The 230,686-nt window shown below is 63.8% G+C and carries 183 protein-coding genes and 1 tRNA gene (2 of these 184 cut by a window edge); 84 read left to right on the top strand and 100 right to left on the bottom strand.

The features are described from left to right. The 14 genes from F1609_RS12160 to F1609_RS12100 form a co-directional block, all read left to right on the top strand. A protein-coding gene (locus F1609_RS12160; RefSeq protein WP_167076688.1) for a hypothetical protein crosses the window boundary here: on the top strand, window positions 1-1,048 show its 3' portion. Its footprint begins 20 nt before the window's first position; the window shows 1,048 of its 1,068 coding nt (coding positions 21-1,068); its start codon lies off the left edge, out of view; its stop codon occupies window positions 1,046-1,048. A 42-nt stretch (window positions 1,049-1,090) separates the two neighbouring features. Next, window positions 1,091-1,480, top strand: coding sequence for a PAAR-like domain-containing protein (locus tag F1609_RS12155; protein ID WP_167076687.1), 390 nt, complete (start codon window positions 1,091-1,093; stop codon window positions 1,478-1,480). 76 nt (window positions 1,481-1,556) lie between these two features. Beyond that, entirely contained in the window at window positions 1,557-2,657 is a 1,101-nt protein-coding gene (locus F1609_RS12150) for an HNH/endonuclease VII fold toxin-2 domain-containing protein (RefSeq protein ID WP_167076686.1), read from the top strand. 22 nt (window positions 2,658-2,679) lie between these two features. Continuing rightward, complete coding sequence (locus F1609_RS34550; protein WP_167076685.1) at window positions 2,680-3,648, top strand: hypothetical protein; 969 nt, start codon at window positions 2,680-2,682, stop codon at window positions 3,646-3,648. Between the two features lie 404 nt (window positions 3,649-4,052). Then, a complete protein-coding gene (locus F1609_RS12140; protein ID WP_167076684.1) occupies window positions 4,053-5,117 on the top strand; it encodes a HEAT repeat domain-containing protein in 1,065 nt (354 codons plus the stop codon). Next, window positions 5,114-5,518 (top strand): thioredoxin family protein, encoded by a 405-nt coding sequence (locus F1609_RS12135; RefSeq protein ID WP_167076683.1) that lies wholly within the window; start codon window positions 5,114-5,116, stop codon window positions 5,516-5,518. Before F1609_RS12140 ends, F1609_RS12135 begins: the two co-directional genes overlap by 4 nt. 71 nt (window positions 5,519-5,589) lie before the next feature. Further along, the gene (locus tag F1609_RS12130) at window positions 5,590-5,910 is read left to right on the top strand and encodes a contractile injection system protein, VgrG/Pvc8 family (RefSeq protein WP_229421839.1); all 321 of its coding nucleotides are present in this window, start codon (window positions 5,590-5,592) and stop codon (window positions 5,908-5,910) included. Further along, window positions 5,859-5,999: a hypothetical protein gene (locus F1609_RS34545; RefSeq protein ID WP_229421838.1), complete on the top strand. Its 141-nt coding sequence runs from the start codon at window positions 5,859-5,861 to the stop codon at window positions 5,997-5,999. Before F1609_RS12130 ends, F1609_RS34545 begins: the two co-directional genes overlap by 52 nt. A gap of 167 nt (window positions 6,000-6,166) precedes the next feature. Further along, window positions 6,167-7,192 carry a hypothetical protein gene (locus tag F1609_RS12125; protein WP_167076682.1) on the top strand — a complete coding sequence of 342 codons (1,026 nt, stop codon included), beginning with the start codon at window positions 6,167-6,169 and terminating at the stop codon, window positions 7,190-7,192. A gap of 133 nt (window positions 7,193-7,325) precedes the next feature. Beyond that, window positions 7,326-8,294, top strand: a complete 969-nt coding sequence (locus F1609_RS34540; protein ID WP_167076681.1) for a beta propeller repeat protein — start codon at window positions 7,326-7,328, stop codon at window positions 8,292-8,294. A 146-nt stretch (window positions 8,295-8,440) separates the two neighbouring features. After that, a complete protein-coding gene (locus F1609_RS12115; RefSeq protein WP_167076680.1) occupies window positions 8,441-8,704 on the top strand; it encodes a hypothetical protein in 264 nt (87 codons plus the stop codon). Window positions 8,705-8,717: 13 nt separating this feature from the next. Then, entirely contained in the window at window positions 8,718-9,863 is a 1,146-nt protein-coding gene (locus F1609_RS12110) for a hypothetical protein (protein ID WP_206752954.1), read from the top strand. A gap of 93 nt (window positions 9,864-9,956) precedes the next feature. Further along, window positions 9,957-10,928 (top strand): WD40/YVTN/BNR-like repeat-containing protein, encoded by a 972-nt coding sequence (locus F1609_RS12105; protein ID WP_167076678.1) that lies wholly within the window; start codon window positions 9,957-9,959, stop codon window positions 10,926-10,928. Between the two features lie 99 nt (window positions 10,929-11,027). Continuing rightward, window positions 11,028-11,447: a DUF2177 family protein gene (locus tag F1609_RS12100; protein WP_167076677.1), complete on the top strand. Its 420-nt coding sequence runs from the start codon at window positions 11,028-11,030 to the stop codon at window positions 11,445-11,447. 176 nt (window positions 11,448-11,623) lie between these two features. On the opposite strand, the gene F1609_RS12095 is transcribed toward F1609_RS12100, so the two are convergent. After that, a complete protein-coding gene (locus F1609_RS12095) occupies window positions 11,624-12,331 on the bottom strand; it encodes a hypothetical protein (RefSeq protein WP_167076676.1) in 708 nt (235 codons plus the stop codon). A gap of 128 nt (window positions 12,332-12,459) precedes the next feature. Between F1609_RS12095 and F1609_RS12090 the strand changes: the two genes are divergently transcribed. After that, complete coding sequence (locus tag F1609_RS12090) at window positions 12,460-12,990, top strand: hypothetical protein (RefSeq protein WP_167076675.1); 531 nt, start codon at window positions 12,460-12,462, stop codon at window positions 12,988-12,990. Window positions 12,991-13,039: 49 nt separating this feature from the next. Continuing rightward, window positions 13,040-14,104 (top strand): hypothetical protein, encoded by a 1,065-nt coding sequence (locus F1609_RS34205; protein WP_196785430.1) that lies wholly within the window; start codon window positions 13,040-13,042, stop codon window positions 14,102-14,104. 112 nt (window positions 14,105-14,216) lie between these two features. On the opposite strand, the gene F1609_RS12080 is transcribed toward F1609_RS34205, so the two are convergent. From F1609_RS12080 to F1609_RS12065, 4 genes are all read right to left on the bottom strand, one after another. Beyond that, window positions 14,217-14,681 (bottom strand): CYTH domain-containing protein, encoded by a 465-nt coding sequence (locus F1609_RS12080; protein ID WP_167076674.1) that lies wholly within the window; start codon window positions 14,679-14,681, stop codon window positions 14,217-14,219. 2 nt (window positions 14,682-14,683) lie between these two features. Then, window positions 14,684-15,805: a M14 family metallopeptidase gene (locus tag F1609_RS12075; protein ID WP_167076673.1), complete on the bottom strand. Its 1,122-nt coding sequence runs from the start codon at window positions 15,803-15,805 to the stop codon at window positions 14,684-14,686. 85 nt (window positions 15,806-15,890) lie between these two features. Continuing rightward, window positions 15,891-16,292 carry a hypothetical protein gene (locus F1609_RS12070; protein WP_243491750.1) on the bottom strand — a complete coding sequence of 134 codons (402 nt, stop codon included), beginning with the start codon at window positions 16,290-16,292 and terminating at the stop codon, window positions 15,891-15,893. Window positions 16,293-16,407: 115 nt separating this feature from the next. Continuing rightward, window positions 16,408-16,734, bottom strand: a complete 327-nt coding sequence (locus F1609_RS12065; protein WP_167076672.1) for a KGG domain-containing protein — start codon at window positions 16,732-16,734, stop codon at window positions 16,408-16,410. Window positions 16,735-17,086: 352 nt separating this feature from the next. Between F1609_RS12065 and F1609_RS12060 the strand changes: the two genes are divergently transcribed. Further along, window positions 17,087-17,632 carry a hypothetical protein gene (locus F1609_RS12060; RefSeq protein ID WP_167076671.1) on the top strand — a complete coding sequence of 182 codons (546 nt, stop codon included), beginning with the start codon at window positions 17,087-17,089 and terminating at the stop codon, window positions 17,630-17,632. On the opposite strand, the gene F1609_RS12055 is transcribed toward F1609_RS12060, so the two are convergent. The 4 genes from F1609_RS12055 to F1609_RS12040 are packed head-to-tail and all read right to left on the bottom strand — an operon-like array spanning window position 17,629 to window position 21,239. Further along, window positions 17,629-18,954, bottom strand: a complete 1,326-nt coding sequence (locus F1609_RS12055) for an NAD(P)/FAD-dependent oxidoreductase (RefSeq protein WP_167076670.1) — start codon at window positions 18,952-18,954, stop codon at window positions 17,629-17,631. The genes F1609_RS12060 and F1609_RS12055 overlap by 4 nt on opposite strands. Further along, the gene (locus F1609_RS12050; protein ID WP_167076669.1) at window positions 18,951-19,214 is read right to left on the bottom strand and encodes a 2Fe-2S iron-sulfur cluster-binding protein; all 264 of its coding nucleotides are present in this window, start codon (window positions 19,212-19,214) and stop codon (window positions 18,951-18,953) included. The genes F1609_RS12055 and F1609_RS12050 overlap by 4 nt, the downstream gene beginning before the upstream one ends. Continuing rightward, window positions 19,204-20,340, bottom strand: coding sequence for an NAD(P)/FAD-dependent oxidoreductase (locus F1609_RS12045; RefSeq protein ID WP_167076668.1), 1,137 nt, complete (start codon window positions 20,338-20,340; stop codon window positions 19,204-19,206). The genes F1609_RS12050 and F1609_RS12045 overlap by 11 nt, the downstream gene beginning before the upstream one ends. Before the next feature lie 2 nt (window positions 20,341-20,342). Then, window positions 20,343-21,239, bottom strand: coding sequence for a dihydrodipicolinate synthase family protein (locus tag F1609_RS12040; protein WP_167076667.1), 897 nt, complete (start codon window positions 21,237-21,239; stop codon window positions 20,343-20,345). A gap of 182 nt (window positions 21,240-21,421) precedes the next feature. Between F1609_RS12040 and F1609_RS12035 the strand changes: the two genes are divergently transcribed. The 8 genes from F1609_RS12035 (at window position 21,422) to F1609_RS12000 (ending at window position 29,018) form a co-directional block, all read left to right on the top strand. Further along, the gene (locus F1609_RS12035) at window positions 21,422-22,168 is read left to right on the top strand and encodes an AraC family transcriptional regulator (protein WP_229421837.1); all 747 of its coding nucleotides are present in this window, start codon (window positions 21,422-21,424) and stop codon (window positions 22,166-22,168) included. Between the two features lie 73 nt (window positions 22,169-22,241). Further along, a complete protein-coding gene (locus F1609_RS12030; protein WP_167076665.1) occupies window positions 22,242-23,129 on the top strand; it encodes an alpha/beta hydrolase in 888 nt (295 codons plus the stop codon). A gap of 213 nt (window positions 23,130-23,342) precedes the next feature. Continuing rightward, complete coding sequence (locus F1609_RS12025; protein WP_167076664.1) at window positions 23,343-24,311, top strand: glycosyltransferase; 969 nt, start codon at window positions 23,343-23,345, stop codon at window positions 24,309-24,311. 75 nt (window positions 24,312-24,386) lie between these two features. Continuing rightward, window positions 24,387-25,721: a glycosyltransferase gene (locus F1609_RS12020; RefSeq protein ID WP_167076663.1), complete on the top strand. Its 1,335-nt coding sequence runs from the start codon at window positions 24,387-24,389 to the stop codon at window positions 25,719-25,721. 12 nt (window positions 25,722-25,733) lie between these two features. Continuing rightward, window positions 25,734-26,483 (top strand): SDR family oxidoreductase, encoded by a 750-nt coding sequence (locus F1609_RS12015; RefSeq protein ID WP_167076662.1) that lies wholly within the window; start codon window positions 25,734-25,736, stop codon window positions 26,481-26,483. A 21-nt stretch (window positions 26,484-26,504) separates the two neighbouring features. Next, entirely contained in the window at window positions 26,505-27,071 is a 567-nt protein-coding gene (locus tag F1609_RS12010; protein ID WP_167076661.1) for a D-glycero-alpha-D-manno-heptose-1,7-bisphosphate 7-phosphatase, read from the top strand. Beyond that, on the top strand, window positions 27,068-28,465 hold the full coding sequence (locus F1609_RS12005; RefSeq protein ID WP_167076660.1) for a glycosyltransferase family 9 protein: 1,398 nt from the start codon (window positions 27,068-27,070) through the stop codon (window positions 28,463-28,465). Before F1609_RS12010 ends, F1609_RS12005 begins: the two co-directional genes overlap by 4 nt. A 103-nt stretch (window positions 28,466-28,568) precedes the next feature. After that, window positions 28,569-29,018 carry a group I truncated hemoglobin gene (locus tag F1609_RS12000; protein ID WP_167076659.1) on the top strand — a complete coding sequence of 150 codons (450 nt, stop codon included), beginning with the start codon at window positions 28,569-28,571 and terminating at the stop codon, window positions 29,016-29,018. 50 nt (window positions 29,019-29,068) lie between these two features. On the opposite strand, the gene F1609_RS11995 is transcribed toward F1609_RS12000, so the two are convergent. After that, the gene (locus tag F1609_RS11995; protein WP_166881929.1) at window positions 29,069-29,275 is read right to left on the bottom strand and encodes a hypothetical protein; all 207 of its coding nucleotides are present in this window, start codon (window positions 29,273-29,275) and stop codon (window positions 29,069-29,071) included. Window positions 29,276-29,338: 63 nt separating this feature from the next. Next, window positions 29,339-29,524, bottom strand: a complete 186-nt coding sequence (locus F1609_RS11990) for a YegP family protein (RefSeq protein ID WP_167076658.1) — start codon at window positions 29,522-29,524, stop codon at window positions 29,339-29,341. A 207-nt stretch (window positions 29,525-29,731) separates the two neighbouring features. On the opposite strand from F1609_RS11990, the gene F1609_RS11985 reads away from it, so the two are divergent. Continuing rightward, entirely contained in the window at window positions 29,732-30,565 is an 834-nt protein-coding gene (locus tag F1609_RS11985) for an SIR2 family NAD-dependent protein deacylase (protein WP_167076657.1), read from the top strand. 327 nt (window positions 30,566-30,892) lie between these two features. Continuing rightward, window positions 30,893-33,532, top strand: a complete 2,640-nt coding sequence (locus F1609_RS11980) for a hypothetical protein (protein WP_167076656.1) — start codon at window positions 30,893-30,895, stop codon at window positions 33,530-33,532. Window positions 33,533-33,646: 114 nt separating this feature from the next. Here the strand turns inward: F1609_RS11980 and F1609_RS11975 are convergent, their stop codons facing one another. Further along, entirely contained in the window at window positions 33,647-34,423 is a 777-nt protein-coding gene (locus F1609_RS11975) for an ADP-ribosylglycohydrolase family protein (protein ID WP_167076655.1), read from the bottom strand. A gap of 105 nt (window positions 34,424-34,528) precedes the next feature. Here F1609_RS11975 and F1609_RS11970 point away from each other — a divergent pair, with 105 nt between their 5' ends. The 5 genes from F1609_RS11970 (at window position 34,529) to F1609_RS11950 (ending at window position 38,179) form a co-directional block, all read left to right on the top strand. Then, window positions 34,529-34,915, top strand: a complete 387-nt coding sequence (locus tag F1609_RS11970; protein WP_167076654.1) for a cupin domain-containing protein — start codon at window positions 34,529-34,531, stop codon at window positions 34,913-34,915. 890 nt (window positions 34,916-35,805) lie between these two features. After that, entirely contained in the window at window positions 35,806-35,952 is a 147-nt protein-coding gene (locus tag F1609_RS11965) for a DUF3606 domain-containing protein (RefSeq protein WP_167076653.1), read from the top strand. Between the two features lie 287 nt (window positions 35,953-36,239). After that, window positions 36,240-36,848 carry an ATP phosphoribosyltransferase regulatory subunit gene (locus F1609_RS11960; RefSeq protein ID WP_167076652.1) on the top strand — a complete coding sequence of 203 codons (609 nt, stop codon included), beginning with the start codon at window positions 36,240-36,242 and terminating at the stop codon, window positions 36,846-36,848. After that, the gene (locus F1609_RS11955) at window positions 36,845-37,126 is read left to right on the top strand and encodes a hypothetical protein (protein ID WP_167076651.1); all 282 of its coding nucleotides are present in this window, start codon (window positions 36,845-36,847) and stop codon (window positions 37,124-37,126) included. Before F1609_RS11960 ends, F1609_RS11955 begins: the two co-directional genes overlap by 4 nt. A 504-nt stretch (window positions 37,127-37,630) precedes the next feature. Further along, a complete protein-coding gene (locus F1609_RS11950) occupies window positions 37,631-38,179 on the top strand; it encodes a hypothetical protein (RefSeq protein ID WP_167076650.1) in 549 nt (182 codons plus the stop codon). Window positions 38,180-38,673: 494 nt separating this feature from the next. Here the strand turns inward: F1609_RS11950 and F1609_RS11945 are convergent, their stop codons facing one another. Together F1609_RS11945 and F1609_RS11940 are read right to left on the bottom strand one after the other, a co-directional pair. After that, window positions 38,674-39,195, bottom strand: coding sequence for a PEP-CTERM sorting domain-containing protein (locus F1609_RS11945; protein ID WP_167076649.1), 522 nt, complete (start codon window positions 39,193-39,195; stop codon window positions 38,674-38,676). Window positions 39,196-39,722: 527 nt separating this feature from the next. Beyond that, window positions 39,723-39,799 (bottom strand) — tRNA-Pro (locus F1609_RS11940). A 241-nt stretch (window positions 39,800-40,040) separates the two neighbouring features. Between F1609_RS11940 and F1609_RS11935 the strand changes: the two genes are divergently transcribed. Beyond that, window positions 40,041-41,543, top strand: a complete 1,503-nt coding sequence (locus F1609_RS11935) for an ATPase domain-containing protein (protein WP_167076648.1) — start codon at window positions 40,041-40,043, stop codon at window positions 41,541-41,543. Between the two features lie 14 nt (window positions 41,544-41,557). Next, entirely contained in the window at window positions 41,558-43,090 is a 1,533-nt protein-coding gene (locus tag F1609_RS11930) for a hybrid sensor histidine kinase/response regulator (RefSeq protein ID WP_167076647.1), read from the top strand. On the opposite strand, the gene F1609_RS11925 is transcribed toward F1609_RS11930, so the two are convergent. From F1609_RS11925 to F1609_RS11915, 3 genes are all read right to left on the bottom strand, one after another. Then, a complete protein-coding gene (locus F1609_RS11925) occupies window positions 43,087-45,318 on the bottom strand; it encodes an ATP-binding protein (RefSeq protein WP_167076646.1) in 2,232 nt (743 codons plus the stop codon). The two genes, F1609_RS11930 and F1609_RS11925, sit on opposite strands and share 4 nt — an antisense overlap. Before the next feature lie 127 nt (window positions 45,319-45,445). Next, on the bottom strand, window positions 45,446-47,332 hold the full coding sequence (locus tag F1609_RS11920) for an MFS transporter (protein WP_167076645.1): 1,887 nt from the start codon (window positions 47,330-47,332) through the stop codon (window positions 45,446-45,448). 85 nt (window positions 47,333-47,417) lie between these two features. Then, the gene (locus F1609_RS11915) at window positions 47,418-48,152 is read right to left on the bottom strand and encodes a helix-turn-helix domain-containing protein (RefSeq protein ID WP_229421833.1); all 735 of its coding nucleotides are present in this window, start codon (window positions 48,150-48,152) and stop codon (window positions 47,418-47,420) included. A 142-nt stretch (window positions 48,153-48,294) separates the two neighbouring features. Between F1609_RS11915 and F1609_RS11910 the strand changes: the two genes are divergently transcribed. Beyond that, window positions 48,295-48,708 carry a hypothetical protein gene (locus tag F1609_RS11910; RefSeq protein ID WP_167076644.1) on the top strand — a complete coding sequence of 138 codons (414 nt, stop codon included), beginning with the start codon at window positions 48,295-48,297 and terminating at the stop codon, window positions 48,706-48,708. Window positions 48,709-48,710: 2 nt separating this feature from the next. Further along, complete coding sequence (locus F1609_RS11905; protein WP_229421831.1) at window positions 48,711-49,505, top strand: DUF2145 domain-containing protein; 795 nt, start codon at window positions 48,711-48,713, stop codon at window positions 49,503-49,505. A gap of 6 nt (window positions 49,506-49,511) precedes the next feature. Here F1609_RS11905 and F1609_RS11900 read toward each other — a convergent pair whose 3' ends face one another. The 5 genes from F1609_RS11900 to F1609_RS11880 all read right to left on the bottom strand — a co-directional run bounded on the left by F1609_RS11900 (window position 49,512) and on the right by F1609_RS11880 (window position 55,657). Beyond that, on the bottom strand, window positions 49,512-50,576 hold the full coding sequence (locus tag F1609_RS11900) for an ABC transporter ATP-binding protein (RefSeq protein ID WP_167076643.1): 1,065 nt from the start codon (window positions 50,574-50,576) through the stop codon (window positions 49,512-49,514). Between the two features lie 25 nt (window positions 50,577-50,601). Beyond that, window positions 50,602-52,368, bottom strand: a complete 1,767-nt coding sequence (locus F1609_RS11895; protein ID WP_167076642.1) for an ABC transporter permease — start codon at window positions 52,366-52,368, stop codon at window positions 50,602-50,604. 54 nt (window positions 52,369-52,422) lie between these two features. Further along, window positions 52,423-53,514 carry an ABC transporter substrate-binding protein gene (locus F1609_RS11890; protein ID WP_167076641.1) on the bottom strand — a complete coding sequence of 364 codons (1,092 nt, stop codon included), beginning with the start codon at window positions 53,512-53,514 and terminating at the stop codon, window positions 52,423-52,425. A 27-nt stretch (window positions 53,515-53,541) separates the two neighbouring features. Then, the gene (locus tag F1609_RS11885; protein WP_196785428.1) at window positions 53,542-54,486 is read right to left on the bottom strand and encodes a tripartite tricarboxylate transporter substrate binding protein; all 945 of its coding nucleotides are present in this window, start codon (window positions 54,484-54,486) and stop codon (window positions 53,542-53,544) included. A 94-nt stretch (window positions 54,487-54,580) separates the two neighbouring features. Beyond that, complete coding sequence (locus F1609_RS11880; RefSeq protein WP_167076639.1) at window positions 54,581-55,657, bottom strand: porin; 1,077 nt, start codon at window positions 55,655-55,657, stop codon at window positions 54,581-54,583. A 143-nt stretch (window positions 55,658-55,800) separates the two neighbouring features. On the opposite strand from F1609_RS11880, the gene F1609_RS11875 reads away from it, so the two are divergent. Together F1609_RS11875 and F1609_RS11870 are read left to right on the top strand one after the other, a co-directional pair. Beyond that, on the top strand, window positions 55,801-56,496 hold the full coding sequence (locus tag F1609_RS11875; protein WP_167076638.1) for a response regulator: 696 nt from the start codon (window positions 55,801-55,803) through the stop codon (window positions 56,494-56,496). Between the two features lies 1 nt (window position 56,497). After that, a complete protein-coding gene (locus F1609_RS11870) occupies window positions 56,498-57,940 on the top strand; it encodes a sensor histidine kinase (protein ID WP_167076637.1) in 1,443 nt (480 codons plus the stop codon). Between the two features lie 24 nt (window positions 57,941-57,964). Here the strand turns inward: F1609_RS11870 and F1609_RS11865 are convergent, their stop codons facing one another. Continuing rightward, a complete protein-coding gene (locus F1609_RS11865) occupies window positions 57,965-59,287 on the bottom strand; it encodes a homoserine dehydrogenase (protein WP_167076636.1) in 1,323 nt (440 codons plus the stop codon). A 22-nt stretch (window positions 59,288-59,309) separates the two neighbouring features. After that, entirely contained in the window at window positions 59,310-60,539 is a 1,230-nt protein-coding gene (locus F1609_RS11860; protein ID WP_167076635.1) for a pyridoxal phosphate-dependent aminotransferase, read from the bottom strand. A 228-nt stretch (window positions 60,540-60,767) separates the two neighbouring features. Here F1609_RS11860 and F1609_RS11855 point away from each other — a divergent pair, with 228 nt between their 5' ends. From F1609_RS11855 to F1609_RS11840, 4 genes are all read left to right on the top strand, one after another. Beyond that, entirely contained in the window at window positions 60,768-61,148 is a 381-nt protein-coding gene (locus F1609_RS11855; RefSeq protein WP_167076634.1) for an Mth938-like domain-containing protein, read from the top strand. Window positions 61,149-61,293: 145 nt separating this feature from the next. Beyond that, window positions 61,294-61,773, top strand: a complete 480-nt coding sequence (locus F1609_RS11850) for a peroxiredoxin (RefSeq protein ID WP_167076633.1) — start codon at window positions 61,294-61,296, stop codon at window positions 61,771-61,773. Window positions 61,774-62,021: 248 nt separating this feature from the next. Beyond that, complete coding sequence (locus F1609_RS11845; protein WP_167076632.1) at window positions 62,022-63,827, top strand: PhoH family protein; 1,806 nt, start codon at window positions 62,022-62,024, stop codon at window positions 63,825-63,827. Between the two features lie 194 nt (window positions 63,828-64,021). Then, on the top strand, window positions 64,022-64,420 hold the full coding sequence (locus F1609_RS11840; protein ID WP_167076631.1) for a hypothetical protein: 399 nt from the start codon (window positions 64,022-64,024) through the stop codon (window positions 64,418-64,420). Between the two features lie 40 nt (window positions 64,421-64,460). On the opposite strand, the gene F1609_RS11835 is transcribed toward F1609_RS11840, so the two are convergent. The 5 genes from F1609_RS11835 to F1609_RS11815 all read right to left on the bottom strand — a co-directional run bounded on the left by F1609_RS11835 (window position 64,461) and on the right by F1609_RS11815 (window position 75,228). Further along, window positions 64,461-65,204: a FecR family protein gene (locus F1609_RS11835; protein WP_370661621.1), complete on the bottom strand. Its 744-nt coding sequence runs from the start codon at window positions 65,202-65,204 to the stop codon at window positions 64,461-64,463. Then, complete coding sequence (locus F1609_RS11830) at window positions 65,173-69,525, bottom strand: two-partner secretion domain-containing protein (RefSeq protein WP_167076629.1); 4,353 nt, start codon at window positions 69,523-69,525, stop codon at window positions 65,173-65,175. The genes F1609_RS11835 and F1609_RS11830 overlap by 32 nt, the downstream gene beginning before the upstream one ends. A gap of 11 nt (window positions 69,526-69,536) precedes the next feature. After that, on the bottom strand, window positions 69,537-71,135 hold the full coding sequence (locus F1609_RS11825) for a ShlB/FhaC/HecB family hemolysin secretion/activation protein (protein ID WP_167076628.1): 1,599 nt from the start codon (window positions 71,133-71,135) through the stop codon (window positions 69,537-69,539). A 218-nt stretch (window positions 71,136-71,353) separates the two neighbouring features. Beyond that, window positions 71,354-73,615, bottom strand: a complete 2,262-nt coding sequence (locus F1609_RS11820) for a CHASE2 domain-containing protein (protein ID WP_167076627.1) — start codon at window positions 73,613-73,615, stop codon at window positions 71,354-71,356. Further along, the gene (locus tag F1609_RS11815; protein ID WP_167076626.1) at window positions 73,612-75,228 is read right to left on the bottom strand and encodes an HD family phosphohydrolase; all 1,617 of its coding nucleotides are present in this window, start codon (window positions 75,226-75,228) and stop codon (window positions 73,612-73,614) included. The genes F1609_RS11820 and F1609_RS11815 overlap by 4 nt, the downstream gene beginning before the upstream one ends. Window positions 75,229-75,471: 243 nt before the next feature. Here F1609_RS11815 and F1609_RS11810 point away from each other — a divergent pair, with 243 nt between their 5' ends. The 6 genes from F1609_RS11810 to F1609_RS11785 all read left to right on the top strand — a co-directional run bounded on the left by F1609_RS11810 (window position 75,472) and on the right by F1609_RS11785 (window position 80,094). Then, window positions 75,472-76,362, top strand: a complete 891-nt coding sequence (locus tag F1609_RS11810) for an MBL fold metallo-hydrolase (protein WP_167076625.1) — start codon at window positions 75,472-75,474, stop codon at window positions 76,360-76,362. A 79-nt stretch (window positions 76,363-76,441) separates the two neighbouring features. Continuing rightward, entirely contained in the window at window positions 76,442-76,798 is a 357-nt protein-coding gene (locus F1609_RS11805; protein WP_167076624.1) for an antibiotic biosynthesis monooxygenase family protein, read from the top strand. 250 nt (window positions 76,799-77,048) lie between these two features. Then, on the top strand, window positions 77,049-77,375 hold the full coding sequence (locus tag F1609_RS11800) for an EndoU domain-containing protein (RefSeq protein WP_167076623.1): 327 nt from the start codon (window positions 77,049-77,051) through the stop codon (window positions 77,373-77,375). Between the two features lie 11 nt (window positions 77,376-77,386). Next, complete coding sequence (locus tag F1609_RS11795) at window positions 77,387-77,695, top strand: hypothetical protein (protein ID WP_167076622.1); 309 nt, start codon at window positions 77,387-77,389, stop codon at window positions 77,693-77,695. A 113-nt stretch (window positions 77,696-77,808) separates the two neighbouring features. Next, window positions 77,809-78,216 carry a hypothetical protein gene (locus F1609_RS11790; protein ID WP_167076751.1) on the top strand — a complete coding sequence of 136 codons (408 nt, stop codon included), beginning with the start codon at window positions 77,809-77,811 and terminating at the stop codon, window positions 78,214-78,216. 111 nt (window positions 78,217-78,327) lie between these two features. Continuing rightward, window positions 78,328-80,094: a GspE/PulE family protein gene (locus F1609_RS11785; RefSeq protein ID WP_167076621.1), complete on the top strand. Its 1,767-nt coding sequence runs from the start codon at window positions 78,328-78,330 to the stop codon at window positions 80,092-80,094. A 71-nt stretch (window positions 80,095-80,165) separates the two neighbouring features. Here F1609_RS11785 and F1609_RS11780 read toward each other — a convergent pair whose 3' ends face one another. The 9 genes from F1609_RS11780 to F1609_RS11740 form a co-directional block, all read right to left on the bottom strand. Next, complete coding sequence (locus tag F1609_RS11780) at window positions 80,166-81,176, bottom strand: inorganic phosphate transporter (RefSeq protein WP_167076620.1); 1,011 nt, start codon at window positions 81,174-81,176, stop codon at window positions 80,166-80,168. Window positions 81,177-81,187: 11 nt separating this feature from the next. Next, a complete protein-coding gene (locus tag F1609_RS11775; protein ID WP_054263945.1) occupies window positions 81,188-81,814 on the bottom strand; it encodes a DUF47 domain-containing protein in 627 nt (208 codons plus the stop codon). Between the two features lie 84 nt (window positions 81,815-81,898). Next, on the bottom strand, window positions 81,899-83,284 hold the full coding sequence (locus tag F1609_RS11770; protein ID WP_167076619.1) for a replicative DNA helicase: 1,386 nt from the start codon (window positions 83,282-83,284) through the stop codon (window positions 81,899-81,901). A 153-nt stretch (window positions 83,285-83,437) separates the two neighbouring features. Then, the gene (gene rplI / locus F1609_RS11765) at window positions 83,438-83,890 is read right to left on the bottom strand and encodes a 50S ribosomal protein L9 (protein ID WP_167076618.1); all 453 of its coding nucleotides are present in this window, start codon (window positions 83,888-83,890) and stop codon (window positions 83,438-83,440) included. A gap of 26 nt (window positions 83,891-83,916) precedes the next feature. After that, complete coding sequence (gene rpsR, locus F1609_RS11760) at window positions 83,917-84,207, bottom strand: 30S ribosomal protein S18 (protein WP_008450941.1); 291 nt, start codon at window positions 84,205-84,207, stop codon at window positions 83,917-83,919. A 34-nt stretch (window positions 84,208-84,241) separates the two neighbouring features. Further along, entirely contained in the window at window positions 84,242-84,535 is a 294-nt protein-coding gene (priB, locus tag F1609_RS11755) for a primosomal replication protein N (protein WP_126074164.1), read from the bottom strand. A gap of 41 nt (window positions 84,536-84,576) precedes the next feature. Further along, window positions 84,577-84,981, bottom strand: a complete 405-nt coding sequence (gene rpsF / locus F1609_RS11750) for a 30S ribosomal protein S6 (RefSeq protein WP_166891664.1) — start codon at window positions 84,979-84,981, stop codon at window positions 84,577-84,579. A 127-nt stretch (window positions 84,982-85,108) separates the two neighbouring features. Beyond that, complete coding sequence (locus F1609_RS11745) at window positions 85,109-85,525, bottom strand: DUF29 domain-containing protein (protein ID WP_167076617.1); 417 nt, start codon at window positions 85,523-85,525, stop codon at window positions 85,109-85,111. Window positions 85,526-85,583: 58 nt separating this feature from the next. Then, complete coding sequence (locus F1609_RS11740) at window positions 85,584-85,739, bottom strand: hypothetical protein (RefSeq protein ID WP_167076616.1); 156 nt, start codon at window positions 85,737-85,739, stop codon at window positions 85,584-85,586. A gap of 131 nt (window positions 85,740-85,870) precedes the next feature. Between F1609_RS11740 and lexA the strand changes: the two genes are divergently transcribed. Continuing rightward, complete coding sequence (gene lexA / locus F1609_RS11735; protein WP_167076615.1) at window positions 85,871-86,506, top strand: transcriptional repressor LexA; 636 nt, start codon at window positions 85,871-85,873, stop codon at window positions 86,504-86,506. Window positions 86,507-86,522: 16 nt separating this feature from the next. On the opposite strand, the gene F1609_RS11730 is transcribed toward lexA, so the two are convergent. After that, entirely contained in the window at window positions 86,523-87,248 is a 726-nt protein-coding gene (locus F1609_RS11730; RefSeq protein WP_167076614.1) for a tetratricopeptide repeat protein, read from the bottom strand. Between the two features lie 189 nt (window positions 87,249-87,437). On the opposite strand from F1609_RS11730, the gene F1609_RS11725 reads away from it, so the two are divergent. From F1609_RS11725 to F1609_RS11665, 13 genes are all read left to right on the top strand, one after another. Then, a complete protein-coding gene (locus F1609_RS11725) occupies window positions 87,438-91,097 on the top strand; it encodes a DUF4132 domain-containing protein (protein ID WP_167076613.1) in 3,660 nt (1,219 codons plus the stop codon). A gap of 104 nt (window positions 91,098-91,201) precedes the next feature. Further along, window positions 91,202-94,246, top strand: a complete 3,045-nt coding sequence (locus F1609_RS11720) for a DUF4132 domain-containing protein (protein ID WP_167076612.1) — start codon at window positions 91,202-91,204, stop codon at window positions 94,244-94,246. Between the two features lie 28 nt (window positions 94,247-94,274). Then, the gene (locus F1609_RS11715) at window positions 94,275-97,718 is read left to right on the top strand and encodes a DUF4132 domain-containing protein (RefSeq protein WP_167076611.1); all 3,444 of its coding nucleotides are present in this window, start codon (window positions 94,275-94,277) and stop codon (window positions 97,716-97,718) included. A gap of 36 nt (window positions 97,719-97,754) precedes the next feature. Then, a complete protein-coding gene (locus F1609_RS11710) occupies window positions 97,755-99,665 on the top strand; it encodes a hypothetical protein (RefSeq protein WP_167076610.1) in 1,911 nt (636 codons plus the stop codon). Beyond that, a complete protein-coding gene (locus F1609_RS11705; protein ID WP_167076609.1) occupies window positions 99,662-101,233 on the top strand; it encodes a DUF4132 domain-containing protein in 1,572 nt (523 codons plus the stop codon). The genes F1609_RS11710 and F1609_RS11705 overlap by 4 nt, the downstream gene beginning before the upstream one ends. Before the next feature lie 40 nt (window positions 101,234-101,273). Then, a complete protein-coding gene (locus tag F1609_RS11700; protein WP_167076608.1) occupies window positions 101,274-104,957 on the top strand; it encodes a DUF4132 domain-containing protein in 3,684 nt (1,227 codons plus the stop codon). A 37-nt stretch (window positions 104,958-104,994) separates the two neighbouring features. Then, window positions 104,995-108,753: a DUF4132 domain-containing protein gene (locus F1609_RS11695; RefSeq protein WP_167076607.1), complete on the top strand. Its 3,759-nt coding sequence runs from the start codon at window positions 104,995-104,997 to the stop codon at window positions 108,751-108,753. Window positions 108,754-108,790: 37 nt separating this feature from the next. Further along, window positions 108,791-112,459, top strand: a complete 3,669-nt coding sequence (locus tag F1609_RS11690; RefSeq protein WP_167076606.1) for a DUF4132 domain-containing protein — start codon at window positions 108,791-108,793, stop codon at window positions 112,457-112,459. Between the two features lie 33 nt (window positions 112,460-112,492). Then, window positions 112,493-116,230, top strand: coding sequence for a DUF4132 domain-containing protein (locus tag F1609_RS11685; RefSeq protein WP_167076605.1), 3,738 nt, complete (start codon window positions 112,493-112,495; stop codon window positions 116,228-116,230). A 455-nt stretch (window positions 116,231-116,685) separates the two neighbouring features. Beyond that, the gene (locus F1609_RS11680) at window positions 116,686-117,783 is read left to right on the top strand and encodes an ATP-binding protein (RefSeq protein WP_167076604.1); all 1,098 of its coding nucleotides are present in this window, start codon (window positions 116,686-116,688) and stop codon (window positions 117,781-117,783) included. After that, window positions 117,780-120,113 carry a DUF5682 family protein gene (locus F1609_RS11675; protein ID WP_167076603.1) on the top strand — a complete coding sequence of 778 codons (2,334 nt, stop codon included), beginning with the start codon at window positions 117,780-117,782 and terminating at the stop codon, window positions 120,111-120,113. Before F1609_RS11680 ends, F1609_RS11675 begins: the two co-directional genes overlap by 4 nt. Continuing rightward, window positions 120,110-121,261 carry a vWA domain-containing protein gene (locus F1609_RS11670; RefSeq protein ID WP_167076602.1) on the top strand — a complete coding sequence of 384 codons (1,152 nt, stop codon included), beginning with the start codon at window positions 120,110-120,112 and terminating at the stop codon, window positions 121,259-121,261. Before F1609_RS11675 ends, F1609_RS11670 begins: the two co-directional genes overlap by 4 nt. Beyond that, window positions 121,258-123,219, top strand: a complete 1,962-nt coding sequence (locus tag F1609_RS11665; RefSeq protein ID WP_167076601.1) for a YehQ family protein — start codon at window positions 121,258-121,260, stop codon at window positions 123,217-123,219. The genes F1609_RS11670 and F1609_RS11665 overlap by 4 nt, the downstream gene beginning before the upstream one ends. Before the next feature lie 7 nt (window positions 123,220-123,226). Here the strand turns inward: F1609_RS11665 and F1609_RS11660 are convergent, their stop codons facing one another. From F1609_RS11660 to accD, 6 genes are all read right to left on the bottom strand, one after another. Continuing rightward, entirely contained in the window at window positions 123,227-124,471 is a 1,245-nt protein-coding gene (locus tag F1609_RS11660; protein WP_167076600.1) for a cystathionine gamma-synthase family protein, read from the bottom strand. Between the two features lie 3 nt (window positions 124,472-124,474). Continuing rightward, complete coding sequence (purF, locus tag F1609_RS11655) at window positions 124,475-125,995, bottom strand: amidophosphoribosyltransferase (protein ID WP_166891707.1); 1,521 nt, start codon at window positions 125,993-125,995, stop codon at window positions 124,475-124,477. A 35-nt stretch (window positions 125,996-126,030) separates the two neighbouring features. Next, complete coding sequence (locus F1609_RS11650) at window positions 126,031-126,516, bottom strand: CvpA family protein (protein WP_167076599.1); 486 nt, start codon at window positions 126,514-126,516, stop codon at window positions 126,031-126,033. 25 nt (window positions 126,517-126,541) lie between these two features. After that, window positions 126,542-127,597, bottom strand: coding sequence for an SPOR domain-containing protein (locus F1609_RS11645; RefSeq protein ID WP_167076598.1), 1,056 nt, complete (start codon window positions 127,595-127,597; stop codon window positions 126,542-126,544). Between the two features lie 10 nt (window positions 127,598-127,607). Further along, entirely contained in the window at window positions 127,608-128,906 is a 1,299-nt protein-coding gene (gene folC, locus F1609_RS11640; RefSeq protein ID WP_167076597.1) for a bifunctional tetrahydrofolate synthase/dihydrofolate synthase, read from the bottom strand. 96 nt (window positions 128,907-129,002) lie between these two features. Then, window positions 129,003-129,875 (bottom strand): acetyl-CoA carboxylase, carboxyltransferase subunit beta, encoded by an 873-nt coding sequence (gene accD, locus F1609_RS11635; RefSeq protein WP_167076596.1) that lies wholly within the window; start codon window positions 129,873-129,875, stop codon window positions 129,003-129,005. Between the two features lie 167 nt (window positions 129,876-130,042). On the opposite strand from accD, the gene F1609_RS11630 reads away from it, so the two are divergent. Then, a complete protein-coding gene (locus F1609_RS11630; protein ID WP_308609370.1) occupies window positions 130,043-130,282 on the top strand; it encodes a TIGR02450 family Trp-rich protein in 240 nt (79 codons plus the stop codon). Window positions 130,283-130,366: 84 nt separating this feature from the next. Here the strand turns inward: F1609_RS11630 and F1609_RS11625 are convergent, their stop codons facing one another. From F1609_RS11625 to F1609_RS11545, 17 genes are all read right to left on the bottom strand, one after another. Next, window positions 130,367-132,904, bottom strand: coding sequence for a cellulose binding domain-containing protein (locus F1609_RS11625; protein ID WP_167076595.1), 2,538 nt, complete (start codon window positions 132,902-132,904; stop codon window positions 130,367-130,369). A gap of 270 nt (window positions 132,905-133,174) precedes the next feature. Beyond that, window positions 133,175-133,558, bottom strand: a complete 384-nt coding sequence (locus F1609_RS11620; protein ID WP_167076594.1) for an addiction module antidote protein — start codon at window positions 133,556-133,558, stop codon at window positions 133,175-133,177. An 83-nt stretch (window positions 133,559-133,641) separates the two neighbouring features. Continuing rightward, window positions 133,642-134,448: a tryptophan synthase subunit alpha gene (gene trpA, locus F1609_RS11615; protein ID WP_167076593.1), complete on the bottom strand. Its 807-nt coding sequence runs from the start codon at window positions 134,446-134,448 to the stop codon at window positions 133,642-133,644. A 49-nt stretch (window positions 134,449-134,497) separates the two neighbouring features. Further along, entirely contained in the window at window positions 134,498-135,745 is a 1,248-nt protein-coding gene (gene trpB / locus F1609_RS11610; protein WP_167076592.1) for a tryptophan synthase subunit beta, read from the bottom strand. A 312-nt stretch (window positions 135,746-136,057) separates the two neighbouring features. After that, the gene (locus tag F1609_RS11605) at window positions 136,058-136,978 is read right to left on the bottom strand and encodes a hypothetical protein (RefSeq protein ID WP_167076591.1); all 921 of its coding nucleotides are present in this window, start codon (window positions 136,976-136,978) and stop codon (window positions 136,058-136,060) included. Further along, window positions 136,975-137,640: a phosphoribosylanthranilate isomerase gene (locus F1609_RS11600; RefSeq protein WP_167076749.1), complete on the bottom strand. Its 666-nt coding sequence runs from the start codon at window positions 137,638-137,640 to the stop codon at window positions 136,975-136,977. Before F1609_RS11600 ends, F1609_RS11605 begins: the two co-directional genes overlap by 4 nt. Window positions 137,641-137,657: 17 nt before the next feature. Continuing rightward, the gene (gene truA, locus F1609_RS11595; protein WP_167076590.1) at window positions 137,658-138,455 is read right to left on the bottom strand and encodes a tRNA pseudouridine(38-40) synthase TruA; all 798 of its coding nucleotides are present in this window, start codon (window positions 138,453-138,455) and stop codon (window positions 137,658-137,660) included. Between the two features lie 198 nt (window positions 138,456-138,653). Then, complete coding sequence (locus F1609_RS11590; RefSeq protein WP_167076589.1) at window positions 138,654-141,545, bottom strand: motility hub landmark protein FimV; 2,892 nt, start codon at window positions 141,543-141,545, stop codon at window positions 138,654-138,656. Window positions 141,546-141,893: 348 nt separating this feature from the next. Continuing rightward, the gene (gene asd, locus F1609_RS11585) at window positions 141,894-143,021 is read right to left on the bottom strand and encodes an aspartate-semialdehyde dehydrogenase (RefSeq protein ID WP_167076588.1); all 1,128 of its coding nucleotides are present in this window, start codon (window positions 143,019-143,021) and stop codon (window positions 141,894-141,896) included. A 44-nt stretch (window positions 143,022-143,065) separates the two neighbouring features. Then, window positions 143,066-144,136, bottom strand: coding sequence for a 3-isopropylmalate dehydrogenase (leuB, locus tag F1609_RS11580; protein WP_167076587.1), 1,071 nt, complete (start codon window positions 144,134-144,136; stop codon window positions 143,066-143,068). 20 nt (window positions 144,137-144,156) lie between these two features. Then, window positions 144,157-144,804 (bottom strand): 3-isopropylmalate dehydratase small subunit, encoded by a 648-nt coding sequence (leuD, locus tag F1609_RS11575; RefSeq protein WP_167076586.1) that lies wholly within the window; start codon window positions 144,802-144,804, stop codon window positions 144,157-144,159. A gap of 69 nt (window positions 144,805-144,873) precedes the next feature. Beyond that, the gene (locus tag F1609_RS11570; RefSeq protein ID WP_166891746.1) at window positions 144,874-144,996 is read right to left on the bottom strand and encodes an entericidin A/B family lipoprotein; all 123 of its coding nucleotides are present in this window, start codon (window positions 144,994-144,996) and stop codon (window positions 144,874-144,876) included. Between the two features lie 23 nt (window positions 144,997-145,019). Beyond that, window positions 145,020-146,423, bottom strand: coding sequence for a 3-isopropylmalate dehydratase large subunit (gene leuC / locus F1609_RS11565; RefSeq protein ID WP_167076585.1), 1,404 nt, complete (start codon window positions 146,421-146,423; stop codon window positions 145,020-145,022). Between the two features lie 164 nt (window positions 146,424-146,587). Then, the gene (locus F1609_RS11560; protein ID WP_167076584.1) at window positions 146,588-147,733 is read right to left on the bottom strand and encodes a hypothetical protein; all 1,146 of its coding nucleotides are present in this window, start codon (window positions 147,731-147,733) and stop codon (window positions 146,588-146,590) included. A gap of 129 nt (window positions 147,734-147,862) precedes the next feature. Then, window positions 147,863-149,845, bottom strand: a complete 1,983-nt coding sequence (locus F1609_RS11555) for a DUF805 domain-containing protein (protein WP_167076583.1) — start codon at window positions 149,843-149,845, stop codon at window positions 147,863-147,865. A 160-nt stretch (window positions 149,846-150,005) separates the two neighbouring features. Next, complete coding sequence (locus F1609_RS11550; protein WP_167076582.1) at window positions 150,006-151,910, bottom strand: chemotaxis protein CheA; 1,905 nt, start codon at window positions 151,908-151,910, stop codon at window positions 150,006-150,008. Continuing rightward, a complete protein-coding gene (locus F1609_RS11545; RefSeq protein ID WP_167076581.1) occupies window positions 151,910-152,752 on the bottom strand; it encodes a protein phosphatase CheZ in 843 nt (280 codons plus the stop codon). Before F1609_RS11545 ends, F1609_RS11550 begins: the two co-directional genes overlap by 1 nt. Before the next feature lie 409 nt (window positions 152,753-153,161). Between F1609_RS11545 and F1609_RS11540 the strand changes: the two genes are divergently transcribed. From F1609_RS11540 to F1609_RS11530, 3 genes are all read left to right on the top strand, one after another. Further along, window positions 153,162-153,626: a universal stress protein gene (locus tag F1609_RS11540; RefSeq protein WP_167076580.1), complete on the top strand. Its 465-nt coding sequence runs from the start codon at window positions 153,162-153,164 to the stop codon at window positions 153,624-153,626. A gap of 166 nt (window positions 153,627-153,792) precedes the next feature. Next, window positions 153,793-154,437: a response regulator gene (locus F1609_RS11535; protein WP_054263975.1), complete on the top strand. Its 645-nt coding sequence runs from the start codon at window positions 153,793-153,795 to the stop codon at window positions 154,435-154,437. Window positions 154,438-154,905: 468 nt separating this feature from the next. Then, window positions 154,906-155,715 carry a Crp/Fnr family transcriptional regulator gene (locus F1609_RS11530; RefSeq protein ID WP_167076748.1) on the top strand — a complete coding sequence of 270 codons (810 nt, stop codon included), beginning with the start codon at window positions 154,906-154,908 and terminating at the stop codon, window positions 155,713-155,715. A 74-nt stretch (window positions 155,716-155,789) separates the two neighbouring features. Here F1609_RS11530 and F1609_RS11525 read toward each other — a convergent pair whose 3' ends face one another. From F1609_RS11525 to F1609_RS11500, 6 genes are all read right to left on the bottom strand, one after another. Then, complete coding sequence (locus F1609_RS11525) at window positions 155,790-156,851, bottom strand: outer membrane lipoprotein (protein WP_167076579.1); 1,062 nt, start codon at window positions 156,849-156,851, stop codon at window positions 155,790-155,792. A gap of 120 nt (window positions 156,852-156,971) precedes the next feature. Further along, window positions 156,972-157,622, bottom strand: a complete 651-nt coding sequence (pdeM, locus tag F1609_RS11520) for a ligase-associated DNA damage response endonuclease PdeM (protein WP_167076578.1) — start codon at window positions 157,620-157,622, stop codon at window positions 156,972-156,974. After that, window positions 157,619-160,093, bottom strand: a complete 2,475-nt coding sequence (locus F1609_RS11515; RefSeq protein WP_167076577.1) for a ligase-associated DNA damage response DEXH box helicase — start codon at window positions 160,091-160,093, stop codon at window positions 157,619-157,621. Before F1609_RS11515 ends, pdeM begins: the two co-directional genes overlap by 4 nt. After that, window positions 160,090-161,721, bottom strand: a complete 1,632-nt coding sequence (locus tag F1609_RS11510; protein ID WP_167076576.1) for an ATP-dependent DNA ligase — start codon at window positions 161,719-161,721, stop codon at window positions 160,090-160,092. The genes F1609_RS11515 and F1609_RS11510 overlap by 4 nt, the downstream gene beginning before the upstream one ends. After that, window positions 161,714-162,763: a ligase-associated DNA damage response exonuclease gene (locus tag F1609_RS11505; RefSeq protein ID WP_167076575.1), complete on the bottom strand. Its 1,050-nt coding sequence runs from the start codon at window positions 162,761-162,763 to the stop codon at window positions 161,714-161,716. Before F1609_RS11505 ends, F1609_RS11510 begins: the two co-directional genes overlap by 8 nt. Window positions 162,764-162,779: 16 nt before the next feature. Then, window positions 162,780-164,486, bottom strand: coding sequence for a RecQ family ATP-dependent DNA helicase (locus tag F1609_RS11500; protein WP_167076574.1), 1,707 nt, complete (start codon window positions 164,484-164,486; stop codon window positions 162,780-162,782). Window positions 164,487-164,684: 198 nt separating this feature from the next. On the opposite strand from F1609_RS11500, the gene F1609_RS35060 reads away from it, so the two are divergent. Continuing rightward, window positions 164,685-164,807 carry a hypothetical protein gene (locus tag F1609_RS35060; RefSeq protein WP_267876785.1) on the top strand — a complete coding sequence of 41 codons (123 nt, stop codon included), beginning with the start codon at window positions 164,685-164,687 and terminating at the stop codon, window positions 164,805-164,807. 165 nt (window positions 164,808-164,972) lie between these two features. Here F1609_RS35060 and F1609_RS11495 read toward each other — a convergent pair whose 3' ends face one another. From F1609_RS11495 to F1609_RS11405, 19 genes are all read right to left on the bottom strand, one after another. Next, a complete protein-coding gene (locus tag F1609_RS11495) occupies window positions 164,973-167,525 on the bottom strand; it encodes an excinuclease ABC subunit UvrA (protein WP_167076573.1) in 2,553 nt (850 codons plus the stop codon). A 250-nt stretch (window positions 167,526-167,775) separates the two neighbouring features. Beyond that, window positions 167,776-168,915 (bottom strand): OmpA family protein, encoded by a 1,140-nt coding sequence (locus F1609_RS11490; protein WP_167076572.1) that lies wholly within the window; start codon window positions 168,913-168,915, stop codon window positions 167,776-167,778. 21 nt (window positions 168,916-168,936) lie between these two features. Next, window positions 168,937-170,355, bottom strand: coding sequence for an ice-binding family protein (locus F1609_RS11485; RefSeq protein WP_229421827.1), 1,419 nt, complete (start codon window positions 170,353-170,355; stop codon window positions 168,937-168,939). Between the two features lie 240 nt (window positions 170,356-170,595). Then, entirely contained in the window at window positions 170,596-171,738 is a 1,143-nt protein-coding gene (locus F1609_RS35350) for an OmpA family protein (protein ID WP_167076570.1), read from the bottom strand. A 29-nt stretch (window positions 171,739-171,767) separates the two neighbouring features. Further along, window positions 171,768-173,207, bottom strand: coding sequence for an ice-binding family protein (locus F1609_RS11475; RefSeq protein ID WP_167076569.1), 1,440 nt, complete (start codon window positions 173,205-173,207; stop codon window positions 171,768-171,770). A 203-nt stretch (window positions 173,208-173,410) separates the two neighbouring features. After that, entirely contained in the window at window positions 173,411-174,547 is a 1,137-nt protein-coding gene (locus F1609_RS35345; protein ID WP_167076568.1) for an OmpA family protein, read from the bottom strand. A gap of 199 nt (window positions 174,548-174,746) precedes the next feature. Next, the gene (locus F1609_RS11465; protein WP_370661620.1) at window positions 174,747-175,256 is read right to left on the bottom strand and encodes an acyl-CoA thioesterase; all 510 of its coding nucleotides are present in this window, start codon (window positions 175,254-175,256) and stop codon (window positions 174,747-174,749) included. A 19-nt stretch (window positions 175,257-175,275) separates the two neighbouring features. Then, window positions 175,276-176,217: a LysR family transcriptional regulator gene (locus F1609_RS11460; RefSeq protein ID WP_167076747.1), complete on the bottom strand. Its 942-nt coding sequence runs from the start codon at window positions 176,215-176,217 to the stop codon at window positions 175,276-175,278. Between the two features lie 57 nt (window positions 176,218-176,274). Then, window positions 176,275-177,228 (bottom strand): glycoside hydrolase family 43 protein, encoded by a 954-nt coding sequence (locus tag F1609_RS11455; protein WP_167076566.1) that lies wholly within the window; start codon window positions 177,226-177,228, stop codon window positions 176,275-176,277. Window positions 177,229-177,370: 142 nt separating this feature from the next. Continuing rightward, on the bottom strand, window positions 177,371-178,333 hold the full coding sequence (gene yjfF, locus F1609_RS11450) for a galactofuranose ABC transporter, permease protein YjfF (RefSeq protein WP_167076565.1): 963 nt from the start codon (window positions 178,331-178,333) through the stop codon (window positions 177,371-177,373). Then, entirely contained in the window at window positions 178,330-179,370 is a 1,041-nt protein-coding gene (locus F1609_RS11445) for an ABC transporter permease (protein WP_229421846.1), read from the bottom strand. The genes yjfF and F1609_RS11445 overlap by 4 nt, the downstream gene beginning before the upstream one ends. After that, entirely contained in the window at window positions 179,370-180,896 is a 1,527-nt protein-coding gene (locus F1609_RS11440) for a sugar ABC transporter ATP-binding protein (protein WP_167076563.1), read from the bottom strand. Before F1609_RS11440 ends, F1609_RS11445 begins: the two co-directional genes overlap by 1 nt. A gap of 8 nt (window positions 180,897-180,904) precedes the next feature. Then, window positions 180,905-181,864: an ABC transporter substrate-binding protein gene (locus F1609_RS11435; RefSeq protein WP_167076562.1), complete on the bottom strand. Its 960-nt coding sequence runs from the start codon at window positions 181,862-181,864 to the stop codon at window positions 180,905-180,907. A gap of 270 nt (window positions 181,865-182,134) precedes the next feature. Next, complete coding sequence (locus tag F1609_RS11430) at window positions 182,135-183,148, bottom strand: arabinan endo-1,5-alpha-L-arabinosidase (protein WP_167076561.1); 1,014 nt, start codon at window positions 183,146-183,148, stop codon at window positions 182,135-182,137. Window positions 183,149-183,257: 109 nt separating this feature from the next. Beyond that, window positions 183,258-184,808, bottom strand: coding sequence for an alpha-N-arabinofuranosidase (locus F1609_RS11425; RefSeq protein WP_167076560.1), 1,551 nt, complete (start codon window positions 184,806-184,808; stop codon window positions 183,258-183,260). A 48-nt stretch (window positions 184,809-184,856) separates the two neighbouring features. Continuing rightward, window positions 184,857-185,624, bottom strand: a complete 768-nt coding sequence (locus F1609_RS11420) for an SDR family NAD(P)-dependent oxidoreductase (protein WP_167076559.1) — start codon at window positions 185,622-185,624, stop codon at window positions 184,857-184,859. A 175-nt stretch (window positions 185,625-185,799) separates the two neighbouring features. After that, on the bottom strand, window positions 185,800-187,371 hold the full coding sequence (locus F1609_RS11415) for an aldehyde dehydrogenase (NADP(+)) (RefSeq protein ID WP_167076558.1): 1,572 nt from the start codon (window positions 187,369-187,371) through the stop codon (window positions 185,800-185,802). Then, entirely contained in the window at window positions 187,368-188,360 is a 993-nt protein-coding gene (gene araD1 / locus F1609_RS11410) for an AraD1 family protein (RefSeq protein ID WP_167076557.1), read from the bottom strand. The genes F1609_RS11415 and araD1 overlap by 4 nt, the downstream gene beginning before the upstream one ends. A 53-nt stretch (window positions 188,361-188,413) precedes the next feature. After that, window positions 188,414-190,153: an IlvD/Edd family dehydratase gene (locus F1609_RS11405; protein ID WP_167076556.1), complete on the bottom strand. Its 1,740-nt coding sequence runs from the start codon at window positions 190,151-190,153 to the stop codon at window positions 188,414-188,416. Window positions 190,154-190,389: 236 nt separating this feature from the next. Between F1609_RS11405 and F1609_RS11400 the strand changes: the two genes are divergently transcribed. Both F1609_RS11400 and F1609_RS11395 read left to right on the top strand, forming a co-directional pair. After that, a complete protein-coding gene (locus F1609_RS11400; RefSeq protein WP_167076555.1) occupies window positions 190,390-191,067 on the top strand; it encodes a hypothetical protein in 678 nt (225 codons plus the stop codon). Window positions 191,068-191,069: 2 nt separating this feature from the next. Continuing rightward, complete coding sequence (locus F1609_RS11395) at window positions 191,070-191,678, top strand: RES family NAD+ phosphorylase (RefSeq protein WP_167076554.1); 609 nt, start codon at window positions 191,070-191,072, stop codon at window positions 191,676-191,678. Between the two features lie 67 nt (window positions 191,679-191,745). Here the strand turns inward: F1609_RS11395 and F1609_RS11390 are convergent, their stop codons facing one another. The 6 genes from F1609_RS11390 to F1609_RS11365 form a co-directional block, all read right to left on the bottom strand. Further along, window positions 191,746-192,606 (bottom strand): SMP-30/gluconolactonase/LRE family protein, encoded by an 861-nt coding sequence (locus F1609_RS11390; protein ID WP_187362991.1) that lies wholly within the window; start codon window positions 192,604-192,606, stop codon window positions 191,746-191,748. Further along, window positions 192,606-193,667 (bottom strand): aldose epimerase family protein, encoded by a 1,062-nt coding sequence (locus tag F1609_RS11385; RefSeq protein ID WP_167076552.1) that lies wholly within the window; start codon window positions 193,665-193,667, stop codon window positions 192,606-192,608. The genes F1609_RS11390 and F1609_RS11385 overlap by 1 nt, the downstream gene beginning before the upstream one ends. A 21-nt stretch (window positions 193,668-193,688) precedes the next feature. Continuing rightward, window positions 193,689-194,633: a glycoside hydrolase family 43 protein gene (locus F1609_RS11380; protein ID WP_167076551.1), complete on the bottom strand. Its 945-nt coding sequence runs from the start codon at window positions 194,631-194,633 to the stop codon at window positions 193,689-193,691. A gap of 19 nt (window positions 194,634-194,652) precedes the next feature. After that, window positions 194,653-196,020: an MFS transporter gene (locus F1609_RS11375; RefSeq protein WP_167076550.1), complete on the bottom strand. Its 1,368-nt coding sequence runs from the start codon at window positions 196,018-196,020 to the stop codon at window positions 194,653-194,655. Between the two features lie 86 nt (window positions 196,021-196,106). Beyond that, window positions 196,107-198,719 carry a TonB-dependent receptor gene (locus F1609_RS11370; protein ID WP_167076549.1) on the bottom strand — a complete coding sequence of 871 codons (2,613 nt, stop codon included), beginning with the start codon at window positions 198,717-198,719 and terminating at the stop codon, window positions 196,107-196,109. Between the two features lie 89 nt (window positions 198,720-198,808). Next, entirely contained in the window at window positions 198,809-200,089 is a 1,281-nt protein-coding gene (locus F1609_RS11365) for a glycosyltransferase (protein ID WP_167076548.1), read from the bottom strand. 138 nt (window positions 200,090-200,227) lie between these two features. Between F1609_RS11365 and F1609_RS11360 the strand changes: the two genes are divergently transcribed. The 4 genes from F1609_RS11360 (at window position 200,228) to F1609_RS11345 (ending at window position 204,475) form a co-directional block, all read left to right on the top strand. Next, the gene (locus tag F1609_RS11360) at window positions 200,228-202,057 is read left to right on the top strand and encodes a DUF885 domain-containing protein (protein WP_167076547.1); all 1,830 of its coding nucleotides are present in this window, start codon (window positions 200,228-200,230) and stop codon (window positions 202,055-202,057) included. Between the two features lie 100 nt (window positions 202,058-202,157). Then, window positions 202,158-202,718, top strand: a complete 561-nt coding sequence (locus F1609_RS11355; protein ID WP_167076546.1) for a 3'-5' exonuclease — start codon at window positions 202,158-202,160, stop codon at window positions 202,716-202,718. A gap of 144 nt (window positions 202,719-202,862) precedes the next feature. Beyond that, the gene (locus tag F1609_RS11350; protein ID WP_167076545.1) at window positions 202,863-203,126 is read left to right on the top strand and encodes a helix-turn-helix domain-containing protein; all 264 of its coding nucleotides are present in this window, start codon (window positions 202,863-202,865) and stop codon (window positions 203,124-203,126) included. 2 nt (window positions 203,127-203,128) lie between these two features. Continuing rightward, a complete protein-coding gene (locus tag F1609_RS11345) occupies window positions 203,129-204,475 on the top strand; it encodes a type II toxin-antitoxin system HipA family toxin (RefSeq protein WP_167076544.1) in 1,347 nt (448 codons plus the stop codon). Between the two features lie 51 nt (window positions 204,476-204,526). Here F1609_RS11345 and F1609_RS11340 read toward each other — a convergent pair whose 3' ends face one another. The 4 genes from F1609_RS11340 to F1609_RS11325 are packed head-to-tail and all read right to left on the bottom strand — an operon-like array spanning window position 204,527 to window position 209,834. Then, complete coding sequence (locus F1609_RS11340; RefSeq protein WP_167076543.1) at window positions 204,527-206,719, bottom strand: patatin-like phospholipase family protein; 2,193 nt, start codon at window positions 206,717-206,719, stop codon at window positions 204,527-204,529. 59 nt (window positions 206,720-206,778) lie between these two features. Continuing rightward, window positions 206,779-207,081 (bottom strand): YciI-like protein, encoded by a 303-nt coding sequence (locus F1609_RS11335; protein WP_167076542.1) that lies wholly within the window; start codon window positions 207,079-207,081, stop codon window positions 206,779-206,781. 21 nt (window positions 207,082-207,102) lie between these two features. Further along, window positions 207,103-207,585 (bottom strand): cyanophycin metabolism-associated DUF1854 family protein, encoded by a 483-nt coding sequence (locus tag F1609_RS11330; RefSeq protein ID WP_370661619.1) that lies wholly within the window; start codon window positions 207,583-207,585, stop codon window positions 207,103-207,105. Continuing rightward, the gene (locus F1609_RS11325) at window positions 207,585-209,834 is read right to left on the bottom strand and encodes a cyanophycin metabolism-associated ABC transporter (RefSeq protein ID WP_167076746.1); all 2,250 of its coding nucleotides are present in this window, start codon (window positions 209,832-209,834) and stop codon (window positions 207,585-207,587) included. Before F1609_RS11325 ends, F1609_RS11330 begins: the two co-directional genes overlap by 1 nt. Before the next feature lie 289 nt (window positions 209,835-210,123). On the opposite strand from F1609_RS11325, the gene F1609_RS11320 reads away from it, so the two are divergent. From F1609_RS11320 to F1609_RS11295, 6 genes are all read left to right on the top strand, one after another. Continuing rightward, a complete protein-coding gene (locus tag F1609_RS11320) occupies window positions 210,124-212,310 on the top strand; it encodes a cyanophycin synthetase (RefSeq protein WP_167076540.1) in 2,187 nt (728 codons plus the stop codon). 108 nt (window positions 212,311-212,418) lie between these two features. Further along, window positions 212,419-214,989, top strand: a complete 2,571-nt coding sequence (cphA, locus tag F1609_RS11315) for a cyanophycin synthetase (RefSeq protein WP_167076539.1) — start codon at window positions 212,419-212,421, stop codon at window positions 214,987-214,989. A 428-nt stretch (window positions 214,990-215,417) separates the two neighbouring features. Beyond that, window positions 215,418-216,029: a lysophospholipid acyltransferase family protein gene (locus F1609_RS11310; protein WP_370661618.1), complete on the top strand. Its 612-nt coding sequence runs from the start codon at window positions 215,418-215,420 to the stop codon at window positions 216,027-216,029. Between the two features lie 10 nt (window positions 216,030-216,039). Beyond that, window positions 216,040-216,972, top strand: coding sequence for a phosphatidate cytidylyltransferase (locus F1609_RS11305; protein ID WP_167076538.1), 933 nt, complete (start codon window positions 216,040-216,042; stop codon window positions 216,970-216,972). 278 nt (window positions 216,973-217,250) lie between these two features. Beyond that, window positions 217,251-220,391 carry an alpha-1,6-glucosidase domain-containing protein gene (locus F1609_RS11300; protein ID WP_167076537.1) on the top strand — a complete coding sequence of 1,047 codons (3,141 nt, stop codon included), beginning with the start codon at window positions 217,251-217,253 and terminating at the stop codon, window positions 220,389-220,391. A gap of 335 nt (window positions 220,392-220,726) precedes the next feature. After that, entirely contained in the window at window positions 220,727-222,157 is a 1,431-nt protein-coding gene (locus F1609_RS11295) for an aldehyde dehydrogenase family protein (protein WP_167076536.1), read from the top strand. Between the two features lie 65 nt (window positions 222,158-222,222). On the opposite strand, the gene ahpF is transcribed toward F1609_RS11295, so the two are convergent. Together ahpF and ahpC are read right to left on the bottom strand one after the other, a co-directional pair. Next, window positions 222,223-223,824, bottom strand: a complete 1,602-nt coding sequence (gene ahpF, locus F1609_RS11290; protein ID WP_167076535.1) for an alkyl hydroperoxide reductase subunit F — start codon at window positions 223,822-223,824, stop codon at window positions 222,223-222,225. A gap of 120 nt (window positions 223,825-223,944) precedes the next feature. Beyond that, window positions 223,945-224,508, bottom strand: coding sequence for an alkyl hydroperoxide reductase subunit C (ahpC, locus tag F1609_RS11285; RefSeq protein ID WP_166871285.1), 564 nt, complete (start codon window positions 224,506-224,508; stop codon window positions 223,945-223,947). A gap of 419 nt (window positions 224,509-224,927) precedes the next feature. Here ahpC and F1609_RS11280 point away from each other — a divergent pair, with 419 nt between their 5' ends. The 4 genes from F1609_RS11280 (at window position 224,928) to F1609_RS11265 (ending at window position 229,384) form a co-directional block, all read left to right on the top strand. Then, complete coding sequence (locus F1609_RS11280) at window positions 224,928-225,179, top strand: hypothetical protein (protein ID WP_167076534.1); 252 nt, start codon at window positions 224,928-224,930, stop codon at window positions 225,177-225,179. Window positions 225,180-225,182: 3 nt separating this feature from the next. Further along, window positions 225,183-225,455, top strand: coding sequence for a type II toxin-antitoxin system YafO family toxin (locus F1609_RS11275; protein WP_167076533.1), 273 nt, complete (start codon window positions 225,183-225,185; stop codon window positions 225,453-225,455). 306 nt (window positions 225,456-225,761) lie between these two features. After that, window positions 225,762-228,431: a DNA mismatch repair protein MutS gene (gene mutS / locus F1609_RS11270; protein WP_167076532.1), complete on the top strand. Its 2,670-nt coding sequence runs from the start codon at window positions 225,762-225,764 to the stop codon at window positions 228,429-228,431. Next, window positions 228,428-229,384: a hypothetical protein gene (locus F1609_RS11265; protein ID WP_167076531.1), complete on the top strand. Its 957-nt coding sequence runs from the start codon at window positions 228,428-228,430 to the stop codon at window positions 229,382-229,384. The genes mutS and F1609_RS11265 overlap by 4 nt, the downstream gene beginning before the upstream one ends. A 102-nt stretch (window positions 229,385-229,486) precedes the next feature. Here F1609_RS11265 and F1609_RS11260 read toward each other — a convergent pair whose 3' ends face one another. Continuing rightward, on the bottom strand, window positions 229,487-230,032 hold the full coding sequence (locus F1609_RS11260) for an FKBP-type peptidyl-prolyl cis-trans isomerase (protein ID WP_167076530.1): 546 nt from the start codon (window positions 230,030-230,032) through the stop codon (window positions 229,487-229,489). A 79-nt stretch (window positions 230,033-230,111) separates the two neighbouring features. Here F1609_RS11260 and F1609_RS11255 point away from each other — a divergent pair, with 79 nt between their 5' ends. Continuing rightward, window positions 230,112-230,686: the 5' portion of a cupin domain-containing protein gene (locus F1609_RS11255; protein WP_167076529.1), read on the top strand. Its footprint extends 547 nt past the window's final position; the window shows 575 of its 1,122 coding nt (coding positions 1-575); its start codon is at window positions 230,112-230,114; its stop codon lies off the right edge, out of view.

The following is a 230,686-nucleotide window of genomic DNA, read 5'->3' as shown; positions in this document are numbered from 1 at the left end:
TCAACAACTGGACGACGATGTCTGGTACCCGCTGGCGATTTACGCGGCAGGAGTCTGCTGCCCTGTTGGTTATAGCCTGGCTGCCGCGTCGTGCGCTATTCGGGCGGGCGTGGACCATTTCCAGGAGAGTCCTTTCATCGACGGCACCGGCAAAACCCTTCTGGCGGCAAAGCTCGACCTGGACGATATCTGGGGACCGCAACGGCTGGCAGAGATAGTGAAGATGGCTGTGCTGGACTGCGAGTCGGGCGCCGGGGAGATCGACCCAGCCTCGACCGTTCTGATCATTATCGGTGCCGAGCGCGGCCGCCCGCATACAACCGACGCTCATTTCAACAATATATACAAAGCCTGTGAAGCGCAATTTCAGACGCCCTTCCATGAAGGGTCAGCTGTATTCCCGCAAGGACGGGCCGGCATTGGCGACGCACTGTGGCATGCGCAGAGGAAATTGCGAACGCACAGCGTGAAGCGCGTGCTGCTGGTCGGTGCCGACAGCCTGTTGGATGCTGCTACGATTGGCTATTACCTGCGCCAGGAGCGCCTTTTGTGTAGTACAAACACCTGCGGTTTCATTCCAGGCGAGGGAGCTGGTGCAATTTTGCTCGGACCGGTACGACAGGGAGGTCAAGAATTGCAGATTGCTGGCGTCGGACGAGCCATCGAGTCGGCCAAACCGGATGGCGAGGTCCCCAATCGCGCTGTCGGCCTGACAGCGGCGATACGTGATGCTTGCGCGCGAGCGAAGATTTCGCCGGCAGCGCTCGACTTCTGCATGAATGATCAGAACGGCGAACCTTTTTTTGCGATCGAAGCGTCCAACGCACATACGCGCGTCATGAACAAAGCAGAAAACAGCCTTCATTTACTACAAATGGCCGATTGCACGGGGGAGACTGGCGCTGCCACCGGACCGATCACCATTGCGTATTTAACTTCATTGATGGGTCGAAAGGATGCGCCTGGCCGAGTGGCGCTTCTTCACTTCGCCAGTGACGATGGAAAACGCGCAGCGCTGATTCTGAATAGCGGAATAGCACCAACCTGATCAATGAAATTTGAAATTAGTAGTCGATGAAGAGGGAAGAAAATGGGAACCGAAGTATTCGCAAACAATAACGAAATTTGTTGCAAGGCGTCGAGCGGCAAGACATTTCTGCCGCCCAGCGATGTGTGCCTGAGTCCACCTCCGCCGCCAGGCACACCAATCCCGATACCGTACCCAAATACGTCATTTGCCAGCGATTTGACAAATGGGTCGTCGACAGTTTTTATCAAAAGGACAGAAATTGCCTTGGAAAACGTGTCGTATTTTTCTACAAGTACCGGCAATGAACCAGCGACATTTACTTGTCCCAAAGGGGTTAAAAGCCACGTACTGAAAGGAAAAGCGTACTTTACTGACTGGTCAACAAATGTAAAGGTCGAAGGTCTTAACGTATGCCGGCATTTTGATCTGATGACACATAATCATCGGTGAATTGAAATTCACCACTTCGAGTTATTAGATTGAAAAAACAAGATTTATAGGGCGAAGACCCAGGGAGAAAATAAGTATGCCGGCATTAAACGTGAGTGGTAAAGGATCTGCGAACACCGGGCCCTCGCTATTTTTCAGCAATGACACCACACCGGCTCTATGCAAAAATGAGACGGAAAACGTTAACAAAGAATGTGGAGAAAAATCCGACTTATCGGAAAAAAAGGCGAAAAGTGCTACCTTAAATAATAGTAAAATAAAAAAAGACAACACGTCCGCTATAAAGGCCAAATTGCCTGATCTTGAGATTAAGATAAAGGAGGCATACGGCTACCAATCCCAAGAGAACAAAAATTCCTGGATTGCATCGCATTGCCACGGCCTTTGGCTTAAGCCAATGAATTCTCCTGACTCAAACTTTACGCAGTTTACTACGCTGATCGGTGACGTGAAAGCGGATCTCGAAAAGAAGATCGGTAAAAAGAAGGCTACTGCTGCGCAAACAGCACAACTGAAAGAGCTTGATCGCCTGCTTTCTAATGGTAAAAATAAAATAACTCGCTCGACCGTACTTGCGGAAATGATGACTGCTGCCGCGAACGCTAACCCATGCATTCAAGCAAGAAGATGTATATTGTTACCTTACAAAGATACCGAAGGTACAACTACTCCTAACGAGGAAGCGAAGACTAACACTAAGAAACCAAAAAATACTTCAATCTCTTCCGGTAAGGCGCAAGCTGACAGTGGAAAAGGATGTTGCCCTGGACAAACCGGCCACCATGTCTTACCTGGTGCTATGTTTGAAAAAAAAGGAAAGGCACAGGGGTGCGAAAAGCCGTACCAACATACTCAAGCTCCTGTAATTTGTGTCGAAGGGACGGGCAATCGCGTCGGAAGTCATGGCCTTGCACACAAATCGCTAGACCGAATTATAAAATCCTTCAAGAAAAAGGGAGCAAAAACTATATCCTACGAAAAAGCATTGAAACGGGGCGTGCTAGCGGCTCGGAGATTGAACAAGAATTGTTCAAAACAGTGTTTGGAAGCACAGCTAAATTCATATTACGAAGATAAACTGGAATGCCAAGGCAAGCAGCTGGTAGCCCACTCTGGAATGGGGGGCAAGAAAAATCAAGACCAACCAGAACCACCTCCCGCCCCAATCGCAACTTGACAACCTTAAGAATTGGAATATTATGATAATTACATCCGAACAGCATGAAAAGTATTTCGATGGTTATATTGTAGTGGATTGCGCCGTTCGCTCGAAAGAAATAATCTATTTCTCCTTGTGTGAAGACATCTCGCAAATGGATGATGAGGAGGATTTAGATGAGATTTGGCCGAATAGAAGAATAGTCTATTATGTAGGAACAGCACCTAAAGAGCTACAATGGGGGAATGTGAATTTTGATAGTTCCGACGACTACCATCTTTGCATTGCGAGGCTCCCGCAGGAAAAATTAATTGCTATCGAAGATGAGGGGCAAGTTTATTCTCTGGGCAGTGGAAGTCAGGGGATGGAAAAACGTTTAGGCGATTGGATAGAGGGCGGAATTCTTCGCGGTGCCGTAATAAGATGCAGGACGATTGATGGGTACCCATATCTGGCTGGCGGTGGACGGACCGTCGCTATGCGAAAGGACCGCAATAATTTCGTGCCATTAATGCAAGGCTTGCCATACGATGACGACGAGGATTTTGAGGTGGCTGGCTTTGAAGATATCGACGGCTTCAGCTCGAATGATATCTATTGCGTAGGCGGGGAAGGCGATGTTTGGCATTTCGATGGTACGGCATGGAGCCAAGTTCAATTCCCGAGCAACATCGATCTGAATTCAGTATGTTGCGCTGGCGATGGCGAGGTATATATCAGCGGCTATCAAGGAACGACCTTTAAGGGACGAGGGAACAAGTGGAAACAAATATACAAAGGTGAAATGACGATCCCATTTAAGGACTTGGTATGGCATGGTGATCGGGTATGGTGCACGAACGACTACGGACTATGGCAAATTTTAGATGGAAAACTTTCAGTAGCACAGGTCGATAGCGAGATCACTGTGGGTTCGGGCCACCTTTCTAGTTATGCAGGTATATTGTTATTGGCCGGACATAGTGGTGCAGCTTACAACGAAAATGGTATTTGGCATAAAATTTTCTAGATATGCAAGAGAAGTAATGGTCTCGGCATCATTGCAAAGATATCGTTCAATGCAATTTTCCTTTCCTGAATTCTCAGCTTAGCATCCGAATACACCTAAAATGCAAGAATTTTAATATTATGCACGCCCCACTATTCATAGCTCCCGTAATTGTCGCGTTGATCGCAAGGCACTGCGACGATGCAGCGTTTTATTGGTCCCAACTCGACTGGACACTCCACTCTCCCAACGTCAAGTTGGACCGACTGGAGCACTTCAACCGATTGCTTGAAGCTCATCTGGATGGACTAAAAACAGCTGGGCCAACTGGATGGAATAAGTCGGTCACCGCATTAGAACGCTGGCACAAGCCCGGGGAGGCATTTAGCTGCACGTGGCTAGCACTGCGCTCGGACGATGTTTGTATGCTGGAGGACCTGCTTAAACTGGTTAGCCGACGTCCAGACCAGCTTGTACGCGGGGCAATTTCTGCACTAGCCGCCTGCACCGCTGAGCTTTATATCGCTATTGCCCGTAACTGGTCGGTCATTAACTCCGCTCCTGCCGCCCAAGTCATTTTATTGCGAGCGGCGGCGCTACGGGGCACTATCGCTGTTACCCAGTTGAATGTTCCACTGCCCATTTACTTACAATCCCAAAACGCGCATATACGCGCAGCTGCCTGCCGCGCTTGCGTCGTCGCAGGGCAACCGGGACTCGTTATCCCCCTGCTTCGCGAGGCATTGAACGACCCTGATCTACAAGTGCATACCGAAGCATCCATCGCGTTGGGCAAGCTAGGCGACATGGAGGCGGCGCATCCAGTTCTGCTTCAAAGCGTGCTGATGCAAGCCAGCCTTTACAGCGATGCAACCGGTGCCATCCGCGCCCAAGCCAGCCGGCGCCTTCAACGGTGGGTACGCGAGCTTGCCTGGCTCACGCCAATTGGTGCCCCTGAAGCCAACGATCTTCTGGCACAGCTCCCACCCCGCATCGCCCTCACCTTCGCACTCTGGCATGGGGACCTGGCCCACCTCCCCTTCGTCATCGATCAGCTATCCGATGAAAATGTGGGCCGATACGCCGGCTGGGTATGGCAAACACTGACCGGAATCGATCTGAACGCCAATGGACTGGCCTTACCAGAGCCGGATCCGGCGAGTCTGGACCCTGATCAATTGATTACCGAAACCCGGCTCGACGCCGACAGCGGGCACCCTCAAGCGGATCAGGCTGCGGTCAGGGCCGCAACCGCCGCCAGCCCGCACCTTGCCTCTCGCGGAAAACGCGTACTGCTCGGCCGCGAGATGGGTGCAAAAACCGCCCTCGACCTGCTCGAAAACGCACCGCAAGCCATTCGCGCCATGGCTGCGCAGATGCTCAACCACGCGCAGTCAACCGTCCGCATCAACGTGCGGGCATCCACCACAGAACAGAGAATCGCCATGAACACGCTGCACGACATGTTTACCGCACGGGCGGCAGCATGAGTCCCCCCCTGCTCGACCCCTGGACCGACGCCGCCGCCATAGCCACGCGCCTGAACGCGGCATCCGCGCGCCTGACATTGATCATCGGCGCCACCGGATGGTGCGAAACCTGCCGCACACTCAAGCCGGTCTTCGAGTCCCTGGCTGCGGAACACGGCGGGGAAAACGACATCTGGCTCTGGCTTGATCTTGAAGACCACGCCGAGTTCCTGGACGACTTCATTCCCGAGAATCTTCCACTGCTGGTCAGCTACAGAGGCGCTCAGCTGACTCACGCTCTCGTTCCCAGTCGGCTTACCTTACCTGCGCTGGCCGACTTGCTGACACAGTCACTGCGTATCGAGCAAGCTGCCCTACCAGATATCCGAGCACGTTTGATGTCGGTTGACTGGGCGACGTAGTGGCCGCGATCGAAGAGTGACCGGAGAAAAGTAAAAATAGGGGGCCTTCGGCTTTAGATCCAAGCAACAACTTGTTGCGTCTGAGCTTTCCGAACGGAGGCCCGCCAGGCTCGTGCCCTCCCTTCGACTCGGTGGAAGGCCTGTCGCGCGACTTCCACGTCACCGTCGAGTGCCTGAGCGAGCATCCGAACATTGCCCTCAAGGACGTGCAGGGCACGATGGCGACCGTCGAACTGGTGCGCGAAGACAACAGCAAGCACTACCTCAACGGCTACGTGTTCGAGTTCCGCCGCGTGCGCGCCGACGGCGGCGAAGTCTATTACGACACGGTCCTGCTGCCATGGATGCCTACCTGCGCCTGCGCCGCGACAACTATCTGTTCCACAACATGACCGTCAAGGACCAGACCGACGACATCTTCGGCGACTACGGCGTGCGCAAGAGCGAGTTCCGCGTGGGCGGCCCCGATCCAGTCATGTAGGATGCCTGCCAGTACGACGAATCCGACTATAAAGATCGAGGACATTACCGGGCTGGACAGAGGTATCTCGGGGTAATTGAAACATGTACATGTTCTAAAACGATCGAATTGCGGACCAGTCTGCGTAAATAGGGTGGGCTCAGTTGACGACATTTCTGGAAAACTAGATGAATGATATTTTTGACAATGAAACGTGGAACGAATTTGTTTCCGGCTACACGATAACTGACTGCGCCATTCCCAAAAAAAATAGCTTCGGGTTTCTATTAGTCGAAGAAAAAACAGAGCGCGGCACGCTTCCAATGACACGTTTTATCAACATGTCGCTTGATCGTCCGATCAACCAGCGCTTTGCTGTCCATGTAAGCACCCGGTTCAAGTTCTCAAGCATAGCGGCAAGCATGGCTCCACCGGAGTATGTGGCAGTAGACACCATCAGCCAGGTTTACTCGGCAAATGCTTTGAAAAAAGGCATGGAGCTTCCGATCGACGAAATCCTCGATATGAATACCATCGATGGAAAGATCGGAATCATTACGAAGGTAGTCCGGGCGGCAGGTAAAATATATGCTCTCGGCGACTACCGCCGGATATACCGACGCAGTGGTCCAGATACCTGGAGTGAACTCGGCACGGAAGACAAGGGAGTTCCACTTCCATCCGATGTCGCATCCCTGCCGGTCTGGGTTACCCTTCATTTCAAGGACATGAGTGCCTTTTCTGACGACGACATGTATGTCGTCGGTGACCGCGGCGATATCTGGCGCTTCGACGGCCGACAATGGCGTAATTGCCCTATTTCCACGGATTCCGATTTGCTGACAGTTTGCTGCGCCAGCAATGGGCTGGTGTATATTTCGGAAAAAAATGGCAGCGTCTGGGCCGGCAGAGAAGAACGGTGGGAACGCGTAGCTGAGGCAGACATCGCACCAGGATATCAACCTGTCGATTCATTCTGGTTTAACGACCGCTTGTATTTGGGCGGCTTCGGAGGGCTTTGGACCATCGATGAACAACGAAAAGTCGTGATCCCGCTTGGAGAGGTAGAAGCTGACGCACCCAAAGCGCCAACGAGCGGCCGACTCGATATCAGTTTGGATGGAAAGTTCCTGCTGACTTCAGGTCCGTATGGCGCCTGCTTGCACGATGGTACCGGATGGCGGCAGCTGTTTAGCGCATTCGACTATGCCTGACCGAACTTCGCGCCTGATCCATCGTCGTTCGACCTGCCATGCCGTGAACAAGGGCGAAAGCCGACCGAGCCGACATCGGCCCCGACATTGAAGCACTCGCGACTTAAGAATATAGAATAGACAGGAAATTACAGTGATCAGCAAAGAAAGCTGGGGGAAATTTTTTGAGGGATACTACATCTACAAATGTGCGGTGGCGACAAAAAATCACTTCTACTTTGTGTTGCTTGAATTTGTAGAACACAATGACACTGCTCCCCGCAAACGGCTCATCAGCATCATCCTGGGGGATGATGACGAAGAGATCCTATGCGCTGAATACGATGCGGAGTATTTCGATCTCGCGCGCCTGACATCAGTCCAATACCCCGAACAGCACGCAGTGATGGTTGCACTGGACGGCGACGTCGCTGTCATGAACAGCGAATATAGCCGCTTCGAGGATTCGATCCCACGTGGAAAACGTGGTTCACCTTTGGCAACGTCCGCTACCGCAGTAGCTTCAATCGATGGGTATGCGTACGTGGTCGGCGCCTGGAGATCGGTGTGCAGGCGGATCGCACCTGGGCAGTGGGAAACACTCGCGGACCATAGTCTCCCTACTCCGGAGCGAAACAAATTTGGCCGTTCCAACCAAGGCTTCGACGTCATCGCTGGCTTTAGTGCGTCGGACATCTATGCAGGTGGCGGCGAAGGCGACCTTTGGCACTACGACGGAGAAAGGTGGAGACAATGCCAGCTACCGACCAATATGTCTATCGAGACCATATGCTGCGCTGCCGATGGATGTGTCTATGTCGGCCTACAGAGCGGCTCTATCATGAAAGGTCGACATCGCAAGTGGGAATTAATCCACAAAGGCAATATGACCTTGCCGTTTCAGGATATGGTCTGGTTTCAAAACCGGGTTTGGTGCACGTCCGACTACGGGATTTGGACGATCGACGATGGCAAATTAGTAGATCCTGCCCTACCGGCGGAGGTGCGCGCGTGTTCCGGAAACTTATCGGTTGGTGATGGAGTAATGTTGATTGCTGGAATGTACGGTGCCATCGTCTTCGACGGAACCAGATGGACGCCTCTGTGCTCGGCACTACAGTAATCACGGATCTGCTCGATGCCTGGAGCGACTGCAGGAAGTTGATCCACCAGATCTACCGCTGAACTGGGCCTGGAGGGCAAGGGCGTTCCCCTCCCCGGTGACGAGTATGATCAAGCCCCGCTTTCAGGGTGCCCGGTTTTAGAGACATGGGCGCATTTTCGGCCGCGGACATGTACGCCGTCGGCAGCGACGGCGATGTGTGGCATTTCGAAGGAACCGCATGGCACAGCTGCCCATTCCCCACCGACGCCAGCCTCGAAACCGTCTGCTGCGCCGGCGATGGTCTGGTCTACATCACCGAAATAAACGGCAGCGTCTGGGCTGGCCGCAGCGACGGGTGGACGCGTATCGCGACGGCCAGGCTTGACATCAGCGCGGATGGAAATTCCATGTTGACTGCCGGCCTGTAAGGCGCCTGCATCCATGACGGAAAAGGATGGCGCTACCTGTTCAGCGCCTTCGATTTTACTAATTTTCGGCGAGCAATCGACCCATGAGCGGCCGCGCAACGCGCCGATACTTCCACCATTTTACAGAAGCGCCATGAATGAAATAATCAACAAGGAAACGTGGAACACCTTCTTTTCGGGATACACGATCTATGATTGTGCGATTCCCAGAGAAAACGGGTTTGGATTTCTGCTGGTAGAAGAAAAACCGGATCGGGATATACGTCCAATCACACGGTTCATCAATATGTCGATCGACCAGATACCCGATCGGCGTCTGGCTGCGCACATCAATGCCGATTTTACCTTCGCCACCATGGCGGCGAGCATCAGCCCACCCGAATACGTTGCGGTGGACACCTGCAGCCAGGTGTATTCGGCCAGCGCACTGAAAAAGGGACTGGAGCATCCCATTGATCAACTGGTCGATATGCGCACGTTTCAAGGCAGAGTCGGCGTCATCTCAAAAGTTGTGCGGGCGGCCGGGACGATTTATGCGATCGGTAACTATCGTAAAATTTACCGCCGCATTGGAGCCGAGCAATGGATCGAACTCGGCATGGAAGGCAAGGGAGTTCCCTTGCCGTCAGACATCGCTACATCGTCAGTCACACGGAACTTTCGCTTGGCCGACATGGGTGCATTCAACGAGAACGACATGTATGTCGTTGGAGAACAAGGCGACGTCTGGCATTTCGATGGCGACCACTGGCGCAATTGCCAGGTTCCGACGAATGCCGATCTCGACACCGTCTGTTGCGCCGGCGACGGCCTGGTCCACCTGACTGATAAAAAGGGTAAGGTGTGGGCGGGCGTACGGGATCAATGGGAACTCGTCGCTGAGGCCGACATTGCACCGGGCTATCAGCCGGTCGATGCATGCTGGTTCAATCAGCGTCTCTACCTGGGCGGTCATGGCGGGCTGTGGACAATTGATATAGCACGCAAGGCGCTGATCCCGCTCAAGCAGGTTGAAGCCGACGCCCCGAACGCCACCACGAGCGGCCGGCTCGATATCAGTCCCGACGGCAGGTTCCTGCTGACCGCAGGCCCCTACGGTGCCTGTCTGCACGACGGAACCGGATGGCGCCAGCTGTTCAGCGCATTCGATTTCGTCTAGGCCCATCGAAACCAGGAGAAACCGTCGAAGGTCGTGGCCACGCCTGGATCACCGGGTCCATCGCCAGAATCTCAACTTGACAAGCGAATATCAATGGAAATCTCATCCGGGCAGTACGAAAATAATATCAGCGGTTTCGTCATGATTGATTGCGAAGTGCGGTCGGCCGACGTTTTCTATTTTTCTTTGTCGGAAGACGAAACGCAGTTGGCAGAGTGGGATGAAGACGATGAAGATAGCTGGCTGCGCCGGCGCATCGTGTATTTCATCCGGAATCTGGCGCCTGCCGAACGCTGGGGCCATATCGAGTTTGATCATTCCTACGATTTTCAATTGAGCGTCGCGCGGCAACCCAGGGAGCAGCTGGTCGGCATCGAAAAAGACGGCAACGTCTACGTGGTCGGCGGCGGCACGGCCGAATGGGAGGACAGCCTCGGCGATTGGACTAATGGCGGCATGCGCAGAGGCAGCATCGTCAAATCCCGGACGATTGACGGTCATGTCTACATGGTCGGCGGAGGACGAACGGTTGGCGTGCGCAAGGATCGCAACGATGCCGTCCCGCTGATGCAGCAGCTGCCGTTCGACCATGATAAAGACTGGCAGGTGGCCGGTTTTGAAGATATCGACGGTTTCAATGCTTCGGATATCTATTGCGTTGGCGGAAAGGGCGACGTCTGGCATTTCGATGGCGCCAGCTGGACACAGGTGGATTTTCCGAGCACGATATCGCTTCGCTCGGTATGCTGCGCAGGCGATGGAAACGTCTACATCAGCGGGTATGGCGGCACCACGTTCAAAGGGCGGGGACAAACGTGGCGCCGGCTGTTCGAAGGACAGTTAACGATCCCCTTCAACGACATGGTCTGGTTCGACAACCGGGTCTGGTGCACCAGCGAATATGGCTTGTGGAATATAAGCGATGAAAAACTTGAAGCAGCGGATGTCGATAGCGACGTCATGGCATGCTCAGGGCATCTCTCCACGCATGACGGTCTCCTGCTCGTTGCCGGCAATGGCGGCGCGGCCTGTCAGCAAGACGGGAAATGGCACAAGCTATTCTGACACGCGGAGCGCAAAGGGAGCTCCGCGCCAACATGCCGCGCGGCAGCCGATAGTGGAAACGCGTATGCTCAGCTGTACTCTACCCACCCACACGCCACCATGCGCAAACTGCTGCTCCCCTACCTTATCCTGATCGCCGGCATGGTCTTGCTCGACATGCTCTGGCTCGGTTTCGTCGCCAAGGACATCTACGCCGACGGCATCGGCCACCTCATGGCCGCCGAGCCGCGCTTCGGCCCGGCAATCGCCTTTTACCTGCTCTACGCGGTCGGCCTGATGGTCTTCGCCCTGGCCCCGCACGGCCCGCGCCGCACCTTGCGCACCACCCTCACCGCCGCAGCCCTGTTCGGCACCGTCGCCTACGCCACTTACGACCTGTCCAACCTCGCCACCCTGCGCGACTGGCCGCTCAGCGTGGCCCTGATCGACATCGCCTGGGGCTGCGTTGCCAGCACGCTCTCGGTACTGGCCGCCAAGCTCTGTCTGGACAAGCTCGACCCGCTGGCCACCAGCAACTAGCAATCCTTGTCGCCGTGGCACGGCCCGCTTGAGTTCCGGTACATTTGCGCTACCAGCGCTTCCTCGGCAGAATCGCTGGCAAATTTCGATGCCTGAGCGCGAAATACCAGGTCCGGACCTTGGGTGACGAACCCGTCACTGCGGCCGGCGTCCGGCCACCCTACAGGCGCCCTGGCTTAACAATCGTTTGTGTAACTACATGGTCCCGCTGCATCCCTGTCCTCTCGTTCCACTTGGACTTCCTCGGCCGAGCCCTCGGCGAATTTCAAATGCCCAAGCCCGAAATGCCAGGTCCTGACCTTGGGAGACGACACCGTGCCGTCAACCCGCACCTGCGTTTCGCCCTCGTTGCCATAGCCTTCGTCATCGTCGGCGCTGCCGGCCAACAAGGTGCGGGCGACCAAATTGCCTTTCACGTAAAAAGGGGACATTCCCAGCCAAACGGTATCGCAAGTCACATTCCCCAGCACGAATACCCCATGCATCGCACTGGTGTCCAACTTGCGGCAATCAAGATCGCCCCGAATCACGATCAGGCGGTCGCCATCGATCAATGCCTGCTCGAATGCCGAGCGGACGACATTGGCAGATCCGTAGGCCATGTGAATATTCTCGCGCAGTTTGACGTTCCCCTCAAAAACAATCGCGTCCTTCACGTCCAAAAAATCGTTGACCGTGTCTTCTTCCTTTTGCGCCAGGGGACTCAGGAGCGACACCAGCTTGTAACGTTTGATTACCCCCTTGGCCGGCAGCACCGAGAAAGGGGCATTCGGCAGCGCAATTCTGCTCGCCGCTGCCGATTTAACCGTTCGCGCCTGCGCAGGCAAGCAGATCAACCCAGCGCCAGCGATGGCGAGTGCAATAATACGGACATGAGAAACCATCGAGTCGACTCCATGAAATGGCAAGGCGCCAGGGAAAATCGTTTATTTTACGTCAACAATTCGTCGTGGCGTGACCAACATGTAAAGCCCAAACGATCAGCCTTCAATCCTGCCCAGCGTTGCCTGTCATGACCCAGGAAGCCTGGGCCAGCACGGACGTGCGCAATCCGCCGCTATCAACCCGCATGCGGCGTTCATGGAGCGAGCGATGGGTTTTCCTGGACAGTGTCGACTTCCGCATTCACGGCATCGCCTTTTCGCATCGGGACAGCGCCTGTCTCGCCGGCGCCTACGCCAGCGCAATCGAATCCGACCTCGACTCGCTGGATCGGCAATCTCCTTCACAGAATGCGGCGTTGATGCAGGCGGTGTTTCCATCGGCACGCTACGATACCGTTCAGGCGGACCTCGGCATCGACGCTGCCCGCCAGCTCAAACCGGCCACATCGACTTTCGAACACTGTGCGGTATCGTGGGGGCCGGAACCATTCGACGGGTTCCTGGCACTGCTGATCCGGCTACCCGGCCACGACATCTTCATTGGTCCTGCGCACGGCCAGGAGCGTGGCAGTCGCCCCCATGTATTCGTGCTGCCTTCGGGCGCCTATCGACACCACCTGGCGCAGGTGCGGGACCGCCTTCGCGCGCCCGAACGATAATGCAGCGACGATATCGTGCACCAACGCGTTTTCTGCAGGTCTCTCAGTCATGATGAATAGAAAAGAAATGATATTTAATAAAAAGACGTGGGAGAGCGTCGGCAAGGGGTTTTTCGTGCGCGATTGCACGATCGGATTCGAAGACGGACGGATCGGCTTTCTTTTTGTCGAGGACAATGAACATCGGCATATTGACGACGGCTGGGAAACAAGACTGGTCGCCATTCGCCTGAATGCGCCGCTGGAAACCAATTACTACGTGCGCAAAGGGGAAAACATGACGCATTCCTCGATTGCCAGCGCCTGGGTTCCGCGGCAAACGGAGTTTGTCATGGCCGATTCGTATCGCCGCGTGTGGGCCTACAAACCGAAAACATACAAAGGCAGTGAAAGCGATATTCCATTCGACAGCGCTGGACACGAATTTGATGCCGTTATCACGAAAACCGTCAGGGTTGGCTCGACAGTCTACGCAATCGGCGGGCCGTTGCGGATCTTCGAAAGATTGAACGGGCAACAATGGAAAGAACTCACGGACATAGCTATCCCACCGGCATTCACCGGCACCGACAGAAAAAAGCTCATTGAAGCGATCGGACAATCATTTTTCTTCGATCTGGCCGGCGTTTCGGAGAACAATATGTATGCTGTCGGCGATGCGGGCATCGTCTGGCACTTCGATGGAAAAATATGGGCACAACTTGCATTTCCCGGCGATTTACGCCTGGTAACTGTTTCCTGCAGCCCGCATGGCGATGTGTATGTCACCGACCTGCGCGGCAAGCTCTGGAAGGGGAATGGAAAAAAGTGGGATGTGGTTTGCTCGGTTCCCTTAAGCATTCCGTTCGCCGATTCTGCATGGTTCGACGGTACTTTGTGGTGCGCCAACGACTACGGCATGTACGTCCTTGAGGGGAACGAACTGGTTCAGGCCCACATGTCGAAGCAGCACCCTGTCCCTGCCGACGTGGCATATCACAGTCATCGCATCGACGTTTCGCCTGACGGTACGACAATGCTGGTGTGTGGCCGCGACGGCGCGGCAATGCTCGATGCAAATGGATGGACGATTCTTTTTTCGGGAATGGATCTTGAGGACAGTGAAGTGAAATAGGGAATCGGCGTCCCCGTTTTGCGACACCACCTTGCGCAGGTCCGCCTCCCCCACCAATCCGGACGATAAAGCCGCGGCCATCTCGTCCGGATCAACAGTGCCTATCGCCCGCTCACCACTGCGAAAACGGCAGCCGGATCAGGCTCGAATTGAAATAGCGCTTGTCGTGCGTGACCTCCTCGCCAATCCACTCCGGCTTGTCGAACGCCTGGTCTTCCGACGCCAGTTCGATTTCGGCAAACATCAAGCCCGCATTCGCCCCGAGGAACTCATCGACTTCCCATACATTGCCGGAAAAGGTAATCCGGCGCCGGTATTTTTCAATGATCGGCTGCTGGCACAGGCGGTCGAGCAGTTCGTTAGCGTCATGCAGGGGAAGCGGATACTCCCACTCCCCGCGCGTGGCGCCCTCGCTGCGCCCCTTGATGGTCAAAGTCCCCTGCCCGCCCTCGATCCGTACCCGCACCGTGCGGTCCGGATCGGTCGACAGATAGCCCTGGCGCAACAGCACCGGCTCGCCCAGCGTGCGCCAGGCGTCGCCGGCGAGCAGGAACTTGCGTTCGATCTCGACGCCCACGATCAGCCCAGCGCTTTGAGGATCGGCTGCAGGATCGCCGCGCCCAGCTCGCTGCTGCGCGCACCGTTCCAGCCGGTGTACGGATCAGGCAGGTCGGCGTTGTCCTTGAACGGCATTTCCAGGGTCAAGGACAGGCACTTAAAGGTATGGCCGATGTATTTGGACGCCAGGGTCAGCATGTCTTCCTTGTACTTGCTGGCCGCATAGCCGTGCACGTTCTGGAAGTCGGGGCTGGCCGCCATGTAGTTCTCGATGAAAGACTTTTGCAGCGCGGCGCGTTCCGGCGTGAAATCGTTCAGCATTTCGTTACCGGCCACAAAGTTGTACGGCAGCGCTTCGTCGCCGTGGATATCGAAGAACATATCGCAGCCGACTTCGTGGATCTTTTGCTTTACGCACAGCACTTCCGGGCTGCGTTCGGCCGACGGCGTCATCCATTCGCGGTTCAGGTTGGCGCCGGCGGCATTGGTGCGCAGGTTGCCGCGCACCGAACCGTCCGGATTCATGTTCGGAATGATGTAGAACGCCGCATTTTGCAACAGCTTGCGCGAAATCGGATTGGCATTGTCCAGCAGCGCGTCCATCATGCCTTCGACAAACCACTCCGCCATGGTTTCGCCCGGATGCTGGCGCGCGATGACCCAGATTTTCTTTTCGGCGGACGGATTGCCGATCACCACCATGTTCATGTCGCGGCCGTCGACCGTGGTGCCAATATCATGCACGCGCGCAATCGGATTCTCGGCCACTTCGCCCAGCAGGCGCAGGTGGCGTTCCCACGAGTACGGTTCGAAATAGGCGTAGTACACGCTGTCGAGCTCGGGCGTATGGGTCACGGTCATGACCTGGCCGTCGAAGGTGGTCGGCACCCGGAACCAGTTTTCGGTATCGTAGCTGGCCGCCACCTGGTAGCCCTGGTAGCCGGCGGCGTAGGTCGCCTGGCCGGCGTTCAGGAAGCGGATCGTGCATGCCTGCCCGCGCGCGCCCTGCAGGCGGAAGTGGAACCACTGGTGGATGTCGGCGTGCGAGTCGGAGCGCAGGTTCAGGTCGATCTGGCTGGCTTGGTCGGCTTGCACGACGTCGATGGCGCCGGAATCGAAATGCTGGCTGATTTTGATGGGCATGGCAGATCCTTGTCTTTGGTTCTCAAAGAAGAGCATCATACCGAAATGCCGCCCGCTTGTGGGCGGGCAACGCCGAACGGCGAGCTTAGAGACCCAGGTCCATCAGGTCGCCGCGGTAGCCTTCCATCATCTGGCGCATCAATTCCACGTTGGCGCGGTTCAGGATCACGGTCAGCTTGGCCGCGCGGTCGAGCTCCATGGTCATGCGGATGGCGTCGTCAAACTGCTTGCACTGCACGCTCAGCACGCGCGGATTGACCACATCGTCCCAGTCTTCCTGGTAGATGCGCGGCAAGTTCGGCGGCGGCAGCAATTCCGGGTCCTGGTTCACCGGCAAGTGTTCCAGCAGCCAGAACACGACCGATGCCGGAATGAACACGCAGGCATCCTTGCCGCCTTCAAACGAGAACTTCGCCAATAAAAGATTACCGATAGGATCGCATGACAGATACATGCTCTTGACTTGGCGGATGACTGCTTGTTTCACGACACTCCCTCGGGGTTGTTAAATTGGCGCAACAATTCTACCCCATCCCACAGGTTGCCTGTGTGAATCGTCTTACCAACGGGGAGCCGCCGCTCCCCGCCCTGTGCCGGCTGGCTCAGCGCGACTTGTCGCTGCCAGCCTTGCTGCCGCCGCTGGCGCTTTGCTTGTTGCCGGCCTGCTCCTTATCGACGCCGGGTGCGTCGCTTGAAGTGCCACTGCGCGTACCGGCCTGCGCCGCCTGCCGGTTGCCGTGACTCATGCTGCCCGCGCGACGCGCTTCTTCCGATGTGAACTCGTGCGCCGTGCCTTTCTGATGAGCCGCCTTGCCGCCTTCACTGGCAATTTCACGCTGGCGCTCGGGATCCATCGATGCAAATCCGCGGTTGCTGGTTCCCTTGCCCGGACTACCGCTTTGCTTGTTGCCCTGGTTATTTGACGCCATGGTCATCTCCTTTAGCTGGTGCCTCTGTCTGACCCCACCGGCTGCACGCCGATGAGCGATCAAGCAAATCCATCTTAGCAGCGCGGAACGCTGCGGCTATAGGACAGGATGCATCGACTTTGTAGGACAACAGGCTAGTTCCTATCAGTAGTCTGACTCCCGGCCACTGTTGGTACGCTTTATAGGGAACTTGTCCTACACCGACTCGGACGGTGTTCCGATACAGCGCTTGAGAACGGACGCGCATGATTCCAATCCTGGCAACGCCGCTTACGGCCTGGACGCTAACCCCGTCCCTCCGCGAGTGGCGGGTGCCACCCTATGTTTGTGTCTACTCGGAAAGGAATCAACAATGAACTCGAACCAACGTAGCGAGGGGAACAATCAATCCAGCAATGGCGGCAACGAGAAATCGGAATCGTCGTCGCGTGGCGGCACAGTCGAGAAAGACAAGCTCAATCAATCGCAGCAATCGGGCACCCTGGGCGGCTCGCAGCAGTCCGACCGCCTGCCAGGCTCGCCGCAACCTGGCGGTATTGGCGGCGCCCAGCAATCCGGCAGCCTGGGCGACTCGCAGCAATCCGGCGGCCTGGGCGGCTCGAAACAGCAGCAGGGCGGCGCGCAGCAAGGCGCGCAGATCGGCCAGCAAAGCACGGAGCGCAGCGGCTCGCAAACCGGCAGCCAGCAGCAAGGCGTACCAGGCCAGCATCAATCCAACGATGTCGCCGGCGGCATGCCGAAAAGCCCGGGCGGCAAACGCCTCTCGGCCGACGAGGACATGGATGACGACACCGGCCTGTCGAACCGCCAGAACCGCCAGTCGGCCGACCTGGACGAAGGCAGCCGCCAGTCGCAGCAAAGCAATGTGGGACGCCGCAGCGACGGCACCCCCGACTAATTAGTCTGCTGTTGCGGTAATGCGGGGTGGGCACGGGTAACCGTATCCACCCTTTCCGTTTGCGCTTGCGTTTGCGCTTGCGGCAACGCCAGGGTCGCGGCGCTGGCTGGAAACACCGGCTGGCGCAAGCCCGGCGCTTCCCAGCCGTGCAGGAATTCACAGGCCGCCCCGCACACCCTGCCCTGGCACGGCCCCATGCCGGCGCGTGTTTGCAGCTTGGCGCTGCGCCAGCCGGTGTGCGGCGCCAGGTCGGCCGCCACCACGTCTTCGCAGCGGCACACGATGGTCGGCCCCGTGCACATCGCGCGCAGCGCTGGCAGCGGTGCAAAGGAATGCGCCAGCAGTTCAGCGAATGCCTGTGCCCTGGCGCGCGCGCGCAGGTCGGCCGTACGCGGGGCGATGCCCGCCGCGTCAAGCCCGGCGATGCGCCCTTGCGCCAGCGCCTTGTCCACGCCGCCAATGCCGGTCGACTCGCCCGCCGCCCACACACCCTGCACGCTGGTGCGCTGTGCCGCGTCGACCACCACCCGGCCCTGCTCCAGCGCGCAGCCGAACAGCGTACCCAGTTCCAGTGACGGCACCAGGCCGAAACCGCACGCCAGAAAATCGCAGTCGAGCACTTCGTCGCGCCCACGCTGGCGCAGCAGCACCCGCTCCAGACGCCCGCTTCCTTCGGCGCTAACGATGCCCGCGCCGCGCAGGTACGGCACGCCGCGCAGGCGCGCCGCCAGTTGCAGCGATTGCAGCAGCTTGCCCTGGTGCGCCAACGCCAGCCGCGCCCCGAAACGCGCCAGGTCGCTGCTAGTGCGATGCTCGGCCAGCGCGACCAGCACGCCGCCATGCTCGCGCACGGTGGCCGCCACCGCCAGCAGCAGCGGTCCGGTGCCCGCCACCACCACGCGCTTGCCGGCGAGCGCCATGCCGCCCTTGATCAGGGCCTGCAGGCCGCCCGCGCCGGTCACGCCAGGCAGGGTCCAGCCGGGGAACGGCAGCAGCAGCTCGCGCGCGCCGCTGCACACGATCACCTTGTCCCAGGGCTGGATCAGCGCGCCGTCCGCCGTTTCCAGCAGCAGCGCCTGCGGGCCGGCCGGCGCCACCACGCGCGCGCCAGCCATGAAGGTGACGTGCGGGCGCGCCCGCAGGGCATCCCACAAGACGCTGGCGCGCGCGTCGCGCCAGCGCTGCGGACCGCCGCGCCAGATCTGCCCGCCGGGCGCGCTGTTATCGTCCACCAGCAGCACCGCCTGGCCCGAGGAGGACGCCGCCTCCGCCGCAGCCAGCCCCGCCGGGCCGGCGCCGAGCACGATAAGCGGCGCGCTCATGCCGTCTCCCCAGCGCCGGTGCCGATCAGCATGCCGGCGCGGCAAGTAGTCTGGCAGGCCAGCCGGTGCGCCCGCCCGTCGATACTGACCCGGCATTCCTGGCAGTAGCCCATGCCGCACAAGGCGAAGCGCGCCTCGCCCCTGACCGAGCGGCGCGTGCACAGCGCATCGGCCAGCACCAGCGCCGCCACCACGCTCACACCCTCGGCCACCGTCACCGGCCGGCCATCGACCTGCACCACAATCTGGTTACCCGCCATCGCGCACCTCCGCCAACGCCGCAAAACGGGCTGGCGCATACGGCGCCGCGTCGATCTCGCTGGAGCGCCCGATGATCTGGTCGGCCAGCAGGCGCGCCGTGGCAAACGCCGTGGTCACGCCCAGTCCTTCGTGGCCGCAGGCCAGCCACGTGCCCGCCCGCCCGGGATGGGCGCCGATCAGCGGCCGTCCATCGGGCGAGGCCGGGCGCATGCCGGTCCAGGCGCGCACGATGCGCATGTCGGCCAGGCAGGGCAGCAAGGCGATCGCGCTGCGCAGCACCGCCCCCAGCACCGCCGGTTCGATGGCGCTGTCGGTGCGCCCGTCCTGGCGGCATGAACCCACCAGCCACTGCCCCGTGGCGCGCGGCTGCACATTGGCGGCCACCGCCAGCGCATCGTCGCCGGCCGCGCTTTGTCCGTAATTCATGCTCACGATCTGGTGCGACAGGCGGCCCGGATAGCGGTCGGTGATCGCCAGGTGTCCCTTGCGCGCAAAGATCGGCAGCTCCGGCATCAGGCGCGCGCACTGCACGCCGGCCGCCACCACCAGCACCGGTGCATCCAGGCGCTCGCCATCGTCCAGCGTTATCCCGCCCGGCTCCGTGCCGGCCACGCGCCGCCCCAGGTGCAAGGCGCCGCCGGCGCGCGTGAACTGGTCGCTCAAAAACTGCGCCACCGCCGGCGGATACACCACGCTGTCGCCGCGCACGCGCACGCCGCCGCACAAGCCGCGCCGCAAAGCCGGTTCCAGCCGCGCGACCTGATCGCCATCGAGCGCTTCGGCGTCGTAATGGTGCGCGCACAGCCGCTCCGCGCGCTGCTGCGCTTCAAGCAGCTGATGCTCGTCCTCGGCCACCCACAAGGTGCCGCAGCGCGCCGGCTCGCCCACGCCGGGATGCGCCAGCATGAAGGCGTCCCACAGCCGCAGCGACATCAGGCACAGCGCCAGCTCGTCGCTGCTCTCGTCGAGCGCCACAAGGTGGCCCATGCCGGCCGCCGTGACGCCCGCTCCCGGCGTGGCGGCATCGACCAGCGCCACCGCCATGCCTTCGGCGCGCAGCGCCAGCGCGCAGGCCGCGCCGACGATGCCGGCGCCGACCACGATCGCATCGTATGCGCGCGCCACGCTCAAGCGAAGCTTGGCAGCTGCGGACGCGTTTCCATGGCCGCGCGGATGATGCGCTCGGCGCGCGTGCGCTGTTCGCCTTCGAGCGGCAGGCGTGGTGCGCGTACCCGCTCAGTCGAGCCGATCGCCATGGCCTCGGCCAGTTTGATGTTCTGCACCAGATAGGTCGACACATCCAGGTCGAGCAAGGGCCGGAACCAGCGGTAGATCGACAGGGCTTCGGCCTGGCGGCCCTCCTTCATCAGGCGGTAGATGGCCACGGTCTCCTTGGGGAAGGCCAGCACCAGCCCGGCCACCCAGCCCACCGCACCGACGGCCAGCGCTTCGAACGCCAGGTTGTCGACACCGGTAAACAGGTCGTAGCGCTGGCCGAGGCGGTTGATGATCTCGGTGCTGCGGCGGATATCGTCGGACGACTCCTTGACCGCCACGAAGCGCGCGTCGTCGGCCAGTTCTTCCAGCATGTCGGTGGTGACGTCGACCCGGTACGCCAGCCGGTTCGAATACAGCATAACCGGCAGGTCGCCCGCCGCCGCGATGGCGCGCAGGGTGACCATGGTTTCGCGGTGGTTGCTGTGATAGATCGTGCTGGGCACCACCATCAGGCCGTCAGCGCCGGCCCTGGCGGCTTTTTCGGCCAGCGCGCAGGCTTCGCGCGTGCCCGCTTCGGCCACCGTCAGCAGGGCCGGTTTGGCGCCGCTGGCCTGCTTGGCCAGGCGCAGCACGGCGATGCGCTCGTCGTGCGAGAGCATCGGGCCTTCGCCCAGCGAGCCGCAGGCGATCAGGCCATCGCAGCCGGCCTCCATCTGCAACGCGAAGCAGCGCTCCATTTCGCCCATATCGAGCGAACCGTCTTCATTGAACTTGGTCGATACAGCGGGAATCACACCTTGCCACATGGGGGTACCTTGCTTTCTCCGGCGCGCCGGTCGGTTACGGGAAGCAGTCAGGTTAGTCCTGTCGCCGCCCGCGGTCTTGATGGATGGTCGAGCGTGAAAAGGCTCAAATCGGCACAATTTTTTCGGGGCGGCCGATTTATACTAGCGCATTGCGACCGAACTGGAGATAACCCCGAATGGACATGAGTGCGCTGTTTTGCGCGGCCCCGCCAATCCGCGCGGTGCAACTGGCCTCGCTTGAGGCATTGTTCGACGCCCTCACCGACCTGGTCTTCTTCGTGAAGGACCGCGAGGGACGCTACCTCACCGTCAACAACGCGCTGGTGCGGCGCTGCGGCCTGCGCAGCAAGGACCAGCTGATCGGGCGCACCGCGCTCGAAGTCTATCCACCGCTGCTGGCGCAAACTTACCTGGCGCAGGACCGGCATGTGATCGACAGCGGCACGGCGCTGAAAAAGCACCTCGAACTGCACCTGTACCCGAGCCGCGCGCGCGGCTGGTGCCTGACCCACAAGACGCCGCTGCGCGACGAGCACGGCGCCATCGTCGGCCTGGCCGGCACCTCGCAAGACCTGGGGCTGGCCGACGAACTGCATCCGGTCTACCGCAAGATCGCCGACATCGCCGCCCACATCCGCGCCAACTACCACGCCAACGTCAGCATGGAAGAACTGGCCAGCAATGCCGGCCTGTCGCTCTCGCGCGTGGAGCGCCTGTTCCAGCGCGTGTTCCACTACTCGCCGCGCCAGTTGCTGCTGCAGTCGCGCCTGGGCGCGGCCATGTCGCTGATCGAGTCGGGCAGCAAGAACAGCATCGCGCAAATTGCGTATGCCTGCGGCTACACCGACCACAGCGCATTCAGCCGCCAGTTCAAGGCGCATACGGGCATGAGTCCGGTCCAATACCGCGCGCATTGCCGCGGGGAATAAGCGAGCTCAAGCGTACACGGCTGTTTTTACCCCGTCGATATAATGGGTTGACATTAAACCATTTGAGATGACCATGAAGAAACTGCACGCGGCCCTGCTCGGCGCCATCCTGCTGGGCGGCCTGGCCGCCTGCGCGCCACTGCCCACCCTCAACGCCCTCTCGCCCGGCAGCGCCCTGCGCAGCGGCAGCGCCCTGGCGTATGGCGACAACGCCCGCCACAGGCTGGACGTGTATTCGCCGGAAGACGCCAGCGCGTCGGCGCCGGTGGTGGTGTTTTTCTTGGGAGGCAACTGGACTAAGGGCGAGCGCGAGGATTACGCCTTCGTCGGGCGGGCCCTGGCCTCGCGCGGCATGGTGGCCGTGATTCCCGATTTCAGGCTGCATCCGGAAGTGAGCTATCCCGACTTCCTGGACGATTCGGCGCGTGCGGTGGCCTGGACCGTGCGCGAGATTACGCGTTATGGCGGCGACCCCAAGCGCCTGTTCGTGATGGGCCACAGCTCGGGCGCCTACAACGCGGCGATGATGGCGCTCGACGCGCAATGGCTGGCGAAACAGGGCATGCAGCCGGCCGCGCTGCGCGGCTGGATCGGGCTGGCCGGGCCGTATGACTTTTTGCCGATTGAAAATCCGGTCACCAAACCGGTATTTCACTTTCCCGATACGCCGCCCGAATCGCAGCCGATCAACCACGCCAGGGCCGGCACGCCGCCGGTGTTGCTCATTGCCGCCAACAACGACAAGCTGGTCGACCCGGTGCGCAACACGCGCGCCATGGCGGCCAGGCTGCGCAGCAAGGATGTGGCGGTGCAGGAACTGTATTTCGACAAGGTGAGCCATGCCACCCTGGTGGCGTCGATCGCCGCCCCGCTGCGCTTCCTGGCCCCGACCTTGGATAGCGTGGAGCAGTTCGTGAAAAGCGATGCCGGGCGGATTGCACCGCCTGCCAAGGCCAACTGACAAGTCCGTCGTTCCCGCAGGAACGACGAGATAGTGACTTAACGAATCCCTTCCCCGCCCCCATCAAGCCAGGACTTGATCTGGATTGAACCTGCGCGATACAGCAGGAACTCGGCCACCCTCTGCGAATCGAACCATTCTCATCGCTCACCGTTCGCAGGGAGGCAACATGACGTCGACCACACCCGATCCGCACCCGCACGCGAGGCCGCCATGCGCCGCCTGAAAGTACTGACCTGGCACACCCACGGCAGCTATCTCTATTACCTCAGCCAGGCGCCGCACGATTTCTACGTGCTGTCGAAACCGGGCCGCCCGCCCGGCTACGGCGGGCGCACCGGCAACATGCCGTGGGGCGACAACGTGCACGACATGCCGGTATCCGAAGCACGCCATCACCAGTTCGACTGCATCGTGTTCCAGGACGACGCCCAGTACGAGAAAGACCAGTACGAATTCCTCAGCGCCAGCCAGCGCGCGCTGCCGCGCATCTATATAGAACACGACCCGCCGCGCCAGCACCCCACCGACACGCGCCACCTGGTTGACACGCCCGAGGTGCTGCTGGTGCACGTGACCCATTTCAACGCCCTCATGTGGGACAGCGGCGCTACGCCCACCTGCGTCATCGAGCACGGCGTCAAGGTACCCGATGGCATCGACTATCGCGGCCAGCTCGACTGCGGCCTGGTGGTCATCAATCACCTGGCGCAGCGCGGGCGGCGCCTCGGCGCCGACATCTTCGAAACAGCGCGCGCCGACGTGCCGCTCGAACTGGTCGGCATGGCGGCGCAGGAGCTCGGCGGTCTGGGCGAGATCGAGCACGCCAGGCTGCCGGCCTTTGCCGCCAGCTACCGCTACCTGTTCAATCCGATCCGCTACACCAGCCTCGGCCTGGCCGTGATCGAAGCGATGATGATCGGCATGCCGGTGGTGGCGCTGGCCACCACCGAAATGACCAGCGTCATCGACAACGGCGAGTCCGGCTTCATCGATACCCGCCTCGCCACCCTGATCGGGCACATGCACGAGCTCGGGCGCAACCCGGCGCTGGCGCGCGCCCTCGGCGCCCAGGCGCGCAAGCGCGCGCGCGAACGCTTTGCCATCGGCCGCTTTTGCGACGACTGGGACCGTGCCCTGCGCCACGTGACCGGGCTGGCGCGCGGGCCCTTGCACGGGTAGCGCTAGCGACTGGTTCGTCCACCACCATCGACGCAGATGCAACGCAAAAACAACGCACAACAACAAGGAGCTGGCATGTTACTTGGTGAATTACATCCGGACCCGTGTCCCGCAGGCAGCGGCGCGGTCAAGCGCATCGCCATCGTCAGCGAGCACGCGTCGCCGCTGGCCGCGCCCGGCAGCGTCGACAGCGGCGGCCAGAACGTCTACGTGGCCCACCTGGCGCGCGAGCTGGCGCTGGCCGGCTACCTGGTCGACGTCTTTACGCGGCGCGACGCCATCGGCCAGAAGCAACTGGTGCACTGGCGCCGCAATATCCGGGTGATCCACGTGCCGGCCGGCCCGGCCCACTATGTTCCGAAGGAAAAGATGCTGCCTTACATAGACACTTTCGCCCGCTTCGTGGCCCGCTTCGCGCGGCGCCAGGTGGCGCTGTACGACGTGACGCACGCCAATTTCTTCATGTCGGGCATGGTCGCGCGCCATCTGAAGCAAGTGCTCGGGATTCCCTTCGTCATCACCTTCCACGCGCTCGGCCAGGTGCGGCTGCGGGCGCAGGGCGCGGCCGACGCCTTTCCGCCGTCGCGCCTGCAAATCGAAAACAGCCTGATGCGCCAGGCCGACCGCATCATCGCCGAATGCCCGCAAGACCGGCTCGACATGGAGCAACTCTACGACGCACCCGGCAAGCGCATCGACATCGCCCCCTGCGGCTTCGACCCGCAGGAACTGTGGCCGCTGCCGATGCGCCTGGCGCGCCACAAGCTCGGGCTCACGCAAGGCAAGTTCCTGGTCCTGCAACTCGGGCGCCTGGTGCCGCGCAAGGGCATCGACACGGTCATCCACAGCCTGGCGCTGCTGCGCCGCCAGCATGGCATCGACGCCGAACTGCTGGTCGTCGGTGGCGACGCCGCCGCCGGCGCCTGGCACGACACGCCGGAACTGGCGCGCCTGCGCGCGCTGGCGGCGCACCTGGGCATCGGCGCGCACGTGCACTTTACCGGCCGCAAAGAGCGCGCCGAATTGCGCTACTGGTACAGCGCCGCCAACGTGTTCGTCACCACGCCCTGGTACGAGCCGTTCGGCATCACCCCGGTCGAGGCGATGGCGTGCGCGCGGCCCGTCATCGGCGCGGCCGTGGGCGGCATCAAGCACACCGTGCAGGACGGCGTGACCGGCTTCCTGGTGCCGCCGCGCGACCCGCAAGCCGTGGCCGACAAGCTGGCCATGCTGCAACGCGACCCGCAACAGGCCGCCGCCATGGGCGACGAAGGCATGCGGCGCGCCTTCGAGCACTACACCTGGCGCCAGGTGGCGCACAAGGCGGCCGCCATCTACGCCGACGTGGTCGGCCAGCAGACGCCCGGCGCGCGTGCCGTGTGCAGCGTTTCCCATCTCCCCACCCCTTAGGAGGACTGCTCCATGTCCGATCAACTTGCTCACGAACCGCCCAACCTGCGCGGCAAGGCTATATTCGTCACCGGCGGCGCCAGCGGACTCGGCGCGGCGCTGTGCCAGCTGCTGGCCCGCTCCGGCGCCGACCTCATCGTCGCCGACATCAACCACGACATGGCCACCGTCAGCGCCAACATCCTGCGCGAACATGGCGTGCGCGTGCATGCGCTCGGCTTCGACGTGGGCGACCCGGCCAGCGCCGAGCACGCCATCGGCACGGCGCTCGGCCGCTTCGGCCGCCTCGACGTGCTGATCAACAACGCCGGCACCGACGTCACCCTGCCGCTGGCCGAGCTGACGCCCCAGCAATGGATGCGCGTCATCAATACCAACCTGAACGGGCCGTTCCTGCTGGCCAAATACGCCTCGCAGCACATGCGCCGCGCCGGCGGCGGCCACATCGTCAACGTCGCGTCCACCGCCGCCAAGCGGGCCTGGCCCAACGCCAGCGCCTACCATGCCTGCAAGTGGGGCCTGCTGGGGCTGTCGCACGCCATGCACGCCGAACTGCGGCCGTACAACATCAAGGTCACGGCCGTGATCGCCGGCGGCATGCGCACGCCCTTCCTGCTCGACCGTTTTCCCGACCTCGACGCGGCCACCCTGCAAGACCCGATGAACGTGGCCCAGGCGATCCGTTCGGTCCTGCTGCTGCCGCCCGGGAGCGTGGTGGCCGAAATCACCGTGCTGCCGATGCAAGAAACTTCCTGGCCCTAGACCATGAGAGCGAGTTCAATCATGCGAGCGATCTTCCTGGACAAGGACGGCACCCTGGTCGACGATGTGCCCTACAACGCCGAACCGCGCCGCATCACCCTGTGCAGCGGCGCCGGGGCGGCCCTGCGCCTGCTGGCGCGCCTCGACTACCGCTTTTTCATCATCAGCAACCAGGATGGCATTGCGCATGGCTACTTTGGCGAAGACGCCATGGGCTGCATCGAGCGGCGCCTGGCCGATCTGCTGTTCCGCGAACAACTGGCGCTGGACGGCTTTTACTATTGCCCGCACCATCCGGACGGCAAGGTGGCGCCGTACGCCATGGCATGTACTTGCCGCAAGCCCATGCCGGGCATGCTGCAGCGCGCCGCGCGCGAGCATGGCATCGACCTGGGCGCCTCGTGGATGGTGGGCGACATCCTGCATGATGTGGAGGCCGGCAACCGCGCCGGCTGCCGTACCCTGCTGATCGACAAGGGCAACGAAACCGAGTGGCAGCTGGGCCCGCACCGCGTGCCGACCCGCATCGCCACCGACCTGTACGCGGCGGCCGTGATGATCGTCAAGCACGACGAGGATCGCCGATGAGCGCGCCACAGTGGATGGATGCGCGCAACATCCTGTGCGTGCGCCTGGACTCCATGGGCGACGTGCTGATGTGCACCCCGGCGATGCGCGCCCTCAGGCAGGCGCGGCCCGGCCGCACCCTCACCCTGCTCAGCTCGGCGAGCGGCACGGCGCTGGCGCCCTATCTCGACGATGTGGACGCGGTCATCACCTATGCGGCGCCGTGGATGAAAACGGGCGCGTCGCATGGCGCGCCCCACCCGCCCTCGGCCGACAGCGATTTTATCGGCCAGCTTGCCGAGCGCCATTTCGACGCCGCCGTCGTATTCACCTCCTTCAGCCAGAGCGCCCTGCCCGCCGCCCTGATGTGCTACATGGCCGGCATTCCGCTGCGGCTCGGGCATTGCCGCGAGAACCCGTATCGCATGCTCTCGCACTGGGTGCTGGACGACGAGCCCGGCGCGCAGATCCGCCATGAAGTGCAGCGCCAGCGCGACCTGGTCGCCAGCGTGGGCTGCCGCAGCGCCGATGCGCGCATGCAGTTCGCGCTGCGCGCGCACGACCTGATGGCGGTGCGCCGCATGTTAGAGGAGCGCGGCATCCGGCGCGGGCGGCCGTGGATTCTCATGCATCCGGGCGCCAGCGCGGCGTCGCGCCGCTATCCGCCCGAGCGCTGGGCCGACGTCATCGGCGCGCTGTCGCGCCGCACCGGCTGCCCGATCGTGCTGACCGGGGATGCGCACGAGGCGGCGCTGATCGAGGGCATACGCGCCGGTTGCGGCGTGGCCACCCATTCGCTGGCCGGCCAACTCGGCCTGGGCCAGCTGGGCGCGGCGATCCGCCTGGCCACGGTGGTGGTGTCGAACAACACCGGTCCGGCGCATATTGCAGCGGCGCTCGGCACGCCGCTGGCCACCTTGTACGCGCTCACCAATCCGCAGCACACGCCGTGGCAGGTGGAGAGCCGGCTGCTGTTCCACGACGTGCCGTGCCGCTTCTGCTACAAGAGCGTGTGCCCGGAAGGACATCACGACTGCCTGGGCAAGGTGGCGCCGGGCGCGGTGGTGGACGCGGTGTGCAGCCTGATGGGGGCGACCAGGCATTACCGCTCGTCATCGACCGGACCTTCAGCGGACCCGCACACGGCCGGCCCGGCGCTATTACTGGGTCGACAAGGCGAAGCCGGGATTGGCGACAATGCCAGCGGTCAGCCTTGCCGCGACCAGGCTCACTTCCCCATCGGGAATAATGCCGCGCAAGCCCTCGCACAGCTGCATGTATTGGGCGATGGTCACGGCGGCCCGGTGCGCGTTCAGCACATTCGCACCTGCGCCGCTGTTAATTTCGCTCAGCATGACTTTTACCTCGGAATCGCTCATCGTGTTCTCACTGTCAGGGGAAAACGGCGAGTATAGGCCTGGGCGCCGGATTGCCCGCGTACGCGACGCGCAATCAAAGCGGAACAGCCCGGCGCGGCGGCAATGTTAGGATGAATGCAGACAATCAGGAGCCCATTCCATGACTATTCGCACCGCCGGGGCCACGGCCCTGCTCGCCTTAAGCGCCTTGTCCGGCGTCAGCGCCTGCTCGCCTACCGTCCCCCTCGCGTCCAGGACCTCGCTGTTCGAGCGCCTGGGCGGCCTGCAAAACCTGACCGCCGTGGTCGACGATTTCGTCTCGAAGGTATCCATCGACCCACGTTCGAGGCGCACCTTCGAGGGCGTGAACCTGGTCAGGCTCAAGGCCAGCGTGGTGTCGCACATGTGTTCGCTGAGCGGCGGGCCCTGCAAGTACGAAGGCGATTCGATGGCGCTGGCGCATCGCGGCATGGCGCTTACCAGCGAAGAATTGCAGGTGATGGGGGGGTATGTGGACCAGGCCCTGATCCGCCGTGGCGTTGCCAGACAAGACCGTGAAGAGCTGGAAACCATCCTCGACAAGCTGTCCGGCGAGGTGTTGAACAAATAGGGGGAAACAGGGCGCCAGGCGACGCCCCGGCCTGCGGCACAGTGTCACTGTCAGTCGCAGGTTTCGACCACCACGTTACGGACCAGGTTCTGTTGATTCAGATAAATGGTCACACGGCCGGCGATGAACTCCTGGGTGATCAGGGCGCCGAACGGTACTACGCGCACACGGCGGCCGGTCAGTTCGCGCAGGGTCAGCGGAACCGACCGTGGAATTTCCCTGGTTACATCCAGTTGGCGGCAATTATTGTTTTGCATCATAAGCTCCTTGAAGAAGAAGGGACAAGCCGCTGCGGCAGCTTGTCCGCATGCCACGGCGGATCAACCCTCGACAATCTTGGTGCGCGCAGTGACGGACTTGATCAACTCGATCGCAGCCAGCACTTTCGCGCGCGAGCTGTAGCTCTCGCCGCTGGCAATGATTTCGTTGTTTTTAGCCTTCAGGCGCCAGCGCCACTCTTTGCGGGCTTTTTCCGAGGATTGAGTTTGGTAGATTTCGAAATACATGATGAACCTCCCATGACGTGAGATTCCAGTGTTACAGAGCGGTATACCCGGCATTCTGATTAGTTCAATAAATGACTAGAGCTGCATCAAACGCATACCCAATTTCTCGATATTAATTTTGCGCATTGGCATTGCGATTGGCGCGGAATCGGTGGACGGCGGGCTCACGCTTTAGAATAGTGCCTCTCCATTTTCAAGAAGTGCGGTATGACGAACTCCTCTCTCGACCAGGCTTGCGCCGACGCGGCCTCCCTTATCGACCAGTGCGACGGCATGGTCATTACGGCCGGCGCCGGCATGGGCATCGACTCCGGCTTGCCCGACTTTCGCGGCGATAAGGGTTTCTGGAACGCTTATCCGGCCCTGGGCAAGCACGGCCTGCGCTTCACCGAGATTGCCAACCCGCGCGCCTTTCGCGAGCGCCCTGAGTTGGCCTGGGGCTTTTACGGGCACCGGCTGCAACTATACCGGCGCACGCTGCCGCACGCGGGCTTTGGCATCCTCAACCGTGTCGCGGCGCGCCTGCCGAACGGCGCCTTCGTCTTCACCAGCAATGTCGATGGACAATTCCAGCGCAGCGGCATGCCTGAGGAGCGCGTGGTGGAGTGTCACGGCAGCATCGAAAAGCTGCAATGCCTGGGCGACTGCGGCCATCCGACCTGGTCCGCGCAAGCGTTCTTGCCCGTGATCGACGAAGAACAATGCCTGCTGACCTGCGCCTTGCCGCGCTGCCCCCACTGCGGCGACATCGCGCGGCCCAACATCTTGATGTTCGGCGACCGCCTGTGGGATTCCAACTATGCCGACCAGCAGGAGCAGCGCCTCGACACCTGGCTGGCGCGCCAGCAGCGCGCCGTCATCATCGAACTGGGCGCGGGCACCTGGATTCCCTCGGTGCGGGTGTTCGGCGAAACCCAGGACCGCCCGCTGATCCGCGTCAATCCGGGCGAGTCGACGGTCGGCCTGGCGCGCGACATCGGGATTGCGCTCGGTGCGCTGGAAGGCATTGCGCGGATTGCCGCGGCGATGGAGTCGCTGTAAGCAGGACGACAGTCCCATGATGCCCGCGTGGGTGACCTTGCGGGCATCGGCAATGCGCCGGGGCGCCGACCGCTGCCCCGATCGTGTCGCATCGCTGCCTGCCTCGACAGCGACGTGCCGCCATGCCGGCCCCTGCCGTGGACTTGCTCAAAATTCAATGAACTGAAGCGCTTGTCAAGGACTTGCGCCAAGGCGCAGTTGCATTAAAGTCACGCTTTCAGGATGTAAGGCGCACTCATCAGTCGATTATGTCAAACTTGCAACCTTAGCCATCAGCAAGCACATCGCTGACGCGACCTGCTGCTCTCCACCTGACAAGAAAGCCCTATGAAGCGTCGATCCCTTCCATCCCGTTTACCCAAGTTGCGCATCGCCGCGTTCGCTCCACTCACCGTTCTACTCAGCATGCCGTTCGCGTATGCCGCTACCAACCTCGGCTTGAGCAACGGCACGTTCGATGCCGGCATCGATCCCTGGATAGCAAGCAAAAACCTGACATGGGGTTCCACCGGGGCAACCGCCTGTGGTGCAACGCGGTGCCTGCAACTGAAGCTCGACAACGGGATCACGGAAACGGCAACCGACGAGGTAAAAAACATCCTGCCAGGCCAGTTCATTGCAGCGTCGGCAATGATGAAGCGCGACGCGATATCCGGGCAGGATGATATGGCGCTGGGGATCGAGTTCTACGATTCCAACAAGGGACTGATCAGTACTGGGACAAGGTGGTCTTACCTGACAGGGCCTGCAAAGACATGGGGTAGCGTCAAGGTATCGGCAATCGCTCCGGCTGGCACCGCTACCGTCAAAGTTGTGGTTCGGGGGAAAGCGACCAGTGAGGTGACAGCGTACGTCGACAACGTGGTCATGAGCAAAATCGCTTTGGAGGACAAAGGGCAGCAGGCGTTCGCCGCCCGCGTCTCCGCAGCGGCAATTGACAGTAATACACTCTACGTCGCCGCCAACGGCAACCCGGCAAAATTCGCCTATTACCGCGTCTCGGATGGCAAGATATATAACGAATTTAAACTTGGCAATGAGGACGTCTGGAGCATGGTCGTTGGCGCCGATAGCGCCGCTTACTTTGGTACGGCATCCGGCAAGCTCTACAGGTACGCCTACATGACGGATCCCGCGCCACAAAAGATCTGGGAATTCAAAAAGGCGGTGAGTGGAACCCGGACAATCTGGTCGCTTAAAACCGGCCCCGAGAAATGCATCTACGGAGGACTTGCGCCTGATAAAGAGAAGGACGACAAGGAGAACACCAAGACCGACGGATTCAAATATTGTCCGGGTAAGGGTGTGACCATGCTGAACTTGCCAACGAAGAACGGCGTTACCGCGACCGGCTATCACGTACGCTCGCTGGCCGTCGATTCCGGCGAGACCGCCATCCCTGGCACCGTGTATTGGGGCATGGGCAATCCCGCCAGATTGTACAAAAGTGCGGTCGATGGAAGCGGCCTGACTGACCTTATGCGCATCGATCCGGCCAAAGACTATGCCTACTATACCGACTTCATCAAGAACCCGGACCCGCTCAAGAACCGCTTGTTTGTTCGCCTGACCGGGAAGTCCAACGACACCGTGGTACTGGACACCAAGGGCGAGAGCGCGGGAAATGCGGTGGCGAACATCAACTCGATCGGCATCAGTGCCCTGTCGCCCTCGTGTAACAGTACCGTGTCCCCTTCCCCTTGTAGAAATACCGTGTTTTACACAAAAGATCTCGGCACCGGCGGCAGCAAAGAGGGAACCCACCTTTCCTCTTATCGCGTCGACACTGGCGAAGAGACCTCGCTGGCGATTCAGATGAGCGCAGCGGCCGCCTTCGCGTATGCACCGTTTGACGCCCCTACCAAGCTGGTGTCGGTTCTGCGTGAGCCGGTGCTGGACAAGGGCAAGATCGTCCGGTTCAATCTGCCTGATCTTTACACGCCCGTCAATGACGCCACGCGAGAGTCGACCGATTTCGATGCACCGATGACGGCCTCGGGAATTCGCACGTTCGCTGTGCATAATGGCAAGACGTATTCATCGGGGTTTGTCAACGGCGCCATCGGCATCGGTGACGGAACAGCCAATCCGCCAGTGGTGGTACCGGAACACCTTCAGGCCGAAGGAATGGCGATACTCGGCGGCAATCTGTATATTGGCGGGTATCCCGGAGCGGTCATCAAATCCTTTCCACTGAAGCCAGATGGGCTGCTGGGCGAGGGCAAGACGGTAAGCGATCAGCTTGGCACTATATATGGTCAAAACCGTCCGTTTGCCATGCTCGCCATGGAAGCGACGACGTCGGGCGAAGCTGACCGGCTGGTGATTGCAACCGTTCCCAAGAAGGACGAGCAAGGTGCCCTGGCGATGTACTCGGTTGGCGCGCTCTCCCCTTGGAATGTTATGAAGGAACCCTTTACGGGGCATTCAATTCTGGCGCTCGCCAGGATCGATGATGTGGTGTACGGCGGAACGTCCGTCTGGCGCGATATCGACAATCAGAAAAGCCCTGGCTTTGCCAAGCTGTTCACATTTGAGCCAAAGTCCCTTGCTATTAAGAAAGTGGAATTTAAAGGACTGGTTACCGAGACGAGCTGGGACAAAAGAGCGATTACCGCTCTGCTGAAGGTGAACCGGCAAATCTGGATATTAGCGGAAGACACTGTGCTCATTTACGACCATGACACGAAAGAAGTCGTCAAAAAGCTCAAGATCGGCTCAGGTTTCTCATATGAACTCTTCAACATTGCATGGAATGCGGGCAGCATGGTCGAATCCAACGGGTATGTGTATTTTTCCGCAACCGATCCGGATCGCACAAGCATTTATCGCGTGAACATCAGTCGGCCTGAAAGCATCGAAACGGTACGCACCGGGGCATCGGGGACGCTGAAAGCCGATGCAAACGGCAATATCTACTTCATTAACGAAGATAGGGTCATGAAGTACAACATGGCTTTGCAATAAAGCCAGTTGCCCCGCGCGTATTGCCGCGCGGGGCAATCGACTACCCGGCTTCAAGGTAAGGTGATTTCCCCGAAGAGATGCACAGGCAATACGTGTCGCAACGCTTTCTCTGTCTTACGAACCCTTGCCCTTGCCAATGGCGTCGGTAAGCTGCGCGAGCGCCGCCCCAACCCGTTCGTCCAGGAACGGCGCGACCGCCGCCGCCCGCGTCTGCGGCACCCCCCACAGCGCCTCACCGAGCACGCAGGCGGTCGCGGCGATGGTGTCGCTGTCGCCGCCGTGATACAGGCATGCGGCCAGCAGCGTATCGATGTCATCACTTTCCGCAAGACAGCTCATCACATCCTCCAGGGTATCGTCGGCGCGCACGCGCATCGGGGAACCGGCCTGGTGCTGCGCCTCGACAGCGTGGACGCTGCCGCCGCCGGCTTTCCACGAGGCCAGCAGATCGTCCTTGCTAGCGCCATGCAAGGCTGCCCAGTGCAGCTGCACGTAACTATCCGCCGCCTGCATCGCGCTCGGATGGCCGTGCGTCGAGCGCGTGATGTCTTCCGCCATGCGGCGCGCCTGCGCCAGGTCCGGCGCCAGCGCCGCGACCGGTCCCAGGCGCATCAGCGCGCCATTGCCCCAGCTCACCAGTTCCTCGGAGGACGCCCCCAGCGCCCACGCGGCGAACAGCTTGCCGTAGCCGGCGTCCGGATAATGGGCCACCCAGTTGCGGAAGGCCTCCTTGAGCGGGGTTCCCGCCAGCAGATGCTGCGCCACCGCCAGCGTGATAATCGTGTCGTCGGTGAAGCGATGCTGCGCTGTCAAAGCGGGTAAGGTGCGCGTCGGCGTGCATGATTTTTCGTAAACGGAACCATAAATGTCCCCGACAATTGTTCCTAACATAGTGTTCTCCTGAAGCAAAGAAACGGTACGGCGATCGGATGTGCTGTAATGCAGTCGCGGGCCGGGATGACCCGCTTTCCATGAAATAACAAGGAGCACAGTCGCATGATGCTGGCAATATTGATAATGGCTGCCGGGCCCGCCATGGTCGTGGTCCGGGAGGACGACGTCAAGCGCGACGAAGCGCCGCCGCACGGGGCCATCGGCATGTCCACGGCCTACCGCATCAGCGATGCGGTGCCGGGGCCGCGCGCCATGGAGTTTCGCAAGCGCGTGCTGCATGCCGGGGCGGCCATCGGACTGCACCGGATCGACCATGACGAGGTGTATTACGTGCTATCCGGCCAGGGAGAAGTCACCTCCGATGGCAAAACGGCGCGCCTGGCGCCGGGCATGGCCGCCTATCTGTACAAGGGGGCCATGGTCGGCATCAGGCAACTGGGAGAGGAGCCGCTGTCGATCATCGTCAGCTATCCCAATGCGCCGCGTTAAGCGCCGCGCAACGGTGCTATTTAGCGAGATTTGCTCGATAAACGGCCGGAAAGCGTTGTAGCGGCGCGTTTGTATCTCGCGGCATATCTTGGCAATTTCCTTGCCGTCGCTTTTGCAGCTTAAGGTCAGCGTGATTTTCTCGTTCGATCCGCTGCCGGGCATCTTGATGAGCGATGCCGCGATATTGCCGTTCTCGGTCGAATTATAGGTCTGTATGACGGTATCAGTCGCCACCTGAATCTTTTGATCGGCATGTTGGGTAATGAATATCTGCCCCAGCGAGAACATTTTCGCGCAGGTTGACTTGTCGCGGCAGGTGATGTTGGCCTGTTCGCGCGCCTTCGCCAGGGCAATGATATCTTCCTTGGCCTGTGCTTCTTCCCTCTCCTGCCGCACTGCTTCCGCCTTGTCGGAAGCAGCCCTCTTTGCCGCCTCTTCCGCCGCACGCGCAGCGAGAGCGGATACGCTAGCCTCGTGTTCCGCGCGCGCGAGCGCATTGGCGTCCTCGAGTTTCTGGAGAAACGCGTGACGGGCCAGGGGGCCAAATACGCCGCCTTCGGGAACACCCACGATGATATCGTTTTCCACGTTGTACTCGACCGAACCGGTTGGCGTCGCGTCATAACGCTGGGCATTCCCGCGGCGCCATTTGACTTTATTGACGCCTTTATCGGTGGCCGGCATGCCAAGGATCGTTTCCGCTTCCTGCACCGTCATGCCGTTTTTGACCTGATTCGCGTTTTCGCGCGCGGTCCGGAAACTGGACGCCGCACAACCTGCAAATATCGCCGCCATCATCAAGATTGCCGCTGCTTTTTTCATTGTTCTCTTTCATTTTCGGGAGCCAATTCGGGACCATGAGAATTATATGCGTGCAGTGTCTTTCTGCGATGAAAACTCACATTGAAAATGTGCATGACGAACACGAAGTGCGCTACTGGACCGATGCGCCGGGTATTACCCGAGAGCAGCTGGTGGCGGCAGTACAGGAAGTCGGCCCGATGGCCGATGCGGTGCGCACCAAATTGGGCCATTAAGCTGATTCCAAAACAGCCGGCCAGACTGTTGACATGACACCGATAGCGCCTTATGATCAATTCATGACTACCTTCATCAAGCATTCCGCTCACCATCACGCTGTGTCGCATCCGCGGCTGGGAGAGCTATTGCTACGTGATTGAAAGCCCTATCACTGAGAAAGCCCTCCCAGCACCGCTGCGAGGGCTTTTTTGTTTTGCGGTGGTGGATTGCGACGAGCGCAAATCCACCGCCGAAGGTATAGGGAATCATCATGGAACTGAAAATTGAAGCGCAAGCCCGGGGCGTGCGCATTATCGCCGGCGACGAAGCAAAGAACCGCCGCGCATTGCTCAATCAACTGATCGCGATCGCCGAAGCGGCGGGATTTGAAGAAATCATCTTGCCGTCGGTCGAGCCGTCAAGCGTGTATGTGGACAAGGCGGGGCCGGAAATCCTGGGGCAGATGTATGTCTTCCCGGACAAGAAAAACCGCTCGCTGTGCCTGCGGCCGGAGGCCACGGCCACAGTCCAGCTGATCGCCGATAAATACTATCCGCGCCAGAAGAACGTGAAGCTATGGTATTTCGAACGCTGCTGGCGCTATGAACGGCCGCAGGAAGGACGCTACCGCGAGTTCTTTCAATTCGGATTGGAAGTATTGAATCCCGATTCCGCCAACGTCCGCGATGAACTGATCGCCCTTGCGGAAAAGATGGTCGGCCTCAAGACCGAAGAATACATCCTGGCCCGCGCCGTCAAGCGCGGGCTCGATTACTACACCACCGACGGATTCGAAATCGCCGTGCCGGCGCTGGGAGCGCAGAAACAGGTGGTCGGCGGCGGCACGTATAAACAGGGGATCGGTTTTGCAATCGGATTCGATCGACTGATGCTGTGTCAACGTCCTGATTGAGTTTTTCCCGACTGGCGTTCACGCGAAAACCATCTGACACGACCGGCATTTACGAAGTCACCCTGCTGGTCGGCGATGGCAAGCCCGCCAGCGCCGCCAAAGACATCATCAATATTGTCGCTATATCGCCAAACACGACCAAGGTCACTGACACCGGAACTTACCGTTGCGCCTTGCTTACGAAGCAGATGGCCCTCACGCTCTACGCGCAAGGACACGCCTACCTCGATCGCGACCAGGACGCCCCTGCGAAGCGAACGATATTGCGAACGAAATAGCGTCACCCTATGTTGCCCCGGTCGTTTCGAGTACTGGCCAATGCTATGTGAGTGGTTATTACCGCAAGAACGGCACCTACGTAAAAGGCTACTACCGCCGCTGCACATCGTGATCGAGTTCCGCTACGACATTTAACTGAACGCCACCGCAAGGTGGCGTTCAGTATGTAAACGCTGACGAGAATTCGGTGCTGCGGCTGTGCGGAAGCAGAGGAAGCAGCGGCGAGTAGATAGCATGGCCGTCGCGAACTTGCGATAAAGCACTTTACATTGCCGAATGTGACATTTGAATAGATTTTTTGCGTTTCTTGAAGGTATGATCCAGTCCCGATTGCATTATCGTCCGCACAGGCGCTCATCAATGCGCGGGACGCCGCCGTGAACGCCGCCTGCGGATGGTCGATCCGGAACACTACCAAGCACCTGCAAATGCCCCGTGTCCCGCGTTGGGAACAGCAAGATAAAGCGCAACGGCACGCAAATTTGCCGAATTATTAGGAAATCATGAAAAAAGTTATATCGCTTTTAGCAATCGCCCTGTCATTAGCAGCATGCGGTGGCGGCGGAGATGGGGGCAGCGGGCCAGTTTCACCGCCACAGCCCGTCAAAACCGCCTTGGAGGGCACCTGGATTGCCGCTACCGATGGGCGGATGACCGGTAGCGCATGCGGCCTCAGTTCTTCGGGAGCGATGGGCGAGCGGGAAACGGTGACGTTCAGCGGAAACAGCTACACGTACAAGGCGGAAAGTTGTGTAATTCTCACTGGCAATACCGGAGGCTATATTTCGACAGACAGCGCAAATGGGACGTTCTCTATCGGCGAGATCAGTTTGCAATCAGCTGATCCATCCACCCAAATGACTGCGCTTGATCTGATTTCAAAAACGACCAGCTATACGTCGTTCAACATTACAGCAAACAAATTGCACATTGCCGGTCCGTTCCAGACGTACGATGGAAAAACACGTGAGAAGCGGGCCTTCCAGATCGCCAGCTATTTCGACCCGGTTTCCCGCAAGCTTGTCAACAATGTGGCATTCGTAAAGCAGTAATCGAGCGCCGTATTCAGATGCTCCGCTCGTCAAATCCGGGCGAATGCCCAGTCGCAACGACACGCAATCATGGCAAGGGCGGAGCATTGAATGAGAAATCTTGTCGTCAGCGTGTCGATAGTTGCCAGCTTGAGCGGCTGCGCCATGTCCCCGGAAGCAGCAGAGCTTCGCAGCTGCGCTGGCAGGTGCCAGCCAGGCGTATAAGCTCGCGTACGCGATGGGCGGCGCTCAGCCGCTGGCACCGAGGCAACAAGTTTGGGATTGGGCGTGGGACCAGTTCTATAACAACGGCTACCTGGTATGGGCATGCCGAGGCATGCAATCGGGGAAATTCTCGGAAGATTGGCGCTGCTCGACCAAGATCAAAACCGCTTACACGTGGCCGCAAAAATGACCCCGTGGATATCAAACGAATGCGGCAGCCAAGTAACTTCCGCACGCGATTGACATGTGCTGTGGTCTGATTTGCCCAGACTCCTCAGTCCGGCTGCGAATCAAACTGCCTTGCGGCGCCGCGCTGCGGCACCAATGGCGAACACGCCCGCACCCAGCATGAGCCATGTCTGCGGTTCCGGTACGGCCGTGACGCTCCAAGTAACAGCGGGCGTCCAGTCGCCACCACCATAGTACGGCTCGCCCTCACCATAATTGTAAAAAAAACTGTAGCTCTCTCCAGTGTGCAGCGTTTGCCTCAGATACGAATAGCCGTCGCTAAACGAACTATTGATATAGAACGCCGGCGCCTGGCCAGGTGTCCATGCAAAGCTGTAGAGCGTGCAGCTGCTGCACGAAACAAAGTCACGCCCAGCATACTCGAGCGACACTAGCTCTGACTTGTCGAACGCTCCGTTGGCGTCCAGGTCGTTCACCGTGAAGCTGCCTTGAAGGGTGGCCTCTTTAGGATAGCCGTACTCCAAGAAACCGCCGGTAAAGCTCCAGTCATAGGTTTTGACAGCAGCATGGGCGGGAACGAGACAAAGCGCAGTGGCCGCTGCACACAAGAGGTGACGGATCATTCAGGTTCCAGTCGAAATTGTTAGGGAAATAACATCTTACGAGATTACCTACAGAATGGAGCTTTCCTTGTCAGCCGCACGCGACAGTCGTTGATAATTGTTGGGATGGCAACAGTCGACGGATTTGGCGCACGCGGCTGTCAAAACGGCAGACAAGGCCTCCGGCGTGACGCCTGCGCACGCGATTGCGCCCGGATCTATCCGCCAGCATCGATAAAGAGAAACGCGTCCAGCGGCCGGGATATCGAGGGATATGGCGGATACCTTGCGTTTGCCATGCCGGCGCCGTGGATCTGGACCAGGTTGCACTCAATCGGGCGGATGAAACGGACAGTGAAGCAGGGGAACCATGAGCGAACTCAACAGACCGCAAATTCGCGCATCGCATGGCTCAGTCACCAGTGGTAGCGATAAGGTCCCAATCCGCCGAAATTTCGGCGTCGAGCATCCTTTTGCCAAAACGCTTACCAGTTGATGCGCACAAGAAAAAGGCCAGCTCTCTGGCTGGCCTAAGTCATTGATTCTATTGGTCGGGACGGAGTGATTCGAACACTCGACCCCTTGCACCCCATGCAAGTACGCTACCAGGCTGCGCTACGCCCCGACGAGTTGCGAATTATATCAGAGCATCTGGCGTTTTTGGGACACAAAATCGCACGCCGCACACTCCCCGTTGCCGCTTTGCGCTACGTCAAACTCGCCCGCATGCGCCGCGTTGCCAACCCACGACCCGTCCCTCAGTTTGCTTCCGTACAGAACTACGATCCAATCCGCATTCATGTACTATTTCTCAAACACTGTTGTAATTAACTAAATTTACGATGAGAAAAACGGAGAACTCCTCCATGGAAATACAGAACAGCGACACCAGCCGCTTTCTTTCAACCGGCGTCCCCGGACTGGACACCATCCTCGGCGGCGGCCTCACCAGTGACCGCCTGTTCCTGATCGAAGGCGAGCCCGGCACAGGCAAGACCACCCTCGCCCTCCAGTTCCTGTACGAAGGCGTGCGCCGCGGCGAATCGGTCATCTATATCACCCTGGCTGAAACCCGCGTCGAGCTCAAGGCGGTGGCGCAGTCGCATGGCTGGTCGATGGACGGCATCCACGTCGAGGACATCATCCCCAACGAGAACATCCTCCACCCCGACCACCAGTTCACCATTTTCCACCCGTCCGAAATCGAGATGGGCATGACCACCCAGCGCATCCTCGACACGATCGAAAAGTACAAGCCGACCCGCGTCGTCCTCGATTCGCTCTCCGAGCTGCAACTGCTGGCCGAAAGCCCGCTGCGCTACCGCCGCCAGGTGCTCGCGCTCAAGCAGTACCTGTCCGGCAAAGGCTGCACCACCCTGTTCCTCGACGACCGCACCGCCCTATCCGGCGACCTGCAGGTGCGCAGCGTGGCGCACGGCGTCATCACGCTCGAACTGATCAACCAGGACTACGGCTCCGAACGGCGCCGCGTGCGCATCGTCAAATACCGCGGCATCGCCTTTCGCGGCGGCTCGCACGACTATAAAATCGTCACCGGCGGGCTGGTGGTGTTCCCGCGCCTGATCGCCGCCCACACGCGCGTACACACCGAACGCAAACAGCTCTCGAGCGGCATCGCCCAACTCGACGCCCTTACCGGCGGCGGACTCGATGAAGGCACCAGCACCCTGCTCTCCGGCCCACCGGGTACCGGCAAGTCATCGCTGTGCGCGCAGTATGTGTATGCGGCCACGCAGCGCGGCCAGAAAGCGGCCATGTTCCTGTTCGAGGAAGCGGCCAACAACCTGCTGCTGCGCTCCACCGGCCTCGGTATCGATCTGCAGGGCGCGATCGACAATGGCCTGCTCATGATCAAGCAGATCGACCCGGCCGAAATGGCGCCCGGCGAATTCATGCAGGCGGTGACCGATGCCGAAGCCGGCGGCGCGCGCGTGATCGTCATCGACAGCCTCAATGGCTATCTGAAGGCCATGCCCGACGAACGCTTCCTCGCCACCCACATGCACGAGCTGCTGACCTACCTGGGCCAGCGTGGCGTGGTCACTATCCTGGTCGGCGTGCAGCCCGGCGTCATCGGCGGCAGCATGAGCACCACGGTCGACGCCAGCTACATCGCCGACAGCGTCATCATGCTGCGCTACTTCGAAGCGCGCGGCAAGGTGCGCCAGGCCATCTCGGTGTTCAAGAAACGCGTCGGCCTGCACGAGCGCACCATCCGCCTGTTCTCGATGAGCGCCAAGGGCATCCAGGTGGGCCAAGTACTGACCAACTTCCATGGCATCCTGACCGGTGTTCCCACCTTCGACGACAGCCAGTGCCACGTGCTGTTCGACGACGAAAACGGATAAGCGAAAAGCGGCCTATGGAAAAGCGTGTCCTGATCTACGCCCCGACCGGGCAAGACGCGGTGCTGGCATCGAAAATGCTCACGCTCGCGCAAGTCGACAACCTGGTCACCGAAAACGTCCAGCGGCTCTCCGAAGAGCTCCTGATCGGCGTCGGCGCCGTGCTCACGGTCGAAGAAGCGCTGTCGAACGGCGGCATGAAAGCGCTCGGCGAATTCGTCCAGCGCCAGCCCAACTGGTCGGACCTGCCGATCGTGCTGCTCACGCACCGCGGCCCCGACTCGCTCAGCGTGCGCCAGGCCATCGGCGCCCTCGGCAATGTCACCCTGCTCGAGCGTCCGGTGCGCACCCTGACCCTGATCACGTCGCTGCAATCGGTGCTGCGCGCGCGCGAAAAGCAGTACCAGGTGCGCGAGACCGACCGCCGCAAGGATGAATTCCTGGCCAGCCTCGGTCACGAACTGCGCAACCCGCTGGCGCCCATCCGCACCTCGATGAGCGTACTCAATCACCTGTATCCCGACCAGGCGCCCGTGAAAAAGGTGAGCGACGTGATCGAGCGCCAGGTGACCCATCTCACCCGGCTGGTCGACGACCTGCTCGATGTGGCCCGCATCAACAGCGGCAAGATCGAACTGCAGCGCGACTACACCACCTTTGCGCAGGTGATGGAACACGTCACCGAACTGTGCTCCGCCGCCGCCGCGGCCAAGCGCATCAAGATCGACGTGGCCGTGCCGCCCGGCGACGTGGTGCTCTACGCCGACTACGCGCGCGTGGTGCAGATCGTCGCCAACATCGTCTCGAACGCGGTCAAGTTTACCCCGGCCGACGGCTACATCAGCGTGCGCGGGCAGGTCGAATTCGGCGCCCTGAACATCTACGTCAAGGATACCGGCATCGGACTCGAAGCGGCCGCCATCAAACGCATTTTCGCCATGTTTGAACAAAGCCGTCCGCCCTCGGGCCAGATCGCCAGTGGTCTCGGCATCGGCTTGAGCCTGTCGCGCCAGTTCGCCGAAATGCATGGGGGCAGCGTGCAGGCCACCAGCGAGGGACTTGGCAAGGGCAGCGAGTTTATCGTCACCCTGCCGGTGGTGACAGAAGCGCGTCCGGTTGATGCCGCGCCCATCGCCGACATCATGGGCGCTGTCGACCAGCGTCCCAAGGTGCTGGTGGTGGACGACAACCGCGATGCGGCCGACTCGCTGCAGGCGCTGTTCGAAATGGAGAACTGTAACGTCGCCACGGCCTACGACGGCTTTGAGGCGGTGCAGGCGGTGGAACAGGGCATGCCCGACATGATCGTGATGGACCTCGGCATGCCGAGCATGGACGGCTACGAAGCGGCGCGCCGTATCCGCTTGAAACCCGGTTCGCAGTCGGTGCTGATGATCGCCCTGACCGGCTGGGGCCAGAGCGACGCCCGCCAGCGCACCCTGGACGCGGGCTTCGACCATCATCTCATCAAGCCGGTCAACTTCGACGACATCAAGCGCCTGGCCGACGGCCGCCTGGGCAAGCCGCAGGGCTTGCGCCTGATCCGCTAGAGCGCCGTTTTCGCCAGCTGCGGCGCTGCGGGCGCGCCGCTCTCCAACGCTTCCATCAGGCGCGCCATGTCCACCGGCTTGACCAGATGCGCATCGAATCCCGCCGCGAGTGCGCGTTCACGGTCGCTGTCCTGCCCATACCCGGTCAGCGCCACCAGGCGCACCTTGCCGGTGGCCGGGTCGGCGCGCATGCGGCGCGCCACTTCATAACCGTCGATGCCCGGCAGGCCGATATCGACCAGCGCAATGTCCGGGCACGCCGCGCCAGCCTGGCGCAGGCCGTCGAAGCCATCGACGGCGGTGTCGACCCGGTACTGCTGCGCCTCGAGCATCATGGCCATCATCTCGCGCCCGTCCTCGTTATCTTCGATCAGCAGCACGCGCTGGCGCGACGAGGGCGCCGGCGCCGGCACACTCACCTCGGACTGCGGCGGCTGCACGCGCGGCAGGCGCAGCGCGAAACTGCTGCCCAGGCCCGTGCCGGCGCTGCGCACGTCCACCTGCCCGCCGTGCATCAGCGCCAGTTGCCGCACCAGCGCCAGCCCGACGCCAAGGCCGCCCTGGGCGCGGTCGAGCGGACGCGCGCCCTGCACGAACAGGTCGAACACGTACGGCATCAGCTCCGGCGCAATCCCGATGCCGGAATCGGACACGCACAGCAGCGCGTCGTCGCCCTCGATGGCCACGCTGACCGAAATCGTGCCGCCGGCCGGGGTGTATTTCAGTGCGTTGTCGAGCAGGTTGGAGACGATCTGCTCGAGCCGGGTCGGGTCGCCATCGACCCACACCGGCACGGTCTCGACGCGCAGTTCATGGCGCGCCGAGCGCTCCGACGCGCGCAGGGTGGCCATGTAATTGTCGATCACCTGGTCCAGCCGCAGCGCGCGCCGCTCCAGCAGGATCTTCCCGGAGTGAACCCGCCCCATGTCGAGCAGGTCGTCCACGATGCGGGTCAGGTGCCCGCTCTGGCGCGTGATGATCTCGCGCGCGCGCTCGCTGGCGGCGGCCGGCATGCCCGGATGGGCCATCACGCCGGTCGCGTTCACGATCGCCGCCAGCGGGTTGCGCAGCTCGTGCCCGAGCATCGCAAGGAATTCATCCTTGGCCCGGTTCTGCTGTTCGGCCCTGGTGCGCGCCTCGTGTTCGCGCTCGAACAACGTGGCGCGCTCGCTTTCGGCGGCAAGGCGCGACTGCTTTTCCTGTTCGACCAGCGCCGCCGCCGCCGCAATCGCCGCCTGCACCTCGTCCACTTCGGCCACGCCCGACACGCCAGTGCGCGCCGCCTCGCCGCCGGCGCCCAGCGCATGCGCCGAGCGCGCCACCTGGCGGATCGAGCGCGACAGCCGGCGCGCAAAGAACACGGCGGCCAGGGCGGCGCAGCACACCGCCGCCGCTAGGCCGATAATCCACACCATCAACGCGCTGCGCGCCGCCGATTCGATTTCGGCTTCCGGCACGCCGACGGCCACCGTCCATCCGGACAGCGCCGAGCGTTCCAGCACCGTGTACAGCTTCATGTTGTCGTCGCTGGCGTTGCGGATCACGCCGATGGTCTTGCTGCGGATCGCTTCGCGCAGGTCGGGGCGGGTCTCGCCGCGTCCCGCCGCGCCGCCGCCATAGGTCTGGGCGATCGTCATGCCGTTGCGGTCATACACGCCGGCCAGCCAGGTCGGCGGCGCGTTCACCTGGGTCAGTACGCCGTTGAAGTGGTCGATCTTGAAGCCCTGCGCGATCACGTAGCGCATGCCGTCGGGCGTGGTGACCGGCACGTCGACCACCACCAGCAAGGCTTGCGTGACGACGCCGCGGATCAGGTTCGAGATTTGCGGCCTGCCGGCATCTAACACCTGGGCCACGCGCTGGGCCGCGTCGGGACCGGGCAAGGGTGCGCCGAACGGCACCGCTGTATTAATCAGCTGCTGCCCGCGCTCGTCGAGCAGCGCGGTCCAGGTGGCGCCCACCTTGTCGGCGAAGCGCGCCTGTTCGTAGAAACCGGCCAGGTCGCCGCTGGCCAGGTACGGCGAGGTGGCCAGCATGCGCACCGCGCTCTGGGTGTTGGTCAGTTCGCGGTCGATGCTCACCAGCGAGATGCGCGCCGTTTCACGCACGCCCTTTAGCGCCGCTTCGCGCTCGGCCTTGAGCAGCATGTTGAGCGAAATCGTCGAAAACAGGATCACCGGAATCAGGATCGCCGCGACCATCAGCGCGAGATAAGCGCGGATTTTCATGGTACCGGCGGCGAAGGACTGTTCATGGAATGCTGCGGCCTTTGAAAAACGGGAGAAGTGGCAAAATGCCGTACGATTGCAATTATAACCACTTTCTCACGCATTCTCGCCACCCGATGAAGCGGCCCTACTTCCAGTCGCCGCGCAAAGCCAGCACCTGCTGGTGCAGGTAATCGGGGGTGGCGTCTTCGGGCGCCACCGGCGCGCCGACCGCCAGCGCCAGGCGCGAACGCGGCCCGCGCGCAAAGGTGCGCTCGAACAGGTTGCCCGGGTCGCGCGTGAGCAGGCTGCCCCACAGGCCGCGCAGCGCCATCGGAATGACCGGCACCTTGCTGCGTTCGACGATCTTGGCGATCCCGCCGCGGAACTCGCCCATCTCGCCGGTCGAGGTCAGGCGCCCTTCCGGGAAGATGCACACCAGGTCCCCTTCATGCAGCGCCTGGGCGATGTCGATATACGCCTTCTCCATCAGGAATGGGTCTTCCTTGGCCGGCGCGATGGGAATTGCGCGCGCGGTGCGGAACAGCCAGCCCATGAGCGGCATCTTGAAGATCTTATGGTCCATCACGAAGCGGATCGGACGCGGGCTGGCCGCGCCGATCACCAGCGCATCGACGTAGCTGACGTGGTTGCACACCAGGACCGCCGGGCCTTCCTCGGGAATGCGCTCCACATCCACCGTCTTGACGCGGTGGATGGTGTGGATCAGCATCCACGCCACGAAGCGCACCAAAAATTCGGGCACCAGCGAGAAGATATACAGCGCCACGATCGCGTTGATGATGGCGGTGGCGAGGAACATCTGCGCAATCGTGAAATCGAGCTTGATCATCACAATGGCAAGACCTGCCGCGCCGATCATGAACAGCGCATTGAGGATATTCATGCCGCCGATGGTGCGCGACAGGTGGGCCGGCTCGCAGCGCGTCTGGATCAGCGCGAACAGCGGCACGATGAACAGGCCGCCGAACACGCCCACCATCGCAATGTCGAACAGCACGCGCGCGACCCCGGCCTGCGCCAGGATGCCCATCATGTCCACCTCCAGCGCCGGGCGCACATAGCCCATGCTGGCGAAATACAGGTCGATCCCGAACAGCGACAGGCCGATCGAGCCAAACGGCACCAGGCCGATTTCGACCTTGTGGCCCGAGAGCTTTTCGCACAGCAGCGAGCCAACGCCGACGCCGACCGAAAACACGGTGAGCAGCATCACGAACACGCTGTAGTCGCCATGCAGGAAATTCTTGGCGTACAGCGGGAACTGCGACAGGATCATGGCGCCGTAAAACCAGAACCACGAATTACCCAGCATCGACAGGAACACGGTGCGGTTTTTGCGCGCGTGCCCGATGTTGCGCACCGATTCGGCAAACGGGTTCGGATTGATTTTCAGGTCCGGCATCGGCGCCGGCGAATGCGGAATGCGGTAGCTGGCCGCAAGGCCGAGCACCGCGAAGAACATGGTGGCGCCGGCCACCAGCAGCAGGCCGTTGGTCTTTAACACCAGCGCCGCGCCCAGGATCTGCCCGAGCAGGATGCCGACAAAGGTGCCCATTTCGACCACGCCGTTGCCGCCCACCAGTTCTTCCGGTTTCAGGTGCTGCGGCATGTACGCATACTTCACGGGGCCAAACAGGGTCGAATGCACGCCCATGCCGACCACGGAGGCGATCAGCAGCCACAGGGTGTGCGTCGTCCAGCCGATGCCGGCCACCAGCATGATGGCGATCTCCAGCATTTTGACGAAGCGCGCCAGGCGCCCTTTCTCGACCTTTTCGGCGATCTGCCCGGCGGTCGCCGAAAACACCACGTACGGCAGGATGAACAGGCCGGGAATCAGGCTGTTTAATATGGCCGGATCGATCGTCGTCCAGCTGGCCGCCTCGAACGTCAATATCACCAGCAAGGCGGTCTTGAAGACGTTGTCGTTGAAGGCGCCGAGGAACTGGGTCCAGAAGAACGGCGCGAAGCGGCGCTGCGTGAGGAGGGAAAACTGGCTGGATTGACTCATGCTGATCGTTCTCTCAGGGTCTCGATGTGGCAAAAAAAGTGGCAAGGAATGTGGCAAAAGCAGTGGCGCTTCATCGTCAGGGTCATCACGGCTGGCGCAGCAAGGCCTTGAAGGCCTGCGGCACCCACGGCCGCGCGGCCACGATGAAGCTGATCGCGTGGCGCTGGTCGAACGGCAGGCGCGTTTCGTGCTGGTGCTGCTGCGCGAATTCGGCCGCCACCTGCTTGAGGCGTTCGAGCAGCGCCGCGCCGGACTGCTTCGACAGCATCACGTTCACCAGCCGCATGACTTCATCTTCGCCGTCGAAGCGCGAGTTCAGGTAATCGGCCGCCGCCTCGTGCCGGAAGTAGCCCTGGATCGGGCCATTCGCAATCCAGCCGAAGGTGCGCGCGATCAGCAGCTTGACCCGGTTGTTCGGCAGCAGTTCCAGGAATCCGATGCGGTCCAGGCGCAGCAGGTATTTGGTCACTTCGGCTTCGGTCATGTCGTAAAAACGCACAATATCGTCAAAGCAGATGTGGTTCATGGCCGACACGGCCACCACCAGCAGGCGCGGATCACCAATGATTTCGCGCTCCTGGGCCAGCGTCAGGTGCGAAATCAGGGTCGGCGCCGATTGCGCCGCACTCAGTTCGTCGAACTCGATGCCGGTCGCGGTGAGGATCTCGTCGAGCCGCTGCAAAGTGAAATTCTTCTGTGAAAACATACGCTTAACGCTGGCCTCCGACATGCCGATCCGCCCGGCCAGGTCGCCGTAAGTGATCCCGCGTCCTTTCAACAGGCGCTTCAAGGTGTCGACAAGTGTAATTGCGTGCGGCATGTTCGTATCCCTATAAAATCTGGTAGCAAATATTAATACTTATTCAGAATAAAAGCGATACGGCCTACCATTTCATTTAGCACAGACCAAACTTGCGTAAGATGTCCTTGCCAACCCGGCCACTTATATATGAAGGAACAGCATGAAAACCAAGCTGATGATCGTCGCCATTGCCTGCGCCCTGCTCGGCGCCAATCCGGCCGCGCTGGCCCAGGGCTCGAACCTGTCGTCCGCGCCGAGCAACGTGTCGGGTGCGGTCGTGATGGGAAGTTTACTGGTGGTGGCCGTGGGCGGCAGCGTGGTGGCGCAAAGCGTGGAGAACGTCGCCGACGGCACCATGGTGGTGCTCAAGAACGTGGCCGACGGCTCCACCGCCACCGTCAAGTTGAGCGGCGACGGCGCCAGGGGCTTTTCCAGGCTGGTCGGCCAGGCCGTGACGGTGACCGCGACCGCCAGCGGCCATGTGCTGATCGCCGCCGGCAAGGTGATCGCCTTCATCCCGACCGAAATCGGCAAAGGCCTGCTGCATCACTCGCAAAACGGCGCCAAGGGCTGAGCATGATGCGCTCAGGTCTTCGTCTTGTCCTTGCGCTTGTCGTGGCGCTGGCCGCGCCCCTGCACACCGCGCACGCCGGCACGGCCTGCGAGGAAGTCGCGCAGGATGCAAACAACTTCGTCAAGGCGGTCAAGCTGGCCGAAAACACCAGCGCCGCGCTGGACGCCTCCGGGGCCGAGGTGGCGCTGATCGCGCGCGTCGGCCAGGATCTGTCCAGGTACGACCTGCGCTACTCGCACATGGCCTACGCCTGGCGCGACCATCCCAAGGGACGCTGGACCGTGGTGCACCTGCTGAACCAGTGCGGCACCGCCAGCTCCAAGGTGTTCGACCAGGGCCTGGCCAACTTCTTCCTCGACGATTTATTCGCCTACGAAAGCCAGATCGTGATTCCGAGCGTGGCAAGCCAGAAGCGCATCGCCGCCATGCTGGCCTCCGGCGCGCCGGCGCGCCTGCACGGTGCGCACTACAACATGCTGGCCTTCCCCTATTCGACCAAGTACCAGAACTCCAATCAGTGGGTGCTCGAAACCTACGCCGCCAGCGAGTCCGCCATCGAAGACCGCGGCGCCGCCCAGTCCTGGCTCAAAGAGGCCGGCTATATGCCGAACACGATCTGGGTACCGTCGGTCAAGCGCCTCGGCGCGCGCGTGTTCCGCGCCAATGTGGCCTTCGACGACCATCCGCTGGGCCGCCGCATCGCCGGCCAGATCGACATCGTCACCGTCGAATCGGTGGTGCGCTTCGTGAAGAAGCGCGACAGCGCCGTCAGCGAGAGCGTGGTCCGCATCCAGTAGCCCTGGTCAGAATACCCACAGCTTCTCTGGCGGCATGTGCAGCCAGTAGCTGTCCGCCTCCAGCCGGTACTTGGAGTACGCGCGCAGGCTGAACTCCCCGCGCTTGAACAGGCATTCCCAGCGGTCGCCCAAATACATGCAGGTCAGCAGCGGCAGCTCGAGTGCGTTGTCGACCTGCTGCGCGCTGATCTTCACATCCTCAACACGGATCAGCGGCGTGGCCTCGCCGCCGCTGCGCGCGCCACGCGCCGTGCCCTGCATCCGCACGCCATCGACCATCACCGTCACCGCGCCGTCGTTACCGGCCACCACCTGGCCTGGCAAGCGGTTGTTACTGCCCATGAATTCAGCGGTGAACAGGGTCTCGGGCGTCTCGTACATGCTCTGCGGCGAGCCTTGCTGCTCGATCTTGCCGTTATTGAGCAGCAGGATGCGGTCCGAGATCGCCATCGCCTCGCCCTGGTCGTGCGTCACCATCAAGGCCGACAGGCCAAGCCGCACAATCAGCTCGCGTAAAAACGCGCGCGCCTCTTCGCGCAGCTTGGCGTCCAGGTTCGACAGCGGTTCGTCGAGCAGGATCACCGGCGGGTTGTACACCAGCGCGCGCGCAATCGCCACCCGCTGCTGCTGGCCACCGGAGAGCTGGTGCGGATAGCGCTCACCCAGGTGGCCGAGTCCCAGCTGGCCCAGCACTTCCTTGACCTTGGCCTCGATCTCGCTCTTGCCCATCTTGCGCAGGGTCAGGCCGTAGGCCACGTTGTCGAACACGGTCTTGTGCGGCCACAGCGCGTACGACTGGAACACCAGTCCCAGGCTGCGGTGCTCGGCCGCCATCTCGAACTTGCGCGCGCCGTCGAACACGCGCCGCTCGCCAATGTCGATGGTGCCGCTCTTCGGGCTTTCCAGCCCGGCCACGGCGCGCAGCAAGGTGGTCTTGCCGCTGCCCGAAGGCCCGAGCAAGGCCACCACTTCGCCGCGCTGCAGGTGCATCGATACACCCTTGAGGATCTGGTTCGCTTGCGCGCCGGTGCCGTAATCGAGGTGCAGGTCGTTGACAGTCAATTCATTCATGAAGATTCCCGATAGAGGTATGTATTTATTGGTGCAGCTTGACGCCGAAGCGCAGCGCAATGCCCAGGCCAATGGCCACCAGCGTGATATTGATGAACGAGAGCGCCGCCACCAGGTCGGTCGAACCGCCCGCCCACAGCGACACCAGCATGGCCCCGATCACTTCCGTACCCGGCGTGAGCAGATACACCCCGGTCGAATATTCGCGCTCGAAGATCAGGAACACCATCAGCCAGGCGCCCAGCATGCCGAATTTGATCAGCGGCAGCGTCACGTCGCGCGTGACCTGGCCGCGGGTCGCCCCCACCGCGCGCGCCGCCTCTTCCAGTTCCGGCCCCACCTGCAGCAGCGCAGTCGAAATCAGGCGCATGCCGTAGGCCAGCCACACCACCGAATACGCCAGCCACAGGGCGAAGATGGTCGAGCGCACTTCGCGCAGCAGCGGAATCGCATGTTCGCTGAGCCACAGGAACGGTCCGAACCCGCTGGCCTTGAGCATCCCATCGAGCCAGCTCGGCACGAACAGGAACACCCACAGGAACGACAGGCCGGCCAGCAGGCCCGGTACCGCGCGCGGCACCAGCACGCTGTAATCGAGCATGCGGGTAATGCCATCGGGCTTGCGGTGCATCGCCAGTGCGATGGCCGTGTAGCAGACCACCGCCAGCGCCCCGCCGATCACGCCGATCAGCACCGTGTTGATGATCCCGCGCACCAACGAATGCTGGTCCAGGATGTCGCGGAAGTGCTGCAAGGTCAATACATCCCACAGCACCACGCCTTCACCCCAGTTCTGCACAAAGGAGCGCAGCACGATGCCCGACAGCGGCAGGATGATCGTCACCAGCAGCCAGCCGGCCAGCAGCGCGAACGCCAGCCACTTCCAGCGGCCCAGCGGCATCGCCTTCTGGCGCGCGCCCTTGCCCTTGATCGACACATACTTGTTGGCAGATTTCAGCAGCCAGCGCTGGATCATCACCAGCGGCATGGTCACCATCACCAGGCACACCGCCACCGCCGCCATCAGGTGGTACGAGGGCGTGCCCATCTTGTTGGTCAGCTTGTACAGGTAGGTGGCCAGCACCAGGTGGCCTTCCGGGTCGCCCAGCACCAGCACCAGGCCGAATACTTCGAAGCCGAGGAAGAACACCAGCACGCCGGCGTAAGCCAGCGCCGGCATGATCATCGGCAGCGACACGTTCATCATCACGCGCAATGGCGAAGCGCCGGCCACGCGCGCCGCCTCTTCCACGTCCGAACCGAGGCTTTTCAGGGCCGAGGAAGCGTACAGGTACACGTGCGGCACGTGGGTCAGCCCGGCGATGACGACGATACTGGTGAACGAATAGATATTCCATGGGATGAAGCCAAGCAGCTGCTTGGCCCACACCGAATAGAAGCCCACAGGCCCCATCGACACCACGTAGCCGAAGCCCATCACCATGGGCGAGACAAAAATCGGCACCAGCAGCATCGGCGCGATCCAGCTGCGCCCAGGCAGGTCGGTGCGCACCATCAGGAAGGCCAGCATGCCGCCCAGCGGCACCGCGATGGCGGCCAGGCCCGTGGCGAGGATCGCGCCATTCTTGAAGGCCTGGGTAAAATCGGGGTCGTCGAAAATGAAGGCGTACGCTTCGAAGCCCAGCGTTTTTTCCGGCATGAAGAAGGGCGCCGACAAAAAGCTCTGGTAGAAAATCAAATACAGCGGCAGGAAGATGGCGACGCAGGCGAGCGTCACCACCAGGCCGCGCGGCCAGTTAAGCCGCGTGGCCCGCAATGAATAGGTGGTCATGTCAGGTCCGATCCAGGGTTGAAGGAGGTGGGCGCTGGCCCACCGTGCCGGCGCTTACTTTTTGCCTGCGGTGTCTTTCCACTGCTTCAGGAAGGCCATGCGCTTGGCCGGCGCCAGGTACTCGAGCAACGACGGGTGCACCGGAATCGGCTTGACGTTCTTTTCGCCGATGATCTTGATCAGTTCCGCCGAGGTGGTTTCGCCGGTAACGTCGGCGCGGATCGCAAACAGCTTCGACTCGTTGGCGATGACGGTCTGGCCGCGCACCGACAGTAGGTAATCCATCCACAGCTTGGCCGCGTTCGGATTCCTGGCTGCCTTGTTGATGAACTGGACGCGCGACATGATCAGGGTGTAATCGGCCGGCAGCACCACGCCCAGCGACGGATCGGTCTTGGCGCGCACCAGCGCGTAGGAGCCGAGCACGTTGTAGCCGATCAGGTTTTCGCCCGACGAAATCCGCTCCAGCATGGTGCCGGTGGACGACTGCACGCGCACCTTGGCGACCCCGAAGGCATTTTGCAGCTCGCCGAACTGCGGGTTCTCGCGCCCGTCGGCGGTCATGAACATGAAGCCCACGCCCGATTTTTCGATGTCGTAGGTGGTGACCTTGTCGCGGAATTTTTCCTGCTTGATGATGGCGGCGAAGGCGGCGTGCGTCCTTGGGATTTCGCTACCGGTCAACAGGCGCTTGTTATAGACGATGGCCGCCGGCTCGAACGTGGTGCCGTAGGCGCTGTCGTTCCACACCGCCCATGCCGGCAGCTTGCCCGCTTCGTGCGAGCGGTACTTGAGCGCATTGCCCTCGGACGCCAGGCGCATCTGCAGATCCATCGCCGACGACCACACCACGTCGGCCGTGTTGCCGCCGGCCGCCGCTTCGGAAATGAAGCGGTTATACACCTCGGTCGAATTCATGTCGCTGTATTCGACCTTCACGCCCGGATAAAGCACGTTGAAGTCCTTGATCAACGGTTGGGCGGCCTTGCTGTCGGTGGCCGAGTAGATCACCAGCCTGGCCTCCTTCCTGGCGCCGTCGATGATCTTCTGGTAGTCGGCCGGGTAGCCCGCCGGGACCTGCGCCAAGGCGCTGCCGGCGAAGGTGAGCGCAATGCTCGCGCTGATAAAGGTAAGCTTGGTATTCATGTTGTCTCCAGATTGTTGTTGTGTTTTTTAGCGAATCAGTTTGAATTGCCTGGCCTGCCGGTTGTAGTCGGCGACAGCCTTGTGGATGTAATCGGTCAGCGCCTGCCCGGTCAGGGTGAACGGATACAGGCCATGGGCCGAACGCAGCCTGTCGAAATCGGGACTGGCCGTCATGCGCTCGAAACTGCCCACCCAGCGCCGGTACTCCGCGTCGGCCACCTTGGGCCCCATCCACACGCCGCGGATGATCGGCCACACCACGTCCACGCCCTGCTCGCGCGCGGTCGGCGCCTGCGCCAGCACACCCGACAAGCGCTGCTCCGACAGCACCGCCAGCACCCGCACCTTGCCGGCGCCCGAGTACAGGCTCGCTTCCGAGGCGTCGCCCGACACCACCTGCACATGGTTGGCGTGCATCGCGGTAAAGGCCTCGCCGCCGCCTTCCAGCGCCACGAAACGCAGCACCTTCGGATCGATCCCGGCGCTTTTTGCCAGCAGCGCCATCTTCATCCAGTCCTGGCTGCCGATCGTGCCGGACACGCCGATCAGCACCTTTTCCGGTTTGCGCCGCAGCGCGTCGAGCAGGTCGGCCAGGTTGCGGAAGGCCGAATCGGAACGCACCGCGATCATTCCGTAGTCGGCGCCCAGGGCGGCCACCCAGCGCACGTCGTTCTCGCTGGCCTTGCCGAACTTGCCCTGCGCCAGATTCAGGAGCGAGCCGCCCGAGAATGCGACCAGCGTGTCTTTTTCGCTGCCGCGCTGGGCCGCCATGGTGTGCCAGGCCACCGCGCCGATCCCGCCCGGCAGGTAGGTCAGGCGCAGCGCCGGCGCACTGGCGTCGCCCTTGAGCCCTTCGCGCGCCAGCTTGCAGGTCAGGTCCATCGCGCCGCCCGGTTTGGACGGCACGATGCATTCGGCGCCAGCGGCATGCAAGGCGGCGCAGGCGATCAGGGTGGAAATCAGGATTTTCATGGCGGTGGCTTTTCTGGTCGGGCGCGGCGATCGGATAAGCATGATAGCCCCGCCAGTCATGCAGAATGCATCAGCAGCGGTATCAGCAGAGGTATCAAAAGCGATGCTGGATACCGGCCGTGAGCCCTTTTTGGGTCGTGCCGAAACCGGCATCGTCGCGCGACAGTCCCACCAGCTTGCCGTTGTCGGCCTTGGCGTAGGCCGCGGCCACATACAGGTCGGTGCGCTTGGACAGCGCGACCATGCCGCGCGCCACGTACATGATCGGGTCGGCATCGGTGTTGGTCGGGACGTTCTTGACGTCGACGTAATACACCGCGCCGGTCAGGGTCACCGCCGGCGTGGCGTACCAGCTCGCGCCGCCCCACCAGGTGGTGGCGCGCACGTCCGGCGTGGCCGCCTTGGCCGCTTCCAGCGTGTAGTCGCGCGCGCCGGCGGTCAGGCGCAGTACCTCGGTCTTGTAGTCGACGGCCGCGTGGAAGGCCGTGGTCTGGTCGCGCCGGCCGGTCCCGGCCAGCGTATTGGCGTTGATTTGCTCGTAGGCCGCCATCGCCGCGAAGCTGCCGCGCGTCCACGAGCCGGCCACCGAATATTTGCGGCTGTCGGCGCTGCTGCCCGCCTGCTCGCCGACGCCGATGCTGGCGCCATATTTGAAGTCGCCGGTCTTGCCGGAATATTTGACCAGGTTGTCGAAGGCGGTCGTCATGCCGTATTTGGACGAACCGGTGGCGTTCGACGAGGTGGCCCACGAGTAGTTCGGCGCGTAGCCGAGCGGGTCGAACAGGATCACGAAGTCGTAGGTGGTGGTAAACGAGCGCCCGATCACCACGCGCCCGAAGCTGCCGTCCAGGCCCACGAAGGCCTGGCGCTTGAACAGCGCGCCGTCGGCGGCGCCGGTATCCATCAGGATGCCGCCTTCCAGCCCGAACACCGCTTTCAGGCCGCCGCCCAGGTCTTCGGTGCCGCGCAGGCCCCAGCGCGAGGTGTTCTTACCGCCCGAGATGACGCGGGTGGCGTTGTCGCCGGCGGCGTTGGTGTTGGTGGTGTAGTCGACGCCGGCGTCGATCAGGCCGTAGATCTGCACGCTGGACTGGGCCTGGGCGCCGTTCGATATCGCCAAAGCGGCCGGCAGGGCGGCCGCCAGCGCGAGCGTAAGCACGGATGGTTTCATTCTTGTCTCCTGAGTTTTTATGTTTTATGTGGTACTGAGCCCACTATATGTTCGCCATCCTTTCAATTGGCTTTCAGTGCCGCATGTACCCCACAGGCCACACAGGCCGGGCTTTTTTGCGCGCTTGGGGCTACACTGCCCGCATGCGCATACTCCTCGTCGAAGACCATATCGAACTGTCGCACTGGCTCTCCAAGGCCCTGCGCGACGCCCACCTGACCGTCGAATGCGCCGTCAACGGCGCCGACGCCGACGCCCTGCTGCACACGCAGGACTACGCGCTCGTCATCCTCGACCTGACCCTGCCAAAAATGGACGGCCTCGACGTGCTGCGCCGCCTGCGCGCCCGTGGCGGCGCGCGCGCCAAGACCCCGGTGATGATCCTCACCGCCCGTGGCGGCCTGGAAGAGCGGGTCCAGGGCCTGAACCTGGGTGCCGACGACTACCTGGCCAAGCCGTTCGAACTGGCCGAACTCGAAGCGCGCGTCAAGGCGCTGCTGCGCCGCAGCCAGGGTAGCGAAGCTTTGGTGCACCAGTGCGGCGCGCTCAGTTTCGACACCAACACCCGCATGTTCGCGTACGGCGGCGCGGCGCTGGCGCTCACGCCGCGCGAGCATGCGGTGCTCGAAGCGCTGATCACCCGCCCGGGGCGCGCGGTCTCGAAAGAAAAGCTGTTCGACGAAGTCTTCGCGCTGGCAGACGACGCCAACCTCGACGCCATCGAGCTGTATATCCACCGCGTGCGCAAGAAGCTCGAACGGGTCCAGGAGGGTGCGGCGGCGATCACCACCCTGCGCGGCATCGGCTACCTGCTGCAGCCGCGCGACCCGGCCCCTTGACATGACGCCGCTGTACGCCACCCTGCAGCGCAGGTTCAAAGCCGCGCCGCTGGGCAGCCTGCGCAGCCAGCTGCTGCGCTGGCTCCTGATTCCGCTGGTGCTGCTGGTGGCCCTGAACGCGGTCTCGTTGTACGACAACGCGCTGGACGCGGCCGACATGGCCTACGACCGCTCGCTACTGGCGTCCACCCGCGCGCTGGCCGAGCGGGTCGCCATCAAGGAAGGCAAGGTGGTGGCCGACGTGCCTTACGTGGCGCTCGACTCGTTCGAAACCGACACCCTGGGGCGCATCTATTACAAAGTGAGCGGCATCGATGGCGAGACCGTCTCCGGCTTCGACGACCTGCCCCCGGTGCCGGCCAACGTGCCGCGTTCGGAAGCCTATCCGGCGCTGGTGCGCTTCTATCACGCCGACTACAACGGCGAGCAGGTCCGCATCGCCGCCCTCTTGCAGCCGGTGTACGACGATTCGATGCGCGGCATCGCGTTAATCCAGGTCGGCGAAACGCTCGACGCGCGCCGTGGCCTGTCGCGCAAGATCCTGTTCGATACGCTGCTGCGCCAGGCCGTGATGGTGCTGGCGGTCGCCTCGCTGGTGTGGTTTGCGGTGCGGCTGGTGCTGCGGCCCCTGATGCGGCTCAAGATCGAAGTCGAAAACCGCGCCCTGAACGACCTGTCCGACGTCGACCAGGCGCTGGTGCACAAGGAAGTGCGCCCGCTGGTGGCGGCCATGAACGGCACCATGTCGCGCATGCACAACCTGATCGCCAGCCAGCGCCGCTTCATCGCCGACGCCTCGCACCAGTTGCGCACGCCGCTCACGGTGCTCAAGACGCAGGCCGAACTGGCGCTGCGCGAAAACGATGCGGCGGCGATGCGCGAGATCGTCAAGTCGATCGCCGCCACCACCGACGCCACCGTGCACCTGGCCAACCGCCTGCTCACCCTGGCGCGCGTGGAACATGGCAGCGAAGCGTCCAGCATGGCGCCGGTCTCGCTGACCGCCATCGTGCGCCAGGTCGGGCTGGAGATGGCGCTGCCGGCCGTGCAAAAACAGATCGACCTCTCGCTCGACGCGCCTGACGACGCGCTGGTCGACGGCCAGGCGCTGATGCTGCATGAACTGGTGACCAACCTGGTGGACAACGCGATCCGCTACACGCCGGCCGGCGGCAGGGTGGCCTTGCGCGTGGAGCGCCAGGCCGCAGGCGTATTGCTGCAAGTGGAAGACAGCGGCTGCGGCATCGTCGAGACGGAGCGCGACAAGGTACTGACGCCGTTCTACCGCTCGGCCAGCGCCATGGATATCAACCCGGCGGGCACCGGGCTGGGACTGGCCATCGTGCGCGAGGTGGCACTGCTGCACCGGGCGCGCGTCGCGCTGGACGCCGCCGCCGGTAACAAGGGACTGCGGGTGCGGATTATGTTTGCGGCCGCGCTGTGATGCGCGGCCGTGGAGAACGGCCGCTCAGCTCAGGTTTTCAAGCCTGATCTTGACCGCCTTGCCGACTACCGCATCGAGCTGCTCGATCCGGCCGATCGCCGCATCGATGTTCTTTTCCTGCGTCTGGTGCGTCAGGATGATGATGTCGGTGCGCGTTTCGCCTTCGCCGGGCTCCTTCTGCATGACCGCATCGATCGAAATGCTGGCGTCGGCCAGGATGCGGGTCAGGTCGGCCATCACGCCCAGTTGGTCCTTCACGTACACGCGCAGGTAGTAGCTGGTGGTGATTTCCGCCATCGGCAAAATCGCCACGTTGGTCATCTGGTTCGGCTGGAACGCCAGATGCGGCACGCGGCATTCCGGATCGGCCGTGGCCAGGCGGGTGATGTCGACCAGGTCGGCGATCACCGCCGACGCCGTCGGCTCGCCGCCCGCGCCCTTGCCGTAGTAAAGCGTGGCGCCAACCGCGTCGGCCTGCACCAGCACCGCGTTCATCGCCCCTTCCACGTTGGCGATCAGGCGCTTGGCGGGAATTAAGGTCGGATGCACGCGCAGTTCGATCCCTTCCACACCATCGACCACGGCGCGCTTGGTGATCCCCAGCAGCTTGATGCGGTAGCCCAGCTGCTCGGCGTAGCGGATGTCGATCGCCTGCAGGGTGCTGATGCCTTCCACGTGGGCTTTATCAAACTGCACCGGAATGCCGAACGCGATCGAGGCGATGATGGTCGCCTTGTGCGCGGCGTCCACCCCTTCGATGTCGAAGGTCGGATCGGCTTCGGCGTAGCCCAGCTCCTGCGCCTGTTTCAGCACGGTGGCGAAATCGAGGCCCTTGTCGCGCATCTCGGACAGAATGAAATTGGTGGTGCCGTTGATGATGCCGGCCACCGATTCGATGCGGTTGGCGGTCAGGCCTTCGCGCAGCGCCTTGATGATCGGGATGCCGCCGGCCACCGCCGCCTCGAACGCCACCATCACGCCCTTGGCCTGGGCCGCCGCGAAGATCTCGTTGCCGTGCAGCGCCAGCAGCGCCTTGTTGGCGGTGACCACGTGCTTGCCGTTGTTGATCGCCTTCAGTACCAGGTCCCTGGCGGTGTCGTTGCCGCCAATGAGTTCGACCACGATGTCGATGTCCGGATGGTTGACCACCAGGTCCGGGTCGGTCACCAGCTCGCAGTCGGCGCCCACGATGGGCCGCGCGCGCTCCAGGCTGCGCACCGCAACCATGGCAATCTCGATGCCGCGGCCGGCGCGGCGCCGGATTTCTTCCTGGTTGCGTTTCAGGACGTTAAAGGTGCCGGCGCCAACTACGCCAAGGCCGATCAGGCCGATTTTGATGGGTTTCATAGTTCTTTATCTGGAAGAGGTGTCAGCCGCGCCCGTGGCGGCGTCGATAGCCGTCAAGGAAGCGCGCAATGCGGCCGCAAGCGTCGGTCAGGTCGTCGGAATTGGGCAGGAACACGAGGCGGAAGTGATCCGGCGCGATCCAGTTAAAGCCCGTTCCCTGCACCACCAGGACTTTTTCTTCGGCCAGCAGGTCGTAGCAAAACTGCTGATCGTCCGCGATCGGATACATCACGGGGTCGAGGCGCGGGAACATGTACAGCGCCGCTTTTGGCTTCACGCAGGTCACGCCCGGAATATCGGTTAAAAGTTTGTGCGCCATGTCGCGCTGGCGCAGCAGGCGTCCGCCCGGGCCAACCAGGTCGTTGATGCTCTGGTAGCCGCCCAGCGCGGTCTGGATCGCGAACTGGCCCGGCGCGTTGGCGCACAGGCGCATCGAGGCCAGCATGTTGAGGCCATCAATATAGTCTTTGGCGTGGCGTTTTTCGCCCGACACCACCATCCAGCCGGCGCGGTAGCCGCACGAACGGTAGTTTTTCGACAGGCCGTTGAGGGTAATGAACAGCACATCGTCGGCCAGCGCGGCGATCGAGTCGTGCTGCTCGCCGTCGTACAGGACCTTGTCGTAGATTTCGTCGGCCAGGATGATCAGCTGGTGCTGGCGCGCCAGCTCGATGATCTCGAGCAGGATTTCGCGCGGATACAGGGCGCCGGTCGGGTTGTTCGGGTTGATCACCACGATCGCCTTGGTATTGCTGGTGATCTTGCGGCGCATGTCGTCGATGTCGGGGTACCAGCCGGCCTGCTCGTCGCAGATGTAATGCACCGGGTTGCCGCCCGACAGGCTCACGGCGGCGGTCCAGAGCGGATAGTCCGGGGCCGGCACCAGCACTTCGTCGCCGGTGTTGAGCAAGCCGTTCATGGCCATGACGATCAGTTCCGAGGCGCCATTGCCAAGGTAAATGTCGTCGATCGTCACGCCAGTGATGTGCTTGCTCTGGGTGTAGTGCATGACCGCCTTGCGCGGCGCGAACATGCCTTTTGAGTCGGTGTAGCCGGCGGCGCCGTGCATATTGAGGATCATGTCCTGCACGATCTCGTCGGGCGGGTCGAAACCGAACACGGCCAGGTTGCCGATGTTGAGCTTGATGATTTTGTGGCCTTCTTCCTCCATCTGCCTGGATTTCTCCAGCGCGGGGCCGCGGATTTCGTAGCAGACGTCGTCGAGCTTGTTCGATTTCAGGATCGGTCGCAAAATATTTCCCTGTTCAGTGGCGCTTTGTTGCAGTGCGAAAAAGACCCATTTTGCCGAAAGGAGATAATTTAAGCAACCTTCGCTTGCTGCCTGAATCAGCAACAACTCGCGTAATGATGTGGATTTGACGTCAATTTCGCGAAAATTCGCGGTTTACCGGACTTTGTGGCATGCTAACGCCACGCGCAGTGTCGAAGAACCCTGCATCACCCATTCTGTTCCCATGCCATGAAGCTCCATTCCAGCACCACCCAACAATACCAGACCGTGACCGGCTACGACGATACCGGGGTCGAAATCAACGCCCAGCGCTTCGATTACAGCCTGCTGCTGATGCCCGAGACGCCCCCGCGCGCCTGGGATGTACCCAATTTCGAGGCGCTCACGGCCGGGCATTTCGCGATGATCGAAGCCGACCAGCCCGACGTGGTCATCCTCGGCACCGGCGACAAGCAGCGCTTCGTGCATCCGCAACTGATCGCCGCACTGCTCGAGCGCCGCATCGGCTGCGAATGCATGGACAACAAGGCCGCCTGCCGCACCTACAATATCCTGATGGGCGAGGGACGCAAGGTGACCCTGGCGCTGATCCTGGGCCAGGCGCGCTGACACGCCGCGGCAGCGCCGGAGAGTGACGCCGCTACTTGCATTCCGGCATCCCGCCCCCATATCTAGTGCGCCCAAACACGTTTCCCCTCCCCTGTTGCGCTGCGGGGTATAAAATCAGCGCTGACTCACCTTCAGGAGAGAACCTGTGGCTGATAGCCAAACTGCAGCACCGACCGCCCCATTCACCGACTTCTCCGCCGTCATGACGGGCGACAAGCCGTTCCAGCTGTCCGGCCGCCCTGCCCGCTACACCGTGCTGTACTTTTATCCAAAAGACAACACACCCGGCTGCACCACCGAAAGCATCGCTTTCCGTGACCTGCACGAGCAGTTCCAGCAAGCCGGCACCGAAATCTACGGCATCAGCCGCGATTCCCTGCGCTCGCACGAAGGTTTCAAATCCAAGCTCGGCCTGCCGTTCGAACTCATTTCCGACCCCGAAGAAGCCATGTGCCTCCAGTTCGGTGTGATGAAAATGAAGAATATGTATGGTAAGCAAGTGCGCGGCGTCGAACGCAGCACGTTTGTAATTGACGCTGATGGCAAATTGATGAAAGAATGGAGAGGCGTGAAAGTCCCTAATCACGCCGAGGACGTGCTGGAATTTGTAAAGAGCCAACCTTGAGAGGGGCATTTCTTATCCAGGGGACCCTGTCGATCAACCCGCAGCAGAACCGATTGCACCAGCCATTTTGAGTCACACCTTCCGTTTCCAGCATCATCCCAATCTGGCGGCCTGCCGGCCCGGCCACTATGCCGGGCCCGACCACCACCCCCTTAGTTCGCACAGCCGCATCGAGCCCGCCGCCACCAGCGCCGCCTGCGCCGACGCCTCCGGGCTATCCTCCTGCACCTTTTTAGATTGAGACCCTGATGCCACTGCCAAAAATCCCCACCAAGCCAGCCACCCTGCTGCTGGCCGAAGATTATCCCAAAGCCGACCGCGCCAACAAACCTGCGCAGGTCGCCTCCGCCAAGCCGAAACTGAGCGCGGTTGCGGAAATAGCCGCAGAACCGGTCGCACAAGCGCCGGCCAAGACCACGCGCGCCAAGGCCCCGGCCAAGAAAGCCGCCCTGGTCGCCGCACCAGCGCAAGCCGCCCCGGCGCCGCTGATCACGTCGCCAGCCGTCATGGAGACGCCGCTCGCCAAACCAGCCGCGCGCGGCAAGGAAAAGCAGCCGGTCGACCTGGAAGCGCCGCACCCGGCCAAGCACAAGGCCGTCGAAATGGTGGTCAAGTCCTCCGCCAGCCGCAATGCCGACCAGACCGGCAAGACCAAGATGTTCGTGCTCGACACCAACGTGCTGATGCACGACCCATCGTCGCTGTTCCGCTTCGAAGAACACGACGTGTATCTGCCGATGATGACGCTCGAAGAGCTCGACGACCATAAAAAGGGCATGTCGGAAGTGGCGCGCAATGCACGCCAGGTGTCGCGTACGCTCGACGCGCTGGTCGGCAACATCGACGACGGCGCCATCGAAAGCGGCATCCCGCTGGCCAAGCTGGGCAACAAGGACGCCAAGGGCCGCCTGTTCTTCCAGACGCGCCTGCAAAACGGCCCGACCCTGCCGGAAGGCCTGCCGGTCGGCAAGGCCGACAACCAGATCCTGGGCGTGGTGCGCAACCTCGAAGCCGAACAACCGGGCCGCGCCATCGTGCTGGTGTCGAAAGACATCAACATGCGCATCAAGGCGCGCGCGCTGGGTTTGCCTGCCGAAGACTACTTCAACGACCACGTGCTGGAAGACAGCGACCTGCTGTACTCGGGCATCGTGCAGTTGCCGGACGACTTCTGGAACAAGAACGGCAAGGACATGGAGTCCTGGCAGGAAAACAAGAACGGCGTCTCGTCGACCTTCTACCGCGTCACCGGCCCGACCATGCTGACCCTGCTGGTGAACCAGTTCGTCTACCTGGAACCAAAGAATGGCGAAGCGCCGTTCTACGGCCAGGTCAAGCAGCTCAACGGCAAAACCGCCGTGATCCAGACCCTGCGCGATTTCAGCCACAACAAGAACAACGTGTGGGGCGTCACCGCGCGCAACCGCGAGCAGAACTTTGCGCTGAACCTGCTCATGAATCCGGAATGCGACTTCGTCACCCTGCTCGGCCAGGCCGGTACCGGCAAGACCCTGCTGGCCCTGGCGGCCGGTCTGGCGCAGGTGCTCGAAACCAAGCTGTATAACGAAATCATCGTCACCCGCGTCACGGTGCCGGTGGGCGAAGACATCGGCTTCCTGCCGGGTACCGAGGAAGAGAAGATGGGTCCGTGGATGGGCGCCTTCGACGACAACCTCGAAGTGCTCAACAAGTCCGATTCGGATGGCGGCGAGTGGGGTCGCGCGGCAACGCAAGACCTGATCCGCTCGCGCATCAAGATCAAGTCGCTCAACTTCATGCGCGGCCGTACCTTCGTGAACAAGTTCCTGATCATCGATGAAGCGCAGAATCTGACGCCGAAGCAGATCAAGACCCTGGTCACGCGCGCCGGTCCCGGCACCAAGATCCTGTGCCTGGGTAACATCGCCCAGATCGACACGCCGTACCTGACCGAAGGTTCGAGCGGCCTGACCTACGTGGTCGACCGCTTCAAGGGCTGGTCGCACAGCGGCCACGTGACCCTGGCGCGCGGCGAACGTTCGCGCCTGGCCGACCACGCGAGCGAAGTGCTGTAACACGCCTTACTTCAGACTAGTTCAGTCGAAACGGCCTCTCTCCAGTCATCTGGACAGAGGCCGTTTTCTTTTGTTGGGTGCCTGATGGATGCTATATACAGGATGCAATGGCCACACTGCCGCATGGCGAACCCGCGCTCCCGACCGCCCGCCAGCCCGCCAGCGCACCATGTCGCTGCTCAAACTGGAAAACAATGATGAATAAACTGAGCCTGACAATCTGCAGCGCCCTGCTCGTGCTGGCCACCAGGGCATCTGCCCAGCCAGCCGCGGACGGCGACAAGATCGCCACCCTGGTGTCCACGCTGGCAAAGCAGCAGCTCTGGATGAATGGCCTGACGCCGCACATCGGCCTGGACCGCGACGCCTTGCCGGCGCAGGTACTGGAGCGCTATTTCGCGGTGAGGTTCTATGACGGAGCGCCGCTCAAGGAGTACACGATCATCGCCATACGCGAGGTGCTCATCCCGCCGGACGACAACAATTCACCCACGATGAGCGCCGTGCTGGTCGAGTCGACGCTCGGCCCCAAGATCGTGCTGATGCGCTTTGAGGGAAGCGGCTGGTGGACGCGCGCGTTCGACGTCAAATAGGCGCTGCCCCGGCGACACATTGAACCAGCGCCGCAGACTACTAGCGTACCTCGCAGTCAACCGCCTGCGGCTTGATCGCGCCGGTGGCGGTAGTCGACACCGGCGGCAGGCTGAACACCGGCGGCGGGGTGAACTTGAGGCCCGGATTGTTCGGCACGATCTGCGCCGGCGTTTGCACGTTCGGCGTGAATCCGAACTGGCCCGCCGTAAAATTCGTGCTGCCGCCGGAATTTTTCAACATGATTGCCCCGTCAACCACGAACACGTGCAAGCCGGGCGCCAATGCGCCCGCAGGCGCCTGCGGCGACACCATCGTCAGCGGCGACACATACTGCGCAACAAAGGTGGTGCCGCGAATGCCGATGGTGGCGGTCGGCGTCTTGAGCTCGAACTTCTCCTTGTTGCGCTTGCCCAGCAGCCCGGTCAGCGAGCGCAGCCCGCCCTGCAGCAGGCTGAAACTGGCGCTGTCGGCTTCCGGCTTGCCGGTTTCATAAGCGAAGGCCTCGATCTTGAAGGTGGTCCCCGGCCGCAAGGTGATTTCGCTGTTGTCGATGAAGCGGATCCGGGCGTAGGTGTTTTTTTCGGACACCAGCGTATCGCCCTGCTCCACTTCGGACTTGAGGCCCAGCACCTTGACGCTGCCGTCGGCCTTCTTGACCATCAGCGGCCCGCTCAGGTTGACGATGGTGCCGGCCACCTGCGCCGCCCACGCCACCCCGAACGACCCCGCCAGCAGTGCACCCGCGAGCGCCTTAATTGCAATACGTCTTTTTGCGCAGTTCACTCGCGTCTCCTTTAACATTACTCGTCGCGACGGTTTTGACGCCATCGTCCTTGATTGCCACTTTCTCTTCGGTGCTCGTGGTCGCGCTGTTGACGGCGTTGACCGTATTGACGACCACCTCCTTGACCGTGCTGTCGGATACTTGCTGCGGCGGCGCCACCACCGTGCAGCCGGGCGCCGCCGGATTGGCCACGCAGGCGCTCACCGGCGGCAGCACCACCGCGCACCCTTGCAGGGTCGGGCTGCCGGTGCACTGGGACAGGGTCGGCAGCACCGCGCTGCAACCGGCCGCGGTTGGCGTCGCCTCGCACTGGCTCAGGCGCGGCAGCACCACCGCGCAGCCCGGGGCCGATGGCGTGGCAACGCACTGCGCCAGTGGCGGCAGCACCGCGCCGCAACCGGCCAGGCCAGGCGCGGCGCTGCACTGCGCCACGGTCGGCAAGACCACATTGCAGGCCGCCAGCGACGGCGTCACGCTGCACTGGGCCAGGGTCGGCAACACCACCGAGCACCCGAGCGCGCCAGGATTGGCCGCGCAGCTTTGCAGGCTCGGCAAGACCGCGCCGCAACCTGGCAAGCCCGCATTGCCGACGCATTGATTCAGGGTCGGCAAGACCACGCTACAGCCCGGCACGGCGGCGTTCGCCGCGCACTGGGCCAGGGTCGGCAGCACCACCGCGCAAGCGCTGGCGCCCGGATTGGCCACGCACTGGCTCAGCGACGGCAGCACGACCGCGCAGCCCGGCGTGGCCGGATTGGCGACGCAACGGGAGAGCGCCGGCAAGACCACGCCGCAGCCAGGCAGGCCGGTCGAGGAAATGCACTGAGCCAGGGTCGGCAGCACGACCGCGCAACCGGCCTGGGTTGGCGCGGCCACGCATTGGGCCACGCCCGGCAGCACCACGGCGCAACCCGGCAAACCAGGACTGGCGCTGCACGCCGCCAGCGACGGCAGCACCACGTTGCAGCCGGCCTGGGTCGGGCTGGCCACGCAGGCGGACAGGGTCGGCAGCACCGCCGCGCAACCGGCGCGCGACGGCGTCGCCAGGCAGGCGCCCAGCGTTGGCAGCACCACCACGCAGCCCATGGTGGACGGCGCGGCAACGCAGGCATTCAGGCTCGGCAGCACTTGCGCGCAGCCGGGCTGGGCCGGATTGACGGTGCACTGGGACAGGGTCGGCAGCACCGCGCTGCAACCGGCAGTCGTTGGCGCGGCGCTGCATGCGGCCAGGGTCGGCAGGACGGCGCTGCAACCGGCAGTCGTTGGCGCGGCGCTGCACGCGGCCAGGGTCGGCAGGACGGCGCTGCAACCGGCCGTGGCCGGCGCGGCGCTGCAAGCTGCCAGGGTCGGCAGGACGGCCTTGCAACCGGCGGTTGCCGGATTGGCGATACAGGCGTTCAGCGCCGGCAGCACAGCGGAGCAGCCCGGCGACGCGGGATTGACCGAACATGCGGCGAGCGACGGCAGCACGCTGTCGCAGCCGGGCATGGAAGGGGCGGCGACGCAGGCGCTCAGCGTTGGCAGCACCGCACTGCAACCCGGCTTGCCGGGATTGGCGCTGCACTGGTCGACCGACGGCAGGATCGAGGCGCAGTAAGGCGCGGCTGGATCGGCCAGACAGGCCAAAAACGCGCTCGCCAGTACCTGTGCGCAGCCATTCTTGTTCGGCTTGGCGATGCAGGCCGGCAAGGTCGTCGACATATCGGGCTGGCCGCTCACGGTCCCGCTGGCGCTGGAAATGGTGCCGTTGCCCTTGAGCTCAGGCGTGTTCAGCGAAATATTGCCTGAAGTCGCGCTGACGCTGCCCTTGTTGAAAATCAACCCGCCGCTCAGCGAGATATTGCCGGTGTCGGAGTTGACCAGGCCCTGGGGCCCGATGCCCAGCTCGCCGCCGTTGCCCGCCTTCAGCGCGATCGCGCCACCTTTCGAGTCGACGCTGCCATTGATATCGAGCGGGCTCTGGGTGGACAGGTCAATGGCGCCGCCCAGGGTGGTGACCGAACTACCGTCCGGCAAGGTCATGCCGCCCTTGTTGGCGATGATGATGGCGCCGCTGTTGTTGCCGCCGCTCTGGCTCAGGTTGCCGAGCGTGAGAGTGCCGGTGTTGCTGATATTGACAGGCGCGCTGCCGTTTTCGACGGTATTGTTGCCGGTCAACGATGCCGTCCGGGTGTACAGCGGCGCGGCGGCAGTGCCGGCGCCCTGTTTGGTAATGAACGAGAGCGAGCCGGCCGTGATCGGCGCCGCGCTGGAATTGACGATGCTGGCCGCGTCCACCTGCATGCCGCCGGCGATCGTGACCGGCGCGTTGACGACGATGCCGCCCTGCCCGCTCATGAGCAGATAATTGGCTTTGAGCGGCCCGCCGGCGCCTCCCAGCGCCGAGTTGACCACCGTCTTGCCGCCGAACTGCGTGCCGCCGATGATCAGCGCCTGCGCCTCGATCGCAGCCAGCTGCGCCGGGTCCAGACGCAAGGCGTCGGGCACTGCCTCGCCAGTGGCGATCTCGATGTCACGGCCGAAGGTCGCCGGATGCAAGGTGACCGATGGATTGAGCAGCGGCTGGGCCGGTCCGACCGCGCCCGCGAGGCCCATCTGGTTGGCCGCGATGTCGATCATGCCGCCGCTTTTGAGAGTAGCGCCGGCCGCGAGCTGGAACACGTTGGTGGCGTTGAACGTCATGCCGCCGACTCCGCTGTTGGCCAGCGCGCCGGGGTTGAACATGATGTTGGCGCCGTTGAGCGTCATATTGCCGCCGCTGGTCGACAGGGCATTGTTGATCGTCAGCGTGCCCGTGCCGGTGGCATACGCGGCGGCATTGGCGCTCAACGTCATGGGCCCGCCCGATGTCGAGACATCGGCGTTGACACTGATGTTATTGCCCGCTTCTATCGACAGGCTGCCGGCGCTGCCGGGAGCGCGCGTGATCGCTGCGCTGATCAGCACATCGTGCGTGGCCTGGACCACGATGTCGGCGGAGGGTGCGGCGTTGTTCAGTACCGCGACGTTGAGCAGCGATACCCCATCGGCCGGGAGATCGCTGAATTTGTCGAAGTCGGTCAGCACGTCGCTGCCGGTGCTGCCGATCGTGATGTCATACGGATCGAGCAGCCAGGTGCCGCGCGCGCCGGTATCGACCCGGATGCCTTCCACCTTCAGGTAGTGCCCCGAGGTCTCCACCAGCCCGCCCTTGCCGCCGCGGCCCTGGGCCGCAATGCTGCCGAAGGCGCGCGTGGCGCCGTCCGACCAGAGCACCACGGTGCCGCCGTCGCCGCTCTTGGTGGCGTCGGCGCGGATCGAGGCCGCCTTGCCCATCACGGTCTGCTGCGCATTGCGCACCAGCGTATTCTTGCCCTGCCAGCCGCCGCCGACCAGCACCGTGCCGCCGCCGGCCACGCCACTGGCGTCGATGGCGGCGTCGCCCATCAAGCCGACCCTTTCGCCCTGCACGCTGATCTCGCCGCCTTTGCCGGCGCCGGTGGCGCTGGTCAGGCTGCCCGCTTCCAGCAGCGCATCGGCGCTGGCCTTGAACACGATCTTGCCGTTCTCGCCCACACGCGCGCTGTCGGCGCTGACCAAGCCGCGCTGTTTGACCAGCGCGCCGTAAATGCCGACCTTGCCGCCCTGGGCAATCACCTGCCCCAGGTTCAAGGCGGCGTTGGCCGGACTCGAGACCACCACATGCAGGTCGGGATTGCCCGAATCGACCAGTTGCACGCTGTGTCCGGCCGCCAGCACCACGTCGCCCTGGGGCGAGGTGATGATGCCGCTGTTCTCGACATGCGGCGCGATCAGGAACACCTTGCCGCCGGACGGGGTCGTGATCGAACCCTGGTTGACGACGCTGCCGGCGCTGGCCGGCCCGTTGAAGCTGCGCTTACCGGCCAAAAAATCGGCATTGCTCATGTTGAGCGTGGACGCGGCCAGGCCGCCCACATCGATGCGCGCATCGCGCCCGAACAGGATGCCGTTCGGGTTAATCAGGAACACCTGTCCGTTCGACTGCAAGGCGCCCAGGATGCGGCTCGGGTCCTGGCCGACGATGCGGTTCAGCACCGCGCTGCCGGCGTCCTGCTGGATGAAGCGGGTAATGTCGCCCGCGCCCACCGAAAAACTCTGCCAGTTGATGATGGTGTTGGGTGTGTTCGTGATCGAAAACACGTTGCCCTGCTGCGCAAACGTGGCCTGGCCGGCGACCACCTGGGGCGAGGCCGGCGCGGCATGAACGGCGTGGATGCCGGCCAAGGCGAGCAGCAATGGCAGCGCCAGTGGCAAATACAGTCGCTGCAAGAGGCGGGTGGATTGGTTCTGGATAGTCATCTGTTTCACCTTTAGTAGGCAAGGCCTACGCGGACATGCACTTTGTTCTTGTCGTTCACGCCGGCGTCGCGGCGCAGCACATGGCCATAGTCGATCTGCATGTTGAGCGAGCTGCCCATCGAAAAACGCCATCCCAGTCCGGCGGAAGACACCGTGGCGCGCGCCGCTTCGCCGGGCAGCGCTGCGTGGCGGCGGCCGTGGGCGCCGTCGTAAAAGGCCAGCACGCGGCACTGCCAGCGCTCGCGCACGGCGCAAAAATTCGGGGTATAGACTTCCAGGTTGGCCAGCACGCCGGAGTCCGTGGAGACGGCGCGCTCTTCGAGTCCGCGCACCGACGCTGCGCCGCCGGCGCCGAACTGCTCGCCCGGCACCAGCGCATCCCCGCTCAACTGGCCGTTGACCAGCGCGCGCAGCTGCCAGTCAACCCCGAAGGCGCGCGAAAACGCCGCGCTGACGCGGGCGATGGTGTAGCCGGCCCTGGCGCCGGCGCGGTTGCGCGCAAAATCAACGCTGGCGCCACGGCTGGCGCCGGGAATATTGCGCACCAGGCCGACCGACAGATTGGCTTCGCCGCCGCCCAAGGGCGTGCTGGCCAGCCAGGTCACGCTGACCGGATGCACCGTGATGTCGTTGCCAAAATTTTCGCCCGACAGCAGCACGCTGTTCTTGAAGGCCTTGTGGTCGATCCCGTACACCAGGCGCGGCTCCAGGCTGCCGCGCCGCGCCAGGCCCTGGTTGTAGCGCGCACCGACGACCGTGCCCTTGCCGCTCACCGCCAGGTTGAAGATGCCGGCCGTGACCGAGCCCGAATCGATGTCGGAATAACTGGCGTACAGGTCGACCGAGTCGCCCAGGTCGTACAGCGGAATGTGGTAGCCCGCGCCGTACACGCTAACCTTGCTCGGTTCCTCGACGGTGGTGGTGTACTGCACGCTGCCCACATGGTCGCGGCCCCACAGGTTGGCGTGTTGCAGCACCACCCCGGCGTGGGTCTTGCCGGTCTGGCCGGTGCCGCTGTTATCCACGTTGAGCATGGCCGTCCACGGCTTCTCGTCGGCCACATCGAGCCTGGCGTCGAGCGTGTCGTCGGCGGCGCCGTTCTGCAGGTTCAGCTTGATCTTGCGCGCCGGATTCTCGTTGGCCATGCGCAGGTTGGCCGACACCCGGTCCAGGTTGGGGGTTTGCCCTTCCTGCAGGGTGGGCAGGCTGCGCCGCACATTGGCGGCGTCGACGTGCTGGTTGCCGCTGACGCTGATGCGGCCGATCCTGGTCTGCACCACGTTCAGGCGCACCACGCCGCCATTGAGTTCCTGCTCGGGCAACTGGACCGTGACGACCTGGTAGCCGCGCTGGTGGTACAAACCTTCGAGCGCTTCGAGCGCGCGCTGGACGTCGCCAAAATCGCGGCCGCTGCCGGTAAACGGGGCCAGCGCCGCATCGACCTGGGCGGCAGGCAGCAAGGTATTGCCGGCGACATCGAAACGCGCAATGTCGAAGCGAATCACATCGGCCGGGAAGGGTTCGGCCGCGGCCGGCCCGGTGGCCCAGGCCGCATTGACCGCGCCGGCCAGCACGGCGCCCGCCAGCAGGCGCGCAAAAGGAAGATTCATGGATGAACTTTACGGTGTGGGGTTCGTGTTGGCATGCATTCAAGCTTGGAAAAAAGCCAAGCCCGACGGTGCTGATATGCGCTCAGTTTAACTGCATCATCTCTTGCAATACAGAAATTCTGTTGCAAATTGACGTATTTCAAGCAAGCGTTGTTTAGTGGAGTCAGGCGACGCGACGAAGCGACAAAAGAGGAGCAAAAACGAAAAGATTGCAGCGCTTATTTCGTGTCAAAACTGGTAACGCCGTCCCAATCCGGGCCGGGCGGGTGGGCACGGTACAGCGCGATACGGTCGAGATAAAGCCGGTACAGCACACAGTCGTCCTGCGCCAGCAGGCCGGCCAGGATGGCTTGCGCGTTATCCCACTGCTGCGCGCGCACCAGCGCCAGCGCCTCGTGCCAGACGGCGAGCCGGGCGACGGCATCGTCGTCCAGGGCGAAGGCGTGGCCGAGCGGCTCGAAGATCGCCACCGGTTCCAGCTTGCCCTTGACCCGCACCAGATCGAGTTCGCGCCAGGCGAATTCGGGAGCGGCCAGGCGGGTTGCGGCGCCGGCCACGATGGCCGCGCCGTACACCTTGGTGATTCCTTCCAGGCGCGCGCCCAGGTTGACCGCATCGCCCATGACCGTGTAGGCGCGGCGGATGGCCGAGCCCATGTCGCCCACGTGCATCTGGCCGCTGTTGATGCCGATGCCGATCGCCAGCGGCGGCCAGCCGCGCGCGCGGAACAGGGTGTCCAGGCGCGCCGCGCTGGCCTGCATCAGCAGCGCGCTGGCGACGGCGCGGCTGGCATGGTCGGCAAAGGCCACCGGCGCGCCCCAGAAGGCCATGACGGCGTCGCCGATGTATTTGTCGAGCGTGCCGCGATGGCTGTCGCGGATGTCTTCCGACATCGCCGTCAGGTACAGGTTGATGTATTCGCGCAGCGCGGCCGGGGTGAGCTGCTCGGCGATGCCGGTGAACCCGCGCACGTCGGCAAACAGCACGGTCAATTCGCGCGTGGTGCCTTCCATGGTGTACTGGCCGGGATTGTCGGCCATGTCGGCCACCAGCTCGGGCGCCACGTATTCGCCGAACAGCGACACCAGCGCCTGGCCCTTGCGCACCTCGAACACGTAGCCGACGGCCAGGTTCAGCACGAACAGCGCCACGATCAGGAGCACCAGGACGGCGCCGTTGATCACCATGCCCGCTTCCCGGTACAGCAGCAGGTTCAGGCCCAGGGCGGCGGCCAGCGCGCCGCTGGCCAGCAGCACCGCCTTGAGCGGCGGCAGCGGCGCCAGCGCCAGCGCGAGCACCAGTCCGAACCCGAGCACCAGCAGCGTTTCGAACAGATACGCTTCGGCGGGACGGGCCTTGAAGTCGTTGTCGAGGATCGACTTGAGCAGGTTGGCGTGCACCTCGACCCCCGGGTATTCCGGATTGACCGGGGTCACGCGCAGGTCGTTGATGCCGGGCGCGGTGGAGCCGACCAGCACCAGCGCGCCCTTCAGGTGCGCCGGCGGCGCCGCGCCGGAGAGCACATCGGCCGCCGGCACGTAGCGAAAGGCGCCGCCGGAGGGGCCGCCGCGCCCGCGATACTGCACGTACGTGGTCAAGCCCTCGCCCACCGGAATGCGCAGCTGGCGCTGGGGCAGGAACAGGGAAATGCGCGCCGCGCTGCCGCTGTCCTTCTGGGCGCTTGATAACTGGTCGACGGTGGTGTCGAAATACGGTGCGATGGCGCGCGCCTTGAGGTACACCGCCGCCGTGGCCAGCGACAGCGAGGGATAATACGCGTCGCCGATGCGCTGCAACAGGATCGAGGAACGGATCACGCCGTCGGCGTCGGTAAAGGCGGTAAAAATGCCGGCGCCGGCGGCGGCCTGTTGCAGGCGCGCGATATTGGCTTCGTAGCCGCTGGCGCTGTAGGCCAGCAGTTCGCGCCCGTTCAGGCTCTCGAGCGTAAACGCGGGCGCCGGCAGCACGCCTTTGCGCAGCTTTTCCGACACGTTATAGCCAAGGACCACCGGCTGCCCGCGCAAGGCCTCGGCCAGCAGGCCGTCGTAATCCATGCCGGCTTTCAGCCCGGCCAGCTGCTCCTTCAAGCCGGGTACCTGGTCCAGTTCCCGGTGCGCCAGGCGTTCGAGCACCGCGTAGCCGGACGAGGTGTCCGGCTCGGGAAAAGAGATGTCGAAGCCGACCGCGCCCACCTGGTAGTGGCGCGTGAGCTGCGTGACCAGCCTGGCCTGGATGTCGCGGCTCCACGGAAAACGCCCGACCGCCGCCAGGCTCTTTTCGTCGATATCGACGATCACGATGCGCGCATCCAGGCGCGGCGCTTCGATACGCATGCGCAGGCCGGCCAGGAAGCCGTCCATGCGCTCGATGGCGTCGCTGTGCAGGTAGCCCAGGGTGCCGAGCGCCGCCAGCATGGTCAATCCGGTGCCAAACAGCCAGCGCCCCCAATACCTGCGCAGCAGGCGGGCGGCGCGCTTCATGGGCGGTAGCCGGGAATGGTGCTCTCGTCGACGCTGTCGATCTGGCGCTGGTCCATGTTCTCGTGCGCGAAGGTGAGATAGATTTTACTGCGCACGAAAATATCGAACAGGTCGGGGTCGACATGGCCGTTGCACGCCATCTTGCCGAGGATGTGCAGCGATTCGGAGAGCAGCTTGCCTTTTTTGTAAGGCCGGTCGCGCGCGGTGAGCGCCTCGAAAATATCGGCGATCGCCATCACCCGCGCCGGCACCGACATCTGCTCGCCGGTCAGGCCGCGCGGATAGCCCTTGCCGTCCATCCGTTCATGGTGGCCGCCGGCGTACTCGGGCACGTTGCGCAGGTGCTCGGGCCAGGGCAGCGATTCGAGCATGCGCACGGAGACGTCGATATGGTTGTTGATGGTCTTGCGTTCGGCCGCCGTGAGGGTGCCGAAGCGGATGGTCAGGTTCAGCACTTCATCGTCGTCGAGGAAGTCGCTCTCCACCCCATCGGGGCCGCGCCAGCGGCGCCGGGCGATCCGGCGCACCCGCTCCTGGTCGGCCTCGGGCATGTTTTCGACGCCGATATTGGCGCGCCGCAGGAAGGCGCGCTCGTCGAGCAGCGCGGCGCGCTCGCGCGCATGCTCCGCTTCGACGGCGGCGTGGTCGGCGCCCGCTTCGCAGCGCGCGCGCAGGGCCGCGATCTCGGCGTCGCGCAGCAGCACTTCGAAGCGCGTGTCGATCAGGCCGATGCGGTCGACAATGGTTTCGAGCTTGGTGGCCTTGTCGACCACATGCACCGGGGTGGTGATCTTGCCGCAGTCGTGCAGCAGGCTGGCCAGCCACAGTTCCTTGCGGTCGGCGTCGCTCAGGTGGAACCCGGCCAGCGGGCCGTCGGATGTCTGGTGCACCGCTTCGGCCAGCATCATGGTCAGCTTCGGCACCAGCTGGCAATGGCGCCCGGTGTGCGGCGACTTTTCATCGATGCCGATGTTAATCAGGTCGATCAGGCCTTCCAGCAGTTCTTCGAGCTGGCGCACCAGTTGCTGGTTGGTGATGGCCACCGAGGCCTGCGAGGCCAGCGCTTCGATGAAGCGCTGGTCGGTGGCGGAAAAGGCGCCGATCGTGCCGCGCCCGGCCGGGCGCGCGTTAATCAGCTGCAGCACCCCCACCAGGGTGCCATGGTGATCTTTCATCGGCACCGTCAGGAACGATTGCGAATGGTAGCCGTAGGCGGCGTCGAAGCTGCGCATGCCCGAAAAGTTGAAGACGCCGTCCTGGTAGACATCGGCGATATTGACCGAGCGCCCGGAATGCGCTGCATAGGCGGCCACCGCGCTCACATTCGGGGCGCCGGCGGCGTCGTACAGGGGCACCGCTTCCATGCCGATCTCGCGCCCGCTCGCGCCGCCCTGGTACAGGCCCAGCGTTTCATTGATCGAAATGTGAAAACGCAGGCTGGTGCGGTCGGCATTGGGCAGGTACAGGGTGCCGCCGTCGGCGCCGGTCATGTTGCGCGCCACATGCAGGATGCGGTCGAGCACATAGCCGGTGTCCGGATTGCCCAATGCTACGCCAACCTCGGTCAGCAACTCGAGGCGCTGGGCAATTTGAATGGGATTTAATACGCGCATGATGGTTCACCGGCCTTGCGGAACGCCCTATGGGACGCCGACATACCCTTTCTGTAGAGTAACTTCCCATAGTGTAGCGTCACTTGCGGGCACTGTACATCGCCACACGAAAAGCGTGGGTAAAAGCGCACGGAAGCGGGCGCGGCCGGACCAGCGGGCAAATTTTGCCGCCGTTTTTGGGGCAAAACCGCTATGATCGACCGTAATAGCAACGCTGACGATACCGGCCATGAGAGTACCAACATGAAATTGCGCTTCTGGGGAGTGCGCGGCTCGATTCCCTCGCCGGGTCCGCGCACGGCGCGCTACGGCGGCAACACCACCTGCATCGAAGTGCGCAGCGACGACGACACACTGATCATCCTCGACGGCGGCACTGGCATTTTCGCGCTGGCCCAGCACCTGCTCACGCGCCTGCCCGTGCATGCGAACATCTTCATCACGCACAGCCACTGGGACCATATCCACGGCCTGCCGTTCTTCACCCCGCTGTTCATCGCGTCGAGCCGGGTGCGCCTGCACGGCGCGCGCGACGAAGCGACCGGCCAGGGCATCGAGCATGTGATGGGGGTGCAGCTGCAAAACAGCTATTTTCCGGTGGGCGAAGCGCAGATGGCGGCCACCATCGACTACCGCACCCTGGAGGTGGGCGTGGCGGTGCAAGTGGGCGACGCCGTGGTCGACAACGTGGTCATGAACCACCCGGTGACCAATCTCGGCTACCGCATCAGCTGCAATGGCAAGTCGGTGTTTTTCACGGGCGATCATGAACCTTTTTACAACCTGTACCCGGAAGACGACGAGGGCTTCGCGCCCTACCAGGCGTATATGGAGCAGCGCCAGCACGCCATCGACCGCGCCATGCAGGGCGTCGATGCGCTGATCGTGGACTGCTCGTACACGGGCGACGAATATCCGTCCAAGCGCGGCTGGGGGCACGGCACCTTCGACGCGGCGCTGGCGACGGCGGTGCGGGTCGGCGCGGGCACCCTGTACTGCACCCACCATGAACCGACCCGCGGCGACGACGAACTTGAAGCGGTGTTGGCCGAAGCGCTCAGGCGCCACGGGCCGCTGCCGGCCGGGCTGCGCGTGGTGCTGGCGTACGAGGGGCTTGAGGTGGAACTGGCCTGACGCCGCGCCCGGATGCCGATCCGGCAATGTTTCTGCAGGCATGGCACAATCGCCGCCTACTCACCTACCATCACGGGCCATGTTCTCCTCCACCTTCATTTTCGGCACCAAAGATCTCGACGACGAATTTCATCAGCTCGACAAAACCATCGCCGAGGCCGCCAAGGCGCTGCCCGGCTACCTCGGTGAAGAGGCATGGGAAAACCGCGCCACCGGTCTGTTTTCGAACGTGTATTACTGGGAGAGCCTGGAAGCGCTGCAAGCCTTGATGCAGCATCCGGCCCATTTGCAGGCCAAGGCGGCGCAGGCAAGGTGGCTGGACGGGTACCATGTGGTGATCGCGGAAGTGATACGCACGTATGGCAATGCGGAGCTGGGGCACCGGATGAACGTACCACCGATCATTGCTCCGGCAGCACCAGCTCCGGCGCCATGACGGGTTGTGACCACCGCCGCGACAAACCAAGCGGACGGCGCTTTGTCTGACTGCACGACAGTGTTCCGCAGCACCATGCCTATCAGGCCCACCGGTGCGTATGCAAACAGACAGGGCCGGTGCTGTCGGGACACTTGAGCGTGCTCACGGCCGACACGCATGCAAGTTGACCAAAAATAAAAGCGATGCCGATGCGGCGACTATGCTCAAGAGTCGCCTGGCCGCACTGTAGCGGCATGAAATCGACCACGTGAAAAAATTCCAGGATTTCACTCTTTGTGCCTGCGATTTGACAGGCTTCAGAAGTACCCACATTCTACGTCGTCACAGGGCGGGCGCCGGCCTGCCGGGAAAAACCGAGTTCCCGCGCACATGGGATGACGCCAAGATACTGATTGCCGTCTCGGACGTCGCCACTGATCCGGGCTCGATTCGTGGAATTGGCAAATACAATATCCCTTACGCGATTGGCACGCGCGAAGGCGTGATTATAAGAGTAGACTTTTATCCGTTGAATCACCCTGAGTACGCAGGGTACATTTCGACCGCATACCCGACAAACACAACACCAAACTGACGGTGACCACCATGGACAACATTGAAAGCCGACCAGATTTCAAGGTTGCAAATAAGCTGATCAGGCAGCTGTTGCAAGAGAACTCAAGCGAACTCGACGAAGAGTCGCAGGAGTTTGCACGACACTACCTGGACCACGATGAGTACGAGCTCGCGTTCGAAGGTCTGTTCCTTGGGTTGATTACGCATGGAACGGTGAAGTCGAGCGAAAAACTGAACACGTATGTCGCGCTTGGCAAGTCATTGAAACTGGATAAAGAAAGCATGATCGATGCGCATTTCTGGTCCAAGCTACTGCATTTTGTACAGCGTGTCGCCTGAGCTGGCGTGACCATCGACGATCACCTCGACTACCGACGGCGTTTGACACCAGCGCCGCGACAGCGCTACTCTATCGATCCGGCCCGTTCATCCACTGCGGCGATGTGACCACCATGCTCCAGGCAGCGCCTATTCCGATCCGCATCGAGTGTCCCCCTGGCGCCTGCGTGTGCCAGCGCGATGTGTTGCTGGCCGATCCGGCCGGCGACACCCGCATCCTGCGCCTGACCCGCGAAGAAGAAAAGAAACTGCTCGCGCACATCGACGGCATCGCCAGCTACGCCGACCTGAACAAGCTGACCGAACGCCTGCGCAGCCAGCTTGGCGTGGTCCTGCGCATTACCCCCAGCAACAACGAGGTGCGCAGCGCGCGCGGGCTCAGCATTGTGCTGGACGAGCTGCCGGGCCTGTGCCGCAAGACCCGCCAGGCGGTCCCGACCGCCATCCGGCGCTCGCTCGAGCGCCATCCGCACATCATCTACGCCATCCTCGACGCCCACGACTTGCTCGGCCCCGGCTGACAGCGCAAAGCGGTTCCGGTTCCGTCCGCACGCCTGAGCGGGGTCAAGTGCGGCTTGCGCAAATGTCCACATCATGGGACTTTCCTCCACCGCCATGACGGGATCAATCGCATGCAAGCGCCCACCAAATACGACGCGCTGGTTCGGGACGGACTGGTGTCCGCCGCCGCGCTCGCACAGGCGCACCACGCGGCGCATGCGGCGCTGCTCGACATCGAAGAGCTGCTGGTGAAGGACCTGCATCTGTCGCTGGCGGCCATCGGCAATGCGCTGGCCTGTCACTTCGGGGTGCCGTACGCGCCTTTCCGGCCGGGCCGGGTCAAGCCGCTGGTGCTGCTCAAGAACCTCAAGGCCCAATACGTCGACGACAACCAGTGGCTGCCGCTCGACGAAGACCAGGACGGCCTGCTGGTGCTCGCGCTCGACCCGGAACGGGTGCGCGCCAGCCGCATCGTCAACCAGGTATTCCCACGCTCCCGCCTCACCTGGTGCGTTACCACGCGCGCCGAATTCCGGCGCACGGTCGACCAGTTCTTCGGCACCAGCGCGCGCAGCGACGGCAGCTCGCTGCGCGAGGTGTTGTCCAACATGACGCACGACGGCAGCGAGGGCGACGACGCCCAGCCGGTCTCGCAGGCGGTCGAGAATGAACTGGTCAAGCTGGTCAACAAGATGATCATGGATGCCTGGCGCCAGGGCGCGTCCGACATCCACATCGAGCCGCTGCCCGGCAGCGGGCGCACCGCGATCCGCTTTCGCAAGGATGGCGCGCTCTCGCCCTACACCGATATCCCGGCCGGCTACCGCAACGCCCTGGCCGCCCGCGTGAAGATCATGTGCGACCTCGACACCTCCGAGCGGCGCAGGCCGCAGGACGGCAAGATCAGGTTCAGCAAGTACGGCCCGCTCGACATCGAACTGCGCGTGGCCACCATTCCCTCGGCCGGCGGGGTGGAAGATATCGTCATGCGCATCCTGCCGGCCGGCGAGGCCATGCCGCTCGACCAGCTCGGCGTGCTGCCGCATAACCTGGCGCGCCTGCTGGCGGCGATCGGCAAGCCGCATGGGCTGTTCTTCGTGTGCGGGCCGACCGGCTCGGGCAAGACCACCACCCTGCACTCCCTGCTGGCGCACCTGAACACGCCCGACACCAAGATCTGGACCGCCGAAGACCCGGTCGAGATCACGCAAAAAGGGCTGCGCCAGGTGCAGGTCAACCGCAAGGCGGGCCTCGATTTTGCAACGGTGATGCGGGCCTTCCTGCGGGCCGACCCGGATGTGATCATGGTGGGCGAAATGCGCGACCGCGAAACCGTCGGCATCGGCATCGAAGCCTCGCTGACCGGGCACCTGGTGCTGGCCACGCTGCACACCAACAGCGCGCCGGAGTCGATCGTGCGCCTGCTCGACATGGGCATGGACCCGTTCAACTTCGCCGACGCGCTGCTCGGCGTGCTGGCGCAGCGCCTGGCGCGGCGCCTGTGCGCCGCCTGCAAGGAAGCCTACCAGCCGGCCGAGGAAGAGATGGCGCAGCTGCTGGCCGAGTATTGCGCCGAACTGCCCCACCCGGGCGCGGCATCCGGGGCGGTGCTGGCCGCCTGGCGCGCGCGCCATGCCGGCGCCGATGGCCGCTTCACCCTGTACCGCGCGCGCGGCTGCGCCGGCTGCAACGGCGGCTACCGGGGCCGCATCGGCCTGCACGAACTGATGATCGGGTCGGACGCCATCAAGCGCTTGCTGCAGGAGCGCAGCCGGGTCGCCATGGTGCTCGCCGCCGCCCTCGACGAAGGCATGCTGACCCTGAAAATGGATGGCATCGAAAAGGTCTTGCTGGGCCTGACCGACCTGCGCACGGTGCGCCAGGTGTGCATGCGCTAGCGCGGCCATCGTGCGGCGAAAAAAAACCGCCGGACGATGCCGGCGGTTTTCTCCATCAGGCGCGTGCCTTCTTACATGATGTGGGTACCGATCCACCACGCCACCGCCGCCATGAAGGCCGACGCCGGAATCGTGAAGATCCAGGCCCACACGATATTGCCCGCCACGCCCCAGCGCACCGCCGACATCTTTTGCGAGGCGCCCACGCCGACGATGGCGCCGGTGATGGTGTGCGTGGTCGATACCGGAATACCGAAGAAGCTCGACATGATCAAGGTGATCGCGCCGCCGGTTTCGGCGCAAAAGCCGCCCACCGGTTTGAGCTTGGTGATCTTCTGGCCCATGGTCTTGACGATGCGCCAGCCGCCGAACAGCGTGCCGAAGCTGATCGCCGCGTAGCACGAGATGATCACCCAGCTTGGCGGGGTGGTGTCGGAGGCGTTGGAGTAGCCGCTGGCGATGAGCAGCATCCAGATGATGCCCATGGTTTTTTGGGCGTCGTTGCCGCCGTGGCCCAGGCTGTACGCGGCCGCAGAGAACAGCTGCGCGCGGCGGAACCAGGTATCGACCTTGCGCGGCGTCGACTTGACGAACACCCAGGCCACGATCAGCATGATGATCGAGCCGAGCGCAAACCCGAGCAGCGGCGCGACCACGATGAAGATGACGGTCTTGAGCAGGCCGCTGCCGATCAGGGCGCCGGTGCCGGACTTGGCCACCGCCGCGCCTACCAGGCCGCCGATCAGCGCGTGCGAGGAGGACGAAGGAATGCCGTAGTACCAGGTGATCAGGTTCCAGATAATGGCCCCGACCAGGGCCCCGAAGATAATGTACTGGTCCACCACCTTGGGGTCGATGGTGCCCTTGCTCAGGGTGGCGGCGACGTGCACACCCACCACGCCGATGGCGATGAAGTTGAAGACGGCGGCCATGGCCACTGCGGTCTGCGGCTTGAGCACGCCGGTCGAGACGACCGTGGCAATCGCGTTGGCCGCGTCGTGGAAGCCGTTCATGAAGTCGAACAGCAGTGCCAGGGCGATCAACATGCCGAGCACGTAAATGCTGATTTGGATATGTTCCATGCTCTTGCCGCTTACGCGTTTTCGACGATGATGCCTTCGATGATGTTGGCAACATCCTCGCAGCGGTCGGTCACGGTTTCGAGGATCTCGTAGATGGCCTTGAGCTTGATCAGGTTGCGCACGTCCGGTTCGTCGCGGAACAGCTTCGACATGGCGGCGCGCATGACATGGTCGGCGTCGGACTCGAGGCGGTCGATCTCTTCGCAGATGGCGACGATCTTTTGCGAGTTGTCCATGTTGTGCAAGAGGCCCACGGCTTGCTCGACTTTCTGGCAGCAGGCCAGGCACAGTTCGGCCAGGCGCTTCGCTTCCGGGGTCACCGCTTTCAGGTCGTACAGCGAGACCGTCTGCGCCGCGTCTTCCATCAGGTCGAGGATGTCGTCCATGCGCGTGATCAGCTTGTGGATATCGTCGCGGTCGATCGGGGTGATGAAGGTCTTGTGCAGCATGTCGACCGTGGCGTAGGTGATCTTGTCGGCTTGCTTTTCGATGCTTTCAATCGCGTGGACGCGGTTTTCGAGGTCGTCGAAGTTGGTCATCAGGCCGACCATTTCGTGCGCGCCTTTCACGCACAGTGCAGCGTGCTGGTTGAAGAGCTCAAAAAATTTGCCCTCGGTGGGCATCAGGCGTCCAAACATGGTTTCTCCGTTAAAGCGCGTAAAGCGTGATTGATACTGCGTGATACTGCTTGAGGGCGCCGCTCGTGGCGGCGCCATGATGGGTTAGTCGCCCTGGTAGACCGCCAGGTTACCGCTGTAGTTACCGAACTTGGTGTACTGGCCGATCCAGGTCAGGCGTATCGAGCCGATCGGACCGTTACGCTGCTTGCCGATGATGATCTCCGCGGTGCCCTTGTCGGGCGAATCCGGGTTGTAGACCTCATCGCGGTACAGGAAGATGATGACGTCGGCATCCTGCTCGATTGCGCCCGATTCGCGCAGGTCGGACATGATGGGGCGTTTGTTGGGGCGTTGTTCCAGCGAGCGGTTCAGCTGGGACAGGGCGATCACGGGACAGTGCAGCTCTTTCGCCAGGCCCTTCAGGCTTCGCGAAATCTCCGAAATCTCGGAGGCGCGGTTGTCGCCCGGCTGGCTGCCTGTCATGAGCTGGATGTAGTCGATGATGATCAGGCCAAGCTTGCCGCACTGGCGCGACAGGCGCCGCGAGCGCGCGCGCAGCTCGATCGGGTTCAATGCCGGAGTCTCGTCGATGTACAGCTGGGCGTCGTTCATTTTCTGGATCGCGTGCGTCAGGCGCGGCCAGTCTTCGTCGTTCAGGCGCCCTGTGCGCAGGCGGTGCTGGTCGAGCTGGCCGACCGAGCCAAGCATACGCATGGCCAGCTGGGTGCCGCCCATCTCCATCGAGAAGATCGCGACCGGCAGGCCCGCTTCGATGGCGACGTTTTCGCCGATATTGACCGAGAACGCGGTCTTGCCCATCGACGGACGGCCGGCCACGATCACCAGGTCGCCCGGCTGCAGGCCGGAGGTCATGCGGTCCAGGTCGATGAAGCCGGTCGGCACGCCCGTGATTTCGCTCTGGTTGTCGCGGCTGTAGAGTTCATCGATGCGTTCGACCACTTGCGTGAGCAGCGGCTGCACCGCGAGCCAGCCTTGCGAGCCGCGCGCGCCCTGTTCGGCGATGGCGAAGATCTTGGACTCGGCTTCGTCGAGCATCTGCTTGACTTCCTTGCCCTGCGGGTTGAACGCGTTGCCGGAGATTTCGTCGGCCACGGTGATCAGCTTGCGCAGCACGCCGCGGTCGCGCACGATTTCGGCGTAGCGCCGGATGTTGGCCGCCGACGGCGTGTTCTGCGCCATCGCGTTCAGGTACTGCAGGCCGCCCACATCTTCTGCCTTGGCGATGTTGGTGAGCGCCTCGAACACGGTGATCACGTCGGCCGGTTTCGACTGGTTGATCAGTTTGACGATCTGCTCGAAGATGATGCGGTGATCGTAGCGGTAGAAGTCGTCGGCATGCATCATGTCGGCAATGCGGTCGAACGCGGCGTTATCGCGCAGCAAACCACCGATCACAGATTGTTCTGCTTCGATGGAATGGGGCGGGATGCGGAGTGCGTCGAGCTGCGGATCGGATGGTGCGTTCATGGCGCGAATTATACCTGCTTCGGGTCAACTGGCTGACATAATTGGGGAGATTTGGACGTAAAAAAAGCCGGGAAGACCCGGCTTTTTTAGTAGTTGCATTGCAAGCATCATGCCTGCAATGCAACTATGTGACACGAAGTCACTGAGTGTAGCTTAAGCAGCTTCGCCAACAACAGCGATCGTGATCTCGACCACGACGTCGGTGTGCAGCGCGACTGCAACAGCGTGTTCGCCGGTCGTTTTCAGCGGGCCGGTAGGCATGCGTACTTGCGATTTTTCTACAGCGAAGCCAGCTTTCGTCAGCGCTTCAGCGATGTCGAAGTTGGTGACCGAACCGAACAGACGGCCATCGACGCCCGCTTTTTGCGCGATCGAGATGGTCATGCCGCCCAGCTTGTCGCCTTGGGCCTGGGAAGCGGCCAGCTTGGCAGCTGCTGCTTTTTCCAGTTCGGCGCGCTTGACTTCGAATTCAGCGACAGCCGATGCGGTAGCACGGCGAGCCATGCGTTGCGGGATCAGGAAGTTACGTGCGTAACCGTCTTTGACTTTAACAACATCGCCCAGGTTGCCGACGTTAACAACTTTTTCCAACAGAATGATTTGCATAGAGTTCTCCAGTTTATCCGCAGCGATTAAGCGTGGTGCAGATCGGTGTATGGCAGCAGCGCGAGGTAGCGGGCGCGCTTGATTGCGGTGTCAACCTGGCGCTGATAGTGCGCTTTGGTACCGGTCAGGCGTGCTGGCATGATCTTGCCGTTTTCCTGGACGAAGTCTTTCAGGGTGTCTACGTCTTTGTAGTCGACCTGTTCAACGTTTGCTGCGGTGAAGCGGCAGAATTTCTTACGCTTGAACAGTGGGTTCTGTTGTTTGCGCTTTTCTTTAAGCTTGAGCTTGTTCTTGTCGAATTTTTTACCGAATGCCATTTGAGGCTCCTGTATCTAAAAATGTGCTGACGCCTCAGGCGGCGGCACAGAAATCAATGATGTGAAACACCAGGCTTTTGCTGCTGCGGTTCTTCTTGGCCAAAAATCCCGTGAACTGATGGACGGCGCCCAATTCGGCCTGGCTGAATCGTCCCGAAATCTCGCCCGCGGCAAGCGCGGTGATTTCGAATTCGACCAACCTGGCTACCCCTGCTTCCATCTGCTGCGAACTATGCAGTAGTGTGGCGGTCACGATGGGCACGCCGGCCGGGGTGTAGCGCAATACGTCGCGCTCACAAATCTGGGCTACGAACTGGAGTTGATTCACCGAGGTGAGGTCAAGCCGCGTTCAGGGTTTTTGATCAACAATTACGCTGCTGCGGCTGGAGCTGGCGCTGGGGCGGCTGCAGGAGCAGGCGCTTCAGTGCGGTGGCTCTTGGCTGCGTCTTCACGTTGTACCGATTTCATCATCGGCGACGGCGTGGTTTCAGCCTTCTTCATCTTAACGGTGAGGTGACGCAGCACGGCATCATTGAATTTGAACGCGGTTTCGAGTTCCACGAGGGTCTCGTTGTCGCATTCGATGTTCAGGCAGATGTAGTGCGCTTTTGGCAGCTTCTGGATCGAGTAAGCCATCTGACGACGGCCCCAGTCTTCAACACGGTGAACCGAACCGCCGCGCGTGGTTACGCTGGCTTTGTAGCGTTCGATCATCGCCGGGACTTGCTCGCTTTGGTCCGGGTGGACGATAAAAACGATTTCATAATGACGCATGCATAACTCCTTAGGGACGTTTAAACAAATGCCCACCTCGGCGTCAAGACGAGTGTGGGAAGGGAAAGCCGGCGATTATAGCGTGAAATGGGGCAACAAACAAGGGCGCTGTGCGATTGGGCGTGATTTATGGGACAAACCCTTCGTCGAGAAGTTGTTCCGGTGTGTAGGGCAACTCGGGTGGAAAAGTACCGGGCGGCAGGCGCGTTTCGCGGGCTGTGGCACGGATGACGCGCGGGTACGCTTGTCGCGCCAACGGTCCGATCGACTGTCGATAACTCGGGACGCGCTTGAGCTTGCGTGCGATGGCGGCGCGCCGCTCGTCGAGCGTCGCGATCCAGCTTGTCGACTTGCGCTTCGGTTGATACTGGCACTTGAGCAGATGTTTGATCACTTGGTGCAGTCGGCTGCGCAACTCTTTCTGCTCCCGGCTGACCATGTCCTCCACCTCCTCTATAAGATGGTCAACATCAACCTGGTCGTAGTTGCTCGCACGCAGCAGCTTTACCTGATGCTCGATCCAGCGAACCAGAATCATCGTCATAGTCGATCAGTGCAACCTCGGGTCGATCCATGGCCCACCTCCTCTCCTGTTTCTCAGTTCACGCCTCGTGATCTGCCGTATAGGACGGGTCGAACTCAAGATCGAGCAGCTGCGCGGCGCTGTATGTAAGGCTGCACAGCAACTCCGCCTGCCGCTTCAGCCACAGCACAACATCATCGTGGTAATCCACTCCGGCGACCTCAAGCTGATCCATGACGCACCTCTCCTTCCCCATATTGGACAACCCCTCTCGCAAATAATTCCCCGTTCTGTTAATTATCCCTTGCATTGCGCGAAATACTGTACAAAAATACAGTCTGTCCATATACACAGTCCCGCACATCGATGATCAAGCTCACACCACGGCAAGAACAAATCCTCAACCTGATCAAGGATGCGATCGAGAACACGGGCTTTCCTCCGACCCGTGCCGAGATCGCCAATGAACTGGGCTTCAAGTCGGCCAACGCGGCCGAAGAGCATCTGCAGGCGCTCGCGCGCAAGGGCGCCATCGAAATCTCGCCGGGCACCTCGCGCGGCATCCGCCTGATCGGCGCCAGCGTCGATGCCATTCCCATGCCGCCGCCGAACCTGCTCATGTCGCTGCCGCTGGTCGGGCGCGTGGCCGCCGGCTCGCCCATCCTGGCCCAGGAACATGTGGAAGCAACCTACAGCGTGGACCCGGCGATGTTTTCGTCGCGGCCCGACTTCCTGCTCAAGGTGCGTGGCTGGTCGATGCGCGATGCCGGCATCATGGATGGCGACCTGCTGGCCGTCAAAAAGGTCGACAGCGCCAAGAATGGCCAGATCGTGGTGGCCCGCATCGGGGACGATGTGACCGTCAAGCGCTACAAAAAGACCGGCTCGCTGATCGAATTGCTGCCGGAAAACCCGGACTTCAAGGTCATCCACGTCGATCCGGCGACCGACGATTTTGCGCTCGAAGGCCTGGCGGTGGGATTGATGCGCAGCTGGAACTAAGCCGCGCCTGTAGTATCTAGTCGCCCTTGCGCGGCGCGGTGGCGGCCGCATCGGTAACGATGCGGTTATGTTCCTTGATATACGCGTCGGTGGCGCTGCGCCACGCGCCAAAGTCGGCCAGCACCAGCTTGGCCGAGACCTTGGCGTTTTCGGCGATGCCGGCATACACGCCTTCCAGGTGCAGGCGCGACTGCTCGGCTTCGTCCTTGGTCAGCAGGTCGGCGATGTCCTTGGGAATGCGCTTGGTCAGCGGGCTCGATTCATTCAGGTTACGCACGAACCCGTTGTAGCAATCCTGCCACGCGGCAACCTTGGCCGAGACGCTCTCGATCTCATCGTTCTGCTTCGACATGGCCGGAATGCGCGGCGCCGGACAGCGGAACTCGCCCGCGCTGAGCTCGGCGCCATCGTATTTGCCGATCCAGTAATCGAGCTCGGCGCGGCGCGCGTCGCGCTTTTTCATCATCTCGAGCGAAGCGGCGGCGGTCTTGTTGCCTTTGGCTGCGGACTTCTTGAACCAGGTTTCCGCCTTGGCCAGGTCGACCGTGCCCGCCTCGCCATAAAAATACATCTCGCCCATATGCAACTGAGCTTCGGCATTGCCGCCATTGGCCAGCTTGGTATAGAGCTGCAGCGCTTGCGGATAAGACTTTTTCGCGAACAGGGCGTTGGCATCGGCCAGCTCGTCCGCGTGCACCACGCCGCCCAGCATCAATGCCAGGCAGAACAGGGTTTTCTTCATTGCAGGTCTCACGATGGGGTGTCCGGAATGCCATCATAACCGGATTGGCCCGGCTCGACAGGGAAGCGGCTTTGCCGTAAAGTATCATTTTTTGCAACATTTATCGTTACTTATGAGTAAGCGTATCAACCGCGCTGCGCGCGCCAGCAAGCTGTCCCACCTTTCCATCCAGCGCGGCTAGGACGCCCCATGCGACGTTTTGAATTTTGCGAAGGCGCTTCCAACAAATTCTGGGAAGTCGAACAGCGTGGATGCGAGCTGCATCTCTGCTACGGCAAGCTTGGCACGGCCGGACAACGACAAACCAAGTCGCACGCGGACGATGCCAGGGCGGTGGCGGCGATGGACAAGCTGATACGCGAAAAAACCGGCAAGGGCTACGTTGAAGCCGGCGCTACCCCGCCACCTGCCGCCGCACCGGCAGTCGCGCCGGCGGCCCCGGTCCCTCGCGCACCCGCCGTCTCCCGCCAGAACAGCGTGGCGCCATGGCTGGCGCTCGGTTCGCTGGTCGACATAGCGCCCGAACTGGCGGCGCTGGCGATGCCATCGCGCCGTTTTCCCGGCGAAGCGCGCAGCATCGATGCCGACGCATGCTGGAACGACTTCAAGCTGCTCACCCGCGAAAGCAGGTTCAGTGCGCAGCTCTCCGATCCCGTCTACCGCGCTGCCGTGGCCGAAACCATCGAGCGCATCGCCCAGGACCGGCGGCGCGGCTCGCCAATGTCGGACGCCATCTTCATGCTGCTTGAATCGACAATCGTGCCCGCCATCGACGACGTCAACCACAGGGCCTTCACCGACTTCCTGGTGGCCGACCGCGGCTTGCCCTACGCCGTCGCAATCTATCTGCAGCGGCTGGGAATGATCCTCGAACAGGGCCGTGAGAACTCCGGCCTGGCGTACTCCATCAGCGCCGACATCGACAATAGCGGCTACAGCTGGCTCCACACCTATCGCGAGGGCGACCTGCTGCTGCGCGAGCACCTGGCGCGGGCAAGCGAGAATGAATGGAACGAGTGCGTGCGCCTGATGCGGCAGGGGGCGCCATCGCTGCCGGAATGGCGCCGTCCCCTGCTGCCGATCCTGGTGCCCGAGGAGCCGGACCTGGCCAATGAACTGATCCTGGCAGCGCAGACGCCACCCGGCCAGCCGCCTGCCCCGTGGTTCGAACCCTATGAATGGTTCAAGGCCTACGCCACATCGGATGCCGCCATCAAGGCGCTGAGCCGCTGGCCCAAGGCGGCAAACTGCGGCGAGTTCAATATCGGCAGGTCGGCAAGGAACGTGGCCACCGTGGTGTGCGACCGTGGCGCCGACGCGGTCGCGCTGCTCGCGCCGCATGCCCTGTTCGACGAAACCTCGGACGGCCTCAGTTGCATCGGCACGCTCGACGCGCTCACGGCGCTGGCGCTGTCTTCCAGCCGTTTCGAGGTGGCGGCCATGCGCTGGCCGCAGGCGGCAATGGCCGTACTGGGCGAACTGATTGCCAAAGACGGCTGCGGGCCGCGCTATGCACGCTGCGCGCTGGCCGAGGTCATTGCCGCCAACGCCCACATGGTCCCCGCGTTCAAGCCATGGGTGTCGCCGGGTGCGTGGAAGGTACTCTCCAGCGCCGCCGCGCGCTACCTCGGCGTGCCCGACATCGCCGACCTGGCCGACCTGCCGCCCGTGCTGGTCAACCCGCCCTGGAAGAACCCATCGAAGAAAGCGACATCCGCAGCGGCGCTGGCGCTGGACCCGCTGCCCCTGGCGCCACTCGAACGCTGGAGCGCGCAGCAGCGCGAGCAACTCGGCCGGGATATCCACTACTTTCACTACCACGGCCCGCAAACGCCGTTCACCAATGACGCAATCGCGGCCGGCGACGCCGATGCGCTGATCGCGGCATGGCGCGCCTGCACCGGGGACTATCAACCGCCGGTGGAAGGCGCGCGCCTGATTGCGGCGCTGCCGGCGCCGCTGAACGCCCAGGTCTGGAACGCGCTGGCCGCGAGCGGCATCAACCACGCCGGCAGCGCCATCGCCGCCGTGGGCCTGGCCGGCTTGCCCGGACTGGCCGCCATGATCGAACAGCGGCCGGAAGATGGCGTGGACTACGCGCTGCACTTCGGCGCGGTCGAGCTGGCGGCGCCGGTGGCGCGCGCCTACGCCATGCCCAAGCCGGCAAAGATGATCGCCAGCGCGCGCAGCTGGCTGCTGCGCAATCCCGAACATGCCGCCTGCGGCCTGACCGCCGCCGCCCTGGGCGAGCCGGGCGCGCCGCGCGACCAGGCGCGCCAGGCCCTGCGCATGCTGGCCGGCGCCGGCCATGACGGCGTGCTGATGGAGGTCGCCGCGCGCTACGGCGACCCCGCCGCTACCTGCGCCATGCGCGCCATGCTCGATGAAGATCCGCTCACGCTGTATCCGCCCAAGATTGGCAAAATGCCGTACTTCTGGGACCCGCTCGGATGGACCCGCCCACGGCTGGCCAGCAACGGCAAGGCGCTGCCCGACGCCGTGCTCGACGACATCGGCGTCATGCTGCGCTTTCCGCACACCGACCGTATTTACGCCGGCGTGACCCAGCTCAAACAGGCGTGCACACCGGATTCGCTGGCCGATTTCGCCTGGGAGCTGTTCCGCGCCTGGGCCGAACGTGGCGGCGAAACCAAGGAAAACTGGGCGTTTTACGCACTTGGCCTGCTGGGCAATGACGACAGCGCGCGCAAGCTCACGCCGCTGGTGCGTTCCTGGCCGGGCGAAAAACTCAACGCGCGCGCCCTGGTCGGTGTCGACGTGCTGGCCATGATCGGCAGCGACACCGCCCTCATGCTCCTGCACGCAATCGCCAGCAAGGTCAAGTTTTACGCTCTCCAGTCTCACGCCAACGACAAGATCGAGCAGATCGCCCAGGCACTCGAACTCAGTTTCGAGGAACTGGAAGACCGCCTGGCTCCCGACCTGGGCCTCGATGAACACGGCGAAATGACGCTCGACTTCGGCCCGCGCCAGTTCCGCGTCGGCTTCGACGAGGCGCTCAAGCCTTACGTGCGCGAGGCGCTTGGCGCGCGCCTGGACGATCTGCCAAAACCGAAGAAAACCGATGACGCCGCACTGGCGGCGGCCGCCGTGGAGTCCTACAAACTGCTCAAGAAAGATGCGCGCACCGTCGCCGCCCAGCAGTTGCGGCGACTGGAACAGGCGATGTGCCGGCGGCGGCGCTGGACAGCGCAAAATTTCCGGGACTTCCTGGCTGGCCACCCACTGCTGCGCCACCTGGTCCAGCGCCTGGTCTGGGGCGCCTACGGCGGCGACGGCCAGCTGCTGTCCAGCTTCCGCGTGGCGCCCGACGGCGGCTACACCGATCATGCGGACGACCCTTTTACGCCGGCGCCGGGCGAGGATATCTGGATCGGCATCCCGCACCCGGTGGAGCTCGACCCGGCCCTCATCGCCGCCTTTGCCCAGCTGTTCGCCGACTACGAACTGCTGCAGCCGTTCGCCCAGCTCGCGCGCGATACACACGCGCTGACCGAGGCTGAAAGCGGCAGCAAAGCACTGACGCGCTGGAACGGCGCCGTGGTCAGCGCCGGCCGCCTGCTCGGACTGGTCGACCGTGGCTGGCACCGCGAGATCGGCAGCGGCGGCGAAACGGTCAGGTTTTCCCGGTGGTTCGGCCAGAACAAGCTGGCGCACCTGCTCATCGCACCGGGCCTGATGGCGGGCTTGATCGGGGCCGACAATGAACACAAGCTGGTCAAACTGGTCCTCGATCACATCGGCCAGGAAGACGATGCGCGCCTGGGCGCAATCGACCCGATCGATGTCAGCGAATTTATCCGGGACATGGAGCAATTGTGCGCGTGACGCATGCCGGCCGGGTGGCCGCTCGGGCACAGTGAACCGATGCGGGACAAGACGTTTTGAGGCGCCCGGACAGGCGCATGGCACAACATATGAATGGACAGACAATGCGGCGATTTGAATTGAGTGACGGCGTTTCCAGCAAGTTCTGGGAAGTCGACCACACGGGAAGCGAACTGCACATCGGCTTCGGCAAAATCGGCACGGCCGGACAGCGCCAGTGCAAGAGCTTCGCCAACGAGGGCGCGGCGGCGGCGGCGATGGAAAAGCTGATCCGCGAAAAAACCGCGAAGGGCTATGCCGAAAGCGGCGCCGCAGCGGCAATCGTGGCCGCACCCGCCGCCACCGCCGCACCCGAGCCGGCAGCTCCTGCCGCCACCCCGCTGGCGATAGCGGGGGCCACTCCACCCTGGCTCGACGCCGATCCGCTGGTCCAGCTGTCGCCGGAACTGGCCGAACATGCCCTGCCCTCGCGCCGCCACCCCGGTCCGCCGCCCAGCACCAACGGCAAAGTGCGCTGGGCGCAGTACCTCAAGCGTGTGCGCGAGCATTGTCCTTTACGGGCGCGCGTCGACGGCGCCCCCGATGACCCAGGCGTCATCGAAGCCATTACCCGCATTTCCCAGGGCGAGCGGCATGGCTCGCCGGAGTCCGACGCCATCTTGCTGGCGACTGAAAGCATCAACGAAGAAGACGAACCGGCTTCCGACGGCTGTCCCTTCCTCGATGTGCTGGTCGCCGACAAGGGCTTGCTGTACGCCTTCGATGTCGTGCTGATGACGCAACGGATATGGATCCATCCGGATTACGACAACGACGACAGCGTGTACACGGCCAAGGAGGTGAGTTTCGGTGTCCATGGCCTTTTTGATGGCACCGCACTGGCCCTGCGCGCCCATCTCGCGCATGCCCCGCAAGCGCTGTGGGAACAATGCGTGCAGCGCGCGCGCGCGGCAGCGGCGACGCTGCATACCAGCGCCCGTCCGCTGCTGGCCGCACTGCTGCCCGACGCGCCGGAACTGGCCAACGAACTGGCGCTGATGCTGGAGCCGGAGATGGACGAGCAGGGACTGCCGAAGTGGAACAGCAACTACGCATGGCTGGTCGTGTACGCCACTTCGCCCGAGGCAAAGCAGGCGCTGCGCCTGTGGCCGAGCGGCGCGGGCCTGTGGCGCGACGACTTTCACCGTTCCCTGCCCGGCCTGGCCACGGCACTCCAGGATCGCGGCGCCGCGGCGATCGATGCGATCATGGGCGGCAACTGGTCCGACAAGACGCCGCAGGCGCTGGGCTGTATCGGCACGCCGGACGCCATCGCCGCCCTCGCAGAGCGCCACTATTACGATTGGCAGTTCGAGTACCTGGTCGACGCAGTCGAGCGCTGGCCCGACGCCGCCATGGCGGGACTGAGCCAGGTGATCGCATCAAGCAAGCAAGGCCCGGATGGCGCCCGCAAGCTGCTTGCCGCTACGGTCGCCAAGCATGCGCACCGGGTTCCCGCGCTCGCGCCGTGGATGACGGCGCCAGCCTGGAAGGTGCTGTCGGTCGCCGCCGCGCAGTACATCACGGTGCGCGATTGCGCCGATACCAGCGACCTGCCGCCGGTACTGGCCGCCCCGCCCTGGGCTGCGCCAGCCGCGCGCGACACCTCCAATTGCGCAATCATGCCACTGGATCAGGGGCCGCTGCGGAATTTTCCTGCCAAAATAGGCAAGCTACCCAAGTTCTGCACACCACTGCTGTGGAGCCGTCCGCTGCTGGCCGCCAACGGCAAGGCGCTGCCCGATGCGGCGATGGATGCCGTCGCCATCATGCTGCGCTTCCCGCACGCCGATGGCGTGTACGAAGGCATCAACCAGCTCAAACAAGCGTGCACGCCGGCGTCGCTGTCCGATTTCGCCTGGGATCTGTACTTCGCCTGGGTGGACGATGGCGCCAAGGCCAAGGAAAACTGGGCTTTTTACGCGCTTGGCCTGCTCGGCGACGACGATACCGCGCGCAGGCTCACGTCCTTGTTGCGGGCCTGGCCCGGTGAAGGCCTGCACGCGCGCGCCGTCACGGGCCTGGACGTGCTGGCGCTGATGGGCAGCGACACCGCCCTGATGCTGCTCAACGGGATCGCCCTCAAGCTCAAGTTCAAGCCGCTCCAGGACCGCGCGCAGGAGAAAATCAAGGCGATCGCCGCAGCGCGCGGCTTGAGCAGCGAGGAACTGGAAGACCGTATCGCGCCCGACCTGGGTCTCGATGAACAAGGCGCCCTGCTGCTCGACTTCGGCCCGCGCCAGTTTCGCGTCCGCTTCGACGAAACGCTCAAGCCCTTCGTCAGGGATGATAGCGGCGCGCGCCTGGCGGACCTGCCCAAGCCAAAGAAGACCGACGACGCAGCCTTGTCAAAGCAGGCGGTGGAGCGCTTCAAACTGCTCAAGAAGGACGCGCGCACCATCGCCGCGCAGCAGGTGCTGCGGCTGGAGCTGGCCATGTGCGCGCAGCGGCGCTGGACGGCGCAGGTGTTCAAGGACTGCATGGTCACGCACCCGCTGGTACGGCACCTGGCGCAGCGTCTGGTGTGGGGGGTGTACGATGCCGACGGCCGCTTGCAGGCCTGCTTTCGCGTGACGCCCGAAGGCGCCTTCAGCGACGCGGCCGATGACGCTTTCGCGCTGCCGCAAGGAGAAGGCGCCGTGATCGGCATTCCGCATGCGCTCGACCTTTCAGTGGAAGACGCCAGCGCCTTCAGCCAGCTGTTCGCCGATTACGAACTACTTCAGCCGTTCGTCCAGATCGGGCGCGCCACGCATACCCTCGACGCAGGCGAAGAGGCGTACCACGCGCTCGGCCGCTGGAACGGCGAAGTGGTGCCGACCGGGCGCCTGCTTGGCCTGCTGAACCAGGGATGGCGGCTCGGCGACACGCACGACAGCGCCATGATCTGGGACCTGCTCAAGGTACTTGGCGACGGTTACACCGCAACGCTGGACATGGAGCCCGGCATCCGCGCCGGCTCGTCGTACGAATTCGAGGAACAGACACTCGGGTCGGTCTGCATCGGGCGCGGCGGCCCGAAGGAGATCCGCGAGAGCGTCCCTTTGTCATCCCTCGGGGCGGCGACAGTCAGCGAGCTGATTGCCGATATGAACAAACTGTGCGCTTGAACAGCCACCTATCAGAACAAGACCAACAATGAATCATGCCCACTCGCGCGACAACGCAAGCGGCGCCGTCGCGCCCTGGCTCGCCATCGGCCCGCTGGTCGATATTCCCGCCGCACTGGCGGCCGAAGCACTGCCCTCGCGCCGTTTTCCCGGCCCGGCGCCGCGCCCAGACACCGGCGCGATCTGGGACCGCTTCATCGCGGCGGCGCGCCAGCACTGCGCGCTGGACCCGGCCGGCTCGGACGACCAACAGCTCGTGGGCGAGGCGGCCGCGCGCATCGCCAGCGGCGATGCGCGCGGTTCGCCGGCCTGCGATGCGGTGCTGCTGGCGGTCGAACGCCATCTGGATTTTCCTTACCTGCCTTTGACCAGTGGCGCCTCGCTGATCGACGTGCTGGCCGCCGAGCGCGGCCTGCCGCATGCGCTCGAAGCACTGATCGGCATGGAATGCACCGCCGTTGAGTCGACCAGGGCTGGCTATGGCGTGCGCGCCGCCTCCGATCTGCGCGGCTTCCTGCGCAACGACATCTACCACCCGACTGAGATGACGCTGCGCAGCTACCTCGCGCTGGCGCCCGACGACGTCTGGGAAGAATGCGTGCGCATCGCCCATGCCGCAATCGAACGCCTGTACACCTGCCGCCGCCCGCTGCTGGCGGCCTTGTTGCCCGACGCGCCGCATATCGCCGACGCCATCGCCCTGACGCTGCAGCCGCCGCCAAGCTACTATGGCCTCGACTGGCTGTCGCAATACGGATGGCTGCTTGCCTATGCCAGGTCGCCGGAAGCGATGAAAGCGATCCGCCGGTGGCGCAGCACATGCCACGCCGCCGATCACGAGTTTGGCCGCTCGCAGCAAGCGCTGGTGACGATCGTGTGCGATCGCGGCGTCGATGCGGTCGACGCCCTGAAGTACGGAGCACTGGACGAAGAAGCGGCCGCCACGGCGCTGGCCTGCATCGGCACCACCGAGTCGCTGACCGTACTGGCGCTGGCGTGCGACCATGGCGAGGCCCAGTGCGCACGCTTTGCACTGGCGGCCGAACGCTGGCCGCAGGCCGCCATTGCGGTGCTGAGCGAATTGATCGGCAGGGACCACTGCGGCCCGGCGCGCGCACGCCGCTTCCTGGCCGCGCTGCTGGCGCAGCATGCCGCCAGCGTGCCGGCATACCAGCCGTGGCTCTCGCCGCGCGCATGGAAAGTGCTGTCCAACGCCGCCGCGCACTACCTCACCGTGCGCGATGTCGCGGCCGCAGCCGACCTGCCGCCCATCCTGGCCAATCCGCCCTGGACGGCGGCAAAGAAGAAAGCCGTGCCGGCACTGACGCTGGCGCCCTTGCCGCTGGCCCCAAGCATGCACTGGAGCGAAGAAGAACGTGCCCGCCTGCGCAAGCAGCCACGCTACACGGTCAGCTCTTACAAGAGCGAGCCGGACCCGCAGGTGTCGGCAGAGGTCACCGCCCACGCCGGGGCAGCGGCCATCATCGACGCCTGGCTGGCCTGTCTTGCCGGCGGCAAGCACCTCAACGACGCCGCGCGCATGATCGCCGACCTGCCTGCGCCGCTCAACGCGCAGGTCTGGAACGCCGTCGCGCAGGTCGAGGTCAATCTGCCCGGCTACGCGATTGCCACACTCGGCCTGGAAGGGTTGCCCGGCCTGGTGAACATGATCGAACGGCGCCCTGCGCAAGACCTGGCGTACGCACGCCACTTCGGCGCGGTCGAACTGGCGGCCCCGGTGGCGCGCGCGTGGATCACCTTGAAAAACAAGGAACTGCGTGCATGCGCTGGCGAGTGGCTGCTGGCGAACCCGGAACATGCCGCCTGCGGCCTGATTGCGCCGGCACTCGGCAAATCAGGCGGGGCGCGCGAACAGGCACGCGCCGCGCTGCGGCTGCTGGGCGCGGCGGGCCACCGGCCGCTGCTGCTCGATGTCGCCGAGCGCTATGGCCAGGATGCCGTGACGGGCGCCCTGCGCGCCATGCTCGATGAAGATCCGCTCGACCTGCACCCGGCCAAAATTGCCGGCCTGCCGCCGTTCTGGACACCGCACCTGTGGGCCCGGCCTCTCCTGGCCGCAAGCGGCAAGGCGCTGCCCGAGGCCACGCTCGATACCATCGGCGACATGCTGCGCTTTCCGCACGCCGACGGTATCTATGCCGGCGTCGCCCAGCTCAAAGACGTATGCACGCCCGATTCGCTGGCCGATTTCGCCTGGGAGTTGTTCCGCGCCTGGGTCGAAGACGGCGCGCAGCCGAAGGAAAACTGGGCCTTCTTCGCGCTCGGCCTGATCGGCAACGACAATAGCGCGCGCATGCTCACGCCCCTGCTGCGCGCCTGGCCCGGCGAAAGCCTCAGCGCGCGCGCCATCGCCGGCCTGGATGTACTGGCACTGATCGGCAGCGATACCGCCCTGATGCTGCTCAATGGGATCGCCCAAAAGGTCAAGTTCAAGGCGCTGCAGGACCGCGCACGCGACAAGATCGCCGCCATCGCCGGGGCGCGCGGCTTGAGCGTTGAGGAACTGGAAGACCGCCTGGCGCCCGACCTGGACCTCGACGAACAAGGCACGCTGCTGCTCGACTTCGGCCCGCGCCAGTTCCGCGTCGGTTTCGACGAAACGCTCAAGCCCTGCGTGCGCGACAGCGCCGGCACGCGCCTGCCGGATCTGCCCAAGCCGAAAAAGAGCGACGACCCGGTCTTGTCGGCGGTGGCGGTAAAGCGCTACACGCTGCTCAAGAAAGACGCGCGCTCCATCGCCGCGCAGCAGGTGCTGCGGCTGGAAATGGCGATGTGCGCGCAGCGGCGCTGGCAGCGGCAGCTCTTCATCGACTTCCTGGCACACCACCCGCTGCTGCGCCATCTGGTGCAGCGCCTGGTCTGGGGCCTGTACAGCGTCGACGGCAATGCGCTGCTGGCGTGCTTCCGGGTCGCGTCCGACGGCACTTTCACCACGGCGGCCGACGATGCTGTCGACCTGCCGCCGGACGACGCGGCGCGGATCGGCATCGTGCATGCGCTCGGCCTGCCCGCAGCCGATGCGCACGCCTTCGCCCGCCTGTTCGCCGACTACGAACTGCTGCAACCGTTCGCGCAGATCGGGCGCGACACCTACCGGCTGGAGGACGCCGAAGCGGGCCGCGAATCCGTGACGCGCTGGAATGGCAAGGTCGTGCCGAGCGGGCGCGTCATGGGTATGGTGAACCAGGGCTGGCGCCGGGGACCGGTGCGCGACGGCGGCAGCATCTGGACCTTCACCAAGGCGCTGGCTGCCGCCCATCTGGCCGAACTGCACATCACGCCGGGCCTGGTCGCCGGGAACACCGGCGAACACCCCGAGCAGACCGTGGGCGAGGTGAGGGTCGGACGCAGCGACGACTGGGGCGGCATCGGCCAGCCGCTTGCACTGTCCGCGCTCGACCCGGTGGTGGTCAGTGAGCTGATACGCGACATGAACAATCTGTGCGCCTGAAACGGCGCTGACACACACTCATTTTCAGGACACATCATGCAGCACTCCGAACCGACCAGCGGCAGCCCCGCCAACGTAGCGCCGCTATCCGGCGCTGTCGCCCCCTGGCTTGCCTGCGGACCCGTGCTCGATGTGCCGGCGGCGATGGCGGCACTGGCCATGCCTTCACGCCGCTTTCCCGGCACGCCTGCCTGCGCCGACCCAGACCGCGCCTGGGAGCTGTTCCTCACGCATGCGCGCGCCGCGCGCAAACCCGAATTCGACCGATGCGAGCCCGAGTTCGTCGCCGCAGCCAGGCAGGCCGATGCGCGCGTCGAACAAGGCGTGCGCGCCGGCTCGCTCTTGTCCGACGCGGTCATGCTGGGAATGTCGACGCTGTTCGAAGACCGGCTTGCGCGGTCGGACGGATCTCCCTTTGTCGACTTTCTGGTCGCCGAACGCGGCTTGCCGTATGCGCTCGAAGTCTTGCTCACCGGCGTGGAAAAAATGCGCATCGATGTCGACGACAAGCGCCTCGGCCAGCCATGGTGCGTCGGCGCCGCAGGACAACAGTGGCAGTTTTCGCGCCACCGTGGCAGCTTTTCGATGGCCGAACTGGCGTATCGCGGCCACCTTGCACACGCCAGCGACGACATATGGATGCAATGTGTGCAAGCGATCCGCAACTGTCTCGAACGCGTGCCGCCCCATCGCCAGGTGCTACTCGCCTTGCTGCTGCCCGACGTTCCGGAGGTCTCGGACGCGCTGGTCATGGAACGCGAATACGACCTGCGCAGCTTCGACTTCTGGCTCAACCTCACTGTCAGCGCGCCCGTCAGGGAACAGACGCTGGCCTTGAGAGCGCGCATGATGGCCATGCTGCCCGGCTCACTCGGCGGTGAATGCCAGTACCATTCGGAGCCTTTCGCAGTGGCCACGCTACTGCAGGAGTATGGGGCCGATGCCGTCGCGCTGCTGGCACCCGGTGTGACAGTCAGGGTCACGGACGAGGCCCTGCTGTGCATCGGCACCCCCGAGGCGGTGGCCGCGCTGGCGCGCGGCCTGACCGGTAAATACAACAAGGCAGCCGTGCTTGACCGTTTGAGAGCTGCGGTAAGCCGCTGGCCATATGCGGCGCTTGCCGGCCTGGCAGAACTGAGCGCCACCGACGGTCCCATCCCGCTTGCGGGACGTTCGCTGCTCGCAACGCTGGTGTCGGAACACGCCGCTCAACTGCCCGCCTTCAAACCGTGGATCTCGGAGCAGGCGGCGGCGGTGCTGGACGACTTTGCGGCAAGGTTCGCGCTCGCCGGCCAGATCGCAGACCCAGCAGACCTGCCGCCCGTGCTGGCCAATCCGCCATGGCTCAAGCCGCGCAAGAAAACCCTCGCCGCGCTGGCGCTCGCGCCGCTGCCGCTGACGCCGGCCGAACATTGGACCGCCGACCAACGCGAAGACATGCGCAGCGAAGAGCGCTACAGTGCATATCCATGGAATGCGCGCCGGTTCGCCGCCCCTGAACAGGCAGCGGCGGCGATCGAGGCGGGGGACCTGGATGCGCTGCTGGCGATCTGGCAGGCGTGTGTCGGTGATGGCCATTACCTGGGCGGCTGCGTGCACGCCATTGTCGACATGCCCGAACCGTACAACGCGGCTGTGTGGAACGCGCTCGCGCAGCACCCGATCAATTCGCCCGGCTACGCGGTGGCGACCCTGGGCCTGCGTGGACTGCCGGGCCTGGTGGCCATGTGCGAGCGGCGCCCGGCCGACGATCTGGTCTACGCACAATACATCGCCGCCATCGAACTGGCAGCGCCGGTGGCGCGCGCCCTGGCCACCCTGAAGACCTACACCGTGCGCGCCGCTGGCTGCTGGCCTACCCCGAACACGCGGCCTGCGGCCTGCTCGCGCCGGCACTGGGCAAGGCTGGCAGAGCGCGCGAATATGCCGCTGCCGCCTTGCGCATGATGGCCGGCGCCGGCCATGAAGCACTGCTGATCGAGGTGGCTGCCCGCTACCAGCAGCCGGCGGTGCTGGTAGCCCTGCGTGCCATGCTCAACCAGGACCCGCTCGACCTGTTCCCCGCCAAGTTCGGGGCCGCGCCCGCGTTCTGGACGCCGCACAGCTGGACCCGCCCGCGCTTGGCCAGCAACGGCAAGGCGCTGCCCGACGCGGCACTCGACGCGCTCGGCGCCATGCTGCGATTTCCGCAAACCGAAGGCGTGTACGCAGGCCTTGACCAGGTGCGCCAGGCCTGCACCCCCGCTTGCCTGACCGCGTTCGCCTGGGAGCTGTTCTGCGAGTGGCAGGAAGACGGCATGGACTCGAAAGAAAACTGGGTGTTCAACGCGTTGCGCGTGTTCGGTGACGACGATGTCGCGCGCAAACTGACCGCGCTGATCCGCAGCTGGCCGGGCGCGGGCCAGCATGCGCGCGCGGTGGCGGGACTCGACGTGCTGGCGGCGATCGGCACCGACACCGCCATGCTGCTGCTCAACGGGATCGCCCATCGGGTCAAGTTCAAGGGCCTGCAGGAAAGCGCGCGCGAAAAGATCAGGCAGATCGCCGAGGCACGCAACATGACGGCCGAGGAACTGGAAGACCGCATCGTTCCCGATCTCGGACTCGACGACGATGGCGCGCTGCTGCTCGACTTCGGTCCGCGCCAGTTCAGGGTCGGTTTCGATGAAACGCTCAAGCCGTATGTGCGCGACCAGGACGGGGCACGCCTGGCCGAGCTGCCCAAACCGAAGCCAGGCGATGACGCCGAACTGGCGCGCGCCGCCGCCGAGCGCTACAAGCTGCTCAAGAAAGACGCGCGTGCCATCGCGGCGCAGCAGGTGCTGCGCCTGGAGGTCGCCATGTGCGCGCGGCGCCGCTGGCAGACGGTGGTTTTCAACACCTTCCTGGCCGGTCATCCGCTGGTGCGCCATCTGGTACAGCGGCTGGTATGGGGCGTCTATGTCGATGGGCGCCTTGAGAGCTGCGTCCGGGTCGACCCCGATGGGGGCTTTACCAACGCCGGCGACGATGCGTACGCGCTCGGGACCGGCGACGATGTCCGCATCGGCGTCGTGCATTTGCTTGAGATGCCGGCCGCCGACGTGGCGGCCTTTGGCCAGTTGTTCGCCGACTATGAGCTGATGCAGCCGTTTGCCCAGCTCGGGCGCGACACGTATGCCTTGACGTCCGCCGAACTGGCGTCGGACCGCTTACAGCGCTGGGATGGCGTGGTGGTCCCGACAGGCAGGGTGCTTGGCCTGACCAACCGGGGCTGGCGCCGCGGCCGCACGCAGGAGCACAGCTACGCCTGGGAATTCACCAAGGCGTGCGACGATGGACGCCTGGTCGAACTGAGCATCACTCCTGGCATCATGCTCACCCTGACGGATGAACATGACGAGCAAACCCTCAAGCAGGTATCGTTCGGCAGCACGGGCAGGCATGGCCGGGTCGACAAGAGTGCGCCGCTAGCGGCGCTCGACCCGATCGCGGCCAGTGAACTGATACGCGACCTGCAATGGCTGGGCGCCTGACACAATGCCGGCACAACTTCAACTTTCAAGGACATGCGTGATGCGACGATTTGAATTGGACGATGGGGTTTCCAGTAAATTCTGGGAGGTTGGTCAGACTGGCGCCGAACTGCAGATCCGCTTCGGCAGGATCGGCAGCGCCGGGCAAGGCAAACCGAAAACCTACGCGGACGACGCCACGGCCGCCGCAGCGCTGGTCAAGCTGGTGCGCGAGAAAACCGCCAAAGGCTATGTGGAGACCAGCGCCGGGGCCATTATCGCCGGGGCGGGCATTCCCGCCGCCGTGCCAGCGGCCCCACCGCCGTCAGGCGATATCGCCCCGTGGCTTGCCTGCGGACCGGTGCTCGACCTGCCGGCCGGCGTCGCCGCGCTGGCGTTGCCCTCGCGCCGCGTGCCCGGTCCGGCGCCCATCAGCGACGCCGACCGCGCCTGGGACATGTTCCTTCAGGTGGTGCGCGTATTCCGCGACCCGGCAATGGCCCTCTGCGACGTCGAGCTACACGCTGGCATTGACGAGGCCATGCAGCGCATCCGGCAAGGTACGCGCAGCGGGAGCATGCTGTCGGACACGATCATGTTTGCCGTCGCAAACACATTTTGCACCCCGTTGGCATTCAATGGCGCCGTCCCCTTCCTCGATTTTCTGGCGGCCGAAAAAGGACTGCCGTATGCGGTCGACGTGATGCTGGCCGCCATGGAACGACTGAGCGCCAATACCATCCGCACCAGCGCCGCCGTGCCCAACGAGACATGGCAGTTGCGTGTCATGGGAACCGATGAAGGCCCGGCCGAGAGCTACGGCAGTCTCCGGACAAAACAGGCACTTCACCAGCATCTTGTTCATGCGAGCGAGGCGACCTGGCATGAATGCATGCACATGATCGGCGAAAGAGTGGCGCGTGTGCCATCCAAGCGCCAGGCGCATCTTGCGCCGTTCCAGCCGCACGCACCGCTGCTCGCACTGCGCTCAAGAGACGACGCAGGCCAGGTAACGACACCCCTGTCGCACCTGTACGACACCCTCGCCAACGCCAGGGCACTTGTCACGCCGGCGGGCAGCATACGCGATCTGGCTCGCGACGATGCGCTCAAGGTCATCGCCACGCTGATCCGGGACCACGGCACCGACCTTGCCGTCCTGGTGCATGCGGCACCCACCGTTCAACTGGGCACCGAGGCGCTCACCTGGATCGGCACGCCGCTGGCCGTCCAGACGCTCGGGCGCGAACTGGTGGAGGCCAGCCGCGGATTTTTCCGCCAGCCCGCCATCGACGCACGCCAGCGCCTGCGCGAGGTCGTGCGGCGCTGGCCGCTCGCGGCAATCGCGGGCCTGGCACAGCTGATCGCCACCGGGGAGCAGGTTCCCGAGGTGGTCCACGCGATGCTGGCCACGCTGGCCTACGAACACGCCGCAGTCGTTCCCGCTTTCAGGCCGTGGATATCGGCGCAGGCAGCGGCGGTGCTCGATGAACTTCACGCCGGCATCAACGTGGACACGCTGGCCGCCGATGCCGAGCTGCCGCCGGTGCTGGCCAATCCACCGTGGCTGGCGCCGCGCAAGAAAACGGCCGCAGCGATGGCGCTGGCGCCGCTGCCGCTGGCGCCCGCCGAGCGCTGGAGCGACGAGGAACGCGCAGAGATGCGCATGGAACAACGCGCCACGCTGACTACATATGCCAACCCGCCGACGGCGCCCGCAAACAGCGCAGCGGCCATCGACGCCGGCGACAGCGCCGCCCTGATCGCCATGTGGCAGGAAGCGGCGCAAGACAATACCTTCTTCGCGGCCTGCGTGCACCTCATCGCCGACATGCCGCCCCCTTTCAACGCGGCGGTGTGGAATGCCATTGCCGGGCACCCGATCAATTCGCCCGGCTACGCGGTGGCGACCCTGGGCCTGAGCGGCTTGCCGGCCCTGGTGACGATGTGCGAGCAGCGTCCCGGCGACGACCTGGTGTACGCACGCCACATCGCCGCCGTCGAACTGGCGGCGCCAATCGCGCGCGCTTTTGCGACCCTGAAAAAGAGAACGGCGCGCACTGCCGCGCGGCGCTGGCTGCTGGACTACCCGGAACACAGCGCCTGCGCGCTGATCGCGCCAGCCCTCGGCAAGGCGGGCAGCGCGCGTGAGCAAGCGGCCGACGTCTTGCGCATGCTGGCCGCCGCCGGCCACGACGCCCTGCTGATGGAGGTGGCCGCGCGCTACGGGAAGCCGGCGGTCGTCGCCGCCCTGCGCGCACTGCTCGACCAGGACCCACTGGATGTGTACCCGGCAAAACTGGCCGCCGCACCGGATTTCTGGACGCCGCGCAGCTGGCCCCGTCCGCGCCTGGCCAGCAGTGGCAAGGAGCTGCCCGATGCGGCCATCGACGCCCTTGGCGCCATGCTGCGCTTTGCACAAGGCGAGCGTGTGTATGCCGGGCTGGCCCAGGTCGGCGCCGCATGCACACCCGATTCGCTGGCCACCTTTGCCTGGAGTCTGTTCGACGCCTGGCAGAACGATGGCGGCAGCGCCCGGGAAAACTGGGCCTTCACGGCGCTGGGCGTGTTGGGCGACGACGACAGCGCCAGCAAACTCGGACCGCTAATATGCGCGTGGCCGGCCGACGCCCTGCATTCGCGCGCGGCATTGGGCGTCGAGGTACTGGGCGCGATCGGTACCGATGCGGCCCTGCTGCAGTTGCGCGCCATTGTCAAACGCTTCAATTCCGGCACCCTGAAAGAAAGTGCGCGCGCAAAGATCGTGCAGGTTGCCGAGGCGCGCGGCATGAGCGCCGATGAACTGGAAGACCATCTCACGCCCGAACTGGGGCTGGACGAACAAGGCACGCTGCTGCTCGATTTTGGCGCGCGCCAGTTCGTGGTCGGCTTCGACGAAGCGCTGCGTCCCTATATTCTCGACCAAAGCGGCGCGCACCTGGCCGACCTGCCCAAGCCGCGCCAGGATGACGACGCCACGCTGGCGCGCGCAGCCGCAGAACGCTACAAACAGCTCAAGAAAGATGCGCGCGCCATCGCTTCGCAGCAGGTGACGCGACTGGAAATGGCCATGCGCACGCGGCGCCGCTGGACACCCGAAAAATTCATGACCTCCATGGCCGGCCATGCGCTGGTGCGCCACCTGGCGCAACGGCTGGTATGGGGCGTGTACCGCGAGGAGCGCCTGGAAGCGTGCTTCAGGCTCGCATCCGACAGCACCTTGGCCAACGGCACCGATGACGCGTACACGTTCCCCCGGGACGACGCCATCCGCATCGGCATCCCGCATCCGCTGGAGATGACGGCTGCCGGGCTGGCGGCGTTCACGCAGCTGTTTGCCGATTATGAGTTGATGCAGCCCTTTCCCCAACTCGATCGCGACACGTACTCGCTGACCGAAGCGGAGCTGACGTCTGACCGTTTGCTGCGCTGGGACGGCGTGTTGGCGGCGACCGGCAGCATCATGGGCCTGGCCAAGTGGGGCTGGCGGCGCGGCCGCACGCACGAGCGCAGCTGCGCAAATGACTTCAGCAAGCCTATGGCCGGCGCAGGCGTGGCGCAGCTGAACTTCGAGCCGGGCATCCTGATCTCCGCAATCGACGCGCATCCCGAGCAGACCCTCAAGCTGGTGCTGTTCGGCAGTGCCGACCGGCGCGAACATCTGCAACAGGCGGTGCCGCTGGCGCAGCTCGACGCGGTCGAGGCCAGTGAACTGATACGCGACATCGAACACCTGCGCGCCTGAGACGGCACGCACACACATCATCATGACAGGACAGGCAATGCGGCGATTTGAATTGAGCGACGGGACTTCGAACAAATTCTGGGAAATCAGCCAGGACGGCAGCGACCTGACGGTCTGCTACGGAAAAATCGGCACCGCCGGCACCACCCAGTGCAAGAATCACGCCGATGCGGCAAAGGCCGGCGCCGCAATGGACAAGCTGATACGCGAAAAGACAGGCAAAGGGTATGCCGAAGTGACCAGCGGTGCGACCGCACTTTCCACAGTCGCCGCAACGCCAAAGGTGGCCAAGGCCCCGGTGACAGCACCCGCCGCACCCCCAGTACCGGTTACGCCGCCTTCCCCACCAGCGGCGCCGCCAGCGCCATCGGACGCCATCGCGCCCTGGCTGGCCGCCGGCGCACTGGTCGACATGCCAGCCGCATTCGCCGCCCAGGCCCTGCCCTCGCGCCGCTTCCCCGGACGCCAGCCGAACGCCGACGCCGGCGCTTGCTGGATGCAGTTCCTGTCGCTGGCGCGCGCCTACGATCCGGCCGACCCCAAACACTCGCACCAACAATATCGCGCCGCCGTGACCGAAGCGATGCAGCGCATCGAACAGGACCTGCGCAGCGGATCGGCGCTGTCGGACGCGGTCCTGCTGGCGCTCTCGACCCGTTTCGAGAACAAGCTGGCGCCGGCGCAAGGCGCGCCCTTCCTCGACTTCATGGTCGCCGACAAGGGCCTTACGCATGCCATCGGCGTGCTGCTGCAAATGGAGAGGATGAGCATTCGCGAAGAGCGCAACCGCTTTACCAGTCACTGGTTTATCAGCGACGAGATCGACCTGTCGTACGGGTCCTCGCGCAGCAGTTTCGGCGCGACCGAACTGGCGTTTCGCTCGCATCTGGCCTGGGCGCCGGAAGACCTGTGGCAGCAATGCGCGCAACTGCTGCGCGACGGCCTGCCCACGTTATCCATATACCGCCAGCCGCTGTGCGCCTTGCTGCTGCCCGAGGAACCGGCACTATCGGACGCGCTGATCCTCAAGCTCGCGCAGCATCCGTACAACCCGAGCGGTTGGCTGCGCCTGACCGCGCGTGATCCGGCCAGCCTGCAGGCGGTGGAGCCGTTCGAACCAAGATACGACGAGTACGCACGCAACCTGTTCTACAACATGCCGTCCGTGGTGGCCGCGCTAGTGCTGGAACATGGCGTCGACGCGGTCGCGCAGCTCGAAATAGCGGCCGGCGCCGACGCCGCCGGCGACGCGCTGGCCTGCATCGGCACGCCGGACGCCGTGCGCGCGCTGGCGAAGGTCTGCAATGTCACCAAAAAGTCGCTGCCACGACTGACAATGGCGACGCAGCGCTGGCCGCTGGCCGCCATGGCCGCCCTGTCGGAACTGGTCGCCGCCGACCCGGCCTTACCACCAGCCTTGCGTTCCACCCTCGCCAGCCTGGTGCTGGACCATTCCGGTGCGGTGCCGGCGATCACGCCGTGGATATCCGCCCCGGGAGCGCGGCTGCTGGCCGAGATGGCCGGAAAATTCGCAGCATCGCTCGACGCCGCCGATGCGGGCGAACTGCCAACGGTGCTGGCCAACCCGCCGTGGATGGCGCCGCCCAAGCCGGTCCCAAAACCGCTGGTGCTGGCAGCGCTGCCGCTGGCGCCCTGCACGCGCTGGACCGAGCAGCAGCGTCAGCGCCTGCTGGCCGACCAGCGCTACAACGCCTGGCCCTACGACGCCGAGCGTTTCGACGGCCCGCAAGGCACGGCCGATGCTATCGCCGCGGGCGATGTGCAGGCCGTGGTCGCGCTGTGGGCGCATTACGCCGAAGAGAATAACGACATCGGCGGCTGCGTGCACGCCATCGCCGACCTGCCCGCCCCGTTCAACGCGGCAGTGTGGACCGCCATGGCCGGTCATGACATCAACTCGCCCGGCTACGCCTTCGCCACCCTGGGCGTGGAGAGCCTGCCGGCGCTGATGCTCATGTGCGAGCGCAATCCGGCCGACGAGCTGCCGTATGCGATGTACTTCGGTAGCGTCGAACTGGCGCAGCTGATGGGGCGCATCTGCGCCAGCGGAAAAAACAAGTCCCTGCGCGCCATCGCGCGCCGCTGGCTGCTGGCCAATCCGGACTACGCGGCCTGCGCCATGATCGCCCCGGCGCTGGGCAAACCCGGCGCGGCGCGCAATGCCGCCGTGGCAATCCTGCAGCTGCTGGCAGTGAACGGGCACCGTGGGATCGTGACCGATACCGCAAGCCGCTACCAGCAGGACGCCGTCAACGCCGCCATCGAGGCCATGCTCGATGAAGACCCGCTCGATCGCCATCCGGCCAGGATCGACCCCCTGCCCGCCTTCTGGTTGCCACGCAACTGGAACCGTCCGCGCCTGGCCGGTAGCGTCAAGGTGCTGCCCGACAGCGCACTCGATCCGCTCGGCGCCATGCTGCGTTTTCCGCAGGAAGACGGCGTCTACGCCGGCCTGCATCAGGTGCGCGATGCCTGTACGCCGGCCTCGCTGGCCGACTTTGCGTGGGACCTGTTCCGCGCCTGGCTCGACGCCGGCGCCGACCCGAAAGAGAGCTGGGCCTATGGCGCGCTGCGCGTGTTCGGCAACGACGACGTGGCGCGCAAGCTGACCCCGATGATCCGCACCTGGCCAGGCGAGAGCCAGCATGCGCGTGCGGTGGCCGGGCTCGATGTGCTGGCCGCGATCGGCACCGATACCGCCCTCATGCTCCTGAACGGCATTGCGCAAAAGGTCAAGTTCAAGGGCTTGCAGGACAACGCGCGCGAAAAGATCGCCCAGATCGCCGAAGCACGCAACCTGACCAGCGAAGAACTGGAGGACCGGCTCGCGCCCGACCTGGGCCTGGATGAAGCGGGCACCCTGGTCCTCGACTTCGGCCCGCGCCGCTTTCTGGTCGGTTTCGACGAGGCGCTCAAGCCATTCGTGCGCGATGACGACGGTGCGCGCCTGGCCGACCTGCCCAAGCCTAAAAAATCCGACGACGCCACACTGGCCGCTGCGGCGGTCGAGCGCTACAAGCTGCTCAAGAAGGATGCGCGAACGATCGCCGCCCAGCAGGTGGTGCGGCTGGAAGTGGCCATGTGCGCCCAGCGCCGCTGGGATCCACACGTATTCTTCGACTTCCTGGCGCATCATCCATTGCTACGCCATTTGGTGCAGCGGCTGGTATGGGGCGTGTATGAAGTCGAGGCAGACGCCAGCCACGGCGGACGCTTGCTCGCCTGCCTGCGCGTTGGCCCCGACGGTGGCATGACCGACGCCGCCGACGATGCGTTCGTGCTGCCGCAAGGCGCGAACGTCCGCGTCGGCATCCCGCATGCGATCGACCTGCCGGCCAGCGATGCCGCCGCCTTTGCGCAGCTGTTCGCCGACTATGAGCTGATGCAGCCATTCGCCCAGATCGGGCGCGACACCTATGCGCTCACCGCTGCGGAACTGAGCGCCGTTGCGCTGCTGCGATGGAAAGACATCACCGTGCCGAGCGGGCGCGTGCTGGGCATGGTCAACAAGGGCTGGCGGCGTGGTCGCCCGCTCGACGGCGGCAGCATCCTCGACTTCACCAAGGCGCTTGGCGATGGCCGCGTGGTCAACCTGCGCTTCGAGCCGGGCATCGTCGCCGGCCTGGTGGACGAGTTCCCCGAACAGACCCTCGAGCAGCTCACTGTCGGCGTGCCCGGTAGCTGGGGCGGCATTGACGAACCTGAGCCGCTGTCGACGCTCGATCCGATCGCCGCCAGTGAACTGATTCGCGACATGCAGAGACTGTGCGCCTGAGACGGGCACGCACACGTTGTAACTTTACGGAGATAGAATGCGGCGATTTGAATTGAGCGATGGGGCGTCCCACAAATTCTGGCAGATAAGCCAGGACGGCAGCGACGTCAACGTCTGCTACGGCAGGATCGGCAGCGCCGGCACCAGCCAGACCAGGCATCATGCCGATGCAGGTAAAGCTGCGGCGTCAATGGAAAAACTCATTCGCGAAAAAAGCGCCAAGGGTTACGCCGAAACCAATGCGGGCGAAGGTCCAACACCGCCGCAACCGCTCGTCCCGCCCTCCTCCACGCCGCCAACAGGCGAGATCGCGCCATGGCTGGCCGTCGCCCCGCTGATCGAGCTGCCACCCACTCTCGCGGCCAGGGCCATGGCTTCGCGCCGCTTCCCCGGTGCGCCGCCGAACGCCGATGCGGCGGCCTGCTGGACGCTGTTTGCCGCGCGTGTGCAGCGCTACGCCGACGTCGCCCCCGACAACTCCCCCGTCAGCTTCCAGGATGCCGTGAGCGAAGCCATTGCTCGCATCCGCGGCGACTTGCGCAGCGGCTCCGCCGCGTCCGACCTGGTGCTGCTGGCGGTATCGACCCTGGTCGAAGACAAGCTGGCGGCGTCGGATGGCGCACCCTTCCTAGACTTCCTGGTGGCCGACAAAGGCTTGCCGTATGCGTTGCAGGTTTTGATCGACATGGAACGCGTGAGCATCCAGGAGATCAATAACCAGTATGGGATGTGCTGGTACATGGGCGAGCAAGGCTTTGGCTCGTATTCGCCATCGAATGTCGACTTCGGATCGACCGAGCTGGCAATGCGCGCGCACCTGGCGCACGCCCCGCAGGAGGTATGGGAGCAGTGCGCCGGCATGATCCGCGCGGCGCTGCCCACATTACCGGTGCGCCGCCAGCCGCTGTTCGGGGTGCTGCTGCCCGAGCTGCCCGAGCTGTCGGACGCGCTGGCCCTCGCGCTCGCGCAGCAGGAGGTCGACACGGCCGCCTGGCTGCGCCTCTCCGCCAGCGCACCAGCGGCCTTGCAGGCGCTCGATCCGTTCGTGCCTTCCACCGGCACCTACGCGGTTCACTTCTTTTACAACCTGCCCGCCGCCGTGGCCACCCTGGTGCAGGAGCGCGGCGTCGGGGCGGTCGATGTGTTGAAGGACGGCGCCGGCATCGATGCGACCGGCGAAGCGCTGGCCCATATCGGCACGCCCGACGCGTTGCGCGCCCTGGCCCTGGCCTGCGAAGCGAGCAAGAAGTCGCTCAAGCGCCTGGCGTCGGCGGCGAAGCGCTGGCCATCTGCGGCACTGGCCGCCCTGTCCGAGCTGGCCGCCGCAAAGCAGGCGCCGGCCGCGGCAAGTGCGGTACTTGCCGACCTGGTGCTGGACCATGCGGACGACGTGGCGGCCGTCAAGCCCTGGATTTCTGCGCCTGCGGCCGCGCTGCTCGATGCCGTGGGCGCGCGCGCGGCCGCGCCGGCCGACCTGGCTGGCCTGGCCGAGCTGCCGGCGGTACTGTCAAGTCCACCGTGGCTGTCCCCGTCCAAGCCGGGCGCAAAAGTCTTCACGCTCGCGCCGCTGGACCTGGCGCCGGTAATCCGCTGGACCGAGGACGAGCGCCAGGAGCTGCTCAAGCAAAAACGCTACAACGCCTGGCCGTACAACTGGAAACGCTATCCCGGACCGGCCGACGCGGGGGCGGCCATCGCGGCGGGCGATGTCGCCCAGGTCGTGGCCCTGTGGGAAGCCTATTCGGTCGGCGGCTACGAAATTGGCGGTTGCGTGCATGCGATTGCCGACATGCCGGCGCCGTTCAACGCGGCCGTGTGGAGCGCCATGTCCAAATACGAGATCAACTCGCCCGGCTACGCCATCGCCACATTGGGCCTGGCCGGCCTGCCGGCGCTGGTCGCCATGTGCGAACGGCGGCCGGCCGACGAACTGCCTTACGCCCGCTGCTTCGGTGCGGTTGCCCTGGCAGCGCCGGTTGCGCGCGCGTACACGACCCTTAAGAGCAAAACCGTGCGCGAGCTGGCGCGCACATGGCTGCTGGCCAATCCGGAGCATGCCGCCTGCGGCCTGATTGCGCGGGCCCTCGGCAAAGCCGGCAGCGCGCGCGACCCCGCCGCCCGCGCCCTGCGCCTGCTGGCCGACGGCGGCCACGAAGCGCTGCTCACCGAGGTGGCCAGCCGCTACCGGCAGAGCGACGTCAGCGCGGCCTTGCGCGCCCTGCTCGACGAAGATCCGCTCGACCGGCTGCCCGCCAAAATCGGCCCCCTGCCGGCCTTCTGGATGCCGCGTAACTGGACCCGTCCGCGCCTGACCGGCAACGGCAAGGCCTTGCCCGACGCGGCGCTCGACCCCATCGGCGTGATGCTGCGTTTTCCCCAGACCGACGGTGTGTACCCCGGCATCGAGCAGCTGCGCCAAGCCTGCACCAGCGCCTCGCTCGCCGATTTTGCCTGGGACTTGTTTACCGCGTGGACCGACGCCGGCGCCGATGTGAAGGAAAATTGGGCATTCAGTGCCCTGCGCCTGTTCGGCAACGACGACATCGCGCGCAGGCTCACGCCGCTGATCCGCGCCTGGCCGGGCGAAAGCCAGCACCAGCGCGCCATCGTGGGCCTGGACATCCTGTGCGAGATCGGGACCGACACCGCGCTGATGCTGCTCAACGGGATCGCTCAAAAGGTCAAGTTCAAGGCCCTGCAGGACAACGCGCGCGAGAAGATCGCCCAGATCGCCGAAGCGCGCAAGCTGGGCGTCGACGAACTGGAAGACCGCCTCGCGCCCGACCTGGGCCTGGATGATGACGGCGCCTTGCTGCTCGACTTCGGCCCACGCCAGTTCCGCGTCGGCTTCGACGAAACGCTCAAGCCGTATGTGCGCGATGCCGACGGCGCGCGCCTGGCCGACCTGCCCAAGCCCAAAAAAATCGACGACGACGCATTGTCCGGCGTGGCGCATGAGCGCTTCAAGCTACTCAAGAAGGATGCGCGTACCATCGCCGTGCAGCAGGTGCTGCGGCTGGAGCAGGCGATGTGCACGCAGCGGCGCTGGCAGCCGCAGGTCTTCTTCACCTTCCTCGCGGGCCATCCGCTGGTGCGCCACCTGGTGCAGCGGCTGGTGTGGGGCGCCTACGCGGCAGGCCCGCACGCGCGCCTGATCGGGTGCTTTCGTGTGGGGTCCGACGGGACGCTGACCAGCGCCGCCGACGAAGCGTTCGAGCTGCCGCCGGAGGCAACGATCGGCATCCCGCATGCGCTCGACCTGCCGCCCGCCGAGGCAAGCGCCTTCGGCCAGCTGTTTGCCGACTACGAACTGCTGCAACCGTTTGCCCAGATCGGGCGCGACACATACGCGCTCACCGAGGCGGAATCGGGTGCGCTCGTGTTGGTGCGCTGGGACAGCCAGAAGGTACCAACGGGACGCGTACTGGGCCTGGCAAACAAAGGCTGGCGTCGCGGAGAGCCGCAGGACGGCGGCTGGATCGGGGAGTTCTACAAGCCGCTCGGCGACGGCCGCCTGCTCGAACTGCACCTCGACCCCGGCCTGATCGTCGGCATGCCAGAGCACGAGCCGGAACAGCGCTTGAAGGAAGTGCGCGTCACGGACGGTCACACAGTCAACGGAAAAGCGGCCTGTTACCCCCTGTCGACGCTGGGCTCCATCGTCGCCAGTGAACTGATACGCGACATGCAAGATTTGTGCGCCTGAGGCGCGACCACACTTTTACATTCAGGATGAACAATGCGACGATTTGAATTGAGCGATGGCGTTTCCAGTAAATTCTGGGAAGTGAGCCAGGACGGCAGCGATGTCACGGTCTGCTTCGGCAAGATCGGCACGGCGGGCAAGGCCCAGACCAAGAACCATGCCGATGCCGTCACGGCCGGCGCGGCAATGGCTAAACTGATACGCGAAAAAACCGGCAAGGGCTATGCCGAAACCGGGGCCGGCGCACCAGTAGCGGCAGCGCCAGCGGCTGCGGTCGCGGCATCAGCACCAGCTGCTGCGGTCGCGGCATCAGCGCCAGCGGCTGCCGCGCCAGTGCCCCTGGCGGCGCCCGCGCCTGCGTCCGACATCGCCCCCTGGCTGGCAGTCTCGCCGCTGATCGACGTGCCAGCGACGATGATGGCGCTGGCCCTGCCCTCGCGCCGCTTCCCGGGCACGGCGCCGGTCATCGACGCCGGCGCCAGCTGGAACCTGTTCCTGGCCCATGCGCGGCAATGCGCGCCGCTCAGTCCCGCGCTTTCGGCGTCAGGGTGGCGCCCGGCGATGGAAGAGGCGGCGCAGCGCATCGAGCACGGGCAGCGCGACGGTTCCGCCGCCTCCGACATCGTCCTGCTGGCACTATCGAGCACCTTCGACGACCTGTTGGCGCCGTCCGATGGAACTCCCTTCATCGACTTCCTGGTGGCCAGCAAAGGCATCGTGCACGCCCTCGACACCTTGCTGCAGATCGAACGCATCAGCGTGCGCCAGCAAGGCCTGCGTAAACCGGGCATCTGCATCGACGACGATGCCGAGCAGTGGTTTGCGCCCACCGAAAACGTGTTCGGCAAAACCGAACTGGCGCTGCGCGCCCACCTGGCGCACGCGCCGCAAGACGTATGGGACGCCTGCGTGCAGCTGGTTCGCGACAGGTTGCCTTCGCTGGCGGCGCACCGGCAGGGGCTGTTCGGCGTGCTGCTGCCGGACGCCCCGGGCCTGTCGGACGCCATCGTCGCCGCCGCCGGTCCCGTCTATCCCACCTCGATGGCGTGGCTGCGCTTGACCGTACGCGATGCCGCCAGCATGCGCGCCCTCGATACGATCAAGGCGTGCGACGACTTCTACCTGTTCGCGTGGTACGACAAGCCGGAAATGATCGCGACCGCGATCCAGGACCGTGGCACCGACGCCGTGGCGGCGCTGCGCGACGGGGTTGGCGCCGACCTGGCCGCCGACGCCATCGCCAGCATCGGCACGCCGGAAGCGATCCGCGCGCTGGCGTCGATCGCCGCAAAAAAGGCGATCAAGCGCCTGGCGTCGGCGTCTGCACGCTGGCCGCTCGCCGCCATCGCCGGCCTGGCCGAATTGATTGCGACCGACAAGCGCGCCCCCGGCGCGGCGCGCTCGGTGCTGGCCGCACTGGTGCCGCAGCACCTGGCCGCCTTGCCTGCGTTGACGCCATGGCTGTCCGCAGCGGCGGTCAAGGTACTCGACGGCCTGGCCGGCCGCCTGGAAGCGCCAGCCGACGCGGCCGACGCGGGCGACCTGCCCTCGGTGCTGGCCAACCCACCGTGGCTGGCGCGGACAAAAAGCGCAAGCAAGGCCTTGACGCTGGAGATCCTGCCGCTGGCGCCGGTCGAACGCTGGAGCGACGCCGAACGCCAGCGCGTGCTGCGCGAACGGCGTCTTATCCTCTACACGGGCGGCGGATCGGGATTCAAGACACCGAACGACGCGGCCGCAATCGCCGCCGGCGATGTGGCGGGCGTGGTCGCATGCTGGGAAGCCTACCGCCAACGCGGCCACGAAATGGCCAACAGCGTGCATGCGATCGCAAAGCTGCCGCCGCCGTTCAATGCCGCCGTGTGGGCCGTCATGGCCAAGTACGACATCAACTCGCCAGGGCACGCCATCGGCAGCATGGGAATCGACGCCCTGCCCGGCCTGGTGGTGATGTGCGAGCGCCGCCCTGCCGAAGAATTGAAGTATGCGATGTACTTCAGCGCCGTCGAACTGGCCGCACCGGTGGCGCGCGCGCTGGCGGTGCTCAAGTCCAAGGCCGTGCGCGACATGGCGCGCAACTGGCTGCTGGCCAATCCGGAGCATGCCGCCTGCGGCCTGATCGCCCCGGCACTGGGCAAGGCCGGCGCGGCGCGCGACGCCGCCGCCAGCGCACTGCGCCTGCTCGCGGCGAACGGCCATGAAGCCATGCTGATCGCGGTCGCCGGCCGCTACGGCCAGGAGGCGGTCAACGCCGCCATGCGCGCCATGCTGGACGAAGATCCGCTCGACCGCTTCCCATCGAAAATCGCTGCGCTGCCGGCTTTCTGGATGCCGCGCAGCTGGGCGCGTCCGCACCTGGCCGCCAACGGCAAGCCGCTGCCCGACGAGGTGCTCGACCTGATCGGCGTGATGCTGCGCTTTCCCCAGGCCGACGGTGTCTACGCCGGTATCGATCAAGTGCGCCAGGCATGCACGCCCGACTCCCTGAGCCGCTTCGCCTGGGATTTGTTCAGCGCCTGGTCGGACGCCGGTGGCGACGCCAGGAACAACTGGGCCTTCACGGCCCTGGGCCTGTTCGGCGGCGACGATTGCGCGCGCAAGCTCACCCCGCTGATCCGGGCCTGGCCGGGCGAAAGCCAGAGTGCACGCGCCATTGCCGGGCTCGATATCCTGGCCACGATCGGTACCGACCTGGCCCTGATGCTGCTCAACGGGATTGCGCAGAAGGTCAAGTTCAAGGCGCTGCAGGACAATGCGCGCGACAAGATCGCCCAGATCGCCGAAGCGCGCAATCTCAGCACCGACGAACTGGAAGACCGCCTGGCGCCCGACCTGGGCCTCGACGGCGATGGCGCCCTGCTGCTCGATTTTGGCCCGCGCCAGTTCCGCGTCGGCTTCGACGAAACGCTCAAGCCGTGCGTGCGCGATGCGTCCGGGCTGCGCCTGGCCGACCTGCCCAAGCCGAACAAGAGCGACGATGCGGTGCTGTCGGCGGCGGCCACGGAGCGCTTCAAGGCGCTCAAGAAGGATGCGCGCAGCATCGCAGAGCAGCAGGTGCTGCGGCTGGAAATGGCCATGTGCGCGCAGCGGCGCTGGGAGCCGGCCATCTTCCAGCGCTTCCTGGCCGGGCACCCGCTGGTGCGCCATCTGGTGCAGCGGCTGGTGTGGGGCGCTTATGACATGGAACCGGGCGCCAGCCACGGTGGCCGCCTGCTCGGCTGCTTCCGGGTCGGCCCGGATGGCGACCTGACCGACGCCGCCGACGACGCGTGGCAACTGCCGCAGGGCGATAATATCCGCATCGGCATTCCGCACGCGCTCGACCTGCCGGCGCAGGAAGCTGCGGGCTTCGGCCAGCTGCTGGCCGACTATGAGCTGGTGCAACCGTTTGCCCAGATCGGACGCGACACCTACACGCTGACCGCCGACGAACTGGCCGCCAGTGCACTCACGCGCTGGGAGGGCATCGAGGTGCCTGTCGGGCGCCTTCTGGGCCTGGCGCACAAGGGCTGGGAGCGCGGCGATGCGCAGGATGCCGGCTTCGTCTTCGATTTCAACCGGCCGCTCGGCGACGGGCGCACGGTGGCGCTGCGTTTTGGCCCGGGTCTGATGCTTGGCTCGATCATGGATTCGGAAGACCAGGTCATGGAACAGGTCAGTATCGGCAGCGCCGGGTCCTGGAGCAGCTTCGACAAGGGCCAGCCGCTATCGACCTTAAGCCCTATCGCTGCCAGTGAACTGATTCGCGACATGGAGGCACTGTGCGCATGAAACCCGCTCCCCGGCCAGCCGCAGGCAATTCGGCCGGCCGGCCCGCAGTACTGGTGAACCCACCATGAATGGCACCGCGCAGGGCGCGCGCCAAGCCGCTGGCACTGGCACTGGCGGCGCGTCTTTACGCCAGAGGCAAGGCTGAACGCGACATCAAGGGCTGGCGCCGTGGCGCGGCGCGGGATGGGGGCACGATCGTCACGTTCAACAAAGCGCTTGCCGGCGGCCGCCTGGCCGAACTGCACATCACCCCCGTATCATCGCGGGCCTGGTTCACGAGTATCCCCAGCAGACCTTGAAGAAGGTCGTCGTCGGCGCTCTTGCCACGCTCGCCCCGGTCGCCGCCAGCGAGCTGATTCGCGATCTCGAATTGTTGCGCGCATGAGAAAAGGCGTTATCATTCCGGCACATCCAAAAACTGCGCACGACAACCATCCATGAGTCGGACCACGGCAATGAGCAAAACCAACACCGCAGCGATGCAGCGCCCACCGGCCGAAATCCAGTATGCGGGCGAGCTGGCCAAACTGGCCAAGGCCGACAAGGCGCCACGCCCGCCCGGCTGGGCCCTGAGCCTGAACGCGGCGCGCGCCTTTATCAGCGGCGACGACGCCCTTGGCATCGAACGCAAGGTGGTGGCGCCGGTCGCCGCCATCGAGCGCATGCTGGTGACCCTGGCCACCGGGCGCGGGCTGATGCTGGTCGGCGAACCGGGCACCGCCAAGTCCATGCTGTCGGAATTGCTGGCCGCCGCCGTGTGCGGGCAGTCCACTCTCACCATCCAGGGCGGCGCCTCGATCACCGAGGACCAGATCAAGTATTCGTGGAACTACGCGCTCCTGATCAACGAAGGCCCGAGCCCGCGCGCGCTGGTGCCGGCGCCGCTGTACCACGGCATGCGCGACGGCCTGATCGTACGCTTCGAAGAAATCACGCGCGCCCCGCTGGAAGTGCAGGATTGCCTGCTCGGCATGCTGTCGGACCGCGTGATGGCGGTGCCGGAACTGGAAAACGAGCACGCCATGCTGTATGCGCGCGAGGGCTTCAATATCATCGCCACCGCCAATACACGCGACCGCGGCGTCAATGAAATGAGCGCCGCGCTCAAACGGCGCTTCGACTTCGAAACCGTGTTCCCGATCCTCGACTTCGGGCACGAACTGGCGCTGGTGGAGCAGGCCTCGGCCCGCCTGCTCGAGCGCAGCGGCATTCCGCATCGCGTGCCGGGTCCCATCCTCGACCTGCTGGTATCGACCTTCCGCGACCTGCGTTCCGGCGGCGGCAAGGGCGCGCCGGACGGCATGGACAAGCTGGCGGCGGTGATGTCGACCGCCGAAGCGGTCAACGTGGCGCATGCGGTCGGCGTGCGCGCCTGGTTCCTGGAACAGCGCGCCGGCAACGCCGCCGACCTGGTCGACTGCATCGCCGGCACCGTGGTCAAGGACAATCCGGACGACCGCGCCAAGCTGCGCCGCTATTTCGAGCAGCGCGTGGCGCGCCGCGAGGGCAACCACTGGCGCGACTACTTCAACGCGCGCCACCGCCTGCCGTGACACCGGCTTCGCAGCGCGAACCGCTGATCATCGGCGTGCGCCACTTCAGCCCCGCCTGCGCGCGGCTGGTGGTACAGCGCATTGCCGAACTGCGCCCGCGCCACGTGCTGATCGAAGGCCCGGCCGATTTCAACGCGCGCCTTGGCGAACTGGCGCTGCCGCACCGGCTGCCGGTGGCGATCTACAGCTACGTCTCGGCGGCCGACGACGCGGTCGAACGGCGCGCCTCGTGGTCGCCGTTCGCGCTGCATTCGCCCGAATGGCAAGCCATGCAGGCCGCACGCGAATGCGGCGCGCAACTGCGCTTCATCGACCTGCCGGCCTGGCACGACGCCTTTGCCCACATCATGAACCGCTACGATGACGACGCGCCCGACGCGGCGGCAGCCTACGAAGACGCCTTGTGCCGCACCATGGCGATCGACGGCCGCGACGCCCTGTGGGACCACCTGTTCGAGGGCGAGCTGGCGCTTGACGAACTGTCGGCCCGGCTCGACGCCCACTTCAGCCATCTGCGCGCGGGCGACCCCGGCTCGCCGGGCAACCAGGCGCGCGAGGCGATGATGGCGCGCCACGTCGCCTGGGCCATGCACCAGGACGACGGCCCGGTGGTGGTGGTCTGCGGCGGCTACCACGCGCCGGCACTGGCGGCGCTGTGGCGCGCCATCCCGTCGACCGACTGCGCCAGCGAGCCGGAAACACCGCTGCCACCAAGCGCACCAGGCCTGCGCTACGGTTCCTACCTGGTGCCCTACCACTTCAAGCGCCTCGACGCGTACGACGGCTACGCCTCGGGCATGTCCTCGCCCGCGTGGTACGAATGGGCGTGGACGCTCGGCCTGGCGGGCGCCGGCAAGGAGCTGCTGCGCAGCGTGCTGGCGCGCCTGCGCGCGAAAAAACTGCCCGCCTCCACCGCCGACGTGATCGCGATCCACAGCCGCGCCATGGGTCTGGCGCGCATGCGCGCACACCCGACGCCGCTGCGCAGCGACTGGCTCGACGCGCTGGCCGGCAGCCTGGTCAGCCAGGCGCTGGACGTGCCCCTGCCCTGGACCTACCGCGGCCGCGTGCGTGCCGGTACCGACGCCGCGCTGGTGGAAGTGATGGCGGTGCTGGCCGGCGACGCTGTCGGCGAACTGGCGCCCGGCACGCCGCAGCCGCCGCTGGTGGCCGCTGTCGAGCGTGAACTGGCGGCGCTTGGCATCGTTCGCCCAAGCCAGGTCAGGATCGACCTGCTCGATCCGGCCCAGCGCGCGCGCAGCCGCGCCCTGCACCGTCTGGCCCTGCTCGACATTCCCGGCATCTTACGCAGCACGGGACCGAACCTGGCGCTCGGACGCGGCCAGCAAGAAACCTGGGACGTGCGCGCACCGCTCGAACAACGCGCCGCGCTGATCGAAGCAGCCACCTATGGCGCCACCTTGCATGACGCGGCCCGCGCCCGGCTCGAAGAAATCCTGCGCCAGCGTCCCGCCGGCAGCAGCCGCATCGGCGCCATTACCGGCGCCCTGAACCGCGCCGCCTTTGCCGGCCTGGCCGATGTGAGCGAACGCCTGCTCGGCGAGCTGCACGACGCCATCGGCGAGGAAGCGCATTTTGGCGAGCTGGGTAGCCCGATGCAGGTGCTGTTTGCCTTGTACCGCCACGGCGACGCGCTCGGCGTGAGCGGCAGCGCGGTACTGCAAACGGCCATCGGTGCCGCTTTTGATCGCGCCCTGTGGCTGGCGGAAGCGGCCGGTGGCGTGGCGCCGACAGAGCAGGATGCGCACGTCGGCACCTACAGCGCCATTGCCATGCTGGTGCGCGAAGCACGCGCCAGCGCGCTGCCCGGCGTCGAAGCCTTGCGCGCGCTTGCCGTGTGCCGGCGCGTGGCCGCCAGCATGGATGCGGCGCCGGTCAGCCGTGGCGCGGCGCTCGGCCTGCTGTTGGCCTGCGATGCCGATCCCGATGCCGGCGACCTGGCCAGCGGGCTGCTCGCCTCCCTGCCGCCGGCCATGGTAGGCGACGCGCTGGCCGGCCTGCTGGCACTGGCGCGCCAGTGCCTGTGCCACGACGCGCGCTTCGTCAAGGCGCTCGATGCGCTGGTGCGCACCCTGGACGACGCCGACTTCGTGCTGGCACTGCCGGCGATGCGCGCGGCCTTTACCTGGCTGCCAACCCAGGAACGCGGCGCGCTCGCTAGCGATGTGCTCAAGCTGCACGACGCCGGCCACCGCTCGCAGCGCTCCCTGACCGGCCCCCTCGCTACGGCGCCCGGCCTGCTGGCGCGGCACGATGCCCTCGAACGCGCCGCCACCTTGCGCCTTGCCATCTGGGGAATCGCACCATGAGCGGCCCATTGACGCTGCCCGATCCGCTGGTGCGCTGGCGCCTGCTGCTGGGCGAAGCCGCCGAAAGCTGCATCCAGTGCCCTGCCGGTGCGGCCAGTGCCGCCGACGAGGCCCTGGAGTGGCTGTACGGGCGCGACCCGGAGCGGCTGGCGCGCGGCGAACGCCAGCAGTCGCAGGACCGTACCGGCTCGCCCGACGGCGCATCGGTACTGAGCACGCCCGACTGGATCAACACCATCCACGAATTGTTCCCGCAAGAGGTGATCGAGCGGCTCGAACGCGACGCGGTCGAGCGCTTTGGCATCGATGACGTGGTGACCAACCTGGAAGTGCTGGAGCGGATCGAACCATCGGAAACGCTGCTGCGCGCCGTCCTGCACACCAAGCACCTGATGAACCCCGACGTGCTGTCGGCGGCGCGCCGCCTGGTGGCGGAAGTGGTGCGCCGCATCATGGAAAAGCTGGTGACCGAAGTGCGCCAGGCTTTTGGGGGCAGCCGCGACCGGCGCCGCCCGTCGCGCATCGCGGCGGCCGCCAATTTCGATTTCAAGCGCACCGTGGCCGCCAACCTGAAACACTGGGACCCGGAGCGGCGCAAGCTGTATATCAAACGACCTGCCTTTATCAGCCGCGTCAAGCGCCACGCCGAGCGCTGGGACATCATTCTGCTGATCGACCAGAGCGGCTCGATGGTCGATTCGGTGATTCACTCGGCGGTGATGGCGGCCTGCCTGTGGCAGCTGCCCGGCATGCGCACCTCGCTGATCGCCTTCGATACCGAGGTGGTGGACCTGACGGCCGATGTGTCGGACCCGGTCGAACTGCTGATGAAAGTGCAGCTTGGCGGCGGCACCAATATCGCCGGCGCGGTGGCGTATGCGCAGTCGCTGGTGGTCAATCCGCAGCGCACGGTGGTGGTGCTGGTCAGCGATTTTTACGAAGGCGGCCATGACACGGAACTGGTGCGGCGCGTGCAGGCGCTGGTGTCGGCCGGCGCTACCGTGCTGGGCCTGGCGGCGCTCGATTCGGCTGCCAATCCGAGTTACGACCGTGAGACGGCGGCGCGCCTGGTGCGCGTTGGCGCGCACGTGGGCGCCATGACGCCGGGCCAGCTGGCCGCCTGGCTGGCGGAGAAAATAGCGCAATGAGCACCCGTACCGATTTGCTGGAACTGAGCATGGACGCGCTGACCGCCCTGTCGAACGCGGGGTTCGTCAAACGCGCGCAGAAAGATGTCGTCGAAGGCAAGCTGCCCGAGATCGAGCAGCAGCCCGACGGCACCGTGCTGGCGCGCTACGCCGATGGCGTGAGCACCACCCTGCCCCCTGGCCTGCCGCTGCGCGAAGCGCGCTGCAGCTGTCCCGCCACGGGCCTGTGCCGGCACCGGGTCACGCTGGTGCTGGCGTATCAGTCCACATACGCCGGCGGCGCCAGCGAGGCGGTGGCCGACGCCGCGCCGTGGTGCCCGTCGACCCTGGCCGGCGCGGTCGATCTGCTGCCGCGCACCACGCTCGAGCAGGCGCGCCGCATGGCAGCCGCACGCCCGGCGATCAGGCTCACGGCCGGCTCCACGCCGAATGCGCGCCTGCCGATGTGCGACGTGCGCTTTTTGTCGCGTACCAGCCTGGCGCTGGCGCGCTGCGATTGCAAGCAGGCCGAGAACTGCGCGCACATTGCGCTGGCGGTATGGGCCTTTGCGCAGGGCGAGCGCCAGCAGAGCGGCTTTGCCAGCATGACGGTGGAGCTGGACCTGGCCGCCGACGCGGCACCGGCGCCGGTGCAGGATGGCGCCAGCGCGATGGATGCGATCGTGGCGCTGGCGTCCCAGCTCTGGCTCGACGGCACCAGCCAGAATCCCCTCATTCTCGACACGCGCTTCGAAAAGGCACTCCAGGAAGCGGGTCAGCTCGGATGGCGCTGGGTGGTCGAAGCGCTGACCCAGCTGCGCCAGGCCGTCGCCGGCCAGCATGCGCGCGCCAGCAATGCCGATCCGGCCACCCTGCTGCACCTCGTCTCGATGCTGATCGCGCGCGTTGCAGCCGCACGCGCAAGAACGCCGCTGCCGGCCAGCCAGATCCTGGGCGTGGGCGTGTCTGGAGAAGTGGCGCTCGACCACCTGCGCCTGGTGCCGATGGGCAGCCAATGCTGGTCCGACGAAGCGGTCGACGGCGTGCGCATGATCTGGGCCGATCCCGACACCTTGGCCGTCACCGTCATGGAAAAGACCTGGCCGCGCGCCGACAGCGGCGCCACCCCTGTCGCCCTGCGCGACCGGCGCCTGGTGGGCATGCCGCTGCACCGGCTGGCGGCCAGCCAGATCGTCACGCGGGCGGCCAAGCGGCGCGCCAACGGCTTGCTGACGGTCGGCACCGGCGCCACGCAGACCTCGGCGCTGCCGCTCTCCGGCGGCGCCTGGGACACGCTGGCAAGTCCGCTGCGCCAGCCGGACGTGGCCAGCCTGCGCGCGCACCTGCGCTCCCTGCCGCCCGACTTTGTGCGGCCGCTGCACGCGATCGAGCATGTGCATGTGGTGCCGGTGGCGGCCGTCGTCGACTGCCTGTGGGATGCCGCCAGCCAGACCTTATGCGCACGCGTTCAGCTGGCCGCCGGGGATGACGATCTGTTGCTACTGCGCCTGCGGCACGACGCCGCCACGCCGGGCGCCATTGATGCGCTGGCGCGCGCGCTGGCCGATGAACCGCTGGCGCTGGCGGGCAGCGTATCGAGCGAGGCCGGGCAATTGACGATGATGCCGCTGGCGGTGCTGACGGCGCAGGGCTTGCAGGTGCCGCAACTGGCAGCGCAAGGCACACCGGTCAATCTGGCGAGAGGCCAGGGCGCCGACAAAAGCGCGCTGCACGAGTTACTGGAAGGGACCATGAATCTGCTGGCGCAAAGCCTGCGCCAGGGAGTGCGGCATCAGGGCGATGCCGCCCTGGTGCGCGCCGCGGAACAGGCGTCAGCCCTGCGCGCGGCCGGCCTGACGCGCTGCGCCGACGCCCTGGCCGCCGCTCTGGAGAGCGTGAAAAGCAGCGACCCGGGGATATTGCCGGAGCGGCTGGCAGCGCTGTACGCGCTGCTGCACACCCTGGCCAGCGACAGCTAAGCGACCGCTAAGCGACCGCCAGCGCCGACTGAAAATCGTCGAGCAAGTCGGCGCTGTCTTCGATGCCGACCGACACCCGGATCAGCGATTCGGCAATGCCCATGCTGGCGCGCCGCTCGGCACCCATCTCGTAAAAGATGGTGTGCGAGACCGGAATGACCAGGGTGCGCGTATCGCCCAGGTTACTGGCCGAAATACCGAGCTTGAGGCGATTGAGGTAATCGAAGCAGTCGATGCCGTCTTTCAGTTCAAAACTGAACAGCGAACCGTAGGCCTTGAACAGATCGGTGGCCAGCGCATGCTGCGGGTGCGAGGCCAGGCCCGGGTAATGCACCGCCGCCACGCGCTCGTCGGCCTCTAACATGCGCGCGACCGCCAGCGCATTGCTCGATGCCCGCTCCATGCGCAGCGCCAGCGTTTCCGCCCCCACCGCGATATGGTGCGCCGCTTCCGGCGCCAGCGAGGCGCCGAAGTCGCGCAGGGCCTTGGCGCGCAACTGCGCCATGCCCCACTGCGCCGGCGGATTGCGCTTGTAGTTGGCCGCGATGTTCGGGAACGCGCTCCAGTCATACATGCCGGTGTCGGTCAGGCTGCCGCCGAGCGCATTGCCGTGGCCTCCGATCGACTTGGTCAAGGCGTTCACCACCAGTCCCGCACCGACCGTTTTAGGCCGGAACAGGTAGGGCGAGGTCATGGTGTTATCGACCACGAACAGAATGCCGCGTTTCTTGCACAACTGGCCAATGCGCGCCAAATCCGCCACCTGCGTGCGCGGGTTGGCGATGGTTTCGACGAACACCAGCCGGGTGGCCGGCGTGAGCGCCGCTTCCACATTGGCCACGTCGGTCGCATCGGCAAACGCCACGTCCACGCCCTGCCCCGCGGCGGTTTGCCACAGGCTGTTGGTGTTCCCGAACAAGAACGACGACGACACAATCTGGTCGCCGGCGCGCAGCAGCGCCTGGAACACCGCGCCGATGGCTCCCATCCCGGTCGCAAAGCACAAGGTGGACACGCCGTCTTCCATCTTGGTGATCTTGTCTTCGAGCGCGGAGATGGTCGGATTGCCCTGGCGGCCGTAGCGAAAGCCCGGCTCCTTCCCCTGGAACACCGACGCCAGTTGGCGCGCGTCGTTGTAGCCGAAGGTGACCGAGGTGTGGATCGGCTTGTGCAGCGACCCATGCTCGATCGGCTTTTGCCGGTCGTTGTGCAGGATGGTCGTGGTGAAGCCGTAGCTTTTCTTCTCGCTCATCCGTTACTCGGCGTTCGCCAGGTTCAGGTTCAGCTGGGTGCGCGCCGCGTCTTCGGCCGGTGCGGCTTTCGGATTGTGGCGCGCAAATTCCAGCCGGTCCAGGTAGGCGGGCGTGACGTCGCCGGTCACGTACACACCGTCGAAGCAGGACGCCTCGAAGCTGGTCAGGGCCGGGTTGACGTCGGAAATCGCGCGCTTGAGCGCATCGACATCCTGGTACACCAGGGCGTCGGCCGTGATTTCGCGGCAGACTTCCTCGGTGCTGCGGCCGTAGGCGATCAGTTCATCGCGGGTCGGCATATCGATCCCGTACACGTTCGGGAACAGCACCGGCGGCGCGGCCGATGCGAAGAACACGTTGCGGGCGCCCGCTTCGCGCGCCATCTGCACGATTTCCTGGCTGGTGGTGCCGCGCACGATCGAGTCGTCCACCAGCAGCACGTTCTTGCCCTTGAATTCGGAACCGATGGCGTTGAGCTTCTGGCGTACCGACTTGCGGCGGATCGCCTGGCCAGGCATCAGGAAGGTGCGGCCGATGTAGCGGTTCTTGATGAAGCCTTCGCGGTATTCCACGCCCAGCTTGAGGGCCAGCTGGATCGCGGCCGGACGCGAGGAATCGGGAATCGGCATGACCACGTCGATCTCGCCCGACTTGAATTGCTGGCGCACCTTGTCGGCCAGGTATTCGCCCATTTTCAGGCGCGTGGCGTAGACCGAGGCGCCGTCGAGGATCGAGTCCGGGCGCGCCAGGTACACGTATTCGAAGGCGCACGGGTTGAGCGACGGATTGTCGGCGCACTGGCGCTCGTGCAGCTTCATGTCCATGTCGATGAAGACCGCTTCGCCCGGTGCGATATCGCGCAGGAAGCGAAAGCCCATGCCTTCGAGCGCCACCGATTCGCTGGCGACCAGGTATTCGGTGCCGTTGTCGGTTTCGTTGGTGCCGATGCACAGCGGACGGATGCCGAACGGATCGCGGAAGGCCAGCAGACCATGGCCGGCGATCTGGGCGACGACAGCGTAAGCGCCGCGCACGCGCCGGTGCACCGCGGCCACCGCCTTGAAGATCGAATCGGGATCGAGCGTGAAGCCGGTGGTCGATTCCTGGATTTCATGGGCCAGCACGTTGAGCAGCACTTCCGAGTCGGAATCGGTGTTGATGTGGCGGCGGTCGTTGCGGAACATCTCGGACTTGAGCTGTTCCTGGTTGGTCAGGTTGCCGTTGTGCGCGAGCGTGATGCCGAACGGCGCATTCACGTAGAACGGTTGCGCTTCCTCCTCGCTGGACGAACCGGCGGTAGGATAGCGGCAGTGGCCGATGCCCGAGTTCCCCTGCAGCGAACGCATGTTACGCGTGCGGAAAACGTCACGCACCAGGCCATTGGCCTTGTGCATGCTAAACATATTGGAATGACTGGTTGCGATCCCCGCCGCATCCTGACCGCGGTGCTGCAACAGCAGCAAAGCGTCATACAGCACTTGATTAACGGGGTTATTCGAGACGACGCCGACGATGCCACACATGAAGCGCTCCTAGAGACTACTGATTTTAAAGAATGTCAAAACTGTACATGCCGCGCCAGCTCGGGCGGCAAAAATGTCTTTACCATGCGCGCGCCCTGCTCTGCCCAGGCGCTGGTGACCGCGCCCGTCCAGAAAGCCTGCTTGGGCAGCTCGGTCATGCCGCACAAGATGACGGCGGCCAGCACGATCACACACCCGCGCGCGAGCCCGAACACGGCGCCCAGCAAGCGGTTCACGATGCTCAATCCGGTGGCCTTGACCACCAGGTCGACCGCCATCATGACCAGTCCCATGACGATGCGGGCGCCGAGGAACAGCGCCACGAAGGCCACCATCAGGCGCACCGTCTCGCCGGGAATCATGGTCAGCATGGGCGCCAACTGGGCGCCGTAGGCGTTGGCGACGACGAAGGCCACCACCCAGCTGATCAGCGACAGGATTTCCTTGACCAGGCCGCGCAGGATGCCGATGACGCCCGAGGACACCAGGATCACCAGCACCACGTAATCGAATTCGGTCACCTTGCGTCCGCCCGCATCCGTATCATCAGCCCGGGACCATGATGCCCGACAGCCCCATCTTGCTTAACTTGGCGCGCACTTTTTCGGCTTCATCTTTGTTGAACGGTCCCACCTGCACGCGGATCCGGTCGCCCGACTGGGTCGAGGTCTTGTGCGTGAACGAGCGGATGCCCGCGCCGGCCAGCCTGGCCTGCAATTCGTTGACTTTTTCCTGGGTGGCGAGCGCCGCGACCTGCACCACGTAGCGCTGGTTGTCGTCGGCGGCGGCTTTCTCGGGCGCCTTGCCTTCAAGGATGGACATGGCGCGCTGGGCGTCCTGCACCGGCGGCTTGACGGCCGGCTTTTCCTTTTCCTCGACCTTGGGCGGCGCCTTGACGACTGGTTTTTCAAGCGGTTTTTCGACGGGCTTTTCGACCGGTTTCTCGACGCGTTTGACCTCGGCGACTTTCGGTTCCGGCTTGGGCTCCGGCTTCGGCTCGTGTTTCGGCTCCGGCTTCGGTTCGGGCTTCGGCTTCTCGACCTTGGCGACGACTTTCGGCTCGGGCTTGACCACCGGCTTCGGCTCCGCCCTGGCAACCGGCTTCGGCTCGGGCTTGACGACCGGCTTCGGTTTCACCGGCTCGCTGGCTTCTTCCCGTGGCACCGGCCGCTCTTTCGGCAAGGTCACCAGCGGCGCCGGCGGCACCTCGACGATTTCTTCGCGCTTGTCGAGCGCATCGGCGGCGGCCACGGCGCGCGGCTGCGCCTGCGGTGCGACCTTGTCTTTGGATGGAATGCGGATGTCGATGTCGCCCACCGGCGGCTTCGGTTCGGAGTCGAGCACCATCGGCAGGCCGACCGCCACGCCGAGCGCCAGCGCAATGGCGCCTACCAGGCGGCGGCGCGCGCGCTTTTTCTCGGGCAGGACCGGGTCGGCGGCGGCGCGCGCTTCCTTGCTGCGGCGCGCCGCGGGTTCGTTGGCGCTGGATGCGCGCTTGGAGCGGGCACGGGCGGCGACGCTGTCGTCGTCCGACTTGGAATAATAGCCACTATCTTCCGTGGATTCTTGCTTGTTTTTATTGAGGAACGAGAACAAGCCCATGCGTTTTTCTTCAGTGATGTGAGGATTTTCGGGCAGCCATCACACCTGCGACGGTGTAGAAGGAGCCAAAGACCACAATTCTATCATTCTCCCCGGCTCGACTCATTGCATTTGCAAAAGCTGCGGCCGGATCGGCGAAGGTATTCACGCTGCGTTCGCCCGGTTTGGCGTCGCCAAGCGGCAGCGCCGCCAGGGTATCGGCCAGCATCTCCACGTCGGCCGCGCGCGGCGATGGCAGGTTGGCCACGCACCAGTGGTCGACGTAGTGAGCCATCGGGGCGATCACGCCGTCGATATCCTTGTCCTGCATGATGCCGAACACGGCGTAGGTGTAGGGATGGAATCCCATGTTGCCCAGGTTCTGGGCCAGGGCCGCCGCCGCGTGCGGGTTGTGGGCCACGTCGAGGATGACGGTCGGGCGTCCCGGCAGCACCTGGAAGCGCCCCGGCAGCTCGACCACCACCAGCCCGGTGCGCACTTCCTGGGCGCCCACCGGCAGCGCGTAGCGCAGCACTTCGAGCGCGGCCAGCGCGGCCGAGGCGTTGAGCAGCTGGTTGGCGCCGCGCAGGCTCGGGTAGGCCAGCGAATTGCGCCGCTGTTCGCGCCCGCCGTAGTTCCACTGCTGCTTGTCGCCGGAATAATTGAAGTCGCGGCCCAGCAGCCACAGGTCGGCGCCGATCGCCGCGGCATGGTCGATGAGCGACTGCGGCGGTACCGGGTCGCTGCAGATGGCGGCTTTACCGGGGCGGAAAATGCCGGCTTTTTCGAAACCGATTTCGTCGCGCGTGGTGCCGAGGAAGTCGGTGTGGTCGATATCGATCGAGGTGACGATGGACACATCGGCATCGATCACGTTGACGGCGTCGAGGCGCCCGCCCAGGCCCACTTCGAGGATCGCCACGTCGAGGTTCGAGCCAGCCAGCAGGTGCATGATGGCCAGGGTGGTGAATTCGAAGTAGGTTAAATCCGTGTCGCCGCGCTGCGCTTCGACCGCGTTGAAGCTGGCGATGAGGGCGTCGTCGGAGGCCAGGTCGCCGTTGATGCGGGCGCGCTCGTTAAAGTCGAGGAAGTGCGGCTTGATGTACAGGCCCACCTTGTAGCCGGCGCGCAGCAGGATCGCTTCCAGCATCGAGCAGGTCGAGCCCTTGCCGTTGGTGCCGGCCACCATGATGACCGGGCAGGAAAACGCGAGAGCCATGCGCTCCTTGACCTGGCGCACACGGTCCAGGCCCATGTTGATGTGGATTTCGGCGTGGCGCGATTCGAGCAGGGCCAGCCAGGTGGGCAAGGTGGTGGGGAGTGTGGACATGGAGTGACCCTGTAAAAACGGCGGCGGCTCATGGGAGCCGGGCAAGCCTGCCCGTCCGCCATGAACCGCGATGAATCAAAGACTAGAAGTAAGCGATCAAGCCAGGACTTCAACCGCCTGGTCTTGCAACAGCGCCAGCAGGCGCGCGATTTCTTCGCGCATCTTGCGGCGGTCGACGATCATGTCGACGGCGCCCTTGGTGACCAGGAATTCGGCGCGCTGGAAGCCTTCAGGCAGCTTTTCGCGCACGGTGTTCTCGATCACGCGCGGGCCGGCAAAGCCGATCAGCGCTTTCGGTTCGGCGATGACCACATCGCCCATGAAGGCGAACGAGGCCGACACGCCGCCCATGGTCGGGTCGGTCAGCACGCTGATGAACGGCAGCTTTTTCTCGGACAGCTTGGTCAGCATGGCGGTGGTTTTTGCCATCTGCATCAGCGACAGCAAACCCTCTTGCATGCGCGCGCCGCCGGTGGCGGTGATGCAGATGAACGGCACTTTTTGCTCGATGGCGATCTGGGCGCCGCGCACGAAGCGCTCGCCGACCACGGAGCCCATGGAGCCGCCCATGAATTCGAATTCGAACGCGGCCACGACCACCGGCAGGCTCATGATGGAGCCGCCCATGACGATCAGCGCGTCGGTCTCGCCGGTCGCTTCCATCGCCGCTTTGAGGCGTTCAGGGTATTTTTTGCTGTCTTTGAACTTGAGGGTATCGACCGGCAGGGTTTCCTGGCCGATTTCGTAGCGGCCGCCTTCGTCGAGCAGGCCGTCGAGGCGCTCGCGTGCGCGGATGCGCATGTGGTGGCTGCATTTCGGGCAGACGTGCAGGTTCGATTCGAGGTCGGTACGGTACAAAACGGCTTCGCAGGAGGGGCACTTGACCCACAGGCCTTCGGGCATGGTCTTGCGCGCGGCAGCGTCGGAACGCTGGATTCGTGGGGGCAGTAGTTTCTCTAACCAACTCATACATTCTCCTTCTGCGGCATCTTAGTGGTCGGTAGTTTAGCCGGTAAGACACTGCTTGTCGAACACAACGGAATGGAAATTGCCTATTTAGCATTGTTTTCTATGCCAGTACTGCTGTTCGATGCGCGCGGTGTCGACAGGTTCCCCGTGCGGCGCGAACTCATGCGATGCGCTATGCTTCCGGCATGAATCCCTTGCATCCTAAAAAATTACTGCTTTCGAAATGGACGGCGCTGGCGCCGGTGAACAAGGAAAAGCACTTTCTCGTGACCAGGGTGGTCGAGCCCGAGGAGCCGGGCGGCGCTGTGGAATGGGTCGATATTGATGCCGTGCACAGCCGGCAGACGCGGCGCATCGCCTGGAAAACACTGCGCGACGACACGCTCTGGCGCCAGGGCTGGCTGTAGGATAAGGCAGCCGGATCGTTGACCCGGCTGCGCTGCGGCGCTAGTGAGCCTTTACTTTGCGCCTGAATGCTGCGGAGTGACTGCTTACTTAGCCTTGGCGCAGGCAGTGCCACCCAGCACCGGCACCTGGCTAGCGGCGCTGCCGCTGGTGCCATGGAACCCGAACTCGACGGTCTGACCCGGCTGGATCAGCGCGTTCCAGCCGACATTGGCCGCCGTGTATGGATTGCTGCCGCTCAAGACCGCATTCCACATGCTGGCCACTTTCGAGCCATCCGAATACGTCCAGCTCACGCTCCAGCCGTTCATGGCGGCCGCGCCGCGATTGGTGATCCGCACCGCCCCGTTGAATCCGCCCGGCCACTGGCTGCGCACCTGGTAGAGGCACTGGCCAGCCGGCGTTGGCGTTGGCGGCGGCGGCTCAACCGGTGGCGGTGGATCGATTGGCGGCGTGGTGGTGCCGCCTGGCACGCCCATGGCGATGCCGCGTCCGGCGGTACTCATATAAACGACGCCATAACGGTTCATGTCGCCGATGACGAACTGGCCGTTGGCCGGACCGCCGTACTGGTGGGCATCATCGTTGACCCGCACCCAGGTGGCGCCGGCGTCGACCGAGCGATGCACGCCCTTCACGCCGCCCACCGTCCCCCATATATAGACTGTCGGGAAGGTGGCGCCCGCAGCCGCCGCGCCGAAGCCGACCGCGCCGGCATGGCTGACGCTGCCGATGCTGCCGAAGGTCGCGCCCGAATCGGTCGAGCGCGCCAGGCCCGCTCCGTTCAAGGGCACCCACAGCTCGCCTTCGCGATTGGGCACGGTGCGGATGACTTTCGAGCCGCCCGATTGCAGGGTCGCCTTTGGCGCGAAAGACACGCCGCCGTCGCTACTGACAAACACGCGGCCGTTGTCATACGCATAAAACTTGCGCGGGTTGACGGCGTCCGCCACCGGGCGCGCGCTGGTCACGTTCAGGCCGTTGACGGTGGTCCAGCTTGTTCCAAAGTCGGTCGAGCGGTAGCTGGTGGCCGCATTGTCGGGGCTGTGCAGCAGCACGGCGCCATCGGACGAGAGCGCGACCTGGCCGTTCTTGCCATTCATGAGCGCCGTCTTTTTCCAGCTGGCGCCGGTGTCGGTCGAGTAATACATGGCCGGCGAATCGTTGCCGCCGGCACGCGCCAGCACCGAGGTCTTGCGCGCGGCGAAGTCGAGGCCGGTGGTGGTGCCGATCGACGGCGCGTGGATCGGCGCGTAGCGGGTGGTGTCGGTATGGCGGAAGCCATCGTAGTCGCCAATGGCCGAGACCAGCGGCCCGCCCGGAATGCTGACCAGGCCCAGCGGCACGGTTTCTTCGAGCCCGGCCACGTTGAAGGTCCAGGTGGCCGGGGTGGCGTTGATGTTGGCCGTTTTGAAGATGCCGTTACCGGACGAGACCCACGCCGCCCTGGTATCGAACGGATCGAGCTCGACCGTGCCAGCCCAGTGGATCGCCTTGTCGCCCACCCACGACACGCCCGCGCTGTCCTTGGCGAAGCCGCGCGCGATCACATCGGTCCAGCTGGCGCCGCCGTTGGTCGAGGTGTAGATGCGGTCGCCCCAGGCGTTGCCCTGTTGTTGATAGGTATTGACGGTCGAGGCCACCAGGGTGGTCGGATTGTCGGGCGCCACGCTGATGCCGCTGAACGCCGAGCCGATGCCGGCCGGGGTCACATTGGTCCAGGCGCCCGTGCCCACGTTGTACTTCCAGATCTGGCCGCGGTCCATCGGTTCCGGCTGGGCCCAGTGGCCGTGCGGACCGGCACCGTTGGCGTAGGTAACGTACAGGTTGCCGTCGCTGGCGCGCGCGGCGCGTTGCGGCATCAAATCGGTCGGAGCGCCCGCGACCGGGGCAAACGTCTGGCCGCCATCATTGCTGCGGTACAGGTTCGGGCCCACGTGGCCGAAGCGCGACACGCCGACCACGATGCGCTGGGCCGCGCCGCCCACCACGCTGGACGGGTCGAGCGAGACGAAGTTGATGCCATTTTCGTTGGGTGTGGTGGTCACGTTCAGGCTGGCCAGGCGGGCCCAGGTGGCGCCGCTGTCGGTGCTCTTGAACAGGCCATTGGCGCGCGTTCCCACGTACAGGATATTGCTTGAACCGGGATCGACCTGCAGGCGCTCGCCGCTCTGGCGGCCCATGCCGTTGCCGTGCGCCTTGAACAGGGCCGACACATCGGTCTTGATGAAGGTTTTACCGTAATCCGAGGAACGCAGGATCATGGTCTTACCGTTGTTGAAGTAGCTGATGCCGGCCAGCAGGTAGACCTTGGCAGGGTTTTTCGGGTCGAGCGCGATCGATTCGACGCCCAGGAGGCCGGTTTCGTCTTCCGACACCCAGTCGAGCAGCGGCACCCAGCGCGCGCTGGTGCTGTCCCAGCGGTAGGCGCCGCCGACATCGGTGCGGGCGTAGGCCAGGCCCTTTTGGGTCTTGCTAGGAATCACCGCCGACACGAAGCCGCCGCCGCCCATGGCGACACTGTTCCATTGGTAAGTTTCGGACGCGGCCGAGACCGGTGCGGAAGCAGCGGCGCAGAGAGCGCACGCGGCTGCAATCGTCGAGAGTCGATGCATGAGGGTCATGGGGTTCGCTTTTCTTGGTGGTGTTGGAAGTGAAAACGTTTTCAGGCGTTAGCGAAGGTATGCTATGTGCCGTATGTACGTGTGTCCAATCTTTATTTTGCGAGGAAAAGCGGGCGAAGTGGACGAATTAGCATGGTTTACGGGCAAATTTAGCAAGCCGTCAGCAAGAGGTGATAGTGGAAGATGAAGAAGGGTTTTCCGCTGGAATGAAAGGCGCGCAGGAGTGGTGATGCATCGACAGCAAGGCCGATGCAGGTCATAGTCAGGCAGTCAAGGAGTTTCTGGCGTTTCGCTGGGCGGCGCGGGATCGCTGGCCGTCCCGACAGGCTCGACAATCAGACGCAGCCCTAACGACTTCATTACCCGCATCACCGAATCGAAACCCGGAGCGCCCTCTTCGCGAAGCGACTTGTACAGCGCGCCGCGTTCGACGCTCGGGATTAGTCCGACGCTGGTCTTGGCACGGGCTCGCGCAACTGTACCGAGACCACGGACGAACATGGCTATATCTTTCTCTTCCAGGTAGACGTTCAGGTAAGCGGTGATCTCTTCATCGGCATCGAGTTGGTCGGCAACGTCAAACCGAGGCAAGGCATTGATCGCGTCCATATCGAACTCGTCTTGTACCGATGTGCCAACCTGTGCTGTTTTCATGCGCGACATCCTCTGCGATGGCTCAAGGAGAGAATCCAAGACCCATTCTACCGACAGCACCAGCGCGCACGAATCGATCTACATCAAGCTTCTTCGCTATCGAGCGCGCTACGAATTCCCGCGACGAAACGCTGGACCGCCTCCACCGCCTGATCCTTCGGCGCCGCTTCGATCTCCTGGATGATGCGGCTGCCGATGACCACCGCATCGGCCACCTGGGCCACCGCCTTTGCAGTCTCGCCATCGCGAATTCCGAAGCCCACGCCGATCGGCAGCTTGACGTGCTCGCGAATCGGCGCCAGGCGGCGCGCCACGTCGGCCACGTCGATATTGCCGGCGCCGGTGACGCCCTTGAGCGACACATAATAGCTAAAGCCGCTGCCGAATTTGGCCACCTGCGCGATGCGTTCCGGCGTCGACGTCGGCGCCAGCAGGAAGATCAGATCCAGATCGCTGGCGCGCATCGCGTTGGCGAATTGCTCGCATTCCTCGGGCGGATAATCGACCACGATCGCGCCGTCGGCACCGGCCTCCTTGGCTTTGGCGATGAACGCGTCCGAGCCGATCCGCTCGATCGGATTGGCATACCCCATCAGCACCACCGGCGTGCTCTGGTTGGTCTTGCGGAACTCGCGCACGAAGCCGAACACGTCTTTGATGCCGACGTTGAACTTGAGCGCGCGCTCGCAGGCGCGCTGGATCACCGGGCCTTCGGCCATCGGGTCGGAAAACGGCACCCCCAGTTCGAGGATGTCGGCGCCGCCGGCGACCAGGGCGTGCATCAGCGGGACCGTCATGTCAGGTCCCGGGTCGCCGGCCGTGATGAAAGTGACGAGCGCGGTTTTTTTACTGGCCGCCAAAGCGGCAAAGGTTGGTGCGATTCTGGACATGGCGATGCTTTCTTGTAGTAGGGTCGAATAGGTCGGATTGCAGTAAAACTCAGCTGAAATCGAGCCCCATCCGTTCCGCCACCGTGTGCATGTCCTTGTCGCCGCGGCCCGACAGGTTCACCAGGATCAGCTGCTCCTTGGGCAGGGTCGCAGCCAGCTTGGCCGCGTACGCCAGCGCGTGCGACGACTCCAGCGCCGGAATAATGCCTTCGATATGGCAGCAGTCGTGGAACGCCTGCAGCGCCTCGTCGTCGGTCACCGACACATACTGCGCGCGCCCAAGGTCCTTCAACCACGCATGTTCCGGTCCCACGCCCGGATAATCCAGGCCCGCCGACACCGAGTGCGTCTCGATGATCTGGCCGTTTTCGTCCTGCAGCAGGTAGGTGCGGTTACCATGCAAAACGCCCGGAATGCCGGCCGTGAGCGAGGCCGAATGCTTGCCCGAGTCGAGCCCTTCGCCGGCCGCTTCGACGCCGATCAGCTTGACGTTCTTCTCGTCGATGTACGGATAAAAAATCCCCATCGCGTTCGAGCCGCCGCCGATACAGGCCAGCACGTAGTCGGGCTGGCGTCCGGCCAGTTCCGGCATCTGCACCAGGCATTCCTCGCCGATCACCGACTGGAAGTCGCGCACCATCATCGGATACGGGTGCGGGCCCGCCACCGTGCCGATGATGTAGAAGGTGTTTTCGATATTCGTCACCCAGTCGCGCATGGCTTCGTTGAGCGCGTCCTTGAGCGTCTTCGAGCCCGATTCCACCGGCACCACGGTCGCGCCGAGGAGCTTCATGCGGTACACGTTCTGGGCCTGGCGCTTGACGTCTTCGCTGCCCATGTAGACCACGCATTCAAGCCCGAAACGCGCGCAGATGGTGGCCGTGGCCACGCCGTGCTGGCCGGCGCCGGTTTCGGCGATGATGCGCGGTTTGCCCATTCGCTTGGCCAGCAAGGCCTGGCCGATCACGTTGTTGATCTTGTGCGCGCCGGTGTGGTTCAGGTCTTCGCGCTTGAAGAAAATCTGCGCCCCGCCCTGCTGTTCGGACCAGCGCTTGGCGTGGTAGATCGGCGACGGACGGCCGACGAAGTGCTTGAGCTCATAGCGGAATTCGTCGAGGAACTCGGGATCGTGGCTGTACTTGGCGTAGGCTTCTTTCAGCTCGGCCAGCGCGTGGGTCAGCGTTTCGGCGACAAAGGCGCCGCCGTACGGGCCGAAGTGACCGCGCGCATCGGGCAGCTGGTAGTCGGAAGTCTGGAAAATCGGGGCGGCCGCAGCGCGCACAGGTGCGTTTTTCATGGGGTACTCGCTTTCGAAGGTGATATCGGCTGACAGACCGCGGCGCAAGGCGGCGGTCATGGCTGGCAAAACATGGGGCGTGACCAGCCCCGCGTCAATCGCGTTTGGTACGCCCGAGCCACCACACAAAACGACCCGAGGCGCGCGTTCTTTTGGTATGAGAAACCATCGCAGCCTTTCCTGCACCACCGTGGGGTTTGCGCGCTCCGGGACGACACGCCGGGGAGGCACAAGGGGTGATGCGGTATTGTTGAAGGTATTCTAGCAAATCGGCGCCGCTTGTGGTGAAAGTCACTCTGCGGGGCGCGCCAGTCAGGCCGCCGGATCGTGTTGCGTCCAGACGCTGCCGTCGAAGCACTGCAAGCGCGTATCGCTCACAAACACCAGCAGCGAGTCGGCGTACGCCAGCGCGCCGCCGCCCGCCACGGGCGCCACGCCGCTGTCGATGCGGGTCACGGTATCGCCCTCGAACCTGAACAGGCTGCCCTGGTCTGTGCACAAATAAACCGCGCCGAAGGCGAGCGCGCCGCCGACAAAGTTTTCACCGGTCGCATTGTGCACAATCGGGCACACGGCGCTGCCGTCGATCGACAGCAGCAGCCCGCCGGCGCCGGCCGCCAGAAAGCGCTCGCCACCCAGGAACAGCACGCATTCGAGCGTGGCGCCGGCCGGACTGTCGAGCGCTTCCCAGATGCCGCCAGCGCAGCGCCAGATGGCGCCGCCCATCCCGACGGCGAGCAACAGGTGTTCGTCGCGTCCGTCGATTGCGTGGAAGCTGCCGATATCGGCGCCGCCGCGCGCAATGGCGCAGCTCTGATCGACGGCGTGCCAGCCCGCCGCATCGAGCCGGCGCCGGTAGACCTGGCGCTGGGCGCCGGCCGCGTAAGCATGGTGCCCGATGATGCGCACGCAGCGCAGCGGGCGCAGGGTGTTCGGACCGCCAGCGTCGCCGCCGATCCGTTCTTCATCGGCGCCCTCGGCATCGGCAACTTCGACCTCGCCGGTTTCGCCCACGCACAGCAGCTTGTCGACGCCGGCGTCGGTAAACGCGGCGATGCCGGCCAGGCGGTGCTCCATCGACCAGCGCGACCAGGTTCCGTTGTCTTGTTCGAACAGGATCGCATGGGGATGGCCGGCGTCTTCCAGCTCCAGCGCGACGCCGCCGATGTAGAGGTGCGCACGCGACAGGGCCGCGCAGAAAATGTAGCCGAATCCGGGATCGGCGTGGGTCATCGCGCGCCGCTGGCGGCCGTGTGCACTGCCGCGACAAAGGCGTCGATTTTGGCGGCATCCTTGATGCCCTTGGCCTGCTCAACGCCGCTGCTGATATCGACCGCGTACGGGCGCACCTGGCGCACCGCGCCGGCCACCGTGTCAATCGTCAGGCCGCCGCTCAAGACCACGCGCGGCGCCAGCTCGGGAGGAATAACGGCCCAGTCGAACACCTTGCCGGCGCCGCCGTAAGCCTCGACAAAGGTATCGAGCAGCAGGCCTGAGAACAGCGGACTGGCGGCGCGGCACAGCGCTTCTTCGGCCAGCAGGTCGGCGCCGGTCGTCTGAGGCCGCACGCGCAGCACGCGCATGAACGGGCGTCCCACGGCGGCGGCAAGCGCCGCGCATTCTTCCACCGTTTCGTCGCCATGGAACTGCAGCTGTGAAAACGGCGCCAGCGCGGCCACCGCCCTCACCTCATCGATGCCGGCATTGACGAACAGCGCCACGGTGGAGACGAACGGCGGCACGGCGGACATCAAGACGCCTGCCTGCGCCGCCGTCACGTAGCGCGGGCTTTTTGCATAGAACACGAAGCCGAGTGCGTCCGCGCCCGCGGCCACTGCCGCCTGGACGTCTCGCGGGCGGGTCAGCCCGCAAATCTTGATGCGTGTGCGTTGCAAGGATGGCATGCGTGACCTCAGAACCAGGGCAGTGGACGGGCCGCCTCGTGCGGCAAGCCCCATTTGGGATCGTAGTCGATCTTGGCCAGGTACAGGCCGTCGGGCATGAAGGTGGGCGCGGCGTCGTTGCGGTCGCGCCCTTCGAGGACATCCTTCATCCAGGCAGGCGTGTGGCGCCCCTGGCCGACGTAGATCAGGGAGCCGATCAGGTTGCGCACCATGTGATGCAGGAAGGCGCTGGCGCGCAAGGTGAATACGATGACTTCACCATGGCGCTCGATGTGCACCGCGTGCATCTGCTTGACCGGCGACTTGGCCTGGCATTGCGAGGAACGGAAGGCGGAAAAGTCGTGCGTGCCGACCAGGCATTGGGCGGCGGCGCGCATCAGGTCCACGTCGAGCGGGCGAAATACCCAGCCGGCGCGGCCCACCAGCAGCGGCGAGCGGATCGGATTGTTGTACAGGACGTAGTGATAGGTGCGCGCAAAGGCGGCGAAGCGGGCGTGGAATTGCTGCCCCGGATGCTCGGGCACTTCGGTGGCCCAGCGCACCGCGATTGAATCGGGCAAAAAGGTGTTCACGCCGCGCACCCAGGACTGCATGCTGCGCGCGATGTCGGTGTCGAAGTGGACCACCTGTTCGAGCGCGTGAACGCCGGTATCGGTACGGCCGGCGCAGGTGGTACCCAGCTCGACGCGCGCGAATTTTTCGAGCGCGATTTCGAGCCGGTCCTGCACCGTGTTGCGCTCTGGCTGCTTCTGGTAGCCGTTGAAGGCGGTACCGTCGTACTGGACTCCCAGTGCTATACGCTTCAATCTAGTGTCCTGAGGTGGAAATTGGTTGATGATTAAATAGGGCGACATCGTGCCGAGACAAGGAACAAAGCGCAGACAGGCAAACGCCTGGCGAGCATTTGTGACGCCGTATCGGCGCGATGATCGCCGTATTTATTCAACGAATTTCTGACTCGGGACACGAAATCCAGTAACAGCCGTGATTCATCAAGACAGCGGTCAAGCGAGCTTGATGCGCATCTCGTTCGCCTTGGTCACCTGGGCAGCGCTGCCGCCTTTGATGACTTCGTCGAGCAGTTCGCGCGCGCCTTCCTTGTCGCCGATTTCCTGATAGGCGATGGCCAGGTCAAGCTTGGTTTCCATCTCCATCTGGACCGCCGTCAGTTCGCCCGCAGGGGTATCGCTGGCGCTGCCGATATCGTCGAAATCAGGCAACGCGGTCGCTTCGGCGCTGGCGTGGGCCGGCAGGTCGAGGTCGAGCGAGTGCATGTCGAAGTCCGGTGCGGCTTCGGCGCGGGCGGCCCGGTCGGCGGCAAACGGATCGCCGTTGGCCAGGCTTGGCGCGGCGCCAGGCGCATCCGATTGCGGCAGGTCGAAGTTCATGCCGTCGAGGTCGAAGTCATCGGCCGCCGGTTTGTCCAGGCTGACCGTGCTGGCCGCCGGTGCGCTGGTCGACGGGGCATTGAAGTCCATGTCGAAGTCCATCTCCGGCGTTTCTTCCTTGACCAGGTCGACGCGGGCCGGGGTGATCGTCGGCGTGTCGAACGACAGGTGATGCTCGTCCAGGACTTCGGCTGCCGGCGTGGCAGCTGGTGCGGTGTTGGTGACCGGCTCGAAGCTCAGGTCGCCCAGGTCGAAGTCCAGCGTGTGCTCTTCGTCTGCCTTGGCCGCAGGTGCCGCGGCCACGACCGGGGCCGGGGCCACGGTGTTGTCTTTGCCCAGGTCGAGGTCGAGGTCCATCAGGGCGCTGTGCGGACCGTTGTCGATCGCCGAGGCGTCGAACTGGTCGGCCAGGACGACTGGCTGGCCCGCATCGGCGGCGGCGGCGCTGGCGCTGGCGTACAGCGGATTCATCGCATCGATCGACAGGCCCAGTGCGGCAGCTTGTGCCCACTCGTCGCCCTGGCCCTTGGTCATGCCATACAGTTCGCTGGCCTGGCTTTCGAACGCGCGCTGGTCCTTGCGGGCAGCGTAGATTTCGAGCAGTTTCAGACGGACCGGGTAGCGGTCAGGATGGGTGCGCAGCGCTTCCTTGAGGATCTCTTCAGCCTGGGCATCGCGGCCGTAGGCGATGTAGACATCGGCTTCGGCGACCGGATCGACTTCATTGGTGTCGAGCTGGCTGGCCGATGGGGCGAAGCTGGAGTTGAACACGCTGTTGTTGGTGTCGACGCTCTGGCCGCCGGTTTCGGCGAACAGGGAATGGGCCTGGTCGGTCGGCGCGCCAAGGATCGACGGCTCCGACGGATTGCGTTCGACCTGCTTGCGCTCGCGCCATTTCGACAGGCCGAACAGGCCAGCCAGCAAGGCGACGATGGCGGCGACGACGAGGACGATGTTCTCCATCAGCATGTCGAAGAAGCTTGGCTCGGCTGGCGGCGGCGTCGGCGCCAGCTTGACCACCGGCTTGGCGGGCGGCGCCACCGGTGCGACTGCCGGCGGGGTGTCGGTCGCCGCTGGCGGCGTGACCGCCGGGGTAGCCGCAGTGGTGGCGGCAGGCGGCGTGGCCGCTGGTGCCGGCACGGCTGGCGGCGGCGTGACGGCCGCTGGCGGCGTCACCGGCGGCTTGGTGCTGACCGCTTCCGTGATCGATGCCTTCGGCGCAACAGCCGGGGTGGCCGCGACAGCCGGCGCGGCCGGGGTGGTGGCGGCAGCGCCGGTCTTGCTCTTGACGGTCACGATCTTTTCGAGATCGCCGACGTTCTTTTCCAGTTCCTTGACGCGCTTGGTCGCTTCGGCCATGGCGCGTTCTTTGGCGATCTTGTCTTCCGGCGTGAGCACGCCGGTCTTGCCGGCGGCGGCATCGGCCTGGCCGGTCGGCTTCGACAGCTTGAGCTGGTCTTTCGATTCATTGACGGCGGTCGGACGCTCGGCCACCTTGGCGGTGATCTTGCCGGCGGCGCTCTGGGTCTTTTCAGGCGCCTTGTCGGGCGATGCGCTGGCGACCTGGCCGGCCAGTTTATTGCGGTACGCGTTGAAGTCGGCGGCATGGGCCACCACGACGCCGCGTGCTTCGCCGTCCGAACCCTTGATCGCGCCGGCATCCGGCACCGACAGGATCTGGCCCGACTTCAGGCGGTTCATGTTGTTGCCTGCAAACGCGTCCGGATTGGCGCGGTACAGCGCGACCAGCATCATGTCGAGCGAAATGTCGGCCGGCTTGAGCTGCGCCGCGATCTTGCCCAGCGTGTCGCCACGCTTGACGGCGTAGTCGGCATCGCCCGCATTCTTGCCGGCGCCGCCGGCACGCTGCGGCTCCTGCGATTTTGGCTCGGGTGCGGCTTCGGCTTTTTGTTCGGCTTTTTGTTCGGCCTTCTCGGTCCGGGCGGCTGCTGCTGCGGCGGCGGCAGCGGCTTTGGCTGCTGCCTTGTCGGCCCTGGAATTCGGTTTGGCGGCGCTGGCGCGGCTGCCCTGCGAGAGCACGTCGACCGGCGCGGATACTTGCGCGGTCTGGGTCGAGCGCATTTCGACAGGGTCGAGCAGGAAGGTGTATTCGCGCACCAGGCGGCCCGACGAACCCCAGTTCAATTCGAGCAGCATGTCGACGAACGGTTCGTTGACCGGCTGCGAGGACGTGACCTTGATGAACTGGCGTCCACCGCGCTGCTCGACGTTGAAACGCAGCGACAGCAGGGCGGGATTGAAATCGATATTGGCTTGACGGAAGGCTTCCGCCGGGGCCAGCTTCGCGGTCAGACCGCTCGCTTCATCATTGGCAACCGAAGTCAGTTCGATCTCTGCGTTCAGGGGCTGGCCGAGCGCGGACAGGACGGTCAGTTTACCGAGACCCGCCGCGTATGCCGAGGTAGACAGAAACACAGCACTGGCGACCGCGCCTGTGAGGGTTTTCAACGCGAACGAAGTGAGCTTGGAGCGAGTGTTTAAATGCATAGTTGGCGGCATCTTGAGTTGACGGGGGAGAAGGCTGGTTTCCCGGAGGTCTCAACATATCATCATGCTCTGGAGCATGCAAGTTTTTGGAGCAACTATGTCGGGAGGCTGCTCACTAAATACGCAATTTCGCGCTTTCTGTAACAGCTCGCTCAGAACCCCATTCATGCCGCTTTGTCAACTACCTTGCAAGAAATAACAACTGAATTATCAAGAAGGATATGGAAAACCCGGGAAATGGTGGCCAAAAACGCATCCCTGCGCTGGCCACCTCTGCCGTGTCGTGCACAAAAGTCATGCACAACCCGCAATTCTACACGTGTTTACCGGGCCGTAACCGGGCCGGGATTACTTATCCAGGATAATGCGCAACATGCGGCGCAACGGTTCGGCCGCGCCCCACAGCAGCTGGTCGCCGACCGTGAAGGCGGACAGGTACTCGCCGCCCATCGACATCTTGCGCAGGCGGCCGACCGGAATGGTCAGGCTGCCCGTCACCGCCGCCGGCGACAGGTCGCGCATCGACGCTTCGCGCGTGTTCGGCACCACCTTCACCCACTGGTTGTTGGCGGCGATGATGTCGTTGATTTCGTCGAGCGGTACATCCTTTTTCAGCTTGATGGTCAGCGCCTGCGAGTGGCAGCGCATCGCGCCCACGCGCACGCACAGGCCGTCGACCGCAATCTCCTTGCTGCCGAAGGCCTCGCCCAGGCCGAGGATCTTGTTGGTTTCGGCGCCGGCCTTCCACTCTTCCTTCGACTGGCCGTTGCCCAGGTCCTTGTCGATCCACGGAATCAGGTTGCCGGCCAGCGGCACGCCGAATTGTTTGGTTTCGTCAGCCGACATGCCATGCTGGGTGGCCAGCACGGTGCGGTCGATTTCGAGGATGGCGGCCGCCGGGTTGTCCAGCAGGGCCTTGACCGATTGATTAATGGTGCCGAACTGGGTCAGCAGCTCGCGCATGTGCTGGGCGCCGCCGCCGGATGCGGCCTGGTAGGTCATGGAACTCATCCAGTCGACCAGCTTGTGCTGGAACAGGCCGCCCAGGCCCATCAGCATGCACGACACCGTGCAATTGCCGCCGATGTAGTTCTTTACGCCCTTTGTCATGGCGTTCTTGATCACATCGAGGTTGACCGGATCGAGCACGATGACGGCGTCGTCGTTCATGCGCAGGGTCGAAGCGGCGTCGATCCAGTAGCCGTTCCAGCCGGCTGCGCGCAGCTTCGGGAACACCTCGCTGGTGTAGTCGCCGCCCTGGCAGGAAATGATGATCTCGCATTTCGACAGCTCGGTAATGTCGGTTGCGTCTTTCAGGGTAGTCTCGTTCTTCGCCATCGCAGGCGCTTTACCGCCCGCGTTCGAGGTGGTGAAGAACACCGGTTCGATGTGGGCGAAATCGCCTTCGTCCTGCATGCGCTGCATCAGGACCGAACCAACCATACCGCGCCAACCTACCAAGCCAACTAATTTCATCTTCTTTCCTCAGTGCTTACTACATTTTGTTTTAAGTAACCGCTTTAACCAAGCGCCTTGACCACTGCATTGCCCATTTCCTCGGTACCGACCTTGGTGGTACCGGCTTCAAAAATATCCGCGGTGCGTAAACCCTGCGCCAACACCTTCTTCACCGCGTTCTCGATCCGCTCGGCCTGCCCGGTCTTACCGAGCGAGAAGCGCAGCATCATCGCGGCCGACAGGATCGTCGCCAGCGGATTGGCGATGCCCTTGCCTGCGATGTCGGGCGCCGAACCGTGCGACGGCTCATACAGGCCCTTGTTGTTGGCGTCGAGCGAGGCCGATGGCAGCATGCCGATCGAACCGGTGAGCATGGCCGCGCAGTCGGACAAAATATCGCCGAACATATTCCCGGTGACCATGACGTCGAATTTTTTCGGCGCGCGCACCAGCTGCATGGCGGCGTTATCGACGTACATGTGATCGAGTTCGATGTCCGGATATTCCTTGTGCACGTCGGTGACGATGTCGCGCCAGAACTGGAACGTCTCGAGCACGTTGGCCTTGTCCACGCTGGTGACGCGCTTGCTGCGCTTTTGCGCGGCCTGGAAGGCCACGTGCGCGATGCGGCGGATTTCGCTTTCCGCGTAGCGCATCGTGTCGAAGCCTTCGCGCTCGCCCTTGAACGGGCCGTCCGGGCATTCGCGCACGCCGCGTGGCTTACCGAAGTAGATGTCGCCGGTCAGTTCGCGGATGATCAGGATGTCCAGGCCCGACACCACTTCGGGCTTCAAGGTGGAAGCGCCGGCCAGTTCGGGGTACAGGATCGCCGGGCGCAGGTTGGCGAACAGCGCCAGCTCGCGGCGCAAGCCGAGAATGGCCTGCTCCGGGCGCAGGGCGCGCTCCAGGGTATCGTATTTGAAGTCGCCGACGGCGCCGAACAGCACCGCGTCGGCGCTCTTGGCCAGCGCCAGGGTGGCCGGCGGCAGCGGGTGGCCGTGGGCGGCGTAACCGGCGCCGCCAACGTCGGCGCTTTCCATTTCAAACTGCTCGCCAAGGACATTGAGTACCTTGACCGCTTGCGCCATGATTTCGGGGCCGATGCCGTCGCCGGGCAGGATTGCAATCTTCATGTGGTCTCTTTTTCTTGTGGTCAGATGACGTTGGCCAGCCAGGGCTGGGCCGCCAGGTGGCGCTCTTCGAAAGCGCGGATCTGGTCCGCGTGGCGCAGGGTCAAGCCGATATCGTCCAGGCCATTGATCAGGCAGTACTTGCGGAACGGGTCGATCTGGAACTCGTAGCTGACCGCGCCGTTGGCGGTGGAGATGCGCTGCTGTTCCAGGTCCACCACCAGGCGGAAACCCGGGAAGGCCTTGACTTCGTTGAACAGGTGCTCGACCTGCGCTTCGGAGAGGACGATCGGCAGCAGGCCGCTCTTGTAGCAGTTATTGAAGAAGATGTCGGCGAAACTGGGCGCGATGATGGCGCGAAAGCCGTACTGGTCGAGCGCCCACGGCGCGTGTTCGCGCGAGGAGCCGCAGCCGAAATTCTTGCGCGTCAGCAGGATCGAGGCGCCCTGGTAGCGCGGCTCGTTGAGGACGAAATCGGGATTGAGCGGACGGCCGCTGTTGTCCTTGCCCGGCTCGCCGTGATCGAGATAGCGCCATTCGTCGAACAGATTGGGACCGAAGCCGGTGCGCAGGATCGACTTGAGGAACTGCTTGGGAATGATGGCGTCCGTGTCGACGTTGGCGCGGTCGAGCGGGGCCACCAGGCCCTCGTATATCGTAAATTTATCCATGGTCTTTAGCAGTATGGGCGCAGCCCCGCCCGGGCGGGAGCTGCGCGGCGGACCACAGCGATCCGCCTGTTATTTTTTGCCGGCGCCGTCTATCTTCTGGCCGACTTTTTGAATGTCCTTGCCAAAGCCCGAGACGGTATTGCAACCGGCGAGCAGCAGGGCGATGGCGAACAGGGCAAACAGCTTTTTCATTACAAACTCACAGACGATGGATGTTAGCGCAGTGCGCGCACGTCGACGAAATGGCCGGTGATGCCGGCCGCCGCCGCCATGGCGGGCGATACCAGGTGGGTACGCCCGCCCTGCCCCTGGCGACCTTCGAAATTGCGGTTCGAGGTCGAGGCGCAGCGCTCGCCCGGCTCGAGCCGGTCGGCATTCATGGCAAGGCACATCGAGCAGCCTGGCTCGCGCCATTCGAAGCCCGCGTCCTTGAAAATCTTGTCCAGCCCTTCGCGTTCGGCCTGGTCTTTCACCAGCCCCGAACCGGGCACCACCAGCGCCAGGCGCACGTTCGAGGCGCGGTGCTTGCCGCGCACCACGGCGGCGGCGGCGCGCAAGTCTTCGATGCGTGAATTGGTGCACGAACCGATGAACACCTTGTCGATGCGGATGTCGGCGATCGGCGTGTTCGGCTTGAGGTCCATGTAGACCAGCGCCTTTTCCATGGCGTCGCGCCGCACCGCATCCTTCTCCTGGTCGGGATCGGGCACGCGGCCATCGATCGAGGTGACCATTTCGGGCGAGGTGCCCCAGGTGACCTGCGGTGTGATCTCGGCGGCGTTGAGCAGCACGACCAGGTCGAACTGGGCGCCCTGGTCGGTGTGCAGGGTGCGCCAGTAATCGACCGCGCGGTCCCAGTGCGGGCCTGCGGGGGCGTACGGACGGCCCTTGACGTAGTTGATGGTGGTGTCGTCCACGCCGATCATGCCGGCGCGCGCGCCCGCTTCGATCGCCATGTTACAGACCGTCATGCGCCCTTCCATCGACAGTGCGCGGATCGCGGCGCCGCCGAATTCGATGGCGTAGCCGGTGCCGCCGGCGGTGCCGATCTTGCCGATCACGGCCAGCACGATATCCTTGGCGGTTACGCCCGCAGGCAGCAGGCCGTCGACCTGCACCAGCATCGACTTGGATTTTTTAGCCAGCAGCGTTTGGGTCGCCAGCACGTGTTCGACTTCGGAAGTGCCGATGCCGTGCGCCAGGCAGCCGAAGGCGCCGTGGGTGGAGGTATGCGAGTCGCCGCACACCACCGTCATGCCGGGCAAGGTGGCGCCCTGCTCCGGACCGATCACGTGCACGATGCCCTGGCGCTTGTCGTTCATGTTGAAGTACGTCAGGCCGTAACTCTTCGAGTTGGCGTCCAGCGTTTCGACCTGCAGGCGCGAGGTGGGATCAAGGATGCCGTCCTTGCGGTCGGTGGTCGGCACGTTGTGGTCGGCCACCGCCAGGTTGGCCGAATTGCGCCATAGCTTGCGGTTGGCGGCGCGCAGGCCGTCGAAGGCCTGCGGGCTGGTCACCTCGTGCAGCAGGTGGCGGTCGATGTACAGCACCGTCGTTCCGTCGTCGTCGGAGCGCACGATGTGCGACTCCCAGAGTTTGTCGTAGAGCGTTTTTATCATGATGGGTGGTCTTAGGCGACTGCATGAATCGAGTACTGCATTTGATTATGCCATATTTGTGCAGCGCAGTAACCCTTGCACCATTTTGATACTTTTGCAGCTTTCGATACGTGTTTGCTGAAGTTTATTCACTTAATGTATCGGATTGGCAAACGAACTGTTTGTCACTGGGTCAGCGCCAGCGATCCGATGAAAGCGCCGGCGCGCGCCATCGATGCCGGGGCGGCGTCGGCGTCGGCCGTTGCGATGTACACCGTGGCGGCCACCACGACCATCCTGATCAAACGCTGCCCGGCCTTGATGTCGCGGCCGGGATAGCCCTTGAAGATCAAGTCCATCGGCGGCACCGTCATGGCATCATTCTTGCCGAGCAGGGTTTTCTGCAATGCGAGCATGCTCGCTTCGGGATCGGCCGGTGGCGTGCCGAGGTCGAGCACCTGGACGCGGTAGGTTTCGCTGTGGGCGGCTGCACTGAACTGGCGCATGCGCACCGCGCCCAGACGTTCAAGCATGCTGGCGCGGACGGCATCTTCGTCCGGCTGGCCGGGAAACGCGATCGTCATGGCGCCGTCGGGCGAGGTCCAGGTTTGGCTGGCGAGCGGCGCGCCGGCCTTGCCTGCGCCGGCCCCAGCTTCGGCTTGCGCAGTGGCGGCACTGCCAGGCGCCCGCGCCATTGGCGCCGGCCCGCCGTCGCCACGCAGCAGCGCCTGCCCTGCCAGTCCCAGGACGGCGAGCATCGCCAGGCCGAGGGCCAGCGCGCGCCCGCGTCCGATCCGGTCGAGCATGGGCACGGCGGGCGCTGCCTCTTCCTCGATGAAAACCAGCTCTTCGTAGCCGCCTGCCGGCTGCAGGTCGAGCGTGGGCCAGGGCGCCGCGGCCGGTGCGGGAGCCGATGCGGGAGCCGGTGCGGGAGCGGAAGCGGCGCGCGCCTGGGCCGCCTTGGCCAGCGTGGCCTCGATACTTTTGCGTATCCACGCGACCCGGCTGGCGGCGATGCCGAAGGTCTGCCCGGAGAGGGCGACCGCGATGCCGACACCGTCCGGCAGCACGCGCACCAGGTCGGCGCCGGCCAGCGCGAGCAGCAGGCCGCCCTCGCCCTCAGCGCCCGGGTCGAGCCGTTCGCGCACTTCGGAAATGAGGAGCGGCTGCCCGCCGTCGGGCAGGCGCAGGGTATGGCCGGCATTGGCGCCGGCCGGCGCGTGCACGGCGACGAAGAACCTGGTATTGACGAACTTCTTCCACGCGGGATGCAGGGAAGCCCCCGCCTGCGCAGCCGCGAGCACCTGCTCGAAATTTTCCGACGCCATCATCCACCACCCTCAATCCAATGTTCTGTCCAGCGCGGCCACGGCCGGGCCGGAGCGGCGCGTCATCTTACCCGGAAATGCGGGCCAGGATGTGGCGCCGGTCATTGGCGGCGGATCGGAAGCCGCGCCGGATCAGCGGTTCAGGATGAAGGAATTGATGAAGGCCACGGCGGCTTGCTCCGACTTGGCATCCGGCGCCTCGGCTAATGCCATGTACATCTTGGTGCCGACCACGGTCAGCTTGGCCCAGCGCATTTTGCCGTCGCGGGCGCGCACCTTGACCTCGCGCGCCGCGTAGGTGCCGAGGCGCCGGTGGGTCGCGCCAGAGTCCAGCGTGCCATCGTTGCCGACCACCGTGTCCTCCATGCGCTGCAAGAGTGCTTCCGGGTCGGGCGGCAACTGGCCCATGTCGATCACCTGCACCGAATACACCGTTTTGCTCAAGGTCACGCCGAACTGCTGCACGGCGCCGCTGCCGAAGCGCTTTGTCACACCGTCCGGAACCTGCACTTCGGCCGGCTTGGCGGGGAAGGTGATGACCATCGCGCCATCGGCCGAGGTCCAGCTGGTGCTTGCCGCGCGCATGGCGTCATAGCCGCCGGCGTTGCGCATTTTCAGCTGGGCGTAAATCGAGAACAGCTGGAAGACGATGAACACGCCGGCGCCAGCCTTGATCAGGTTGGAGTCGGGAGCGGGAGCGTCGCCAAAGTCGTTGTCGCCATCGGTGCCGGGAACGAAGCAGTAGATGATGACCATGCCGAGCCAGAAAATGGCCGCCCCGATCGTGCTGAAATTCTTCCCGGCGGCAGCGCCGCACACGGCCACGGCCAGCAGAAATCCGAAAATCCATTTGCCGCTCAGGTTCACATCGTGCATGCGCAGCACCATCAGCCGCAGGCAGAAATATAGCGAGGCGATGACGCCGAGGCCGATCACGAAAAAGAAGGCGTCGCTGCCGCCCTTGGGCGCCAGCATGGCCAGGCCGACCATCGGCAGGAACACCAGCAGCGAATACGCCATGGCGCGCAGGCGCCCGATGCGCCCTTCCATCGACAAGCCGAACAGGGCCGGCGCCTTGCTGGCGTACGCGTCGCGCTCGTGGTCCGAGGCGGAGCCCGAGGCCGGCGCGCGGTACGGCTCGGAGCTTGCCAATTCGTCGAGTTCGACGCGCGTCAGGAACCATTTGTACAGGGCGCGGTTTTCCTCGAATACGTCGGCCGGCGCGCGGATCGTGATCGCGACCACGATGCCGTCCACGCGCACGAAGGCGACCAGGAAGCGGCTCTCGACGGTATCGCCGGGAATGGTGCCTGTGAACTCGATCGCCCTGCCGGTGACCCGGTCGCTCCACTCGGCGCCGTTGATGGCATACGCTTCGCCGTCCTGCTTCAGGTAGCGCATTTCGTGCTTGACCACGGCCAGGCGCTGCTCCACCCACTTGTTGAGCGAGACGTCGGGCTTCAGATAGCCGACCGTTTCGAGCACGGTGCCGCTGCTGTCGTCGTGAAAGCGCAGGCCGTTCGACATGGTCGATTCGCGCCAGTCGGCCGGCACGAAAAACTGCAGGCCGATCTTGGCGATGGTGACGTTGCGCGGCTTGAGCGCGGCCACGTCGAGCGGGCCGTTGGCAGCGCGTCGTGGCGCTGGTGCGACCGGCGCGGCGGGCGCGCTTTTCTCGAGAACGACCGCTGCGGGGGCGGCGGGTGCCGGTGCCGGTGCGGCGGCCCTGGCCGCGGCGGCCTTGGCCAGCGACGCTTCGATGCTCTTCCTGAGCCAGGCGACGCGATCGTGGGCGATGTCGAAGGTCCGGTCGCTCAAGGCCACCAGGATGGCGGCATCGGCTTGCAGCAGGCGCACCACATCGGCGCCCGAGAGCGCGGCCAGCAAGCTGCCTTGCCCGTCTTCGGCCCGTTCGCGCACTTCGGAAATGACGATCGACTGTGTTCCGTCGCCCTTGCTGTCACGCGTGCGCAGCCGCACGCCGCCGCTCTCGCCGGCGCCAGGCTGGGCCACAGGGACGAAAAACTTCGTATTGACGAATTTTTTCCACGCTGGATTGATCGATCCATCCGCCTGGGCAGCGGTGAGCACCTGCTCGAAAGTTTCCAAAGTCATTATTAGTAAATCTCAATAGAAGTTTTCCTGCTGCAAGAACAGGGGACGTCATCGTGCCATGTATTGACTGGCAACACAACTTGTCTGTTGTAAATTTGGGAAGGAATGCGGGGAACCACGTACCGCCCCGGAGCGCGTCCGGGGCGGCGGCAAGGCAGGGTCAGGCGGCGACTTTGAGGGTGCCGCGGCAGCCGTCCATGAGGAAGGACAGGCCGACCACCAGCACCAGTTCGCCCTCGGCGGAACGGGCGGTGCCGGTGATGCCGTCCACGCTGATGGCGGTCATCGGCTTGATCACCAGGTCGGCGGTGCCGTCCACCGCTTCCACCGCGAGGATGTAGGGCTGGGGCGCGGCGACCACGATGCCAACTTTTTCGGAACAGGCTTCGTAACCGAGCGCGCTGGCCAGCGAGCGCACCGGCAGCGGACGGCCCTGGTCCTTGAGCACCGGCGCGCCGCCGACGTTCATGAAGTTGTCGGGCAGTTCGACCACGCGCTGGACCACCGCCATCGGCAGCGCCAGGGCGGCGCCGGAAGTCGACACCAGCATGGTCGGCACGATCGACAGTTCGATCGGCAGGCGGATCGCGAACTTGGTGCCGTGGCCGAGCGAGGAATCGATGTGGATCGCGCCACGGTTCTTTTCCACGGCGGTCTTGACCACGTCCATGCCGACCCCGCGCCCGGACACCGAGGACGCCACTTCCTTGGTCGAGAAGCCCGGCAAGAACACCAGCTGGTAGGCTTCTTCGTCGGTCGGGGCGCCGCTCTCGCTGATCAAGCCCTTTTGCACGGCCTTGCGGCGCAGCGCGTGCGGGTCCATGCCCTTGCCGTCATCTTGCAGCACGATCATGACGCTGTTCGCTTCCTGCCAGGCCTTGAGCGAAATGAAGGCCTTGGACGGCTTGCCGGCGGCGAGCCGGTCTTCGGGCGACTCGACGCCGTGATCGAGCGCGTTGCGCAGCATGTGCACCAGCGGATCGTACAGGCTGTCGACCACGACGCGGTCGACTTCGGTCTCGGCGCCTTCGATGGTCAGTTCGACGTCCTTGCCCAGGTCCTTGGCCAGCTCGCGCACCAGGCGCGGGAATTTCTGGAACAGGCGCCCGACCGGCTGCATGCGCGTGGCCAGGGTGGCGCGTTGCAGTTCGGCCGAATAGCGCGAGGCGCGTTCCAGGGTTTCGGTCAGGGTCGCCATCAGGGTGGCGGCCGGGCCTTCGAATTTGAATTGCAGCAGGCGTTCGAGCAGCACGGCGGCCTGGTTGGCAGCCTGCACCGATTCGCCGGCCACTTCGAGCAGCGCGTCGAGCTTGACGGCGTCGACCCGGATGCTGTCTTCCTTGGCCGGCGCGGAGGCGGCGCGGAATTCCTGCACCTTTTCTTCGCGGCGGTCGGCGCCGGCGTCGGCGGCCGGTTTGGCGGCGGCGGGCGCGTGGGCGGCGGGGGCCGGCGCGGCGGCGTGTTCGGCGGCGGCGACGGGAGCGGCGGCGGCAGGCTTTTCAGCGGGCGTGTAGGTGCCGGGCGGGATCACCGAGACGTACATCGCTTCCCAGTCGAGTCCATCGGCGCCGGGGGCGCTGGTGGAAACGGCGGCGGCAGGCGCGGCGGCAGGGGAGGCAACCGCGGGAGCGGCGGCCACCGGTGCCGGTGCCGGCGCGGCCACCTTGGCCGGCGCATCGCCCTTGCCTTCGATGGCATTGACCAGGATGCGTTCGAGCGAGTCGGGCATCGAGGCCAGCTGGTCGGGCCGGGCGCCGTTCGACAGGTCGGTCAGCTGGTCGGCCACGAAACCGGACGCTTGCAGCGCCGCTTCGATCGCGATCGGCGTGACCGGGGCGGCGCCGGTGCGCAGCGCGTCGAACAGGTTCTCGGTCAGGTGGCAGGCCGCCACCAGGGCCGGCAAGCCCATGAAACCGGCCCCGCCCTTGATCGTGTGGAACGAGCGAAACACCGCGTTGAGCGTTTCCTTATTGTTCGGATCGCGCTCGAGGGCGAGCAGGTGTTCTTCTACGTTGACTGCAAGATCCATCGCCTCGACGACGAAATCCTTGAGCATATCGTCCATTAGAATCCCAGATCGGCAAGTAGGTCGTCAACATTGTCTTGATCGAGTGCGACGGACGGAACCGACGGACCCGACATCAGCGCTGGCTTGTGCAGCAGTTTTTCGCGCACGGCCGGCGGCGCGTTGTCGCGCAGCAGCTCGGCCAGTTCGTGTTCGACGGTCTTGGTGATGATCACGACTTTCTTGATCAGCTGGCCGGTGATGTCCTGGAAGTCCTGGGCCATCATGATGTCGAGCAGGCGCGCTTTTTCGGCTTCGGTGGCGTCGGTGACGGCCTGGGCGAAGGCGCGCGAGTCGCCGGCCAGGGTCTTGAATTCGTCAATACTGAGCTTGCCCGCGAACAGGTCGGCCCAGCGCGTATCCATCGCCTTGGCCTTTTTGGACAGCACGTCCTGCGCCGGCATGCCTTCGTCGAGCGTGTTGAGGACCTTGTTGGCGGCCTGCTCGGTCAGGCTGGCGACGTATTCCAGGCGGTCCTGGGCGTCGACGATCTGGGTCGATGCTTCCGACAGGGCCTTGTCGTAGCCCAGTTCGCGCAGCGAGTCGTGCAGCAGGCGCACGATGCCGCCGAGGCGCTCGAACATCGGCTTGCCGTGCTCGTCGGTTTCGGCGGCGGCGCCTTCCGCGACCGGTGCGGCGGCAACAGCAGCGACCACCGGCGCGGCCGCGACAGCTGGCGCCGGCTCGGACGGACGGGCCGAAGCAACCTGGTCGAACAGTGCGTCCATATCATCTTCGGCAGCGGCGGCGGGCGCCGGCGCAACTGCGCTCGCCGGTTCGCTGCTGCGCTGCGCGGACACTTCATCGAATAGTGCGTCGAAATCATCAGCGGCGTCGGTCATAGTCCCTGCTTCTCCATGTTTGTAAGGTGTTCGCAATCAAGTTGCTGGTGTCGGGTCCTGGCATGCAAGTTTGGGGCAAAGCATGATGCGCGGCAACATCGCCGGGTTTACGCGAGTTTAGCAGTGTGAAGTGCCCTTGGTAAATCACTGTGCATGGGTCGCGGCAAAATGGCACGTGAAACTTGTGCCATCGCTAATGAAAACGTGTCTTTGATGTGCAATTGATACTGAGTAGTGTTGTATTTCGTAAGCAAGGCAGCGCGCAAGGCGGGCAAAAGGTAAAAAAGCGCAGCCCGGTCCGGTGCCCGTCCGGCCTGCGGTTTGATCAAGATCAAAGGTTTGCGTTCTATCAATCGTGAAATCACGCACTACAATACAGAATACGACCTGCTGCGTGGGAGAACTCATCATGTATCGGAAAATTCTGATTACGACGGATGGCTCGGCGGTATCGAAGCACACCGCCTGCGCCGGCGTGAAGTTTGCGCGGCAAATGGGGGCCGACGTGCTCGCCCTGTATGTGGCGCCGGACTATCAATACCCGGTGTACGTGGAAATCATCCCGCCCTCCTACCCCACCGAAGAGGAATACGTGGCGCAGATGCAGCGCATCGGCCACGAGCACCTGGCCTCCATCCTGCAGGCGGCGCAGGCGGCCGGGGTGCGTTGCGAGTGCCTGACCGAGTTCGCCGACGCCGCCGCCCTGAAAATCGTCGCGGTGGCCGAAGAGCGCCAGTGCGACCTGATCTTCATGGGCTCGCACGGACGCAGCGGCTGGGGCCAGTTGCTGCTGGGCAGCGTGACCAACAAGGTGCTGTCGCACACCAGCAAGCCGGTTCTGGTGCACCGGCTGATCAAGGAGCCGGGAACCTAGCTGGCACCTAGCAGTGTTGAATATGGCGCAAGCGACAATTTTGCCGTACCCTTGGATGGACCGCGGGGCGATCGCGCCGGCGCGGCCGGGCTTGGCTATCGCGTCGTTTTTCCAGAGGCGCCCGCGCCGTTCAACTTGTTTTGCCTACTTATTTGATTGCAATTTTATGATACGCATTGTTGTAGCCGACGACCACACGATCATGCGCGAGGGCCTCAAGCGCATCCTCGACGGCGCCCTCGACATCGATATCGTCGGGGAAGCCATCAACGGCTTTGAAGTGCTGTCGCACGTGCGCCAGGGCGGCTTCGACCTGCTGCTGCTGGACTTGTCGATGCCGGGGCGCAGCGGCGTCGACCTGATCCGCCAGATCCGCAGCGAAGCGCCCAAGCTGGCCATCCTGATCCTCACCATGCACGAGGAGGAGCAGTACGCGGTGCGCGCCATCCGCGCCGGGGCCCAGGGCTACCTGACCAAAGAGAGCGCCGGCACCCAGCTGGTGGGGGCGATCCGCAAGGTGGCGTCGGGGCGGCCGTACATCAGCACCGAAGTGGCCGAACAGCTGGCGCTGAACATCATGACGCCCAACGAGCAGTTACTGCACAAACAACTGTCGGACCGCGAATTCGAAGTGTTTTCGCTGCTGGTGGGCGGCAAGTCGATTACCGAGATCGCCAACAGCCTGCACCTGAGCGTGAAAACGGTCAGCACCCACAAAACCCGCATCATGCAAAAAATGGGCATGACCTCGCTGTCGGAAATGGTGCAGTACGCCGTGGCGCACCGCTTGCTGTCGCCGTTCAAGACCTGAAATCAAACCGGCAAGGACGAAAAGTTTTAGACAGCGGCGCGCCGGTTTCGTGCCGAGAAACCTCAAGTAGATAGATTCTGTACCCATCAGTAGCAGTCTGCGCAGCACCCCGCCACACTCCTGTTTTCACTCTGTAGGACGGCGCCTCCACTAGGAATAGTCCTACAAGAGCGCGCCCAATCCTACTGCCAGAATCAGCGTTCGCTGATATCAATGCCGGACTCGTGTTGGCATACTTAAATCCAGCGATTCGGCTTTCCTGCGGTTCATAAATTGTTCTTACGCAAGCTAGCCAGCCGTGCTGTACATCACTTTTGAAGCTCCGGTCGCAGGTCCGTCAGATCGTTGTTCAAGCCTGATACCCGCAGCCTGAAACTTCGAATTTTCCTACCCCTGGAGATGAGCATGCTGACCACGCCCCCGCAAGACACCCGCAACACCACCACCTCGACCATGCATTCCTCCCCGATGGAAGCGGGCCGGCAACGCCAGGGCCGCCTCTGGTCCAACCTCAAGGAAGTCTGCGACCTGCTGCACATCAGCGCGGCGGTCTCGATCAACAGCGAAGAACTGCTGTTCCAGCACGTGCAATTCAAGACCGGCCAGCGCGTCCACACCATCGGCCAGGCCTTCGACACCCTCTACATCGTCAATTCGGGCTTCCTCAAAACCGTGCTGATCGACGAATTCGGCAACGAACAAGTGCTCAGCTTCCCCATGAAGGGCGACATGCTCGGCGTCGACGGCATCCACACCCGCCACTACGCTTCCGAAGCGGTGGCCCTGTCCGACTGCGACCTGATCCTGCTGCCGTTCAAGAAACTCACCGCGCTCGGGCGCGTGCACCTGGAACTCGAAAACGTCATGTACGGCGTGATGAGCCGCGAGCTGGTGCGCGAACAAGCCATGATCGGCATGCTCGGCGCGCTCAGCGCAGAAGCCCGCGTGGCGCGCTTCCTGGTCTCGCTGGCCGACCGTTTTGCCGCCATGGGTTATTCGAGCAAGCTGTTCAACCTGCGCATGACGCGCCACGAAATCGGCAGCTACCTCGGCCTGACCCTGGAAACCGTCAGCCGCACCCTGTCGGCGTTTAACGAAATCGGGCTGATCACGGTCGACCAGCGCACCATCGGCATCAAGGACGCCGATGCCCTCAAGACCCTGCGCCGCCTGCCGCCATCGCGCTCGCGCGCCAAGCAGAACAGCGCCGCCGCCAAAGCCAAGGCCGAAGCCGGGCAAGCGGCCGAGGCCAAGGCACTGGCCACGACCACCGTCTGACCTTTGTCAGCACGTAAAAACGGCGCCCCGAGGGCGCCGTTTTTACGTGCTTGAACCAACTTGCTTAAACCAGCTTACTGGTCGCGCGACAGCACGCCATCGCTGATCCTGACCTTTTCGCCCACGCGCAGGCCCGGATCGTTTTCATACGTCACGGTCTGGGTGCCGCCGTTGGCAAAGCGGATCACCACTTCGTAATGCTGGGTTTTCTTGGCATTGCGCTCGATATTGCGGCCCACATACGCCCCGCCCAGGGCGCCGGCGATCTGCGCGGCGGTGCGGCCGCTGCCCTTGCCGACCTGGCTGCCCAGCACGGCGCCAACCACGCCGCCACCGATGGTGCCCAGATAGTTGCCGTCGCCATTGACTTCGACCACGTTGATCGCGTCAACGGTGGCGCAATTGGTGCAATAACGCACGTCGCGCGGTACCGGCGTGGTCGAGGCCAGACGCAGCGGCTTGTTCAGGGTTGCGGTCGAGACGCGGTTGCCCACGCGCATATTGGCCGTCACAGCGCTGTTCGGCGCGATGCGGTCGGCGCGGCGGATCGTGTAGCCGCCCGTGTATTCGCCAGGATTAACTTCTGGCAAGAAGAACACGCCGCGGGTGCCGGCAATGGCCATGTCGACCTTGGCGCCCGGGGTGCCGTACACCGAAAACACCAGCTCGTTGCCGGGCGTGAGGTCGTCATTGGCCTGGACGTCGAAGCGCGCGATGCGCGGCACATCGGCGGCGCGTTCGCCGCGGCCCATGTTGTCGCGTGGATGGCGGCCGACATCGCGCAGCAGCGATTCGCTGAGCACGCCGCTGGTGACCTGGTTGCCGACGCGCAGATTGGCCGTCACGGCGCTGCGGCCGGTAATGTTGTCGCGGCTGCCGAGGGTGTAGGTGCCTTCATACTGGCCCGGTTCGGTTTCGGTCAGGTTCAGGTTGCGGTTGGCGCCGGCGATGCTCAAGGTAGCGCGGCCGCCCGGGGTGCCGTACAGGTTGAAGTTCAGCTCCACGCCCGGTTTCAGGTTGCGCACTTCTTCCACGTCGAAACCGCGGATCACCGGGTTGTAGGCGGCGGCGTTGTTGTATTGCTGCGCGTGCGCAGGTGCGGCCACGGCCAGGGAAAAGAGCGGCACCGCAGCCATGAGCGCGGCCGAAAATATTGTTGTAGTTTTGATGATGATCTCCTCGGAGGTTGGACAGGGGCGCCGGATATTTCCAGCAGTCACGTCAAGTTACGCTGACCGCCTGGGGGCGTCGGTGCGCTAGCGTACGCAGTGCACAGCCTCTCCCGAGCTCACGCAGACATGCTCCCCCGTGCTTGGGGTAATCGCGAAACCGCCGGTAAACGCCCCGAACGAGGGCAGCACCATGCGCGTGGGGCCGATCAGGAAGCACGGCAGGCGCAGCGAATCGAGGCGGGTCGAGAGCCGGTACACCGGATGCACGTGCCCCGCCAGCACGTAGCCCGCCGCCGCAATGTCGGGATGGTGGCAGAACGCGAACGGGCCCACCATGTGCGGCTCGTCGACCATGCCGATCGAAAGCGAGGCGGCCGGGTCGCCCGCGTGCTTGTCGTGGTTGCCGCGCACCAGGGTCAATACAAGGTCAGGATGGCGCGCGCGCCAGGCCTGCATGGCGGCCAGCGTAGCCGAGGCATGGGCGGCGCGCGCGTGCAAAAAGTCGCCCAGGAAGACGATCTCGCGGGTCGGGTGCGCGGCCATGAGGGCGTCGAGCGCGTCCAGGTTTTCGCTGGTGGTCCCGCGCGGCACCGGCACGCCCTGGGCGCGGAACGCTGCGGCTTTGCCGAAGTGGATGTCGGCGATGACCAGCATCCGGCGCGCCGGCCAATACAAGGCCTTTTCAGGCAGCAGCAGGACCGTTTCATCGGCCAGCCGCATTTCTTTAAACGTCATGGAACAGCTGCTTTCTCCAGTTCGCGCAGCATGCGCGCCACGCGGTCGGACAATTTTTCGGTACTGAGTTTTTCGCGGAAACGCTCGACCATCAGCGCAAAGCCGAACGGCGTGGCGCGCTTGATGTCATGATACGCCACGCTGCGCGCATGCAGTTCGACCAGGGTGTCGCGCAAGCGCGTCAACTCCAGCTCCTGCTCCATCACCTCGCGCTGCGCCTGCGTGAGCAGCAGGTTGCCGGCGTCGTGTTTGCGGAACACCTCGAAAAACAGCGACGACGAGGCCTGGATCTGGCGCGTGCTTTTCGGCTGGCCCGGATAACCCTGGAACACCAGTCCGGCGATGCGCGCCACTTCACGGAAGCGCTGCTGCGACAATTGGGTCGCGTTCAGGCTGGCCAGCACGTCCTCCAACAGCAGTTCGGTTGACAACAGCGGCACATCGGCGCCGGTCGCCTTGTCGGATGCCGCCAGGAAGGCGCGCGCCCAATCCACCGGCTCGGCCGCCAGCAGCTCGAAACCATAATCGTTGACCGCGATCGAAAACGTCATCGGCTGCACGCGCGCGATGCGGTAGGCGAACAGCGAGGCCAGTCCCGTGTGCACCGAGCGGCCCGCGAACGGATACACGAACAGGTGATGGCCCTCGCGGCTGGTCATCGCTTCGACCACCAGCGTATCGATGGTCGGCAGCGCGGACCAGCGCTGCTGGATCTCCAGCAGGGGGCGGATCGCTTCCATTTCAGGGCCACGATACTGCCCGCGCGCGGCGTGGCGCAGTTCTTCCAGCGCGGCGTGCGCCAGTTCCGACGACATCGGCATCTTGGCGCCCTGCCAGCGCGTGACCGCCCCGCGCGCGCCGGTGGCGCGCTTCACAAAAGCGGTCATCTCGTGCACGCGGATGAATTCGAGAATGCGCCCGCCGAACAGGAAATGATCGCCCGCTTTCAGGCGCGAGATGAACGACTCCTCCACGCTGCCAATGCGCCCTCCGCTCATGTATTTTACCTGCATGGTCGAATCGGAAACGATGGTGCCGATGCCCATGCGGTGGCGCCGCCCCAGCGCCACGCTCGGCACGCGGTACACGCCCTCCTCGTCGGCGATCACGCGCTGGTATTCCGGATAGGCGATCAGGCTTTGCCCGCCGCGCGCCACAAAATCGAGCGCCCATTGCCATTCTTCAAGCGTGAGCGCGCGGTACGACCAGGCGCTGCGCACTTCTTCGTACAACTGCTCGGAGCGAAAACCGCCACCCAGCGCCACCGTCACCAGGTGCTGCACCAGCACGTCGAACGGTTTGTTGGGCACCAGCCGTCCTTCGATGCGGCGCGAGGCGACCGCCTGCTTGGCGCCGGCCGCCTCCAGCAGCTCCATGCTGTTGGTCGGCACCAGGGTCACGCGCGAAACGCGCCCGGGTGCGTGGCCGCTGCGCCCGGCCCGTTGCAGCAGGCGCGCAATGCCCTTGGCGCTGCCGATCTGCAGCACCCGTTCGACCGGCAAAAAGTCCACGCCCAAGTCCAGGCTGGCGGTGCAGATGACCGCTTTCAATTCGCCTTTTTTCAAGCCGTTTTCGACCCACTCGCGTACTTCGCGCGCCAGCGAGCCGTGATGCAGCGCGATCACGCCGGCCCAGTCGGGACGCGCCTCCAGGATGTTCTGGTACCACAGCTCCGACTGCGAGCGGGTGTTGGTAAACACCAGGGTCGCGTTGTAGTCCTCGATTTCGTCGATCACCGGCTGCAGCATGGCGATGCCCAGATGCCCGCCCCACGGAAAGCGCGATACGTTGGCCGGAATCAGGGTATCGACCCGGATTTCCTTTTTCAGGTCGCCCTCGACCAGGGTGCCCTTGCCCTCGCCCAGCAAGACATCCTGCGCCTGCGCCAGGTTGCCCATCGTGGCCGACAGGCCCCACACCACCAGCTGCGGGTTCCAGTGGCGCAAACGCGCCAGCGCCAGCTGCACCTGCACCCCGCGCTTGCTGCCCATGAGTTCATGCCACTCGTCGATGATGATCATGTCCAGGCTCGCGAACTGGGTCTGCGCCGCGGCGTGGCTAAGCAGCAGCGACAGGCTCTCGGGCGTGGTGATCAGCGCCGACGGCATGGCGCGCGACTGGCGCGCCCGCTCGCTTGATCCAGTGTCGCCGGTACGCGCGCCGACCGTCCAGCCGGGTGCCAGCACCGCGCTCGACTCTTCCAGCGCGCGCTGGGTATCGGCGGCCAGTGCGCGCATCGGCGTAATCCACAGCACGCGCAGGCCGGACGCCTTGCGCCTGCCGGCCAGCGCGCCGCGCAGCAGCGCCGCCAGCCACACCGCGTAGGTCTTGCCGGCGCCGGTGTTCGCGTGCAGCAGGCCCGATTCGCCGGCCAGCGCGGCGCGCCACACCGCGCGCTGGAACGGGAATACCTTCCATTTGCGTTCGGCGAACCAGTCGTCGATGGCGCGCGCCATCTGGCTCTTGCTCATGTGCCGGCGGCGGCCAAAAGGCCTTTCAGGGTATCGAGCGTGTCGGCGTCGTCGATGGTCTTGTCGTCGCGCTTGCGCAGGATGCGCGGAAAGCGCACCGCGATGCCGGCCTTGTGGCGGGTCGACAGCGCAATGCCCTCGAAGCCGATCTCGAACACCATGGTCGGCTTGACGGAACGCACCGGCCCGAATTTTTCGATGGTGGTCTTGCGGATCGCGTTGTCGACCACCGTGATCTCGGCGTCGGTCAGGCCCGAATACGCCTTGGCGAACGGCACCAGCTTGCGTTCTTCGCCCTCGCCGTCCCACACCGCGAAGGTGTAGTCGGTATAGAGCGAGGCGCGCCGGCCGTGGCCCGCCTGCGCGTAGATCAGCACCGCGTCGATGGTGTACGGGTCGACCTTCCACTTCCACCACGTGCCCACGTTCTTGGTGCGGCCCACGCCGTACTGGGCGTCGCGCGCCTTGACCATCATGCCCTCGACCCCGCGCGCGCGCGATTCGGTGCGCACCGTGGCCAGTTCGTGCCAGGTGGCGGCATGGATCAAGGGCGACAATCTGAGTTGCGGTTTGTCGGTCTCGCGCACCAGCGCTTCCAGCAGGGCGCGCCGCTCGTGCTGCGGCACCGCGCGCAGGTCGACGCCGTCCTGTTCGAGCAGGTCGTACGCCACCAGCACCGCCGGCAGTTCGGACAGCAGCTTGCTTGATAAGGTCTTGCGGCCGATGCGCTTTTGCAGGTCCGCAAACGCGGCCGGCGTGTCTTCCCCGGTCCAGATCAGCACTTCGCCATCGACCACGGTGCCTTCGGGCAGATGCAGGGCCGCCAGTTCCGGAAAGCGTTCGGTGATCAGGTCTTCGCCGCGCGACCACAGATAGTTTTGCGCGCCGCGCCGCACCAGCTGCGCGCGGATGCCGTCGTACTTCCATTCGACCTGCCAGTCGCCGACCTCGCCCAGCCCTTCCGGTTCGCCCTGCAACTGGTGCGCCAGGAAGAACGGATACGGATGGCCGCCGCGCAGCTTGTGTTCTTCGTCCGACTGGGCCGCGATCAATTGCAGGAAGCCGGCGGCGGTGGGCCGCACGCTGCCATCGGTCCAGCCCATCAGGCGCTGGGCAATGAGTTTGCTGTCGACCGCCGACAGCGACGCCAGCGCGCGCGTGACCAGCAGTTTCGACACGCCGACCCGAAAGCCGCCGCCGATCAATTTGGTCAGCAAGAAGCGCTCGCGCCAATCGAGTTCGTTCCAGAACCCGAACAAGGCGCTGCGGATGGCGGCCGGATCGGCGCCGCGCAAGGGGCCGATGCGCTCCTGCATCCACTCGGCCAGGCCGATGTCGCTTTGCTGTTCGGGCGGCGGCAGGATGTGGGCGATGGTCTCGGCCAGGTCGCCGACCGCGTTGTACGACTCGTCGAACAGCCATTCGTCGAGCTGCGCGTATTCGATGGCGTACTGGCGCAACAGCTTGGTCGGCACCGCCTGGCGCGGCTTGCCGCCGGCCAGGAAGTAGACCGCCCAGGCGGCGTTGTCGGGCGCGGCGCTGCCGAAATAGGCTTGCAGCGCTTCGAGCTTGCGGTTGGTGGCGGTGGTTTCGTCGAGCTCAGTGTACAGGCGGGCAAACTCACGCATCCGTCACCTCGGGCGTCACCCCGGGCGCCGGCGCAGGCGCTGCCGCAGCTTCCACCGCTTCATCCTCGTCGCCGTACTCGGTGTCGAAGCCGGAAGCGTCCAGGCCGACCTGGCGCAGCCAGCGCACCATGATCGGAATCGAGCCGTGCGTGACGATCACGCGCGGCGCCTCGGTGGCGCGGATGGCGCTCATCAACCCCGGCCAGTCGGCATGGTCGGACAGTACAAAGCCGCGGTCCACGCCGCGCCGGCGGCGCGCGCCGCGCAGCTGCATCCAGCCGCTGGCGAAGGCATCGCTGTAGTCGCCAAAGCGTTTCATCCACGTGGTGTTGCCGGCCGACGGCGGCGCGATCACGATCGAACGCCTGATGGCCGCCTTCTCGACATCGGTCACCAGCACGGTGGGCGGCAGCGCCACGCCGCCTTCGCGGTAGACGCGGTTGATCGGTTCGGCCGCGCCGTGGCAGATGATGGTGCCGATCGACGGATCGAGGCCCGACAGGATGCGCTGCGCCTTACCGAAGGAGTAGGCGAAGACCACGCTGGCGCGGCCTTCGTCGGCGTTCTTGCGCCACCAGGCGTTGATGTCGTCGAAGATTTCCTGCTCCGGTTGCCAGCGGTAGATCGGCAGCCCGAAGGTGGATTCGGTGATGAAGGTGTCGCAGCGCACCGGCTCGAACGGCACGCAGGTGCGGTCAGGTTCGACCTTGTAGTCGCCGGACGCCACCCACACTTCGCCGCGATGCTCCATGCGTACCTGGGCTGATCCAAGCACGTGGCCGGCCGGGTGCAGCGAAACGGTCACGCCGTTATGCACGATGCGCTCGCCGTATTCGAGGCCGTCGATGTGGATCTCGCCCAGGCGCGAACGCAGCACGTTCACGCCGCTCGCCGCCGACAGATAGTGGCCGTGGCCGACGCGCGCGTGGTCGCCGTGCGCGTGAGTGATCACGGCGCGGTCCACTGGACGCCACGGGTCGATGTAGAACTGCCCGGGGACGCAGAACAGTCCCTCCTTGCGTACCACTACCATGTCCGACATGTGTGTGTTCTCCTTGTCAGACAGCGTCGACGTAATCGATCAGGAAGGTTTTTTCACCGTGCTCGGGGAAGACGATGGTGACCTGGTCGCCCGCCATGGACACCACGGTGCCGACATCGAACCTGGGCACGCGCACCTGGGCGCCCGGCTCGAAGTGGGGGGCCGCCGGCGCCGAGTCAGGGTCAGGGTCGCGTTCGAATTCGTCGTCGCGGATCTCGATTTCGGCCACCGCAGGAGGATTGAGACAGTTATCGCAGCGGCAGCACTTGTCGAAGCCCTCGACTTCATCCTTGAAATAATCGAGCAGCACCTTCCAGCGGCAAAAGCCGCTCACTGCGTACGATACCATCTGCTCCAGGCATTCGCGGTCGCGTTCCTGCTTGCGCGCGTAGATTTCGGAGAGCTCGTCGAACAGGCCGGCGCTGGCCTCTTTGGAAGTGACGATGTATTCGAGCTTGCGGTTCTGGCGCAGCAGCTTGCCGTCCTTGAGCAGCTTGAGGCAGATTTTCAGCTTGCCCGAGGCGAGATCCGGCAACTGGTCGTCGAGGCGGTCGAACACGACCTTCTCTTCCCCGGCCATGGCGCAGATCGCGTCATAAATCGCTTTCAGGTCGTTGGCGGTCGGGTAGTGCTTCACGAGGAAGAACTGCTGCAGGCGTTTGTCGTCCTGGAAGTACAGCAAGGTGCATTCGGCGTCCTTCCCATCGCGCCCGGCGCGGCCGGACTCCTGGTAGTAGGCTTCGAGGTTGGCCGGCAGTTGAAGATGCAGCACGAAGCGGGTGTCCGGCTTGTCGATGCCCATGCCGAAGGCGTTGGTGGCGACCATGACGCGCTTCTCGCCCGACATGAAGTCATCCTGGTTGCGCTTGCGAACAGCTGCCGGCAGCTTGCCATGATAGATGGTGGCGCTTTCGCCGGCGCCAACCAGGATCTCGAGCATCTCTTCGGCCGCCTTGACGGTGGCCGCATACACGATGCCCACGCCGGTCGAGGCCTGCACGTATTCCAGCGCGCGCGCATAGCGCTCGTTGTTGTTGGTGACCTGCGCCACACGGTAATGCAAATTTGGCCGGTAGATGCCGGTATTGACGACGTTCATGCGCGCGCGCCCAAGCTGGCGGCCGATGTCGGACATGACATCTTCGGTCGCGGTGGCGGTCAGTGCCAGCACCGGCGGGCGTTTCAGGGCGTCGATGGCGGCCGCCATTTCGAGGTAGGCGGGACGGAAATCGTGGCCCCACTGCGAGATGCAGTGCGCTTCGTCGATCACCACCAGGGCGATCCTGATTTCCTTGAACGTGTCCAGGAACGATGGCGTCGACAAGCGCTCCGGCGTGCAGAACACGATCTCGTAAAAGCCGCTGCCGATGCCTTCCATCGCGGCGTCCTCCTCCTCGCGGCTCAGGCTGCTGTTGACCTGCACGGCGCGCACGCCAAGGGCGTCGAGCTTTTCGAGCTGGTCTTTCATCAGCGAGATCAGGGGCGAGACCACGATCGTGGTGCCTTCCAGGATGCGCGCCGGGATCTGGTAGCACAGCGATTTGCCGCTACCGGTCGGCATGATCGCCAGCGTGTCCTTGCCGTCGAGGACGCTGTCGATCACCTGTTGCTGGCCATCGCGCAGACTCTCCACCCCGAAAATCGAGCGCAGCAGCTTCTTGATGGTATGGCGGCGGGCGGCGCGGGCGCCGTTGTTGAGCAGTTGTCGGTTGTGAGTAGTCATGACACAACTTTAAGACGCACACAAACGGTGCGCCATAGGACGCCGCCTACATTTTTCGTAGGAGGAATACAACAGCCGAGATCGCGAGCCAACGTCCTACATTTCGTCGGACGTTTTGCCGATAGTTTCTGCTGAGAACCTTGATTAAGATAATCACATACCAGAAGCAATTTACTTAACGCACGACCGGAGGACATCATGATGCGCTTATTTCCACTGACTTGGGCTGCCCTGCACGTAGGCCTGGCTAGCGCCGCAACGTATCTGTTGTGCTCCACCGATGTACTGAACGACTACGCCGCCGCGCTGTTCTTCCATTAATCGCCGGATGTTCTGCGTTTTGCGCGGTAACGCGCCGCTTGCCGCCTACCCGTCTCGTCATCCTGGCGACGGCGCCCGAAGCTACGCGTTCACCGCGTAGGGCGTCACGTCGCGTGACGGCTACCCGCTCGCGCCTTGCCGTCATGCCATCTCCCGCGACACAGTTCATTCTCCCGCCAGGAATTTGCTGAGATACGGCGCTGTACGGCTGCGTTTTTCCCGCGCCATCAGGGCCGGTGGACCGGAATACACCACCTTGCCCCCGGCGTCGCCGGCGCCCGGGCCGATATCGATCACCCAGTCACTCGCCGCCACCACCCGCATATTGTGTTCGACCGCGATCACGCTGTTGCCGGCGTCGACCAGCCGTTCGAGCTGCACCAGCAGCTTGTCCACATCGGACGGATGCAGGCCGGTGGTCGGCTCGTCGAGGATGTACAGCATATTGCCGCGCGCGGCGCGCTGGAGCTCCGTGGCCAGCTTGATGCGCTGCGCCTCGCCGCCAGAGAGCTCGGTGGCCGGCTGGCCCAGGCGCAGGTAGCCCAGGCCAACATCGCGCAGCACCTCCAGCGAGCGCGCCACCGGCGCTTCTTCGGCAAAGAACGCGGCGGCCGCATCGACCGTCATTCCCAGCACCTCGGCGATGTTCTTGTCGTTCCAGGTCACTTCCAAGGTCTTCGCGTTGTAGCGCGCACCGTTGCAGGTCGGGCATGGCGCGTACACGCTGGGCAGGAACAGCAGTTCGACCATCACCTGGCCCTCGCCCTCGCAATGCTCGCAGCGGCCCTTGGCCACGTTGAACGAAAAACGGCCCGCGTCGTAATGGCGCGCGCGCGCCGTCCTGGTGGCGGCGAAGAGTTTGCGCACATGGTCGAACAGGCCGGTGTAGGTGGCCAGGTTCGAGCGCGGCGTGCGCCCGATCGGCTTCTGGTCGACCCGCACCAGGCGCTTGATATACTCAATGCCGGACGCGATGCGCCCTTCGGTCGGAATGACTTCTTCGTGTTCCGGCTCGTCGCCCTCCTCGGCCTGCGCCACCTGCGGCTGGCCTAGCGCGGCGCCGACCAGCTCCACCAGCACCTGGCTGACCAGGCTCGATTTGCCGGAACCCGAGACGCCAGTCACGCTGGCCATGACGCCGAGCGGCAGGTCGATATCGAGCTGGTGCAGGTTATTGCGGGTCACGCCTTCAAGGCGCAGCCAGGCCGCCGGTTCACGCGGCGTGCGCGCCGGCGGCGGATCGGCCGCGAACAGGTAGCGGCGTGTATGCGATGCCGCCACCTCGCGCAGCCCTTCGGGCGGGCCGCTGTACAGGAGCTGGCCACCCTGCTCCCCCGCTTCGGGGCCGACATCGACAATCCAGTCGGCGTGGCGGATCACATCGAGCGCGTGTTCGACCACGAACAGCGAATTGCCGGCCGCCTTGAGCTGCGCCAGCGCCGTCAGCAAGGCTTCGGTATCGGCCGGATGCAGGCCGGCCGATGGTTCATCGAGCACATACACCACGCCGAACAGGTTGGAGCGCACCTGGGTGGCCAGGCGCAGGCGCTGCAACTCGCCCGGCGACAGGGTCGGCGTGCCGCGCTCGAGCGACAGGTAGCCCAGGCCCAGCGCCAGCAGCACGTCGAGACGCGCAATCAGGTCTTCGGCGATGCGGCGCGTGACGATGACTTTTTCGGGATGCGCGGCCGCCGCCCTGGCATTGCGCTTGGCGCTGCCGTCGGCGAAAGGGCGCAGCAGCGTTGACAGGCGTTCGAGCGGCAGGCGCGAGATGTCGGCGATGTCCATGCCGCCGAAGGTGACCGACAGCGACTCCTGGCGCAGGCGTTTGCCGTGGCACAGCGGGCATTCGGCGCCGACCATGTAGCGCGCCACGCGTTTTTTCATCGACGCGCTTTCGGTGCTGGCGAAGGTTTGCAGCACGTAGCGGCGCGCGCCGGTAAAGGTGCCCTGGTAGCTCGGCGTCTCTTTGCGCTTGAGCGCGGCGCGCACTTCGTCGGGCGTAAAACCCGCGTACACGGGCACGGTCGGCGTCTCGTCGGTGAACAGGATCCAGTTGCGCACCTTTTTCGGCAGGTCGCGCCAGGGCGTATCCACATCGTAGCCGAGGGTGACCAGGATATCGCGCAGGTTCTGGCCGTGCCAGGCGGTGGGCCAGGCGGCGACGGCGCGTTCGCGGATGGTCAGGCTATCGTCGGGCACCATCGACTGTTCGGTGACCTGATACACGCGGCCCAGGCCATGGCACTCGGGACACGCGCCTTCCGGGGTATTGGGCGAAAACGATTCGGCGTACAGGAGCGGCTGGCGCGCCGGGTAGTCGCCGGCGCGCGAATACAGCATGCGCAGCGAATTGGACAAGGTGCTGACGCTGCCGACCGACGAGCGTGTGGTGGGCGAGCCGCGCTGCTGTTGCAGGGCGACGGCTGGCGGCAGGCCGTCGATATCGTCGACCTCGGGCACCGGCATCTGGTGGAACAGGCGGCGCGCATAGGGCGACACCGATTCCAGATAGCGCCGCTGGGCCTCGGCGTACAGCGTGCCGAAAGCGAGCGAGGACTTGCCGGAGCCGGAGACGCCGGTAAACACCACCAGCGCATCGCGCGGGATATCGACATCGACGTTCTTCAGATTATGTTCGCGCGCGCCGCGCACCTGGACGAAGCCGGGCCTGGCCAGCGGTGCGATGGCGGGAGCGTCGTCGTTTTTCTTGCGCATGGGGAGCTGCCAATCAATGATCAGCTGCCATTAGACCCCAGTCCGCTTATCGCCACCGTACGTTCCCACACCAAAACACCTGGTGTCAGGTCTGACAATCGGACACGTGCTCGGCAGTTGCGCACAGCCTAATGTTGGGCTCGTGTCCGAGTGTCATACCTGACACCGCCACGGGGACACCGCCGGGGAAATAAAAAAAACCGCCGGGCGCGGGGCCGGGCGGTTTTTTTGCACTGCAAGCCGGATCGGCTTAGCGGCGCATGCCAACCACTTCCACCGTCACGCGGCGGTTCTTGGCGCGGCCTTCAGCCGTTTTGTTGTCGGCAACCGGCTGGGTTTCGCCCTTGCCTTCGGTGTAGATGCGCGAAGCATCAATGCCTTTCGACACCAGGTAGGTCTTGACCGACGCGGCGCGGCGCAGCGACAGTTTCTCGTTGTACGCGTTGCTGCCGATTGAGTCGGTGTGGCCGACCGTGATCATGACGTCGGTATCCATGCCTTGCAGCTTGGAGAGCAGCTCGTCGATCGAGGCCTTGCCCGCTGGACGCAGCACCGAGCTGTCGAACGCAAACAGGGCTTCGGCCGAGAAGGTGGTTTTTTCCGAGGTTGGCACCGGCTTGGCTGGCTCGGCCGGCGGCTGGGCAGCCGCTGGCGCAACAGTCGGCACGACCGCTGGCGGCGGCGGCTCGACCGGTGCGGCGACCGGCCTGGCGGCCGGGCGGCCGATCTTGTAGACCAGGCCGACCGAGAACAGGTCGACATCGCCGCGGTTGCCCACGGCGTCGTTGACGCGGTAACGCTCGACTTCGCCACGCAAGGCCAGCGCTTCGCTGAACTTGTATTCCAGGCCGAAACCGGCCTTGGCGTTGAGCTTGCGCTCGCTTGGGCTTGGATTGGTCACCGCGAACAGGCGGTTGCCGTTAAAGCGCGTGGTCGCCTTGGCATAGTTCATGCCGGCACGGCCGAATACCGAAAAACGCTGCGACAGCGGCACTTGCGCCACCAGATCCAGGTTGGCGCCACGGAAACCGGCTTCGCCGTTGAGCGTGCCGTTCTGGCTGGTGGTCGATTTGAAGCCGAACTTGCCCAGGTCGAACAGGCCGGCTTCAACCGCGAAGTACTGGTTCAGCTGCTTACCGACGTACAACTTGTAGCCGACATCTTTCTCATCGGCCGTGAAGTTGGTCATGGCCGCGCCATTCGCGGTCAGACTGCGGATCAGGCGCACGTCGTCGATGCTGGCGCGCGACTGGCCGACATTGCCGCCCACGTACCAGGCGCTGTTGGCCCATTCCGGATTGATGAAGACGTCGTCCGCCGCTGTCGCCTGCCCGGCTACCAGGGCGCAGCCGATGGCGCCCACGAGGCCCGCTTTTTTAGTGAATGTCATTGTTTTCTCTCGAAAGTTTTTTTATTTGGTGATTTTGTTGTTGAGCAGGACGACAGCCTTGCCGCTCAACAAACGACCATTCAAGACCGACGCACCGTCGCCAACCTTGATGTCTTCGCCGGCACTCAGGATGGTGCCCTGGAACGCGCTCTTGGCGCCCAGATTGGTCTCGCCAAACGGAATCCAGAACACCAGGTTATGGTTGGCGCCATTGGTCAGTTCGATGACCGAGTTGGCTGACGTGGTCAGGGTCGACTTAACGCGGAAGATGTACGGGCCGCCACCACTCAGGGTCAGCTTGCCTGTCAGGGTCACAGCACCCGAGTAGCAGTACACGCCAGGTTTCAGCACCAGGCCGCCGAGTTCGATGCCCACATCCGAGAGGACGGTGCAAGTACGGTTATTACCATTGATAACGGCGGTTTGCAGGTCCTCGAAAGGACGGCTCAGGTCGAAGCCCGATTTGATGTTGAGGAAGCCAGGCGCCTGCGGCGGTTCGACATTCTGCACCGGGCCGCCAACGTTACCGGTCACGAGCGTCGTGCCGCCGGCGTTGTTGGTGATGGTGGTACGTGCCAGTACGGCAAAGTCGCGGATGCTGCCCAGGCCGATGCTGCCATCGCTCGGGAAATCAACGATCGGTGGCGTGGTGACCGGCGGTACGGTCACTGGCGGCACCACGACTGGCGGTACCACGACTGGTGGAACGACGACTGGTGGAACGACAACCGGCGGTACCACGACAACCGGCGGCGGGTCGATGACCAGCGCAGGCGTGACAGTCAGCGCCGCGGTGGCGCTCTTGTCGCCGGAGCTGGCCGTGATCACGGCATTGCCGGCGGCGACGCCGGTGGCGCTGCCCGATTGGGCGATGGTGGCAATTGCCGTGCTGCCCGAGATCCAGTTCACGTTGTTGGTGATGACCGCGGTCGAGCTGTCGGAATAGGTGGCGATGGCGGTGTACTGCTGGCTGGCGCCGACGCGCACGCTGGCGCTGGCAGGAGTCACCGACAGGCCGGTCAGGCTCACCACCACGGGTGGGGTCACTGGCGTCTGGGCATTGACCTTCAGGGTGGCAGCGCCGGTTTTAGCACCGAAAGCGGCGGTAATGGCCGCGCTGCCAGGGGTCAGGCCGGTTGCCAGGCCGCCCGCAGGGGTCACGCGCGCGATCGCCGGCGAGGCCGAGGCCCAGGTCGACAGGTCGGTCACGTTGCGCGAGGTGCCGTCGGCATAGCTGGCGGTGGCCATGAACTGCTGGCTTGCGCCAACCAGGACGGTGGCGTTGGCCGGGGTGACGCTGACGCTGACCAGTTCCGCAGCCGGCAGGCCCAGGATCGGATCACGGCCGTTGTCGCTGCTGCCGCCGCAGGCGGTGAGCACTGCCGCAGCCAGCAGGCCGGTTGTGCAGAGCAAAGTTCTTGTATATTTTTGGATGTTCATTAAATCTTCCTTGGGGAATGAAAATTTCTCGTCGTTACGAGATGTATTCAATATGATTATCTTCCACAACGCGCAATTCTGTGCGATAGCGAACATAACGACTTAAAGATCGGCAACATTGTACTTAAATACAACGGAAATGTCCCGCCGGCCTCCGTTCCCACCCAAGTTTGGGAAAAGAAAGGATGCCGGCGGGCGACACCGGGGTCTGACCCCGGTTAAGCAATTGTTGCGGGTGAGTTACTTGTTGACGCTGCGGGTGCCGACCACTTCCACCGTCACGCGGCGGTTTTTGGCGCGCCCTTCGGCGGTTTTATTGTCGGCCACCGGTTGCGATTCGCCCTTGCCTTCGGTGTAGACGCGCGAAGTGTCAACACCTTTCGAGACGATATAAGCCTTGACCGCTTCGGCGCGGCGCAGCGACAGTTTCTGGTTGTAAGCGTCCGAACCGACCGAGTCGGTGTGGCCGACGGTGACCATGACTTCGGTGTTCATGCCTTGCAGCTTGTTCAGCAGATCGTCCAGGGCAGCCTTGCCTTCCGGCTTGACCACCGATTTGTCGAAGTCGAATAGCGCTTCGGCGGCGAACGAGACTTTTTCCGAGACGGCAACCGGCGCGGCCGGGGCCGGCTGTACGATGGCCGGCGCCGGCGTCACGCTTGGCGCGGCAGGCTCGACCGGCGCGACGGGGACCGGGCGGCTCGCCGCCGGGCGGCCGAGCTTGTACACCAGGCTCATCGACGCCAGGTCGACATCGCCGCGATTGCCGACAGCGTCGTTGACGCGGTAGCGCTCGACTTCAGCGCGCAGCGCCAGCGCTTCGCTGAATTTGAATTCCAGCCCCAGCCCTGCCTTGGCATTGAGCTTGCGCTCGCTTGGGTTGGGATTGGTCACCGCGAACAGGCGGTTGCCGCTGAAGTGGGTGCTGGCCTTGGCGTAGTTCATGCCGACCCGGCCCAGCAGCGAGAAACGCTCGGACAGGGGCAACTGCCCCACCAGGTCCATGTTGACGCCGCGGAAACCCGCTTCGCCGACCAGCCGGCCATTTTGCGAGGTGGTGGCGTCGAAGCTGAACTTGCCCAGGTCGAAAAAGCCGGCCTCGACCGCGAAGTAGCGGTTCAGCTGCTTGCCGACATACAGTTTGTAAGCCAGTTCGCGCTCGTCGACCTTGAAGGACGACAGGCTGGCGCCGTTGGCGGTCAGGCTGCGCGTGAGGCGCTCATTGTCGATGTTGGCACGCGACTGGCCGATGCCGGCGCCGATGTACCAGGCGCTGTTGGCCCACTCGGGATTGACGAAAGGCTCGTCGGCCCGGGCAGCCTGGCTGGCAAGCAGGGCGCAGCCGATGACGCTCAGGGCGCCGATGTGTTTTGCTAATGTCATGATGTTCTTTCGGAAAAATGGAGGTCGGCTTATTTGCTGATCTGGTTATTGCGCAGGGTGACGGCGGCGCCGCTCAGCGCACGGCCGCTTTGCAGGGTCGTGTTGTCGCCCACGGTAATGGCGGCCGACTGGCTCAGGATCGATCCCTTGAAGACGCCGTTCGCACCCAGGGTGGTCGGTCCGGCCGGGATCCAGTACACGCTGGAAGCCGAGGCGCCGCCGGTCAGCGCGACCACGGCGTTGGCCGTGCTGTTGAGCGTGGACGCGGTGCGGAAGATGTAGACACCCGGGCCGTCCATGGTAAAGGTGCCGGTGATGCTGATGGCGCCGGCGTAGCAGTACACGCCCGGTTTGAGCACCAGGCCGCCGAGGTCGATGCCGGAGGCCGAATTGACGGTACAGGTCTGCGCATTGGCGCTGGTGACAGCCACTTGCAAGTCAGCCAGCGCACCGGCCAGGATCTGGCCCGAGCTGTAGTTGGCGTAACCGGCGGCCTGGACCGGCGCGGTGGTTTGCGACGGCGCGCCGACGTCGCCGGTCACCAGGGTCGTGCCACCGGAATTATTGGTAATCGAGGTACCCGCAAGCACGGCGAAGCTGTCGGCGCGACCGAGGCTGATGCCGGCCGCTGGCGGCACGACCGGTGGGACGGTGGGGACCTGCGGCACGCCGGGAGGTTCGATCGGGCCGACAGGCGGCATCACCGGTGGCACCACGGGCGGCACAACCGGTGGCGTAACCGGCGGGGTGACTGGTGGCGTGACCGGCGGGGTGACTGGCGGCGTGACCGGAATCACGGGCGGTACGGTAACGTTGAGCACGGCGCTGCCGATCTGGCCGCCGCTGCTGGCGCTGATGGTGGTGTTGCCGGCGGCAACGCCAGTCGCCATGCCGGACGGCAGGATGGTGCCGGTGGCAGTCGCGCCCGACGTCCAGCTCACCGCATTGGTGATGATGGCGGTCGATTTATCCGAATAGTTGCCGATGGCGACAAATTGCTGGGTTGCACCGGGCGCGATGGTCGCAGTCGACGGCGTCACCGTGATCGACAACAGGGTGACCACAGGTGGCGGCGGCGGCAACGGGGTCGTCACGACCAGGGTGGCAGCCCCGGTTTTGCCGGAAAAGGTGGCGCTGATGGCGGCGCTGCCGGAACTGATACCGGTGGCCAGGCCTTTGGCCGGGCTCACGCCGGCAATGCCGGGCGAGGCGGACAACCAGGCTGAGTCGGCCGTTACATCGCGCGATGAGCCATCGGCGTAGGTGGCGGTGGCGGTGAACTGGCGCGTTTCGGCGGTCAACACGGTGGCGTTGGCGGGCGTGACGGCAACGCTGACCAGATTGGCGGCGCCCTGGCCGAGAATCGGGTCGCGGCCCTGGTCCCCGCCCCCGCCGCATGCGGCGAGGAAGGAAACTGCGAGCAATCCGGCGATGCACATGAGTGCCTTCGCGTGTTTTCTAATGGTCATTCTGGGTTCCTTCAGGTGAGCTTGTAGCCGGAGAACAGCAACGTCACTCACTATTGCCGTTTGTAACGCTCTACTCAGTTCGGAACCGTACATAGCATTTTTAAACGAGAAATATTCATTACTTCAACAACACTCTCAGCAGTCAACGCAAAAAAAGCCGCCGGCCCCAAGGGGCGCGGCGGCTTTTTTAGTGTGGCGAAGAATTACTTGGCAGTACGGGTACCGACTACTTCAACCGTCACGCGACGGTTTTTAGCGCGGCCTTCTGCCGAGTTGTTTTCTGCAACTGGCTGGGACTCGCCCTTGCCTTCGGTGTAGACGCGCGAGGTTTCAACACCTTTCGACACGATGTAAGCTTTGACAGCTTCAGCGCGGCGCAGCGACAGTTTCTGGTTGTACGCATCGGAACCGACCGAATCGGTATGGCCGACGGTGACCATGACTTCGGTGTTCATGCCTTGCAGCTTGTTGAGCAGATCGTCCAGGGCTGCTTTGCCTTCTGGCTTGACAACCGATTTGTCGAAGTCGAACAGGGCTTCAGCGGCGAACGAGACTTTTTCCGACACTGGCTGTGGCGCTGCCGGCATTGGTGCCGGTGCTGGCGCCGGTGCTGGTGCTGGTGCGACTTCCGGTGCTGGCGCTGGTGCTGGCATTGGCGCCGATGCTGCCGGACGACCCAGTTTGTAGACCAGGTTCAGCGAGTACATCTTGGTGTTGCCGTTGCTGCGCAGTGCGTCGTCGATGCGATAGTTTTCAGCTTCGGCGCGCAGAGCCAGCGCTTCGGTGAATTTGTATTCCAGGCCAACGCCGAATTTCGGGTTCAGCTTCTTCTCGCTCGATTCGCCAGCGAACAGGCCAACAGCGCGGTTACCCGAGAACTGGGTCGTTGCTTTGGTGTAATGCATACCAGCACGGCCGTAGACCGAGAAACGCTCGCTCATTGGAACTTGTGCGATCAGGTCCAGGTTCACGCCTTTGTACTTCTGTTCAGCGTTCACAACGCCGCCCAGGTTGTTGCGGGTTTGGACGTTGAAGTTGCCCAGGTCGAAGAAACCAGCTTCTACTGCGAAGTAGCGGCTCAGTTGCTTACCGACGAACAATTTGTAACCCATGTCTTTTTCGTCGGAATTCCACGAATTGACAAAACCGCCTTGACCGTTCAGGTTCTTGATGACCGGAGCCGCTTTGGTGTAGCTGCGCGTCTGGCCGATACCGGCGCCGATGTAGGTCGCGGTGTTTGCCCACTCTGGGTTCACGAACTGGTCTTGTGCCGATGCTTGTGCTGCCAGCATGGCGAAGCCGATTGCGCTCAGAGTACCGATTTTCTTAGTCAGGGTCATGTTGTATTCTCTCGTTTATGTGTTGGGGCAGACTGGGCCTGCCCGTTGGTTTATCGCTGCTGTCGTTTTCGCTAATGCTTTGTGCTTAGCTCGGTATCCACTATTCCTTAACCACAACACTCGTTCGGTTCGTTAGCGAACATAACTGTTTGGAAATTGAAAAATTTTCACCGAAAAACCACAAAGTGTGGCGATATTGTCACACAGAAGGCGCTGTCTCGGTGGCGAGCAGCTCTTCTTCCTGCTCTTTACGCAACGCGGCCATGTGGATGGCGTACTGCTCGAAGCGCTTGTCGTCCTCGCTTGAGGGAGTCCAGGCCGGTACTTTGACAGTATCGCCGGCATTGTCGACCGCCACGAACACGATCAGACAGCGCGTGGTGCGCTTGCGCGCGCCGGTCTTCGGCTCGGTGGCCGAGACATCGATGGCGATGTGCATGCTCGAGTTGCCTGTATGGACAACCATCGCCTTCACTTCGACGATCTGGCCGATGAAGATGGGTTTATAGAAGCGGATGCCGCCGATATACACGGTGACGCAGTAATAGCCGCTCCAGCCGACCGCGCAGGCGTAGCCGGCCTGGTCGATCCATTTCATCACGGCGCCGCCGTGCACCTTGCCGCCGAAGTTGACGTCGGTCGGCTCGGCCAGGAAACGCAGGGTGATCTCGCGCGGACGCGCGGGGGTAGTGTCATTGCTCATCGACATGCTCGCAAAAGGTGAGGGATCAAATCATTTCCTGCGCCGTCACGCGCACCGCCTGCAACAGCAGCTCGGCGCCCGGCGACAGCAAATGGTCTTTCTGGCGAATGATACCGAAGGCATCCATCTTGCAGGGCAACTCGATCGGCAGGATGCTCAGCACATTGAGCGAGGCGTAATACCTGGCCACGTCGACCGGCATCACGTGCAGCGAATCGGTCTGCTGCAGCAGCGCCGTGATCAAGAGCAGCGCGGTGGTGTCGACCACGTTCACGGGAATGTCGAGCCCGGCGCGGTGGAACATCATGTCGAAGCGGTGCCGCAAGATGCTGCCGTGCGGCGGCAAGATCCACGGCTGGCCGGCGATGTGCCTGAGTTCAAGCTGGTCGACGTCCAGCAAGGGGTGGCCGACGCGCACCACGGCGCAGGCCGGTTCCTCGTTGAGTTCTTCATAGATCAGGCCGGCGGAATTGTCTTTTTCGAGGATGCGCCCGATCATGAAGTCGAGCATGCCATGCTGAAGTTTGTCGAGCAGGATATTACTCGTCTCCACATGCGCGCCGATCCGCAGCATCGGCGCCTGCTCCTTGATGCGCGCAATCGCGCGCGGCAGGAGCGCCATGGCGGGCGTCATGATCACGCCCACCTCGACCTGCCCCGCCAGCCCGGCTTTCAGCGCCACGATGTCGTCGTGCGCCAGCGCCAGGCTGGTCAGCGCCATGCGCGCGTGGCGCACCATGGTTTCGCCGAACATGGTCGGCTCCATGCCACGCGGCAGGCGCTCGAACAGCTTGACGTCGAGCATCTCTTCCAGATCCTTGATCTGTTTCGACGCCGCCGGCTGGGTCATGTGCAGCGCCTCGGCGGCGCGGTGGATGTTGCGGTGGTCGTCGAGCGCGATCAGCAGCAGCAGCTGGCGCGTTTTCAGGCGCGCCTTTAAAAACCAGTTGGGGTTGAGTGTCTCCATCATGGAATCATACCCCTGATTGATATCGGTACGCGTTGCAACATACCGATCTGGATATCATTGGCAGCCCGGCGACGGGTTGGCCGCCGGCCCGCTGTCCGTCTGCGGCACGAAGCTGATGCTGCCATCCGGCTTGTAATGAAGCTCCTCGACCGCCACCGAACGGCGGAACTCGCCCCCACCGGGCAATTTGGCGTTGTGATAGAACACGTAGGACTTGCCGTTGAAGTCGATGATGGCCTGGTGGATGGTCTTGACCTTCTCGTTCTCGTCCATGATCACGCCCTTGAAGGTCCACGGGCCTGCCGGGCTGGTGCTGGTGGCATACACCATCTCTTCGGGGAAGTAGCGCGAGTACGACAGGTAATAGGTGGCGCCGCGCTTGTGCACGTAGGGCGCTTCGGTAAACGACTCGATTGCGTGCGTCATGATCGGGCCGTCCAGCTCGGTCATATTGGCTTTGAGCCTGGCGTACTTGAGCACCGTGTTGCCCCAGTACAGCCAAGCCTGGCCGTCGGTATCGATGAAGACGCCCGGGTCGATGTCGTCCCACAAGATATCGGTGTGTTTGGTCATGTCGTTGCTGACCAGGGCACTGCCGCGCGCGTCCACGAAGGGGCCGGTCGGGCTGTCGGACACGGCCACGCCGATGGCCTTGCCGGGAATCGTCTTGTGGTCGACCGTGGCATAGAAATAGTATTTGCCGCCGCGCTCGGTGATGTCGGCCGCCCAGGCATCGCGCCCGGCCCACTTGAAGGTGGAAAACTGCACCGGCGAGCCGTGGTCTTTCCAGGTTTTCATATCGCACGAAGAATAGACGCGCCATTCGTTCATGACGTAATCCTTGCCGTCCGGTTTCGCTTCGTCATGGCCGACGTACAGGTACACGCGGCCCTTGTCGACCAGCGCGGCCGGGTCGGCCGTGAAGATATTGCTGATGATGGGGTTGGCGGCCGAAGCAATGCCCGTGGCGAAGCCGAGCGCGAGTGCGCTCAATCCGAATTTGATCATGGTTGTCTCCTGTTGCTGGTAGTTGGAATGAGATCGGGCGACCCGCGCAGGGCGACCCGCGCAGGGCGGCCCGCGCAGGGCGTCAGGCCGGGCCGCGTCAGGCCGGGCCGCGTCAGGCCGGGCCGCGTCAGGCCGGGCCGCGTCAGGCCGCCGCGCGCCGTGCCGCGCCCATGGCCATCAGGCGCTGGACCACGCAAAAAATGAACAGCAAGGCGCCGATGACGATCCTGGTCCACCATGAGCTGAGCGTGCCGTCGAAGGCGATCAGGGTCTGGATCGTGCCCAGCACCAGCACGCCGGACAGCGCGCCGGCCACGTAGCCATAACCGCCGCTGAGCAAGGTGCCGCCGATCACCACCGCCGCAATGGCGTCCAGCTCGGTGCCCTGCGCATGCAGGCCGTAGCCCGACAGCATGTAGAACGAGAACAGCACCCCCGCCAGCGCCGCGCAAAAGCCGCTGAAGGCGTACACCAGCACCTTGGTGCGCGCCACCGGCAAGCCCATCATCAGGGCCGATTGTTCGTTGCCGCCGATGGCGTACACGCCGCGCCCGAAGGCGGTAAAGTGGGCCAGGAAAACCGCCAGCCCCAGCATCAGCAGCGCAATGAGCGCGCTCGGCGACACGAAGCCGCCCAGGAAGCCAAGCTGGGTCTGCGACATGGCCAGGTACAGCGGGTCGTCGATGGTGATCGAGTTAATGCTGATCAGGTAGCACAGGCCGCGCGCCAGGAACATGCCGGCCAGGGTGACGATGAACGGTTGCAGCTTGAAGTAATGAATCATGGCGCCCATGCCGCCACCGAACAGCGCGCCCAGCAGCAGTACGAGGGCGATGACCGCCAGCGGCGGCCAGTGCGCCACGTGCAGCAGCCAGGCCGAGATCATGGTGGCCAGCGCCAGCACCGAGCCGACCGACAGGTCGATACCCCCCGACAGAATCACAAAACTCATGCCGATCGCCAGCACCAGCAGGAAGGCGTTATCGATCAGCAAATTGAGGATCACCTGGACCGACAGCAGGCCCGGGTACACGGCCCCGCCGATGCCGAGCATGGCCAGCAGCAGGACGAGCGTGACCAGCGGGGTAAAGTAAGGCGACTTCATGCAGTCCTCGCACGCGAAAACAATTGTTTGAATTCCGCCGACTGCGACAGGCAGACGAGGAACACGACCACCGACTTGACCACCATGTTCACTTCCGGCGGCACGCCGAGCGAGTAGATGGTGTAGGTCAGGGTCTGGATGATGAGCGCGCCGATCACGCTGCCGACCAGGCTGAACTTGCCGCCGGCAAGCGAGGTGCCGCCCAGGGTCACGGCCAGGATGGCGTCGAGTTCGAGCAGCAGGCCGGCGTTGTTGGCGTCGGCGCTTTTGATGTTGGAACTGATCATCAGGCCGGCGAGGCCGGCGCAGGCGGCGCAGAACACGTACACGAACATGATCAGCGAGGCGGTTTTCAGGCCCGCCAGGCGCGCCGCCACCGGATTGATGCCGACCGCCTGGATGAACAGGCCGAGCGCGGTCTTGCGCATCATCAGCGCGATGACGGCGAACACCAGCGCCACCACCGTCAGCGAAAACGGCAGGCCGGCAAAGTAGCCGCCGCCGAGGAAAAAGAACGGTTCGTAGTAGACCGTGACGATCTGGCCGTCGGTGAGCAGCTGCGCCAGTCCCCTGCCCGCCACCATCAGGATCAGGGTGGCGACGATCGGCTGCAAACCCAGGCTTGACACCAGCACCCCGTTCCACAGCCCGCACAGCAGGGCCGCGCCGATGGCGGCCGCCATGGCCCAGATGAGCGGTGTTTCGGCTTGCGGGCCGCCGCCGGTCAGCATCGCCGCCACCGTGCCCGACAGCGCCACCACGGCGCCGACCGAAATATCGATGCCGCGCGTGGCGATGACCAGGGTCATGCCGAGCGCGGCCAGCATGAGCGGGGCGGCGCGGTTGACGATGTCGATCAGGCTGCCGTACAGGTGGCCGTCCTTGATGGAAATGTGGAAGAAACCGGGAATCGCGACCAGGTCGATCAGCAGCAGCACCGCCAGCGCCGCCAGCGGGCGGAACAGCGGGTGGCGCAGCAGCGAGGTCATCAACGGCGTGGCGTCTTGTTTCGCGGCGGGCCGGGCCTGCGCGGCCATCATGCTGTTTCTCCAGCGATTACTTGCAGCACCGATGTATCGTCCAGTTCGCCGCGCTGATATTCGCCGCAGGCCTTGCGGTCGCGCATCACGACCAGCCGGTCGCTACAGCGCAGAACTTCCGGGAGTTCGGAGGAGATGAACAGGATTGCCATCCCTTTGCGACAAAGTCCGCTAACGTAATCCATGATTTCCTGTTTGGCGCGCACGTCGATGCCGCGCGTTGGTTCGTCGAGGATCAGCATCGCCGGCTTGGTGACCAGCCAGCGCGCCAGCAGCACTTTCTGCTGGTTTCCGCCCGACAGCGAACCGATCGGTGTTTCGATATCGGCCGTCTTGATGCCCAGCCACTTCACATAATCGAGCGCCATGGCCTGCTGCTGGCGCAAGGGAATCGCGCGCAACATGCCGGCGCGCGCTTGCAAGGCCAGGATCATGTTCTCGCGCACCGACAGTTCGAGGATGGCGCCTTCGTGCTTGCGGTCTTCCGAGCAAAAGCCGATACCGGCCTCGATGGCGTCGCGCGGCGAACCGAAGGGATGGCTGCGCTCGCCGATGCGCAGGGTTCCGCTGTCGGCCTTGTCGGCCCCGAACAGCAGGCGCGCCGCTTCGGTGCGGCCCGAGCCGAGCAGTCCGCACAGGCCCAGCATTTCGCCGGCGCGGATGTCCAGGTCGAGCGGCGCCAGCGCGCCCTTGCGCCCCAGCCCACGCGCTTGCAGCAGGACGGCCGGTGCTTCCCGGGCGGCGCCCGGATGCATCAGGTCGGCCGGATGCTCGCTGGCATCGGGCGCGCCGACCATCTTGTTCACCAGCGCCAGGCGCGACAGCTCGGCGCAGGCATACTCGCCCTCGCGCTCGCCATTGCGCATGACGGTGATGCGGTCCGAGATCGCGTAGGTCTGGTCCAGGAAATGGGTCACGAACAGGATCGCCATGCCCTGATCGCGCAGTTTGCGCAGCACGCGGAACAGCAGCTGCACTTCGGCCTCGTCCAGGCTGGAAGTCGGCTCATCGAGAATCAGCACGCGCGCCGAAATATTGAGCGCGCGCGAAATTGCCACCATCTGCTGGATCGCCAGCGGAAAGCCGGACAACCGGGCGCGCACGTCGATGCGCACTTCCAGCTGTTCCAGCAGCCTGGCCGCCTGCGCGCGCATGCCGCCCCAGTCCACCATGCCGAACTTGCGCGGATAGCGGCCGATGAAAATATTCTCGGCCACCGACAGGTTCGGGCACAGATTCACTTCCTGGTATACGGTGCTGATGCCCAGGCGCTGCGCATCCTGGGTCGAGCCAGGGCGGATTTCCCGCCCTTCCATGACGATGGTGCCGCTGTCGGGCGCGTACACGCCGGTCAGCACCTTGATCAAGGTGGACTTGCCGGCGCCGTTCTGGCCCATCAGGGTGTGGACTTCCCCGGCGTACAGCTTGAGGCCCACATCGCTGAGCGCCTTCACGCCGGGAAATTGCTTGCTAATGCCGTGCAGCTCCAGCACCGGAGCAGCGGCGTTCGGTGCCTTGATCATGGCACGGCCTAGTATTTGCGGTTCGGCAGTTCCTTGGCAGCCACTTCAGCCGGGAACACGCCCTCGACCGTCGTGATGCGCTTCGGCACAGGTTTACCGGCCACGACATTGCGCGCGATCGACATCAGTTGCGGCCCGAGCAGCGGGCTGCACTCGACGGTGACGTTCATCTTGCCGGCGATCATGGCCTGGAATGCGCCTTTGACGCCGTCGATCGATATCACCAGGATATCGACGCCCGGTTTCAGGCCCGCTTCTTCGATCGCCTGGATGGCGCCGATGGCCATGTCGTCATTGTGTGCGTAGAGCACATGAATATCCTTGCCCTGCGCCTTGAGGAAGGCTTCCATCACTTCCTTGCCCTTGGCGCGGGTAAAGTCGCCGGTCTGGGAACGGGTGATTTTCAGCTTGGGATTGCTGGCGATAACTTCGGCAAAGCCGTTCTTACGGTCGATGGCGGGCGCGGAGCCGACGGTTCCCTGCAGTTCGACGATGTTGAAGGTGCGATCGGGTGTCTTGGCGGCGCGTTCGACCAGCCAGCGCGCGGCGCGGCGGCCTTCTTCGACGAAGTCGGACCCGATGAAGGCGGCGTACAGGGAGGTATCGGTGACGTTGACAGCGCGATCGGTGAGGATGACCGGGATTTTGGCAGCTTTGGTTTCGCGCAGCACGGTTTCCCAGCCCGACTCCACCACCGGCGAGAACGCGATCACGTCCACGCGCTGGGCGATGAAGGAGCGGATCGCCTTGACCTGGTTTTCCTGGCGCTGCTGGGCATCGGCGAATTTGAGGTTGATGCCTTCCTTCTTGGCGGCATCCTTGATCGACATGGTGTTGGCAGTGCGCCATTCGCTTTCGGCGCCGACCTGCGAAAAGCCGATGGTCAGCGGTTTGGCGGCAAGCGCGGGGAAAGCGGTGAAAGCGCCAAGCAATGCGGTAGCCAGAACGGCCCTGCGGGTGATGTTCATGTGTTGTCTCCTGTTTTTAGGGGCGGAATTCGGGACTCCTTTTATTACCCTATCTTATGAGAAAGTTACATATCCATCCAATTAATTTTTTTAACGATGCGATACCGAAATCGGTATCAAGCCGGAACGCTACCGTACCCCGTCGCGAGCGGATCAATGAGCTCGCAATACGTGGACACCGTACAAGCCCCCCAGCCAACGAAATCGGCTTAGCGGCAAGCCAGCAGCGCGGCTGCAATGAGTTGTCTCATGACAGCCTTATTGTTCGCTTTATTGTTGCTTGCTCTGATAGCGGTCCAGGTCTTGCGGGTCGATCGTGGGCCAGCCGTCCTTGTGCCACGTCATGTCGAGGATTTTGAGCTTTTGCAGGTAGTTGTCGGCCGTTTCGTAGGCGTGCATGACCAGCAGGTCCTTGCCGTCGATGGTGTAGGCGCTGTTGTGGCCCACGCCTTTCCACTGCGTGTTGCCTTTGACCAGCAGCGAGCCGCCGCCCTTGGCCATGTCCTTGCCGGTGCGGTCGAGGTAGGGACCGGCGACGTTTTTCGAGCGGCCCATGACGACGTGGTAGGTGCTCGCTTCTTTCTTGCAGCACAGGCCCCAGGAGACGAACAGATAGTAATAGCCATTCTTCTTGAGGATGTGCGGGGCTTCGATTTCGGCCGGGCCGGCGTCTTCTTCCGGCACGCCGGCGGGCCGGGTGCGCTGGGCGATGGTGTGCCAGGCTTGCGGTTCGGCCAGGCGCGTGCGCGAGGCATCCAGCTTGACCAGCTTGATGCCGCTCCAGAACGAGCCGAACGACATCCACGCCGTGCCGCTGGCATCGTCCACGATGTTGGGGTCGATGGCGTTCCAGTTGTCGCGGCCGGGGACCGATTGCAGGACCATGCCCTGGTCTTGCCATTTGTAATTGGCGGCGCGCGGGTTCAAAGTGGCGTTGGTAGTCACGCCGATGCCGGACGTGTTTTTACCGAAGCCGGAGACGGAATAGTAGAGGTAGTATTTGCCGTCGTGGAAATAGATGTCAGGCGCCCAGATGTGGTCGTTGAAGCTGGGGGCGGCTGTTTTGGCCCAGGCGGGTTCGCCGGGGAAGACGCGGCCTTCTTCCTTCCAGTTGCGCATGTCGGGCGAACTGTAGAAGGTGATGCCGGGGCCGGTGCTGAACAGGTAGAAGGTGTTGCCTTCCTTGGCCATTACCGGGTCGTGGACGCTGACTTGTTTGGCGAAGGTGGCGGTGGTGATTAGCAGGCTGGCTGCGCAGAGGAAAAACTGAACTGACTGACGCATATGGAGATCCCGACAAAGTCAACATCGTCATTCCCGCGCAGGCGGGACTGACGGAGCAAGGGGTAAGGAAGAATGGTTGCGTTAGTGGCTCGGAGAGGCTAGAGGGCAATCAGCCTTCCAGCGCCACCACCACAACCGCTTTCGCCGGCACGGTCACCGTCAGTTTACCGCCACTCGCCCTGGCGCTGAACGGCGCCGGTTTGATGGCCTGCGGGTTCTGGAAGGTGTTGTGCGCGTCCATGGCCGTTGCCGTCAGCACGCGGCCAGTCGCCGCAGCCAATTGTTTACCCGACACATTGACCACCACATCCGCCGGCTTGCCCGGATTGGTGTTGACCAGAGAGAGGTACAGCTTGCCATCCCTGGCCCGCGCCGCTGAGGCGCTGATGCCGACAATCGTGGTTTCGCCCAAGGTATAGGCCGTGTCGTCCGCCACCGTCACCGGCAACGAGGTCGCATCCTGGAACGGCACGTACATGTGGAAGGCGTGATAGGTCGGGGTCAGGAGCATCTTGTCCTTTTCCGTCAGAATCATGGCCTGCAGCACATTGACCATCTGCGCAATATTGGTCATGTGAACGCGGTCGGCGTGCTGGTGGAAAATGTTGAAGTTGAGCGCAGCCACCACCGCATCGCGCAAGGTGTTCTGCTGGAACAGGAAGCCGGGCGTGGTGCCGGTTTCCACGTCGTACCAGGTGCCCCATTCATCGACGTACAAACCAATTTTCTTCTCGGGATCGTTCTTGTCGAGCACGGCGATATTGTTCTTGATCATCGAATCGATTTTCAAGGTGTTCGCCAGGGTCGAAATCCAGTGCGGCTCGGCAAAGCCGGTGGCGGCGCCTTTGCCCTCCCACTTGCCGGTCGGGATGGTGTAGTAGTGGAAACTGATGGCCGAGGTCTGCGCCTTGGCGTTCTTGCTGATCACGTCGGTCCATTTGGTGTCGTAGTCGTTGCCACCGCTGGCGATCATCAGGGGCCGGCTTTCCTTCGGCGCCTTGAGCATGGTTTCGACATTCTTGTACAGATTGGTGTAGTGCTCGGGCGTCATATTGCCGCCGCAACCCCAGGCTTCGTTGCCGATGGCAAAATACGCGACCTTGAATGGTTTCTCGCGCCCGTTCTTGCGGCGCAGGTTAGCCAGGCTCGACTTGCTGTCGGAGGTCATGTATTCGACCCAGTCCGCCATTTCCTGCACGGTGCCGGAACCAAGGTTGCCGTTCACATAAGCGTCCGCCCCCAGCAGGTCGACCAGGTCGAAGAATTCGTGGGTGCCGACGGCGTTGCTCTCTTCCACCCCGCCCCAGTTGGTGTTGACCTTGACCGGCCGCCTGGCGCGCGGGCCGATGCCGTCTTTCCAGTGATATTCATCGGCGAAGCAGCCGCCCGGCCAGCGCACCAGCGGCACGTGCAGTTGCTTCAAGGCGCCGACGACATCGTTGCGCCAGCCCTTGGTGTTGGGGATTTTTGAACCCGGGCCGACGTACATGCCTTCGTAGATGCCGGTGCCGAGGTGCTCGGCGAACTGGCCGTAGACGTTCTTATTGATGACCGGGCCGGGTTTGCCGGCATCGATGGTCACGTGGACTGCGGCAAACGCCGGCCACGCGCTGACGGTGACCAGGCTGATGGCGGCGATGCTGCGTTGGATGATGTTCATGCTTGTCTCCTGAATCGCTTTTATTTTGGGTACTACTTGAAAGTGATGTCAGATCCAGCCGGCATCGACCACGAAATCCTGGCCGGTGCACATGGCGCTGTCGTCGGAGGCGAGGAACAGGATCATGGCCGAGATGTCGCCCGGCATCAGCGGACCGGGCAGGCACTGGTTGCGCTTGATGTCGGCCTTGCCGGCTTCGTCGACCCACAGGTCGAGCTGGCGGGCGGTCATGACCCAGCCGGGCGTGACGGTGTTGACGCGGATGCCGTGGGCGCCGAAGTCGCGCGCCAGGCCGCGCGTCAGGCCGACCGTGGCCGCCTTGGTGGCGGTGTAGACCGGGTAGCCGCCGTTCTTGGCGTGCCAGGACATGGAGCCGACGTTGATGATGGAGCCCGCGCCCTTCTTTTTCATGCCGGCCAGGACGGATTGGCAGGTGAAGAACATGGGGCGCTGGTTGATGGCGATGCGCTGGTCGTAGAATTCGACGCTGACGTCTTCGGTCTGGTGGCGCTGGTCGTTGGCGGCGTTGTTGACCAGGATGTCGAAGTCGCCCAGCTGCGCGGCCAGTTCGGCCATGGTCGCTTGCAGGGCGGGGATGTCGGTGATGTCGCAGTGGCGGAAGAGCGGTGCGGGGGCGCCGGATTCGGCCATGCGCAGGCACAGCGCTTCGCTGGCGTCGCGCACGATGTCGACAAAGGCGACTATGGCGCCCTGGGCGGCGAACGAGGCAACCAGCGACGCGCCGATGCCCGTGCCGCCGCCGGTGATGAAGACCCGTTTGCCTGACAGGCTCGGGTAGGTGGCTGATTTTTTCATGGTGTCTCTAGCTCTTTTACTTTTGTTAGCACCGATGCTGCTACCCTATCCACCGCCGTCCCCGCCTGCGCGGGGACGACGGCTAAAGGCGGCGCTACGTTCGAAGGTACTGAATCTGTCGGGGACAGCGGCGGAAAGGGGAGCGATCAACGACGGCACTACCGCGAATGCGTGCTCAGGCCTTCGTCAACGCCCCATCCCGGCGGCGCCAAACGCCCGCATGATCATCGCGCAGCACTTCCGGCAACAAACCCTGGCCGAAGTTCTGGTAGCACACCGGCCGCAGGAAGCGCTGGATCGCCGCCGTCCCGACCGAACTGCTGCGCCCGTCCGACGTGGCCGGAAACGGACCGCCATGCACCATCGCGCTCGATACTTCCACGCCGGTCGGCATGCCATTGGCCAGAATCCGGCCCACCTTGCGCTCCAGCACAGGCAACAAGGCACGCACCAGTTCGGTATCGGCCTCGTCCATCTGCACGGTCGCCGTCAGCTGGCCTTCCAACGCTTCGGTAATGGCGCGCATTTCCTCAACGCTGTCGCAAGCGACCAGCAGCGACGCCGGCCCGAAAATCTCGCCATGCAGCGCCTGCTCGCTCAGGAACGCCTTGCCGCTGGTGCGGAACAGTGCCGGACCGCCCTTGCCTTCCGCGTGCGTCGCTTCCTTCAAGGAATCGACCGCCTCCTGCTGCGCCAGCTTGTGCACGCCGCTCTGGTAGGCCGAGGCGATGCCCGCCGTCAGCATGGTCCCCGCTTCGATGCTCGACAAAGCCTGCGCCGCCTTGTCGGCAAAGCGGTCGAAATCCGGACCTTTCAAGCCCAGCACGAGGCCGGGATTGGTGCAGAACTGGCCGACACCCATGGTCATCGAGCCGGCAAAGGCGCTGGCGATCTGCTCGCCGCGCGCGGCCAGCGCCGCCGGCATCAGGTAAAACGGGTTGATGCTGCTCATTTCCGCATACACAGGAATCGGTTGCGGACGCGCGGCGGCCACGGCCATCAACGCTTGTCCGCCCGAACGCGAACCGGTAAAACCGACCGCCTTGATCGACGCATGCGCCACCAGGGCCTGGCCGATGCCGTTGCCGGTACCGGTCAAGAGCGCGAACACGCCTGCCGGCAACTTGCACAGTGCAATCGCCGTGACCACGGCGCGCGCCACCAGCTCGGACGTGCCCGGATGGGCGGAGTGAGCCTTTAACACGACCGGGCAGCCGGCCGCCAGCGCGGCGGCGGTATCGCCCCCGGCCACCGAAAACGCCAGCGGGAAATTACTTGCCGCGAACACGGCAACCGGACCCAGGCCGATCATGCGCAGGCGCAGGTCGGGACGCGGCAGCGGCTGGCGCTCCGGCAAGGCGCTGTCGATGCGCACATCGGCCCACGAGCCTTCGCGCAGCAGTTCGGCGAACAGTTTCAGCTGGCCCATCGTGCGGCCGCGCTCGCCTTCGAGACGGGCGCGCGGCAGGCCGGATTCGGTCATCGCACGCACGATCAGTTCGTCGCCGAGTTCCAGGATCTGGGCCGCGATGGTTTCCAGGAAAATAGCGCGCGCTTCGTTGCTGCTTGCGCGGAACGGATCGAAAGCCGCTTCCGCCAGGCGGCAGGCTTCGTCGATCTGGGCGGCGTCGACCATGTGGAAGGACGGTTCGATCGGCGCGCGGGTGGACGGGTCGAACGCCTGGAAGGAGCCGCCGTTGCCGCGGACTGCGTGTCCGCCGATCAGTGCTTCACCGGTAATGGTCATAAGGCGTGTACTTTCGTAAAGGTGGATTGCTCACGGTCGAGGCGGTTGCGCAGGGCCGGGCCGAACACGGGAGATACGATCTCGAACGTTTCGCCGGCCAGGACCGTGATGTTGTCGGCCACGCTCAAGGTCGCGGTGCCGAAGAAATGGATGTGGACGTCGCCGGCGCGGTTGAACAGGCCGTATTTGAAGTGGTGGTATTCCAGGTTGGCGATCGAGTGCGACATATTCTGCTCGCCGCTGACAAATGCCTTTTCCCAGCGCACCGTGCCATCGGCGGCGATGATGCGCGAGGTGCCGGCCACGTGCGCGGGCAGTTCGCCGACCAGCAGCGCCGGGCCGAGGCCGCAATTGCGCAGCTTGGAGTGCGCCAGGTACAGGTAATTCTGGCGCTCGGTCACGTGGTCCGAAAATTCGTTGCCGATGGCATAGCCTAAGCGGTGCGGCTGGCCGTCGTCGCCGATCAGGTACAGGCCGGCGATTTCGGGCTCTTCGCCACCATCGAGGGCGAACTCGGGCATCTGCAAGGGCTGGCCGCTGGCGCGCACCACCGAGCCGTCGCCCTTGTAGAACCACTCCGGCTGGACGCCGCGCGCGCCCTCGGCGGGCTTGCCGCCTTCCACGCCCATGCGGAACATTTTCATGCTGTCGCTCAGGGTCTCGACATCGCCGCCGATTTTCTTGTGCATGGCGTCGCGCGTATCGGCGCTGCCGAGGTGGGTCAGGCCGGTGCCGGTGACGTAGCAGTGGGCGTCGTCATCATGGTCGAGCGGCGCCAGCAGGCGGCCTGCGGTGGCCACGGCTTCGTAGGAATGGATTTCGGCGCCGATGGCGGCGGCGGCCAGTTCGGCCAGCCTGGTCTTGCCGGCGATGGCTTGCCGGGCCAGGGCGTAGGTGCTGGCGTAGCCGTCGATCACGCGCAGCTGGTCTTGCTCGAGCACGGCAACGCGGCGCGCGCCGCCTTCATTGGTAAATTGGACGAGTAGCATGATATTTCTCCGTTTACAACGGCTGGTGTCAGGTCTGACACCAGCCGTGGATGTTAATGGGAATGGCGTGGCACGGCCGAGCCGCGGCTGCCGAGCAGGAAGTCGAAGTCGCAGCCTTCATCGGCCTGCAGCACGTGGTCGATATACAGCTTCTGGTAGCCGCTCTTGGCCACCGGCGCTTGCGATCCGGCCCGGGCGGCCAGGCGGCTGGCCATTTCTTCGTCCGAAATGTCCAGGTTCAGGCTGCCGTTGTGGCAGTCGAGCGCAATGAAGTCGCCATCCTGCACGATGCCCAGCGGTCCGCCCGCCATCGCTTCCGGCGCCACGTGCAGCACCACGGTGCCGTAGGCGGTGCCGCTCATGCGCGCGTCCGAGATGCGCACCATATCGGTCACGCCCTGGGCCAGCAACTTGGGCGGCAAGCCCATGTTGCCAACTTCCGCCATGCCCGGATACCCCTTCGGCCCGCAGTTTTTCATGACCAGGATCGAGTCGGCATCGACATCAAGGTCCGGGTCGAGGATGCGGCTTTTGTAGTGCTCGAAATCCTCGAACACGACCGCCTTGCCGCGATGCTTCATCAGGTGCGGCGAGGCGGCCGACGGCTTGAGCACGGCGCCGCGCGGCGCCAGGTTGCCGCGCAGGATGCAGATGCCGCCATCCTCGATCAGCGGTTTGGCCAGCGGACGGATCACCTCGTCATCGTAGATCGGCGCTTCTTCGCAGTTTTGCCACAGGCTCTTGCCGTTGACGGTGAGCGCCTCCTTGTGCGGCAGCAGGTCGCCCTCGCCCAGGCGGCGGATCGCGCCCGGCAGGCCGCCGGCGTAATAAAACTCTTCCATCAGGTAGCGGCCCGACGGCAGCAGGTCGACGATGGTCGGGGTGCCCTTGCCGATCGCGGTCCAGTCTTCCAGTTCGAGCGGCACGCCGATGCGCCCGGCAATGGCTTTCAGGTGGATCACGGCGTTGGTCGAGCCACCGATGGCGGCGTTGACCTTGATCGCGTTTTCGAACGCTTCGCGCGTCAGGATCTTGGACAGGCGCAAGTCTTCCTGAACCATTTCAACAATGCGGATGCCCGACATATGCGCCAGCACGTAGCGGCGCGAATCGACGGCGGGAATGGCTGCGTTGTGCGGCAGCGAGGTGCCGAGCGCTTCGGCCATGCAGGCCATGGTCGAGGCCGTACCCATGGTGTTGCAGGTGCCGGCCGAGCGCGACATGCCGGACTCGGCCGACATGAACTGATGCAGGGTGATGGTGCCGGCCTTCATCTGTTCGTGCAGTTGCCAGACGGCGGTGCCGGAACCGATGTTCTTGCCGTTCAGCTTACCGTTAAGCATGGGGCCGCCGCTGACGACGATGGTCGGCAGGTCGACGCTGGCCGCGCCCATCAGCAGGGCCGGGGTGGTCTTGTCGCAGCCGACCAGCAGCACCACGGCATCCATCGGATTGCCGCGGATCGACTCTTCCACGTCCATGCTGGCCAGGTTACGGGTGAGCATGGCGGTCGGGCGCAGGTTCGATTCGCCGTTGGAAAACACCGGGAACTCGACCGGGAAACCGCCGGCTTCGAGGATGCCCTTCTTGACGTGTTCGGCCAGCTGGCGGAAATGGGCATTGCAAGGAGTCAGTTCGGACCAGGTGTTGCAGATGCCGATGATCGGCTTGCCTTGAAACTCGTGGTCGGGAATGCCCTGGTTTTTCATCCAGCTGCGGTACATGAAACCGTTTTTATCCTGGGTGCCGAACCATTCCGCGGAGCGCAGTTTCGGCTTTTTTGTCTCAGACATGTATTCCTCCTGGTTATTCTGATGCCGTCTCGAACTCATGTCGTCGTTCGGCAGCGATAGAGGAATACTAAAGATTCTTGGGATGCCTTTCCAATCACTTTTTTGGCGATAGTGATATCGAAACTGGTATCGAATGAGTACACGAAAACACTCAACCATTACCGCATCGACAGAGTTTGTTTTGTTTTACTTTGCGCGATAGACTGGAAGACAATGACTCCAGCTACGGAGCTGACATGAGCAATACTTCCACCCGCGTTCCTCCAAAGGCAAAGACCGACGCCCGCAAGCCGCTCGCAGCCGGGGCACAAATGCTTGCTGACGCAGTTGCTACATTTCCCGATCAGGCACTCTCAAACGACCAGCAGAGACGCACATGGTTTACGCCGGCCTATCAAAAAATTGCGCGCGCCGTACCGCAAGAAAAACGTCTCGCCATTTTCAGGGAGATGAAGAAGGAGCTGTCGGACTTGATCGCATCCCTCCAGGCCGGTCGGCCAACAGCAGCGAACGACGCCAGCGAAGGGCGTTTGCTGATGGAGGAACTGCGGCGCCAGGAGCGGGTGAGGCGCATGGCGGACGTCAAGGCCGGGCGACTGATATCGTCGTCCACCTTGCGCGAGCGCCTGGGGATCAGTGCCCAGGCGCTTGGTGCGGCCGTAAGAACCAAACGCATATTCAGCGTGAAGGGCCCGCAAGGCGAACGGCTGTTTCCCGCATTCTTCGCCGATCCAAAGTACGCACGCCGCGATCTGGAAAAAATATCAATGGCACTTGGTGACCTGCCTGGCAGCATCAAGTTCGCTTTCTTCACGACCCAGAAAATCTCGTTAGGAAATAAGCGGCCGCTGGATGTCACACAAACCAGGATGAACCGCATACTGACGCTGGCGCAGGGTTTAGTGGAAGAATAGCGATGACGGCCGCTCCCTTGCGTGCGCCTTCCGCGTCGTTTTTCTCACAAAAACTACATCTGAAACGAATGCATCCGTCGATGCTTGTGCGGGTGTCGGGACACAACACAGGTGAACCCTACTTCGGTCGCTCGGGTGCGAATCGTTTCGACGATCCCGATTCTGGCTCACCGACACGATTCGGCACGTGTTACTTTGGCGACGGGCTGCTTGTCGCCGTTGCCGAAACGTTACTGCACGAGGAAAGGCCAACAAACGGCGCGTACTACATTGCGTCGGACCGCCTGGACTCGCTCTTTGTACTCAGCTTTTCGGGCTGGCCACTGATTCTTGCCGACTTTACCGGTGCGGCCTTGAAAAGACTTGGCCTGCACGCCGGACTTTCAGGGACTGCCTCATACAAAAAGACCCAACGATGGTCCAAAGCCATCCACGATCATCCCGCTCATGTGGATGGATTTATCTATATGTCACGCCACCTCAACACCGGTCGGGCGTTCGTATTGTTCGACCGGGCCAAACCAAAAATCCACCTTGATGGAGCTTTGCCGCTGCTATTACACCCGGAAGTCAGAAGAGTAGCCATACAGCTGGGGATAAAGAGCGCATAACAATTACACGACCAGCAACGCAGAATCATTCAGCCTTGCCCCGGTCAGGCGTACCCGGAGCCAACGATCAGCAAACAAACCGGCTCTCCGGCAACCCCCGCACGCCAGGCACCGTCCCCGTGAACAGCCCGCCATCGGCCTCCCCCGGACTGGCCAGCCCCACCCGCGCACTGGTCGCATACAGCTGATCGAGCAGCGCGCCGCCGAACGCCACGCAGCTCGGCTGGCTGGCCGGCAAGGCGACGCTGCGGTCGATGCTGCCATCCGGCGCATAGCGCACCAGCTTGCCCCCGCCCCACTGGGCGTTCCACAGATACCCGCGCGCATCGACGCACGACCCGTCCGGCTCGCCCTCGCCTTGCACCTGCGCAAACACGCGCTGGTTCGACAGCGCGCCGCTGACCACGTCGTAGTCGCAGCAGCGGATTACCTGCTGCGGCGAATCGCAGTAGTACATGGTCGTGCCATCGGGGCTGAAACAGATGCTGTTGGCAATCGCCACATGCGGCAGTGGCAGGCGCTCCAGGCGCAAGTCGCGGTTGAGCCGGTAAAAGCCGCCGATCGGCAGGCGCGGCTCGACTTCATTGAAGGTGCCGAACACAAAACGTCCCTGGCGGTCGCAGCGGCCGTCATTCAAGCGCGTGGTGAGGCCCGCCTCGACTTCGCAGATCGGCGTCAGCGCCCCGCTGTCCAGATCGAAAAAAGCCAGTTGCGTCGCCAGCCCGACCAGCAAGCGCTCGTCGTGATCGGTCAGGGCGAACGAGGCCAGCCGCTCCGGCATGGCCCAGCTGCGCGTGACCCCGCTGGTCGGATGATGCGCCCACAAGGTGGCCCCTAAAATATCGGTCCAGAACACCCGCCCGCTGCGCTCGCACCACAGTACGCATTCGCCCAGCGCATTTTTCGCGTCGACCATTAATTCGAGCATCACTTCTCCACCGAAAATTTATACCGGGATACGGTGGCATATTCTTCGCCGGGACGCAAGATGGTATTCGGAAAAGCGCTCTGGTTCGGAGAATCGGGGAAATGCTGGGGCTCCAGGCAAAAGCCGCTGCGATAGCCGTAGGCTTGCCCTTTGCCCGTCAAGCTCCCGTCAAGGAAATTGCCGCTGTAGAACTGCACGCCCGGCTCCTCCGTGAACAGTTCGAGCACCCGGCCCGACACCGGCTCATGCACGCGCGCGGCCAGGGTCATCGCCTTGCGCGCCGGTTTGTTGAGCACGAAATTATGATCGTAGCCGCTGCCGTGGCGCAGTTGCTCTTCATTGTCGCCGATGCGTTCGCCAATCGCGTGCGGCGTACGGAAATCGAACGCGGTGCCGGCCACCGGCGCCAGCTCCCCGGTTGGAATCAGGGTACTGTCAATCGGCGTATACGCGTCGGCGTCGATGCGCAACAGATGGCCGAGAATGTCGCCCTTGCCGGCCAGGTTGAAGTACGCGTGCTGGGTCAGGTTGACCGGCGTGGCCTTGTCGGTCACGGCGTCGAAGGTCACCACCAGTTCATTGCCGGCGCTCAGTTCGACCACCACGGTCACGTCCAGCGTGCCGGGATAGCCCTGCTCGCCGTCCGGGCTGCGATAGATCAGGGTCAGGCCGACCGAGTCGCCTTCCTGGAAAGGAATCGCGCGCCACAGCACGCGGTGGTAGCCCAGCTCGCCGCCGTGCAGGTGATGGGCGCCGTCGTTGGCCGGCAGTTGCACCACCTGGCCGTCGAGCGTGAAGCGGCCGTCGCGCAGGCGGTTGCCGTAGCGTCCGATCAGGGCGCCGAAGTACGGCGAGTCCTTCACATACGGCGCGACGTTGTCGAAGCCGAGCGTGATGTCGGCCAGCACGCCGTTGCGGTCGGGCGCGTGGATCTCGGTGATGATGCCGCCGAAATCGGTGATCTTTACCACCAGCCCGTTCGGATTGGTCAGGGTGAACAAGGTGGCCGCCCTGCCGTCGGGCAGGTGGCCGAATGCGGATTGCGTGATACTGGCTTGCACGATGCTCCTCGTTAGGTTCCTTCAGGCAATCGATGGACGTCCGAACACGGGCATGCCCTGCTCGTCCCATCGCAATGGCTTGACGAAGGTGTGGCGGTCGGGGTTCCACAAGGGGTCGCCGACGATCTCGGTGTAGGTACGGGCATGGTACACCAGCATCACGGTGTCGCCATCCTCGCCATAGGTAAAACTGTTGTGGCCGGGGCCGTAGATGCCGTGCTCGTAGCAGGTTTGCAGCACCGGTTCGGCCAGCTTGGTCCAGCATGCCGGATCGAGCAGGTCGGCGTTCTCGTCGGCCCACAACAATCCCATCGCGTAGTTCTCGTCGGTGGCGCTGGCCGAGTAGCTGATGAAGATCCTGCCGTTGCGCTTGATGACGGAGGGGCCTTCGTTGACCCGGAAACCGCGGATTTCCCAGTCGAATTCGGGCTTGCTGAGCATGACCGGCGGCCCTCCCAGCTGCCACGGCGTGGCCATCGGCGCGATGTACAAGTTGGAGTTGCCTTCGATCGCTTCGTCCTTTTGCGCCCACAGGTAGTACAGCACGCCGTCGTGCGTGAACGTGCTGGCGTCCAGGCAAAAGGTGTCGATGCCGGTGTCGATCTGGCCCATGAATTCCCACTTGCCGTCGAGCGGATTGGGATTGGTGTTGCGGACAGCGTACATGCGGTGCTGAAACAGTTTGTGTTTGATCTCGCGGCTCGGGGCGGCGGCAAAGTAGACGTACCACGCGCCCTGGTTGAAGTGGATCTCCGGCGCCCACAGCAGTTCGCTGTAGGGTCCGGAATCCGGCTTGCGCCATGCATCGACCGCAGGCGCGCCCGGAAGTTCCGCAATGGTGCGCGCGCGGCGCACTTCGATGCGGTCGTATTCCGGCACCGAGGCGGTGAAATAGTAATAGCCGTCGCTGTGCTTGTAAATGAAAGGATCGGCGCGTTGCTCGATCAGGGGTGTCAGGATCTGCATGGTGATTGAGCTTGTTAAATTAAGTGGTGGCGAAGCCGGCGCTGCGCAGGTCGGTCTTGACCTCGTCGTAGTAGTTGTCGGTGATGCGGTACTTGAACATCAGCACGCCCATCAGGAAGTGGGAAAAGCCGGGGATCACGGTCAGCATCAGCGCGATGCCGCTCAGCGCCAGCGGGCTCTGCGCTTGGTTCGGCACATACTGGAAGTAAGTCAGCAGCAGGCCGACCATGCCGCCCGCGACCGCCATGCCGGCTTTCTGGCATACCGAAATACCGCCGAAGGCAAAACCGGAGACGCGCTTGCCGGTCTTGACGTGGCCATAGTCGATGGTTTCGGCAATCGCCGACCAGAACACCGGCGCATGCAGGTCGACCACGAACGAGAGCAGGAAATACAGGACAAAGGCGAGCACCATGTCGCCCGGCTTCACTAGCACGTACATCAGCACGCTGATCAGCGCCACGCCGATCTGCGTATAGCGGAACAGCTTGACCTTGCAGTAGGACTTGGTAATCCAGGTCGAGGCCACCATCGACAGGATCGCCGCCGCCACGCCGGTCGACAGGAAGGCCGCCACGGTATCTGTATCGCCGCCGAGGTAATACATGGCGTAGTAGATGGCGACCGAGCCGCGCACCACATAGCCGACGGTGCCGGTCAGGCACACGCCGCACAGGATCAGCCACTGGTCGTTGCGCATCAGCAGTTTGAACTGTTCCATCAAAGGCTGCCGTTCGACCACGTGGATCACCCGCTCCCTGGTGGTGAACACGCAGAACAGGAACAGGCCGACGCCCATCACCGCCATCAGCGCCATGGCCGACTGGTAGCCGACAGCCAGGTTTCCCGCGCCCCATTTTTCCGCCAGTTTGGGCACGATGATGGTCACCATGAAGGCGCCGACCTTGGCGAAGAACAGGCGGTAGCCGTTGGCCGAGAGGCGCTCTTGCGGATCGCTGGTCAGCCCGCTGATCAGCGAAATATACGGAATGCCGACCCCGGCCGTCATCAGGGTCATCAGGATGTAGGTCGAATACGCCCACACCAGCTTGGCGTCATAGCCCCAGCCTGGCGTGGTGAACACGAAAAACACGCTGGCGCCGTAGGGAATGCACAGCCACAGCAGCCATGGCCGGTAGCGTCCGAAGCGCGAGGTAAAGCGGTCGGTCACCTGCCCCATGGCCAGGTCGGCCACCGCGCCGATGACCTTGACCACCACGAACAGCAGCGCCAGGTGCTCGGTGCGCAGGCCGTAGATGTCGGTGTAAAAGAAGGTAATGAGGAGCATCATCGACGAAATCACGACGTTGAGCGCCATGTCGCCGGTACCGAAGCCGACTTTTTCGAGGGTGGATAATTTCTGGGAATTCTTATCGAGCGGTTTCATGCAAACTTTCTCAGCCATACAAGGACAGAAAGCGCTGCGTTCAGTTTCTACGCAACGCTTCCGGAATGATCGTCTACAGCGACGGATTACATCTTGTAGCGCAGCGACAGGCCGACGACGCGGTCGTAGCGGCGGATGTCGCGCGGGTTGCTGGCGACGCCATGGTAATCGTGGTACTTCCGGTCAAGCAAGTTCTCCACGTCCACCGTCACGCTCACCGCTTCGCTGATCTTGTAGGAGAGCGAGGCATCCATGGTCTTGATCGGATCGACGATCAGGTCGAAACCCAGGCCCCGGTAGTTGAAGGTGTCCACGTACTTGTCGCGCCAGTTGTAGGCCACGCGGCCGGACCAGCCATCGCGCTCGTACAGGCCGACGATGTTGTACGACAGCCTGGACATGCCGACGAACGGTTTGAGCACGCCGCCGGTGTCGGTCAGGTCGCCCTTCATGTAGGTGGCGTTCGCTTGCAGGCCGAAGCCGCCCAGCCAGCCCGGCAGCTTGTCGTAGAACTGCTGGTACGACAGTTCCGCGCCCTGCAAGGTGCCCTTGGACATATTGCGCGGACGATTCACGTCGTACACGATGCCGTTGTAGGTTTCCTTGGTCGAACTGGTGAGAATGTAGTTCTTGAAGTCGTGGCGGAACACGGTGGCGGTGAGCGAACCGGTCGGTGCGAAATACCATTCCGCCGCAGCATCGAAGTTCTTTCCTTCGATAGGTTTGAGGTCCGGATTGCCGCCCGTGCCCACCGCTTGCACCGTGGTGCTCGGCACGTTGTAGGACACGCCCGGATTGAACTGGTCAAAGTTAGCGCGCTGCATGGACTTGCCGGCAGTCAGGCGTGCCTGCACTTCCGGCAGGACCATGGCCTTGAGGGTGGCGTTCGGCAGCACGTCGGTCGACGATGGCGAACTGGAAACCGGCAAGACCACGCCATTCGCCTGCGAATAGCCGCTCAGCACGCCCTTGGTCTGCACCACGCGCACCCCCACGGTCCCTTCGACCGGAATGCTACCGGCCGTAAAGCCGTACTTGGCCTTGGTGTAGATGGCGTAGGTCGTTTCCTGGTTGTTGAACTGGGACAGCCTGTCTTCCGCCGACTTGCTGCCATCGCCGAACAGCTTGCGCAGCTCGCCGATATGGTCGTGCATGAAGCCAGCGCACGGCGTCACCCACGAGGCCATGCCGTAGTCGCCCGCCATCGGCATCGAGTTGCAGGCCAGGCCAGGCACTGAGCCCAGCGGAATGTTGCCCGGCGCCGGACGGAAGCCGTCCAGCTCGTGCACATACGCTGCCTTGCGCCTGGCGACCCGCACGCCGGTCGACACATCCTTGATGAAGCCGTCTTCTTCCGGGGTCCAGGCGGCGTCGGCGCGCCAGTCGGTGGCGCGGCTTTCGGCATGGCTGTGATTGTCGAAGAAGGTGGCGACCCGGTAATTGGCCGGGTTGGTCATGTCGTAACCTGGGTAGGAAAACTGCGCGCCCCCGTTCACATAGGTGTTACCGGTGATGGTCGGCGGGGCCGCCACCAGGTCGACAATGGGAAACTCCTGGCGTACCTTGCTCAAGGTGCGCGCCAGCTCGGTCGTCACGCGCCAGGTCGGCGACACATTCCAGCGCGCACCGATGGCGCCCTGGCTGCCCAAAGAATAATCGTGCGGCGCCTGGGTCGAGCCGAGCGCGAACGGGTTGCTGTTGGGCGAGGTGATGGTCTGCACCTGCTTGGTGCCGGGAATCAGGGTGTAGCTGGAATGCTTGTTCTGCCCGAGCCCGCCCACATAGAACTGGCGCTCGGCATCGTGATGGATTTCGGTGGAGATGCCTTCGGCAAAGAATTCCAATGCCGAATTCGGGCGCCACTGCAAGGCAAAGTTGCCGGCCACGCGCTTGCGCTGGCCCTGGTACAGCACATGACCCAGCTCGTCCGGCGCGGAAATGCCGGCGCCGAGGTCGGCCGCGCGGTCCTTCGGCGGCGAATTCCAGGTAATTTCGTCGTGGTAATTGCCATCCTGGTAGGACAGGCCGGCCAGCGCGCCAATCTCGCCGTAACCGGTTTTCCAGCGGTTCGAGATCATGCCCGACAGGTTGGGATCGTTGGTTTTCGATTTGTCGCGGTTTTCCACGCGTGCAGTGAGGCTCGAGGCGAAGCCCTTGGCGTCGAACGGACGCGCGGTGCGCACGTCGATCACGCCGGCGGTGCCGCCTTCGACCATCTCGGCGCCCTGGGTCTTGTACACATCGACCCGTTGCAGCATGGCGGCCGGAATGTCGGCCAGGTACAGGCTGCGGCCCTCTTTGCCGGCGGTGAACATTTCGCGGCCGTTGAGCAGGGTCACCAGGCCCGGCAAGCCGCGGATGACGACCTCGCGCGCTTCGCCGTTTTCGCGGCGGATCTGCACGCCGGTAATGCGGCCGAGCATTTCGGCGACGTTTTTGTCGGGGAACTTGCCGGCCTCCTCGGCCACGATGGAATCGATCACTTCATCGGCATTGCGCTTGATGGCCTGGGCACTCTGGGCAGCCTTGCGCACGCCGGAAACGGTGACCACGCTGGTGGTGTCGGCGGCGATCGCATCCTGCGCCCATACCGAGGCGCCGCTCAGCATGCCCGCGCCGGCCAGGGCCGCCACGATCAGCTTCAGGGGCAAGGGGGTGCGAAAAATGGCCGCGACGGGGCCTTGTGCGTGCGATGTCATACGTCTCCTTGGCATTCTCTAGTTATATGATTCATGGGTATTTTTAGCCCTTGAACCGGATAGTAAGGAAAGCCAAAGAATCAATCCAATCATATTTTTCCGGTTTTCGATACCGTTTTCGATATGACATCCATCACGCCGTCCAGCGCTCCCCCGCCCGCCATACGCTCTTTGACGGCCGCGCAACCGACATGAATCTCGGGCGATTGCAGCAGGCGCTGCAAGGCGTCGGCCAGGGTGCGGGTCGTTGCGCGCTCCGCCTTCAGGGTCAATCCGGCATGCAGGGCGGCGACGCGGGCGCCGTTGTCGAACTGGTCGTAGGCCATCGGCACGACCAGTTGCGGCGTACCGGCGCGCAAGGCGACCGCCGTGGTGCCGATGCCGCCGTGGTGCACCAGCGCCGCCGCGTCCGGCAGCAAGGCCGCCAGCGGGCAGTAATCCTGCCAGAAGGCCGTTGGCGGCAGGCTTGCCGGCACCTGCGCCCGGTGCGCCGTGAGGAACACGATGCGCCGCCCAAGCCGCTCGGCCGCCGCCAGCGCGCTGGCAAAAAACCTGGCGGCGTGCAGGTTGGCGGTACCGTGGGTGACGATGATCGGCGCACTGCCGGCGCGCATGAATTGCAGCAGCGCCGGCGCGATCGACGCGTGCGGATGCGGATCGTACAAGGGAAAATCCGCGCACAGCAGCGGCGCCGGCCAGTCCGGCTGGCGCGCGCCGAACCATTCCGGAAACAGGGTCACCGACAGATCGGGCGCGCCATACATTTCGTCCATGTAGCTGGCAATGGGCGCGCGGCCCTGCGCTTTGCGCGCCGCGTTCAGTTCCGGCACGACGACCGGGTTGATGGCCGTGGCCTCGACCATGTTCCAGAGCCAGCGCCGCACCTTCAATGGCATCCAGCCCGGTATCGGGAAAGGCCCCAGCACCGGCAGGTCGTGCACCGTGCGCAGGTTGGAAGGGGCCAGGTAGCCGGCCACGATCTGCAAGCCGGGCCGGTCCGCGCGGCACAGGTCGGCATGCGCCACAGCCAGGGGATGGACCAGCAGCACGCACGGCTGCTCGCGCGGCAAGGCGGCGACAAAGGCCTGCATTGCTTCCATGCCGGGCCGCATGGCGCGCCAGACCACGCCGAAGCCGCGGCGCGGGTGCCACAGGTCGGGATCTTCCAGCACCGCCGGATCGGCCGGCAGCGGGTGGAAGGCCAGGCCGGCCTGGCGTACCAGCGCTTCGTGCATGAGGGGCGCCAGGACGGTCACTGCGTGGCCCCGCTCGCGCAGCCCCAGTCCGAGCCGCAGGAACGGAAACAGATCGCCGGCCGAGCCGGTAGTGACCACGACAATATGAGGCAAAACAGTCGAATAATCGGACATGGCGCTTCCCAATAAGAAGATGAACCGCGCGGCGCGCCACCGGGCGCCCAGCGCCGCATATCATACAGTGCGGCGACGCTGCCCATCGTTGGACATTTACGCTATCCTGTGGCGATCTTCAAAGCACAAGGAACCTTCATGCGTTTGCGCCTTTCCCGTCCGCTGCTCGGCACCACGGCATTGCTGGCCGTGTTGATGTCACCTGTTTGCGGCGCCAGCGCCGCGCCGCCGTCTGCCAACACGTCCGCCGGCGCGCCATCCGCGGCCGCCAGCGCGCTGCACAAACTGGCCGACGCGTTTTATCAGGCGCGCGCGCATTTCGATCCGCTGCTCATTACCGCCAACGGCGACAGCCGCTATAACGGCGAACTGGGAATGAGCATTTCACCGGCGCGCCGCACGCGCCAGTTTGCCCTGTACCGGCGCATGCAAAGCCAGCTCAAAGCCATCGCGCGCGCCCGTCTGAGCGAGCCGGAACAGCTCAATTACGACCTGCTGGCCTTCGAGCTCGACAGCGGCCTGAGCCTGGAGAAATTCCCCGAGCACCTGCTGCCGCTGAACCACTTCGATAACGTGCCCGGCACCCTGGCCAATTACGCCAGCGGCACCGGTTCGCAGCCTTTGAATACGGTCGCCCAGTATCAGGATTACCTCAATCGCCTGAACCAGCTGCCGGCCTGGATCGACCAGGCGATTGCCAACATGCGCGAAGGCGTCAGGCGCGGGATCGTACAGCCGAAAGCGATTACGGTGGCGATGCTGCCCCAGTTCCAGCAACTGCGCAGCGCCACGCCGGAAGCGAATATCTTTTATACGCCGATCAAGAACCTGCCGGCGGCATTTTTGCAGGCGGATAAAGAGCGCCTGACTGCCGCTTACCGCACAACCGTCGCCACGTGGCTTTCACCCGCCCTCGACCGGTTGGCGCTTTATCTCGAAAAAGAATACCTGCCCGCCAGCCGTTCGACCGACGGCTGGAACGCGCTGCCGAATGGCGCGGCGTGGTACCAGGCGCAGATCAAGGACCGCACCACGGTAGCGATGAATCCCGAAGAGATTCACCAGCTTGGATTAAAGGAAGTGGCGCGCATCGGCCAGCAATGGGCGCTGCTCGGCCCCAGGCTCGGATACAGCGGCCCGCCGCAGGCACTGCCGCAATGGGTCGGAGCGCAGGCCAAGTTCAAGTCCTTCAAGACAGAGGACGAGGTGCTGGACGCGTATCGCCAGATCGACAGCAAGGTCAAGACCAAGCTGCCGGCGCTGTTTTCGCTGCTGCCCAAAGCGCCGCTCGGATTGCAGCTGGAGCCCGAATTGACCCGCGCAACCGCGTCCGACCATTACACGCCGGCGGCGGCCGACGGCTCGCATCCGGGCGTGTTCTGGGCGGTGGTGAACGACCCGAAGGATTACAGCCGCACCGGCATGGTGACCTTGTACCTGCACGAAGGCCAGCCCGGCCACCATTTCCATGCGGGCCTGCTGAAAGAGCTCGACGTACCGGATTTCCGCAAATTCAATACGGAAAACCCGAATATCGGGGCGTTTACCGAAGGCTGGGCGCTGTATGCGGAAACGCTGGGGCATGAATTCGGTTTGTACGACGATCCGGAAGCCTACTTCGGTCACCTGAACGATGAATTGCTGCGCGCCGTCAGGCTGGTGGTCGATACCGGCATGCATGCCAAAGGCTGGACCCGCGAACAGGCGATTGCGTATGCCAGCAAGACGCTCGGCTACAGCGAGGCGCGCGCCAAAAACCAGATCGAGCGCTACATGGTGTGGCCGGCGCAGGCGCTGAGCTACAAGATCGGCGCGCTGAAGATCCTGGAATTGCGCGAACGGGCGCGCAAGCGGATGGGCGACAAATTCAGCCTGCCCAAGTTTCATGAAGTGGTGATTGGCGATGGCACCTTGCCGCTGCCGCTGCTGGAGGCGCGGGTGGATCGCTGGATTGCATCGGCAAAGTAGAACCAGCGCCTGACGGGAGCGGCCGTGAAAGAAGCTTTTCCCGGTCGTCTCTCGATCTTGGTTATAGTAGCGTTTTATCTACATAAGGAAACTCTGCTGAATGCAAGCATCCCGCTATCTCGTTATCGACTTTGAAGCTACCTGCTGCGACAACGGCTCCGTGCCACGCGACCATATGGAAATCATCGAAATCGGCGCTGTGATGGTCGACGGTGCCAGCCTCGCCGCGGTCGATGAATTCCAGACCTTCATTCGTCCGGTGCGCCACCCGCAGCTCACGCCGTTCTGCACCACGCTCACCTCCATCGAGCAAAAAGACGTCGACAGCGCGCCGCTGTTTGAAGAAGCGATCGGGCAATTCAAGACCTGGCTGTATCAGTACAGGGACTTCGTTTTCTGCTCCTGGGGCGACTACGACCTGAAACAGCTGCATCAGGACTGCGCATTCCACAAGCTGCCCTACCCGATCAGCGCCTCGCATGCGAACCTCAAGCGCCTGATGGCGGAGCGCCAGAAGCTGTCCAAGAAGCCGGGGCTGGGCGAAGCGATCCGCCTGGCCGGCATGAAGTTCGAAGGCGACCACCATCGTGGCATCGACGACGCCCGCAATATCGCGCGCCTGCTGCCCTACATCGTTGGCGAGGCGCGTCTGCGCCGTTAAGCGCCCCGGAGATCGGGCAGCGTCGCCATTGCCCCAGATTTATCCGTCATCCGGCTAAATAGCATTTAGCTGTCATTCGGCTAAATTGACTTTAGCCGTTATTCAGATAAAATGAATCTATCTGAATGACGGATATTTTCTCCCATGGCTTTCTCGCCCACTCCCCATCTTCTCCTCACCGCGCCCCAGCTCGGTCTGCTGCTCGTATCGACCCGCAAACGGCGTATGCTCACCCAGGCGGCGGTAGCGAGTCGTGTCGGCTTGAGCCAGAATCGCATCTCATACCTTGAGAAACATCCTGACGATATCAGCGTCAAGCAACTCCTCAGCTGGTGCTCGGCACTTGAACTGGAGCTTCGCCTGGGCGAGCGGGATACCTCTGTTGTAAGCATCTCGGCGGAGTGGTAAGCATGGGCCGCCACTCGCACAGCCAAACACTGCATCTCTGGGCCAATGGGGATTACGTTGGCCGCTGGACGGTCAATGGTAAAGGAGACTCCGAGCTTCAGTACGACACCGCCTGGCGCAGCTCCGAGCGTGGACGACCAATCTCGCTGTCGATGCCGTTCAATCTGCATAACGAGCCGCTCAAGGGAGCCAGCGTCTCGCACTATTTCGATGGCCTGCTTCCGGACAGTGACAGTATCCGCAAACGTGTTGCGGCCCGGTTCAGGACAGGCTCTATCGAAGCGTTCGACCTTCTCGAGGCCATTGGCCGCGACTGCGTGGGCGCATTGCAGTTCCTGCCCGAAGGCATTGAACCGGAAGGACTTGCCGAGGTTGACGGCATCGCAGTGAACGAAGAAGACATCGAACGGCACCTGATTGAAGTGGTTAGCCCGGCCCAGTACGGCGTTCCACAGGATCCCGACGACGACTTCCGGATTTCCCTGGCCGGCGCGCAGGAGAAGGACGCTTTCTTGTGGTGGGATGGTCAATGGCTCAAGCCGCGTGGCGCTACACCGACGACGCATATCTTCAAGCTGCCGATCGGAATGGTCGGCGGTCGCAAGGCGGACTTCTCCACGTCGGTCGATAACGAGTGGTTATGCCTGCGCCTGTTCAAGGAGTATGGACTGCCCACAGCGAACGCCGAGATTGCGACGTTTGGCTCGCAGCGGGTGCTCGTCGTCGAGCGTTTCGACCGTGCGCTGTCGGCCAACGGCAAGCAGCTGTTCCGCCTTGTCCAGGAAGACTTCTGCCAGGCCACCGGCAGCTCGCCGCTGGTGAAATATGAAAGTGAAGGTGGTCCAGGCTTGCAGCAGATGTTCACTCTCTTGCAGCAATCGCAACAAGCCGTTACAGACATGCGCACGCTCATGGCCTCGCAACTGCTGTTCTGGATGCTGCGCGCTCCCGATGGCCACGCCAAAAACTTCAGCATCCAGCTGCTCGCCGGCGAGGGCCGTTTCAAGCTGACGCCCATCTATGACGTGATGTCGGCTTATCCCATTATCGGCAATGGGCCTGGCCAGTGGGCAGACCATGACATCAAGATGGCGATGGCCCTGCTCGGGAAGAATCGGCACTACGTGGCGCGCAACATCATGCGGCGGCACTTCAATAGCACTGCGAAGAAGGTTGGCTACGGCGACAGCGCCGAGCCGTTGCTGCAAGACTTCATTGCCCGCACACCTGCGGTCGTAGCCAAGATCCACGCCGACCTTCCCGCCGGATTTTCGGAAGAGGTCGCCGACAAGATTCTGAGTGGACTTCTCGACGCAGCGAGGGCACTTGATCGGATGCCCGCCCGCTAGCCTGATATCTGCCCCGCGCCCACGGCGCCGCGATCTCGATACGGATCGTATTCACGGCTTGCCGAAAAACAGATAAAAGGTCTGATTGCCTCGTTCGCCAACGCCGACCGCCACGGTGAACGGCCCAAGCGCGGTATTGACTGCGCCAAACATGGAACCGGCAAACTGCGCCCGCTCCATCTGATCGCCATTCAAGCGCCGCGTCATCTTGCCCAGTTCGACCGAACCGCCCAGGTACACACTGCGCATTCCCAGCAAAGTCATTTTGCGCGTGTACACACCGCGCCCGAACAGATAATCGCCACCTAGGAACTGGCGCGCCTGGTAGCCGGACAGGTTCAAAAAACCTCCCAGCGAAAACAGTTCCATCAGCGGTAAATCATCGCCCCACAAATGACCGGCCCGTCCGGCCACGCTGAACCGGTGCGGGCCCCTGTTCCAGGCCATCTCGTGGCCCATTTCGAGCCGCTTGTATTCGACCGTGGCGCCGACTGAAGTCGGGGCAATGCGCGCATTGACAAAGCTGTAGTTGCCCGTCGATGGAAACACCCAGTCGTCCAGCCGGTCCTGCACATATTCGAACTTGACCACGCCGATCTGGCTTTTCTCGGTGGTCAGCTGCGACACGCCGATACTCGGGTCCGACCGTTCGGTACCGCGTTCCAGGCCCACCTTGAAAGTGCTGTCGTCATCCACGTGATTGACCAGGTCGATGCCGATGGAGGCTTGCTTGGCGCTGTAGGTGGCCACCGCCTTGTCGTTGATGATCAGGTTATCCTTATTCTGCGAAAAACGCAGCGACGGTGCCACGTACCAGCGGCTTTCTCCGCCAAGCGGTTGATACAGCTGCGAGGTGAACGAATTGACCTGCCCGAGCGAGACGGTATTGCGCCATTCGAGACCCGAGCGCGTCAGCCATTTGCCGCGATGCGCCAATAGAATCGTAAAGTCGCTTTCGCCGGCCAGGTCGGTCGATAATCTGACCCCGGCTTGCAGGTAATTCGGCCCCCATTCCTTTTCGACCGGTTCGATCACCAGGGTACGCCCGTCCGGACCATGCTCGAAACGGTGCGTGACGTTTTCGAAGTCGCCCGTCGAATACAGGCTGTTCATATTCGCGTGCAGTTCCGCCGTGCTGAATGCCTGGCCCGGTTTGATGGAAAATTTGCGGTTGATGAAACTCTCGCTGACATTTTTCAGCTGTTTGGTATCGATACGCACCGAATTGACCTTGACCACCGCCGGATGGCGCGCCGCGCGCGCCGCCAGGTGCGCCTTGAAGTCGGCCTCGGACAAGGCCAGCGGCGCCAGCCGGTCGGCCACCACGCGCGCGGCGGCCTCGCCCATGTTGATGGTCCTGGCGGAATTTTCAAAATCAGCGGCGCTGAAGTCGCCCAGTTGCGGCAGGATCAGCACGTCTTTCGCTGTCAGTTCGCGCAGCGACGCTTCGACGTTCTGCTCGGTGAGGATGTTGAGCATCTGCTGGCCCACGCCGAAGGCCGACACGATCTTGTCGCGCTTGAGCAAGGGCGTGCCGAGGTTGACGGCGATGATGATGTCGGCCCCCATCGAGCGCGCCACGTCGACCGGCAGGTTGCGCACCAGCCCGCCGTCGAGCAGCGCGCGGTCGTCGATCTCGACCGGGGCGAACACGCCCGGCACCGACATGCTGGCCCGCATCGCGCGCGCGATGCCGCCGCGTTCGAGCACGACCATCTTGCCGTTTTCGATATCGGTGGCAATCGCGCGGAAGGGAATGTCGAGCTCGTCGAAGTGGGTGACGTCGCCGGTTCTGGCGGCCAGGGTGTTGAAGAAGAATTCGATCTGCTGGCCGTAGTTCAGGCCGCGCGGCAGGCGCATTTCGGCGTCGGAAAAGCCGATCTCGCCGCTGACGATGTTCTTGCGCTCGGTCGCCTTGGCGTAGGTGGAGCGCTCCAGGCGCGGTGGGCTGTCGGTGAGGACATTGTTCCATTCCACGGCAGCGATGCGCTTTTCCAGCTCGTCCGGGCGGTTGCCCATGGCGTAGGCGCCGGCCACGATCGAGCCCATGCTGGTGCCGACCACGTAGTCGACCGGGATGCGCATGGCTTCGAGGACTTTGAGCACGCCAATGTGGGCCACCCCGCGCGCGCCGCCGCCGGACAACACCAGGCCGATTTTAGGGCGGCGGGGAGGATCGGCGGCGAGGGCGGTGGCGTGGAAGACGGCGAGGAGGAGGAAGACGGAGGCGTGGAAGGCGCGCATGGGTTTGCAGGTGGATTCAAGCGTGCTATGGGTTCCCGCCTTCGCGGGAACGACGGAGGTTACTCAGGCCGCAGCGGTGTAAAAGCATCCGTGCCAACCACTGTATTCCACTGCCGGATTGTATACCCGGTCACCACGCCGTGGATCATGTACGGATCGGCTTTGACGAACGCCTCAATGACCGCCGGCGACTCGCTCTGGAAGAACAGCACCGACATATCGGCCGGATCGGAAAACGCGCCGCCCATGATCAGTTCGCCGCGTTCCTGCGCTTCCCACGCCAGTTTCAGGTGTTCGTTGCGGTATTTTCCGCGTGTTTCAAGATAATCCGGGGCCAGGTCGTAACATAACAAATAGTGCATGCAATCTCCGTCAAAACGCCATCATAAAAACCGGTCGAGAATCTTCCGGCTGTGCTTGTCGATGGTGAACATATCCCGGATCAGAAACTGGATGCCGTGATTATCGGCCACCAGCAGCGACGCATCGCCAATCCGGCGGATATCTTCTTCGCCCTTGAGCGTAAACGCGGTATCGCCCCGGTCGGTCTTCACTTCCCATGTGCACGGCGTGGCAAAACTGCTGACACTGACAATATGGTGAATCACCGGCATGAATTCGCGCCCATCGAGATCATCTTGCACCAATTCGCGGATTGCCGCTGGCAGTGCCGCCAGACTGTCGATCCAGCCGACTTCCTTGCCATTCGAAAGCACCATCGAAATACCCTGGTCCGGCGCCTGGATCGGGAATGCCCGCACCGGCGACACGCCCACATGGACTTCGCCGTCTTGTGCCGTCAACGTCAATTTGCCGAAACTGTCGCGGCTTAATGTAAATACCGAGCTCGCTGCTGCTGCCATCATTACTCCCTGTCGTCCATATCCGTATCGACGTTGCGCGCCTGCGCTTCGTACAGCCGGAAATACGCGCCTTCACGCGCCATCAATTCGTCGTGGCTACCCTCTTCCATGACCACCCCGCGGTCCAGCACCACCAGGCGGTCGGCCCGGTGCAAGGTCGACAAACGGTGCGCAATGGCGATCGTGGTGCGGCCCTGCACCAGGTTATCGAGCGCTTTCTGGATTTCTTTTTCGGTTTCCGAATCGACCGACGAAGTCGCTTCATCCATGATCAGGATGCGCGGGTCGATCAGCAAGGCGCGCGCAATCGAAATGCGCTGGCGTTCGCCGCCCGACAAGCCCTGCCCGCGCTCGCCCACCATCGAATCGTATCCCTGCGGCAGGCGCAAAATGAATTCGTGCGCATGCGCCGCGCGCGCCGAGGAAATGATTTCTTCGCGCGTCGCATGCGGCTTGCCGTAGGCGATATTTTCGGCGATGGTGCCGAAGAACAAAAACGGCTCCTGCAGCACCAGCCCGATATTCTTGCGGTAATCCGACACGGCGAACGAGCGGATATCGACGCCATCGAGCAAAATCGCGCCTTCCGACACATCATAAAAACGGCAGATCAGATTGACCAGGGTGCTCTTGCCCGATCCGCTATGCCCCACCAGGCCGACGAATTCACCCGCCTTGATATTGAGCGTAATACCGCGATTGACCGCCCGGTTGCCGTAACGGAAACCGACTTCGCGCAAATCGATGCGCCCTTCGATCTTGTCGAGCTTGACCGGATTGGCCGGCTCCGGAACGCTCGATACATGATCGAGAATATCGAAAATGCGCTTGGCGGCCGATGCCGACTTCTGCGTCACCGACACAATGCGGCTCATCGAATCGAGGCGGCCATAAAACCGGCTGCTGTAGGTAATGAACAAGGTCAGCACACCGACCGTGATGTTCTTGTTCGATACCAGCCAGATGCCGAATACCCACACCACCAGCAAACCGAGCTCGGTCAGGAACGACACGGTCGGCGAAAACAGCGACCAGACCCGGTTCAATTTATCGTTGACAGCCAGGTTATGTTTGTTCGCATCGCGGAAACGGGTCGCTTCGCGCTGTTCCTGGGCGAAGGCTTTCACCACGCGCACGCCGGGAATGGTATCGGCCAGCACATTCGTCACTTCGCCCCAGACCCGGTCGATTTTCTCGAAGCCGGTGCGCAGGCGGTCGCGCACGATGTGAATCATCCACGCGATAAACGGCAGCGGCACCAGGGTAATCACGGCCAGCATCGGATTGATCGAACACAGGATCACCCCGGTCATGATAATCATCAGCACGTCCGACGCGAAATCGAGCAGGTGCAAGGATAAAAACACGCAGATGCGGTCACTGCCGCTGCCGATGCGCGACATCAGATCGCCGGTGCGCTTGCCGCCGAAATACTCCAGCGACAGCTTCATCAAATGTTCGTAGGTGGCCGAGCGCAGGTCGGCGCCCATGCGTTCCGACACCAGCGCCAGCACGTAGGTCTTGCCCCAGCCCAGCAGCCAGGCCAGCACGGCCGAGCCGAACAGGCCGGCCATGTACATCCACACCAGTTGCTGGTCGACCGGCTGCCCGTTCTGGAACGGTATCAACACGTTATCCATCAGCGGCATGGTCAGATACGGCGGTATCATATGCGCCGCGGTACTGGCCAGCATCAGGAAGAAGCCGAGCCCGAGCTGCCCGCTGTACGGCTTGGCAAAGCGCCACAGGCGGAACAGGGTCCAGGTGGACGGCGGCGTGTACAGCACCTTGGTGCAGATCGGACATTCATCCTGGCCCGGGGCCAAAGGCGCCTTGCAGCTCGGGCACACATCCTGCTCGGCCGACTGCACCGGCAAGCCGCTCAGGAAACTGTCGCGCTGCTCGCTGAAATGGTCGAGCACGCGGATCGCGTGCAGGTTCTGCCCCAGGGTGAAGCGCCAGGAGGTCAATAAACCTTGTTCGTCCAACAATTGCAGATGGCCGACACCGGCGTGATCGTGGTGCGTGAGCGACAGTCCGGGACGGTAAGCCCACTCGCGCCACGCGCTTTCACCCGGCGCGCGCGCCAGCAAACGGCGACTGGTGACCACCACCAGGCCTTTTTTGAAATGCAATTTGGCATCGAGGTCAACCTCGACGCCACTTAAAACGTTTTCCCCTGGTGCAAGATTTTTAGCGACGTCAGCCTGCCAGTGTTCGGGCAGGGAAAGCGGGCCGGTGCCCGTCGTCATAGGAGAAACAGATGGATTGATTGTCATCGTAGTGCGGTTCCGGCTCTGGGCCACGAATTTACGGGCGGAAATTGTTCAACGTGGGCGCCAGCAGCAGGGCTCCCTGGGACGCCGGACCGGCATGCTGCGGAGCAGGCCCGCGCGACGCGTTCGGGAATCCAGACTGGCAGAAATCGGTTCAGCACGGTAAGCTTCGTCTCTAGCAAGTATACAACATGATGCGCTTCGAAAAGCCTCACGAGGTCTTAGGGCGTGAACAACGCCAAGCCTGTTATCAAGAAATAACGACATGACAAAGAAGAAAGAAATCAGTGTGCTGCGGGTCAGCCACCTGCGCGGACCCAACATCTGGACCTATCGCCCGGTGATCGAGGCGTGGCTGGATATTGGCGAACTGGAAGAGTTTCCGTCGAACCTGCTGCCCGGCCTGTACGAGCGCCTGACCGCCTGGCTGCCGGGTCTGGTCGAACACCGCTGCGGCGTGGGCGAGCGCGGCGGCTTCCTGGAGCGCCTGCGCGAAGGCACCTGGTCCGGCCACATCCTCGAACATGTCGTTCTTGAACTGCAAAACCTGGCAGGCATGCGCACCGGTTTCGGCAAGACCCGCTCGACCGGCGTCGCCGGCGTCTACAAGATGGCCTTCCGCACGCGCCAGGAACAAGTCGGCCTGGCCGCGCTCGACGCCGGCCGCGCGCTGCTCATGGCGGCCATCGACGACACGCCGTTCGACCTGGATGCCGCCGTCGCCACACTGAAAGACATCGTCGACCGCCACTGCTTAGGTCCCAGCACCGCGCACATCGTCGAAGCGGCCACCGAACGCAAGATCCCCTTCATTCGCCTCACCGACGGCAACCTGGTGCAGCTTGGCCACGGCGCCGCCCAGCGCCGCATCTGGACCGCCGAAACCGACCGCACCAGCGCCATTGCCGAGAGCATCGCCAGCGACAAGGACCTGACCAAGACCCTGCTGCAATCGTGCGGCGTGCCGGTGCCCGAGGGCAGCCTGGTACGCAGCGCGGAAGCAGCATGGGAAGAAGCGCAGGACATCGGCGTGCCGGTGGTCGTCAAGCCCTACGACGGCAACCACGGACGCGGCGTCTCGCTCAACCTGATGACCCAGGCCGACGTCGAAAAAGCCTACCACCTGGCCGCGCGCAAAGGCGACAGCGCCAGCGTGATCGTCGAGCGCTTCATTCCCGGCGACGAACACCGCCTGCTGGTGGTCGGCACGCGCATGGTCGCCGCGGCCAGGGGCGAGTCGCTCTGGGTCACCGGCGACGGCGTGGGCGACATCGTCGCCCTGGTCAACAGCCAGATCAACACCGACCCGCGCCGCGGCGAAGGCGAAGACGCGCCACTGAACCCGGTCAAGCCCGACGTCTCGGGCGAAATCATCCTCGAACTCGAACGCCAGGGCATGAGCGCGCACTCGGTGCCGCTGGCCGGCCAGAAGGTGCTGATCCAGCCGAACGGCAACGTCGCCATCGACGTCACCGACCTGGTGCACCCATCGATCGCGCACGCCGCCGCACTGGCCGCGCGCATCGTCGGCCTGGACATCGCCGGCATCGACCTGGTGGCCGAAGACATCACCCGCCCGCTCGACGAGCAGCGCGGCGCCATCATCGAAGTCAACGCCAGCCCGGGCCTCTTGGCCCACCTGAAACCCGGCCAGGGCGCGGCGCGTCCGGTCGGCACGGCCATCATCGAGCACCTGTTCGCCGAAGGCGACAGCGGACGCATTCCCATCATCGGCGTGACCGGCACCAGGGGCACCAGCCTGATTGCGCGCCTGATCGGCTGCCTGGTCAGCCTGACCGGCAAGCACACCGGCGTGGTCAGCGGCCAGGGCCTGTTCCTCGACCAGCGCCAGGTTTCGGGCGAGAACGCCATGACCTTCGAGGCCGGCCAGCGCCTGCTGATCAACCGCACCGTCGAAGCGGCTGTTTTCGAGAGCAATGCGCAGATGATCCTGTCCGAAGGCCTGGCCTACGACAAATGCACGGTTGGCGTGGTGACCGACATGGATGGCCAGGAAGCGCTGGCCGACTTCCACATTATTGATGCCGACGGCATGGCCAACGTGATCCGCAGCCAGGTCGACGTGATTTTGCCGCACGGCGCGGCGGTCCTCAACGGCGCCGATGCGCGCGTGGCGGAACTGGCTGGCCTGTGCGACGGCAGCGTGATCTTCTACGCGGTCGACCCGGAACTGCCGGTCATCGTGGCGCACCGCGCCGCCGGCCAGCGCGCGGTGTTCATGCGCGGCCTGGAGGTAGTACTCGGCGACGGCGCGCTTGAAACGGTGCTGCTGTCGATGTCCACGCTCAAACCGGGCACGGCGAAGTATCCCGAAACGGTGCTGGCGGCGGTGGCGGCGGCGTGGGCGCTCGATGTTCCGGTGGCCCTGATCGGCGCCGGCCTGCGCACCTTCGACACGGCAGCGGGCAAAGCCACCAAAGCCAAACTTTAACAGGCAACTTTAACAACGCAGCGCCCGGCCACCTGGCCGGGATGCCGGCAGTGTCGACGCCCCGAAGGCGCAGCGGCGCACCAGCGCAACACTTAGGATGAACGGTTTATGGAAGTATCTCGCGTACGGGCCCTGCGTGGTCCCAACCTCTGGAGCCACCACACCTCGATCGAAGCGATCGTCGCCTGCACCAGTGCCGAACAGGATGTTGGCGCCCTGCCCGGCTTCGAAGAACGCCTGCGCGCGCGCTTCCCCGAAATGAGCGAGCTGCAAACACTCGGCCACCACGACCGCATCGCCATGGCCCAGGTGCTGGAACTGGCGGCGCTCGGCCTGCAGGCGCAAGCCGGCTGCCCCATCACCTTCAGCCGCACCACCGCCACGCCCGAAGCAGGCATCTTCCAGGTCGTGGTCGAGTATTCCGAAGAAGCGGTCGGCCGCCTGGCCATGGACCTGGCCGCGCAACTGTGCGCCGCCGCCGCCGGCGACACCCCGTTCGACCTTGGCGCCGCCTTGCTGCAACTGCGCGACCTGGACGAGGACGTGCGCCTCGGCCCCAGCACCGGCGCCATCGTGCAAGCCGCGGTGGCGCGCAACATCCCGTTCCGGCGCCTGACCGACGGCAGCCTGGTCATGTTCGGCTGGGGTAGCCGCCAGCGCAAGATCCAGGCCGCCGAAATCGACAGCACCGGCGCGATTGCCGAATCGATCGCGCAAGATAAAGAACTGACCAAGAAACTGCTGCACGCGGCCGGCGTGCCGGTGCCGCTCGGCCGCGTGGCCGCCGACCCGGACGACGCCTGGGCTGCCGCTTTGGAGATCGGCCTGCCGGTCGTCATCAAGCCGAAAGACGGCAACCAGGGCAAGGGCGTGACCGTCAACGTCACCACGCGCGACCAACTGGTGGCCGGCTACCACGCCGCCGCCGAGTTCCGCGACGATATCCTGGTCGAACGCTACCTGCCCGGCCACGACTTCCGCCTGCTCGTCATCGGCAACAAACTCATTGCCGCCGCGCGGCGCGACCCGCCGATCGTGGTCGGCGACGGCAAGCACAGCGTGCGCGAACTGGTCGAACAGGTCAACCTCGACCCCCGCCGCGGCAATGGCCATGCGACCTCGCTGACCAAGATCCGCTTCGACGACATCGCCCTGGCCAGCCTGGCCAAGCAAGGCCTGGTGGCCGAATCGGTTGCCGCCAAGGGCCAGCGCGTCATCCTGCGCAATAACGCCAACCTCTCGACCGGCGGCGCGGCCAGCGACGTCACCGACGACGTCCATCCCGAAGTGGCAGCGCGCGCCATCGCCGCCGCCCACATGGTGGGCCTGGACATCTGCGGCGTCGACCTGGTGTGCGACAGCGTGCTCAAACCGATCGAAGAACAGAACGGCGGCATCGTCGAAGTCAATGCCGCACCTGGCTTGCGCATGCACCTCTCGCCCTCGTTCGGCAAAGGCCGCCCGGTCGGCGAAGCGATCATCTCATCGATGTTCGCCGACGGCGACGACGGCCGCATTCCGGTGGTCGCGGTGACCGGCACCAACGGCAAGACCACCACGGTACGCCTGATCGCCCACCTGCTCACGGCGGGCGGCCTGCGCACCGGCATGACCAACACCGACGGCGTGTATATAGAAGGCCGGCGCATCGACAGCGGCGACTGCAGCGGCCCGCGCAGCGCGCGCAACGTGCTGCTCCATCCGGATGTCGACGCCGCCGTTTTTGAGACCGCGCGCGGCGGCCTGCTGCGCGAAGGCCTGGCCTTCGACCGCTGCCAGGTGGCCGTGGTCACCAACATCGGCGCAGGCGACCACCTGGGCCTGAACTACATCACCACGGTCGAAGACCTGGCGGTGCTCAAGCGCGTGATCGTGCAGAACGTCGCCGACAGCGGCGTGGCGGTATTGAACGCGAACGACCCGGCGGTGGTGGGCATGGCCAACAACTGCCGCGGCAGCGTCACCTTCTTCACCGCCGATTGCGGGCACCCGGTCATGTCGACCCACCGCGCCCAGGGCCAGCGCGTGGTGTATGTGGACGGCGCCACGCTGGTCGCGGCACAGGGCAAGATCGAACACCGCATCGCGCTGGCCGAGGTGCCGATCACGCGCGGCGGCAGCATTGGCTTCCAGGTCGATAACGTGATGGCCTCGGTGGCGGCGGCATGGGCGGTCGGCACCAGCTGGGACGACATCCGCACCGGGCTCGCCTCGTTCGCCAACGAGAGCGACAACGCGCCGGGGCGCTTCAACGTCTTCAACTACCGTGGCGCGACCGTGATTGCCGACTACGGCCACAATCCCGACGCCATCCTGGCCCTGGTGGGCGCGGTCGAAAGCATGCCCGCCAAGCGGCGCTCGGTGGTCATCAGCGGCGCCGGCGACCGGCGCGACGAAGACATCCGCCAGCAGACCGAGATTCTCGGCGCGGCGTTCGATGACGTGCTGCTGTACCAGGACCAATGCCAGCGTGGGCGCGCCGACGGCGAAGTCGTCGCTTTGCTGCGCCAGGGCCTGACCGGCGCCAAACGCACCACCCACGTGGACGAAATCAACGGCGAGTTCATCGCCATCGACACCGCGCTGGCGCGCCTGGGCGAAGGCGACCTGTGCCTCATCCTGATCGACCAGGTCGATGAAGCCCTGGCCCACATCGCCGGCCGCATCGCCGAAGGCTGAGCCCCACCGGGGCCTGACCTCTGATTCGAAACATTGCCCGTCAGAGGTCAGACAAACCCCCAGATAAAGCTCCGGCCTCCTACAACCGGGGTCAGAGCTTTAATTCGAAACTATTTCCTACCCTATATTTCCGCATAGTCCCGCGCACTACCTCAAGGGACGCTATCCCTCTGTAGCTGCCCAACATCGACCAGAAAAGCGGAATCATCAGCGCGCATTCCGGCCGTTCTCTGTACATGAAATTGCAATTAATTGCAGATTAAAGCTCTGACCCCGGTTGTGGATTTTGATGCTTTCTTGCAATTAGTTACGAATCATAGGTCAGACCCCGGTTGTGGGAAAAGTTGCACAAGCAAAAATAATAATGTTGATAGACAGTTAAATAACATTTACACTTGGCCGGTTTGTACCGAACAGAAAGCCACACAGTGAACCCCTTTTTCCGCATGCAGCGCGATATCTTGCTCGGCCTGCAGCGCCTGGTCGTCGGCGGCGCCGCCTTTTACGATGTGCCGCCCGTCCATCCCTGCGTGTTTTTCGCCAATCACACCAGCCACCTCGATACCACCGGTCTGCTGGCCGCCATTCCTCCGGCCATGCGCGACCGCACCCGGCCCGTCGCCGGCGCCGATTACTGGAACAAGACCGCCATGCGCCGCTACATCGCGCACACACTGCTCAATGTGGTGCTGGTCGATCGAGAAAAAGGCGGCGCGGACGCGCTGCTGCCGCTGAAAGACGCACTCGACCAGCATGATTCACTGATCGTCTTCCCCGAGGGCACACGCAGGGATACCACCCTGCCGGGCGAGTTCAAGTCCGGCCTGTACCACTTGAGCAAAGACCGCCCTACCCTGGCCCTGATCCCGGTGTACCAGCAAAACCTGCACCGCGCGCTGCCCAAGGGCGCGCCGTTTCCGCTCCCGCTGCTGTGCCGCTCGCACTTCGGCGCGCCGCTCTACAACGACCGCGGCGAAGACAAGGAAACCTTCATCGTCCGCATGCACCAGGCCGTTTGCGATCTGGCCGATACTTTCTAAGAAGACCCCGATGACTCCCCTATTCATGCTGACCGGCCAGATCCTGCTGGCGATCCTGGTCCTCGCCTCGAGCATCGGCTTCGTGCTGCGGCTCCGGAATCCCGGCAATCCGACCATCGTCAACCTCAATGCCCGCATCAACGCCTGGTGGATCATGGCGGGCGTGCTGTTTTCGGCGCTGGTGCTGGGCCGCTATGTGACGATCGTAGTGTTCGGCTTCGCCTCGCTGATGGCGCTGCGCGAATTCCTCACCCTTACCCCAACCCGCAAGAGCGACTACTGGCCGCTGTTCATCGCCTTTTTCATCGCCCTGCCGGCCCAGTACTGGCTGCTGTGGACCCAGTGGTACGGCCTGTTCGCGATCATGATCCCGGTGTATATCTTCTTCCTCATCTCGGCCGCCAGCGCGATCAGCCAGGATACCGATGATTTTTTGTCGCGCAACGCGCGCATCCTGTTCGCGGTGATGTTCTGCGTGTACGGCGTGAGCCACGCGCCGGCGCTGCTGATGCTCGACATCCCGAGCTTCCAGGGTCACAACGCCCAGTTGCTGTTCTTCTTCGTGTTCATCGTGCAGATCAGCGATGTGCTGCAGTACATCTTCGGCAAACTCTTCGGCAAGCACAAGATGGTGCCCAAACTGAGCCCCAACAAAACTTGGGAAGGCTTGCTCGGCGGTGGCCTGGCGACCATGGGCATCGGCGCGTTGCTGGCTTTTGTGACGCCATTTACGCCCTTGCAGGCGGCCGGCATGGCCGCGCTGATCGTCATCGGCGGCGTCATGGGCGGCCTGGTCATGTCGGGCGTGAAGCGCTCGCTCGGGGCCAAGGACTGGGGCACCGGCATCGCCGGCCACGGCGGCTACATGGACCGCCTCGATTCGCTCGGTTTCGCCGCCCCGATCTTCTTCCACATCGTGCGCTGGATCTGGGCCCTGCCTTGATCTGACGGGGGCGTAGTGCAACTACGCCGCACCCGCTTTTCCTTCTCCGCTTGCTCCGCCCGTCCGCGCCTTCACCGGCGCAGGACGGCGTTCGCCTTTCTCTCCCGCCCCCTCCGCCGCTCCGCTGGCAGGCTGCTTCCAATTGATTTCCGTACAACTTCCGAAACAATGTGTAGTAATATTACATAGGCTTTATGCCGACCGCCAGCGGGGTCACAAAAACGACGCATCAAGGACAAGGGCGCCGCTGCACATCCCTCCCTCTTCAGGAGTTGCACATGCATTCTCTTAGTAGTATTACTTCATTCACCCACGCACGCTTGCTCATCACGAGCCTGTGCGCCAGCCTGCTGGCCGCCTGCGGCGGTTCCAATGCTCCCGACAGCGCCCCGCAGGCACCGACGACGATGTCGGAATCGGTGCGGCGCGCTTCGGTCTCGATTGCGGCCGTGGCGCCCGGCACCATCCGCATCCACTACCGCCGGGCCCAGCGCGACGAAGCGCAGTGGGGCGTGTATTCGTGGTCGGGCCCCGCGAAGCCGAGCGTGGAATGGATCAAGGACCGGTTCATGCTGGCGGCCAGCGACAGCTATGGCGGCTATGTCGACATTCCTGTCGACGCCACCAAAACCAAAATCGACTTCCTGCTCACCGACGGCAGCGGCAACAAGAACTGCGCGAGCGACCAGGCCGGCGATTTTGCGGCGGACATCGCCACCCGCGGCCAGGAAGTCTGGCTGCTCGAAGGCGACTGCAAGGTCTACACCAGCGCCCCGGCGATCAGCTTCGGCAATCTGGCCAACGCCGCCGCGCACTGGCTCTCACGCGATACCGTGGCCTGGCCGGGCACACCGCTTGCTGTCAGCTACAAGCTGTTTTACGCGGCCAATGGCGGCATGGGCTCCGCGCCCGATGGCGTCACCGGCGCCGATGGCAGCATCGACCTGCGCGTCGCTGGTGCCCTGCCGCCAGCCCTGCAAGCGAAATATCCGCACCTGGCGAATGCCACCGCGTTGACGCTGTCCAGCGCCGACCTGGCCGGCCTGCCCGCTAAAATCAGCGGCCAGTTCGCAATCGCGCAGTTCGATGCGGCGGGCAAGCTGGTACAGGTCACGTCTCTGCAAACGAGCGGCCTGCTCGACGCGCTGTTCGCCCCGACCGCCGCCAGCAGCGCGCTGGGCGCGACCTTCAACCGCGCCGGCGTGCCTACCTTTCGCGTATGGGCGCCAACGGCCAAGTCGGTCGCGCTCAATGTGTACCCGGACGCGACGACCACCAATGCCAGCAGCGTGCCGATGACGCGCGACGCCAGCAGCGGCGTATGGCATTACACCGCCCCCAACGCCGCCTGGACCAACCGCGCCTATTACACCTACACGGTCAACGTGCTGTCGCGCTGGGCCAACAACACGGTGGTCAGCAACGTGGTCACCGATCCGTATTCATTGAGCCTGAACGCCAACGGCCAGCGCAGCTTTGTCGCCAATCTCGACAGCGCGGTGCTCAAACCGGCCGGCTGGGATGAACACGCGATTCCACGCCTCGATCATCCGACCGACATCTCGCTGTATGAGCTGCAGGTGCGCGATTTCAGCGCCAGCGACCTCACCGTACCGGCGCCGCATCGCGGCAAATTCCTCGCTTTCACCGATGTGCATTCGAACGGCATGCGCCACTTGCGCGCATTGCAGCGCGCCGGCATGAGCCACATCCACCTGCTGCCCAGTTTCGACATCGCCAGCGTGAATGAAACCGGCTGCACCACGCCAGTCATTGCCAATGCCGCCGCCAACGCGGAGAGCCAGCAGGCGGCAGTTGCCGCCGCCAGCGACAGCGACTGCTTCAACTGGGGCTACGATCCGGTCCACTACAGCGCGCCCGATGGCGGCTTTGCCACCGACGCCAACGACGGCGCGGTGCGCGTGCGCGAGTTCCGCGCCATGGTCAAGTCGCTGCACGAACAAGGCTTGCGCGTGACGATGGACGTGGTCTACAACCACACTAGCGACTCGCAGCAAGGCCCGCTGTCGGTACTCGACAAGATCGTGCCGACCTACTACTACCGGCTCAACGCGAGCGGCGCGATCCTCAACGACAGCTGCTGCGCCGACACCGCCGCCGAAAACGCGATGATGGCCAAGCTGATGACCGACTCGGTCGTCACCTGGGCCACCGGCTACAAGGTCGACAGCTTCCGCTTCGACATCATGGGCATGGCGCCGCTGTCGGTCATCACCGACCTGAAAACCAAGGTGGACCGCGCCGCCGGGCGCGAGATTTACCTGTACGGCGAAGCCTGGAACTTCGGCACGATCGGCAACGACGCGCGCTTCGTGCAGGCGCGCCAGGCGAATATGTTCGGCATCGGCGTCGGCTCGTTCAACGACCGCTTGCGCGACGCCGTGCGCGGCGGCGGCTGCTGCGATGGCGGGCTTGAGCTGATCAGCCAGCAGGGCTTCATCAACGGCGCCTTTACCGACCCGAATGCGGCCAGCACCCAAACCAGGGACGACTTGCTGCGCCTGGGCGACTTGATCAAGGTGGGCTTGTCGGGCACCCTGCGCGACTACAGCTTTATCGACCGCGCGGGCGTGCTGCGCAAGAATGCGGATGTCGATTACGCTGGGCAGAAGGCGGGGTTTGCGGCCAGTCCGGCGGAGACCATCAACTACGTCGAAGCGCACGATAACCAGACCCTGTTCGACCTGAACGCGTTCAAGCTGCCACAGTCGACCAGCCTGGCCGACCGCGTGCGCGTGCAGAACCTGGGTGCGGCGATCAATATGCTGTCGCAGGGCGTGCCCTTCTTCCACGCGGGCCAGGAGATCCTGCGTTCGAAGTCGCTCGACCGCGACAGCTACAACGCCGGCGACTGGTTCAACCGCCTCGATTTTTTATACCAGTCGAATAACTTCGGGGTTGGCTTGCCGATGGCGGGTGTGAACAAGGCGAACTGGGAATTCATGTCGCCGATCCTGGCCAATGCGCTGATCAAGCCCGATCCGGCGGCGATCGTGTCGGCGCGCGATTATTTCATCGACCTGCTGGCGATGCGCAAGGACACCTCCCTGTTCCGACTGCGCAGCGCGAACGATGTGCGCGAGCGGCTCAGGTTCCACAACACGGGGCCGCAGCAGATCGCTGGCTTGATCGCGATGAGCATCGATGGCAAGCGTTATCCGGGGGCGAAATACGGCAGCGTGGTGACCTTCTTCAATGTCGACAAGGTCGCGAAAACCATCGCGATCGGTGAACTGAAAGGGCGCAAGCTGGCGCTGCACAAGGTGCAGCGCCAGTCGGACAGCGAGCCGCTGGCCAGGACCGCGACCTACGAGCGCGCCAGCGGTACCTTCAGCATCCCGCCACGCACCACCGTGGTGTTCGTGGAAAACGGTCCGTTCTGGCAGAACGACGAGTAGTTGCAAAACCGGGGACAGACCCCGGTTTTGCACGTTCCCGATCGACAACGGCGTCCACCGGCGCCGAGAACGTCGGCCGCTTCATGGGTAACGGCGAGCGCAACCGCGGCCATCAGCACCAAGCCGGGCACGCGCCACGATGCCACACCCAAGCTGCGTTTCGCCACCGAAGTGGCGCCTACCGCCAGTTACTTCAAGGAGCGGCAAGCGCCGCAATCGGCACAACAGCCCCTGATCTGCGCCCTGCCTGCGGCAGCATTCCCCCCGCGATGGTAAGCTCTTGTTTTTTCATAAACACGCATCGCGAGCCCTTGCGAGCCACGTAGAAAGCTTCCATGAAACAGAACTATATCAACGGCGCCTGGGTCGACGGCGCTTCGTCGTCCGCCAACATCAACCCATCGAACACGAACGACATCATCGGCCACTACGCCCAGGCCGACGCGCAGCAGACCGAGCTGGCGATTGCCGCCGCCGCTGCCGCAGCTCCTGGCTGGGCGTTGTCCAACATCCAGGTGCGCGCCGACGCGCTCGACAAGATCGGCAGCGAAATCCTGGCCCGCAAAGAAGAGCTCGGCACCCTGCTCTCGCGCGAAGAAGGCAAGACCCGTCCCGAAGGCATCGGCGAAGTCGCCCGCGCCGGCGCCATCTTCAAATTCTTCGCCCAGGAATGCCTGCGCCTGCGCGGCGACAAGCTGCCGTCCGTGCGCCCCAATCTCGACGTGGAAGTCACGCGCGAGCCGGTCGGCGTGGTCGGCATCATCGCGCCGTGGAATTTCCCGATCGCCATCCCATCCTGGAAAATCGCCCCCGCGCTGGCCTACGGCAACTGCGTGCTGATCAAGCCGGCCGAACTGGTGCCGGCCAGCGTCTGGGCCTTGACCGAAATCATCAGCCGCGCCGGCCTGCCGCCGGGCGTGTTCAACCTGGTGATGGGGCGCGGCAGCGTGGTCGGCCAGGCCTTCCTGCATGACCGCCGCGTCAACGCGATCAGCTTCACCGGCTCGGCCGCGACCGGCGCCAAGGTGGCATCGGCCGCCATCGGACGCATGGCCAAAGTGCAGATCGAGATGGGCGGCAAGAATCCGCTGATCGTGCTCAACGACGCCGACCTCGCCACTGCGGTGAACTGCGCGGTGCAGGGTTCGTTCTTCTCGACCGGCCAGCGCTGCACGGCGTCGAGCCGCCTGATCGTCGAAAAAGGCATCTACCCGGCTTTTGTGGCCGCCATGAAAGAAAAGCTGGCCGCCCTGACCGTTGGCGACGCGCTCGGCGCCGGCATCGACATCGGCCCGGTGGTCGACCAGAGCCAGCTCGACCAGGATATGGAATACATCGGCATCGGCCGCGAGGAAGGCGCCACCCTGGCGTTTGGGGGCGACCGCATCGAGTGCGCCACGCCGGGCTTTTTCCTGCGCCCCACCCTGTTTACCGAATGCAGCAACGACATGCGCATCAGCCGCGAAGAAATCTTCGGCCCGGTGGGCATGGTCATTCCGGCCGACAGCTACGAGCACGCATTGGCGATGGCCAACGATACCGAGTTTGGTCTGGCCAGCGGCATCGTCACCACCTCGCTCAAGTATGCGACCCACTTCAAGCGCCACGCCGAAGCGGGCATGGTGATGGTCAACGTGCCGACTGCGGGCGTCGACTACCACGTGCCGTTTGGCGGGCGCAAAGGGTCGAGCTACGGCTCGCGCGAACAGGGCACCCACGCGGCCGAGTTCTTTACGACAGTGAAGACGGCCTACTGCGGCGTGTAAGCAGGCAAACAACAACGCCCGGTCGATGCCGGGCGTTTTTGCGAAACAGCGAAGCAAGCCCGGAATCAGGCAGCTTCCGCCACTTCCTCTTGCTGGGCAACATCAGTGACCACTGGCTGGCGAATCAGGTAATCGAAGGCGGACAGCGCTGCTTTCGATCCTTCGCCGGCTGCGACCACGATCTGCTTGTACGGCACCGTGGTCACGTCGCCGGCGGCGAACACGCCAGGCAGGCTGGTGTGGCACTTGGCATCGATCACAATCTCGCCGTACTTACTCAGCTCCAATGTCCCTTTCAGGAATTCGGTATTCGGCACCAGGCCGATCTGCACGAACACGCCTTCCAGCGCCACGTGATGCTCGGCGCCGCTGGCGCGGTCCTTGTAGCCGAGACCATTGACTTTCTGGCCGTCACCGGTAATCTCGGTGGTTTGCGCATTGACGTGGATGGTCACGTTCGACAGGCTCTTGAGCTTGTTGACCAGTACCGCGTCGGCTTTCAGCGCATCGGCAAACTCGACCAGGGTGACGTGCTGGACAATGCCGGCCAGGTCGATCGCCGCTTCCACGCCCGAGTTACCGCCGCCAATCACGGCCACGCGCTTGCCTTTGAACAATGGGCCGTCGCAATGCGGACAATACGCCACGCCCTTGTTCTTGTACTCGGCTTCGCCAGGGACATTCACGTTCCTCCAGCGCGCGCCGGTCGAGACGATCACGCTGCGCGCCTTGAGCACGCCGCCGTTTTCCATGTGCACTTCGACCAGACCGCCCGGCGTGGCGGCGGGAACGATACGCTCGGCCCGCTGCAGGTTCATGATATCGACGTCGTAATGGCGCACCTGCGCCTCGAGGGCGGCGGCGAATTTGGGGCCGTCGGTTTCCAGCACTGAAATATAGTTCTCGATGGCCATGGTGTCGTTGACCTGGCCGCCGAAGCGCTCCGCCGCCACGCCGACACGGATGCCTTTGCGCGCCGCGTACACCGCCGCTGCCGCGCCCGCCGGGCCGCCGCCGACGATCAGCATGTCGTAGGCGGACTTTTGATTGAGTTTCTTCGCTTCGCGGTCGGCCGAATTCACGTCCAGCTTGGCGACGAGTTCTTCCACGGTCATATGACCGGAGGTAAACATGGTGTCGTTCTTGAAGACCATCGGCACTGCCATCACCTGGCGCGCCTCGACTTCGGCCGGGTACATGCCGCCGTCGATGATCACGGTACGGATCTTCGGATTGAACACCGCCATCAGGGTCGCTGCCTGCACCACGTCGGGGCAATTATGGCAGGACAGGGACATATAGACTTCAAAATCCATCGATTCGTCGAGCGCCTTGATGGCATCGATGACGTCGGGTTCCACTTTGGGCGGATGGCCGCCGGTCCACAACAGGGCCAGCACCAGCGAGGTGAATTCATGGCCGAGCGGAATGGCGGCGAAGCGCACGCCGTGGGTTTCGCCTTCGCGGGCGATCAAGAATGAGGGCTTGCGGCTATCGGTGCCCGACTCGTCAACACTGACTTTATCGGACAAGCTGCTGATCTCGGCCAGCAGTTCACGCAGTTCGGCACTTTTGTCGCTGTCGTCGAGCGTAGCGATCAGACGAATCGGCGCGCGCAGGTTTTGCAAATAGCCTTGCAACTGGTTTTTTAAGGTGGCGTCAAGCATGTTGATATCCGTAAGAAAGTGCCTTGAATTAAGACCGGGAACCGTCGGGCTGGTTCCCGGTGCAGGGAGGGCAGCGCAAGGCGCCGCGCCCTCCCCGGGGTGTTGCTAGTGCATGAGGACTTAGATCTTGCCGACCAGGTCCAGCGACGGGGTCAGGGTTTTCGCGCCCTCGTTCCACTTGGCCGGGCAAACCTGGCCTGGGTTGGCGGCGACGAACTGGGCAGCCTTGAGCTTGCGCAGGGTTTCCTTGACGTCGCGGGCGATGGCGTTGTCATGGATTTCCAGGGTCTTGATGACGCCTTCCGGATTGATGATGAAGGTGCCGCGCAGCGCCAGGCCTTCTTCTTCGATGTGCACGCCGAATGCGCGGGTCAGCTTGTGGGTTGGATCGCCCACCAGCGGGAACTGGGCCTGGCCGACGGCCGGCGAAGTTTCGTGCCAGACTTTGTGCGAGAAGTGGGTGTCGGTGGTGACGATATACACTTCCGCGTTGGCTTTCTGGAATTCAGCGTAGTTCTGTGCTGCATCTTCGACTTCGGTAGGGCAGTTGAAAGTGAACGCGGCAGGCATGAAAATCACGACCGACCACTTGCCCTTCATCGACTCGTTCGAGACTTCGACGAATTTGCCGTTGTGGAAGGCTTGGGTTTTGAACTCTGGAACTTGCGTATTGATCAGCGACATGGATATCCTCGTGCGTGGTTTTGTGGGTTAAGAAAAACTATCGAATGAGAAGCTCTCATTGGTTTCTATGATACGACAAGATGGCCGGAGCACCTCATTGTTTGTATTAATGAGGGTCATTGGGAATTTTGTTTGGCTTGGATTGGCGCGACGGCGAAAGTGACGGTTTTCCCCGTGGTTGAGGGCGCGCTTGGCTGGGCGCACCTGCCCAGGCATGATAGTATCGACGGATGAAATCATACCGGGCCCTCTCACTTTACCGGGAATAACTTCGCGCCCTCGGCTTGGGACGTGGCTTGGTAAGCGTGCGTGTGTTCCGTTTCACCGCACGAGGCGATGACCAGGAGGATAGCGATCTTAACCTTCTGCTAACGGTCAATGCAGATGATTTCCGACTAACACTGTTACAGGAAGATCTCATGGCTGCGAAACTTGGTGTTCAGACAAATTTGCCGGACCCTTCGTTGAATAGCGAAAAGAAGCAGAGCAATCGCAGTACGCGTATCGATAAGTCGAAAAACGCGAATATTGCTGGGGCTGCCAATACGCAAACCAAGCGCCGCAGCCCGGATGCGCGCAAAGCTGCATTGCAAGCGCTCCGAGAGAACAAGGATCTTTTCACCGCCGAGGCCGTGATCAGCAGGTCAGAACGGCTGTTAAAGAAACCCTGAGCAATGAGCGATGCCTTCTTTGTGCTTGCTCAAACCTACTCTGAACTTCTGGAATGGCTGGCGGACTTCGAGAACAAGCACAAGAGACGACATAGATCGAGCGACCGCTATGTACTCTATGCAAGCGACCCGAGGCATGGCTATTTGATTATCGACATATTGGATGACCCGGGCGCTCATGAAATTTGGAAGCAGCGAAGGACAAAGCTCGCTGGCTACGAGCTCGCGGCTTCCGATTTTTGTACATTTGGTCCAAAGTCTGATCTTCACAAGTAGCCTCCCGCTGAGCGCGGCCAGAGGATACTTCTACTTGATTTTCGAAGCGATTTGGGTAGACGTGATATCCGTTCACAGGCAACTATTCATATTGATGCCTGAAACAGCGCTGTTCTGACTAAATTTCCCCGCTCGAATTCGCCAATCGTCAATTCTCGGCCCGTGATTCGTCCTGAATCGGCGCGCATTGCTCCTGCACTCCAGCACGAAAGCGGTAAAATGGCGCCCTTAACGACAACGCAGCGCCGCGTCGCACCCTGGCCGACTATTTACCAGACCTGCCGGGCCTCAACGACAAAAAACCACATGACCACACCCCCGACCGAAATCAACGCCGCCGCCATCAAGAACGGCCCGACGGAAAAACACACGCCAATGATGCAGCAATACCTGCGCATCAAGGCCGAGTACCCGACCATGCTGGTGTTCTACCGCATGGGCGACTTCTATGAGCTGTTCCACGACGACGCCGAAAAGGCCGCGCGCATCCTCGGCATCACCCTGACCGCGCGCGGCGCTTCGAACGGCAACCCGATCAAGATGTGCGGCATCCCGTTCCACTCGCTCGACCCGTACCTGGCCAAGCTGGTCAAGCTGGGCGAGTCGTGCGCCATCTGCGAACAGATTGGCGACCCGGCCACCAGCAAGGGCCCGGTCGAGCGCAAGGTCATGCGCGTGGTCACCCCCGGCACCCTGACCGACGCCGACCTCCTGCCCGAGAAAGCCGAACGCCCCCTGCTGGCCGTGTGCATGATCAGCCAGCGCAAGGTCGTCACCACCGGTCTCGCGTGGCTGTCGCTGGCCAGCGGCGGCCTGAAACTGATGGAGTTTTCCGGCGACAGCCGCACCGTCGGCGTGCGCCTGCAACAGGAACTCGAACGCATCGCCCCCGCCGAAATCCTGCGCGCCGATGGCGCCGACCTGTTCGACGACGACGGCACCGCCCACACCCAGCGCGTGCCGGACTGGCATTTTGATGTCGTCGGCGGCCACAAGGCCTTGCTCGAGCAACTGAACGTGGCCACCCTCACCGGCTTTGGCGCCGACGGCCTGGGCGCCGCTTTTGGCGCGGCCGGCGCGCTGCTGCGCTACGCCCAGTCGACCCAGGGCCGCGGCCTGCAGCACGTGCGCAGCCTGTCGACCGAAACCGAAAATGAATTCATCGGCCTCGACGCCGCCACCCGGCGCAACCTGGAGCTGACCGAAACCATCCGCGGCCAGGAGTCGCCTACCCTGTTTTCCTTGCTCGACCACTGCCGCACGGCGATGGGCTCGCGCCTGCTGCGCCACTGGCTGCACCACGCGCGGCGCGACCAGAACGTGGCGCGCGCCCGGCACGCGGCGATTGCGTCGCTGGCGCAAAGCGACGCCGCCGGCGCCCTCTCGGCCACCTTGTCCGAGGTGCCCGACATCGAACGCATCACCACCCGCATTGCGCTGCTCTCGGCGCGTCCGCGCGACCTGGCCAGCCTGCGCGACGGCCTGCGCCAGCTGCCAGCCCTGCGCCGCTCGGTGCAGCAAGCCTTCATCGCCGGCGAAGAAAGCCTCTTGGCCACCATCCACGCCGCGCTGGCCACGCCCGCCATCTGCCTCGACCTGCTCGAGCGCGCAGTCGCTCCTGAACCTGCGGCCATGGTGCGCGACGGCGGCGTGTTCGCGCGCGGCTTCGACGCCGAACTCGACGAACTGCGCGGCCTGTCCGAAAACGCCGGCCAGTTCCTGGTCGACCTGGAAACGCGCGAGCGCGCCCGCACCGGCATCGCCAACCTGCGCGTCGAGTACAACAAGGTGCACGGCTTTTACATCGAAGTCACGCACGGCCAGACCGACAAGGTGCCGGACGATTACCGCCGCCGCCAGACCCTGAAAAACGCCGAGCGCTACATCACGCCGGAACTGAAGGTGTTTGAGGACAAGGCCCTGTCGGCGCAAGACAAAGCGCTGGTGCGCGAAAAAATCCTGTACGACCAGCTGCTGGCCGACCTGGCGCCGCACATCGGCACCCTGCAGACCATCTCGCAGGGCCTGGCGCAGCTCGACACGCTCACCGCGCTCACCACGCACGCGCTGCAGCACAACTGGTGCGCGCCGCAGCTGGTGGCCGAGCCTTGCCTGGTCATTTGCGAAGGCCGCCACCCGGTGGTGGAAAACCAGATCGAGCGCTTCATCGCCAACGACTGCAAATTCAACGACGAGCGCCGCCTGCTCTTGATCACCGGGCCGAACATGGGCGGTAAATCGACCTTCATGCGCCAGGTGGCCTTGATCACCTTGCTGGCCTACATCGGCAGCTACGTGCCGGCCGCCAGCGCGACGATCGGTCCGATCGACCGCATCTTCACCCGCATCGGCGCCACCGACGACCTGGCCGGCGGACGCTCCACCTTCATGGTGGAGATGACCGAATCGGCGGCGATCCTCAACGGCGCCACTGCGCAGTCGCTGGTGCTGATGGATGAAGTCGGACGCGGCACCTCGACCTTCGACGGCCTGGCGCTGGCGTGGGCCATCGCGCGCCACCTGATCGACGCCAGCCGCAGCTTCACCCTGTTCGCGACCCACTATTTCGAACTGACGCAACTGCCCGAAAGCCACCCGAGCGCTGCCAACGTGCACCTGTCGGCGGTCGAGCATAAAGACAGCATCGTGTTCCTGCACGCGGTGCAGCCCGGGCCGGCGTCGCAAAGCTACGGTTTGCAGGTAGCGCAGCTGGCCGGTGTGCCGCAGGCGGTGATCAAGGCCGCGCGCAAGCACCTGGCGCGGCTCGAATCGCAGGCGCTCGACACCACGCCGCAGCTGGACCTGTTCGCGCTGCCGTGCGTGGAACCGGAGGACGTGGCGCCCGCGCCATCGCCATCGCACGATGCAGCCAATGACGCCCTGCTCGACGCCCTGGCCGCCATCGATCCCGACGCCTTGAGCCCGCGCGAAGCGCTCGAGCAGCTGTACCAACTCAAGCGCCTGGCCGCGCCATGATGCGCGCCGCGCCACTGGCCGCGTTGCTGTGCGCGGCGCTGCTGTCGGCCACGCCGGGCGCGAGTGCCGCGCAAGGCAAGGCGGCCGCCGCCAAGGGACCGGCGCCCTACCAGTTCGCCATCATCGGCCACCGCTTCAGCGATGGCGGCAGCGAGGCCCAGCTGGAGCAAGCCATCGCCGCCAGCGACGATGGCGCGGTGGCGTTTATCGTCGCCACCGGCATCAAGGCCGAGCGCGAGCCGTGCAGCGACGAGTTGTACACGCAGCGGCGCGACCTGTTCGCCGAGGCGCGCCGGCCGATGATCGTCACGCCCGCCGCCAGCGACTGGAGCGGCTGCACCAACGGCGCCGGCAGCCAGGTGGCGGTGGACCGCCTGAACCGCATGCGCGAATTGTTTTATCCGGACGCCGAGTCGCTCGGCAAGCGCAGCCTGCCCTTGCTGCGCCTGTCGACCAGTTCGCAGTTCCGCAGCTACGCCGAGAATGCGCACTGGGTGGTCGGCAACGTGCTGTACGCGACCATGAACCTGCCCTCGGATAACAATCACTACCGCCCCGAAGCGGGCCGCAACAGCGAGTTCGAAGACCGCGCCGTGGCCAACCGTTTCTGGCTCAAGCGCGTGTTCGGCACGGCCCACCGCAAGAAGTTCGATGCGGTGGTGTTGTTTACCGAAGGCGACATGAAGATCCACAGCGAAAAACCGGGCCTCCTGGCCATGCTGGGACCAGGCGAGAGCCGCCAGGACGGCTACGCGGCGGCGCGCCACCAGGTGCTGGCGGCGGCGCAAAAATTTGCGGGCAAGGTACTGCTGGTCGATACCGCGCCTCCGGCGGGACCGGCGCCGGCCATCGCGTGGCGCGGCAACCTGGGACATGTGAGCGTGGGATCGAGCGTGCTGCGCATGCGCGTGGCGCCGGGCAGCGAGAAGATGTTCCTGCTTCAGAAGCCGTAAAAAAATGCGGCGCCGGAGATCAACTCGGGCGCCGCACGGAGTGGAGGCGGGGCAGGCGGGGCAGACGCAACTCAAACACAAGAGCGCCCCGCCTGCGCGGAATCAATGCACCGGATGACTGCGGAAATGGTCGCCTTCGGCACTGTCATCTTCGTCGTCATGGTCGTGGTGACCATGCGCGCCGTGCACGTGGCCGTGCGCGATTTCGACGTCGAGCGCTTCGCGCACGTCGGTTACTTCCAGCTCGAAGCGCAGCGCAATGCCGGCCAGCGGGTGATTGCCGTCGAGGACAACCTTGTCGTCGGCGATGTCGGTGACGGTGAAGATCATGGTTTCTTCATCGCTGTCCGGGCCATCGGGCATGCCTTCGAACTGCATGCCGACTTCGAGCGGCTCCGGCAGGCGCTCGCGCGCTTCCACCTTGACCAGGGCCGAGTCGTAGTCGCCGAACGCGTCGTCCGGTTCGATCTGCAGAACGCAGGCGTAGCCGGTTTCTTTGCCATCGAGTTCTTCTTCGATTTTCGGCAGCGTATTTTCATAGCCGCCGTGAAGATAGACCATCGGCTGGCTGCCGTCTTCGATCAGATTGTTCTGCGCGTCGGACAATTTGTACTTGACCGTTACGACCGTGTTTTTGGCAATCTTCATAGTGCTTCCTTTCAGTGTGTACTGGCGGATTATACCTCCCCGCCGCCTTGCCCTGTTTCGGACTTGGTTATAATGTCGCATGAAAAAATTAACGCTCTTGGGCGATATCACGCCCGCCCAGTTTTTACGCGATTACTGGCACAAGAAACCGCTCTTGATCCGCCAGGCAATTCCCGGCTTCAAGCCCCTGCTCAAGCTCGATGCGCTGGCCGCGCTGGCCAAGCTGAACCATGTCGAATCGCGCCTGATCACCCAGGCCGACGGCGACTGGAGCATGCAGCACGGTCCGCTGACCGAATTGCCGCCGCGCACGCAGCGCGAATGGACCATGCTGGTGCAGGGCGCCAACCTGGCCGACAAGGGCTGCGACGCGCTGCTGCGCCAGTTCCGCTTTATTCCGGACGCGCGCCTGGACGACCTGATGATCAGCTACGCCACCGACGGCGGCGGAGTCGGTCCGCACTTCGATTCCTACGATGTATTCCTGCTGCAGGCGCACGGCAAGCGCCGCTGGCGCATCGGCGCGCAGAAGGACTTGACGCTGGTCGAAGGCAAGCCGCTGAAAATCCTGAAAAACTTCAAGCCGCAGGAAGAATTCGTGCTCGAACCGGGCGACATGCTGTACCTGCCGCCCCACTACGCGCACGACGGCGT

Origin of the sequence: Massilia aquatica (assembly GCF_011682045.1) — a bacterium.
Lineage (GTDB): Bacteria > Pseudomonadota > Gammaproteobacteria > Burkholderiales > Burkholderiaceae_D > Telluria_A > Telluria_A aquatica.
Note: the sequence above shows the minus strand (reverse complement) of the source record. Positions and strands in the feature narration are given on the sequence as shown.

Bases quoted from the DNA above. Each gene is read 5' to 3' on its own strand.
- F1609_RS11815 (WP_167076626.1), bottom strand. From the start codon at position 75,228: ATGCGCGTATTAAATCCCATTCAAATTGCCCAGCGCCTCGAGTTGCTG.
- F1609_RS12010 (WP_167076661.1), top strand. From the start codon at position 26,505: ATGCGAGCGATCTTCCTGGACAAGGACGGCACCCTGGTCGACGATGTG.
- F1609_RS11445 (WP_229421846.1), bottom strand. From the start codon at position 179,370: ATGGCCGCGCAGGCCCGGCCCGCCGCGAAACAAGACGCCACGCCGTTG.
- F1609_RS11855 (WP_167076634.1), top strand. From the start codon at position 60,768: ATGAAGCTCCATTCCAGCACCACCCAACAATACCAGACCGTGACCGGC.
- F1609_RS11475 (WP_167076569.1), bottom strand. From the start codon at position 173,207: ATGACCATTAGAAAACACGCGAAGGCACTCATGTGCATCGCCGGATTG.
- F1609_RS12095 (WP_167076676.1), bottom strand. From the start codon at position 12,331: ATGGTTTCTCATGTCCGTATTATTGCACTCGCCATCGCTGGCGCTGGG.
- F1609_RS11490 (WP_167076572.1), bottom strand. From the start codon at position 168,915: ATGACATTCACTAAAAAAGCGGGCCTCGTGGGCGCCATCGGCTGCGCC.
- F1609_RS11425 (WP_167076560.1), bottom strand. From the start codon at position 184,808: ATGAACATCATCCAACGCAGCATCGCCGCCATCAGCCTGGTCACCGTC.
- F1609_RS11895 (WP_167076642.1), bottom strand. From the start codon at position 52,368: ATGACCACCTATTCATTGCGGGCCACGCGGCTTAACTGGCCGCGCGGC.
- F1609_RS12125 (WP_167076682.1), top strand. From the start codon at position 6,167: ATGAATGATATTTTTGACAATGAAACGTGGAACGAATTTGTTTCCGGC.
- F1609_RS11495 (WP_167076573.1), bottom strand. From the start codon at position 167,525: ATGCGCAAGAAAAACGACGACGCTCCCGCCATCGCACCGCTGGCCAGG.
- F1609_RS11510 (WP_167076576.1), bottom strand. From the start codon at position 161,721: ATGCGTGAGTTTGCCCGCCTGTACACTGAGCTCGACGAAACCACCGCC.
- F1609_RS11530 (WP_167076748.1), top strand. From the start codon at position 154,906: ATGGAAGCGGGCCGGCAACGCCAGGGCCGCCTCTGGTCCAACCTCAAG.
- F1609_RS34545 (WP_229421838.1), top strand. From the start codon at position 5,859: ATGGATGCCTACCTGCGCCTGCGCCGCGACAACTATCTGTTCCACAAC.
- F1609_RS11810 (WP_167076625.1), top strand. From the start codon at position 75,472: ATGAAATTGCGCTTCTGGGGAGTGCGCGGCTCGATTCCCTCGCCGGGT.
- F1609_RS11720 (WP_167076612.1), top strand. From the start codon at position 91,202: ATGCGGCGATTTGAATTGAGTGACGGCGTTTCCAGCAAGTTCTGGGAA.
- F1609_RS11390 (WP_187362991.1), bottom strand. From the start codon at position 192,606: ATGCTCGAATTAATGGTCGACGCGAAAAATGCGCTGGGCGAATGCGTA.
- F1609_RS11525 (WP_167076579.1), bottom strand. From the start codon at position 156,851: ATGGCTGCGGTGCCGCTCTTTTCCCTGGCCGTGGCCGCACCTGCGCAC.
- F1609_RS12110 (WP_206752954.1), top strand. From the start codon at position 8,718: ATGACGGAAAAGGATGGCGCTACCTGTTCAGCGCCTTCGATTTTACTA.
- F1609_RS11985 (WP_167076657.1), top strand. From the start codon at position 29,732: ATGACGAACTCCTCTCTCGACCAGGCTTGCGCCGACGCGGCCTCCCTT.
- F1609_RS34205 (WP_196785430.1), top strand. From the start codon at position 13,040: ATGATGAATAGAAAAGAAATGATATTTAATAAAAAGACGTGGGAGAGC.
- F1609_RS11830 (WP_167076629.1), bottom strand. From the start codon at position 69,525: ATGACTATCCAGAACCAATCCACCCGCCTCTTGCAGCGACTGTATTTG.
- F1609_RS11370 (WP_167076549.1), bottom strand. From the start codon at position 198,719: ATGACATCGCACGCACAAGGCCCCGTCGCGGCCATTTTTCGCACCCCC.
- F1609_RS11950 (WP_167076650.1), top strand. From the start codon at position 37,631: ATGAAAAAAGTTATATCGCTTTTAGCAATCGCCCTGTCATTAGCAGCA.
- F1609_RS12040 (WP_167076667.1), bottom strand. From the start codon at position 21,239: ATGTGGCAAGGTGTGATTCCCGCTGTATCGACCAAGTTCAATGAAGAC.
- F1609_RS11900 (WP_167076643.1), bottom strand. From the start codon at position 50,576: ATGAATGAATTGACTGTCAACGACCTGCACCTCGATTACGGCACCGGC.
- F1609_RS12030 (WP_167076665.1), top strand. From the start codon at position 22,242: ATGAAGAAACTGCACGCGGCCCTGCTCGGCGCCATCCTGCTGGGCGGC.
- F1609_RS11465 (WP_370661620.1), bottom strand. From the start codon at position 175,256: ATGTCGATGAGCAATGACACTACCCCCGCGCGTCCGCGCGAGATCACC.
- F1609_RS11355 (WP_167076546.1), top strand. From the start codon at position 202,158: ATGCAAGCATCCCGCTATCTCGTTATCGACTTTGAAGCTACCTGCTGC.
- ahpC (WP_166871285.1), bottom strand. From the start codon at position 224,508: ATGTCGCTGATCAATACGCAAGTTCCAGAGTTCAAAACCCAAGCCTTC.
- F1609_RS11670 (WP_167076602.1), top strand. From the start codon at position 120,110: ATGAGCGGCCCATTGACGCTGCCCGATCCGCTGGTGCGCTGGCGCCTG.
- F1609_RS12035 (WP_229421837.1), top strand. From the start codon at position 21,422: ATGAGTGCGCTGTTTTGCGCGGCCCCGCCAATCCGCGCGGTGCAACTG.
- F1609_RS11840 (WP_167076631.1), top strand. From the start codon at position 64,022: ATGATGAATAAACTGAGCCTGACAATCTGCAGCGCCCTGCTCGTGCTG.
- F1609_RS11545 (WP_167076581.1), bottom strand. From the start codon at position 152,752: ATGACCGACGCCGCTGATGATTTCGACGCACTATTCGATGAAGTGTCC.
- F1609_RS11935 (WP_167076648.1), top strand. From the start codon at position 40,041: ATGGAAATACAGAACAGCGACACCAGCCGCTTTCTTTCAACCGGCGTC.
- F1609_RS11695 (WP_167076607.1), top strand. From the start codon at position 104,995: ATGCGGCGATTTGAATTGAGCGACGGGACTTCGAACAAATTCTGGGAA.
- F1609_RS12025 (WP_167076664.1), top strand. From the start codon at position 23,343: ATGCGCCGCCTGAAAGTACTGACCTGGCACACCCACGGCAGCTATCTC.
- F1609_RS11970 (WP_167076654.1), top strand. From the start codon at position 34,529: ATGATGCTGGCAATATTGATAATGGCTGCCGGGCCCGCCATGGTCGTG.
- F1609_RS11710 (WP_167076610.1), top strand. From the start codon at position 97,755: ATGCAGCACTCCGAACCGACCAGCGGCAGCCCCGCCAACGTAGCGCCG.
- F1609_RS11785 (WP_167076621.1), top strand. From the start codon at position 78,328: ATGCAAGCGCCCACCAAATACGACGCGCTGGTTCGGGACGGACTGGTG.
- F1609_RS12015 (WP_167076662.1), top strand. From the start codon at position 25,734: ATGTCCGATCAACTTGCTCACGAACCGCCCAACCTGCGCGGCAAGGCT.
- F1609_RS11880 (WP_167076639.1), bottom strand. From the start codon at position 55,657: ATGAAACCATCCGTGCTTACGCTCGCGCTGGCGGCCGCCCTGCCGGCC.
- F1609_RS11680 (WP_167076604.1), top strand. From the start codon at position 116,686: ATGAGCAAAACCAACACCGCAGCGATGCAGCGCCCACCGGCCGAAATC.
- F1609_RS11660 (WP_167076600.1), bottom strand. From the start codon at position 124,471: ATGAGCGAGAAGAAAAGCTACGGCTTCACCACGACCATCCTGCACAAC.
- F1609_RS11715 (WP_167076611.1), top strand. From the start codon at position 94,275: ATGAATCATGCCCACTCGCGCGACAACGCAAGCGGCGCCGTCGCGCCC.
- F1609_RS11930 (WP_167076647.1), top strand. From the start codon at position 41,558: ATGGAAAAGCGTGTCCTGATCTACGCCCCGACCGGGCAAGACGCGGTG.
- F1609_RS11460 (WP_167076747.1), bottom strand. From the start codon at position 176,217: ATGGAGACACTCAACCCCAACTGGTTTTTAAAGGCGCGCCTGAAAACG.
- rplI (WP_167076618.1), bottom strand. From the start codon at position 83,890: ATGCAAATCATTCTGTTGGAAAAAGTTGTTAACGTCGGCAACCTGGGC.
- F1609_RS11360 (WP_167076547.1), top strand. From the start codon at position 200,228: ATGCGTTTGCGCCTTTCCCGTCCGCTGCTCGGCACCACGGCATTGCTG.
- F1609_RS11625 (WP_167076595.1), bottom strand. From the start codon at position 132,904: ATGACCCTCATGCATCGACTCTCGACGATTGCAGCCGCGTGCGCTCTC.
- F1609_RS11550 (WP_167076582.1), bottom strand. From the start codon at position 151,910: ATGGACGATATGCTCAAGGATTTCGTCGTCGAGGCGATGGATCTTGCA.
- F1609_RS11690 (WP_167076606.1), top strand. From the start codon at position 108,791: ATGCGGCGATTTGAATTGAGCGATGGGGCGTCCCACAAATTCTGGCAG.
- F1609_RS11345 (WP_167076544.1), top strand. From the start codon at position 203,129: ATGGGCCGCCACTCGCACAGCCAAACACTGCATCTCTGGGCCAATGGG.
- F1609_RS11605 (WP_167076591.1), bottom strand. From the start codon at position 136,978: ATGACCCACGCCGATCCCGGATTCGGCTACATTTTCTGCGCGGCCCTG.
- F1609_RS11915 (WP_229421833.1), bottom strand. From the start codon at position 48,152: ATGCCGCACGCAATTACACTTGTCGACACCTTGAAGCGCCTGTTGAAA.
- cphA (WP_167076539.1), top strand. From the start codon at position 212,419: ATGGAAGTATCTCGCGTACGGGCCCTGCGTGGTCCCAACCTCTGGAGC.
- F1609_RS12100 (WP_167076677.1), top strand. From the start codon at position 11,028: ATGCGCAAACTGCTGCTCCCCTACCTTATCCTGATCGCCGGCATGGTC.
- F1609_RS11890 (WP_167076641.1), bottom strand. From the start codon at position 53,514: ATGAATACCAAGCTTACCTTTATCAGCGCGAGCATTGCGCTCACCTTC.
- F1609_RS11265 (WP_167076531.1), top strand. From the start codon at position 228,428: ATGATGCGCGCCGCGCCACTGGCCGCGTTGCTGTGCGCGGCGCTGCTG.
- F1609_RS12060 (WP_167076671.1), top strand. From the start codon at position 17,087: ATGAACTCGAACCAACGTAGCGAGGGGAACAATCAATCCAGCAATGGC.
- F1609_RS11295 (WP_167076536.1), top strand. From the start codon at position 220,727: ATGAAACAGAACTATATCAACGGCGCCTGGGTCGACGGCGCTTCGTCG.
- F1609_RS34550 (WP_167076685.1), top strand. From the start codon at position 2,680: ATGATAATTACATCCGAACAGCATGAAAAGTATTTCGATGGTTATATT.
- F1609_RS12000 (WP_167076659.1), top strand. From the start codon at position 28,569: ATGACTATTCGCACCGCCGGGGCCACGGCCCTGCTCGCCTTAAGCGCC.
- lexA (WP_167076615.1), top strand. From the start codon at position 85,871: ATGATCAAGCTCACACCACGGCAAGAACAAATCCTCAACCTGATCAAG.
- F1609_RS11620 (WP_167076594.1), bottom strand. From the start codon at position 133,558: ATGAAAACAGCACAGGTTGGCACATCGGTACAAGACGAGTTCGATATG.
- F1609_RS11920 (WP_167076645.1), bottom strand. From the start codon at position 47,332: ATGAGTCAATCCAGCCAGTTTTCCCTCCTCACGCAGCGCCGCTTCGCG.
- F1609_RS11395 (WP_167076554.1), top strand. From the start codon at position 191,070: ATGACGGCCGCTCCCTTGCGTGCGCCTTCCGCGTCGTTTTTCTCACAA.
- F1609_RS11775 (WP_054263945.1), bottom strand. From the start codon at position 81,814: ATGTTTGGACGCCTGATGCCCACCGAGGGCAAATTTTTTGAGCTCTTC.
- F1609_RS11780 (WP_167076620.1), bottom strand. From the start codon at position 81,176: ATGGAACATATCCAAATCAGCATTTACGTGCTCGGCATGTTGATCGCC.
- F1609_RS11350 (WP_167076545.1), top strand. From the start codon at position 202,863: ATGGCTTTCTCGCCCACTCCCCATCTTCTCCTCACCGCGCCCCAGCTC.
- F1609_RS11875 (WP_167076638.1), top strand. From the start codon at position 55,801: ATGCGCATACTCCTCGTCGAAGACCATATCGAACTGTCGCACTGGCTC.
- F1609_RS11845 (WP_167076632.1), top strand. From the start codon at position 62,022: ATGCCACTGCCAAAAATCCCCACCAAGCCAGCCACCCTGCTGCTGGCC.
- F1609_RS11485 (WP_229421827.1), bottom strand. From the start codon at position 170,355: ATGAACATCCAAAAATATACAAGAACTTTGCTCTGCACAACCGGCCTG.
- F1609_RS12155 (WP_167076687.1), top strand. From the start codon at position 1,091: ATGGGAACCGAAGTATTCGCAAACAATAACGAAATTTGTTGCAAGGCG.
- F1609_RS11945 (WP_167076649.1), bottom strand. From the start codon at position 39,195: ATGATCCGTCACCTCTTGTGTGCAGCGGCCACTGCGCTTTGTCTCGTT.
- rpsF (WP_166891664.1), bottom strand. From the start codon at position 84,981: ATGCGTCATTATGAAATCGTTTTTATCGTCCACCCGGACCAAAGCGAG.
- F1609_RS11320 (WP_167076540.1), top strand. From the start codon at position 210,124: ATGACAAAGAAGAAAGAAATCAGTGTGCTGCGGGTCAGCCACCTGCGC.
- F1609_RS12135 (WP_167076683.1), top strand. From the start codon at position 5,114: ATGAGTCCCCCCCTGCTCGACCCCTGGACCGACGCCGCCGCCATAGCC.
- F1609_RS11825 (WP_167076628.1), bottom strand. From the start codon at position 71,135: ATGAATCTTCCTTTTGCGCGCCTGCTGGCGGGCGCCGTGCTGGCCGGC.
- F1609_RS12105 (WP_167076678.1), top strand. From the start codon at position 9,957: ATGGAAATCTCATCCGGGCAGTACGAAAATAATATCAGCGGTTTCGTC.
- F1609_RS11700 (WP_167076608.1), top strand. From the start codon at position 101,274: ATGCGACGATTTGAATTGGACGATGGGGTTTCCAGTAAATTCTGGGAG.
- F1609_RS11975 (WP_167076655.1), bottom strand. From the start codon at position 34,423: ATGTTAGGAACAATTGTCGGGGACATTTATGGTTCCGTTTACGAAAAA.
- F1609_RS11995 (WP_166881929.1), bottom strand. From the start codon at position 29,275: ATGCAAAACAATAATTGCCGCCAACTGGATGTAACCAGGGAAATTCCA.
- F1609_RS11340 (WP_167076543.1), bottom strand. From the start codon at position 206,719: ATGCGCGCCTTCCACGCCTCCGTCTTCCTCCTCCTCGCCGTCTTCCAC.
- F1609_RS11515 (WP_167076577.1), bottom strand. From the start codon at position 160,093: ATGAGCAAGAGCCAGATGGCGCGCGCCATCGACGACTGGTTCGCCGAA.
- F1609_RS11990 (WP_167076658.1), bottom strand. From the start codon at position 29,524: ATGTATTTCGAAATCTACCAAACTCAATCCTCGGAAAAAGCCCGCAAA.
- F1609_RS11730 (WP_167076614.1), bottom strand. From the start codon at position 87,248: ATGAAGAAAACCCTGTTCTGCCTGGCATTGATGCTGGGCGGCGTGGTG.
- F1609_RS35345 (WP_167076568.1), bottom strand. From the start codon at position 174,547: ATGACCCTGACTAAGAAAATCGGTACTCTGAGCGCAATCGGCTTCGCC.
- F1609_RS11885 (WP_196785428.1), bottom strand. From the start codon at position 54,486: ATGAAAATCCTGATTTCCACCCTGATCGCCTGCGCCGCCTTGCATGCC.
- F1609_RS11645 (WP_167076598.1), bottom strand. From the start codon at position 127,597: ATGGGCTTGTTCTCGTTCCTCAATAAAAACAAGCAAGAATCCACGGAA.
- F1609_RS11980 (WP_167076656.1), top strand. From the start codon at position 30,893: ATGAAGCGTCGATCCCTTCCATCCCGTTTACCCAAGTTGCGCATCGCC.
- F1609_RS11535 (WP_054263975.1), top strand. From the start codon at position 153,793: ATGATACGCATTGTTGTAGCCGACGACCACACGATCATGCGCGAGGGC.
- F1609_RS11375 (WP_167076550.1), bottom strand. From the start codon at position 196,020: ATGAAACCGCTCGATAAGAATTCCCAGAAATTATCCACCCTCGAAAAA.
- pdeM (WP_167076578.1), bottom strand. From the start codon at position 157,622: ATGACGTTTAAAGAAATGCGGCTGGCCGATGAAACGGTCCTGCTGCTG.
- F1609_RS11430 (WP_167076561.1), bottom strand. From the start codon at position 183,148: ATGCGTCAGTCAGTTCAGTTTTTCCTCTGCGCAGCCAGCCTGCTAATC.
- F1609_RS11300 (WP_167076537.1), top strand. From the start codon at position 217,251: ATGCATTCTCTTAGTAGTATTACTTCATTCACCCACGCACGCTTGCTC.
- F1609_RS12020 (WP_167076663.1), top strand. From the start codon at position 24,387: ATGTTACTTGGTGAATTACATCCGGACCCGTGTCCCGCAGGCAGCGGC.
- accD (WP_167076596.1), bottom strand. From the start codon at position 129,875: ATGAGTTGGTTAGAGAAACTACTGCCCCCACGAATCCAGCGTTCCGAC.
- F1609_RS11790 (WP_167076751.1), top strand. From the start codon at position 77,809: ATGCTCCAGGCAGCGCCTATTCCGATCCGCATCGAGTGTCCCCCTGGC.
- F1609_RS12050 (WP_167076669.1), bottom strand. From the start codon at position 19,214: ATGGCGGGTAACCAGATTGTGGTGCAGGTCGATGGCCGGCCGGTGACG.
- F1609_RS12140 (WP_167076684.1), top strand. From the start codon at position 4,053: ATGCTGGAGGACCTGCTTAAACTGGTTAGCCGACGTCCAGACCAGCTT.
- F1609_RS12115 (WP_167076680.1), top strand. From the start codon at position 8,441: ATGGGCGCATTTTCGGCCGCGGACATGTACGCCGTCGGCAGCGACGGC.
- F1609_RS11305 (WP_167076538.1), top strand. From the start codon at position 216,040: ATGACTCCCCTATTCATGCTGACCGGCCAGATCCTGCTGGCGATCCTG.
- trpA (WP_167076593.1), bottom strand. From the start codon at position 134,448: ATGTCCAGAATCGCACCAACCTTTGCCGCTTTGGCGGCCAGTAAAAAA.
- F1609_RS11280 (WP_167076534.1), top strand. From the start codon at position 224,928: ATGGCTGCGAAACTTGGTGTTCAGACAAATTTGCCGGACCCTTCGTTG.
- trpB (WP_167076592.1), bottom strand. From the start codon at position 135,745: ATGAAAAACGCACCTGTGCGCGCTGCGGCCGCCCCGATTTTCCAGACT.
- F1609_RS11260 (WP_167076530.1), bottom strand. From the start codon at position 230,032: ATGAAGATTGCCAAAAACACGGTCGTAACGGTCAAGTACAAATTGTCC.
- F1609_RS11740 (WP_167076616.1), bottom strand. From the start codon at position 85,739: ATGGATCAGCTTGAGGTCGCCGGAGTGGATTACCACGATGATGTTGTG.
- F1609_RS11440 (WP_167076563.1), bottom strand. From the start codon at position 180,896: ATGATCAAGGCACCGAACGCCGCTGCTCCGGTGCTGGAGCTGCACGGC.
- F1609_RS11770 (WP_167076619.1), bottom strand. From the start codon at position 83,284: ATGAACGCACCATCCGATCCGCAGCTCGACGCACTCCGCATCCCGCCC.
- F1609_RS11365 (WP_167076548.1), bottom strand. From the start codon at position 200,089: ATGTCCGATTATTCGACTGTTTTGCCTCATATTGTCGTGGTCACTACC.
- F1609_RS11335 (WP_167076542.1), bottom strand. From the start codon at position 207,081: ATGCACTATTTGTTATGTTACGACCTGGCCCCGGATTATCTTGAAACA.
- F1609_RS11865 (WP_167076636.1), bottom strand. From the start codon at position 59,287: ATGAAACCCATCAAAATCGGCCTGATCGGCCTTGGCGTAGTTGGCGCC.
- asd (WP_167076588.1), bottom strand. From the start codon at position 143,021: ATGAAATTAGTTGGCTTGGTAGGTTGGCGCGGTATGGTTGGTTCGGTC.
- purF (WP_166891707.1), bottom strand. From the start codon at position 125,995: ATGTGTGGCATCGTCGGCGTCGTCTCGAATAACCCCGTTAATCAAGTG.
- F1609_RS11435 (WP_167076562.1), bottom strand. From the start codon at position 181,864: ATGAACATCACCCGCAGGGCCGTTCTGGCTACCGCATTGCTTGGCGCT.
- leuC (WP_167076585.1), bottom strand. From the start codon at position 146,423: ATGATAAAAACGCTCTACGACAAACTCTGGGAGTCGCACATCGTGCGC.
- F1609_RS12090 (WP_167076675.1), top strand. From the start codon at position 12,460: ATGACCCAGGAAGCCTGGGCCAGCACGGACGTGCGCAATCCGCCGCTA.
- F1609_RS11685 (WP_167076605.1), top strand. From the start codon at position 112,493: ATGCGACGATTTGAATTGAGCGATGGCGTTTCCAGTAAATTCTGGGAA.
- F1609_RS11275 (WP_167076533.1), top strand. From the start codon at position 225,183: ATGAGCGATGCCTTCTTTGTGCTTGCTCAAACCTACTCTGAACTTCTG.
- F1609_RS11925 (WP_167076646.1), bottom strand. From the start codon at position 45,318: ATGAAAATCCGCGCTTATCTCGCGCTGATGGTCGCGGCGATCCTGATT.
- folC (WP_167076597.1), bottom strand. From the start codon at position 128,906: ATGTCCACACTCCCCACCACCTTGCCCACCTGGCTGGCCCTGCTCGAA.
- araD1 (WP_167076557.1), bottom strand. From the start codon at position 188,360: ATGCTACTCGTCCAATTTACCAATGAAGGCGGCGCGCGCCGCGTTGCC.
- F1609_RS11325 (WP_167076746.1), bottom strand. From the start codon at position 209,834: ATGACGACGGGCACCGGCCCGCTTTCCCTGCCCGAACACTGGCAGGCT.
- rpsR (WP_008450941.1), bottom strand. From the start codon at position 84,207: ATGGCATTCGGTAAAAAATTCGACAAGAACAAGCTCAAGCTTAAAGAA.
- F1609_RS11965 (WP_167076653.1), top strand. From the start codon at position 35,806: ATGAAAACTCACATTGAAAATGTGCATGACGAACACGAAGTGCGCTAC.
- F1609_RS11570 (WP_166891746.1), bottom strand. From the start codon at position 144,996: ATGAAAAAGCTGTTTGCCCTGTTCGCCATCGCCCTGCTGCTCGCCGGT.
- F1609_RS11500 (WP_167076574.1), bottom strand. From the start codon at position 164,486: ATGACTACTCACAACCGACAACTGCTCAACAACGGCGCCCGCGCCGCC.
- ahpF (WP_167076535.1), bottom strand. From the start codon at position 223,824: ATGCTTGACGCCACCTTAAAAAACCAGTTGCAAGGCTATTTGCAAAAC.
- F1609_RS11415 (WP_167076558.1), bottom strand. From the start codon at position 187,371: ATGACCATTACCGGTGAAGCACTGATCGGCGGACACGCAGTCCGCGGC.
- F1609_RS11725 (WP_167076613.1), top strand. From the start codon at position 87,438: ATGCGACGTTTTGAATTTTGCGAAGGCGCTTCCAACAAATTCTGGGAA.
- F1609_RS11540 (WP_167076580.1), top strand. From the start codon at position 153,162: ATGTATCGGAAAATTCTGATTACGACGGATGGCTCGGCGGTATCGAAG.
- F1609_RS11505 (WP_167076575.1), bottom strand. From the start codon at position 162,763: ATGTCGGACATGGTAGTGGTACGCAAGGAGGGACTGTTCTGCGTCCCC.
- F1609_RS11805 (WP_167076624.1), top strand. From the start codon at position 76,442: ATGTTCTCCTCCACCTTCATTTTCGGCACCAAAGATCTCGACGACGAA.
- F1609_RS11330 (WP_370661619.1), bottom strand. From the start codon at position 207,585: ATGATGGCAGCAGCAGCGAGCTCGGTATTTACATTAAGCCGCGACAGT.
- F1609_RS11820 (WP_167076627.1), bottom strand. From the start codon at position 73,615: ATGAAGCGCGCCGCCCGCCTGCTGCGCAGGTATTGGGGGCGCTGGCTG.
- F1609_RS12005 (WP_167076660.1), top strand. From the start codon at position 27,068: ATGAGCGCGCCACAGTGGATGGATGCGCGCAACATCCTGTGCGTGCGC.
- F1609_RS35060 (WP_267876785.1), top strand. From the start codon at position 164,685: ATGATGCGCTTATTTCCACTGACTTGGGCTGCCCTGCACGTAGGCCTG.
- F1609_RS11400 (WP_167076555.1), top strand. From the start codon at position 190,390: ATGAGCAATACTTCCACCCGCGTTCCTCCAAAGGCAAAGACCGACGCC.
- F1609_RS11910 (WP_167076644.1), top strand. From the start codon at position 48,295: ATGAAAACCAAGCTGATGATCGTCGCCATTGCCTGCGCCCTGCTCGGC.
- F1609_RS11590 (WP_167076589.1), bottom strand. From the start codon at position 141,545: ATGCATTTAAACACTCGCTCCAAGCTCACTTCGTTCGCGTTGAAAACC.
- F1609_RS11665 (WP_167076601.1), top strand. From the start codon at position 121,258: ATGAGCACCCGTACCGATTTGCTGGAACTGAGCATGGACGCGCTGACC.
- F1609_RS11455 (WP_167076566.1), bottom strand. From the start codon at position 177,228: ATGATCAAATTCGGATTGAGCGCACTCGCGCTCGGCTTCGCCACGGGC.
- F1609_RS11555 (WP_167076583.1), bottom strand. From the start codon at position 149,845: ATGACTTTGGAAACTTTCGAGCAGGTGCTCACCGCTGCCCAGGCGGAT.
- F1609_RS11420 (WP_167076559.1), bottom strand. From the start codon at position 185,624: ATGAAAAAATCAGCCACCTACCCGAGCCTGTCAGGCAAACGGGTCTTC.
- leuD (WP_167076586.1), bottom strand. From the start codon at position 144,804: ATGGATAAATTTACGATATACGAGGGCCTGGTGGCCCCGCTCGACCGC.
- leuB (WP_167076587.1), bottom strand. From the start codon at position 144,136: ATGAAGATTGCAATCCTGCCCGGCGACGGCATCGGCCCCGAAATCATG.
- F1609_RS11745 (WP_167076617.1), bottom strand. From the start codon at position 85,525: ATGACGATGATTCTGGTTCGCTGGATCGAGCATCAGGTAAAGCTGCTG.
- F1609_RS11630 (WP_308609370.1), top strand. From the start codon at position 130,043: ATGCGCTATGCTTCCGGCATGAATCCCTTGCATCCTAAAAAATTACTG.
- F1609_RS12150 (WP_167076686.1), top strand. From the start codon at position 1,557: ATGCCGGCATTAAACGTGAGTGGTAAAGGATCTGCGAACACCGGGCCC.
- F1609_RS11905 (WP_229421831.1), top strand. From the start codon at position 48,711: ATGATGCGCTCAGGTCTTCGTCTTGTCCTTGCGCTTGTCGTGGCGCTG.
- F1609_RS12065 (WP_167076672.1), bottom strand. From the start codon at position 16,734: ATGGCGTCAAATAACCAGGGCAACAAGCAAAGCGGTAGTCCGGGCAAG.
- F1609_RS11705 (WP_167076609.1), top strand. From the start codon at position 99,662: ATGATGGCCGGCGCCGGCCATGAAGCACTGCTGATCGAGGTGGCTGCC.
- yjfF (WP_167076565.1), bottom strand. From the start codon at position 178,333: ATGAAGTCGCCTTACTTTACCCCGCTGGTCACGCTCGTCCTGCTGCTG.
- mutS (WP_167076532.1), top strand. From the start codon at position 225,762: ATGACCACACCCCCGACCGAAATCAACGCCGCCGCCATCAAGAACGGC.
- F1609_RS11795 (WP_167076622.1), top strand. From the start codon at position 77,387: ATGGACAACATTGAAAGCCGACCAGATTTCAAGGTTGCAAATAAGCTG.
- F1609_RS11870 (WP_167076637.1), top strand. From the start codon at position 56,498: ATGACGCCGCTGTACGCCACCCTGCAGCGCAGGTTCAAAGCCGCGCCG.
- F1609_RS11560 (WP_167076584.1), bottom strand. From the start codon at position 147,733: ATGATGGCGTCGGAAAATTTCGAGCAGGTGCTCGCGGCTGCGCAGGCG.
- F1609_RS11380 (WP_167076551.1), bottom strand. From the start codon at position 194,633: ATGCAGATCCTGACACCCCTGATCGAGCAACGCGCCGATCCTTTCATT.
- F1609_RS12055 (WP_167076670.1), bottom strand. From the start codon at position 18,954: ATGAGCGCGCCGCTTATCGTGCTCGGCGCCGGCCCGGCGGGGCTGGCT.
- F1609_RS11405 (WP_167076556.1), bottom strand. From the start codon at position 190,153: ATGTCTGAGACAAAAAAGCCGAAACTGCGCTCCGCGGAATGGTTCGGC.
- F1609_RS12075 (WP_167076673.1), bottom strand. From the start codon at position 15,805: ATGCCCATCAAAATCAGCCAGCATTTCGATTCCGGCGCCATCGACGTC.
- F1609_RS35350 (WP_167076570.1), bottom strand. From the start codon at position 171,738: ATGACATTAGCAAAACACATCGGCGCCCTGAGCGTCATCGGCTGCGCC.